The sequence below is a fragment of the Pseudomonas sp. TMB3-21 genome (assembly GCF_054898145.1).
In genome coordinates this window covers 5,087,440-5,318,125 of sequence record NZ_CM142718.1, presented here as the reverse complement: position 1 = coordinate 5,318,125, position 230,686 = coordinate 5,087,440, and the positions used below count along the sequence as shown (strand labels likewise).

Genomic DNA, 230,686 nt, shown 5'->3' with positions numbered 1-230,686 from the left:
CAAATACTGTACTTGCATCATCGGCAGTCGAAGATCGCCCGGCAAAACCAGTACCCATCCCGCTGATGCTTTGTTCGTTGATGGCAAAGCCACTCGCAAATAGCTGGGTGGATGCCATGGCAGCGGCGAGGGTAAGTGTGGTTTTGAGCATTACTTTTTTCATTATTAGAACTCCTGGTGATCACCGGGGCGAAAATTACCAACATTTTCGTCCCAGCGCTATAGGCTGTATGCGTTGAGCTAGAGCGGTTTTGTAGGACAATCCGACCATATTCGGATCGTGTTGCGCGATCTTTCAAAGATGGGGATTCAGCAGGCGACCTGATTCAGCGGTGAAACACATGTCTGCCAGGCGTAGGTGAAGTCTCTCAGGCGGCCTTGGGGCTGGAAGGTCTGGCGCCAGATCCGGGCCATGCCCAAAAGATCGTCGGCTTCGGGGAGCGGGGTGTTTTGTTCTTCAACCAGCAACCAGGCGATGGCTGTGGCGTAGCGAAGATTGACGGTCAGTTCGAGGTGCGGTCCACTGAGGAACGCATGCTGGCTGGCCAGTCCCCGAACCAGGCTGGCGCGTTCCGGATCCAGTGCGAGGTAGTGGTCCCAGAGCGCTTGATGGCGAGGCTCGTTGATTCGGTACAAACCGTGTCCACGGCGGTCGTGCAGGGCGGAACCAAGGGCGGACTGACTGGCGGCGATGCCCAGCAGCAGGGATTCGGCAGTTGCGCTATGGCGTCCAAGGTAAATCAAGGTTGGACGGATCACATAACGACACAGTTCGCTGGCAGCGATACCCATAACACCCTCGGAACGTGAAGTGGTCGGCGAGTCCTGAAAGGGGGCCTTGGCAGCAGTGGATCGAATCAGGCTCGCCGCAAGCGGATCACGCCGCTTGAGTTGAAGTGTAGTGTCATATTCGCGCTGTAAAGGACTGTTTTTAAAATATTTCCGGCTTCGAGTTATAACCGTTATATCCCTTGGTGCTTAAGCCTTGCCGAGAAATCGGGAAATTTTCGGCAATAAAAAGCCCCGCATTTAGCGAGGCTTTTAGGTTTGCAGCTTTTGCAGCGTATCAGGCAACGAGTGCCTGACGAGTACGCTCGATCACGGCCTGCAGCGGTTCGGCGCTGGAGTACTGATCGGGGTAGAGGCGTTCGCTATGGCGGGCGATGCCGTGTTCATTGACCAGGGTGAAGCTGAAGCAGCCTTTGCGAGCGGCCATGATCAGGCAGTTCATTGGGGCAAAAGCGTTGGTCAGGGCGCGGATAGCATCCTGGGTGTGGATTTGAGTAGACATAGTCATTGGTGTTCCTACAAGCGACACGGATAAGAGCCGTGCAAAATTAAAACGTTCCAGTGACGTCGACCACCGTTGGTCGTACGAAGAACCCGACTGGAACAAAGCAGCCAGTTTGAAGCGCTGATAATTGGCGCGCTTGGGCTGGCAGGTAGGTACTTAGGAGGGCAGGCAACACATCAAGGGCAAAGGTTCGGGGCCCGGGGTGAAGATCCTGATCAATTTGCAGGCTGGTTCGGTCAGAGTAAGTGGTCTTCGCAACACCCTTTGCTTTTGATTCAAAGGCTGTGTTGACGCAAGATTTACCTGGAAACCATCGAGGTGGTCGATCCCGCTTGTTCGGTTAGGGCTTCCTTGAGGGAGGCTGACCGGGGGGATTTGTTCGACCAGAATTGACTTTCAGCTTGGTACTAACGCCGCGGATAGTAACGGATTGGTTTGCAGAAGGGAAGATACGTTTACAAAAACATCTCTGCCCAGGCTCCATGTACGGAGTTCATTCATAAAACGGCATGAGCACCGGCGCGATAGCTGTCCCTGGCAGGTTAAATCCGACCGTTGGTCGCTACCGCCCATCGCCCAATCTTGGCGCATTTTTAGATAAGCAAGCGATTTATCCCCAATCCAAGTGAAAATTCGCTCCGAAAAAGCGCGTGTATATAACCATCACACTGTTACTTGTGCACAAAGGTGCCACAGGCAGTCACAGGAGTGTCACATTGCCTGCGTCGAGAGTGGGTGCCTGTATCCGAAATTTAAGTCAATGAAAAACATCGCTTTTTTTTACTGGTGAAAAAATCGTCAGTTTGACTGCGAGCCCCGTTCCATAGGGCTTTGCGAGAGTTCAAAGGCGGTTGTCCACTGAGTTATCCACAGCTTCTGTGGATTGTCCCAAGCGCTTGCTCTAGGACGGGCGTGCCGCGAATTTTCGAGCTTTACCTGTCAGAAAAAAAGAGTAGAGTGGCGCGCCTTCCGATCTGTCCCACAGTGCTTTATGAAGTTTCGCTCAGTACCAGATTCCGTTACCTCCCCACCGTCAAGTGTTACCCCACCCAAGCGTATGTCGATGCGCGTGGCCGAGTGGCTGCTCGATAGCCCGCGTCTGAGTGAGAACACTAGCGTCAAACACTTGGCCGGGCGGCTGCTCAAGCAACCGGCCCGCGAAGGCGTGGTCGCTGCGCAAAGTCGCCTCGGCCAGCTGATGTGCCGCGAATGCGGGAATGCCCGCGACCGTCGGATTGGCCACGACCTTTTGCGTCAGGCCGCCCGCGCAGGCGATCGCCGCGCCTTGCAGGAACTTGGCCTGGTCGAAGACTGAGCTGTCCAAGACCTGACGCCTTGGTTAACCTTCAAGCTTTAATTCATCGGCAGGAATGGCTATGGCTATGGACTTGACCAGCATATTGCTCGGTCTGGCGGGTGCTGCACTGCCTCTTCTGGTGTTGGCGTGGCAGCTTCAGCGCCGGGCAAGCAGCACGCAGTCGGATGTGGCCCTGCTGGAAGAGCGTCTGGCCATGGCCAACCTGGCGCAGGACGGGCTCAACGCTCAGCTCGAAGCCTGTCGCGACGAAGTAGCAGACCTCGGCCAGGCTAATGCCACCAAGCAGGCTGATCTGGCGGCGCTGCGGCGCGAAGTCGAGTTGCTGCAGATCGAGCGTGATGACGCCCGCGACGCCGCCCACGCCTGGAATATCGAACGCGCCGGCAAAGAGACTGAGTTGCGCCGACTGGATGCGCAGGCGGCTTCGCTTAACGCAGAGCTGCGAGAGCAACAGGAAAGCCATCAGCAACGCCTCAACGACCTGCAAGGCTCGCGCGACGAGCTGCGCGCGCAGTTCGCCGAACTGGCGGGCAAGATCTTCGACGAGCGTGAACAGCGCTTTGCCGAGACCAGCCAGCAACGCCTCGGGCAATTGCTCGATCCGTTGAAAGAACGCATCCAGTCCTTTGAAAAACGCGTTGAAGAAAGCTATCAAGCCGAGGCGCGTGAACGCTTTTCGCTGGCTAAAGAGCTAGAGCGTCTGCAGCAGCTGAACCTGCGCCTCAGCGATGAAGCCACCAACCTGACCCGTGCCCTCAAGGGTCAGAAAACCCAAGGTAACTGGGGCGAGCTGATTCTGGAGCGGGTGCTTGAGCACGCCGGCCTGGAGAAGGGTCGCGAGTACCAGACCCAGGTCAATCTCAAAGGCCCGGATGGCGAGCGCTTCCAGCCTGACGTGATCATTTATCTGCCGGGCGACAAGCAGGTGGTAGTGGACTCGAAGGTCAGCCTCACGGCCTACCAGCAATACGTCACGGCGGACGACGATGGCATCGGCCAGATCGCACTGAAGCAGCACGTGCTGTCGTTGCGCACCCACGTCAAAGGTCTGGCCGGCAAGGACTACAAGCGCCTCGATGGCTTGCACAGTCTGGATTTCGTGTTGTTGTTCGTGCCGATCGAAGCGGCATTCTCCGCAGCGCTGCAGGCTGAACCGACGCTGTTTCAGGAAGCTTTCGACCGCAACATCGTCATTGTCAGCCCGACGACCTTGCTGGCGACGCTGCGCGTGATCGACAGCTTGTGGAAGCAGGAGCGGCAAAGCCAGAACGCCCGGGAAATCGCCGAACGTGCCGGTTGGCTGTACGACAAGTTCGTGTTGTTTATCCAGGACCTTGATGAGGTCGGCAATCGCCTGCAACAGCTGGACAAAGCCTACAGCTCGGCGCGCAACAAGCTGACAGAGGGGCGAGGCAATCTGGTCAGCCGCAGCGAGCAGCTGAAGTTGTTGGGGGCACGGGCGAGCAAGAGTTTGCCGGTGGATCTGCTGGAGCGGGCGATGACGGATGTGGATGGCCTGGCCGAGTTGCCGGAGTAGCTAAAACTACAACGGCAAATGCCGGCTCAACAACGCCCTCAGCGCCGCCGGTTTCACCGGTTTTGGCAGGTAATCCAGCCCCGCGGCATGCACCTGAGCCACCATCTCCGGGCGGCCGTCGGCGCTGATTACCACGCCCGGTACCGGTTCGCCCAAGCGCGTGCGCAGCCACGCCATCAGTTCGGTGCCGGTCTCGCCATGGTCGAGGTGATAGTCCACCAGTGCCAGTTGCGGACGCATTCCTGCATCGAGCAACTGCGCGCATTCCGCGCGATTACGCGCGGTCCAGACCTGGCAGCCCCAGCGCGTCAGCAGGCTGTTCATGCCGATCAAGATGCTGTCTTCGTTGTCGATGCACAGCACCTGCGCGCCACTCAACAACTTGCCGTTTATCTCACTGATGGCGACTGGCGCCACAGTTTGCGCCTGCGCCAATGGCACGCTGACACTGAACATCGTGCCGCGCCCCTCCCACGAGCGAACCTGCAGCGTGTGGCCCAGCACGCGGCACAACCCGTCGGCGATCGCCAGCCCCAAACCCAAGCCCTTCTCCGCGCGGGTCTGGTGACTGTCGAGGCGTTTGAACTCTTCGAAGATGACTTTTTGCTTGTCCAGCGCAATCCCCGGACCGCGATCCCACACCTCCAGACACAATTGCCCCTCGCGCCGCCGAACGCCCAGCAGCACCGGGCCTTTGGCGTAACGGAACGCGTTGGTAAGGAAGTTTTGCAGGATTCGCCGCAGCAGTTTGATGTCGCTATAAACGCGCAAGGTGCTGCCGCGCACACGGAAGTCCAGGCCCTGTTCGCCGGCCAGCGCCTTGAACTCAGCCGCAAGGACGTCGAACAATTCGTCGAGCGCAAACGCCTGAGGATCAGGATTGATCTTGCCGTTTTCCAGGCGAGAAATATCCAGCAGATCGCTGATCAGGTCTTCGGCTGAGCGCAGCGAACTGTCCAGATGCCGGACCAGTTTCTGCGCTTCGTTGGACAAGCCGTCATCCTGGTGGGAGAGGGCGGCGGAGAACAGGCGGGCGGCATTCAACGGTTGCATCAGGTCATGGCTGACGGCCGCGAGAAAACGGGTCTTCGACTGGTTCGCCGACTCGGCAGTGCCCTTGGCTTCAGTCAGGGCCACGTTCAATTGCGACAGTTCATGGGTGCGCTCGGTGACCCGCCGTTCCAGGCCTTCGTTGGCCTCGGTCAGCGCCTGTGCGGCCTCGCGGAATGCGGTGATGTCGGTGAAACTCATGACGAAACCACCACCCGGCATCGGGTTGCCGATCAGTTCAATCACACGCCCGTTGGGGAAAAGTCTTTCAGAGGTGTGAGCCCGGCCCTGACGCATCCAGTGCAGACGACGAGCAACATGCACTTCCGCCTCGCCGGGGCCACACAAACCGCGCTCGGCATTGTGGCGAATGATGTCGGCAATCGGTCGACCGACACTGATCAGGCCGTCCGGATAGTTGAACAGCTCCAGATAACGACGGTTCCAAGCCACCAGCCGCAACGATTGATCCACCACGCTAATGCCTTGGGTGATGTTCTCGATAGCGCCTTGCAGCAACGCGCGGTTGAACTGCAGCACTTCGGAGGCTTCGTCGGCGATCCGGACGACATCCTCCAGCTGCATTTCCCGACCTTCAATGGCGGCTTTCACCACGGCGCGGGTCGATGACGCACCGAGCACACCAGCCAGCAGGCGCTCGGTGTGGGCGATCCATTCACTGTCGGCGTTCTGGTTCGGGTTGAATCCTTTGCCCTGGCGATAGGCGAAGCGAATGAAGCTCTGACGAGCACGTTCTTCACCGACAAACCGCGCGGCCAGTTGCAGCAGATCGTCGATTTGCACTGCCAGCATCGAACGGGCGCTGGGGCGGGCGCTGATTTCCTGACCGATGAAACGTCCGGCCTGCCAGTGCTCCGAAACGCGTGTACGTGACAGCACCGAAACCCAGGCGAACAGTGTGAAGTTGCCGGCCAGTGACAGCACCACACCTTGGGTCAAGGGGGTGATCGGCAGGTTCAACGGATTGCTGTGCAACCACGCCAGTCCTGGAAAAGTGTTTAGCGACAAGCCCAGGCTGTGAGCGGCAATCGGCAGGACCAGCGTGTAAAACCACAGAAAGGTCCCTGCCGCGAGGCCGGCAAACACACCACGGCGATTGGCCTGTTTCCAGTACAGCGCGCCGAGCATGGCCGGAGCCAATTGAGTCACGGCGGCGAAAGCGATCTGGCCGATGGTGGCCAGGCTGGCCGTCGAGCCGAGCAGGCGATAGCTCACATACGCCAGCAGCAAAATCACCACGATGCTGACCCGGCGCACCGACAGCATCCACTGGCGGAACACTTCAAACGGCCGCTCGGCGTTGTTGCGGCGCAGCAGCCACGGCAACAGCATGTCGTTGGACACCATTGTCGACAGCGCCACGCTCGCGACGATGACCATGCCGGTCGCCGCCGACGCGCCGCCGATAAACGCCAGCATCGCCAGCGCAGGGTGGGCTTGCGCCAAGGGCAGACTGATAACGAATGAGTCGGGCAGCACCGAGCTGGGCAGCAGCATCTGACCGGCGAGGGCGATCGGGACTACAAACAATGCGGCCAAAGCGAGGTAGGCCGGGAACACCCACTTGGCCAGGCGCAGATCCTGCGGGTCGATGTTTTCCACGACGGTGACATGGAACTGCCGCGGCAGGCAGATGATCGCCATCATCGCGACCCCGGTCTGCACCACCATCGACGGCCAGTTGATGGTTTCCTTCCAGTATTCCTCGAGACGCGGTGCGAGCATGGCCTGGTCGAACAGGTCTTCAAAACCGTCGTACAACCCGTACGTCACGAACGCGCCGACCGCCAGAAAAGCGAACAGCTTGACCAGTGACTCGAACGCAATCGCCAGCACCATGCCTCGGTGGTGCTCCGTGGCGTCGAGGTTGCGGGTACCGAAGACAATGGTGAACAGCGCGAGCACCAGCGACACGATCAGTGCCGTGTCCTGGGCGCGCGTGCCCATGGCGTCGGCTCCGGCGCCGATCAGCAGGTTCACGCCCAGCACAATGCCTTTGAGTTGCAACGCGATGTAAGGCAACACGCCGACCAGGCAGATCAGCGCGACGACAATGGCCAGCGATTGCGATTTGCCGTAGCGGGCGGCGATGAAGTCGGCGATCGAGGTGATGTTTTCCTGCTTGCTGATCATCACCATTTTTTGCAGGACCCACGGCGCGCAGACCAGCAACAGGATCGGCCCGAGGTAGATCGGCAGGAACGACCAGAGCTGTTCAGCGGCCTGACCGACCGCGCCAAAGAACGTCCAGCTGGTGCAATAGACGGCCAGCGACAGGCTGTAAACCCAAGCGCGCACCCGTGGCGGCAGCGGCGTGCTGCGGCGATCGCCGTAAAAGGCGATGGCGAACATGATGGCCATATAGGCCAGGGCGACGGCGGCGATCAGCCCGCTGGACAGAGACATGGAAACTCCCGGCAAAAGACACCCGGGACTCCCGCCCGGCACGACAGTCTCGCACGCCGGCCGGCGTTCGTCAGTGTCGACCAAGGTCGAGGCGTGGCGGGGTGTCGCAGGGTTTCATTCGGAGGGATCTTCGGTGTTCTTAAGGGCCTCTTCGCGGGCAAGTCGCCCTCACTGATTCAACGCAATCTCCACCAACCAATGCAGTTCGCCCAATTCCAACGGTGCCGTCGCAAACAGAATCCGGTACACCATCGGTGCCGCCAGTAGATTGATCAGCCGATCGACACTCGGCTGCGTCTCAGCGGGATAGCGATCCAGAATCGTCTGCAACTGCGCGCCGATGATCGTCACGCAAGTGCCCGGCGTAGGGCTCGATTGCGCGTCTCGCAGCATGTCGCGCCCGGGTTCGGAGCTCATCTCATCCAGAAACTGCTCCGCCCAGGCGAGGATGTCGCCGCGCAAGCTGCCAGTGTTGGCGGGCTCGCCGTCAGGCTGCATCCGCGCCAACGCCACATCGGCGAGCAGCGCCGACAAATCCCCCCAGCGCCGGTAAATCGTCGATGGCGTCACCCCCGCGCGCATGGCGATTTGCGGCACGGTCACGCTCGAGCGCTCCTGCTCCTGGAACAGCTCGCGCACAGCCGAATGGATCGACTCTTGTACCCGGGCGCTTCTGCCGCCGGGGCGTAAACCTTCTCTAATAGCCATAAGTCAGACCTTAACACAAAGAATTTGCTTTAAGCGCGGGCCGGTAGCACACTCCGCAAAAGCAAAAAATTAGCTTTTGCGGAGTGTACCCATGCCAAGTTCAATTTCGAACCGTTCCAGCCTGTGGTTTCTGGCGATCACCTTACTAAGTTTTCTCGCCGCTTCCACGGCGCCGACGCCGCTCTATCATCTATATCAGGTGCAGCTGCAGTTTTCCGCGGCAACCCTGACGGTGATCTTCGGCGTCTACGCCATCAGTTTGCTTGCTGCCTTGCTGACCGTCGGATCCCTCTCCGATTACCTGGGGCGCAGACCGGTGATTTTCACTGCCGTCCTGCTCAATCTGCTGGCGATGGTGCTGTTCATCAAAGCCGACAGCGTCGCATGGCTGATCAGCGCGCGGGTGCTACAAGGTTTTGCTACGGGGATGGCCACAGCGGTTGTGAGTGCCGCGTTGCTGGACACTGACCGTCAGCAGGGGCCGCTGGTCAACAGTGTCGCGCCGTTGCTCGGCATGGCTTTCGGGGCGATGGGCTGCGGCTTGCTGGCCGAATATGCGCCGTGGCCGCTGCAGCTTACTTATTGGGTGCTGTTGTCGATGTTTGTGGTGCAGGCGTTGTACGTCTGGCGCTTGCCGGAAACTGTCAGCGCGCAGCCCGGTGCGTGGGCATCATTGCGGCCGTCGCTACATGTTCCGATGCAGGCGCGGCAGACGTTGTGGCGAGTGCTGCCACTGAACATCGCGGGCTGGGCGTTGGGTGGTTTTTATGCATCCCTCGCGCCGTCATTGGTGCGCACGGCCACGGGCTCGACTTCCAACCTGATTGGCGGTGCCACCGTGGCCGCCCTGACGGTCACCGGTGCACTGATGATTTACAGCTTGCGCAGTCGGCCGGCGGACCAGTTGCTGCGGATAGGTGCGAGCCTTTTGCCAGCCGGTGTTGCATTGATTCTGGTGGCGGTGCACAGCGCCAGCCTGTCGCTGTTTTTTATAGGCACCTTGGTGGCTGGCTGCGGCTTCGGCGCGAGTTTTCTAGGTACGCTGCGCAGCGTTGTACCCTTGGCGTTGCCCCATGAAAGGGCGGGTTTGATGTCGGCGTTTTATGTGCTCAGTTATTTGGCATTCTGCCTGCCCGCGCTAGTGGCGGGGAGCATGACGCGCTCTTTTGGTCTGATCGCGACCACCGATGGCTATGGCGCGGTGTTGATCGTTCTGTCGCTCGTGGCGTTGTGGACATTCCTGCGCCAGCCGGCGGAACGTCGCTCCAATCCCACGCTTGGCAAAAATCCCCTGTGAGCGAAGCTTGCTTGCGAAAGCGGTAGCACAGACAACATTTACCTCAGGCTTATAGGCATGCATATCTACAAACCAGATAACTTATAGAGATATTACCCGTTATATAGATATTCGATTCTGTTCCACCATTAACTCCACCTCTCCAGAGGACAGGAGTTCTTCATGAAATGCAGCGCGACCCGATTCAAACCCTTCAGCCATTTGCAGCATCCGCGCGAAGTCATCCGCCAATTCACCCCCAACTGGTTCGCCGCGACCATGGGCACCGGCGTGCTGGCGCTGGCGCTTGCACAACTACCCTTCGCCAATCCTGGTGTTCACGCTTTGGCCGAAGCGCTGTGGCTATTCAACATCCTGTTGTTCACTACATTCACTGCGCTCTATGCGGCACGCTGGATAATGTTCTTCGACGAAGCGCGGCGCATCTTCGGCCACTCAACGGTTTCGATGTTTTTCGGCACCATCCCGATGGGGCTGGCGACCCTTATCAACGGCGCTCTGCTGTTCGGTGTGCCGCGTTGGGGTGAGGGCGTCATTGCGGTCGCTGAAGCGCTGTGGTGGCTGGATGTAGCAATGTCGCTGGCCTGCGGCGTGCTGATCCCCTATCTGATGTTCACTCGTCAGGACCACAGCATCGACCAGATGACGGCGGTCTGGCTGTTGCCAGTCGTAGCAGCGGAAGTAGCGGCCGCCAGCGGAGGCTTGCTCGCTCCGCATCTCGCCGATAGCCATTCGCAATTTTTGATGCTGGTCACCAGCTACGTGCTCTGGGCATTTTCCCTACCCGTGGCATTCAGCATTCTGACAATCCTGTTGCTGCGCATGGCCCTGCACAAACTGCCACCCGCCAGCATGGCCGCGTCCAGCTGGCTGGCGCTCGGCCCCATCGGCACTGGCGCGCTCGGCATGTTGCTGCTGGGCGCCGATGCGCCGGCCATCTTCGCCGCCAACGGCCTGCCCGGTATCGGCGAAATGGCTGCCGGCCTGGGCCTGATCGGCGGCATTCTGCTCTGGGGGTTTGGGCTGTGGTGGATGCTGATCGCGCTGTTGATCACCGTGCGTTATCTGCGTGCCGGCATTCCGTTCAACCTCGGCTGGTGGGGCTTCATCTTTCCACTGGGCGTTTATGCGCTGGCCACGTTAAAGCTCGCCAGCACCTTGCAGCTGACGTTCTTCACTGTTTTCGGTTGTGTGCTGGTGGCGTTGCTGGCGGTGATGTGGCTGATCGTCGCCCGGCGCACCGTGCAAGGGGCCTGGCGCGGCGAACTATTTGTTTCGCCATGCCTTGCAGGATTAGCAAAATAAATCACGAAGATTAGGTAATGTGTGGCCCTGAATCTGAATCTCTACCCAGACAAGGGACACACGGAAGATGAGTCACCCCTCACAGTTTGCCTTGCTCCGCACCCGGCGCTTCCTGCCTTTTTTCATCACCCAGTCGCTCGGCGCGTTCAACGACAATGTCTTCAAACAATCGCTGATCCTCGCCATTCTGTACAAGTTGACCATCGAGGGCGATCGTTCGATCTGGGTCAACCTGTGTGCGCTGCTGTTCATCTTGCCGTTCTTTCTGTTTTCGGCGCTGGCCGGGCAGTTTGGCGAAAAGTTCGCCAAGGACGCGCTGATCCGTCTGATCAAGCTCGGCGAAATCGCTATCATGGCGGTCGGCGCCGTCGGCTTTGTGTTCGAGCACCTGGCGTTAATGCTGGTGGCGCTGTTCGCCATGGGCACGCACTCGGCGCTGTTCGGGCCGGTGAAATATTCCATTCTTCCGCAAGCGTTGCATGAAGATGAGCTGGTCGGTGGCAACGGCCTGGTGGAAATGGGCACCTTCCTGGCCATTCTCGCCGGCACCATCGGCGCCGGGATCATGATGTCGTCGGCGCAGTACGCGCCCATCGTGTCCGTAGCGATCGTCGGCATCGCGGTACTCGGTTACCTGGCCAGTCGCAGCATTCCGCGTGCCGCCGCATCAACGCCGGAAATGCGCCTGAACTGGAACATTTTCAGTCAATCCTGGGCCACTTTGAAGCTGGGCCTGGGGCAAACGCCGGCGGTATCACGCTCGATTGTCGGCAACTCGTGGTTCTGGTTTGTCGGCGCGATTTACCTGACGCAAATCCCTGCCTACGCGAAGGAGTGGATGCACGGCGACGAAACCGTGGTGACACTGATTCTTACCGTATTCTCGGTCGGTATCGCACTCGGCTCGCTGCTCTGTGAAAAGCTCTCGGGGCGCAAAGTCGAGATCGGTCTGGTGCCGTTCGGCTCGTTCGGTCTGACCGTATTCGGTCTGCTGCTGTGGTGGCATTCCGGAGGAATACCGGACAGCGTCAGCGGCCACGGCTGGATTGAAGTGCTTGGGTTTGGCCACACCTGGCTGGTGTTGATCGACATTCTGGGTCTGGGTATTTTCGGTGGCTTCTATATTGTGCCGCTGTACGCGTTGATTCAGTCGCGCACCCCGGAGAACGAGCGGGCGCGGGTGATTGCCGCCAATAACATTCTCAATGCCCTGTTCATGGTGATCTCGGCGATTGTCTCGATCGTATTGTTGAGCATGGCCAAGTTGTCGATTCCGCAGTTGTTTCTGGTGGTCTCGCTGCTCAACATCGGCGTCAACGCTTATATCTTCAAAATCGTCCCCGAGTTCAGCATGCGCTTCATGATCTGGCTGCTCAGCCACTCCATGTACCGCGTGGAGCATCGCAACCTCGATGTGATCCCTGACGAAGGCGCCGCTTTGCTGGTGTGCAATCACGTGTCCTTCGTCGACGCCTTGCTGATTGGCGGCGCAGTGCGTAGGCCGATTCGCTTTGTGATGTACTACAAAATCTACAATCTGCCGGTGTTGAACTTCATCTTTCGCACGGCCGGCACGATTCCGATCGCGGGGCGTCAGGAAGACATTCAGATTTACGAAAAAGCCTTCACGCGCATCGCCGAGTATCTGAAGGATGGCGAGCTGGTGTGTATTTTTCCGGAAGGCAAGTTGACCGCCGATGGCGAGATCAACGAGTTCAAGGGCGGGCTGCGGCGGATTCTCGAAGAGACGCCAGTGCCAGTGATTCCGTTGGCTTTGCAGGGGTTGTGGGGGAGTTTTTTCAGCCGCGACCCCGACAAAGGGATATTCCGTCGGTTATGGTCGCGGGTGACGCTGGTCGCCGGGCCGGCGGTCGCGGTGGAATCGGCTGAGCCAGTGAAGCTGCAAGCCTTGGTCGGCGAGTTGCGCGGGACGCTGCGTTAACCTCTGTCAACTGGCGCGGGCCGCGGCCATGCGTGCCCGCTCTGGCGCAGTGTCAGCTCGCCATTGCCAAACGGTTGCGGCCTTCGCGCTTGGCCACGTACAGGGCGCTGTCGGCGCGGCGCAGCAGGCTCTCGGACGATTCGCCGGGCAACAAGGTCGAGCAACCGAGGCTGACCGTCAGTTCAATGGTGTTGCCGTCGGCGGAATATTTGCGTGCCTGCGCGGCAAATCGCAAACGCTCGCCGACCATCGCGGCAGCTTCGCGACCGGTGTTCGACAGCAGGATCAAAAACTCTTCGCCGCCGAAGCGGAACACCATGTCGACATTGCGCAGCTGACTTTTGATCGACGCGGCAACTGCCCGCAGCACATCGTCACCGGCGCTATGCCCGTGCGTATCGTTGATGTGTTTGAAGTGGTCGATGTCCAGCATCAGCAACGACAACGGTTGCAGATGACGCCGGGACATTTCGATTTCCCGCTGCAACGTCTGGTCCATGGCGATGCGATTGCCGGTGTCGGTCAGCGGATCACGCAGTGCACTTTGCGTTGCCGCACGATAGAGCAGGGTGTTGCGCATCGGGTACAGCAGCGCCGATAGCAACGACTCGAGATTGGCCTGTTCCTGCACGTTGAAACGTTTGTTGCGACGAAACACCAGTTCGCCCAGATGCTCGCCTTCATGGCTGAGGCTGTAGCTGACCGAGTGGTGGCCGCGCACACCGAACTCCAGGCGCAAATCGCTGGCGTTGTGTGAATAGCTCAAGGCATCGAGCGGAACCAGTCGCTGAATCTCCCGGAAAAATAGCCCGAGAATGCGTTGCGGTTCCAGACTCGTTTGCAGCTGGAGGCTCAATTGCTGACGCAGTTGCGCAAGACTGACTGGCCTCTCCAGAATTGCAGGCTGTTGACCAAAGCCCAGGCGCTGCAATTTGGCACTATCGAAGTCAATTGCGTTGGTCTGGGAAGGTGATTTCATGTGGCGCCCCTAAGCAGTAAGCTGTCTTACAGGCTGGGTGAGAGCGGCTTTAGGCTGCGCGTCGTACCGGTCCGTCAGTCCCGTAGGACATCTCGTACAAGTCTAATCTGCTTTGTCGAACTTACGTAATCTGTCGACTCAAGCGGCGCTCCATCTGCTGTCACACGGCGTGTCTGAGCAGAATTAGAGCTGAAGTTATGGCATTCAGTTCACTCGATATAAAACCCTTCAAAATCAGTATTTTGGATGGTTAAACAACGGATTCCAAAGGTTTGCGCGGCATTTGTTTGACTGCTTCATGCTCATTTATCACGCTGTTGTCGTTTCGCGACGAATTTTCGTCGCGAAACTTATGCGACGTGCGGCACTACTGAGCGTTGAATGCCTGGCCGTTGATACCGGTGCTGTCCGGGCCCATCAGGTAGAGATAAACCGGCATGATCTCTTCAGGCGTCGGGTTGTTCAGCGGGTTCTCACCGGGGTATGCCTGCGCGCGCATGCTGGTGCGGGTGGCGCCCGGGTTGATGCTGTTGGAGCGTACCGGTGCCACGGTGTCTACTTCGTCTGCCAGGGTTTGCATCAGGCCTTCGGTGGCAAATTTCGATACGCCGTAAGCGCCCCAATAGGCACGACCCTTGCGGCCGACGCTGCTGGAGGTGAACACCACTGAGGCGTCCTGCGACAGCTTCAAAAGCGGCAGCAAAGTGCTGGTGAGCATGAACATCGCGTTAACGTTGACGTGCATGACCCGCATGAAGTTTTCGCCGGACAGTTGTTCGATCGGCGTGCGCGGACCGATGATCGACGCGTTGTGCAGCAGGCCGTCGAGATGACCGAACTCGGTTTCAATCATCGCCGCCAGCTCGTCGTATTGATGCGGTTGAGCGGTTTCGAGATTGAACGGGATCACGGCCGGTTGCGGATGACCCGCCGCTTCGATCTCGTCGTAGACCTGAGTCAGATTCGCTTCGGTTTTGCCCAGCAACAAAACGGTAGCGCCATGGGCGGCATAAGTCTTCGCAGCGGCCGCACCGATGCCACGACCGGCGCCGGTAACCAGAATGACCCGGCCCTTGAGCAATTCAGGGCGGGCGGAATAATCAAACATAACAATCCTCAGGACAAATCAAAAAGGCAGACATCTCGTATATGGAAGCGAACTCTCTGTGGCGAGGGAGCTTGCTCCCGCTCGGCTGCGAAGCAGTCGTGATGCAGTCAACTCTTTGTGACTGATTCACACTTTTTGGGGCCGCTTCGCAGCCCAGCGGGAGCAAGCTCCCTCGCCACAAAAAAGTTGTGTGCCTTAGAGCTGTACTGCCACATAAAAGCGCGCTGGTCAGCAACTACACAACGCGTTATCCAGCACTTCAATCAACTCCAGCGGGTGATCGATCACGGCGTCCGCGCCCCAGTGCTTCGGGTTGTCATCCGGGTGAATGTAGCCGTAGGTCACCGCGCAGGTCTTGGTCCCGGCATCACGGCCGGACTCGATATCGCGCAGGTCATCGCCAATGAACAACACGCTGGCCGGGTCCAGATCCAGCAGTTTGCACGCCAGCGTCAGCGGTTCCGGGTCTGGCTTGCTGTTGGTCACATGATCCGGGCAGATCAACACTTTCGAGCGCTCGGCCAACCCCAGTTGCTGCATGATCGGCTCGGCGAAGCGCACCGGTTTATTGGTGACCACGCCCCAGATCAGATTGGCCTTCTCGATTTTCTCCAGTACTTCGGCCATGCCATCGAACAGATGGCTATGCACCGCGCAACCCTTGAGATAACGGTCGAGAAACTCCTGACGCAATTCCTCGAAGCCGGGCGAATCCGGGTCCATGGAAAAGGTCGCAGCGACCATCGCCCGCGCACCACCAGAAATTTCGTCGCGAATGTACTGCGGGTTGATCGGCGGCAGGCCGCGGTCAGCGAGCATCGCCTGGGCAATCGCAATGAAGTCCGGCGCGGTGTCGAGCAGCGTGCCGTCCATGTCGAAAAGAACCGCTCTGAGACGCATCGCTTTACTCCTCGCGCAGGGTTTGAATCATGTAATTGACGTCCACGTCGGACGCCAGCTTGTAGTGTTTGGTCAGAGGGTTGTAGGTCAGGCCGATGATGTCCTTGACGGTCAGACCCGCCATGCGGCTCCAGGCACCCAGCTCGGAAGGGCGGATGAATTTCTTGAAGTCGTGGGTGCCGCGCGGGAGCAACTTCATGATGTATTCAGCGCCGACGATGGCGAACAGGTACGCCTTCGGATTGCGATTGATGGTGGAGAAAAACACCTGGCCGCCCGGTTTGACCATTTTGTAGCAGGCGCGAATCACCGACGACGGGTCCGGCACGTGTTCGAGCATTTCCAGGCACGTCACCACGTCGAACTGCTCAGGCATCTCTTCTGCCAGTGCTTCGGCGGTGATCTGCCGATATTCGACGGTCACGCCCGATTCCAGCTGATGCAACTGCGCGACCGCCAGCGGTGCTTCGCCCATGTCGATGCCCATCACGGTCGCGCCGCGTTGCGCCATGGCTTCGCTGAGAATGCCGCCGCCGCAACCGACGTCGAGGACCTTCTTGCCGGCCAGGTTCACGCGCTCGTCAATCCAGTTGACCCGCAGCGGGTTGATGTCGTGCAGCGGCTTGAATTCGCTCTCACGGTCCCACCAGCGATGGGCCAGCGCTTCGAATTTGGCGATCTCGGCGTAGTCGACGTTGCTCATGTTCAATCCTCTAAAACCTGAAAAATCCTGTTGCCCCGGCATTTGGTCCGGGGGGCTTACAATTCGTTCTGGCCGCTGATGCGCTGGCCCCAGGCCTTGGCGATGGCAGCCAGCTGTTGTTCGTCCATGCGTGTCAGGCGGCGCTCGTCGAGCAACTGCTTGCCGGCGACCCACAGGTGTTTCACGCAGTCGCGACCGGTGGCATATATAAGCTGCGACACCGGGTCGTAGACCGGTTGCTGCGCCAGCCCGGACAGGTCAAACGCGACCATGTCGGCCGCCTTGCCGATTTCCAGCGAGCCCACGTCGGCTTCGATACCCAGCGCGCGGGCGCCGTTCAGCGTGGCCATGCGCAGCGCGCGGTGGGCGTCCAGCGCCGTGGCCGAGCCGGCAACCGCTTTGGCCAGCAACGCGGCGGTGCGGGTTTCGCCGAGCAGGTCGAGGTCATTGTTGCTGGCCGCGCCGTCAGTGCCGATAGCGACATTGACACCCGCCTGCCACAAACGCTCGACCGGGCAGAAACCGCTGGCCAGTTTAAGGTTCGACTCCGGACAATGAATCACATTGGTGTTGCTTTCTACCAGCATCGCCAGGTCTTCTTCGCTGATCTGGGTCATGTGCACCGCCTGAAAGCGCGGGCCCAGCAGGCCAAGGCGTTCGAGGCGGGCCAATGGCCGTTCGCCTGTCTGCTCGACGGCTTGCTGCACTTCGAATGCCGTTTCGTGCACGTGCATGTGGATCGACGCGTCCAGCTCTTCGGCGATCACCCGGATTTTCTCGAGGTTCTCATCGCCGACGGTGTAAGGCGCGTGCGGGCCGAATGTCACTTTGATGCGTTCGTGATGCTTGAGGTCGGTGAACAATTCGACGCCCTGACGAATGGCTTCGTCTGCCGAGCCGGCGCCGGGGATGGGAAAGTCGAGAATCGGAATCGCGATCTGCGCGCGGATGCCGCTGTTGTGCACGCGCTCGCTGGCCACCTTGGGGAAAAAATACATGTCGGAAAAGCAGGTGATACCGCCCTTTATCTGCTCGGCGATGGCCAGATCGGTGCCATCGCGCACGAACGCTTCATCGACCCACTTGGCTTCGGCCGGCCAGATGTGGTTTTCCAGCCAGGTCATCAACGGCAAATCATCGGCCAGGCCGCGAAACAGCGTCATCGCGGCATGGCCATGGGCATTGATCAGGCCGGGGCTGAGCAGCACGTCCGGCAATTCACGGATTTCGCTTGCTTCAAGCTTCAGCGCGGCGGAACGTGGGCCGATAAAGACAATGCGCCCGTCGCGAATGCCCACGCCGTGCTCCTTGAGGACGACGCCTGCAGGTTCGACGGGTACCAGCCAGGTTGGCAGCAATAACAGGTCGAGCGCAGCGGCAGGGTTTGGCATCGAAGGTCGGTTCCAGAGCTTTTGTCAAAGAGGGCGAAGTATACCCGAGCGTCTTCGCGGGGGGCTCGCTATAATCGGCGGCTTTGTTACTGAGTACGGGGTGTGGGATGCGCGATCGACTGTTGGCTGCGGAGAAGGTGAAGGCCATCGATTGGCGAGATGGCGCCCTGTATCTGCTCGACCAGCGTATTTTGCCGTTCGAGGAAACCTGGATCGCCTACACCAGCGCGGCCGGCGTGGCCGAGGCGATTCGCTCGATGGTCGTGCGCGGCGCGCCGGCGATTGGCATCAGTGCGGCGTACGGGGTGGTGCTGGCCGCCCGGGCCCGCTTCGCCGAGGGTGGCGACTGGCACGCGGCACTGGAAGGAGACTTCGCGCTGCTGGCTGACTCGCGTCCGACGGCGGTGAATCTGTTCTGGGCACTGGCGCGCATGCGTGATCGGCTGGACCGCCTGAAAAAGCACGCCGATCCGTTGGCCGTGCTGGAAGCCGAGGCCATCGCCATCCACGACAGCGATCGCGAAGCCAACCTGACCATGGCGCAGCTCGGTGTCGACCTGATCCGCAAGCATCAGGGCAACGCGCAGACCATTCTGACTCACTGCAATACCGGCGCACTCGCCACCGGCGGCTTCGGCACGGCGCTGGGGGTGATTCGCGGGGCGTTCATCGAAGGCATGGTCGAGCGCGTTTACGCCGATGAAACCCGTCCATGGCTGCAAGGTTCGCGGCTGACCGCATGGGAGCTGGCCAACGAAGGCATTCCCGTGACGCTCAACGCAGACTCCGCCGCTGCGCACATCATGAAGACCAAAGGCATCACCTGGGTCATCGTCGGCGCCGACCGCATCACCGCCAATGGCGATGTGGCGAACAAGATCGGCACCTATCAGCTGGCGGTCAACGCCATGCACCACGGCGTGCGCTTCATGGTGGTGGCGCCGAGTTCGACCATCGACATGAACCTCGCCAGCGGTGACGACATCCCGATCGAAGAGCGCGACGGCCGCGAATTGCTGGAGGTCGGCGGCAAACGGGTTGGCGCGGATGTCGATGCGTTCAATCCGGTGTTCGACGTAACGCCTGCGGATCTGATCGATGTGATCGTCACCGAAAAGGGCATCATCGAACGGCCGGATACCGCCAAAATGGCGCAGTTGATGTGTCGCAAGCGGTTGCATTGATGTTCTTCAGCGCCTGATAAATCGCCTTCGCGAGCAGGCTCGCTCCCACATTTGACCAAGTCGAGCGCATATTTTGCACACGACACAGCTCCATTGTGGGAGCGAGCCTGCTCGCGAAGGGGCCCTGAAACCAAAAACACCTATCATCTGACCCCGAAATCTGCGTCAAACCCAGCTCTAAGCCCCTCTGATCCCCTATCAGCCCCTCACCACTCAACTAACTACACTCCATGCGCATCTGGGGGATAGGTGCGTGGCGGCTCTTGTGATAACATTCGGCGGTTTCCAAGGTAGCCCGATGTGGCTGCCTTTACTGCGCAGATCCATGGCATAAATCGTTGATTTGTCGTAAGTCGCTGCATGGCACTCAGCCTGCAGCGGCGAGCTTCGTTCGTCCCATATGGATGTGACGAGGTTTCACCAGAAAAAGGAATCAGGCTTCTCATGGGCGAACTGGCCAAAGAAATCCTCCCGGTCAATATCGAAGACGAGCTGAAGCAGTCCTACCTCGACTACGCGATGAGCGTAATTGTCGGGCGGGCACTGCCGGATGCGCGCGATGGCTTGAAGCCCGTGCACCGGCGTGTGCTGTTCGCGATGAGCGAGCTGGGCAACGACTTCAACAAGCCGTACAAGAAATCTGCCCGTGTTGTCGGTGACGTGATCGGTAAGTATCACCCCCACGGTGATACCGCGGTGTACGACACCATCGTTCGGATGGCGCAGCCATTCTCGCTGCGCTACCTGCTGGTAGACGGTCAGGGCAACTTCGGTTCGGTGGACGGCGATAACGCCGCGGCCATGCGATACACCGAAGTGCGCATGACCAAGCTGGCGCACGAGCTGCTGGCTGACCTGCACAAAGAAACCGTGGACTGGGTGCCGAACTACGACGGCACCGAAATGATCCCCGCGGTCATGCCGACCCGTATTCCCAACCTGCTGGTCAACGGCTCCAGCGGTATCGCCGTGGGCATGGCGACCAACATTCCGCCACACAACCTCGGTGAAGTCATCGACGGTTGCCTGGCGCTCATCGACAACCCCGAGTTGACCATCGATGAGCTGATGCAATACATCCCCGGTCCGGACTTCCCGACCGCCGCGATCATCAACGGTCGCGCCGGCATCATCGAAGCCTACCGCACCGGTCGCGGGCGCATTTACATGCGCGCCCGCTCGACCATCGAAGACATCGACAAGGTCGGTGGCCGTCAGCAGATCGTCATCACCGAACTCCCGTACCAGCTGAACAAGGCCCGTCTGATCGAGAAGATCGCCGAGCTGGTTAAAGAGAAGAAGCTGGAAGGCATCACCGAACTGCGCGACGAGTCCGACAAGGACGGTATGCGCGTCGTGATCGAACTGCGTCGAGGCGAAGTGCCTGAGGTGATCCTCAACAACCTCTACGCCCAGACCCAGTTGCAGGCAGTGTTCGGCATCAACATCGTCGCGCTGATCGACGGCCGTCCGCGGATCCTCAACCTCAAGGATCTGCTGGAAGCCTTCGTGCGTCACCGTCGCGAAGTCGTCACCCGCCGTACCGTGTTCGAACTGCGTAAAGCACGCGAACGCGGTCACATCCTTGAAGGTCAAGCGGTTGCCCTGTCGAACATCGACCCGGTCATCGCCCTGATCAAGGCTTCGCCGACACCGTCGGAAGCCAAGGAAGCGCTGATCAAGACCGCGTGGGAATCGTCCGCCGTAGTCGCGATGGTTGAGCGCGCCGGTGCCGATTCGTGCCGTCCGGAGACCCTCGATCCGCAATACGGTCTGCGTGAAGGCAAGTACTTCCTGTCGCCGGAACAGGCGCAAGCGATTCTCGAACTGCGTCTGCACCGCCTGACCGGTCTGGAACACGAGAAGCTGCTGGCCGAGTATCAAGAGATCCTCAACCAGATCGGCGAACTGATCCGCATCCTCAGCAGCGCCACGCGCCTGATGGAAGTGATCCGCGAAGAACTGGAAGTGATCCGCGCCGAATACGGCGATGTGCGTCGCACCGAGATTCTCGATGCCCGTCTCGACCTGACCCTGGGTGACATGATCCCGGAAGAAGAGCGCGTCGTGACCATTTCCCACGGTGGCTACGCCAAGACCCAGCCATTGGCTGCGTATCAGGCTCAGCGTCGTGGCGGCAAAGGCAAATCGGCTACCGGCGTCAAGGACGAGGACTACATCGCGCACCTGCTGGTCGCCAACAGCCACACCACGCTGCTGCTGTTCTCCAGCAAAGGCAAGGTGTACTGGCTGAAAACCTACGAAATCCCGGAAGCTTCCCGCGCTGCCCGTGGTCGTCCGCTGGTCAACCTGCTGCCGCTGAGCGAGGGTGAATACATCACCACCATGCTCCCGGTCGATCTGGAAGCCATGCGCAAGCGAGCTGACGCCGAAGACGCCGAAAGCATCGAGACCGATCTCGAAGAGCTGGAAAACAGCAACGAAACCGAAGAAGAGCGCAAGGCGCGAATCAAGGCTGCAGACAAAAAGAAGGCCCCGTTCATCTTCATGTCGACTGCCAACGGTACGGTCAAGAAGACTCCGCTGGTGGCGTTCAGCCGTCAGCGTAGCGTCGGTCTGATCGCGCTCGAGCTGGACGAAGGCGACATTCTGATTTCTGCTGCCGTCACCGATGGCGAGCAGGAGATCATGCTGTTCTCCGACGGCGGCAAGGTCACCCGCTTCAAGGAATCCGAAGTTCGCGCCATGGGCCGTACCGCTCGCGGTGTGCGCGGCATGCGTCTGCCGGAAGGGCAGAAGCTGATTTCCATGCTGATCCCGGAAGAAGGCAGCGAGATCCTCACTGCCTCGGCCCGTGGTTACGGCAAGCGCACGGCGATCGCCGAATTCCCTGAGTACAAGCGTGGCGGTCAGGGCGTTATCGCCATGGTCAGCAACGACCGCAACGGCCGTCTGGTCGGCGCGGTCCAGGTGCAGGATGGAGAGGAGATCATGCTGATTTCCGACCAGGGCACACTGGTGCGTACTCGCGTCGACGAAGTCTCCAGCCTGGGTCGTAACACCCAAGGCGTGACCCTGATCAAACTGGCCAGCGACGAAACGCTGGTCGGTCTGGAACGGGTTCAGGAGCCGTCGGAAGTCGAGGGCGAGGAGCTCGAAGGCGAGGAGGGCGAAGAAGGTGCAGTGTTCGACGGTGAGGTCGTGATCGACGACGCAGTCGAAGACCAGCAACTCGACGCCGCCGCAGACGAAGAACCGCAAGAGTAAGCGGACAAACAGGGGGCGGATGAAAATTCGCCCCCTTGTTGTTTGTCCCGTTTGAAAATTTGCGACACTGCACTTCCTTGATGGGTAATGCTGCTCTCTTGAGGTTTGTTTGATTCATTGTGGCGAGGGAGCTTGCTCCCGCTGGGCTGCGCAGCGGCCCCTGTTTTTTTTGTGAGCGCTTCGCACTCAAGCGGGAGCAAGCTCCCTCGCCACGGATTCATCCATGCCTGAAGTGAGTGGTAACCCTGTGGGGGCGAGCTTGCTAGCTCCCACAGTGCAGACTCAAGATTTATGTGACCACCAAATCAGAGCGAGATTGGATGTGAGCAAGAGAGCCTATAACTTCTGTGCCGGTCCTGCGGCGCTTCCTGAAGCTGTTCTGAAGCGCGCTCAGGGTGAACTCCTCGATTGGCACGGCAAGGGCCTGTCGGTCATGGAAATGAGCCATCGCAGCGATGAGTTCGTGTCCATCGCGACCAAGGCCGAGCAGGATCTGCGTGATCTGCTGAATATCCCGTCGAACTACAAAGTGCTGTTTCTGCAAGGTGGCGCCAGCCAGCAATTTGCTCAGATCCCTCTGAACCTGTTGCCCGAAAGCGGCACCGCCGATTACATCGACACCGGTATCTGGTCGCAGAAAGCCATCGAAGAAGCCTCGCGCTACGGCCATGTCAACGTTGCCGCCACCGCCAAGCCTTACGACTATTTCGCCATCCCCGGCCAGAACGAATGGAACCTGTCGAAAGACGCCGCCTACGTTCACTACGCACCGAACGAAACCATCGGCGGCCTGGAATTCCAGTGGATCCCGGAAACCGGTGATGTGCCACTGGTCGCCGACATGTCCTCGGACATTCTTTCGCGTCCGGTAGACATCTCGCGTTTCGGCATGATCTACGCCGGCGCACAGAAAAACATCGGCCCGAGCGGTCTGGTGGTCAACATCATCCGCGAAGACTTGCTCGGCAAGGCCCGTTCCCTGTGCCCGACCATGCTCAACTACAAGGTCGCGGCGGATAACGGCTCGATGTACAACACCCCGCCGACCCTGGCCTGGTACTTGTCCGGTCTGGTGTTCGAATGGCTGAAAGAGCAGGGCGGTGTCGAAGTCATCGGCAAGCTCAATGAAGAAAAACAGCGCACGCTGTACAGCTTCATCGACGCCAGCGGCCTCTACAGCAACCCGATCAACCCGTCCGACCGTTCGTGGATGAACGTGCCGTTCCGCCTCGCGGACGACCGTCTCGACAAACCGTTCCTCGCCGGCGCCGACGAGCGTGGCCTGTTGAACCTCAAGGGTCACCGTTCCGTAGGCGGCATGCGCGCCTCCATCTATAACGCCGTCGACATCGGTGCGGTCAACGCGCTGATTTCGTACATGGCAGAGTTCGAGAAGGAACACGGCTAATGTCTGAGCAAGAACTCAAGGCACTGCGCGTTCGCATCGATGCGCTGGACACCAAAGTCCTCGAGCTGATCAGCGAGCGCGCACGCTGCGCCCAGGAAGTGGCGCGGGTAAAAATGGCCTCGCTGGCCGAAGGCGAAGTGCCGGTGTTCTATCGTCCCGAGCGCGAAGCTCAGGTGCTCAAGCGTGTGATGGAGCGCAATCAGGGGCCGCTGGGCAACGAAGAGATGGCGCGGCTGTTCCGCGAAATCATGTCCTCGTGCCTCGCCCTCGAGCAGCCGCTGAAAGTCGCCTACCTCGGCCCTGAAGGCACGTTCACCCAAGCGGCGGCCATGAAGCATTTCGGCCACGCGGTGATCAGCAAGCCAATGGCGGCGATCGACGAAGTGTTCCGCGAAGTGGCTGCCGGTGCGGTGAATTTCGGCGTGGTCCCGGTGGAAAACTCCACCGAAGGCGCGGTCAACCACACGCTGGACAGCTTTCTCGAACACGACATGGTTATCTGTGGCGAAGTCGAGTTGCGCATTCACCACCACTTGCTGGTCGGCGAAAACACCAAGACCGACAGCATCAGCCGCATCTATTCCCACGCGCAGTCGCTGGCCCAGTGCCGCAAGTGGCTCGACGCACACTACCCGAATGTCGAACGCGTCGCGGTGTCGAGCAACGCCGAAGCGGCCAAGCGGGTCAAGGGTGAGTGGAATTCGGCGGCAATTGCCGGCGACATGGCGGCAGGCCTGTACGGGCTGACCCGTCTTGCCGAAAAAATCGAGGATCGCCCGGACAACTCCACGCGATTCCTGATGATCGGCAGCCAGGAAGTGCCACCGACCGGCGACGACAAGACCTCGATCATCGTTTCCATGAGCAACAAACCCGGCGCCCTGCACGAATTGCTCGTGCCGTTCCACGACAATGGCATCGACCTGACGCGCATCGAGACACGTCCGTCGCGCAGCGGTAAATGGACCTACGTGTTCTTTATCGATTTCGTCGGTCACCACCGCGATCCGTTGATCAAAGGTGTGCTGGAAAAGATCAGTCAGGAAGCAGTAGCACTCAAAGTGCTGGGTTCCTACCCGAAAGCAGTTCTCTAAGGGGTAGCAAATGAGTGGCGACTTCCTCGCTCTGGCACAGCCGGGCGTACAACAACTTTCGCCTTACGTTCCGGGCAAACCCGTGGACGAACTGGCGCGCGAGCTGGACATCGATCCGTCGAGCATCGTCAAACTGGCGAGCAACGAAAACCCGCTGGGCGCCAGTCCGAAAGCGCTAAACGCGATTCGTGATGAACTGGCCGAGCTGACCCGTTATCCCGACGGCAACGGTTTCGCGCTGAAGACCCTGCTGGCCGATCAGTGCCGCGTTGAGCTCGATCAAGTCACGCTGGGCAACGGTTCCAATGACATTCTCGAGCTGGTCGCGCGCGCCTACCTGGCGCCGGGCCTCAACGCGGTGTTCAGCGAGCACGCGTTTGCGGTCTACCCGATCGTCACGCAAGCCGTCGGCGCTACCGCTAAAGTGATCCCGGCCAAAGACTGGGGCCACGATCTGTCGGCCATGCTCGCCGCGATCGATGCCGACACCCGCGTGGTGTTCATCGCCAACCCGAATAACCCGACCGGCACCTGGTTCGGCGCAGAAGCGCTGGACGAATTCCTGCAGGACGTTCCGGCCCACGTGCTGGTCGTGCTGGACGAGGCCTACATCGAATACGCCGAAGGCAGCGACTTGCCGGACGGTCTCGATTACCTGGCGGCGTACCCGAATCTGCTGGTCTCGCGCACCTTCTCCAAGGCTTACGGATTGGCAGCTTTGCGCGTCGGTTACGGCTTGTCGACTGCCGTGGTGGCCGATGTGCTCAACCGCGTGCGTCAGCCGTTCAACGTCAACAGCCTGGCCCTCGCCGCTGCGTGCGCTGCCTTGCAAGACACCGATTACCTGGCACAAAGCCGTCGCCTCAACGAGGCCGGCATGCAACAGCTGCAAGCGGGTTTCCGCGAGCTGGGTCTGAGCTGGATTCCATCCAAAGGCAATTTCATCTGCGTCGATCTCGGCCAGGTGGCCGCGCCAGTGTTCCAGGGTCTGCTGCGTGAAGGCGTGATCGTGCGCCCGGTGGCCAATTACGGCATGCCGAACCATTTGCGCATCACCATCGGTCTGCCGACGGAAAACACGCGTTTCCTTGAGGCACTGACCAAGGTTCTGGCTCGTGGTTGATGTCACTACACTGCAACCTGCTGCACCTATGATCGGTCGCCTGGTGGTGGTCGGTCTGGGTTTGATCGGTGGTTCGTTCGCCAAAGGTGTGCGTGAAAGTGGCCTGTGCCGCGAAGTGGTCGGCGTCGATCTCGATCCGCAGTCGCGCAAGCTGGCGGTGGAGTTGGGCGTGGTCGATCGCTGCGAAGAAGACCTGACCGTTGCCTGTCAGGGTGCCGACGTGATCCAGCTCGCCGTGCCGATTCTGGCCATGGAAAAAATGCTCGCGCGTCTGGCGGCGATGGATCTGGGCTCGGCGATTCTCACCGACGTCGGCAGTGCCAAAGGCAATGTCGTGCGTGCTGCCACCGAAGCCTTTGGGGGCATGCCGCCGCGTTTCGTCCCGGGCCATCCGATTGCCGGTTCCGAGCAGAGCGGGGTGGAAGCCTCCAACGCCGAGCTGTTCCGTCGCCACAAAGTCATTTTGACACCGCTGGATCAGACCGATCCGGCCGCACTGGCAGTGGTTGACCGTTTATGGCGCGAATTGGGCGCCGATGTCGAGCACATGCAGGTCGAGCGTCATGACGAAGTGCTGGCGGCGACCAGCCATTTGCCACACCTGCTGGCGTTCGGCTTGGTCGATTCATTGGCCAAGCGCAATGAAAACCTTGAGATCTTCCGTTACGCTGCCGGCGGTTTCCGTGATTTCACAAGAATCGCGGGAAGTGACCCGGTCATGTGGCACGACATCTTCCTCGCCAACCGCGAAGCTGTCCTGCGCACACTCGATACATTTCGCAGCGACCTCGACGCCTTGCGCGACGCGGTCGATGCAGGGGATGGGCACCAATTGTTGGGCGTGTTCACACGCGCACGGGTTGCCCGCGAGCATTTCAGTAAAATCCTGGCCCGCCGGGCCTATGTGGACGCTATGAACTCCAACGACCTGATTTTCCTGGCACAACCTGGTGGCCGCCTGACTGGGCGGATTCGTGTACCGGGCGACAAATCGATTTCCCACCGCTCGATCATGCTCGGCTCCCTCGCCGAAGGCGTCACCGAAGTCGAAGGCTTTCTTGAGGGCGAAGACGCCCTGGCGACCTTGCAAGCCTTCCGCGACATGGGCGTAGTGATCGAAGGGCCGCACCACGGCCGCGTGACCATTCACGGCGTCGGCCTGCATGGCTTGAAGCCAGCGCCGGGCCCGATCTATCTGGGCAACTCCGGCACCTCGATGCGTCTGCTGTCCGGCCTGCTGGCGGCGCAGAACTTCGACAGCACCCTGACCGGCGACGCCTCGTTGTCCAAGCGTCCGATGAACCGCGTGGCCAATCCGCTGCGTGAAATGGGCGCCGTGATCGAGACCGCTGCCGAAGGTCGTCCGCCGATGGTCATCCGTGGTGGTAACAAGCTCAAAGGCCTGACCTACACCATGCCGATGGCCAGTGCCCAGGTTAAATCCTGCCTGCTGCTGGCCGGTCTGTACGCCGACGGCAAAACCACCGTCACCGAGCCAGCGCCGACCCGCGATCACACCGAGCGCATGCTGCGTGGCTTCGGCTACCCGGTCAGCGTTGACGGCGCGACGGCGTCGGTCGAGTCCGGGCACAAGCTGACCGCGACTCACATTGAAGTGCCGGGCGATATCTCGTCTTCAGCGTTCTTCCTTGTCGCGGCTTCGATTGCCGAAGGTTCCGAGCTGGTGCTCGAGCACGTCGGCATCAACCCGACCCGCACCGGCGTCATCGACATCCTGCGTCTGATGGGCGCCGACATCACCCTGGAAAACCGGCGTGAAGTCGGCGGCGAACCGGTTGCGGATCTGCGCGTACGGGCGGCTAAACTCAAAGGCATCGAGATTCCCGAAGCGCTGGTCCCACTGGCCATCGACGAATTCCCGGTGCTGTTCGTGGCCGCCGCCTGTGCCGAAGGGCGCACCGTGTTGCGCGGCGCCGAAGAGCTGCGCGTCAAGGAATCGGACCGCATTCAGGTCATGGCCGATGGCTTGCTGGCCCTTGGCGTCAAATGCGAGCCGACGCCGGACGGCATCATCATCGATGGCGGCCTGATCGGCGGCGGCGAAGTGCACGGTCACGGCGATCACCGCATTGCCATGGCCTTCAGCGTTGCCTCGTTGCGCGCTACAGCGCCGATCCGCATCCATGACTGCGCCAACGTTGCAACGTCGTTCCCGAACTTCCTCGCGCTGTGCGCCCAGGTCGGCATTCGTGTGGCACAAGAGGCTCAATCGTGAAAAATATCGCACCGGTCATCACCATTGATGGGCCAAGCGGCTCTGGCAAAGGCACGGTCGCCGGCATTCTGGCCAAGCAACTGGGCTGGAACCTGCTGGACTCCGGTGCGCTTTATCGCTTGCTGGCCTTCGCCGCGCATAACCACGGCGTCGACCTGACCAACGAAGAACTGCTCAAGCAACTTGCCGCTCATCTGGATGTGCAGTTCATCGCGGCGACCGACGGTCAGCTGCAGCGCATCATTCTGGAAGGGGACGAGGTCAGCGACGTGATCCGTACCGAGAGCGTCGGCTCGGGTGCGTCGCAGGTTGCCGCACTACCGGCGGTCCGCGAAGCCTTGCTGCAGAGGCAGCGAGCCTTCCAGGAGATGCCGGGCCTGGTCGCCGATGGGCGCGACATGGGCACCGTAGTATTCCCGGACGCGCCGCTGAAAATCTTCCTGACTGCCAGTGCCGAGGAGCGTGCGCGCCGTCGTTACTTGCAGTTGAAGGGCAAAGTCGATGGTGTTAGTCTGTCGAGTCTGCTAGATGAGATACGTGCACGCGATGAGCGTGACACCCAGCGAGCGGTAGCCCCGCTCAAGCCGGCGGCTGACGCCATTCAGCTGGATTCCACGGAATTATCCATCGATCAGGTGTTGCAACGCATCATGAGCGAGATCGCACTCCGCGATATCGCCGGGTGACCAAGAAGCGTTTCAGGGGACCAGTCATAGTCCTGCGGTGCTTCTTTAAATGAACGTAACCCACGTCGTCTGGGATGTGGAGATGGGCGTATTCTTCGCCCTTATACTCAGGAATTAAAATGAGCGAAAGCTTTGCGGAACTCTTTGAAGAAAGCCTAAAAGCCCTGAACCTTCAGGCAGGCTCCATCATCACCGGTGTTATCGTTGATATCGATTACCAAGCACGTTGGGTAACCGTTCACGCTGGCCTGAAGTCTGAAGCACTCATCCCGCTTGAGCAGTTCTACAACGACGCTGGCGATCTGACTATCAATGTCGGTGACGAAGTTCACGTTGCTCTGGACTCGGTTGAAGACGGCTTTGGTGAAACCAAGCTGTCCCGTGAAAAAGCCAAGCGCGCCGAGTGCTGGATCGTTCTGGAAGCAGCCTTCGCAGCCGAAGAAGTGGTCAAGGGCGTTATCAACGGTAAGGTTAAAGGCGGCTTCACAGTCGACGTTAACGGCATCCGTGCGTTCCTGCCAGGTTCTCTGGTTGACGTTCGTCCAGTGCGCGACACCACGCACCTGGAAGGCAAAGAGCTGGAATTCAAGGTCATCAAGCTGGACCAGAAGCGCAACAACGTTGTCGTTTCCCGTCGCAGCGTCCTGGAAGCCGAGAACTCCGCCGAGCGCGAAGCTCTGCTGGAATCCTTGCAGGAAGGCCAACAAGTCAAAGGTATCGTCAAGAACCTCACCGATTACGGCGCATTCGTCGATCTGGGTGGCGTCGATGGCCTGCTGCACATTACCGACATGGCTTGGAAGCGTATCAAGCATCCATCGGAAATCGTCAACGTTGGCGACGAGATCGATGTCAAGGTTCTGAAGTACGATCGCGAACGCAATCGTGTTTCCCTGGGCCTCAAGCAGCTGGGCGAAGATCCATGGGTTGCTATCAAAGCCCGTTACCCAGAAAGCACTCGCGTTACCGCTCGTGTAACCAACCTGACCGACTACGGCTGCTTCGCTGAGCTGGAAGAAGGCGTTGAAGGCCTGGTACACGTTTCCGAAATGGACTGGACCAACAAGAACATCCACCCTTCGAAAGTCGTACAAGTCGGCGACGAAGTGGAAGTTATGGTTCTGGACATCGACGAAGAGCGTCGTCGTATCTCCCTCGGCATCAAGCAGTGCAAATCTAACCCATGGGAAGATTTCTCTGGCCAGTTCAACAAGGGCGATAAAATCTCCGGCACCATCAAGTCGATCACCGATTTCGGTATCTTCATTGGTCTGGACGGCGGCATCGACGGTCTGGTTCACCTGTCCGACATCTCCTGGAACGAAGTGGGCGAAGAAGCCGTTCGCCGCTTCAAGAAGGGCGACGAGCTGGACACCGTTATCCTGTCGGTTGACCCGGAGCGCGAGCGCATCTCCCTGGGTATCAAGCAACTGGAAAGCGATCCGTTCTCCGAGTACGTTCAAGAGAACGACAAAGGCGCAATCGTTAAAGGCATCGTAAAAGAAGTTGACGCTAAAGGCGCCATCATCACTCTGGCCGACGATATCGAAGCGACTCTGAAAGCCTCCGAAATCAGCCGTGACCGCGTTGAAGACGCGCGCAACGTTCTGAAGGAAGGCCAGGAAGTAGAAGCCAAGATCATCAGCGTTGACCGCAAGAGCCGTGTAATCCAGCTCTCCATCAAGTCGAAAGACGATGCTGAAGAGAAAGAAGCCATCCAAAGCTTGAAAGACAAGCCTTCGGATAGCATCGCTGCTGGTCCTACCACTCTGGGCGACCTGTTGCGTGCACAAATGGAAAAACAGAACTAAGTTCTGTCAGACCATAGAAAAAGGGCGACTTCGGTCGCCCTTTTTCATGCCCAAAATTCACCACCCCCGCCCCAACCCTTGTAGGAGCCAGCCTGCTGGCGATTCCTGAAATCACCACTCCTTCCCAGACAAACCCCACCATCACTAACACCCCATGCCCATGTTCTTCCCAACTTAAAATCCCTTCATCCCACTGTTCCATGAACCATCCCCCCAAAAAAACTGTCCCTTTCTTTAACAGGATCAAATGCTTAATTGCAGCTACTCTATAGCCTGAAGCAAACGCCAGTCGGGCAGAGCGCCCGACATAAGGAAGTGAATGAACAAGCTCATCGTCACATTGGTTCTACTGACATTGGCGGGCTGTGCAACAGGTGCCAAAACTCACTCAGTGCGTGGGGTTAGCGGCATCGAGGTTGATTGCTCCGGCCTGGGCTCAGGCTGGGAAAAGTGCCATAAGCGCGCGGCCAAGGAATGCAAAGGCGCAGGCTACAAAGTAGTGACGCGATCCGATGATGCCAAGGATGAAGACCAATACCCATTCGGCTTCAATCCCGCAGGCCTGGTAACCCGAACCATGTTGGTGATTTGCAAGTAAATCTAGCGAAGGAATAGCGGTTCAGTGCCCCGTAATCGGGCAACGCACTGCTGGCGGTAGCGTGGAGAAAGTCGGACTGTTCAAATTCATCCGGTCATGCTAAAACCTTGGTAGCGATTTTCCTAGCTGCTTGAAAAAGAAGGGAAAAATATGACGAAGTCGGAGTTGATCGAACGAATTGTCACCCATCAAGGGCTGCTCTCATCCAAGGATGTGGAGCTGGCCATCAAGACCATGCTTGAACAAATGTCCCAATGCCTGGCCACCGGGGATCGGATTGAGATTCGGGGTTTTGGTAGTTTTTCTCTGCATTACCGCGCGCCAAGGGTTGGGCGGAATCCTAAGACTGGGCAGTCGGTGAGCCTGGATGGGAAGTTTGTACCGCATTTCAAGCCGGGGAAGGAGCTGCGGGATCGGGTGAATGAGGAAGAAGAGGAGGGCCTACTTTAAGGCCTCCACAAAGCAAGGAACCGTAAATGCGTAATTTTCAACGAGTACTGCTGGCCGTTTTGGGCTTGCTGATTGTTCTGGCAATCCTTGCGTTCGTTCTTGAGAACCAGCAATCAGTTTCGTTGCAATTCGTGGGTTGGGCGGGGCCAGAACTCCCTGTTGCCGTTGCTGTGGTAATTGCGTTTCTTCTTGGAATGCTGATTGGTCCGGTGACTGTCCTTTTGAGACGCAGTACACGCAGGCGGAAGCGTCCCTTGGTCTGAACTGGTTATCACCGTCTATCGCTAATGAAGGTGAAGAATGTGTGTGCGCTGAATGACTGATTGCGACGGCTTCACGCCTGTCCGGTATTTTCAAGCTCTAACCTGAGTTGCTGGCGAGGTAGCGCCTTGCCTGAAAATCGCAAACATGCGATGCTTCCCTCATTATTTGTTGCGCAAAATGATGATGCTCCATCTTCAGCCATTAGTTGCTCCTTGATTGATCCCGAAGAAAACAGTTTAAACGGAATTAGATGAATATGAGTGTCTTTCTTCGAAAGCTGATGCTTTATGTACCAGTAAAGTTGGTTCCTGCGGTGTCAGGCATATTCTTGGTGTTCTTCCTTTATAAGTCGTTTCCAGCCGGTGAATATGTAAGTTATTCCGTTAGCTTGTTCTGCTCTTTAATGGCTGCTCAATTGTGTGCCGGATGGGTGGGGAACTCGTTTATATACTATTATTCAGGTGTTGGAGATAGATCGAGTTTTGTCTCGAATTGCATATTCGTCATATTATGCATTGCGCCATTTGCTGCCCTTTTGGCGGCTACAATTTCCGCGATGTTTGTAGATGAAAGCGGCGTTTTTGTCCTTGTATGGTTACTATGCTTGAGTCAAATTGTCTTTTTTTTCTTGTCCTCGATATGTCAGGCCGGTTTCATGGTGAAACAACAGCTAGTTGCTGTGATCTTGCAAGCAGCTGCGCAAATCGGGCTGGTTCTATATTACTTTAACTTTGCCGAGATCGATCTAGAGAATGCATTGTTCGCATTGATAGCGGGCTATTCTGTCGCGGTTATTTTGATGTTCGTATATCTTTCTCGTATTTTTATTTTCTCTAATCCTTTTTCAAATGTGGGCCAGCTAAGATTTGATCTGAAAAGCATATTCCAATATGGCGGTGCGCTTTCGCCATGGATTTTTGGGATGTTAGTTATGGCGGGCGCGGACCGGCTAGCAATCGGATATTATGAAGTTCAATTTGGTGATTCATATTTGTCACTTAAAGATTTGTTCGTAGGGGGTGGCGGCCTTTTAAGTATGCCGCTGCTAATGATGGTGCATCCATTTTTAATAAAAAAATTCAGAGATGGTGTCTTTGCTATAAGCATCATAGAAAGCTCCTCTAGTTTCCTTATAGTGGCTTTTGCACTTCTATGGTCCGTGTTGTATTTTGTTGGTTTTGATTTTTTTGAGAGAGTTACGGGCAAGGAGTTAGGTGCATCACGATTAATAATTTTCTACGCATTCGCCGGCGTGTTTTTGAACAGTGCAGCGGTGTATTTCCAGAAACGTCTTGAAGTTCATAGAAAAATGAAACTCTTGGCATTTCTTTCGTTGGCCTCCGCGCTCATGTCTATAGGTTTTGCCTGGGTTGGAGGATATTTTTGGGGGCTGCACGGGATCGCTCTCGGAGTATTGTTGGCGCAACTCGTCTATTTTGTTTATGTCATATCGAGCTTGTATAAACGTCTTAGTGTTTATAGGTGCTTTACTCTCCCGGTGATAATTTCATCTTTAGCTTTTTTATCAGGATATCTCTTAAATTTTGCATTGACATCGGAATTAGACAACGCGATCTGGTGGGTGGATTCAGTTTACTGGCTGGCTGGGTTTTCAGTCGTATCCATCTTTGCATTAATAAAAGGCGTCAGATGGAGCGAGTTTATGAAGGCTACCCTATAAGGTCGTGCGTAATTTCGCAACCAAGTTGCTATAGGCTCCATATGTTTGAGTAGGCAGGGACTGCAGTATCACAAGAATGTGCACGAAAGCGAATTCTTGTGATGTAGGATAATGTTAGTGGAATCTTTCAGTAGGATGCATGGTAATGGCTTTTCTAGAAGATCTTAGGTTGTGGCTTTCTAAAAACTTAGCGCCAGTGATATTTCTGAGTGCTTATTTTCTTACGGTAGTTTTAGGAAATATAATATACTGGCTTCCCTTCGGAAGAACGCTGTTAGAGCGAGACAGCTACACTGCGAAAATTCTTGGGTTTGAAACTCTTTTTACTCCGGGCTATTGGTTGTTGCTTTTTCTGCCTTTTTTAATAACGCCGTTAGTCGTAGTATTGGTTAAGTATTTTTTTAGTGGCGTAATCGAAAAATATGCCGCGAAAATACGGGAGTTTTCTATATTTGAATATTCCTTTATAGCCGTGATTTTTTACTCTTTTGTACTCTATTCGCTAATTCGAGCCGACGCATTTTCACTGTTCTTGGCTGGGACTGATTCGGTGTCCTCTGTACTCGCGAGATTTCAAATCAGAGATCAGTTGGGTTTTGCACCTCTCGCGGTGTTAATGTCGATACTTCATTATCTTTCAATTTATTCTTTAATAAGATGGATGCGTTGTAAACAGTCTTTCTGGCTAGTCACAACCATCTGCAATACGATGTTGATGTCATTGTTTTTAACTATGCTCAACATGAAGTGGCCTGTGCTAATTTTTTATGCCGGCCTTGTATTAGCAATCTTTGTCTACGCAAAGCGTTATGCATACCTGAAAACTATAATGGGCGGGGTGTTGCTTGTTTTCATGTATTTCTTGATTTCTGCTTTTGTATTCAGACTCGCACCAGCGATAACGACACCCCCACTGGCGGAAACGTCAGCGCCCGTCGTCGAAACGCCTGCTGTGGTGATACCGAGCATTAGTACGCCAGAGAAATCAACGGTAGAAAATAGTGTCGACGATGATGTAGATACTAAAGTTCCCGATTTAATAGAGAATGTTACAAACGTAGGGGGGGCGGCAGCTCAAAATGCTCCGATGCTGCTATTTAACGTAGTTAACAGGATGGCGATAATCTATCCCTACTACTATGAAGTTTTTACGCAGGAGGGCGCAGTGTGCGGCGGTGTCATGGCTCAAGCGAAGGTAGGGCAACCTTGCCGCCCAAGTACATACATTTACGGTCGGATATTTGATGATCAATTTAAAGGTAGAGGAACCGCGCCCGCGGCGGTGCAAGTCTCGGCCTATGCTCTAGGTGGATGGTCGTTAGCCATCGTCGCATTGCTCTGCGCATCAATTATCCTCGGAATATTTGCATCACTCCCGCTTGGAATTAGTGCGACAGTTGGATCGCTTGCCGTCACTGGAGCCATCACCGGTTATCACTTTTCCCAATTGCCTGGTGAGGGCCCGATTTTTTATGATCACGGGATTTTTTGGACGTTTTTGGTGCTTGGGGTATTTGGACTGTGGCGAGTGATAGGTTCGGCCTTTGGTCTGCTCACCGAGAGTGCCAATAGTTAGTTGTTACATGAGGCGTAGGATTGCGCCCGCTTTAGCTTCTGAATCTTTTCAGCCAAGTGGGCGCATACTTCTGGGATAACTTGAACACCTGTTCATCGATACGCAGAGATACGTTAAGAGGCCGAAATGAGTAAGCGCGTAGTTTTGGTAGGGTTTTGTGTCGGCGACGAGTATTTTGAGAAGTTTTCCAAGGGTGACCCTTATCCGCAAGTTGCTGCTTACAAATTAGAAAGCAGGTTTCTTGATGCCCTGCGCATTGACGGTAATGTTGTAGATACGGTAGCGACGATCGCTGTCTCTACATTTCCTCGTAACAGGAAAATATACTTTCCCGGTGGGCGTAACAATGCTTCTAATGGCGAGTCCAGTGTTATACCTTTGATTAATCTCCCACTATTGAAAATAGTCACTCGTTTTTTTGGTGTGCTTGGTGGTTTGCTGAAATCGCGTAAAAGACAGATGAGCATTGTTTGTGTATATGCAGCTCATACGCCAAATTTACTCGCCGCTTATGTGGTACGAAAAATATTTGGAATACCCTTTTTTGTTTACATACCTGATCTGCCAATCTATATGGATATGGGGATGGGAAGATCTTTTGTTACACGATCGCTGAAAAAACTGGATGCCTGGTTGATTGATTGTCTGATCGACAATTCTTCGGGTGTATTTGTTGCTAGTAAGTATATGGTTACTGACAGTGCCAAATGGTCAAGTAAGCCATATATGGTTCTCGAAGGCATCGCTAATTCAGCGGTTGATCAGCGAGAAATATCTATCGGATCGCTAGCTCCAAAGGTAATTTTTTATGCTGGAGGTTTAAGCAAAGCCTACGGAATTGTCGAGTTGGTAGAGGGTTTTATCAAGGCAGAATCCGGCTACGAACTTTGGCTGTGCGGTCGCGGAGAACTGGAACCCTATTTGTCGGAAATGGCTTCATGCCATCCTTCGATTAAATATTTAGGGTTTCTCAGTGCAAGAGAAGTTGAAACGATACAATCCAATTCGGCTTGTCTCATTTTGAGCAGAGACCCGCGTGAAACATATACGCGGTATTCGTTTCCGTCCAAATTGCTAGAGTACATGGTTAGCGGTGTGCCAGTTTTGACTACACGGTTGAGCGGAATTCCTGATGAATACCACGATTTTTTGAATGTGATTGAAGACCCCTCAATTGAGGGTATTTGTGCTGCTGTCACCACATTCTGTGCATCTGATCAGGAGATTTTGTCCCAAAAGGCAGCTTGTGGTAGAATTTGGGTTTTGAAGAACAAAACTAGCTCTGCCGTCGGACGAAAAATTATAGATTTTATGGAGATGAATAATTGAATTATTTTAGCGGTAAGAAACTTCTAATCACCGGCGGCACCGGTTCTTTTGGCAATGCTGTGCTTAAGCGCTTTCTCGATACAGATATTGCTGAAATTCGAATCTTCAGCCGGGATGAGAAAAAACAAGACGACATGCGGAAGTTTTACGCGAACTCCAAACTTAAGTTTTATATTGGTGATGTTCGGGATTATCAGAGCGTAATCAATGCCACGCGAGGCGTGGACTATATTTTTCATGCTGCAGCATTGAAGCAGGTCCCTTCATGCGAATTTCACCCAATGGAAGCGGTGAAGACTAACGTCCTGGGCACAGAAAACGTACTTGAAGCGGCCATCTTGAATGGTGTCAAACGCGTCGTTTGCCTTAGCACAGACAAGGCAGTTTATCCCATCAATGCGATGGGTATCTCCAAGGCGATGATGGAAAAGGTAATGGTTGCCAAGTCACGTGGGGCCGATGACGACAAAACTGTCATCTGTGGCACGCGTTACGGCAATGTGATGGCCTCTCGTGGATCTGTGATTCCACTATTTATTCAGCAAATTCGCGACGGCAAGGCTCTTACCCTTACGGATCCGAATATGACGCGTTTCATGATGACACTCGCTGATGCTGTGGATCTAGTGCTTTATGCATTTGAGCACGGAAATAACGGTGATATGTTTGTACAAAAAGCGCCCGCAGCTACCGTCGAAGTTCTCGCCAAAGCATTAACCGAAATGCTCAATCTACCTGAACATCCTATTCAAGTTATTGGTACTCGCCATGGCGAAAAGTTGTACGAGGCACTGTTAAGTCGTGAGGAAATGGCTTGCGCTGAAGATCGTGGTGAATATTTCCGAGTACCGCCAGATTTGCGAGATTTGAATTATGCAAAATTTGTAGAGCAGGGCGAGGAAAAGATATCTAGAACTGAAGACTACAATTCGCACAATACTGTAAGACTGGATGTGGAAGGTATGAAACAGCTACTGTTGAAGCTTGATTTCATGCGCGCCATTCAGCGTGGCGAGCACGCCACACCTGAGGAATGACGGAATGAAAGTTCTGATCACCGGTGCTAACGGTTTTGTTGGTAAGAACCTTATCGCTCACCTTAATGAGCGTAAAGATGTAGAGATCGTGCGTTTCACCCGCGACGATGAGGTGTCTAGTCTGCCTGCTCTCGTGGGCGAGATGGATTTTGTGTTCCATCTGGCTGGCATTAATCGTCCTAAGGACCCAGAGGAGTTCGTAACTGGTAACGCGGATTTGACTCAAGCATTATGTGATGCCTTGGCGGCTTCGGGTCGCGCTGTACCGGTAATCTATACATCATCAAGTCAAGCCGCGTTGGATAATTCATATGGCAGCAGCAAAAAAGCTGCAGAACAAGCACTGATTGAATTCGCCAATGCGACCGGCGCATTAGTACGTATATTTCGTCTTCCAAATGTTTTTGGTAAATGGGCTCGGCCGAACTACAACTCCGCTGTGGCTACTTTTTGCCACAATATTGTCAACGAAATACCGATCCAGATTAACGATCCCGATGCAAATATTAACCTTGTATATATAGATGACGTAATCAATTGTTTCGTCGCTGCGATGGATGGGAAGTTTTCAGCAGATCAGTTTGCCCTGGTGGAGCCTCAGTATTGCATTAGTGTTGGTGCCCTGGCGCATCAACTGCGGGCGTTCCGTGACAGTCGTGAAACGCTAATCACGGAGCCTGTCGGAAATGGACTAACTCGAGCACTATACTCTACATATGTTAGTTACTTGACGCCGGATCAGTTTACTTACGGAGTACCTAAATATGGTGACCCGAGGGGTGTGTTTGTTGAAATGCTCAAGACGGCCGACAGTGGGCAGTTTTCGTATTTTACAGCTCACCCTGGAGTGACTCGCGGGGGGCACTACCATCATTCGAAAACTGAAAAATTTCTTGTGATAAAAGGTAACGCATGCTTCCGTTTTCGGCATATTGTCTCGGGCGAATTCTACGAGTTATTTACAGCAGGTGAAAAGCCTGAAGTTGTGGAAACTGTTCCAGGATGGACTCACGACATTACCAACGTGGGTGACGAGGAAATGATCGTGATGCTGTGGGCAAACGAAATTTTTAATCGCGACCTCCCTGACACCTACTCGCTTCCGCTATCACCCGCATCGTAAGAACCACCGGAATCCCTGCTCTATATTTAGGGGCGGGGTTCCAGTGCCACTCACTGAGATTCGCGTCGGGCATACTGGATCGATGACTGTTCGGGGGATATGAATATCTTTATCATTTTTTCTAGATATCTTCATCGATCAATTCAGGCGGCCTTCCGATGATTCCGGCATCGATTGACCATGGTTCGATTCGCTCCACTAGGGTTTTGCTGTCAGTCGAAGCCCTGTGGGTTATGGATGTGTAATGATGGCGGACATGATCAATCTCAGCTGCCGCCACCTCTGTGTTTAGTTTCACCCTGCACCTGACCAAAGCGGCTCGATGACCAGGACTTTTTTGCTTTGAATTTCTCTAGGAAAACGGTGAAAATTGTCCATCATATCTCGATCAATTTCTTGAATTTGGCGATTGAAAAATGAAAAAACTGAAAGTCGTGACGGTAGTTGGAACGCGTCCTGAAATTATTCGTCTGTCACGTGTGATGGCTGCACTGGACGACTATTGTGAGCACATTCTTGTCCATACGGGACAGAACTATGACTACGAACTAAATGAAATTTTCTTCCAGGATCTAGGCATCCGAAAACCCGATCATTTTTTAAATGCCGCGGGTTCAACCGGCGCCGAAACCATTGGGAACGTAATTATTGGTGTGGACCGAGTACTGGCCGAGATTGAGCCGGAGGCCCTGCTGGTGCTAGGCGATACAAACAGTTGCATGGCCGTCATTCCTGCCAAGCGCCGAAAAATACCGACTTTCCATATGGAAGCTGGCAATCGCTGTTTCGACATGCGGGTGCCTGAAGAAATCAATCGTCGAATTGTCGATCACACAGCTGATATAAATCTGACTTACAGCACCATTGCTCGCGATTACTTGCTTCGTGAAGGGTTATCGCCGGACATGGTAATTAAGACGGGCAGTCCGATGTTCGAAGTACTTAATTATTACCGTGAGGGAATTGAAGGGTCTGACGTAGTTTCGCGCTTGGGGCTCGAAAAGGGTAAGTTTTTCGTCGTCAGTGCTCACCGTGAGGAGAATATTGATTCTGACAAGAATTTCTCCAAACTTGTGCAAGCGCTTAATACAGTTGCGGAGCATTATGGTTATCCCGTCATAGTCTCAACCCACCCGCGTACTCAAAAACGGGTCGATACTATGGGAGTGAAATTCCACGAGAATGTACGGTTACTAAAACCTCTTGGTTTTAAGGATTACAATAAGCTTCAGTTGGACTCCAAAGCTGTATTATCTGATAGCGGAACTATCAACGAAGAATCCTCGATTCTTAACTTTCCAGCTTTGAACATCCGTGAGGCCCACGAGCGCCCAGAGGGCATGGAAGAGGCTTCCGTGATGATGGTTGGGCTGGAAGCTGAGAGAGTGATGCAAGGCCTCCAGATTTTGGAGAATCAAAGTCGAGATCAAGAGCGTAGTTTGCGTCTTGTAGATGACTACAGTATGCCAAACGTAGCAGAGAAAGTTGTACGGATTATCCACAGCTATCGCGACTATGTAATGCGGACCGTTTGGAGAAGGTACTGATACGAATGGCTATTCGTATTTTATTATTCACTCAGTGGTTTGACCCCGAGCCCACATTCAAGGGGCTCGTCTTCGCTCGCGAGCTTGTTGCGCAAGGATTTGACGTCGAAGTAGTTACTGGTTTTCCAAATTACCCCGGAGGGAAATTGTATCCGGGCTACAAAATAAAGGCGCTGCAGCGGGAGGTCATTGACGGCGTCCAAGTTACCCGGGTGCCACTTTATCCTAGTCACGGACAGAGTGGTGTTGGTCGCCTGCTCAATTACGTTAGTTTCGCTGCAAGTATTTTAGTCTACGGACTTTTCCGTGCGAAAAAGCCCGACGTTATATACGCATATCATCCTCCCTTGACGGTCGGAATCGCGGCTGCGCTTGTGCGCTTTTTCCGACGCGTTCCTGTCGTATACGACATTCAGGATATGTGGCCAGACACCCTCAGGGCCACAGGGATGTTTTCGAACGAAAAACTGCTAAAGGTTGTCTCTCGAGTCTGTGATTGGGTATATGGTCATGTAGATCAAATAGTAGTTTTGTCTCCAGGGTTCAAACGTCTTCTAGTGGAGCGTGGTGTACCTGCTCAAAAAATTGATGTCATCTACAACTGGTGCGCAGAAGATATGGTGCGCGATACGTGCAGCAATCCTCCCGCAAATTTTCCTGCGCCTACGAGCTTTCGCATACTGTTTGCGGGAAATTTGGGCAAGGCACAGTCGCTGGATACCATCGTTGAGGCTGCTGAATTGCTCAAAGACCAAGCCATTCAAGCAGCGTTCATTTTCCTTGGTAGAGGTGTTGAAGCCGCTAGGCTGGAAGAGCTCGTCAAAGCTAGGGGGCTCGATAACGTTTTCTTCCTTCCCGCAGTTCCGATGCAGGATGTAGGAGCCTATTTGGCCAAGGCCGATGCATTACTTGTCCATCTCAAGAAGGACCCGCTCTTCACCATTACTATTCCTTCTAAAACCCAAGCTTATATGGCTGCTGGCAAGCCGATTCTGATGGCTGTTGACGGGGATGCTGCGGACTTGGTAAGGATGGCGACTTGTGGGGTTGTGAGCGAATCGGACAATCCGCTGGCGCTTGCGGAGGCGGTCTCGACTTTGATGGGAGTTTCAGCTGAAGAACGCAGGCAAATGGCTGCTAATGGGAAGGAGTTCTATCAGAAAGAACTATCACTCCGAGTAGGAGTTCAGCGATTTGGTGAACATTTCCGGCGCTTGTCGAAATGAATTCGACGCTCTTTCTCTCACATGATGTTATGTAATTAAGGACCTCCAATGTGTAAGCGCCTCTTCGATATCGTGGCTTCTTTGGCCGGATTGATTATTCTGTCCCCGGCAATCCTGATAATCGCGTTGCTGATCAGTAAACGGCTCGGATCACCAGTTTTGTTCCGGCAAGTAAGGCCAGGGATTGGAGGTACGCCTTTCGAGATGGTTAAGTTCCGCACTATGAGAGACGCGCTAGATGCATCCGGTAACCCTCTTCCCGATTCAGAGCGCATGACCGATTTTGGCAGATTTCTTCGTGCTAGCAGCTTGGATGAGCTTCCCGAATTATGGAATGTAATCAAAGGCGATATGAGCCTTGTCGGACCCCGTCCGTTGTTAATGGAATATCTGCCCTTATACGATGAATTGCAGACCCGGAGGCATGATGTTCGTCCTGGCGTAACGGGATGGGCACAAATAAACGGCCGAAATGCACTATCTTGGGACGAAAAGTTCGCACTCGATATATGGTACGTAGACAATCAGTCGCTTTGGCTTGACCTGAAGATCATTTTCCTTACGGTTAAAAAAGTGTTGATCAGGGACGGCATCAGTGCTGAAGGCGAAGTAACAATGTCTAAGTTCACCGGTTCAAAGAAATGAGAAAATTGGCAATATTAGGTGCGAGTGGTCACGGCAAGGTGGTTGCCGACACTGCAGAATGCTCCGGATGGCAAAATATAGAGTTTTTTGACGATGCGTGGCCCCGAATGTTATCCAACGGCGTCTGGCCGGTGGTTGGGACGGGCGCCGACCTGCTCAGTCGATTAGGGGAATATGAAGGCGTCTTGGTAGCTATCGGTCTCAATGGTGTCCGCCGAAAAAAAATCGACGAACTAAAAGCTTCTGGTGCGCACTTGACTGTGCTCGTTCATCCTTCATCCATAATAAGTCGTTATGCTGATGTTGGTGCTGGCACTGTGATATTTGCCTCTTCGGTAATAAACGCGTATGCGTCGGTGGGTGAGGGGGCAATCCTCAATACCGGATGCAGCGTTGATCATGACTGCGTTCTCGGATCCAGCGTGCATATTAGTCCTGGTGCCAGGTTGGCGGGGGGAGTTCATATTGGAGACGAAAGCTGGGTAGGCATTGGCGCTTCTGTCAAGCAAATGGTCAACATCGGCACCAATGTGATCGTAGGTGCCGGTGCCTCGGTGGTCTGTGATATCTCTGATAACATGACAGTCGCTGGGGTACCAGCCCGAGCGCTTGTAAGGTCTTGACCATAAACCATCACATTCGTTAATGATGGGGCGTTTGAATCTGTAGGCGCCTTTTTAAACACTTCATGGCAGGTAAAAACCGTGTTGAATACCCCATTTTCTCCTTGGCCTTCGTTCACTGAAGAAGAGGCCAATTCCGTTAGGGACGTTGTGCTTTCCAACAAGGTCAATTACTGGACCGGTCAAGAATGCCGTGCCTTTGAGAAAGAGTTTGCCGCTTGGGCAAGCACGGAATACGCGGTCGCTCTGGCAAATGGTACCGTTGCGTTAGATCTCGCCCTGAATGCATTGGGCCTTGGGGTCGGAGACGAAGTTATCGTTACTCCGCGTACCTTCCTCGCATCGGTGTCCAGCATTGTCAACGCTGGTGCAGTACCCGTGTTTGCTGAAGTCGATCGCGATACGCAGAATATTACCGCGGAGACAATTAAAGCGGTGTTGACTCCCCGCACCCGGGGCATTATTTGCGTTCATTTGGCCGGTTGGCCCTGTGACATGGACCCCATCATGGAGCTCGCCGCTCTTCACGATCTCAAGGTGATAGAAGACTGCGCTCAGGCGCATGGAGCGAAGTACAAGGGCCGCCCCGTAGGTTCAATTGGCCACATTGGTGCGTGGTCTTTTTGTCAAGACAAGATTATGACCACCGGTGGTGAAGGTGGGATGGTTACTACGAACGACCGAAGCTTGTGGCTGAAAATGTGGTCATTCAAGGACCATGGAAAAAGTTGGGAAGCTATTTACGAACGTGAACATAAACCTGGCTTTCGTTGGTTGCATGAGAGTTTCGGCACGAACTGGCGGATGTTGGAAATGCAGGGAGTCATTGGCCGGATTCAGCTTCGTCGTATGGTCGAGTGGCGCAGCAACCGAATTGCTTACGCTGAACAAATATGGTCTGTAGCTCGCGAAATGAAAGGGTTGCGGGTTCCTGAAGTTCCCGAGACTTGCGACCACGCAGCTTACAAATGTTATGTTTTTGTAGAATCGGAGCTATTGCAGCCTGAATGGAACCGCGATCGCATACTGTCTGAGATAAATGCCATGGGTGTCCCATGTTTTTCCGGTTCTTGCTCTGAGGTGTATCTAGAGGCAGCTTTCGACGGCACGGGCTGGCGCCCGGAAGATCGGTTGCCAGTTGCTAAAGAATTGGGTGAGACAAGTATGATGTTCCTGGTACATCCGACGCTGACTAAGGCAGAGATCAACATGACCTGTGAGGTGATTTCCAGTGTCATGCAACGGGCTTGCAAGGCTTGAAAATGAACTTGCTTGCGGTAAATCTGCTGATATGTGCGCCTCAGCCTTGTTTTAATCATGCGAGTGATTCTGAGGAAGGTATGTATTTGGTATACCGCTGCATTGCTCGGCTTCAGAGATTTGGGTTGCGGAATGTGTATCGCCTGGGGATATCAGCGTCGGCTCGGAATTTTGTACACATTGAGTTGGTGGTGAATTCAGCTCTAAAACTGCGCACTAGGTAGTTGAAGGGTGGGCGAGTTTTTTTTGAATTAGAGCATGCGTCCGGAGACGTAAACTCGTAGAAGATGATTAACAGGGGAGCGTCTCGAGGTGTACGACGGAATTATGGATAGGTTACGCGCACTATTGCTGGGGCTGCCACGTCGTCAGAAGAGGCTGATTCAGGTCACGGCTGACGTGATTTTAGTTTGGGTGGCATTGTGGCTTGCGTTCCTGGTACGCCTCGGGATCGACGATATGGTAAATCCATTATTGGCTCATACCTGGCTTTTTTTGAGCGCTCCCGTAGTGGCTATTCCGCTATTCATCCGTTTTGGTATGTATCGTGCGGTAATGCGATATTTCGGCAATGATGCTCTAATCACAATAATAAAAGCTGTTAGCCTTTCTGCTTTAATACTGGGTGTGATCGTCTACTGGTATAGCAATCACCAGAACATAGTTCCCCGCTCGATCATCTTCAACTATTGGTGGTTGAGCTTGATAATGGTCGGCGGATTGCGTTTGTCGATGCGTCAGTACTTTCTAGGTGATTGGTTTTCAGCGGTGCAGCACGTCCCGTTTACCAATCGCGATAATGGTTTGCCGAAGGTCGCGATATACGGTGCCGGCGCCGCGGGAAACCAATTAGTTGCCGCTTTACGCATGGGGCGTATTATGCGTCCAGTTGCGTTTATCGACGATGATAGCAACATAGGTAATCGTATTATTGCGGGCCTCCAGGTGTACAAGCCTAAACATATTCAACAAATGATTGAGGCTAGCGGGGCACAGGAAATTCTCTTGGCCATCCCCTCAGCCAGCCGTGGCCGTCGACGCGAAATTCTCGGTTTTCTTGAAGGATTTCCATTACACGTTCGCAGCGTACCGGGATTTATGGACCTGGCAAGTGGCCGGGTAAAGGTTGACGATATCCAGGAAGTGGATATTGCTGACCTCCTGGGTCGCGATGCTGTACCAGCTCAGGGTGAGCTTCTAGAGCATTGCATAAAGGGCCAGTCAGTTCTCGTCACTGGTGCAGGAGGGTCAATCGGTTCCGAATTGTGCCGCCAGATTTTAGATTTACACCCGACTACATTGATACTTTTCGATCACAGCGAATTCAATCTTTACAGCATTTTGTCTGAATTAGAGCAGAGAGTGGCCCGCGAGTCTTTACTGGTTCGCCTCCTGCCGATCCTTGGTTCGGTGCGAAACTCTGAAAAATTGTTTGACGTGATGAAAGCGTGGAATGTCAGCACGGTATATCACGCGGCCGCATATAAGCATGTACCCATGGTCGAGCATAATATTGCCGAAGGAGTGCTGAATAATGTCATAGGCACACTCAATACTGCTCAGGCTGCCTTGAGAGTTGGTGTGGCGAATTTTGTATTAGTCTCCACCGATAAAGCGGTGCGTCCAACAAATGTGATGGGAAGCACCAAGCGACTTGCTGAACTCACGCTGCAGGCTCTTAGCCGTGAACTGGCTCCGGTTTTATTCGGTGATAAGACAAACGTTTCACGAGTCAATAAAACTCGGTTTACCATGGTTCGGTTTGGCAATGTTTTAGGGTCTTCAGGATCCGTGATTCCGTTATTTCACAAGCAGATCAAGTCTGGTGGACCTATAACCGTCACCCATCCCAGAATCACCCGCTATTTCATGACAATTCCTGAAGCCGCGCAACTCGTGATTCAGGCCGGATCCATGGGGCAGGGCGGCGATGTCTTCGTTTTGGACATGGGTGAGCCGGTAAGGATTGTGGAGCTTGCGGAGAAAATGATTCATTTATCTGGTCTGAGTGTTCGCTCGGAAAAAAATCCACATGGCGATATTTCGATAGAGTTCACGGGATTGCGTCCAGGTGAGAAGCTGTATGAAGAACTATTGATCGGCGACAACGTGGCAGCTACACAACATCCGATGATTATGAGCGCTAGTGAAGACCACATCGCTTGGGACATCCTCAAAGCGAAGTTAGATGAGCTTTTGTGCGCTGTGGACAATGATGACTACGCACGCGTTCGTCAGTTGCTACGCGACACGGTAAGTGGATATGCGCCTGACGGAGACATCGTGGATTGGATATATCAACAGCGGCGTTTAGAGCCTTAACATGGATTTGAGAAACGTCAGCGTGCGGAGGTCAAGCCCAGATTCTGGGTAATACCGCCACCAATTTGTAATTCATATTCAGAAACGAACCTTTTTTTGACAAGACGGGCTCATGATCTAGTTTTGAAATGCAGCTACGGAAAAGCTGCATACCTAAACGATGTCATGGAGTTTCAACATGCGTACTAGCTTTTTATCGGCACTGGTTTTTGCCCTGCTCTCCAACGTGTCGATGACTGCAGTGGCGGTGTCAGCCTCACAAAACGAGGTTGGCAGTGCAGCTCAGAATGTACAGACGCCGGCCCAGGCCTCATCAAGCAAGGTCGATCTGAACCAAGCCGATGCAGCAACGTTACAGCGCGAACTGGCAGGCATCGGAGAGGCAAAGGCAAAGGCCATTGTTGCCTATCGCGAGAGTAATGGTCCCTTTTCTTCGATTGATGAATTGCTCGAAGTTAAGGGCATCGGCAAGGCGATTTTGGAAAAAAATCGTGGGAGATTGCAGTTAAACTAAGCATATAACCTAGTACTTGAGGCCGGTCTTTGACCGGTCTTTTTGCACGTGCGTCAAGTATGGTGCTTTGCTCATAAGTAAAGAAAGATTTGGCGCTTGTGGCCATGCTGATGATTTGAAGATGAAGCCTTCTACACAACCGGCAAGGCGAGGTGTAAGTCAAGAGCGAGGGTCACGCGGTTGATGACCCCATTAACGCCATACCTCAAACCCGCCACTAGTCCTGGATTCTGTGCCCCCGACCTTGTGGAGCCCAACATTCATGGTGCAAGTGATGCCCGCTGTAAGATTTCCAATGCGGCGAGCATTTTCCGCCACTGCTGAACCTAGATGCGCGACCATCCGCTGGGAAAACGCGTCATCCGCTGCGATGAAAATCTTGTTCAGAAAGCCTGACCGCAACCCGAACGGCCAGTCATGGGTGCGGGTGCACACCGGCAGCTTCCTTCATAATCGCTGATCCTGCTCTACTACCACCAAGGCGGTTGTTGGCAATCGCGGCTATCTGACCCCGCCACAGCCAGCCAACGGCGCCACTCACTATTCCACTACGACTTTGCCGCTACCGCCAAAACGGGTTGAAACTGCAAGTAAACGCTCCACCTAGAGCATCCTATGTAAAATAGGGAAGTTCCACGACCGCATATGCGTGAGAATGTTATAGCGACTATGTACCCTCACCAATATAGGTTAGCGTCTCGCTTCTATCATACTTTGAAACTGTCGGCGGCATAGGTGAAAGGTCTATACATTTTGAACTGCTACCCCGCGTCCTCTACTCCGCTTTATCCATATCATAGATGGCTTCTCCACATACAAATGTAAGAGGAGCGCTGCCCCGTACGCGCAAAAGGTTGCTACGGGGATTGCGGAGTACGGGCCTAATCCTGAGTCTACGAGGATGTACATGATGGCATAGCCGAATAAAGCGTGGACAACATAAAGAGGATAGCTAATGTCAGAAAGATGAGACAGTATCGAATTTTCTTTAATTCTGTTCCTCATTAAGAAACATGAGTAAAACACTCCTAAAGCTAGCAAATACCCAATCACCCACTGAACTATGTAACTTGCAGGTTCGGCTACTCTAAGCCACGAAATAAGAATTAGTGCAGTGACGCATGTTTGGACTGCCCAAAACTCTTTGTGGGTGAGCGTTCCTTTGAGCATTGAATAGTAAGCTGTTCCCAGCATGAGAAGCAGCCCGGAAGCTACTTGAACACCTATCAGATAACCCTGTGTTTTGAGTGTCAGTCCAGCCGCAATTGCTATCATAACTGCGAGTGTGATGTATCTTTTCACACCGAAATTAATTATCCGTGTGCCAAATACGCACATTGCCAGATAAAAATAAATTTCAACCTCAAGCGTCCAGCTAATACCATCGATGCGCGTCACGCCCAAAGGTCCGCGCGTAATAACGCCAAAATGCGCAAGGATATCACTGGCGGTAAATCTATATACGACATCCGCGTATGCTGATAGTACGTAAAGAGCAAGCATTACAATACAGAATCCAGCAATGTAAACCGGATAAATCCGTAAGGCCCTCCGATATAAAAATCCAAGCCTACTGTCGTTTTTTAGTGAAAAAGGTATCACTAGGCCGCTAACTATAAAGAAAACTCCGACACCGAACTGACCAAATACGATGCAGTATTCAGCTATCCATTTAAGTGGGAAATCCAGAGCAGGGAAATTCGGAATGGGGGCGACGCCCATCATTTCGGAAATTCCTGGGTGCATAACCCAAAATATCCCAACGTAATGAGAAATCACTACTGCGATGGCTCCAATACCCCGAAGGAGGTTGGCAAAAACTATTCTCTCGGTTGGCATGGATATTTCTGCGTGTGGTTATGTCGGCGCGCAGATTACCATTGGCTTTATTTGGGGTCGCGAGATTTCCGCTCACCTGCTTAAAAAAATAGATCTCCCGTGGCGCTTGGTCCGGCCTGAGATGTATCCCACAAGGAGGGCGCGGCAGCTTACAAAATATGGTACGGAGCCCCGGCATGAAGCGGAGCAGACAAGCTTTTGGATAAATGTTTGCTCACGCTGATCCATCGTTACATCGAGGCGAGAGGTGCATCAGGACAGCATTCCGCTGTTGCCATTGCTGTCGAGCATCGTGCTCAACAAATTCGACCGCGAACAGAGCTGCGACGTGTCGATTTGTACGCTAGGTGGATGACCCGAACATACAGTGCAGAGCCGTCGTGCTCGCGAGCAAGTGAAGGCAGGGGTCAAACCCTTCCTCAGGCAGCTCTTGAAACTCACTCTGAATAGGAAAAGGACCGCTTGACACGGGTTTGGGTCTACGCCTATGCCGGTTATGTCATGAGCGCGCGTCAGCTAAGGCTGTGAGTGGCGACAATTAGAATTGGCTGCGCTACCAGCTCAGAATCGTGCTGCGTGGAACAGATCGTCGCTGGCGAGTGAATGGACGATGCTAACTCGTACCAGCCGATCCCGGCTAACGACACGCGCAGCGCCATTCGTCGCCACCGTAAAAATTACGGATATCATATCCATCAAAAATTATGCATATAATATCTTCCATATCCGCTTGCCCGTTATGCGCTTACTCGTCCATTACAGGAGCACCCAAATGAATCCCTCCCAACCCCTAGGCACAGCCCTCATCACCGGCGCTTCCTCCGGCATCGGCGCGATCTACGCTCAACGCCTGGCCGCACGCGGTTTCGACCTCCTACTGGTCGCCCGCGATGAAGCCCGCCTCCAGACAGCCGCGACCCAATTCCACGCCGATCACAACGTCCAGGTAGAGGTCCTCAAAGCCGACCTCACCCAAAAAGACGACGTACTCAAACTCGAACAACGCCTGCGCAGCGACTCAAGCATCACGCTATTACTCAACAATGCCGGCGTCGCCGCCGACGGTCTGCTGGCCAATGCCGACTTGGACCAGCTCGACCGTCTGATCCAGCTCAACGTCACGGCCGTCACACGCCTGGCCTCAGCCGCCGCCGCAAGTTTTGCCAAGGCAGGGCGGGGCACGATTATCAATATTGGCTCGGTGGTGGCGCTTTTCCCCGAGCGTTTCAATGCGACCTACAGCGCCAGTAAGGCGTATGTTCTGAGTCTGACTCAGTCGCTGAATGCGGAACTGGACGGCACCGGCGTCAAGGTGCAAGCCGTATTGCCGGGTGTGACACGCACCGAGATTTGGGAACGCTCGGGGATTGATGCGACGCAGATTCCGGCGGACATGGTGATGGACGCTGATGAGATGGTTGATGCTTCGTTGGCCGGTCTGGATCAAGGTGAGCTGATCACCATTCCGTCGCTCCCGGATGCTGCCGAATGGGATGCATTTGTCGCGGCGCGTTATGTGATGGCGCCGAACCTGTCTAAAAGCAAAGCCGCCTCGCGTTACAGGTGAGGTGTTCTCCATTGGCTTGAGGGTATTGCGGTATGAGTGATCGTCGTGTGGTTGTAACCGGTATGGGTTTGGTGTCTCCGCTAGGTTGCGGGGTCGAGGCGGTGTGGGCGCGATTGTTGGCCGGACAGTCGGGCTTGCGCAATTTGCCGGACGACGTCGTGGCCGATTTGGCGGCCAAGGTTGGCGGAGCGGTGCCGACGATGGCTGAAGATGCCGAGGCGGGTTTTGATCCGGACCTGGCGACGCCACCTAAGGAACAGAAGAAGATGGATCGCTTCATTATGTTCGCCATGGAAGCGGCGCGTCAGGCGCTGGTGCAGGCGGGTTGGCAACCACAAGCCGCTGAGGCGCAAGAGCGCACGGCGACCATCATCGGTTCTGGTGTCGGCGGTTTCGGTGCGATTGCCGATGCGGTGCGCACTACCGACACCCGTGGTCCGCGACGGTTATCGCCGTTCACTATTCCTTCTTTTCTGGTGAATCTGGCGGCGGGTCATGTATCGATCCAGCACGGCTTTAAAGGTCCGTTGGGTGCTCCGGTAACGGCGTGTGCAGCGGGTGTTCAGGCGATTGGCGATGCGGCACGGTTGATTCGTTGCGGCGAGGCGGACATTGCGGTGTGTGGTGGCGCGGAGGCTGCGATTGATCGCGTCAGCCTGGCCGGTTTTGCCGCGGCGCGTGCTTTGTCCAGTGGCTTCAACGACGCGCCGGAGCGTGCTTCGCGACCGTTCGATCGTGATCGTGATGGATTTGTGATGGGCGAGGGCGCCGGGCTTTTGGTGATTGAGTCGCTGGAACATGCGTTGGCGCGGGGCGCGCAACCGTTGGCAGAACTGGTCGGTTATGGCACCAGCGCCGACGCTTATCATCTAACGGCAGGGCCGGAAGACGGCAGCGGTGCGCGTCGCGCGATGTCGCAGGCGTTAGCTCAGGCGGGCGTTTCACCGGCGCAGGTCCAGCATTTGAATGCGCACGCGACCTCGACACCGGTTGGCGATTTGGGCGAGCTGGCGGCGATCAAGGCGTTGTTTGGAGCGGAAAACAAAATCGCGGTGACGTCGACCAAATCGGCCACCGGGCATTTGCTTGGCGCGGCGGGCGGGCTTGAGGCGATCTTTACGCTGTTGGCGATTCGTGACCAGATTGTGCCAGCAACGCTGAATCTGGATAACCCGGACCCGGCCGCGCAAGGCGTGGACATCGTGCGGGGGCAAGCGCGGCCGATGGCGATCGAGTATGCACTGTCCAATGGCTTCGGTTTTGGCGGGGTGAATGCCAGCGTGTTGTTCAAGCGTTGGGCGGGTTAATCCCGAGTTGTTTCAGGTAGTCACGCGTGACGTCGAGAATCCTCTGAGCCAGCACAGGATTCTTGACACTGCGTGACAGGGTTAGCGCGCCGACCAATTTCGACATGAGAACGAGTGCACGTTCGGTGATATCGTCACCTTTGAGCGTGCCTTCCACTTGATCCCGCCTGGCGTTGAGCACGGCATCGCTGGTTGGACTTTGTTGCCCACGCAGGCCGAGCTTCGAGGACATGGTCGGTAGCGGGCGGCCTTGATGGGGCGAAGTCCGGTGCCATCCCAACAGGTAGCTGTCGATGAATACCCCCAGCGGAAAACTCTGCCTGTTCGAGCGGTGCGTAACAGCGGATTCCCGAAAAAATCCAGAGTTTGCACCATAAACAGAGTTTAACCGGCGGGAGATCGGCCTACCTCGGGCTGTGGCTGATCTAGTCACGATAGTAGGGAACGGAGCAGCCCGACGGGCGCCCCGCACTATGGCGTCATGGTCGTGCGAAAGGTGCCAATCAGCCGCCCAAATCCGGTCACCACATTTTCTCCAAGGCTGTATTATGATTCCGTCTACATTGAAGTTGGGCGTCGGAGCTGGTTGATCTTTGATGTTTATCACGACAGTCGTAGCGCGAACTACCAAATCCGAAGTGCGATTAAAAATCTTTCGAGCGAAGACGATGTGAAACATGAACCATCTTTCATGCACGATGCTTTTGGATGCGCACTGTTGTCAAAGGCTTCAAGACAATTCGCCATTTTCACGTCGAAGGGACACGTCGCCCCCACTGTGGATTGACACAACATCGGATTGTGAACGACATCTTGCTTGATGGTTACCGCTGTTTTTTCACACCACACGGGGATATGTTCACGCGGCACCTCGCCATAGTCCCGGAAAGCGTTCTCGAACGATGGTTCCAGCTCCTCGGGTAACTGTGCGACGAGATATATAGCGCAATCTCCAGAGCTGATCTTGTCTTCTGGAGGATAATGACATTCTAGCCCCAACCGCTCGCCCTCATGAATCGTCCAGTCAACACTAACCTGACCAGGAGAGTCCTGATTGGATGGTGGAAAGCAGAACCGCTCAGTCACTTCGCCATTTTTCTCACGAGTCAGACATGCATCCATAGTTGAGGTGTGAAAATTGTTGCCGATATAAGCGACAGCGCTCGGAATATGTAGTGGCTTTCCTTCAGCGTAACTTTGAAAATATGAAGAGACTAAAGGCTCTTCTGCGTTAAACATCTGGTCATAGTAAGGTAGGCGAAGAAAGCGATAGCGATGAGAGATAGGCTTGTATCGAGTGAATTCTATAGCGCAGGTCCCGTCCATACTACCGGATGGCAAAACCGAACTGATAGTCCCCAGTGAATTGCATAAAAGCATGGTCCCTTCAGGGATGAAAACGGGCGTTTCTTCTAGATCAACATATTGATCCCAGTCGCCGGCAGGAACAAATACGGGGCCCTCCACTGGTCCTGTCGGATATACCCAATCAGAAGTAGCCTTCGTTCTGACTGTGTTAAAACATAAAGGCTCCAAAAAACCGCCGCGTCCCAACATGGCCGCTTTTACCGGATAGGTATCAGTGCCAGTTCGCCATGTTTGAAGACAATAGTCAGCAAAGCCACCGACTTTAAAACCCGGTACGTTGATAGACACTTTCGTGACGCTTATATCATAGGGGACTCGAAATGCTGTTGGATTTTGATGGAAAACAATCGTTCTTGTGCGTGAGAACTCAAATATGAGAGCCCCGATGCAGATTGCGATAATTATCAGTGGTAGAAAGACTACAGTTTTTCGCCTCATACGTTCTCTATTTTAATCCTTATTTTTGTAAGCACGATGGTAGTGGATAACCAGTATTCGTCCTAGTGTAATCTCGGCCCCATCGACCCTCAAGTGAGTCGGTAGTGTTCTATGTGGGAGGGTAGGGCTGGTCGTTTGGTCAGCAATATCTGTGGTAACAGATTACGCGTGAATGAAGGATCAGCGGATCGCAAAACTAGACAGGTGTCGGTAAGGATCCACAAAGCCGTGTTCTGCAGCGGGATGAGCAGTATGAAGACTGTCGGAGCAAGTCAGCCTGCGATTGCGTCCTATCGAACGCCTTCGCGGGGAAGCCCCGCTCACACAGAGGCTGCCTAGCTTCAACGGTCCTGCGCATCCTTGGCATCCGCTTGCGCATTGCGTTCAGCAACCCGTTTGCGTTGCTCATCGGTCAATTCAACCTTATTGGCGGTGTCGCGCAACATCATCAGACCACCAACGATCGAACCGATCGCAACAACCAGAATTAACCAGGCATACCAGGGCATAGGGCTCTCCTTGAGGGCAGGCCGGCTGGCGCGTTTCGCCAACCGATCGTGCATACCACTTTGAGCGATTGTTGATCGCAGTGGTTCCATTTTATGCCTGGCCGCTTCCTGCGCAGCGGTGTTTTTATAAACCGGTCAACATCGCATCAGCCGGGGCATCCGCACGCAGTTGCGCGGTCAGCATGAAGTACACGAACCCCACGGCCATGAAGCCGAGGAAGATCAGCCCGATCATTGTGTTGAACCACGCCATCGCCACCAGGCATACCGTCGCCAGCACCAGCGCGATGATGGGCACCAGTGGGTAGCAAGGCGCGCGAAATGTGCGCTCCAGGTTCGGCTCGGTTTTGCGCAGTTTGAACAGGCTGAGCATGCTCATGATGTACATCACGATGGCGCCGAACACGGCCATGGTGATCATCGCCGCTGTCAGCGTCATGCCGCCGAGGTTGATCAGGCCGTCGCTGTAGATCGCTGCGATGCCAATCACGCCGCCCGCGAGGATCGCCCGGTGTGGCGTTTGGAAGCGTGACAGTTTGGCCAGCGATGCTGGCAGATACCCGGCGCGAGCGAGGGCGAAAAATTGCCGCGAGTAGCCGAGAATGATCCCGTGAAAACTCGCCACTAAACCGAACAGGCCGATCCACACCAGCATGTGCAACCAGCCGGAGTTTTCGCCGACCACGGTTTTCATCGCTTGCGGCAGTGGATCGTTGATGTTCGACAGTGTGCGCCAGTCACCGACGCCACCGGCGAAGAACATCACACCCATCGCCAACACCACGAGGGTCAGAATGCCGCTGATGTAGGCTTTGGGGATTGTGCGTTTCGGGTCTTTGGCTTCTTCGGCCGCCATGGCTGCGCCTTCGATGGCGAGGAAAAACCAGATGGCGAACGGTATCGCCGCAAACATTCCGGCAATCGCGGGGGCGCCGAACTCGTTGGAACCGGCCCAGCCGTTCAGGGCAAAATTACTGAAGCTGAACGCCGGCGCGACCACGCCCATGAACACCAGCAATTCAGCGACGGCGAGCACGCAGACCACCAGTTCGAACGTCGCCGCGAGTTTGACCCCGAGGATGTTCAAACCCATGAACACGATGTACGCGCCGACTGCTGCGTGTTTTGGATCGAGTGCCGGAAATTGCACGTTCAGGTAGGCACCGATTGCGAGGGCAATGGCGGGCGGGGCGAAGACGAATTCGATCAATGTCGCGAGTCCGGCGATCAGGCCACCTTTCTCGCCGAAAGCGCGCCGGCTGTAGGCAAACGGCCCGCCGGCATGGGGAATTGCGGTGGTCAGCTCGGTGAAACTGAAGATAAAGCAGGTGTACATGGTCGCGACCATGAATGATGTGACCAGAAAACCGAGCGTACCGGCCACACCCCAGCCGTAACTCCAGCCGAAATATTCACCGGAAATCACCAGCCCGACTGCAATGCCCCACAGGTGCAACGTGCCCAGCGTGGGTTTGAGTTGTGTGTTCATGCGTTTGCTCCCTGAACGGTTGGAAAGCTCGGGGGAGGGCGTCTGCAGTGGGCGTGCCAGTGTGCTGGGGGAGGTCGTAAAGTGGTGGAAGGGGTCGTATCGGGGATGATTTGTTTGGGATGAGGAGATTTTGTGCGTCAGTTGAGGGCAGTGTTGAGCGTGATGCCGCCTTCGCGAGCAGGCTCGCTCCCACAGTGAATGCGTGGGCCTTGACACCACCGATCCCTGTGGGAGCCGGGCTTGCCCGCGATGGCGGTGGTTCAGTCAGCACGGATGTTGGCTGGCATGGCCCTATCGCGAGCAGGCTCACTCCTACAAAATGCGTGGGCCTTGACACCACCGATCCCTGTGGGAGCCGGGCTCGCCCGCGATGGCGGTGATTCAGTCAGCACGGATGTTGGCAGGCACGGCCCTATCGCGGACAAGCCCGGCTCATACAGGATCAGTGGTGTTTCAGTGATTGGCTACAGATTCGCCTCGACGGTTACTTCTGTTCAGCCAGACACTCACGCAACGCGGTATGCCACTCCGGCTGACTAACCCCCCAATCCCGCTCCAACCGACTGCAATCCAGACACGAATTCAGTGGCCGGGCAGCAGGCGTCGGGTAGTCGCTGGACGGAATCGGCAGCAACTCCGCACAAGGCTTACCCTGCTCACGCAACGCTTCGCCAATCGCTTGGGCAAAACCGAACCATGAAGTCTGACCCTGAGCAGTCAGGTGATAGGTGCCCCAAGCGGACGCCCCCGATTGCCAGCGTTCAATCAGCGCTAGAGTGTTCTCGGCAATCGTCCCCGCCCAGGTCGGCGCGCCGATCTGATCTGCAACAATCCGCAACTCTGGCTTCTCTTGCAACAGACGCTGCATCGTCAGCAGAAAATTGCGGCCATGGGTCGAGTAAACCCAACTGGTGCGCAGGATCAGGTGTTTACCCTGCACATCAGTGATGGCCCGTTCTCCGGCCAGCTTGCTTGCTCCGTAAACCCCAAGCGGATTGGGCACATCTTCTTCGGTGTACGCGGCAACCTTGGAGCCATCGAACACATAATCGGTGGAGTAATGAATCAGCGGGATGTCCAGCGCCAGCGCTTCTTCGGCAAAAATCCTGGGCGCGGTGGCGTTGATGGCAAACGCTGTGTTCGCCTCGCTTTCCGCCAGATCAACGGCGGTGTAAGCCGCGGCATTGATGATCAGATCGGGGCGGATCGTGCGCACCTGCTGGCGAATGTGCTCCGGTCGCAGCAGATCAAGCTGCTCGCGGCCGGGCACGATCACTTCGCCGACGCTGCCCAGTCGGCGCTGTAATTCGCGGGATACCTGACCGTGCTTACCGCTGATCAAAATTCTCATACGCTCAGGTGTTCCGCTTTAGAAGTGTCATTCGCGGATAGAAGGATCATTGCTCTTCCCCAGCCAGTTTGGCGAGGTACTGGCCATAACCGGTCTTGCCGAAGTAGCGCGCGCGTTCGAGCAATTGCTCGCGGTTGATCCATTTGTTTTCGTAAGCGATTTCCTCAAGGCAGGCAACTTTCAGGCCCTGACGATGCTCGATGGTCTGCACGTATTGCGAGGCTTCGAGGAGGCTGTCGTGGGTGCCGGTGTCGAGCCAGGCGAAACCGCGCCCGAAGCGTTCAACCTGCAGATCGCCGCGTTCGAGGTAAGCATTGTTGACGTCGGTGATTTCCAGTTCGCCGCGCGGCGACGGCTTGACCGCTTTGGCGATCTTGATCACGTCGTTGTCGTAGAAATACAAACCGGTAACGGCGTAGCTCGACTTCGGTTTTTTCGGTTTTTCTTCGATGGAGAGGGCGCGGCCTTCGCTGTCGAAATCGATCACGCCAAAGCGCTCGGGATCTTTCACCCAATAACCGAACACGGTCGCGCCGGACGCGCGTTTCGCCGCGCTTTGCAGCTGCTCGCCGAAGTGCTGGCCGTGGAAGATGTTATCGCCGAGGATCAAGCACACCGGGTCGTTGCCGATGAATTCTTCGCCGATCAGAAATGCCTGGGCCAGGCCATCCGGGGTCGGCTGCTCGGCGTAGCTGAAGTTCACGCCAAATTGGCTGCCGTCACCCAGCAGATTACGGTATTGCGGCAGATCCTGTGGCGTCGAGATCACCAGAATGTCTTTGATGCCAGCGAGCATCAGCACCGAGATCGGGTAGTAGATCATCGGTTTGTCGTAGACCGGCAGCAGCTGTTTCGACACGCCGAGTGTGATTGGATGCAGACGCGTGCCCGAACCGCCCGCCAGAACTATTCCCTTGATCATGCGAGCAACTCCTTTGTATTGATGGCGCCCAGTCGTTCGCCTTGATAGCTGCCGTCCTGAACCCGACGGCACCATTGCAGATTATCGAGGTACCACTGCACGGTTTTACGCAGGCCGGTTTCGAAAGTTTCTTCCGGCACCCAGCCGAGTTCGCGTTCGATTTTGCTGGCGTCGATGGCGTAGCGCAGGTCGTGGCCCGGGCGATCCTGAACGAAGGTGATCAGGTCGGCGTAGTGTGCGATACCTGCAGGTTTCTGCGGTGCCAGTTCTTCGAGCAGCGCGCAGATACCGCGTACTACGTCGATGTTGGTTTGTTCGTTGTGGCCGCCGATGTTGTAGGTTTCGGCGATCTGGCCTTCGGTGACGACTTTCAATAGCGCCCGGGCGTGGTCTTCGACGAACAGCCAGTCGCGCACTTGCAGGCCATTGCCATACACCGGCAGCGGTTTGCCCGCCAAGGCGTTGAGGATGACCAGCGGAATCAGTTTTTCCGGGAAGTGGAACGGGCCGTAGTTGTTCGAGCAGTTGGTTAGCAGCACCGGCAAACCGTAGGTGCGGTGCCAGGCGCGGACCAGATGGTCGGACGCAGCTTTGCTGGCGGAATAGGGCGAGCTTGGCGCGTAGGGCGTTGTTTCGGTGAACAGATCGTCGACGCCGTGCAGGTCGCCGTAGACCTCGTCGGTGGAGATGTGGTGAAAGCGGAACGCGCTTTTTTCCGGCTCGGCGAGGGTCTGCCAGTAGGCGCGGGCGGCTTCCAGCAGGCTGTAGGTGCCGACGATGTTGGTCTGGATGAAATCCGACGGACCGTCAATGGAACGGTCGACGTGGGATTCCGCCGCCAGGTGCATGATCGCCTGCGGCTGGAACCGCGCGAGCACGGCGCTGACGGTGGCCTGGTCGACGATGTCGGCCTGCACGAATTCATAGCGCGTGTCGTTGGCGATGCTGGTCAACGATTCAAGATTGCCGGCGTAGGTCAGCTTGTCCAGGTTCAGCACTTCATGGCTGGAGTGTTGAATCAGCTCGCGAATAAGCGCGGAGCCAATGAAACCGGCACCGCCGGTGATGAGGATACGCATGTTGGCCAGCCTTTTTCGGAAGTCGATAACGCAAATAGGCGTAGCTTGTCGGCAGCGTCGGGGTAAGGCAATAGAAGTGTTGATCCGATTTGGAATTTGTCGAGTTGTTAGTGCACTAATGGGACCACCGGGAGCAGGGCTTGCCCGCGAGAGGGGCGTGTCAGGCGATATGGATATCGGCTGACGCACCGCTATCGCCGGCAGGCCAGCTCCCACAGTGGACCGAGTACATTCGGGCGGATCAGGCTGAATTGATGACCTATATCGCGAGCAGGCTCGCTCCCACAGTGGATCGCGGTCATTGAAGTAACCGCGTTCCCCTGTGGGAGCGTGGCTTGCCCGCGATGAGGCCGTGTCAGGCGATATGGATATCGGCTGACCCACCGCTATCGCCGGCAGGCCAGCTCCCACAGTGGACCGAGTACATTCGGGCGGATCAGGCTGAATTGAAGACCGACTTCGCGAGCAAGCCCGCTCCCACAGTGGATCACATTTACCCAGACAACCTCGATCCCTGTGGGAGCCTGGCTTGCCAGCGATGAGGCCGTGTCAGGCGATATAGATATTGGCTGACCCAACGGCATCGCGAGCAAGCTTGGCTCCTACAGATGTTGAGTACATTCGCGAGAATCAGGCTGAATTTGAGGCCGCCATCGCTGGCAAGCCAGCTCCTACAGTTGATCGCGTTCATCCCAATCACCTCGTTCTTTACACATTCTTTATCCCCCACCCACCCCCTCGATCTCGCGCCTTTACACCCTCCCTCCCGACAATACCTCCACAAGCGGCAACAAGCCGTAACACGGAGATTGACCCATGAGCATTCTGGACGGGGTGTCGCTGCTGCTGGCAGCGGCGCTGTTCATTTATCTGTTGGTGGCGCTGTTGCGCGCGGACCGGAACTAGGGGCGGCTAATGCACAGTTATGACTATTGGCTGATTCTGGCCTTCTTCGCGTTGGTGCTGATACCGGCACCGTTTCTCGGGCGGTTCTACTACAAGGTGATGGAAGGCCAGCGGACCTGGCTGTCACCGGTCCTCGGACCGGTCGAGCGCGGTTGCTATCGCGTCGCCGGCGTCGATCCGCAGAGCGAACAGAGCTGGCAGAAATACGCCCTGGCGTTGCTCGCCTTCAACCTCGCCGGTTTCGTGTTGTTGTTCACGATCCTGCTGTTCCAGAACTACCTGCCGCTCAACCCGCAGAACCTGCCGGGGCAGGAATGGACGCAAGCTTTCAACACCGCCGTCAGCTTCATGACCAACACCAACTGGCAGTCATACAGCGGCGAAGCCACGCTCAGCTACCTCAGCCAGATGGTCGGCCTGACCGTGCAGAACTTCGTCAGCGCCGCCACCGGCCTGGCCGTGCTGGTCGCGCTGTGTCGTGGCATCGGGCGCAAATCCAGCCGCACTGTCGGCAACTTCTGGGTCGACATGACCCGCGCCACCCTCTACGGATTGTTGCCGCTGTGCCTGCTGCTGGCGCTGTATCTCGTCTGGCAGGGCGTGCCGCAAACCTTCGCGCAGTACGTGAGCGCTGTGACGATGCAAGGCGTCGATCAGATGATCCCGCTCGGCCCGGCGGCCAGTCAGATCGCGATCAAACAACTGGGCACGAATGGTGGCGGTTTCTTCGGCGTCAACTCGGCGCACCCGTTCGAGAACCCGACCGCCTGGAGCAACTTGTTCGAGGTGGCTTCGATCATTCTGATCCCGGCCGCGCTGGTGTTCACCTTCGGCCATTACGTCAAAGACCTGCGCCAGAGCCGCGCGATCATCGCCTGCATGCTCGCACTGTTCCTGATCGGCGGGGCGACCTCGCTGTGGGCCGAACATCAACCGAACCCGACCCTGAACAACGCCGCCGTCGAACAGACCGCGCCCCTCGAAGGCAAAGAAGCGCGCTTCGGCACCACCGCCAGTGTGCTCTGGTCGGTGACCACCACCGCCGCATCGAACGGTTCGGTCAACGCCATGCACGACAGCCTCAACCCGCTGAGCGGCATGGTGGCGATGGTCAACATGATGGTCGGCGAAGTGATCTTCGGCGGCGTCGGCGCCGGGCTCTACGGCATGTTGCTCAACGTGCTGATCGCGGTGTTCCTCGCCGGTTTGATGATCGGCCGCACCCCGGAATACCTCGGCAAAAAACTTCAGGCCAAAGAAGTGCAATTGCTCGTGGTAACGCTGCTGGTGATGCCCGTCGGCGTACTGGTATTCGGCGCAATCGCCGCCAGCCTGCCGGGCCCGGTGGCATCGGTGAGCAACCCCGGCGCGCACGGTTTCAGCCAGTTGCTTTATGCGTACACCTCGGCCAGCGCCAACAACGGCTCGGCGTTCGGTGGCTTTGGTGCCAACACTGCGTTTCACAACCTGATGCTCGGCTTCGGCATGTTGCTTGGCCGCTTCGGCTACATCCTGCCGGTGCTGGCGCTGGCCGGCAGCCTGGCGATGAAGAAAGCCGCGCCGATCAGCCCGAACAGTTTCCCGACCCACGGCCCGTTGTTCGTGACGTTGCTGACCGTGACCATTTTGCTGGTGGGCGGTTTGACCTTCCTGCCGGCGCTGGCGCTCGGTCCGATTGCTGAACATTTGAGCCTGGGTTTCTGAGCCTGATGCCAATCAGTCAGACAAAACCCGCTCTGTAGCAGCTGGCGCAGCCTGCGTCCGGCTGCGCAGCAGTCGTAAAGGTTTTCCTGACGCCGCGCATGGGTAAGGTGAACGACTGCTGCGCAGCCGGACGTCCGAACGCGGCCAGAGGCTGCGCCAGCTGCTACAGAGTTCGGATTATGGGTTCGCTGATTGGTACTGGATTTCAGTTCTCTTTTTAGGAGCAGAACATTGAACATGCCCGCAAGTAAACCGGTAGCCGCGAAGGCGCCGGAACAACCGAAAACCGCAATGTCGGCACTATGGCGACCGGCGCTGCTGCAAGCCTTCGTCAAGCTCGACCCGCGTCAGTTGAAGCGTTCGCCGGTGATGTTGGTGGTCGAACTGACCGCCATTTTTACCACTGTGCTGTGCTTCATTCCCGACCCTGCGGTGCCGACTTTCGTCGCCGCACAAATCGCCCTGTGGCTGTGGTTCACCGTGCTCTTTGCCAACTTCGCCGAGGCACTGGCTGAAGGTCGCGGCAAGGCTCGCGCCGACAGCCTCAAGGCCGGCAGCGAAGGTCTCAGCGCACGTCGCAAAGCAGCCGACGGCAGCTTCCAGATTGTGCCCGCCACCAGCCTGCGCAAAGGTGATGTGGTGCGCGTCGCGGCGGGGGAAATGATCCCCGGTGACGGCGAGGTGATCGAGGGCATCGCGGCAGTCAACGAAGCGGCGATTACCGGTGAATCGGCGCCGGTGATTCGTGAGTCCGGTGGTGATCGCTCGGCGGTCACCGGCAACACTCGTTTGGTCTCCGACTGGCTGCTGGTGCGGATCACCAGCAACCCCGGCGAGTCCACACTCGATCGCATGATCGCCTTGGTCGAAGGCGCCAAACGCCAGAAAACCCCGAACGAAGTGGCGCTCGACATTCTACTGATCGGTCTGACTCTGATCTTTCTGCTGGTGGTCGTCACCCTGCAACCATTTGCGTATTTTGCCAACGGCAGCCTGCCGCTGGTGTTCCTCGTGGCGTTATTGGTCACGCTGATTCCGACGACGATTGGTGGTTTGTTGTCGGCCATCGGGATTGCCGGGATGGACCGGCTGGTGCGCCTCAACGTGATTGCTAAATCCGGTCGCGCGGTGGAAGCGGCGGGGGATGTGCACGTGCTGTTGCTGGACAAGACCGGCACCATCACGTTCGGCAATCGTCGTTGCACGGCGGTGTATGCCGCGCCCGGCGTCAGCGCCATGCAACTGGCCGAAGGTGCGCTGTTTGCATCGCTGGCCGATGACACGGCGGAAGGCAAATCCATCGTCGAGTTTTTGCGCAGCCTGCATCCGCAACCCGAGCCTGCCGCCGAGTTGCTGACCGGCGTGCCGTTCAGTGCCGAGACGCGTTTGTCCGGCGTGGACTATCAGGGTCGCGTGTTCCGCAAAGGTGCGGTGGATTCGCTGCTGGATTTCGTTGGCCTGAAGCGCGCTGATCTGGCCCCGGCACTGACCCGGGAAATCGAGCGCATCGCGCAGAGCGGTGGCACGCCGTTGCTGGTCTGCGCGGACGGTAAATTGCTTGGCGTGATCCATCTTAAAGACGTGGTCAAGCCCGGCATCCGCGAGCGTTTTGCCGAACTGCGCAAGTTGGGGATTCGCACGGTGATGGTCACCGGCGACAACCCGCTGACCGCTGCGGCGATTGCGGCAGAGGCCGGCGTCGACGACGTGTTGGCCGAGGCCACGCCGGAGAAGAAACTCGCACGCATCCGTCATGAGCAGAACGACGGTCGCCTGGTCGCGATGTGCGGCGACGGCGCCAACGACGCCCCGGCCCTGGCGCAGGCGGACGTCGGCATGGCGATGAACGACGGCACGCAAGCGGCGCGCGAAGCGGCCAACATGGTCGACCTCGACAGCGACCCGACCAAGCTGCTGGACGTGGTGCAGATCGGCAAGGAATTGCTGGTGACCCGTGGCGCGCTGACGACGTTTTCGATTGCCAACGACGTGGCCAAATACTTCGCCATTTTGCCGGCGCTGTTTGCTTCGATTTATCCACAGCTGGGCGTGCTTAACGTCATGCAACTGAGCAGTCCGCAGAGCGCGATCCTCTCGGCGATTGTGTTCAACGCGCTGATCATCGTCGTGCTGATCCCGCTGGCGTTGCGCGGCGTACGTGTGCAAGCGGCAAGTGCGGCGGCGTTGTTGCGGCGCAATTTGCTGATCTACGGATTGGGTGGATTGGTGGTGCCGTTTGTGGGCATCAAAGCAATCGACATGCTGCTGACGGCGTTGCATTTGGTTTGACGATAAGTCGCTGTGGAGCGGCCTTTTGTGGCAAGCAAGCTTGCGTGGCAAGAGAGCCCTTGTGGCGAGGGAGCTGCTCCCGCTGGGCTGCGAAGCAGCCCCCATCCAGCCACCGCAAGCCTTCAGGTCCACCGCATTCGCTGTATTTACGACTGCTGCGCAGCCGAGCGGGAGCAAGCTCCCTCGCCACAGGTTATCACTTGTCACTGGCAATCCATTTGCACTGAGATTTTTCCAATTCGAGGATTTAGCAATGTCCAAAACCCTACGCCCAGCCCTTAGCCTCCTGGTGCTGATGACCCTCATCACCGGCATCGCGTACCCCTTGCTGGTCACCGGCATCGCCCAGGTCGCATTCCCCGATCAAGCCAACGGCAGCCTCATCCACGATGCCGACGGCAAAGTCCGCGGTTCATCCCTGATCGCCCAGGATTTCACCGGCGACACCTGGTTCCACCCGCGCCCATCCGCCGGCGCCTTCGCCACCGTATCTAGCGGTGCCAGCAACCTCGCACCGAGCAACCCGGCCCTGGCGACTCGGGTGATTGAAGACGCCAATAAACTCCTGGTACCCGCTCAAGGCCCGGTGCCGCTGGCGCTGCTGACCACCTCAGGCAGCGGCCTCGATCCGCACTTGCCTCCGGCCGCGATTGCCTATCAACTGGCGCGTGTCGCGGCAGCGCGTAACCTGCCGATGGCGAAGGTGCAGCAGTTGCTGGATGAACACATCGAACAGCCGCTGGTAGGGCCGCCGGTGGTAAACGTGTTGGCGCTGAACATCGCGCTGGAAAGCCTCTAAATCAGCGGCGCCACCATTCGCGAGCAGGCTCGCTCCCACAGGAGAATACATTCCAATGTGGGAGCGGGCTTGCTCGCGAAAGCGACCCAACAGTCACCACCAACCCACAGGACAATGCTATCCCCTGTAGGAGCGAGCCCGCTCGCGAAGGCGACCCAACAGTCACCACAAGCCCCACAGGAGAATACATTCCAATGTGGGAGCGAGCCCGCTCGCGATGGCGACCCAACAGTCACCACAAGCCCCACAGGAGAATACATTCCAATGTGGGAGCGAGCCCGCTCGCGAAGGCGACCCAACAGTCACCACAAGCCCCACAGGACAATACATTCCAATGTAGGAGCGAGCCCGCTCGCGAAGGCGACCCAACAGTCACCACAAGTCCCACAGAAAAATGCTATCCCTGTGGGAGCGAGCCTGCTCGCGAAGGCGACCCAACAGTCACCACCAACCCCACAGGACAATACATTCCAATGTGGGAGCGAGCCCGCTCGCGAAGGCAATACAACAATCACCCTTTCACTATCTGAATAAAGTGAGCTTCAAGCATGAGCAACTCCGGCCGCGCCGACGCGCTTCTAGCAGACCTGCCCCGCAATGGCCGTGGCCGTCTCAAGGTTTTCCTCGGCGCCGCACCCGGTGTCGGCAAGACCTACGCCATGCTGCAAGCCGCGCACACGCAACTGCGCCAGGGCGTCAAAGTCCTCGCCGGCGTCGTCGAAACCCACGGCCGCGCTGAAACCGAAGCCCTGCTCGGCGGCTTGCCCCAGCAACCGTTGGTGCGCTCGGAATACCGTGGCGTGATGCTCGAAGAAATGGACCTCGACGGCCTGCTCGCGGCAAAACCGAAGCTGGTCCTGGTCGACGAACTCGCCCACAGCAACGCCCCCGGCAGCCGCCACGCGAAACGCTGGCAAGACATTCAGGAGCTGCTCGCCGCGGGCATCGACGTGTTCACCACCGTCAACGTCCAGCACCTCGAAAGTCTCAACGACCAAGTTCGCGGCATCACTGGCGTACAGGTCCGCGAAACCCTGCCCGACTGGGTGCTGCAAGAAGCCTACGAATTGCTGCTGATCGACCTGCCACCCCGCGAACTGCTCGAGCGCCTGCGCGACGGCAAGGTCTACGTGCCGGAGCAGGCGCGGGCGGCCATCGATGCGTTTTTCACCCAGACCAACCTCACCGCGCTGCGCGAACTGGCGATGCAGACCGCCGCTGCGCAAGTCGACAACGACCTTGCCCAGGGTTATCGCCAACTCGGCCAGGCGGCGCCCGCCGTGCGCGGTCGTTTGCTGGTCGGCGTCGATGGCGATGAACACGCCGAGCGCCTGGTGCGTCACGCCAGCCGCGTCGCCCAGCGTCGGCATCTGCCCTGGAGCCTGGTGCACGTCGACAACGGCAGCGCGCGCGATGAGCAAGCGCGCCTGCGCCTGCAAAGCGCCCAGCAACTGGCCGAACGTCTTGGCGGCGAAGTGGTGCTGCTGCGCGCCGGCGAGGTGGCGAAAACCCTGATCCAGCACGCCGCCGAACGCCGCGCCAGCCTGGTGCTGGTCGGCCAGTCTCGACAGCGCCTGCGTCGACGCCTGTTCGGCGGCGGCCTCGCGTCACGTTTGCTGCGCAATGCCCGCGGACTGGAAATCAACGTCCTCGACAGCGACCACCCGCAGCATCCACCGCGGCAACGCTCGGCACTTTCGCTGGTGTGGTTCGACTACGCGCTCGCGCTGGTTGCGACGCTGTTGGCCACCGCACTCGCCTGGGCCGTGGCCAGCGTCCTGCCGCTGCCGAATATCTCGCTGGTGTTCCTCGCCGCCGTGCTGCTGGTGGCGGTGCGCAGCAGCCTTGGCCCCGCGCTGGCCTGCGCGGCGATGTCATTCCTGACCTACGATTTTCTATTCATCCCGCCGAATTTTTCCTTCAGCATTCAGCGCGAAGAAGACGTGCTGACCTTGCTGTTTTTCCTGCTGATGGCCGCGCTCACCGGCAACCTCGCCGCGCGTCAGCGTCGGCAGTTGCAAGCGCTGCGGGACACTCAGGAAGAGACCAGCGAACTGCTCGATCTGTCGCGCAAACTCACCGCCGCCACCGACCGTCAGGCCGTGATCAGCGCCGCCGCGCAGCACCTCGATGGCTGGACTGATTTAAGCGTGTGCCTGCTCAATCGCGATGGTGCGGCTGGCTGGAAAGTTGAAACCGGTGGGCCGCTGGAATTCAGCGAAACCGAACGTGCCGCCGCCGATTGGGCCTGGCAGCACGACCAACCGGCCGGTGCCGGCACCGGCACGCTGCCGGCCGGACGTTGGTGGTGGTGGCCGCTGTCAGTGGAAGATGGGCCGCTGGCGATCCTCGGCGTGTGCGCCAAAGAAGGCCAGACCTTGAGCGGCCAACGCCGGCGTTTGCTGACGGCGTTGAGTCAGCCGCTGGCCCAGGCACTTGCCCGCGCGCAACTCGCCGACGACCTCGAAGCAGCGCGCCTGCATGGCGAAACCGAGCAACTGCGCAGCGCGCTGCTGGCCTCGGTCTCGCATGATTTGCGCACACCGCTGACGTCCATGCGCGGCAGCATCGACAGCCTGCTGGCGCTAGGCGAGGCGATCCCCTTGGAAGATCGCCGCGAGCTGCTCGAAGGCACCCGCGATGAAGCCGAACGCCTCGACCGCTACATTCAGAACCTGCTGGACATGACCCGTCTCGGCCATGGCGCATTGAAACTGGCGCGGGACTGGGTGGCCCCGGCAGACATCATCGGCAGCTCGCTCAATCGCCTGCGCGCCGTGCTGTCGCCGTTGCAGGTCAGCACCGAACTGCCGGCCGATATGCCGCTGCTGTATGTCCACGCCGCCTTGATCGAACAGGCGCTGGTCAACGTGCTGGAAAACGCCGCGCGCTTTTCACCGGTCCACGGCCGCCTGCAACTGCGCGCCGGCTCGGGCGATGACGAGATCTATTTTTCGGTCAGCGATGAAGGGCCGGGCATTCCCGAAGAGGAGCGCGCGAAGATTTTCGACATGTTTTACACCGCTGCGCGCGGTGATCGGGGCGGGCAGGGCACCGGGCTGGGGCTGGCGATCTGTCAGGGCATGGTCGGCGCCCATGGCGGGCGGATCAGCGTCGCCGACGGCATTGAAGGCCGCGGCACTTGCATCACCTTGCACCTGCCTTTGCAGGAACAACCGGCCCTGGAGAGTGAGCGTTGAAATCGAAGCCTGATACTCTTCGCCCATCTTCCTGCCGTGACCGCCAATTATGAGCCAGACCGCGACCATTCTGGTCATCGACGACGAACCGCAAATCCGTAAATTCCTGCGCATCAGCCTCGCGTCCCAAGGCTACAAAGTGCTTGAGGCCGGCACCGGCAGCGAGGGCCTGGCGCAAGCCGCGCTGAACAAACCGGACCTGCTGGTGCTCGACCTCGGCCTGCCGGACATGGACGGCCAGCAAGTGCTGCGTGAATTTCGTGAATGGTCGACGGTGCCGGTGCTGGTGCTGTCGGTGCGCGCCAGCGAAGGGCAGAAAGTCGAAGCGCTGGACGGCGGCGCCAATGACTACGTGACCAAGCCGTTCGGCATTCAGGAATTTCTGGCGCGGGTGCGCGCGTTGTTGCGCCAGGCACCGACCGGCGAAGTTCAGCAGGCGGCACTGACATTCGGCCCGTTGACCGTCGACCTGGCCTATCGCCGGGTATTGCTCGACGGTGCCGAAGTCGCGCTGACCCGCAAGGAGTACGCGGTGCTTGCGCAACTCGCGCGGCATCCGGGAAGGGTGATCACGCAGCAGCAATTGCTCAAGGACATCTGGGGGCCGACGCACACCGAGGACAGCCATTACCTGCGGATCGTCGTCGGCCACTTGCGCCAGAAGCTCGCCGACGACCCGACCCGACCAAGGTTCATCGTGACCGAAGCGGGGGTTGGGTACCGGTTGCTGGAGGAGGGCGGTGTCTGAACATACAGCCGCGTGGCGATGGAGCTTTTGTGGCGAGGGGGCTTGCCCCCGTTGGGCTGCGCAGCAGCCCCTAACCATACAATCTCATTTCTTCAGGCTCACCACATGTCTCGGGCTGGGGCTGCTTCGCAGCCCAACGGGGGCAAGCCCCCTCGCCACAAAAAGCTGCCCTGCCACAAAAGCCACAGGTGTTTGCACCCAAACAATCAAGGCTCGCTCTTCTGCTCACTCTCATACCGATCCAGCGTATCCCGCGCGATCTCACGCCCTAGCGCGATCAACTCCGGCGCCTTGTAAAACTCGAAAAACCGGCACACCCGTTTCGGCACATTGATCAAAATATCCGGCGGATACCCGGCGATCTTGTACTGCGCCAGCGACGTCTGCATCACCTCGAAACTCTGGTTGATCAAATCCAGCAACGACGCCGGCCCGACGTTATCAATAATGAACGACCCGGTGGCCGACTTCGGCGCACCCGCGTGTTCAGGCGCCGCCGCCGGTTGCTGCGCTTCCGGCTCAGCCGATTCGATCCAAGGATTGATATCCGCTGCCTCGGCCTTCAACGCTTCCTGTTCCAGCAACAACAACTTCTCCGCCGTCTTGCGCCGAAACGGCATCTTCGACCCCAGCGAACTGACCAGGTTATCGAAACGGCTTTTAAACGCCGGCGGACGCGGAATCACCGGCAACTGATAGTGGCGCTGATTGGTGGAGTTGAGATTCACCGCAATGATCAAGTCGCAATGACTCGACACCACCGGCACGATCGGCAACGGGTTCAGCAGCCCGCCATCCACCAACATGCGATTGCCCTGCATCACCGGCGTAAACAAACTGGGAATCGCCGCCGAAGCGCGCATGGCCTGATGCAAACAGCCTTCCTGAAACCAGATTTCCTGCTGATTCGTCAGGTCAGTGGCCACCGCCGTGTAAGGAATGCGCAGTTCTTCGATGTTGATTTCGCCGACGATCTTGCGGATTTGTCCGAAGACCTTTTCCCCGCGAATCGCCCCCAGACGAAAACTCACATCCACCAGGCGCAACACGTCGAGGTAGTCCAGGCTCTCGATCCAGTTGCGATAGTCTTCGAGTTTGCCGGCGGCATAGATACCGCCGACCACTGCACCCATCGAACAACCGGCAATGCACGCGATGTCGTAGCCGCGCCGTTCGATTTCCTCGATAACGCCGATATGGGCATAGCCCCGGGCTCCACCTGAACCCAGCACCAATGCGACACGCTTTTTCATGAACCGCCCTCGTCTGACAAGGTTGAACAATGCACCCATCGTGGGTCGCGCTTCAATCGCCAAGGTCGCCAGGCGGGGTGACAACGTCGTTTTTTCGACACTCCATGGCGGCTCAGGGTTATTCTCGCCTGCGCTACGGTTTCGGCGTGGGGAAGGCACTTTTCCCTTGCCAGACCGTCATACGTGCACGACTGTTTACCTAATGTTGAGGTGTGTTTAATGAAAGCCTGGATCTGTGTGCCCTTGATCGCGCTGGTGCTCGCCGGTTGCGCTGGCAAAACCGCTTACCGTGACAGCTGCGCCAGCGGTCTCGATGCGGCGTGGCGCGAACTGGACCTGGCCAAGGCGGAAGGTTTCGCCGGCAATGTCAGTTACTCCAAGGCACTGTCGCTGTTGACCGGCGCCAAGACACAACAACAATTCGAAGCATTCGAAGGCTGCAGCAAGAAAGCCGAGAAAGCTCGCTTCTATATCCGCGAGTCGCGCGCAGGCCGTTGAGGCCTGAGCAAACGTCAGTGGAATTTCAAGTCAGGGAGTAAGTGATGTCGGCCTTGGTTGATCAGTTAGTGGCTCATGTAATGGGCCTGGAAGTGCGGGTGATGGTGTGTCAGGCGCGTTTAAGTGAGCGCACCGACCCGGAGGCGTTGCACGATCTGCGTACCACGGTTCGCCGTTTGCGCAGTTTGCTGCGACCCTTGCGCGGCTTGCCTGGCGTCGAGCAACTGGAATCGGCGGCCAAGGCTGTCGGTGACCTGACCACACCGTTGCGTGACCGCGAGGTGCTGGCGGCGTACCTGCTGGAACACGATCAACCCGAGGCCGCGCAACGGCGCATGGCGCAGATGGCCAAGGCTTATCCACAAGTCGCGAGCAGTGCGCAAGTGACGCAACTGTTGATGATCCTTGATGCATTCCCACGCTTTTTGCGCGCGGCTCAGCATCAGGGTTTGCTCAACGGCTTGCGCAAACGCGTGGAAAAACGGCTGGGCAAGCAATGGGAGAAACTCGATGAGGCGTTGCATGATCCTGCGCATGATCGCCACCGTTTGCGTCTGCTGATCAAGCGCGTGCGTTACGGCATCGAGGCCTACCCAGAACTGGATCGCCTGCCGAAACCGGCGGCGCCGCGTTTGAAGTCGGCGCAGGCCGCGCTGGGCGATTGGCATGATTGCTGGCAGTGGCTGGCCCGTGCCGAACAGGAAGCGGATCTGCAGCCATGCGTGCCGGTCTGGCAAACCACCATGGCCAAAGCCGAAGCCCGCGCCGATCGCGTGCTCGACAAGCTCAGCGCCAGTTGCTTCAAATCCTGACCCACCACCGATCCAACCTGTAGGAGCGAGCCTGCTCGCGATGGCGCACCGTCAGTCACTGTCACTCTGGCAGTGAAACCGCTTTCGCGAGCAGGCTCGCTCCCACAGGGGCTCGTCGATGACTGGCCCCGTCCTATCTATCCGCCTCTTTGGCCAAAACACGTCCTGCACCCTCCGCGCCCACTGGTTAATATCCCCCCATTCTTTTCCCGTCCCGAGGTCCTCATGCGCTTTTCCGATTTGCTCGACGCCGTTCGCAGCCAACCCCAGGCGCTGACCATCCCGGCCGAATGGGCGCGGGGCGGGCAAGCTTCGGCGGCCTGGTCGCGGCGTTGCAATATGAAGCCATGCGCGCAAAAGTCCCGGCGGACCGTCCGGTTCGTTCGCTGGCAATCACCTTCGTCGGCCCGGTCGAGCCGGACGTGCCGGTCAGTTTTGAAGTGGAAGTGCTGCGCGAAGGCAAAGCCGTCAGCCAGGTGTTGGGTCGGGCACTGCAGAAAGGCCAGGTCGTGACGCTGATTCAGGGCAGCTTCGGCGCCTCGCGTCCGTCCGAAGTCGCGGTGACGGCGTTGCCCGCGCCCGAGATGAAGCACTGGGACGACTGTCAGGAATTGCCGTACATCAAAGGCGTCACCCCGGAATTCATGCGGCACACGGCGATGCGCTGGAGTGTCGGCGGTTTGCCGTTTACCGGTAACAAGTCGCGAGACATGGGCGGTTGGGTGCGTTTGCGCGGGGACGTGAAGGAAGAGGCGCTCAGCGAGTCGCACATTCTGGCGCTGGTCGACGCCTGGCCACCGGCGCTGTTGCCGCACCTGAACAAACCGGCGATGGGCAGCACGCTGACCTGGACCATCGAATTCGTTCAGCCGTTACGGGCGCTGACCACGCTGGACTGGTGCAAGTACCTCGTGGAAATCGAGCATGCCGCTGACGGCTACGGTCATGCGGCGGCGAAACTGTGGAGCGCGGACGGGCAGTTGATTGCCATCAGTCGGCAGACCGTGACGATCTTTGCCTGATGCTTTTTAACTGATCAGTGCCGACGGTGGCGCTCACGCCAGGCGCGCCACCAGCCACCGCTGAGGAAAAATCGCGGGAAGGTCAGGAACTGCTCGATCATCAGCCGCGAGACCGCATCTTTGCGTCCACTGAACGGCTCGGAGGCCTCGGCCTCCAGGCTGTGACCGTGACGTTGCAGGCCTAACGCGGCGAGCAGACCGATGACGCCAATCGCGAAGTTGACGAAGCTCAGGCCGAACACCCCGCAAACCAGCAGCAAAAACGCCACGATGAACAGCGGCACGGCAATCAGGTGCAGGACCAGATTGGTCGGGTGCTGATGATTGTTCGGGTAAGCTCGCCATTGCCAGGCGGGCAGGTTGGGGTGACGTTTGCCCATGATGTTAATCCTCAATCCATGTTGAACACATGTTTGAAGAATAGGCCCGCCCGATCAGCCCGGCGAATCAAGCTTGGCTATCGAAGTGATAGCGGCCATGGTCAAACTCGATACTGCCCGCATGACCTTCATCGCGAGCAAGCTTTGCTCCCACCTGCATTGAGTACATTCGCAAGAATCAGGCTGAATCGAAGACCGCCATCGCAGGCAATCCAGCTCCCACAGTGGACCGCATTCACCCAGACACCCTCGATCCCTGTGGGAGCCGGGCTTACCCGCGATGAGGCCCTTACAAACGCAGCTGCCCAATTGCCTTGCTCAACTCCCCGGCCAACGCCGCCAACTCCTGACTGGTGGTCGCCGAACTCACCGTCTGCTGCACGGTGTTGTCAGTCACATCACGAATACTCACCACCGCCCGGTTCATCTCTTCCGCCACTTGGCTCTGTTGCTCCGCCGCCACCGCAATCTGCGTATTACTTTCGCGCATCTGCGCCACGGCGCTGGTGATTTCTGCCAAAGCCGCACCCGCCGCCTGCGCCTGTTGCACGCAGTGATCGGCCTTGAAGGAGCTTTCCTGCATGAAGTCCACGGCATCCCGCGTCCCGGCCTGCAAGGCGGACACCATCTGCGTGATCTCGTCCGTCGACGCCTGCACGCGCTTGGCCAGGTTGCGTACTTCATCGGCGACCACCGCAAAACCACGGCCCATTTCCCCGGCACGCGCCGCCTCAATGGCCGCATTCAGCGCCAGCAGATTGGTTTGCTCGGCAATGCTGTGAATCACATTCACCACACCGTTGATCTTCTGACTGTCTTGTGCCAGCCGCTGGATCATCTCGGCCGTCTGCTGCACCCCGGCTGACAACCCGGAAATTGATTGCTGCACCCGACTCACCACCTGCTGACCGCTGCCCGCCAACGTATCGGCCGTCTGCGAAAGGTCCCGCGTGGCGCCGGCATGTTGAGCGATGTGATAAACCGTCGCCGTCATTTCGTTGATCGCGGTGGCGGCCTGATCCGTTTCGCTTTGCTGACCCAGCATGCCGTGGCGCACATCGGTCATGCTCGACGCCAGCCGCGCCGCACCGACATCCAGTTGCCGCGCAGTATGGGCGACGGTGTTGACCACCCGTTGATACCCAGCCTGCATGGCGTTGAACGCGTTCGCCATCTGCCCGACTTCATCCCTGGAGGCCAAAGGCACCCGCGCCGACAGATCACCGGTTTGCTCGACATACAGCATCACGTCTTTCAACGTATTGAGCTGGCTGAGCAGAAAACGGATCAACAGCTGCGAAGCCCCGAGCATCGCCAGCATCAGGATAAACACGGCCACTGCGTAATTCGCCAGACGCTCCGTGAATACCTGAACCAGGCTCGGACCCTGGGCAATCACCGCGACCTGTTGGCCGTCTGCGCGTTTAAACACTTGCGCGCCTATTACCGGGCTATCGCCGAACAACGGCATCGCCTCCAGTTCGACCCAGCCACCGGAATCCTCCAGTGCCAGCAACGGTTGCCCGTTCAACATGGGCGCCTGCCCGTGATTGAAAACCACCACGTTCTGCGCTTTAGGCAGTGCTTGACCTTGCGGCCACGCGCCCAACAATCGCGCCTGCGACTGGGCCGAAGTTTTCAACGCCTCAATGCGCGCCTGTTGTTCAAGCTGCACGGCATACAACACCAGCAACAGCGTGGTGACGAAAGCGACGGCATTTACCGCCCAGAATTTGTACTTCAACGAGATGTTGCTAAGCCAGGCACCCATGTAGGTTTTCTCTGATAGCGGAAACAGCATTGGCAAGGTGCCATCATTGTGCCGCTATCGAATCAGCTGGATCTTGATGTGGGTCAAGATTCCCCACAGCAGCCAACCCCGGGCGGAATGCGCTATCCTGCGCGCCTTCAAAATTCCCTCGCTACAGGATCCATCGCCATGAAAGCCGCACTCGTCGAACTCATCACAAAAATCAGCTCCGGGTGCATGAGCGATGAAGAAATCGCCAAGGTCGCTGACGAAGCGGCACAGGCCTACGCGGACCCTGCGGCTTTTCTCACAGCCAATCCGGACATCAACTACGACGAGACTTTCCCGATTCCGTTGGGCGAGTGGGTGGTAGTCGGCAGCCTGCCGGAAACCGTGCTGTTTCAAGCCGACACTTACATGGACCTGTTCGCGCAGATCGTTGCCTCGTTCGGCCCGGGCGTCGATTTCAATATCAAGCCCAAGCAACTGGCCAAGACAGAAGCCCTGACGGCGTTGAACCGCATCCAGGTGCAGATGGGCAGCATGAACAAGGAAAACGGCGGCTACACGCTGATGAACTTCAGCCAGTTGCTCGACGACGAACTGCAAGTGGTGCTGGTTTTCGGCAATGACGTGCCGCGCGTGCTTGAGCTGTGCGCCGAAGTCGGCATCACCGCCGCGCCATCGCTGGAAGCGTTGAAAGTGGCGATTCACGTTTAATGGAATAATACGGAACCCTGACATTCGCCGACTATCCTAAGAGGGCACACCACTTATAGGGAGCGACACCATGGGTTCCACGTTCAACGGCCTGATTGGCCTGATCATTCTTGCTCTGGATATCTGGGCAATCATCAACGTACTGAAAAGTGGCGCTTCCACAGGCATGAAAATCGTCTGGGTACTGCTGATCCTGCTGCTGCCAGTCCTCGGCCTGATCATCTGGGCCATCGCCGGCCCACGCGGTAACGTGCGGATCTGACAAGGTTCCCCACACGCCACCGACCTGGTCTGACCCCGATCTGTAGGAGCTGGCTTGCCAGCGATAGCATCACCGCGGTTATTGAGATGCACCGCGCCGATCCCATCGCTGGCAAGCCAGCTCCTACAAGTCAGTGTTTGTCGGACCAGCATTATGTTCAGCACCTACAAGGGATGACGCGGACCCTGCAACTGAGGTTCGACCTGTCATCTTCCGCGACGTAGAATGCGCGCCTTTCCCGGGCAATCGAGCCGATCGATTGGCCATCATGGGCGGGTAACCGTCCGTTGCCACCGCATTCATCGGAGCACTTCCCATGAGCACCACCCCGACCAGCGAATACCTGGAAACCCTCTACGAAGGCTACGGTCAGCGTTTTCGCATGGAAAAACTGCTGCACGAAGTGCGCACCGAACACCAGCACCTGGTGATTTTCGAAAACCCGCGCATGGGCCGGGTCATGGCGCTGGACGGCGTCATCCAGACCACCGAAGCCGACGAATTCATTTATCACGAGATGCTCACCCACGTGCCGATCCTCGCGCATGGCACGGCCAAACGCGTGTTGATCATCGGCGGTGGCGACGGCGGCATGCTGCGTGAGGTTGCCAAACACGGCGGCGTCGAGCACATCACCATGGTCGAGATCGACGGCACGGTGGTCGACATGTGCAAAGAGTATCTGCCGAATCATTCCAAGGGCGCGTTCGACGATCCACGCCTGAACCTGGTAATCGACGACGGCATGCGTTTCGTCGCGACCACCACTGAAAAATTCGACGTGATCATTTCCGACTCCACCGACCCGATCGGCCCGGGCGAAGTGCTGTTTTCCGAGAACTTCTATCAGGCCTGCCGTCGCTGCCTGAACGAGGGCGGCATTCTGGTGACCCAGAACGGTACGCCTTTCATGCAGATCGAAGAAGTCAAAACCACCGCCGGACGCCTGCGCAGCCTGTTCCCGGACTGGCATTTCTATCAGGCCGCCGTACCGACTTACATTGGCGGCTCGATGACGTTTGCGTGGGGCGCGACCAACACGTCTTACCGCAAATTGTCCCGCGAAACCCTGCAACAGCGCTTCGCCGGCAGCGGCATCATCACCCGCTACTACAACCCGGAAATCCACATCGGCGCCTTTGCCTTGCCGCAATACGTGCTGCAGGCGGTCAACAAACCAAGTAACGACTAAGTTGTTTCTGTAGGAGCCGGCTTGCTGGCGATGCAGACGCCTCGGTCTGCCAGCCACGCTGCGATTATCCGATCGCTGGCAAGCCAGCTCCTCCACGTTTTTCATGGCAGCACAGCGCAATCCCGTTGAACGATCACACGGTGCAAAAGTCCAGATAGTGGTAAGCCCACTTGCGGGTTTTATCGAGGAGGCACCGATGCAACAGTGGACAGTCACTTACGTGGATGATCACGGCGAAACAGTCGAAGAAATCTTTGAGTTCGAAGAGTGCCCGGACAAAGAGCAAGCCGCCGCATTGCTCAAGGAGCGGCTTTTCCCTGTCGCCGCCAAACTGGATCTGAACGATCTGGAAGGGCGCACCGACGACGCCAGCGTAAAAAGTCTCAAAACCCAGAACAGCATAGAAATCCTCGGCATTACTCCCGTTACTCCCGTCTAATATCCCCCGTGGCACAATTTTGAAACACCAGGCCTTGGCAGCAGCTCGGACTTGCGGCTACTCTGCAAGCGAGATCAGCGAACGGATCGCGCTAAGGTCTGGTCTTGTCAGCTACATGCTTGCTTCCCGGCGGTAACGTGGTTACCGCTTCACTCGCCGCCAGCGGCTGCGCAGTTGGGAATACGGAAAGTCTATCCATCAGTGTGAGGGGGACGATTCATGAGCACAGCCTATCAAGAAGACATCAGCAGCAACGTGCTGCGCCGCATGAAAGAAGGCGGTTTCGATTTTTCCCGGTTTCATCCCATCGAGTTCTACGCCATTTTCCCGGACGAGGAGCGGGCACGCAGGGCGGCAGGTCACTACAATGGCGAATCCATGAACGCACAGATCAGCGTGCGCGATGACGGCGCGTGGTATCTGGAACTCAGCAAAGTGATGTCCGCCACTTATGACGGCATCGGCGATTTCGAGCAGGATTTCGAGGCCGTGGTCGAGCCTTTGGGCGGCATCATCGAAGGGTGGGGCGTCAAGCAGGAGGTCCGAGGGCGACTCGCCTGACATCATGAACAGCGACAACATCCGCTAATGGCTAACCTCCGGGTTGGCCATTTTTCGTTCAGGTGCGCTGAACGTAAGACGTGCCGAAAGCTTGGGCAAAAAAAAGCCGCCTGAGCGGGCGGCTAAAAGGGAAGTTTGGGCAGATTTCCTGCGAGTGCACGGATTATCCCCACTCGCATCCACCCTGAGAAATCGCCTCTGACTATGTCGCTGATAGCCTTTACCCCGCCTTGCAATGAGGCGCAGCTAATCCAGTGCGAGCGCTTAGCGCACAGAAACGGTGCGGCCTGTTTAAGCCGATTACGCAACCGATTGATACCAAAGCGATTCTGCCGATGGCACGGGCCTTGCGATGGCTTACGCGTCCGGGTGACAAGGAGCACGGTATGATCCGCACCTATTTTGATGAGATGTACGATGCCGGCGGCCAGGTCCGCCCGCATTATCGGGAGTTTGCCCGTTGGCTGGCGGACACCCCCGACGAGCTTCTGGCCCAACGGCGACGCGAAGCCGATCTGCTGTTCCATCGCGCCGGCATCACGTTCACGCTCTACGGCGACGAGCAGGGCACAGAGCGGCTGATCCCGTTCGACACCATCCCGCGCAGCATCCCGGCCAGCGAGTGGCGAATCGTCGAGCGCGGCTGCATTCAGCGAGTCAAGGCGCTGAACATGTTCCTCGCTGACCTCTATCACGAGCAACGCATCATCAAGGCCGGCATCATCCCGGCGGAACAGGTCCTGGCCAACGAGCAATATCAGTTGGCGATGCAGGGGCTGGATTTGCACCGCGACATCTATTCGCACATCTCCGGCGTCGATCTCGTACGCGATGGCGACGGCACGTACTACGTGCTCGAAGACAACCTTCGTACGCCCAGCGGCGTCAGTTACATGCTTGAAGACCGCAAGATGATGATGCGGCTGTTCCCCGAATTGTTCTCCGCCCAGCGCATCGCGCCCATCGACCATTACCCGAACCTGCTGCTCGACACCCTGAAAAGCTCCAGCCCGATCGACAACCCGAGCGTGGTGGTGCTGACGCCGGGTCGCTTCAACAGCGCGTTTTTCGAGCATGCTTTTCTGGCTCGGGAAATGGGCGTGGAACTGGTGGAAGGCGCCGACCTGTTTGTTCGTGACGACAAGGTGTTCATGCGCACCACGGACGGCCCGAAAGCGGTCGACGTGATCTACCGCCGGCTCGACGATGCCTTCCTTGATCCATTGGCGTTCAATCCCGATTCGATGCTTGGCGTGCCGGGGCTGCTGTCGTCCTATCGCACCGGCAACGTCGTGCTGGCCAATGCTATCGGCACCGGCGTGGCGGATGACAAATCGGTGTACCCGTTCGTCACGGACATGATCCGCTTCTACCTCGACGAAGAGCCGATTCTGAAGAATGTGCCGACGTGGCAGTGTCGTAATCCCGCCGAACTTTCCCACGTGCTGGCCAACCTTCCGGACCTGGTGGTCAAGGAAACCCAGGGCTCCGGCGGTTACGGAATGCTGGTAGGGCCGGCGGCGACGGCGGCGGAAATCGAATCGTTTCGACAGCGGATCAAGGCCAAACCCCACGCGTATATCGCGCAACCGACGTTGTCGCTGTCGACCTGTCCGACCTTTGTCGAAAACGGTATCGCGCCGCGGCACATCGACCTGCGTCCGTTTGTATTGTCTGGCCGCGAAACCCGGGTTGTCCCCGGCGGCCTGACCCGTGTCGCCCTGCGTGAAGGCTCCCTGGTGGTGAATTCCTCCCAGGGCGGCGGCACCAAGGACACCTGGGTGGTCGAGGATTGAAGGAAGCCTGCCATGTTAAGTAGAACTGCCTCGGATTTGTACTGGATGTCGCGTTACCTGGAGCGGGCGGAAAACCTCGCGCGGATGCTCGACATCAGCTATTCGCTGTCGCTGATGCCACAGGATGGTCGCGGTGACGGCTTGCACGAACTCGCCATGCCGTTGCTGATCACCGGCACCCTCGAGGATTACCTCGAGCGCCACGGCGATCTGCATGCCGAACGCCTGTTGCATTTCTTTGCTTTGGACGCGGCCAACCCGGCGAGCATCTACAGTTGCCTCGGTTCGGCCCGCGCCAGTGCACACGCGGTGCGTGGGCGAATAACCGCCGACATGTGGGAAAACATCAACGCCACCTGGCTGGAAATTCGCGGGATCGCCGATCAAGGCTTGAGTCGCTACGGCATGAGCCGTTTTTGCGAGTGGATCAAGGAACGTTCCCACCTGTTTCGTGGCGCGTCCTACGGCACGATCATGCGCAACGATGCGTTTCGCTTCATTCGCCTGGGGACGTTTATCGAAAGGGCGGACAACACGCTGAGACTGCTCGATGCGCGCTACGAAATGGCCGGCGATCAGGCCGAAGCGGTCAGCGATGGCACGGCTCACGCGTATTACCAGTGGAGCGCGTTGTTGCGAGCCTTGTCGTCCTTCGAGGCCTATACCGAAATTTACCGCGACGCCCCCGGCGCCCGGCATGTCGCCGAATTGTTATTGCTGCGCGCTGACGTGCCGCGTTCGTTGCGCGCCTGCACCGAAGAGATCGACCAGATTCTCGCGCAGCTGCCCGGCGCCAACGGTCGACCTGCGCAGCGTCTGGCGGCCGAGATGGACGCACGCCTGCGCTACACCGGCATCAGCGAAATTCTCGACGAAGGCCTGCATGCCTGGCTGACCGAGTTCATCCCGCTGGTGCGCCAGCTGGGCAACGCCATTCACAGTTCGTATCTGGAGGCTGCATGAGACTTTCCATAAGCCACGAGACCACCTATCACTATGAAGATCAGGTGCGGGCGAGCATCCAGTATCTGCGCCTGACTCCCCACGACAGCGAGCGCCAGCACGTGCTGAGCTGGCAGCTCGACCTGCCGCGCCCGGTGCGCGCGCAGCTTGATCCGTTCGGCAACATCCTGCACGTGCTGACCATGGACGAGCCGCACGAGGCGATCATCATTGGTGCGCGCGGCCAGGTCGATATCGACGAATTGCGCGAAGCCGAGAATGAGAGCCAGTCAGCGCTGCCGTTTTTGCGGTTCACCCGCCTGACCGAAGCCGACGAAGACTTGCGTGCTTTTGCCGGCAAGGAATGCAAGCAACGTCGCGATCGCACAGCGTTGATCGATTTGATGCACGGGCTGAACCAGCACATGACTTACACGCCGGGCTCTACGGCGGTCGACACCAGCGCGGCGAATGCTTTTGCTGGTCGTGCGGGCGTTTGTCAGGATCACACTCACGCGTTTCTGGCGTGCGCGCGCAGCCTCGGCATTCCGGCGCGGTACGTGTCGGGCTATCTGTACACAGAGGATTGCGAACACCTGGCCAGCCATGCGTGGGCGGAAGCCTGGCTGGATGACGCTTGGTACAGCTTCGACGTGACCAATCAGCTGACGAGGCCCGAGCGCCACTTGAAACTGGCAGTAGGCCTTGATTACCTCGATGCGTGCCCGGTCCGCGGCATGCGCCGGGGCGGCGGGTGCGAGCAGATGCACGCCAAAGTCTTCGTCTCCCCGACACCGATCCCGATCCCGATCCCGATCCCGGCGCCAGTGATATCCGTCCAGCAGCAGTGAGCGCCGAGGCTGCACGCAGAAAAGTATATTCACCACAAAACCCGTAGGAGCCGGCTTGCTGGCGATGGCGGCGTGTCAGCCAACATCAATGTGGGTTGACCGGGCCTCATCGCGGGCAAGCCACGCTCCTACAGGTTTTGCGGCGTTCTTACTTTTTGGGCGCCATCTACGAATCAGGGCTTAACCTTGCGCCCCGCCATATGCTTCAAATACCCCACCAGCATCTCCAGGTCTCCATCCGGTAACACTGCCGCTGAAAACCCGGGCATTTTTGCTTGCGGCCACTGCCGCAGACTCTGCGGGTCGCGAATGTAGCGCTGCAAAAACTCCCCGCCAAAATATTCGGTCGGGCTGAATGGAATATTCAGATCCGGCCCAAACTGCGCATCCCCGGCACCGTTCAATCGATGACACGCCAGACAATTCTTCTGAAACAACGCGAACCCCTGGTTCACCGGATCATCCGCCTTCAATGCAGGATCAGGCAGCAAGGCAGGGAAGCGCTCCGCCACCGGCGCCATGCGCTTGATGCTCGCGACTTGAAACGGCCATTGTTCGGGGCTGATGCTGCCGGCCTGAGGGTCAGTCCAGACCAGGTAAAACGGCCCGGCGCTGTGTTTGCCTGCGGACAGCCCGGGCCACGGTTGCGCCGGATCCTCAATGGCCAGCCACGCCCGCGCGCCATGAGCGTTGAGTAACGGTGCCGCCGCCAGCTCGGCCGCAAACCCGTCCGAGGCCACGGCTTGCAGGTGCTGATCAGGTTTGACCCCGTGCAACAGCGCCGCCAGCGGCACCGCGCGGTAACTCATGTCCCGCTTGTAGGACACATCTTTTTTAATCGTGATGGTTTCGATCTGAGGATGCTTGAGCAACTCCTCGGTTTGCCAGCTACGCGAATAGTCGCCCAGATCGAGATCAAGCTGAGCTGCGTAAAGCGGTGCGCCGAACAGCAGGGCCGCCAACAGAATGAGCGCTTTCAAGGATCGCCGTCCAAGTCAGGGATGTGCGGCAAGGTTGGCACAGCCGCGCTGGCCCGCAAAGCGAGCCAGTCACAATTTGGCGCGACGGGATAAAATCTTCAGCTGTTTGATTTGAGCGATCAGCCGAGCACCTTGGTCAGGTTCGGCAAGATCAACACGAGCGTGGTGGCGAAAAGAATGAGACCGGCTTGACGTACTTTCGATTGCTTGAACATGGCTTGACCGCCTTTTTTGTTATTCCCTGATTGCCTGCCCGCATATCTCCATGACGGCAGAGCGTTGCACTTCCTGTAAGACGAGTGCCTCGGCAAAACCCGACGACGACTTCGTTTCTCTTCACCTTAGAGCTCGTTAAAGGCCGCGTCACACTTGGCTTAGATCCATTTCGTATGGTCCGCGCGCTAACGGTTGTTAAAAAGGTATGAGGCCTATTGCCAGCTTCTTCGCCGCCCTTTGGCTAGACAGCTTCAGCCACTCTATCGGTCAACTCGTTAGCAGACTACCGTCCGTCTGAGCGTGGTCGTCAATCTCGCTGAGCGTTGCGGTCATTGAATTCGTAATCGCTCGGCATAAGGTGGAGGTCTGCATTCAATCCTGCTCAGCGGTTCGAGGACGTCATGACCCAAGCTTTGATTTTTGATGCGTTACGCACGCCCCGCGGCAAAGGCAAGGCGGACGGCGCCCTGCACAGCGTCAAACCGGTGAACCTGGTTGCCGGACTGCTCACCGCATTGCAGCAGCGTACCGACCTCGACACCCGTCAGGTCGACGATGTGGTCCTGGGCTGCGTGACGCCCATCGGCGATCAGGGTTCGGACATCGCCAAGACTGCAACGCAAGTGGCCGATTGGGACGTCAGCGTCGCCGGCGTGCAGATCAACCGCTTCTGCGCCTCAGGCCTCGAAGCCGTCAATCTCGGCGCGATGAAAGTGCGCTCCGGCTTCGAAGACCTGGTGGTGGTGGGCGGGGTCGAATCGATGTCGCGGGTGCCGATGGGCAGCGACGGCGGCGCCTGGGCGCTGGACCCGCAAACCAACCTGCACAGTCATTTCACCCCGCAAGGCGTGGGCGCGGACCTGATCGCCACGCTGGAGGGCTTCAGCCGTCACGACGTCGATGCCTACGCTCTGCATTCCCAGCAGAAAGCGGCGCGCGCACGGGCCGACGGTTCATTCAGCAAATCGCTGGTGCCGGTGCAGGATCAGAACGGCATTGTCCTGCTTGATTACGATGAGTTCATTCGGGCCGAAAGTACTTTGGAGGGACTCGGCAAACTCAAACCGAGTTTCGAAATGATGGGGCAGTTGGGTTTCGACGCCACGGCGTTGCGGGTCTACAGCCATGTTGAACGGATCAACCACGTCCACACACCGGGCAACAGTTCCGGGATTGTCGACGGTGCAGCGCTGATGCTGATCGGCTCCGAAGCCAAGGGCCGCGCGCTCGGCCTGCAACCTCGGGCGCGCATCGTCGCCACCGCAGTCACCAGCACCGACCCGACCATCATGCTCACCGGTCCTGCACCGGCCACCCGCAAAGCCTTGGCCAAGGCCGGGCTGCGGGTCGAAGACATCGACCTGTTCGAAGTCAACGAAGCCTTCGCCTCGGTGGTGCTGAAATTCATCAAAGACATGGCCATCGACCCGGACAAAGTCAACGTCAACGGCGGCTCGATCGCCATGGGTCACCCGTTGGGCGCGACCGGTTGCGCCATTCTCGGCACGCTGCTTGATGAGCTGGAAACCCGGCGCCTGCGCTACGGCCTCGCGACCTTGTGTGTCGGCGGCGGCATGGGCATTGCCACCATCATCGAACGCCTCTGAGCCCCGACTTCAAGGAAACTGTAATGACCGAAGCCATCCGTTACGAAAAAGGCCAGGACGCTATCGTCGTCCTGACCATCGACATGCCGGGCCAGAGCGCCAACACCATGAACGCCGTGTACCGCGAAGCCATGGCCGCGTGCGTTGCTCGACTGGTTGCGGAAAAGGACACGGTTGCCGGCGTCATCATCACCTCGGCCAAGAAGACCTTCTTCGCCGGTGGTGACCTGAATGAATTGATCAAAATCGGCAAACCCGAAGCCAAAGCGTTCTACGACATGGTGCTGACGTTGAAAGCTCAGTTGCGCACCCTCGAAACCCTCGGCAAACCGGTGGTCGCCGCGATTAATGGCGCGGCGCTGGGCGGAGGCTGGGAGATCTGCCTGGCCTGTCATCACCGGATTGCGCTGGATAATCCAGCCGTGCAACTTGGCTTGCCCGAAGTGACGCTTGGCCTGTTGCCGGGCGGCGGTGGGGTGGTGCGGACGGTGCGCCTGCTCGGTCTGGAAAAAGCCTTGCCGTATCTGTTGGAAGGAAAAAAAGTCCGGCCGCAACAAGCCTTGCAGGCGGGGTTGATTGACGAACTGGCGAGCAACGTCGATGACATGCTGGCCAAGGCGCGCGCCTGGATCGTCGCCAACCCTGCCGCGGTGCAGCGTTGGGATGTGAAGGGCTATCAGATTCCGGGTGGTACGCCGTCGAATCCGAAAGTCGCACAAATGCTGGCGATCGCGCCGTCGATCCTGCGCAGCAAAACCCAGGGCTGCCTGCCCGCGCCGGAGAAGATTCTCTGCGCGGCGGTAGAAGGCGCTCAGGTCGATTTCGACACCGCGCACCTGATCGAAACGCGCTACTTCACCGAATTGACCACCGGCCAGATCTCGAAAAACCTCATCGGCACTTTCTGGTTTCAACTCAATGAGATCAACGCTGGCGGCTCGCGCCCTCAAGGTTTCGCACCTTATGTGACGCAAAAAGTCGGCGTGCTGGGCGCCGGGATGATGGGTGCGGGCATTGCGTTTGTCAGTGCCTCGGCGGGCCTCGAAGTGGTGCTCAAGGACGTCAACCTCGCCGCTGCCAAGAAAGGCAAAGCGCATTCGGCGGCGCTGCTGGACAAGAAAGTCGCGCGCGGCCAGATGAGTGCCGAGCAACGTGAGGCGATCCTGGCGCGGATCTGTCCGGCCGAAAATGATGAGGACCTGGCTGGTTGCGACCTGGTCATCGAAGCGGTATTCGAAGACCGGGAATTGAAAGCCAAGGTCTCGGCCGCCGCGCAGAAAGTCGTTGGCCCGGATGCGCCCATCGCTTCCAATACCTCGACCTTGCCGATCAGCGGCCTCGCCACTGCCGTGCCCGACCCGAGCAAATTCATCGGCCTGCATTTTTTCAGCCCCGTGGAGAAAATGCCGCTCGTGGAAATCATCAAGGGCAGCCACACCAGCGACGAAACCCTGGCCCGAGGTTTCGATTTCGTCCTGCAGATCAAGAAAACCCCGATTGTGGTCAACGACAGTCGCGGCTTCTTCACTTCGCGAGTGTTCGGCACCTTTACCAACGAAGGCATCGCCATGCTCGGCGAGGGCGTCAGTGCGCCGATGATCGAGACCGAAGCGCGCAAGGCCGGCATGCCGGTCGGGCCTCTGGCGATCTCCGACGAAGTTTCCCTCAGCCTGATGAGCCATATCCGCCAGCAAACGGCCAAAGACCTGCAAGCGGAAGGGAAACCACTGACGGAGCACCCGGCCTTCGCCGTGATTGATCTGCTGCTCAACGAATACAAGCGACCCGGCAAGGCCGCAGGAGGCGGTTTTTACGATTATCCTGCCGGTGGCCAGAAGCATCTGTGGCCGGAGTTAAAGAGCCGTTTTGAGCAAGCTGACGGGCAGATTTCGCCGAAGGACGTGCGTGATCGGCTGCTGTTCGTGCAAGCCATCGAAACCGTGCGCTGCGTGGAGGAGGGCGTGCTGACCTCGACGGCAGACGCCAACGTCGGTTCGATCTTCGGTATCGGCTTCGCTGCCTGGACCGGTGGCGCGCTGCAGTTCATTAACCAATACGGGGTAAAGGATTTCGTCGCCCGCGCGCAGTACCTGGCCGACGCGTACGGCGAACGGTTCGCGCCGCCCGCGCTGCTGCTGGAAAAAGCCGCCAAAGGGGAGACGTTCTAAGGGACAAGTGACGCACTCCGGGGCTTGCCTGCCATCGTGTTTCAGGGCAGGCTCTGGGGTGTGCATTATTCCCTTCACGTGTCAGGTATTTTTTATGTCGTTACGCATCTGCATTCTGGAAACCGACATTCTGCGTCCGGAACTGATCGATCAATACCAGGGTTACGGGCAGATGTTCCAGCGTCTGTTCTCGCAGCAACCTATCGCCGCGGAGTTCACCGTTTACAACGTGGTGCAGGGCGAATATCCGAGCGATGACCTGACCTTCGATGCGTATCTTGTCACCGGCAGCAAAGCTGATTCCTTCGGCACCGACCCATGGATCGAAACCCTCAGGGCTTATCTGTTGAATCGCTACGAGCGGGGCGACAAGTTGCTCGGCGTCTGCTTCGGCCATCAATTGCTGGCGCTGTTGCTGGGCGGCAAAAGCGAGCGCGCGACCCAGGGCTGGGGCGTTGGCACGCACAGTTACAAACTCGCGGCGAAGGCGCCGTGGATGAGCCCGGTCAAGGAAGAGCTGACGTTGCTGATCAGCCACCAGGACCAGGTGACGTCATTGCCGGAAAACGCCACGGTCATCGCTTCCAGCGATTTCTGCCCGTTTGCTGCTTACCACATCAACGATCAGGTGCTGTGCTTCCAGGGGCATCCGGAATTCATCCACGATTATTCACGCGCGTTGCTGGATATTCGTCAGGAAGCGCTGGGCGAGCAGGTTTATTCCAAAGGAATGGCCAGCCTTGAGCATGAGCATCATGGCGCGACGGTGGCGGAGTGGATGATGCGGTTTGTGGCGCACAAGCCAGAGGCGGTTAAGCCTTCCTGACCCATGCCGAGCAGCTTCACTCCCACGGTTCAATGTGGGAGCGAGCCTGCTCGCGATTGGCAGCGACGCTGTTTAACCTGCAGTGCACAGTCCTACAACCAGCCCGACCGCTTGAAACTTGCCCACAAACTGACGCATCCCACCGCAATAAATCCCAGCACACCGAAATAGCCGTAATGCCAGGTCAACTCCGGCATGTTCTGGAAATTCATTCCGTAAATCCCTGCCACTGCAGTCGGAAACGCCAGAATCGCCGCCCACGCAGCGAACTTGCGCTGCACTACGCTCTGACGCGAGGCTTCCAGTAACACGCCGATTTCGATGGTCTGACTGGCGATGTCGGCTAGCGTCGTCAAATCCTCCATCTGCCGCGTTACATGGATCTGCACATCGCGAAAGTACGGGCGCATGTTCTTGTCGATGAACGGAAAGTTGAGCCTTTGCAGTTCCTCGCCGATCTCCACCATCGGCGCGGCATAACGCCGTAGACGCACTACGTCGCGACGCAGGCTGTGAAGTTTCTGAATGTCGCGCTCATTTAACGAACTGCACAGCACGTTGTGCTCCAGTTCATCAATTTCGGCATGGATCGCTTCGCCCACTGGCTGATAGTTTTCAATAACGAAGTCGAGGAGGGCGTACAGCACGAAATCTTCGCCATGTTCGAGCAGTAGCGGACGCGCTTCACAGCGTTGCCGGACATGGGCGTAGGAGGCAGAGTGACCGTTGCGCGCGGTAATGATGTAGCCCTTGCCGGCGAAGATGTGCGTCTCGATGAATTCCAGTTTGCCGTTATGGCGGATCGGCGAATACGTCACGATGAATAGCGCATCGCCAAAGGTTTCCAGCTTCGGTCGACTGTGTTTTTCCAGGGCGTCTTCGATGGCCAGTTCATGCAGATTGAACTGGCGTTGCAGGTTATTCAGCTCTTGTTCATTCGGTTCTTCAAGACCGATCCAGACGAAGTGGCCAGGCTTTTCCGCCCAGGCCGCCCCTTCATCGAGTGTGATATTGGTGACTTTTTTTCCGGAGCTGTAAACCGCAGCAGCAACAACTCTACCCATGGTTCTGATTCGCTTCTTATGTGCAAGTGGCAGTGGCAGGCAGGTATCAGCTTAGCCTTGTCTGCTGTTTGAGAGTCAGCAAAATCGGCAGAGTTCGCCAGCAAAAGAAAACCCGCACTTGGCGGGTTTTTTCAGGCAGTTTGCAGTTGCCGGTCCATCGATGCGATGCACTCGCGCATCTGCTCGCGACATTGCGCGATCAACATGGGCATGTCATCCATGCTCAACCCTGCGGTGGGAATCGCCGGAAGCGAGCGGATCAGAATTTTCCCACTGCGCCAGCGGTTAAGTCGCATGTGTTTGACGTAACTGCTGACACACACCGGCACGATTGGCACGCCTGCGGCGATCGCCATCTGGAACGCACCTTTCTTGAACGGCAGCAGCTCTTCGCCAAGATTGCGCGTGCCCTCCGGAAACACCCAGATGGACGTGTCTTCATGCTGCAAGGTGTGAGTGGTGGTCAACATGGACTGCCGCGCCTTCTGTGCGTTGCCGCGGTCGATCAGCACGTTTCCGGCCAGCCAGAACAATTGCCCGAACAGCGGCACCCATTTCAGGCTCTTTTTGCCGATGCACACGGTGCGGCGGGGCACCACATTGCCGAACACAAACAGATCGTAGTTGGATTGATGGTTGGCGATGATCACGCAGCTTACAGGTTTATCCATCAGCGGCCCCACGTCAGACTTTACCCGCAGCCGCAAAATGCACATGGCCGGCCACGCATATAGGCGTGCGCACAGACGACTGTTGTCCGGATTGAACGGCCGACACAGGCCCAGTAACACGCCAAGCACTCCGGCCAGGACAAAGTGCAGGCTCATCAACAACATACGCAACACAAACAGCATCTGCAGGCCCACCAGCGCAAAAGGTGGCGCAGTGTACGGATGTGCACTGTTTTCGGCAATTGCTGGCAGGGAAACAGGAGATGGGCGATGTTTGACCACATGTTTCGGCCTGGGCGTCAGAGCCGTCCTAAAGCCCCTGTAGATATAGCTACGAGGTATGTACGAAAAAGCCCGACGCGGACGTCGGGCTTTTCAATGATGCCGGTCGGGCTTAACCCATGTATTCCTGATCAAGGATGATCGCGTTGTCCAAGGTATCGAGCAGGCCCTTGCGCACTTTCAGTTTGGTGTTCTTGTGAGCCGTCATGTTGATCTTCTTCAATTGACGTGCGGCTGCCATTGCCGCGCCTTGCAGCTCATCAGCCGACACCACCGTGTCAAGGAAGCCCGCATCAACCGCGCTTTGCGGGTTGAACATTTCGCCATTGATCACTGAACGGTGAAAGGCCGACTTGCGCAGACGATCTCGCGCAATCTCGATACCGGCGTGGTGCATGGTCATGCCGATCTGTACTTCGTTCAGGCCAATGCTGAAAGGCCCGTCGACGCCTATTCGGTAATCCGCCGACAGAAGCAGGAATGCACCCTTGGCCACCGCGTGGCCCGGGCAGGCGACGATGACCGGGAAGGGGTGAGACAGTAGACGACGGGCCAGTGTCGAGCCGGCCGTCACCAAAGATACCGCTTCTTTAGGACCCGCTGTCATTACCTTCAGGTCATAACCGCCGGACAGGATTCCCGGCTGACCGGTAATGATCACCACGGCACGATCCGTCACGGCTTGATCCAGTGCCGTGTTGAACGCAGCAATCACGTCCGGTGAGATTGCATTGACCTTGCCATTGCTCAAGGTCAGGGTCGCGATACCGTCTTCGAGATGGTAGGAAATCAACTCACTCATGACGCTATTCCTTGTATGAAAGTTGAAGCAGACGTTACCCACCGCAGCAGGCCAGGTAAAGCGCCGTGACTGACCCGCCAGTCACCCTTTTCCCACGCGCCGCGTGTCGCCAGCCTTGTCTGCGGTGTTTCGCCTTCTATATAGAAGAAGACGCAGAGCCGGAGATTGGCAGGTTTGCCATGGCGCACGGCTGGCAAGATCATCTGAATCCCTAACCGCATGAAAATTCTGCAAAAAAAGTTTGCCATCAGAAAAGCTTTCGACTACATTAGCGCGCCTCGACAGACAGAAGATGTTTGTAGAGATACGGTGAAGTGTCCGAGTGGCTTAAGGAGCACGCCTGGAAAGTGTGTATACAAGAAATTGTATCGAGAGTTCGAATCTCTCCTTCACCGCCAAATTCGATGTAACCAGAACCCCTGATTTCGAAAGAAGTCAGGGGTTTTGTGGTTTTTGGGGTCTGAAAATACTGTGTCTAAAAGTGCGGTTCAGGCATTTCTGAGTTCATGTAGGACGCGTGAATCTCTTGTCGGAAGCAGGGCGGGAAGACCAGATACGCCGGGGCGTTCAGGGGATTCTATCGCTCACGGATGCGCGGTTGCAGGAGGGTTTCCATATCTCGCTCAGGGGTACAGAATGACCCGATACCCGGCAATAGCCGATCCCTCTGTCTGGAATGAGTGCGTGCAGTTCTGCAGGAGTTCACCATGAAGCAGGCAGAGCTGGAAAAGATCCACGTCGAGATCGTCAAGCTAATCGCCGAGCAGCGCAAGCTAAACGCTGAAGCGGGCAAGATGACTCGTGAGACCTTTTGGTATCCGGTCGCTGTCGCGACAGGTTTGATTGGCACGGTGGCTACCGTTACGACTGTATTGATCAAGCTTATGTAGAACAGGTTTTCACCCCGACGCAATTTGCATGCTCACTCGAACGGAATCGAACACCATGCCATTTCTCATCGCAATCTATCGCCTCCTGGCCCTGTCCTTTACGGCCACGCTGATGTTCTTCGTTTCCTCTTCGGCCATTGCATCCGCCCCGGAGCCTTACCCAGACGCCAATGCCAGCGACCCTGCGAAGCTCGGTTGGATGATCGGTTCTCCACCTCCCGCCGAGCGCACCGTGCGTTTTGATGACGGCAGCTATTTTCGGTTTCCGGCGATGCGCTGGAGTGTCTCGAATTTTCGTCAGCTCATGCCGACAATCAATGTATCGCGAGGGCTCGGCGCGCCTACGTCGTTGAAGTCCGTATTGCGCGAATACATCGACGCCATCAGCTTCACACCGCTTGGGGCAACGTCGCCGATGACGTGGGAGCAATCCCTGCCCGCGGCTTACACCGACGGTATCGTGGTGATGCACCGAGGCCAAGTCGTCTACGAGCGCTACTTCGGGGTATTGAAACCGGAAGGGCAGCATGCGGCGATGTCGGTCACCAAATCCGTGGTCGGTACGCTGGGCGCGATGTTGGTGGCTGAGGGGCGAATCGATGCGGATAAGCGGGTTGTCGATTATGTTCCCGAGTTGAAGAACTCCGCGTTCGGCAACGCGACGGTGCGCCAGGTTCTGGACATGACTACAGGCCTGAAATACAGCGAAGACTACGCCGACCCTAACGCCGAGGTCTGGGCGCACGCCAACGCCGGCAATCCGTTGCCCAAACCGGCGGACTACACCGGTCCTCGCAGCTACTACGAATTCCTGCAGAGCGTTCAGCCCCAGGGTGAGCACGGCGCTGCATTCGCCTACAAGACTATTAACACCGACGTGCTCGGGTGGGTGATCGCGCGGGTGACGGGGCGTAATGTCGCGCAGTGGTTGTCCGAGCGCATCTGGAGTCGGCTCGGGGCGGAACAGGATGCCTACTTCAGCGTGGACTCCATCGGGACGCCGTTCGCGGGCGGCGGTTTGAACGCGGGCCTGAGGGACCTCGCAAGGTTTGGCGAGATGCTGCGCAATGATGGCCGAGCCAACGGCCAACAGATCGTGCCTCAATCAGTCATCGACGATATCCGTCGGGGCGGCGACAAGCAGGCATTCGCAAAAGCGGGTTATGACCTGCTCAAAGGCTGGAGCTATCGATCGATGTGGTGGGTAACGGGCAAGGAGGGCGGAGCTTTCATGGCGCGCGGGGTCCATGGGCAGCGCATCTATGTGGACCCGGATGCCGAAATGGTCATTGTGCGGTTTGCCTCACATCCTGTTGCGGCCAATGCCGCTAACGATCCGGTTACCCTGCCGGCTTTCGAAGCACTGGCTCGATACCTGAAGTCGTTGCCCTGATGCATCGAAGGTCTTGGCATTTTGAGCGTTCCACTCGTCGGCAGATGGATTTCATGAACCACAAGTCCGGTAATGACCGGCTAGTCTCAAAATTCTTGGTGATCGGTATTTTTCGGGCAAATCGGGCTTGCCGGTGCCGATCGCGTTTGAGGGGTGTAGATATGGCTCATCCGTATAACGAAGACGACGGGGCAGAATTTCCGATCAACAACTGCGTGCAGTGCGGGCAAACCGAATATGTGGCAAGTTTTGGTGAAGATAAGATCAAAGTCGGCAAGATGAAATCCATGGTCAGCCGCGGGCCGAAGTCGAAGTTCATGCCCAAGGTGGCGGCTCCGGTCAGGAAGTGATGAAGCCCACTGGTAGAACCCCGTCATCGAACGGGGTTTTTTATATCTGGCGGATTATTTTCACCACACGGTATTTTGCAGAAACTTTCACAAAGTTTTCACAGGGTGAGCCGTAATCTCAGCTCATCCGTTAGAAAGCAATACCCTAGCCCGTCTCCCCAGCGGGCTTTTTTTTGCCTGTCATAAAACCTTTCCCGTGATTGCTGTCCAAACGTCGCCGATGGTTGAGTCAGCGCGTCTGGATTTTCTCTGTTCCTGACAATCAACCTCGATCCCTTTTTTGATTTGCCCAAATTTTTTGAGGTTCTTGTCATGCGTTTAACTCTGCCTGCACTGGTTTTGGGACTGATGGTTGCTCAAGGTGCACTCGCTGCTGGCGACGGCACAGCCGCGTTGGGTGGTGGTCTGGGCGGTGCGTTGGGTAACGTCGTCGGCCATAACATGGGCGGCAGCACCGGCGCGGCGATTGGCGCGGGCGTTGCTGGTGCAGCCGGTAGTGCAGCTACCGCACGTAAAGGCAGCCGTACGAAAGCGGCGATCGGCGGTGGTGTTGGCGCGGCGGGCGGTTCTGTAATTGGCAACAGCCTTGGCGGCAAGACAGGATCCACCATCGGCGCAGGCGTGGGCGGCGCTCTGGGTGGCGGCGTCGGAAGCAACCTGGCGAAGGGCCACAAACGCCACTGATCCGATTGATGGCCAGCTGCCACAATTTAGTCATTCGGTATGAGTGGTTTCGATCAGGCAGGTGCTAGACTCCGTTCATCCGTAGTGCGTTCTTCCCCCCGACGCGGAATTAGAGGTTCATATCATGCGTTTGACATTGTCCACGTTGTTTCTGGGACTTTTGGTCGCTCAAGGTGCAATGGCGGCCGGCGATGGCACGGCTGCAGTAGGCGGTGGTATCGGCGGTGCATTGGGTAACGTGGTCGGCCAGCAAATGGGCGGCAGTACCGGTGCAGCAATCGGCGCAGGTTTGGGCGGCGCAGCAGGCAGCGCAGTTGGCGCGCCTAAAGGCAGCCGCACCGCGGCGGCCGTCGGCGGTGGCTTGGGCTCGGCCGGTGGTTCGGTAATCGGTAACAGCATTGGCGGCTCCACTGGCTCCACCATCGGCGCAGGCCTTGGCGGCGCGGCAGGTGGCGCAGTCGGTAATAACCTGGGCACCGACGATCGCAGTTCCCATTCTGGCAACGGCCACAAGAACAAGTACAAGAAGAACAAGCACAAAAACAAACACCATTGATTTGATCCCGAATCAACTGAAACCCGGCCAAGCGCCGGGTTTTCTGTATCTGTCGCCAGCGCGCAGGAACGATTGGCCGCAGGGCGCCTCGAACTTAATACATCCCGGTATTGATCGAGGCTCGTCATGACTCCTGAAACCGAAGGCAAAGAAGAAAAAGGTCCAAGCGGACTCCCGTTCATCAATGATCCCGGTAACGAAGATCCCGGATCGCTGATGGATGACGCCACCGTGCCGCTCAATGATTCTGATGATGCGGGCGACGTGGGTAATCTCGAATATGAAGAGGAAGATGAGGACGAGGATGAACAGTGAGGTAACTGCGTCATGAACCTGGCCGACGGGAGAGCGTTTCCGATCGGCCCTGATCACCGCAGGCTCTCGTCCTCGAACGTTGTCAGAGGTGCATATGAACACTGATCCTGAAGACACAGACGTCGATGACACACCGGAGTATCCACTTCCGTCTCCAACCGATTCGCTAAGCCGCGACCAGCGTCCACCGGATGACGAACCTGGCATCGAGCAAGTGCCGAACGAGGATGTCCGGCGTACAGATAGAGATAGCCAGGCTGATCCCGGTAACCCGGATATCGCAGAGGAAGAAGGTTCTAAGGAACCCCGTTGAGCGGTTGCCATTGGTCGGGTGAAAGGCACCTTTGCGACGTGATCGCTGCCGTACATTCAGGTAAGCAACTCTATCAAGGAGACGCACCATGATCAGATCAACCCTCACGGCCATCACTGTGGCTGGCTTGTTATCCGTTAGCTCGGCTGCGGTATTCGCTCAATCTACAGGCGCACCCGTCGATAAAGGCGGAGCACCACCATCCACCGAAATGAATACGGGTTCGGGCAGTGGCAATGCGTTGCCGCCTGGCAGCATTGACAGCGGTAATAGCGGCGACGCCAGCGGGAGGAGCACCAGCCCGGGGACTGGAAGCGGATCCATGAGCGGTGGCAGTTCGATGGGGAACGGTTCGGGCGGTGTGACTGGCGATACCGGTAAAGCAGGGATGAGTAGTGGTAAGAAGGGGAGTTCGGGTACGCCGGCTGGGAGTAAGGATGGGGCTGGGGGCTAGTAGTTATTTACCGATTCACCGATTCGCCCAGCTAAATGCTGGGCGTTTTTATGTTTTAAGTTTGATAGATTCTGTCAATTGTAGAGATATTCTTTTTTTGTCCAGTCAGAGCAGAATCATGCTTCGATCATCATAGGCAAAGTTATTTACGAAATTGTTTCCATGATTTTGTTATATTTTTCAGTAGATCCACCCGCCAAAGATGTTATCCACCGCTTGAAAAAATCTTCCTGCTCCTGAATGTTATTGGTAATGTCCGTGTCCTCATAGTCGAATATTCTTACCATGTCCTCCCTATCTGCTCGTCTCCCCAGCTCCATCTGATAGGCGACCATGCCACAGGACATTTGTGATGACATTCGTGACGGGTACACGTTAACTTTGGCGCCCTTACACAGGAAAGATATATGAGGGTAATCTGCTCTTAATAACCCGAAGCAGTCGAAGCAGTCATGAGATTCATAGATTTTGCTTTTTGTATCACCAATAATGAACCTTAGCTCGGCTCGCGATTTATGCACTTCTATGACGGCGTTTTGAATGACGCCCCCGATACGGACGGAAATATCGCATTTTATCATTGAGGCTTGCTCGATGATTTATCCGATTTAATCCACTGCATAAAATACTCCTTTTGTTCTTCCGGCTTGTTAGTCAAATTGTGTTCTTCGTAGTCGAATATATAAACCAAATCTTCTCGCTCTGCCGGCTTGCCCAGAATTAGCTCATAAGCTTTCAGCCCGAGAGTCATTTGTGCGGACATACTAGACGGATGGACATTTATTTTAGATCCTTTGCAAAGGAACAGGATATCAGGATGGTCCTCGCGTACACGTCCAAAGCACTTATAGAAATTACGGTCGCTGTAGGTCTTGTTGTACCCGTTTGTTCTAGTGAACGTGATAGATATTGCGGAGCTGTCGCAAACTAATTGTGCCGTCTCTTGCCGTCCCTCTATACGGATCGTCAATGAAACAAGGGTTATCATTTTTTTATCTTCCTGTTTGGATTAATTAATGAGTATCCTAATTCTTTACGGTTGTCGAGGATGAGAGTGGCTCCGAGCACGTCTTCATTGTTTATCTGGTTTTTTATAGCAATTTCTTTTTCTCTTCCAAACTCGTAAAGCGAGCCGAGCTCGGCACGTAAATCGTATCCTGGTATTTTTTGAAGTGTATATAGCCATCCTGTTCTAGTGTTATAGCTTGTTGCGAAATCTATTCCTACTTCTCTTAAGGGAGATGTACTGATGAAATTGCTTGGTGGATCATCACTGTCAAGAGAGTGCAATAGTAAGTCGTTGCTTTTACCCTTGCTTTTAAAGCCGTTTTTAAATACATCACTGGGGTCAATCTGATCTCCCCGATATAAATAATCCTCTTCGCTCTTAGGCTTAGGTGCAACGGGTTGTCCCTCATCAACCTTAGCCTTCCCCGCCGGATCTTCAACTCCCTCAGTCTGCTTACACTTCCCCGTCCCTGGGCACTCAGCCAACCCCAACGGATCAACCCACCCCGTCGGATTCCGCGTGTAATGGTACTGATTCAGTCCACCCGCCAACCGAATCGGATCCGGGGTCAGGAACCGGCCGACACTTGGATCATAGTAGCGATGCCGGTTGTAATGCAGGCCGCTCTCAGCGTCGAAGTATTGGCCTTGAAACCGTAATGGCTGGTCGAGGATCTGGCAGGTATCGCGGTTGAGGCGGGTGAGGCGGCCGTAGGCGGTGTATTGGGCGGCCCAGACGATTTCTCCGCTGTAATCCGTGAGTTCCTGCGGCGTGCCGAGGTGGTCGAGTTGGTAGTAAAAAGGGCAGGCCTTCTTCGGGCCTTTGCCGTCGAGCATCGCCAGCGGGCGAAAGCTGCCGGGTTCGTAAACGTAGCTGCGGTAATGCTCGCGACCGCTTTCTGCGACGAGGTTGTCGCCTTGCCAGAAGAATTGGGTCCTGTGCCCGTCAACGGTTTTGCTGATGCGCCGGCCGAAGGCGTCGTAGCGGTAACTTGCGCTGCGACCATCGGGCGTGGTGACGCCGATCAAGCGGTGCTGGCAGTCGTAACGGTATTCGGTGACCAGTTTTTGCGCGGTGCCGCGGCGTTCGCGGATCAGGTTGCCGAAGGCGTCGTAGTCGTAATGGCGATCTCCCTGCATCAGCAGGCGGTTGCCTTTGACGGTGGTCGGGCCGGGGCGGTCCTGCATCAGCAGGTTGCCAGCGGGGTCGTGGGCGAAGCTTTCGGGCTGTTGATCGCGGCTGTGACGGACGCGGATCAGGCGATTGAGCGGGTCGTATTGGTAGTTGCGCTGGCCGTGGCGGGTGTCGGCAATGTGCTCGAGATTGCCGTTGTCGCTGTAGGCATAATCCCGGCGATACAGCGATCGCTGGTTTTGGCTGACAGCGTGAGCCTGCAAACGGCCCTGATCGTCGTAGGCGTATTCGCTGAGCAGCAAGCCTTGCTGGCGATTCTTTTCTCGACCGGCGACGAACGTGTGTGAACTCAGGCGCGCGCCGTTGAGATCAATGCCCGTGAGCGCACCACCATTCGCACGCTGATAATCCAGTTTGCTGCCATCCGGCAGGCGCATCCGCTTGAGCTGGCCGCAGGCGTCGTAGCCATAGCGCAGCGTGCCCCAACCTTGATGTTCGGTGATCAACCGGTCCTGAAGGTCGTACTCAAATTCCAGCGGGTGGTCGTGGCCGTCATCGACGCCGGTGAGTCGCCCAAGTGAATCGTAGCGATAGGTAACCTTGATCCCATCGGGCAAGGTTTTAACCAGCAGACGCCCGGCCGCGTCTCTCTCATACGCGGTGACCAAAACCGAACCGTCATCACCAAACTCGGTTTTTTCCAGCAACTGCCCATTAAGGTCGTACGCATACGCAGTGCGCCGCCCATCAAAACCGATTTCCTGTCGGATCAATCCGCCAGGTGTGTAGTCCAGCTGATATTTTTCCCCGGATTCGTTTTCAATCTCCGTCAGCAGCAGCTGCGCGTTGTCGTAGCGATACTTAAGCTGGGTGCCATCAGGATTGATGCGCCGGCTGACCAGGTGCAGATCATCGGCATATTCATAGCGGGTAAAGCGCCCGAGTTCGTCGCGCTCGCCGGTGATCTGGCCGTAGGCGTTGTAGCCGTAAGCGCGACTGGCGCCTGTAGGCAAGGTCGTCTGCAGCAGTCGGCCAACGGCGTCCCATTGATACCGGGTAACCGCGCCATGGTCGTCCTGGAGGGTAGTCTGGCGCCCTAGAAGATCGTAAGAAAACCGCCGCACACCGCCATCCGGCAAGGTTTCTTCGACCAGTTGCCCCAGATCGTTCCACACCAACAGATGCCCGCTGGTGTCCGGGTAACGGATGGTGTGCAGTTGCCCTTTGTCGTTGTAGTAATAGCGGGTGACCTGACCGTCCGGGTCGGTCGTTTCGGTGACATCGCCCTGAGCATTGCGCTCATATGTCCACACCGCTTTGCCGCGATAGCGTGCGTGCAGGAAACCGTTGCGGTACTCGTAGGACGTCGGCTCCTCGTCCGGCGGAATCAGCGCTTCGAGGCGCCCGACGTCGTCGTAGCGGTATTCCGTGATGGCGCCGAGCGCATCCTGCTCGGCGATGAGCTGACCCTGATCGTCATACGCCTTGAGTTGTTCACCGCCATCCAGCCCGACCCGGCGCACCAGCCGCGCCCGATCATCGTGCTGATAAACCTCCTCGCTGCCGTCGGTGTTCTGCACAACCACACTGCCAGCGTCATCCCAGACATAACGCGCTTCCATCTGCGCAAACGACGCCCAATGCCGGACACATCGCGCCGCCTTGCCGGACTTTTCCCACTCCCAGAAGAAACTTGCCCCACCGGCCAGTTGCCGCTGCAGAATGACGTGCTGATCGTCGTAGTCGTAACGTTCGCTCTCGCCGAGCGCGTTGGTCGCTTCAATCAGCCGATGGCAAGCGTCGTAGCGATAGGAAACCAGCGTCTGCTCGGTCTGCCAGGCCTCATCCAGACTGACCGCCGGCACGAACACCTGATAGTCGACCGCGATCAAATGGCTGCGGTCATAACGCAACAACAGCGCCCGGCCCGCGCCGTTTTCCACCCGCTGAATGCGGTCCTGACGGTCGCGCGAAACACGCAAGCGGTTGCCGTACGCATCGCTGATCGCAGTCAATCGACCGTTGTGAAAGTGATAAAACCGCGGAACGTCGCCGGCCTGCGCGAGGATCAGCTCGTCGCTTGAATCGCCGAGATAAATCGCCGCTCGCGACAAACTGTTATGAATCGTCGGCCGCTCAGCGCTGGGCAACGGAAACGTCGTACGCCGGTTTTCATGGTCGATCCAGATGACCGACTCACCGACTATCTCCAGCCGATGCGATAACGAATGGCTCCAGCCAAACCCCAATCCGCAGTCGATCTCGACGGCGCTGGTGCGATAGAGCCGGGTGAAATCAAACGGCAACACACCGTCCAGGGTCCCATCAACCAGCGTCAGCAGTTCCTCGCCGGTAACCATCGAAACCGGGCACTTGTTGGTCGCGGTTTTATCAGCAGACTCGGCACTGTCGCCGTTAGGATTTTTCGCCTGATCCGGCGCGTTGTCGCGCTCTTCAACCCGGCCAAGACGTGTTTGCGCTGCGGATTTTTCACGAGCAATTGCAACCGGATTGCGGACCTCAATCGTCGGGCTGCCGCGAGGGGTGATCTGCAGTGGAACCACCGGCGAAGGCTTGATCGGCGCATTGCGCGCGCTGACCATCAGTGGTTTGAGCATGCTCGCGTGCGGCGCAAGTTCCGACTGCGCTGTCAGCTCTGCAAGACGCAAACCCGCGGCCGCCAGCCATTTTCGTGCTCTGTCCGATTTAACCCGGTTCAGCACCTTGGCGCTTATTCCAAGCTTCAGGCCTGTAGGACCCGTGAGTGCCACCAGCAGGAAACTCACCAGAATCTCTGTGCGAATTTCCGCCACGACTTCAGCGATGAATTGCGGCGGCAGCATCCGCAACCAACTGGTGAACGCCGCCAGATGGATGAACATCAACGGTTCGTCGCTCAACACCAGCAGCACTTTGGCAATGGCATCGGCGGGGACATTCAGGAGTGCTTCGAGCTCCTGCTCGGTCAAATACTCAAGCAGTTTTTCGCTGTTGGCCTGCAGGTCCGCCATCAGTGCGAAAACCTGCTTTACGTCACCCCACAAACCCAGCAGCGACTTCTCGAAACCGTTCCAGTCAGCCTGTTGCAGGATGCCGTAGCGCCGAACGAAGCCCGCTTCGGAAAACTCGCGCCACAGCGGCTCGAACTCGCTCGTCCATTCACCCCGCAGCCAGCCTTCAAGCTCGCCGATAACGCTTTGATAAGACGCGTACAGCGCTTTGACGTGATCCGCCGAAACGTTGGGAAAGAACGTGATGCGGTAACGGTGACCGCGCCAGCATTCGGCCACTTCAAGAATGCCGCTCGGCCCGATGGTGTGATGGACGGGTTGATCGAAACTGATTTCACCCTCGGGTCCTTCGATGATCCGCTCGAGCATCACCGGTGTATCGCCGATGGGCACAAACCGAGCGGCCTCAAACATATGCACCAGGGTCAGCGGGCCTTCAGCGGGACAACGGGTGACCGTCGAACTGACCGGCGAGGTGAGTTCCTTCGGCGCGGTCAAGCGGACCTCGTTGCCGACCTTGAATACTTGCTCTACACCCAGCGCCCAACCGGTCCAGTAGCTCTCAGCCCAGGCATCGTAGTCATTTAGGCTGAGCCGAAAATCATCGAGCAGCGCCTCGACATCTGGCTGATCGGGGTTCATCGCAGCGACCACCAGCAGGCCGACGGCGTTGTTCAAGGCCAGGATCTTGTCGGGTTTGAACATTCGCAGTCCCTTTGCGCGGATCGGTTGAAGCGCGACTTTGCGGGGGATCTACAAATAAAGAAGTCGGGAAAAGAGGCGTTTGTTGTAGGGCAAATCGCTAAATGAATATCCGGTCAATGGACACAGGTTTTTACACCGGGCCAAGGATTGCCCGTTGCTCTGAGCCGTCCGCGCTCGGTATGCTGCTGAACCCTTTAATCAATCCTGGTCGAACGTCTTCGCGTTCTCCGGGGTGTCATTAAAAACGGATCAGATGTGATGAATGCAGCGCTGAAAGAGCTCCGCCCGATCAAAGCCGTGATCTTCGACATGGACGGCTTGCTGCTCGACACCGAGGGCATTTACACAGAGGTCACGTCGATCATTGCCCAGCGCTACGGTCGGACCTTCGATTGGAGCGTCAAACAGAACATCATCGGCCGGGGCGCGGCTGATCTGGCCCGTTATGTGGTCGAGGCGCTGGACCTGCCCATCAGTGCAGAAGAGTTTCTGCAGATCCGCGAGCCGCTGATGCGCGAGCGTTTTCCGACGGCGTTGGCGATGCCGGGTGCTGAGCAACTGGTTCGGCATTTGAAGGCGAACGACATTCCTATCGCAGTCGGTACCAGTTCTTCGCGCCAGTCATTCGGACAGAAAACCACCCTGCACCGTGACTGGTTTGCGTTGTTCGATTTCATCGTCACGGCTGATGATCCGGAAGTTGGCGCAGCGAAACCGGCGCCTGACATTTTCCTCACGGCGGCGCGGCGGCTGGGTGTGGCCCCCGAGGATTGTCTGGTGTTTGAAGATTCACCGTTTGGCGTGACCGCTGCGAAAGCCGCGGGCATGACTGCTATCGCGATTCCCGACGCGGCGATGGCCGATGAAAAATACGCCCATGCCGACCGCATCCTGCGCTCGCTCAAGGCGTTTACGCCAAGCGTCTGCGGCCTGCCGGCGCTGGAGTGGGCGTGATATTCGCCGATGCAAAAACGCCGGCAACCTGATCAAGGTTCCCGGCGTTTTCGCGTCTGAGCGCAAGTGAAATCAGGCGCCGAAACCACCGTCGATGGTCAGGCTGGCACCGGTGATGTAGCCGGCTTCCGGCCCTGCCAGATAGGCCACGAAACTGGCGATTTCTTCCACCGTGCCGTAGCGACCGACGGCCATGAGCGGCATCAGGCTGTCAGCAAAGTCGGTGTTGGCCGGGTTCATATCGGTGTCGACGGGGCCGGGCTGCACATTGTTGACAGTGATCCCGCGTGGGCCCAGGTCGCGGGCGAGACCCTTGGTCAAGCCGACCAGCGCCGATTTACTCATGGCGTAGGTGGCACCTCCCGCGAAGGGCATGCGGTCGGCGTTGGTGCTGCCGATATTGATGATGCGACCGCCATGAGTCATGTGAATCGCGGCAGCCTGAGTGGCAACGAACACGCTGCGCACGTTGATGGCCAAGGTCTGATCGAAGTCTTCCAGTTTGAAATCTTCCAGCGGCGCGACGGCCAGCACGCCGGCGTTGTTGACCAGAATGTCCAGACCGCCGAATGCATCGACAGTCGCGCTGACTGCTCTGCGGATGGCGTCGGCGTCAGCGCTGTCAGCCTTGATCGCCAGCGCTTTTCCACCAGCGGCAATGATGCTGTTTTGCAGTTCTTCGGCTTTGGCGGTGGAGCTGACGTAAGTGAAGGCGACCGTCGCGCCTTCTGCGGCCAGGCGTTTGACGATAGCCGCGCCGATCCCGCGGGATCCGCCTTGAATGAAAGCCACTTTGCCGCTGAGGTTTTGGGTAGTCATATCGATCTCCAGAGTGCCGGGGCGAGAGGCCGCGGTTGATGGAGCTCAGTATCTTCGGCTGATTACCCTCTGAGTAGACTGCAATCGCTATAGTCTGTGTAAACCAGAAGTTTAGAGTGGCGGTCATGGAAACTTTCAGCAGTATCGAATGCTTCGTGCGCAGCGCCGAGGTTGGGAGTTTTGCCGAGGCGGCACGCCGCTTGAGTCTCACGCCGGCAGCGGTGGGCAAGAGTGTCGCAAAACTGGAGGCGCGGCTGGGTGTGCGGCTGTTTCAGCGCAGTACCCGAAGCCTGCGATTAACCGAGGCCGGCCAGCTGTTTCTCGGCGAAGTCAGCGGTAGTCTGCTAACGATCCAGAATGCAGTGGCGAACCTTGCCAGCGCAGGAGGGCGACCGGCGGGCACCTTGAAAGTGAGCGTGGGAACAGTGTTCGGGTGCTTGTACATCGTGCCGCTGCTCGGGGAATTTTTGCAGCGGTTCCCAGCGATCAACCCCGATTGGCATTTCGATAATCGCCAGGTCGACCTGATCGCACAGGGTTTCGATGCGGCCATCGGCGGAGGTTTCGAGCTGCCTCAAGGGGTGGTCGCACGCAAACTGACGCCGGCGCATCGTGTACTGGTGGCGTCCCCTGGCTACCTGTCACAACGAGAGCCAATTTTTGAGCCAACCGATCTTCAGCACCATGACGGCATCCTGATTCGCTCGCCGCAGACCGGGCGTGTGCGATCCTGGCACCTGACCGGACGCGAGCAACAACAGAGCCCGCTTATGCTCAGGGCGCGGATGACCATGAGCGATTCCGAAGCGGCGTGCGCGGTGGCGACTCAGGGGTTGGGGATCGCCTTGGTGAGCATGCCGTTTGCGGTGAATTACCTGCAGGCGGGGACGTTGCAGCGGGTATTGCCCGACTGGTACATCGATGACGGGCACATTTCGATTTATTACGCCGAGCACAAATTGTTGCCGGGCAAGACCCGGGCATTTGTGGATTTCATCATTGAGCAGTTTGCCGAGCAGCAGTTGAGGACGCGGTTCAGCGCGGTGTGAGCACGGCGTTGGACCGAGGTGCGGCGATAGCGGGTAAGTCGGAATGCCGCACCACTGGCTCCCAAACCGCGGCTTACGCCTTGGATTTGCTGATGATATTGCCCGCATGCAGTCCGCATTCTTTCTGCGTGGCTTCTTCCCACCACCAGCGACCTTCACGTTCATGCTGGTTTGGCAGCACCGGGCGGGTGCACGGTTCGCAGCCGATGCTGATGAATCCGCGCTCGTGCAGGCTGTTGTAGGGCAGCTCCAGCATGCGAATGTAACCCCAGATCTCTTCGCTGGTCATTTGCGCCAACGGGTTGAATTTGTACAAGGTGCGTTCAGGGGTGGAGAACGCGGTGTCGATCTCCATGACCGCCACGGCGCTCCGGGTGCCGGGGCTCTGGTCACGGCGCTGGCCGGTTGCCCAGGCTTTTACAGCCGAGAGTTTGCGCCGCAGTGGCTCGATCTTGCGAATCCCGCAGCATTCGCCATGGCCGTCCCGATAGAAACTGAACAGGCCTTTTTCCTTCACAAACGGTTCAAGTTTGCTGTAGTCCGGCGACACCAGTTCGATGTCGATCTTGTAATGTTCGCGAACCTGGTCGATGAAGCGATAGGTTTCCGGATGCAAGCGACCGGTGTCGAGGCTGAACACTTTGACGTTTTTGTTCAGCTTCCAGGCCATGTCCACCAGCACCACGTCTTCGGCGCCACTGAACGATATCCACAGCTCGTCACCGAACTCGGCAAACGCGAGCTTCAGGATGTCCTGGGCAGATTTGTTGGCATAGGTCGTGGCGAGTTCAACGACGTCGAACGATGGGCTCATCAGGGCGGCTTCCTACAGGTCGGTGGCGCTGGGCGCTCTATATGGGGCTGATGGTAACAAAATCCTGGGGCCGCTGGCGTGCCCTGTGCGTTGCGCAAGCCCGTTCGACTCGCTAGAGTTCGGCAGTCTTTTTACTCGCTCGACTCAATAATCACTACAAATGGGAGTGTCTTGTGGAAATTGCCTGTCTGGATCTTGAAGGTGTCCTGGTCCCGGAGATCTGGATCGCCTTCGCCGAAAAAACCGGGATCGAATCCCTCAGGGCGACCACCCGGGATATTCCCGACTACGACGTGCTGATGCAGCAGCGCCTGCGCATTCTTGACGAACACGGGCTGAAACTCGCCGACATCCAGCAAGTGATCGCGACCCTGAAGCCGCTGGACGGCGCCGTCGAGTTCGTCAACTGGCTGCGCGAGCGCTTTCAGGTGGTGATTCTGTCGGACACGTTCTACGAGTTTTCCCAGCCGTTGATGCGTCAACTGGGTTTTCCAACCTTGCTATGCCATCGTCTGATTACCGACGATTCCGGGCGGGTGACCAGCTATCAGTTGCGTCAGAAAGATCCGAAACGTCAGTCGGTATTGGCCTTCAAGAGCCTGTATTACCGAGTGATTGCGGCAGGCGATTCCTACAACGACACGACGATGCTGGGCGAAGCGGATGCGGGGATCTTGTTCCACGCGCCGGACAATGTGATCCGCGAATTCCCGCAGTTCCCGGCGGTGCACAGTTTTGAGGACTTGAAACAGGAGTTCATCAAGGCTTCGAATCGGGCGTTGAGTTTGTAAGCCCGACCCCTGTAGGAGCTGTCGAGTGAAACGAGGCTGCGATCTTTTGATTTTTCACGATCAAAAGATCGCAGCCTTCGGCAGCTACAGGTTTTGCAGGGTATCGAGCAACACCTTCACCTTGGTGATTGACTCCTGATACTCAGCCTGCCACTCGGAATCCGCGACAATTCCGCCGCCGCCCCAGCAGCACACCTGCCCATCCTTGACCAGCAAGCTGCGGATTGCGATAGAGCTGTCCATTTTTCCGCGTACGTCGAGGTACACCAACGATCCGCAATACAATCCGCGGCGGGTTGGCTCCAGCTCATCAATGATTTGCATCGCGCGAATCTTCGGTGCGCCGGTGATCGAGCCACCGGGAAAGCTGCCGGCTATCAGGTCCAGTGCATCACGGTCATCCGCCAGTTCGCCGGTTACGCTGCTCACCAGGTGATGCACGTTCGGGTAGCTTTCCAGGCTGAACAATTCCGGGACGCGCACCGAGCCGATTCGGCAGGTGCGTCCCAGGTCATTGCGCAGAAGATCGACAATCATCAGGTTTTCCGCGCGATCCTTGGGGCTGGCGAGCAGTTCGGCGGCGTTTGCGGCATCTTCCGTAGCGGTCAGGCCACGAGGACGGGTGCCTTTGATCGGTCGGGTTTCGACGTGTCGCTCGCTGACCTTGACGAAACGTTCCGGCGACAGGCTCAGCACCGCGCCGCCGTCGGGCAGACTCTGGAAACCGGAAAACGGCGTAGGACAGGCGTCTCGCAGCGCGCAGTAAGCCGCCCATGGATCGCCCTCGCATTCCGCGCGGAAACGCTGGGCAAAATTGACCTGGTAGCAGTCACCGGCCTGAATGTAGTGCTGAATGCGCTCAAATGCCTGGCGATACTCACCGGCGCTGAGGTCGGCTTTCATCGGCGCTTTCAGCTTGAACGGCTCGACCGATTCAGCAGCTGGCTGGCTGAATAAAACGATCAGCCGCTGACGTTCACTGTTGCGCAACGCCGGGTGAAACACCAGTTGGGTAGTGGCTCGATGGTGATCACTGATCAGCGCCCAGTCGTACACACCGAAACGCGCATCGGGCAATTGCAGATCGTCGTGCGCCTGGGTTGGCAGGTTTTCCAGATGGCGGCCGAAGTCATAGCTCAGGTAGCCGATCAAGCCTCCGGCGAAGGGCAGGTCGAGGGGAACGCTGGCTTCGCCAAGTTGTGTCAGATTGTCCCGCAGGCGTTGCAGGAAATCCCTGCCGCTCTCGTCGGGCGAAACCGTGAGCTGTTGCAGCGGCCACGCGCTAAGCAGGTCATAGCGGCCGCGATCGGCAATCGGTCGACCGCTGTCGAGGAGAACGGCGCCAGGGGCATGGCGAACTGCCGCGAAATAGTCTGCGGGATTGGCGCGATAGGGCAGCGGGTGTACGGAGCAGGTCAGCATGGGCGGGGCAGGTCAGCCATTGAGGCGGGGTGGCGATTGTAGTCTGCCCGGGGGATTGCTCCTAGTGGTGACGTCGGCGATTGGCAGGTGGGTGGCAGGGTGTAAGACCTGCTGCGCTTGCCCGGCCGTCATCGCTGGCAAGCCAGGCTCCTGCGGGATTTGTGTTGTGCCGGGTGGGCTGCTTGCCACGGGCTCTGTAGGAGCAAGCTTGCTCGCGATGGGCGCGACGCAGGACCTGGGTCAGCCCTCGACCGCTGGAATATGCCCGAACATTTCCTGCACAAACGCCATCCGCTCCTCAACCGTCTCGACCACGCCGCGAGCCTTGAGATCTTCGAGCCGTGCTTCGACCGCGTGCGTTCGCAATGTCAGGCCACAATCATTGGCAATCTGAATATTCAACCCCGGGCGGGCGTTCAGCTCGAGAATCAGCGGGCCTTTTTCCTGGTCAAGCACCATGTCGACACCGATGTAACCCAACCCGCACAGCTCATAACAGCCGGCAGCAAGTTTCATGAAACCGTCCCAGTAGGGCAGCTGCACGCCATCCACTGCATTGGTTGTGTCCGGGTGTTTGGTGATGATGTTGTTCAGCCAGGTGCCGCGCAGCGTCAGGCCGGTTGCCAGATCGACACCGACGCCGATAGCGCCCTGGTGCAGGTTGGCCTTGCCGCCGGACTGACGGGTAGGCAGGCGCAACATCGCCATCACCGGATAACCCATCAACACGATGATGCGAATGTCCGGCACGCCTTCGTAGCTGATGCTTTTGAAGATCTGGTCCGGGATCACCCGGTATTCGACCAGCGCCCGGTCCCGGTGACCGCCCAGCGAATAGAGGCCGGTGAGGATGCTCGAGACATGGTGCTCGATTTCCTCGTGGCTGATGATCTTCCCGGAGACCGTGCGATAACGCCCCTCGAAGCGGTCGGCGATCACAATGATGCCGTCGCCGCCCGCGCCCTGCGCCGGTTTGATCACGAAATCACTGCGCCCGCCGATGATCTCGGTGAGGTTGTCGATTTCCTTTTCCGTGGAAATCACGCCGTACAGCTCCGGCACATGGATGCCGGCAGCGATGGCGCGCTCTTTGGTGATGATCTTGTCATCGACGATCGGGTACAGGCTGCGCTTGTTGTACTTCAGCACGTAGTCCGCATTGCGTCGATTGATGCCCATGATGCCCCGGGCTTCCAGGGCCTTCCAGGTCTTCCAGAAACCGAACATCAGGCGTCAGCCTTCTTCAGGAATGCCTTGAAACGCACCAGTTCCGTCAGGCGGTAACCGCGATAGCGACCCATGGCCAGCATGAAGCCGACGAGAATCAGCAGGATCGCCGGGAAGGTGAACACGAAGTACACCAGTTCCGGCACGCTCATGATCAGGTGCGCCAGCGCGGCGGCGAACAGCGTGCCGATCGCCACTTTCATTGCATGACTGGCACCGCGTTCTTCCCACGTGATCGACAGACGCTCGATGGTCATGGTCAAAATCACCATCGGGAACAGCGCGACCGACAGTCCGCGTTCCAGCCCGAGTTTGTGGCTGAACAGGCTGATCGCCGCAATCAACACCACAACGAAGGTCAGCACTACCGACAGGCGCGGCAACATCTGCAGTTTCAGGTGTTCAAGGTAGGAGCGCAGCGACAGTCCCAGCGCGGTGATTACCGTGAACAGGATGATGCCGAAACCCAGCTGGGTTTCGCGAAAGGCGAGGGCGATCAGCACCGGGGTAAACGTGCCGAGCGTCTGCAGCCCGATCAGGTTGCGCAGGATCAGGATCACCAGCACACCAATCGGGATCATGACCATGATCATGAACGTCTGCTGGGTTTGCAGTGGCAAGCCGTACAACGAATATTCGAGGAAATTGGCGTCGGTGTTTTCGTCGGTCAACTTGGCCAGGCGAATCGCGTTCATCTCGCTGTTGTTCATGCTGAAGGTGACAGTGGCTTTCTTGCCGCCATCGACCGTGATCAGGTTTTCATCGCCGGTCCACCACAGCAGGCGGTCGGTCGGCAGGCCCTGTTCACCGGTCTCGGGATTGAAGAACAGCCAGTCGGCGCCGTTGAAGCTGCGCAGCCAGAGTTCAGGTGACTGCGGCTGATCGGCGACCAGCCGGATGGTGTGGACCTTTTCAACCGGTACGTGAGCGAGCGACAGCAGCAGTTCGACGATTTTTGCCTTATGCCCGACTGATGGATCGCCGCCCAGCAGCAGCTTCACATTGTCATCATTGACATTGTTCACACGCTTGATGGCTTCGCCGATGAACGTCTCGACGTCGGCCGAGTGCTGGCGGATCGGCGCGAGCAAGGCTTCGACAGCCACCTTTTCTGCACCTTCGACGGCGATGCTGTCGCGGAAGGTCGGACCTTTGACCTTGGACTTTTCCCCGGTGTAACGCTTGGTCAGCACCAGACGGTAATAAAGAGTCTGATTGCCCTTGGCGCGACGCGCTGACCAGGTGACCTTGCGGTTGCCGTCGACGCGGTTCACGGCGACGCCGTAATTGTTGGAAATGAAGCTCTCGTTGAGACTCACGTAATCGCGGCTCAGCGGTGGCACGAACATCTGGATCTTGACCGGATCTTTGGTGCTGGCGACGAACTCGACCTTGGCGTCGATGTTCCATAAGTCGTCGGTGGCGTCTTCGGTGACCGGAATGCCGAGCACGAAAATCTGATAGGCCGTAATCGAAATGCCCAGCACCACCAGGATGGCGATCAGGAATTTCAGATGAAGGGTAAGAGAGCGCATGGTGATTACTCTGCGGTATGTGCGTCGGTGGCGCAGGCAGGTTTGCCAGCAGCGTATTTAAGACTTGGGTCGACCAGCGCGTCGAAGCGTTTAAGCGCTTCGGAGCCGATCAGCAGCGGGTATTGGAAGGCGCTGCGGTCGGTCAGGTTCACTTCGATACTGCGTAAGGCCGAGCCCATGCAGATGTCCAGCTCGATGACCGGACGGGCAGTGTATTTTTTGCCTTCATCAGGATCATAGTCGCCAGCGCGACGTTTGATCTTGCTGACCCGGGCTAGTGGCCGTTCGATGGGGTGCGAATGTGCAGCGTCGATGGCCAGGTAGAAACGCACCCAGGATTCGCCATCACGTTTGAAACGCTTGATGTCACGGGCGCTCAGAGAGGCGGTTTTCGCACCAGTGTCGAGTTTGGCGGCGACCTCCAGGTTGATGCCGTCCAGGGAAGCGTACTCGTTAAGGCCGTACACGGTTTTCCCCCCCGCGGCGGCGATGCCGGGCAGGCAGAGTAGATATAAAAATGTTGGGAAAGGCTTGAGTCTCATAGATCCTGATGCGCAGCGGTCCGTGTGTCGATTCTAGGCCCTGGCAATAATGAATGCGCAAGCTCCCGCGTGTGCCTGGCCATTTTTTTGCGCCAGGCAGGGCAGATGTCAGAGACAAATGCGGGCGGCATTCTAGCACGGTGGTTTTATGGCGCCAGCGCTGGCCAGCGGCTATGAGTGGTTGGGGGTTGGTGCTTTATCAGGCGGACCGCTTTGTGAGATTACCTGTGGAGGCGATGGCTGCGTCTTGGGCGATTAGGTTTTGTCGGTGTACATATCCGTTGCTCCGGTGATGCCGATATTGGTTTCGCCCTTACGGCGAGTCACTTGGAAAAGCCTGCGCGGCCCGGCCCCAACTAACCAAGGGCTCTTGCCTCTGACGTCCGGTGGCTCGCCTAGGCTCGCCATGCCTTCGCTCCGGTCCTGCTCCGTGGGCCCGGCGCGATCGGCCATCCTTGGCCGTGCGCGCCTAACCCGGCATCCATGCCGGGTTGCCCACTGCGCAGAACCTGCGCTCAGCCTTCCGACGGTGCGCTAAACGCCACAGCCGCCGAGGCGGCCTGATAGCCGACCTGGCTCGCGGTGTTCCGCCACCACACAAAACCGTGTAGCAGCTGGCGCAGCCTGCGTCCGGCTGCGCAGCAGTCGTATATCGGGCAACGCGGTTTGTCAGATGGACCAGTGCGCAGAATAGACGACTGCTGCGCAGCCGGACGCAGGCTGCGCCAGCTGCTACGGGTCCTGTGTCGTATCGGACAGAATGATCCTGCCCGGATGGCGCCGTTGCTTTGCTTCAGATCTTGATCTTGATCTTGATCTGCCCCGTCGGAAGGCCGAGCGCAGGTTCTGCGCAGTGGGCAACCCGGCAAGGATGCCGGGTTAGCTGCCGCCGGCCATGGATGGCCGATGGCAGCGGGCCCACGGAGCAGGACCGGAGCGAGGGCATGGCGAGCCTTAGCGAGCCACCGTACGTCAGGGGCGCTGGCGCTTGGTTACTTGGCGCTCTTCCAAGTGACCCGCCGTAAGGGCGGAACCAATAGCAGCCCTGACCGCAGCAACGGATATGTACACCTTCAAAAAATCCACGTCACTTGACACACCGCCATCGCGAGCAAGCTCGGCTCCTACAGGGGGATGCGTATACCTAAAAAAATGCGTTATTAGACGATTGTCGACAATACCTATTTATCCTTTGACTAAACCCCCGGCATTAGCTAATTTTCACGGCATCAGCTTTAAAGGTGTCGACAATATGCTGGCTCAACTCGATCCCCCCGTCATCCAGGACGACACGGAAACCCTCTCCGAAAACGTCTTCCGCCGCATTCAGGCAGCCATCGTCAAAGGCGAGATCGCCCCGGGCAGCAAAATTTCCGAGCCAGAACTCGCTCGCACCTACGGCATCAGCCGCGGACCGTTGCGCGAAGCCATCCACCGGCTCGAAGGCCAGCGCTTGCTGGTGCGCATACCGCACGTCGGTGCGCGGGTTGTTTCCCTGAGTCACGCTGAACTGATCGAACTCTACGAAATCCGCGAATCCCTCGAAGGCATGGCCTGCCGTCTGGCTGCTGAACGCATGACCGCCGAAGAAATCGACGAACTGCGCCGCGTCCTCGAAACCCACGAGCGCGATGAGGCATTTCAGGCGGGTGTTGGCTATTACCAGCAGGAAGGCGATTTCGACTTTCATTACCGGATTATCCAGGGCAGTGGCAACCGCACCCTGACGCAGATGCTCTGCGGCGAGTTGTATCAACTGGTGCGCATGTACCGCATCCAGTTTTCCACCACGCCCAACCGCCCGCATCAGGCCTTCGCCGAGCACCACCGGATTCTCGATGCCATCGCCGACCGTGACGGTGAGCTGGCCGAGTTGTTGATGCGCCGCCACATCGGCGCGTCCAAACGCAATATCGCCCGTCATTACCAGGGCGGCGCTAACCCGACAGCCACTGAACGAGGTGAGTCATGAGTTCCAACAAGAGCACTCCAGGCCAGCGTTTCCGCGATGCGGTCGCCAGCGAGCATCCGCTGCAAGTGGTTGGCGCGATCAACGCCAACCACGCGTTGCTGGCCAAGCGCGCCGGTTTCAAAGCTATTTATCTGTCCGGTGGCGGTGTGGCTGCCGGCTCTCTCGGCGTGCCGGACTTGGGCATTACCGGCCTGGATGACGTGCTCACCGACGTGCGCCGCATCACCGACGTCTGCGATCTGCCGCTGCTGGTGGACGTCGACACCGGTTTTGGCTCGTCGGCGTTCAACGTCGCGCGCACGGTCAAATCGATGATCAAGTTCGGCGCTGCAGCGATTCACATCGAAGACCAGGTCGGCGCCAAGCGCTGCGGTCATCGCCCTAACAAAGAGATCGTTTCGCAGCAGGAGATGGTCGACCGCATCAAAGCGGCCGTCGATGCGCGCACCGATGACAGCTTCGTAATCATGGCGCGTACCGACGCATTGGCAGTGGAAGGCCTCGAGTCTGCGCTGGATCGTGCAGCCGCGTGCATCGAAGCCGGCGCTGACATGATCTTCCCCGAAGCCATCACCGAACTGGACATGTACAAGCTGTTCGCCAGCCGCGTGAAAGCGCCGATTCTGGCCAACATCACCGAATTCGGCGCGACGCCGCTGTACACCACCGAGCAATTGGCCGGTGCCGACGTGTCGCTGGTGCTATACCCATTGTCGGCGTTCCGCGCGATGAACAAGGCGGCGGAAAATGTCTACACCGCGATCCGCCGCGACGGCACGCAGCAGAACGTCATCGACACCATGCAGACTCGCATGGAGCTTTACGATCGCATCGACTATCACACCTTCGAGCAGAAGCTCGATGCGTTGTTTGCCGCGAACGCAAAGAAGTAATCCGGTCTGTGTAGCAGCTGCCGAGCCTGCGAGGCTGCGTCCGAGGCCGAAGGACTCGCAAACTGGTTCGCAGCCGAACGCAGCCTCGCGCTGCTCGACAGCTGCTACGAAATGACGCGTTAACAATTGCCGATTCCCTAACAAATTCAAAAATTGGAGACAGCAAATGGCCGAAGCAAAAGTACTCAGTGGCGCCGGGCTCCGGGGCCAGGTTGCCGGGCAAACCGCATTGTCCACCGTGGGCCAGTCGGGTGCCGGTCTGACTTATCGCGGCTACGACGTTCGCGAACTGGCGGCTGACGCGCAATTCGAAGAAGTGGCCTATCTGCTGCTGTTCGGCGAGCTGCCAACCAAGGCGCAACTGGCCGATTATCAAAGCAAACTCGGCAAGCTGCGTGACCTGCCGCAAGCTTTGAAAGAAGTGCTGGAACGCATCCCCGCCGACGCCCACCCGATGGATGTGATGCGCACCGGCTGCTCGTTCCTGGGCAACCTGGAGCCGGAAAAAGACTTCTCCGAGCAGCACGACAAAACCGACCGCCTGCTGGCCGCCTTCCCGGCGATCATGTGCTACTGGTATCGCTTCAGTCACGACGGCAAGCGCATCAATTGCGTCAGCGACGAACAAACCCTCGGCGGCCATTTTCTGCATTTGCTGCACGATAAAAAGCCGAGCGAGTTGCACGTCAAAGTGATGAACGTTTCGCTGATTCTCTACGCGGAACACGAATTCAATGCTTCGACGTTCACGGCTCGAGTCTGCGCTTCGACCTTGTCTGATCTGTTCTCCTGCGTGACGGCGGCCATCGGTTCGCTGCGCGGCCCCTTGCATGGCGGGGCCAACGAAGCGGCGATGGAAATGATCGAGCGCTTCGGCTCGCCGGAAGAGGCGGTCAAAGGCACCCTCGGCATGCTCGAGCGCAAGGACAAGATCATGGGCTTCGGTCACGCGATTTATAAGGACAACGATCCGCGCAACGAGGTGATCAAGGCCTGGTCGAAAAAGCTCGCCGATGAAGTGGGTGACACGGTGTTGTTTCCGGTCTCCGAAGCCATCGACAAAACCATGTGGGAGCAGAAAAAACTGTTCCCGAACGCCGACTTCTACCATGCGTCGACGTACCACTTCATGGGCATTCCGACCAAGTTGTTCACACCGATTTTCGTCTGCTCGCGCTTGACCGGCTGGGCTGCGCACGTGTTCGAACAACGCGCCAACAACCGCATCATCCGCCCGAGCGCCGAGTACACCGGCGTCGAACAGCGCAAGTTCGTGCCAATCGAACAACGCTGACCGGTTGGGGCGGGCTTAACCGGGATCTGGACTCTACGCAGATCCTTGTGGGAGCGAGCCTGCTCGCGATAGCGGTGGGTCAGTCGACGTCAATGTCGGATGTGACTCCGTCATCGCGAGCAGGCTCGCTCCCACAGTGGATCGTGTTCAGTTCAAATCTGCTGCCACGCCCCAGCTTTTCGCAATTACCGTGACCGAGTCCTGACGATGAACACTGAATTCCGTAAACCGCTGCCCGGCAGCCATCTGGATTATTTCGACGTCCGTGCGGCGGTCGAGGCCATTCAGCCTGGCGCCTACGACACGCTGCCATACACCTCCCGCGTGCTGGCGGAAAACCTCGTGCGTCGCTGCGACCCGACCACGCTCACCGATTCCCTGAAGCAATTCATCGAGCGCAAACGCGACCTCGACTTCCCTTGGTTCCCGGCGCGCGTGGTCTGCCACGATATTCTCGGCCAGACCGCCTTGGTCGACCTCGCCGGCCTGCGTGACGCCATCGCCTTGCAAGGTGGCGACCCCGCGCAAGTCAACCCGGTAGTGCCGACGCAATTGATCGTCGACCACTCACTAGCGGTCGAGCGTGGCGGCTTTGATCCAGAAGCGTTCGAAAAGAATCGCGCCATCGAAGACCGGCGCAACGAAGACCGTTTCCACTTCATCAATTGGACAAAAAAGGCGTTCAAGAACGTTGATGTGATTCCGCCCGGCAACGGCATCATGCACCAGATCAACCTGGAGAAAATGTCCCCGGTGATTCAGGTGCGTGACGGCGTTGCGTTCCCCGACACCTGCGTCGGCACCGACAGCCACACGCCGCACGTGGATGCGTTGGGCGTGATCGCCATCGGCGTCGGCGGGCTGGAAGCGGAGAGCGTGATGCTTGGCCGCGCGTCGTGGATGCGACTGCCGGAAAGCGTCGGCGTCGAACTGACCGGCAAGCTGCAGCCGGGCATCACCGCCACCGACATGGTGCTGGCGTTGACGGAATTCCTGCGCAAGCAAAAAGTCGTCGGCGCATGGCTGGAATTCTTCGGCGAAGGCGCCTCAAAACTGACCCTCGGCGACCGTGCGACCATTTCCAACATGGCTCCGGAATACGGCGCCACCGCCGCGATGTTCTATATCGATCAGCAAACCATCGATTACCTCAAACTCACCGGTCGTGAAGACGAGCAGGTCCAGCTGGTCGAGACTTACGCCAAGACCACCGGCCTGTGGGCCGACAGCCTGAAGGGCGCGCAGTACGAACGCGGCCTGACTTTCGATCTGTCTTCGGTGGTGCGCAACATGGCCGGCCCGAGCAATCCGCACGCTCGCGTCGCCACCTCGGATCTGGCCGCGCAAGGCATCTCCGGCCAGTGGGACGAGGTGCCCGGGCAAATGCCGGACGGCGCGGTGATCATCGCCGCCATCACCAGTTGCACCAACACCAGCAACCCGCGCAACGTGATCGCCGCCGGCCTGCTGGCGCGTAATGCCAACAAGCTCGGCCTGACCCGCAAACCGTGGGTCAAATCGTCGTTGGCGCCGGGTTCGAAAACCGTGGCACTGTACCTTGATGAAGCCGGCCTGACCCATGAGCTGGAGCAGCTCGGTTTCGGCGTGGTGGCGTTCGCCTGCACCACCTGCAACGGCATGTCCGGCGCGCTCGATCCGGTGATCCAGCAAGAAATCATCGACCGCGATCTGTACGCGACCGCCGTACTCTCCGGCAACCGCAACTTCGACGGCCGGATCCACCCGTACGCGAAAAACGCGTTCCTCGCATCGCCACCGCTGGTAGTCGCCTACGCCATCGCCGGGACCATTCGTTTCGACATCGAAAAAGACGTGCTGGGCCTCGACGCCGACGGCAAGGAAATCCGCCTGAAAGACATCTGGCCGAGCGACGAAGAAATCGACGCCGTCGTCAAAGCCTCGGTCAAACCTGAGCAGTTCCGCCAGGTTTACATCCCGATGTTCGCCATCCATGAAGACTCCGGGCCGAAGGTCACGCCGCTGTATGACTGGCGCGAAATGAGCACCTACATCCGGCGTCCGCCGTACTGGGAAGGCGCGTTGGCCGGGGCACGCCCACTCAAGGGCATGCGCCCGCTGGCAGTGCTGCCGGATAACATCACCACCGATCACCTGTCGCCGTCGAACGCGATCATGCTCGACAGCGCCGCCGGCGAATACCTGGCGAAAATGGGCCTGCCGGAAGAGGACTTCAACTCTTACGCAACGCACCGTGGCGACCACCTCACCGCACAGCGCGCAACCTTCGCCAACCCGAAACTGTTCAACGAAATGGTCCGGGAAAATGGCAAGGTCAAGCAGGGCTCGCTGGCCCGGGTTGAGCCTGAAGGTCAGGTGATGCGCATGTGGGAAGCTATCGAAACCTACATGGAGCGCAAGCAGCCGCTGATCATTATTGCCGGCGCCGACTACGGACAGGGCTCGTCCCGCGACTGGGCGGCAAAAGGTGTGCGTCTGGCTGGCGTGGAAGCGATTGCCGCAGAAGGTTTCGAGCGCATTCACCGCACCAATCTGGTCGGCATGGGCGTGCTGCCGCTGGAGTTTCTGCCGGGCACCGATCGTCACACGCTGGGCATCGACGGCAGTGAAACCTATGACGTGATCGGCCAACGTACCCCGCGCGCGCAATTGACGCTGGTGATCAATCGCACGAACGGCGAAACCCTTCAGGTGCCGGTGACCTGCCGTCTCGACACGGCGGAAGAAGTCTCGATCTACGAGGCGGGCGGCGTGCTGCAACGCTTCGCCCAGGACTTCCTCGAAGAATCGGCGGTTGCCGTCTAAAAACACGATGTGCGAGCAGGGGACTTCAAGTCCTTCGCTCGCTATGAAGGAGCACCCATGGCTCACGCACCTCAAATAAAGATTCCCGCCACCTACATGCGCGGCGGCACCAGCAAAGGCGTGTTCTTCAGCCTCAACGACCTCCCCGCAGCGGCGCAAACCCCAGGCCCGGCGCGGGATGCGTTGTTGCTGCGGGTCATCGGCAGCCCGGACCCGTATGACAAACAGATCGACGGCATGGGCGGTGCGACCTCCAGCACCAGCAAAACCGTGATCCTGTCGAAAAGCACCAAGGCCGATCACGACGTCGATTACCTATTCGGTCAGGTCTCCATCGACAAGCCTTTCGTCGACTGGAGCGGCAACTGCGGCAACCTGTCGGCGGCCGTCGGTTCGTTCGCCATCAGCAATGGCCTGGTGGACGCCAGCCGTATTCCGCAAAACGGCGTTGCAGTGGTGCGCGTGTGGCAGGCCAACATCGGCAAGACCATCATTGCCCATGTGCCAATCACCAACGGCGAAGTGCAGGAAACCGGTGACTTCGAACTCGACGGCGTGACCTTTCCTGCTGCTGAAGTGCAGCTTGAATTTCTCGACCCGGCAGCGGAAGAAGAGGGCGCTGGCGGTTCGATGTTCCCCACCGGCAACCTCATTGACGACCTCGAAGTGCCCGGCGTTGGCACCTTCAAGGCGACACTGATCAATGCCGGGATCCCGACGATATTCGTCAACGCTGAAGACATCGGTTACACCGGCACTGAGTTGCAGGGCGCGATCAATGGCGATCTGAAAGCGCTGGCGATGTTCGAGACCATCCGCGCATACGGCGCGTTGCGCATGGGCCTGATCTCCAGTCTCGACGAAGCCGCGAAACGGCAGCACACGCCGAAAGTCGCATTCGTCGCCAGACCGGCGGATTACATTGCGTCGAGCGGCAAGGCGATTAACGGCGGGGACATCGACTTGTTGGTGCGGGCGTTGTCGATGGGCAAATTGCACCACGCGATGATGGGCACCGCGGCGGTGGCGATCGGCACGGCGGCGGCGATCTCCGGCACGTTGGTCAACCTGGCAGCGGGCGGCGTCGAGCGCAACGCTGTGCGCTTCGGGCATCCGTCCGGCACGTTGCGCGTGGGCGCGCAAGCGACGCAAGTGAACGGCGAGTGGACAGTGAAAAAAGCCATCATGAGCCGCAGCGCGCGGGTATTGATGGAAGGCTTCGTGCGCGTGCCGGGCGATTCATTCTAGATTCATACAACGCTCTTGTAGGAGCCGGCTTGCTGGCGATCCAGGCACCTCGGTCTGCCTGACACACCGGGTTGCCTGGATCGCCAGTAAGCCGGCTCCTACAGGGAACGAATTCCAACAATAAAGAAAATCAGTCCTGAACCGAGGTCCCATCAACGAACCACCTCACGAGTGAATCGAACATGAGCACCAACGTCGACCAGAACAACCGCCCCGACTACGATTCGGTCCTGCAGGACATCGCAGACTACGTTCTCACTTATACAGTCGAGTCTGAGGAAGCGCTGAACACCGCACGCAACTGCCTGATCGACACCCTTGGCTGTGGGCTGTTGGCGCTGCGCTTTCCCGAATGCACCAAGCACCTCGGTCCGATCGTGGAAGGCACTGTCGTCCCGCACGGCGCGCGGGTACCGGGCACCAGCTACCGCCTTGATCCGGTGAAAGCGGCGTGGGACATCGGCTGCATCGTCCGTTGGCTCGACTATAACGACACCTGGCTGGCTGCCGAATGGGGCCATCCCTCGGACAATCTCGGCGCAATTCTCGCGGTCGCCGATCACCTGTCGCAGAAGCGTTTGGCCAATGGCGACGCGCCGCTGACGATCCGCGCGGTGCTCGAAGCGATGATCATGGCCCATGAGATTCAAGGCGTGATCGCCCTGGAAAACTCGTTCAACCGTGTAGGCCTTGATCACGTCATTCTGGTCAAAGTCGCCTCGACCGCTGTCACTGCGAAACTCATGGGCGCCAATCGTCAGCAACTGCTGTCCGCTTTGTCCCATGCATTCGCCGATGGTCAGGCACTGCGCACGTATCGCCATGCGCCCAACGCCGGCTCGCGCAAATCCTGGGCGGCGGGCGATGCGACCAGTCGAGGAGTGCGCCTGGCAGACATCGCCATGCGCGGGGAGATGGGCATCCCCGGCGTGCTGACCGCCAGGCAGTGGGGTTTCTACGATGTGTTGTTCAGTCATATCAATAACGACCTGGCGCTCAAGGCAGAAGACAAACGTGCCTTCAGCTTCAGCCGGCCGTACGGCACTTACGTGATGGAAAACGTGCTGTTCAAAATCAGTTTTCCTGCCGAATTCCACGCGCAAACCGCTTGTGAAGCGGCAGTGACCTTGCATTCGCAGGTGAGGAATCGCCTGCACGACATCGACAAAATCGTCATCACCACCCATGAGTCGGCAATCCGCATCATCTCCAAAGTCGGTCCGCTGGCCAATGCGGCTGACCGCGACCACTGCATTCAGTACATGACCGCCGTGCCGCTGGCCTTCGGTAACCTGATCGCCGAGTACTACGAAGACGACTTTCACGCAGCCCATCCGATCATCGATGTATTGCGCGAGAAAATGGTCATTGTCGAAAACCCCCAGTACACGCGTGAGTATCTGGAGCCGGACAAACGCTCCATTGCCAATGCGATCCAGGTGTTTTTCAAGGACGGTACGAGCACCGCGAACGTGGTGGTGGAGTATCCGATCGGCCACCGTCGGCGCCGTGCTGAAGGCATTCCATTGCTGGAGGACAAGTTCAGGGCGAACCTGCTGACACGATTCACCGGTCAGCGAAGTGAGGAGATTTTTGCGTTGTGCAAGGATCAGGCAGCGCTTGAGGCGACGCCGGTGAACCGGTTTGTGGATTTGTTTGTGATCTAGGAGTTACACCGAGTCATCGTTCTTCGCGAGCAGGCTCGCTCCCACATTTGATCTGTGTTGACTGAAAAATATGCAGACAATGCTGAACCCTGTGGGAGCGAGCCTGCTCGCGAAAGCGGCCTCGCTCCCACATTTGACTGTGTTGTGTCTGAAGAAGCAGATCAACTGTGGGAGCGAGCCTGCTCGCGAAGGCGGCCACGCAGTGACCACAACTTTACTTGAACCGCCGCTCCACGCCTTTCTCCACCAGAATTTTCGCGGAAATCTCTTCCACCGAAAAATGCGTGGAGTTGATGTGCGGGATGTTCTCGCGGCGAAACAGGTTCTCCACCTCGCGCACTTCGAATTCGCACTGCGCGTAACTCGAATAGCGGCTGTTGGGCTTGCGCTCGTTGCGGATCGCGGTAAGGCGGTCCGGGTCGATCGTCAGGCCAAACAGCTTGTGCTGGTGGGCGCGCAGGGCGCTCGGCAATTGCAGGCGTTCCATGTCGTCTTCGGTCAGCGGATAGTTCGCCGCGCGAATGCCGAACTGCATGGCCATGTACAAACAGGTCGGCGTCTTGCCGCAGCGCGACACGCCCACCAGGATCAGGTCGGCCTTGTCGTAATAATGCGTGCGGGCGCCATCGTCATTATCGAGGGCGAAGTTCACCGCCTCGATACGCTCCATATAGTTGGAGTTGGTCCCGATAGAGTGGGATTTGCCCACGGTATAGGAAGAATGCTCGGTGAGTTCCTGTTCGAGCGGGGCCAGGAAGGTCGAGAAAATGTCGATCATGAAACCATTCGACATTGCCAGGATCTCACGGATGTCCTGATTGACGATGGTGTCGAAGATAATCGGCCGGAAGCCGTCGGTTTCAGCGGCTTTGTTGATTTGTTGTACCATGGCCCGCGCTTTATCCACGTTGTCGATGTACGGCCGCGTGAATTTGCTGAAGGTAATGTTTTCGAACTGCGCCAGGAGGCTTTGACCCAGGGTTTCGGCAGTAATGCCGGTGCCATCGGAGATAAAGAAAGCAGATCGTTTCATTTGCACCTTGGGCCTTTAAGCTAATGAAGATTCTTGGATATGATAGGCGCGATTTGCCGGCCGCCAGTGGCTCGCATTCTCACTTATTTTCCAGGTCCAGGCCATATAGCTGGCAAATGCTCTTCCAGAGCGCCGGCTTCTGAGCTTTTCCAACACAGTTAGTGGAGAGATCACCTTGGTAGAGTACGTAGTTTCCCTCGATAAGCTCGGCAAACACGACGTTGAGCACGTGGGGGGCAAGAACGCATCCCTGGGCGAGATGATCAGCAACCTGGCGGGCGCCGGTGTATCGGTACCTGGTGGCTTTGCCACGACAGCTCAGGCATATCGTGATTTTCTGGAACTGAGCGGCCTGAACGATCAGATCCACGCCGCCCTCGACGCCCTGGACGTCGATGATGTGAACGCCCTCGCCAAGACCGGCGCGCAGATCCGTCAGTGGATCATGGAAGCCGAATTCCCCGAGAAGCTCAACGCCGAGATCCGCACCGCGTTTGCCACGCTGTCGGCTGGCAACCCTGACATGGCCGTGGCCGTGCGCTCTTCCGCTACCGCCGAAGACTTGCCGGACGCTTCCTTCGCCGGTCAGCAGGAAACCTTCCTCAACATCCGGGGTGTCGAAAACGTTATTCGCGCCGCCAAAGAGGTGTTCGCTTCACTGTTCAACGACCGTGCCATTTCCTACCGCGTGCACCAGGGCTTCGACCACAAACTGGTCGCCCTGTCGGCTGGCGTGCAGCGCATGGTCCGCTCCGAAACGGGTACCGCCGGCGTAATGTTCACCCTCGATACTGAATCGGGTTTCCGTGACGTGGTGTTCATCACCGGCGCTTACGGCCTGGGCGAAACCGTTGTACAAGGTGCGGTCAACCCGGATGAGTTCTACGTGCACAAACACACGCTGGCCGCCGGTCGTCCAGCCATTTTGCGCCGCAACCTGGGCAGCAAAGCCATCAAGATGATCTACGGCGAAGTCGCCACGGCCGGCAAATCGGTCAAGACCATCGACGTCGACAAGGCTGATCGCGCGCGCTTCTGCCTGAGCGACGCCGAAGTCAGCGAGCTGGCCAAGCAAGCGATGATCATCGAGAAGCACTACGGGTGCCCGATGGACATCGAGTGGGCCAAAGACGGCGACGACGGCAAGCTCTACATCGTTCAGGCGCGTCCTGAAACCGTGAAGAGCCGCACGTCGGCCAACGTCATGGAACGCTACCTGTTGAAAGAAACCGGCACCGTGCTGGTTGAAGGTCGCGCCATCGGCCAGCGCATCGGCGCCGGCAAGGTCCGCATCATCAAGGACGTGTCCGAGATGGACAAAGTCCAGCCGGGCGACGTGCTGGTGTCCGACATGACCGACCCGGACTGGGAACCGGTCATGAAGCGCGCCAGTGCCATCGTCACCAACCGTGGCGGGCGTACCTGCCACGCGGCGATCATCGCTCGCGAACTGGGCATCCCGGCCGTGGTCGGTTGCGGCAACGCCACCCAGTTGTTGAAAGACGGCCAGGGCGTGACCGTGTCCTGTGCAGAAGGCGACACCGGCTACATTTTCGAAGGCGAACTGGGCTTCGACATCAAGAAGAACTCCGTGGATGCCATGCCGGATCTGCCGTTCAAGATCATGATGAACGTCGGTAACCCGGACCGCGCCTTCGACTTTGCGCAGCTGCCGAATGCCGGTGTGGGCCTGGCCCGTCTGGAATTCATCATCAACCGTATGATCGGCGTGCACCCCAAGGCATTGCTGAACTATGACGGTCTGCCGCAAGACATCAAGGACAGCGTCGACAAGCGCATTGCTGGCTACGATGACCCGGTCGGCTTCTATGTCGAGAAACTGGTCGAAGGCATCAGCACCCTGGCTGCAGCGTTCTACCCGAAAAAGGTCATCGTGCGCCTGTCGGACTTCAAGTCCAACGAATACGCGAACCTGATCGGCGGCAAGCTATATGAGCCGGAAGAAGAAAACCCGATGCTGGGCTTCCGTGGCGCCTCGCGTTACATCAGCGAAGCGTTCCGTGATTGCTTCGAACTCGAATGCCGCGCCCTCAAGCGCGTGCGCAACGAGATGGGCCTGACCAACGTCGAAATCATGGTGCCGTTCGTCCGTACCCTCGGCGAAGCGAGCCAGGTTGTCGACCTGCTGGCTGAAAACGGTCTGGCGCGTGGTGACAACGGTCTGCGCGTGATCATGATGTGCGAACTGCCGTCCAACGCGATCCTGGCTGAGGAATTCCTCGAGTTCTTCGACGGCTTCTCCATCGGCTCCAACGACCTGACTCAGCTGACGCTGGGCCTGGACCGTGACTCCGGGATCATCGCGCACCTGTTCGACGAGCGTAACCCTGCAGTCAAAAAGCTGTTGGCCAACGCCATCGCCGCGTGCAACAAGGCCGGCAAGTACATCGGCATCTGCGGTCAGGGCCCTTCGGACCACCCGGACCTGGCCAAATGGCTGATGGAGCAGGGCATCGAAAGCGTTTCGTTGAACCCCGATTCCGTGCTGGAAACCTGGTTCTTCCTGGCTGAAGGTCAAGCGCCGGCTTGATGGTGTAAAACGTCCGCTCAAATGCCTTTGTAGGAGCCGGCTTGCTGGCGATTGCATCACCACGGTTCCCTGACAGACCTCGGTGCCTGCATCGCCAGCAAGCCGGCTCCTACAGGGATGGACATGAAGTCAGCGGCGGCCGTTTTTTTTGATTCAATCAGGGCGGGCTCCTCTGGAAGCCGCCCTTTTTTGTGCAAGAGCATTATGCAAAGCAGCAGCAACCTGTTTCCTGTCGCCCTGATCAGCGCCGAGCGGCGCGGCGATCTGAGCGAAGACGTTTATCGTTTGAAACCCGGCAACAGCCCCGACGGAACTGTCGAGCTGGCCGTCACCCGCCTTGGCCTGGCCGATGAACCGGCCGTGCGTGGCGTACCGGTGATTCTGTTGCACGGCAGTTTTTCCAATCGGCGCTTCTGGTTTTCGCCGAAAGGCTTGGGGCTGGGCGCTTACCTGGCCCGCCTGGGATTCGATGTGTGGATTCCCGAAATGCGCGGTCATGGCCTTTCCCGGCGCAACCACAACTACCGCAGAAACCGTGTCGCCGACTACGCCCGTCATGATTTGCCAGCGATCGGCGCCTTCGTTCGTGAGCAGAGCGGCCAGGTCCCGCACTGGGTCGGCCATTCGCTGGGGGGCATTACTCTGGCGGCGGCGCTGGGCGGCGAATACATCGGTGAGCCAGTGGTGGCGTCTGCCGCGTTCTTCGGCACGCAAGTCAGCCGCACATACTGGCCGTTGAAGATTCCACCGGTGGAGTGGGGCGGTCGCTTCATTCTCAAGCGTTTCGCGCAGCTGTCCGGTTCGCGGCTCAAGCGCGGGCCAGAGGACGAGCCGATCGGTCTGGCCTTGGAGAGCATGCGCTGGTATGGCTTGTTCGGACGTTTTGGCGACGCTGATAAGGACTGGTGGGCGGGGTTGGCCGAGGTGAAACTACCGGTGCTGGCCGTGAGCGCGGCAGGTGATCACCAGGATCCGGCATGGGCGTGTCAGAAACTGTTCGATCAGCTGGGTTCAGAGCACAAGCAATTTCTTGTCCTGAGCCGCGAGCAAGGCTTTGGCGATGATTTCGGCCATGTCGAGATGCTCGTCAGCAAGGCGGCGCAAATCGAAGTCTGGCCGTTGGTGGCTCGTTGGCTGGGCGATCAGCAAACGCTTCTGCTCGGCGACCATCCGGTACTGGCCGCAGTGGTCGGAGGCTGACGCTCTATCAAGGGCATTCCGCTCTGATCGGCTTACGGCTAAGCTATGACGCATTACGCTTTTCCGGTCACATTGCGACATCCTCGACGTCTTCTTTTCTACAGGAGTTTTTCGATGAACCATTACCTTACGCCTGACCTGTGCGACGCCTATCCGGAGCTGGTGCAGGTGCTGGAACCGATGTTCAGCAATTTCGGCGGCCGCGATTCCTTCGGCGGCGAAATCGTGACCATCAAGTGCTTCGAAGACAACTCGCTGGTCAAGGAACAGGTCGAGCTGGACGGTAAAGGAAAAGTGCTGGTAGTCGATGGTGGCGGTTCGCTGCGGCGGGCGCTGCTCGGTGACATGCTGGCCGAGAAAGCCGCGAAAAACGGCTGGGAGGGTCTGGTGATCTACGGCTGCATTCGCGACGTGGACGTCATCGCACAGACTGATCTTGGGGTTCAGGCCCTGGCCAGTCATCCGATGAAGACCGACAAGCGCGGCATCGGTGACCTCAACGTGGCTGTCACCTTCGCGGGCGTGACCTTCCATCCGGGTCACTACGTTTACGCGGACAACAATGGCGTGATCATTTCGCCAAGTCCGCTGAAAATGCCTGAATAAATCGCGAATCAATCAAGGGGTGAGGATGTTCGAGGAAGACAACGCGCAGTGGGGGCTGGTGCATGCCCTGGTGCTGGATGGTAAAGGCGGTGCGCGTTCGATAGCCCGGACAGAACTCGACGAATTGCAGCTGCAGGCGCATGAAAGCCTGTGGCTGCACTGGGATCGCAGTCACCCGCAAACTCAGACCTGGCTGCGCAAATCCAGCGGGCTGAGCGAATTCAGTTGCGACCTGCTGCTCGAAGAAAACACCCGGCCGCGCCTGCTCGCGCTGCCGGATTCCGAACTGTTGCTGTTCTTGCGCGGGGTCAACCTCAACCCCGGGGCCGAGCCGGAAGACATGGTCTCGGTGCGCATTTTCGCGGCGGCACAGCGGGTTATTTCCCTGCGGCTGCGACCGTTGCGCGCCACCGACGAATTGCTGATGGAGCTGGCTGAAGGCAAGGGGCCGAAAACCGCATCCGAGCTCATTCTTTATATGGCGCAGTACCTCACCAACAAGGTGCAGGATCTGGTCAGTTGCCTCTCGGAAGTGGTCGATGAAGAAGAAGAAAAACTGGATGCCGACGAACGGTATACACCCGAGCATGGTGCCATTTTGCAGATCCGCCGGCGGGCCGCTGCGCTGAAGCGATTCCTGGCGCCGCAACGGGAAATTTTCGGCCAACTGACGCGCTTGAAACTGCCTTGGTTCGTCGAAGATGACGGCGATTACTGGAACGAATTGAACAACAGTCTTACCCGCTATCTGGAAGAGCTGGAGTTGACCCGCGAGCGGGTGGGGCTGGTCCTCGAGGCCGAAGACAGACGCTTGAGCGTGCGCATGAACCGCACGATGTATCGCTTCGGGATCATCACCGGGATCTTTTTGCCGATGAGTTTTCTGACCGGTTTGTTGGGGATCAACGTGGGAGGAATTCCCTTCTCCGAAAGCCCTTATGGTTTCATGATTGCCTGCCTGCTGGTGGCATCCGTGGCGCTTGGGCAGTGGTGGTTATTCCGACGTTTGCGTTGGGTCTGACAATGCGTCATGTGACCTGTGCAAATTTGGCCGCGTCTTTCACAGACATCACGAGAGGTGCGTATGCACGATCCGTTTGAACAGTCTTTACGCGACATGCTGAACGCTTCACCGTCCACCCGCGACGATGATGCGTGCCTTGGCCGTGTGTTGAAAACCGCTAACCGCCAGGTCGGCGCTGGCGACCTGTTCAGCCTGTTGGGCCGCTGGCTGCCCGCGTTGATGATCGCCCTGAATAACGGATCGGCACACGTCTCGCCGGTTTCCCGTCGTCGCAAACCTACCGTTCGCACCGCTGATAAGGCTGATTGAATATGGAACTTGATCTCTGGACTCAGAGCCTCGTCACTGCAATGACTGCGTTGTGGACCAAGATTGCGAATTTCATCCCGAACCTGTTCGGCGCACTGGTTGTGCTGCTGTTGGGCTTCGTGGTCGCCAAGCTGCTGGACACCCTGTTGTCCAAGTTGCTGGCTAAGCTGGGGCTAGATCGCCTGATGGGCGGCACCGGTCTGACAAAATTATTGTCCCGGGCTGGCCTGCAGGTGCCGATTTCGACGCTGATCGGCAAAATCGTCTACTGGTTCGTTTTGCTGATATTCCTGGTTTCTGCAGCGGAATCTCTTGGACTTGAGCGAGTCTCAGCTACGCTTGATATGCTTGCGCTGTATTTGCCGAAAGTATTTGGCGCCGCGCTGGTGTTGCTGGTGGGCGTGCTGCTGGCGCAACTGGCCAACGGGCTGGTGCGTGGCGCGGCAGAAGGCGTAGGGCTGGACTACGCTTCAGGGCTGGGGCGAATTGCCCAGGGCCTGGTGATTATCATCAGTATTTCGGTGGCAATCAGCCAGTTGGAGGTCAAGACTGACCTGCTGAACCACGTGATTGTCATCGTATTGATTACCGTTGGTCTGGCGGTAGCGCTGGCCATGGGGCTTGGAAGCCGGGAAATTGCCGGTCAGATTCTTGCGGGAATCTATGTGCGTGAGTTGTATGAGGTTGGGCAACAAGTGCGTGTTGGCGAGGTCGAAGGGCAGATCGAAGAGATCGGCACGGTTAAAACCACACTGCTGACCGACGAGGGTGAGCTAGTCTCTCTCTCTAATCGGATCTTGCTGGAGCAGCATGTGAGTAGCCGCTAACCCGGCAAACCCTGCTAATGTATGCCGCCGCAAATGCCCATCAGGGTTGCGGCGGACATTGACCTGACTGTCGGCCCGACTTGTTTTGAATAAAGCTCAATCGCTCTCTACGCGCTACGACCCCCGCGAGCTCTCTGATGAGGAGTTGGTCGCGCGCGCGCATACCGAGCTGTTTCACGTAACGCGCGCCTATGAAGAATTGATGCGGCGTTACCAGCGAACATTATTTAACGTCTGTGCACGATATCTTGGGAACGATCGCGACGCAGACGATGTCTGTCAGGAGGTGATGTTGAAGGTGTTGTATGGCCTGAAGAACTTCGAGGGGAAATCGAAGTTCAAAACCTGGCTCTACAGCATCACGTACAACGAATGCATCACTCAGTATCGGAAGGAACGGCGAAAGCGTCGCTTGATGGATGCTTTGAGTCTGGACCCGCTTGAGGAAGCGTCTGAAGAAAAGGCGCCGAACCCTGAAGAAAAGGGCGGACTTGATCGCTGGCTGGTGTATGTAAACCCGATCGACAGGGAAATTCTGGTGCTACGATTTGTCGCAGAGCTGGAATTTCAGGAGATCGCGGATATCATGCATATGGGTTTGAGTGCGACAAAAATGCGTTACAAACGTGCTCTAGATAAATTGCGTGAGAAATTTGCAGGCGTGGCTGAAACTTAGTTCGACGCAAATATCTCTTACGTGTAGGCAAGTTCTGATAGACTTGCCGCCGAGTTGTCCCCCGGTTTGCGGGACTGCTTCACAATCACCAGATGGGGATTTAACGGATGAAACTGAAAAACACCTTGGGCTTGGCCATTGGTTCTCTTATTGCGGCCACTTCGTTCGGCGCTCTGGCACAAGGCCAAGGCGCAGTTGAAATCGAAGGCTTCGCTAAGAAAGAAATGTTCGACAGCGCTCGCGACTTCAAAAATAACGGCAACCTGTTCGGCGGCTCGATCGGTTACTTCCTGACCGACGACGTTGAACTGCGTCTGGCCTACGACGAAGTGCACAACGCGCGCACTGAAGACGGGACGAACGTTAAAGGCGCTAACACCGCTCTGGACGCTCTGTACCACTTCAATAACCCAGGTGACATGCTGCGTCCTTACGTCTCGGCCGGTTTCTCGGACCAGAGCATCGACCAGAATGGCAGCAACGGCCGCAACCGTTCCACCTTCGCCAACGTTGGCGGCGGTGCCAAGCTGTACTTCACTGACAACTTCTACGCCCGTGCCGGCGTTGAAGCTCAGTACAATATCGACCAGGGCGACACCGAGTGGGCTCCTAGCGTTGGTATCGGTGTGAACTTCGGTGGCGGCTCCAAGCCTGCTGCTGCTCCAGTTCCAGCACCGGCTGAAGTCTGCTCCGACAGCGACAACGACGGCGTTTGCGACAACGTTGACAAGTGCCCGGACACCCCAGCCAACGTAACTGTTGACGCTGATGGCTGCCCAGCAGTTGCTGAAGTTGTTCGTGTAGAGCTGGACGTTAAGTTCGATTTCGACAAATCTGTTGTTAAGACCGACAGCTACGGCGACATCAAGAACCTGGCTGACTTCATGAAGCAGTACCCAGCCACCAGCACTACTGTTGAAGGTCACACTGACTCCGTCGGTCCTGACGCTTACAACCAGAAACTGTCCGAGCGTCGTGCAAACGCCGTTAAGCAAGTTCTGACCAACCAGTACGGTGTTGAATCGTCCCGCGTTCAGTCTGTTGGCTACGGCGAATCCCGCCCAGTTGCTGACAACGCTACTGACGCTGGCCGCGCTGTAAACCGTCGCGTAGAAGCGCAGGTTGAAGCTAACGCTAAGTAATTAGCCGCAGCTCTGAGGAAAGCCCGGCTTAGGCCGGGCTTTTCTTTGTCTGCGATTTGCCTGGAGAAAGGAAAATCAGCAACATTCAAGCCGACTGGTCTGCCGTTATCGCGGGCAAGTTTTGCTGCCATTCGCTCTGTACTCCGTACGCCGCCACTTCACCGATCACAAGAATAGCCGGGCTCTTCAATACAAAGATGTAGGCATCTTCCTGCATTGCTGTGAGGTTGCTCCGACATTCCCGTTGATGCGGCAAGGATGCATTTTCAATCATCGCCACCGGCGTATCCGCAGCCAGGCCTCCGGCCAGCAACTGTTCACGGATCTCGCTCAACTTCGCTACGCCCATGTAAATCACCAAGGTCGTGCCGCTTTGCGCCAGCGCTTGCCAGTTCAGGCTGCTGTCATCCTGCGTGTGCGCCGTCACCAGCGTCACGCCGCGGGCCACACCACGCAAAGTCAGGGGAATGCCGCACTGCGTCGCCCCCGCAAGACCTGCAGTTATGCCGTTGACCAGTTCGACCTCGATTCCCTGTTCCCGCAACCACTGCGCCTCTTCACCGCCCCGACCGAAAATGCATGGATCGCCACCCTTGAGCCGCACCACGCATTTGCCTTGGCGGGCATAGCGCAACATCAGCCGGTGAATAAACGCCTGTGGCGTCGAGCGGCAGCCTCCGCGCTTGCCCACCGGAATGATCCGCGCGTGCGGACAATGCTCAAGCACCGCCTCGTTCACCAGATCGTCGATCAACACCACAGCCGCTTCCTTCAGTGCCCGAACAGCCTTGAGGGTCAACAGTTCCGGGTCACCGGGGCCTGCACCCACCAGCCAGACTTTTGCATTCATAGTGTTTTCCTCAGGAGATGATGGCGAGCGGCTGCGCAGCGGCAGCCAGCAAACGCTTGATTTCCGGAACGCAGGAACCGCATTGCGTGCCACAGCCCAATTTTTGTTTTAAACCCGGTAAATCCAGACCGCTGCTGATACCGGTGCAGATGGCGCCCTGGCTGACGTTCATGCAGTTGCAAAGAATTTTGCTGCCCGCCGCCGGCATGCTGGCGTTGCCCGGCGGTGCGCTCAGCGGCGCCAGCAACCAGCGCCGCAACTGCTGATCCGCGCGGCCTTCGAGCCAGAGGTTTTGCAGCCAATGTTGGGCAAGGGTTTCACCCGCGAGACGAATCGCGGTGATCCGGCCGTTTTCGATGCGCACCCGTTTGCCAATCGCACGTCCCGGGTCGTCATAGGTCAGCACCGGTCCTTCGCTGAGGCCCAGGCACTGGTCGATAGCGTGCAGCACGGCAGGCTCCGGCACGGTAAGGCTGGCGGCGCGTATGAGCAGTGCTGGACGTTCTCGACCGGCCAAGCTGAGGCTGACGTAGGAAAACGCTTCGCACAGCGGTCGTAGCGTCTCAAAATGCTGTTGAACATCACCTTCGACCAGAGCGAAGAGCGTCCATGGCAAATTCGCCGGTTCGAGACGCACGCCGCTGTGTTTCAACTCCGGCTGTTTCGACAAGGGGTCGAACGCCGGTTGAGTGATTGTATTGACACCGCCCTTGAGGAAGCGGTCGCCCCAATGCATGGGCAGGAAGGCCTGCCCAGGGCGCAGGCTGTCGTCACTGGCGACGGCAACAATCAGCGAACCTCGACGACTTTGAAGGCTGACCAGATCGCCCGATTGCAGGGAATGCCGACCTAGCTCATCCGGGTGCAGGCTCAACTGCGCTTCGCTGACGTGACCGAATAATTGCGCGGCCGTGCCGGTTCGGCTCATGCCATGCCACTGATCGCGCAGACGCCCGGTTAGCAAGGTCAGCGGGAACTCTGCATCCCGTTGTTCTTTGGCTGCGAGGTAAGGATCGGCAATGAACCGCGCGCGGCCGTTGGCGGTGGGGAAAACCCCATCCAGATACAGCCGTGCCGTGCCGTGCGTCGCGCCTGAGGGGAAGGGCCATTGCTGAGGACCGAGTTGGTCGATCAGCTCATGGCTGATGCCCGACAGGTCCAGGTCGCGGCCGCGGGTCAGCAGTTTGTATTCATCAAAAATCTGCGCGGGTGACTTGAAGGCAAACAGGCTGGTTTGGCCTGGACGCAGACGCTTCTCCAGGCGTTGTGCGAAATCCACGGTAATCGACCAGTCCGGACGGGCTTCACCCGGTGCGACTACCGCTTGCCGCACGTGGGAAATCCGCCGCTCGGAGTTAGTCACCGTGCCTTCCTTTTCACCCCAGCTCGCGGCCGGTAGCAGCAGATCTGCAAAGGCGGCCGTTTCTGTAGTGCGGAAAGCTTCCTGCAAAACCACAAAAGGGCAGGCCTGCAATGCCGCGCGCACGGCATTTTGATCCGGCAGCGATTGCGCAGGGTTAGTGCAGGCGATCCACAGTGCCTTGATTTTGCCGCTGCCCACCTGCTCGAACAGCTCGATGGCGGTCAGCCCCGTACTTGCCGGAAGTTGTTCGATGCCCCAATAAGCCGCTACTTCAGCGCGATGTTCAGCGTTGGCCGCTTCGCGATGGCCCGGCAGCAGGTTGGACAAACTGCCGGTTTCCCGGCCGCCCATGGCATTCGGCTGACCGGTCAGAGAGAAAGGTCCGGCACCGGGACGGCCGATTTGCCCGGTGACCAGGTGCAGGTTGATCAAGGCGCTGTTTTTTGCGCTGCCCGCCGTCGATTGGTTCAGGCCCATGCACCACAGCGACAGGAAGCTCGGCGAAGTGCCCACCCATTCGGCGCACTGGCGCAGTTGCGCGGGACTGATCCCGCATAGCTCCGACACGCTCTGTGGCGTGTAATCGCGCACCAACGCCTCAAGTTCCTCCAGCCCGTCGGTGTGTGCTTCGATGAACTCGCGGTCAATCCAGTCTTCCTTCAGCAGCAGATGCACAATCCCATGGAACAAGGCGACATCGGTGCCAGGCAGGATGGCCAGGTGCAAGTCCGCCAGGTCGCAGGTGTCGGTGCGACGCGGGTCAATGACGATGACTTTCATCTGCGGCCGACGGGATTTCGCTTCCTCCAGGCGTCGGAACAAGACCGGATGGGCGTAGGCCATGTTGCTGCCGACGATCATCACACAGTCGCTCAGTTCCAGGTCTTCGTAGCTGCATGGCGGTGCATCAGCGCCCAGGCTGCGTTTGTAACCGACCACTGCAGACGACATGCACAGCCGCGAATTGCTGTCGATGTTGTTAGTGCCCACCAGGGCCCGCGCCAGTTTGTTGAAGGCGTAATAATCTTCGGTGAGCAACTGGCCGGAGATGTAAAAAGCCACGCTGTCCGGCCCGTGCCCGGCGACGGTCTCGGCAAAGACATTGGCGGCGTGATCGAGCGCGGTGTCCCAGTCGGTGCGGCTGCGCGCGAGGCCTTTGCCCAGGCGCAATTCGGGGTATAGAGCGCGGGCGGTGAGGTCGCCGGTCAGGTGCAGGGTCGAACCTTTGCTGCACAGTTTGCCGAAATTGGCCGGGTGCGCCGGATCGCCGCTGACGCCGAGGATGCGCTCGCCGTCATGTTCGATCAGCACGCCGCAGCCGACGCCGCAGTAACAGCACGTCGAGGCCGTGATCTGACGGTTCATCAGCTGGCTTCCTGCAGGGGAACGGGCGCCAGGTCATCGTCCTCGTCAACGGTCGCGACGATCGATTGGGCGCCAAACATCAAGTGATCGCGAATAGGCCCGATGCCGTGGTTCTCGCGAATTTTCTGGAGATACCAGCCGCCATCAGCGGTATCGCCATACAGGCAGGCGCCAACCAATACGTCATCCTTGATCACCAGTTTTTTATAAACCCCACTGATCGGGTCGCAGAGGGTGATGGTCTCGGTGCCTTCGCCGCCCATGAAGTCGCCGGCGGAGAACAGGTCGATGCCGGTAACCTTTAGTTTGGTCGAGGTCACCGAGCCCTTGTAAGTGGCAAATCCCAATTGAGCCAGGTGGTTGGCGCACACCTTGGCCTGTTCGAACAGCGGCGCGACCAGGCCATAGGCGATGCCACGGTGACTGGCGCATTCGCCGATTGCGTAAATCCGTGGGTCGTAGGTTTGCATCGTGTCGTTGACCAGAATCCCCCGAGTGCACGGCAGGCCGGATTTTTCCGCGAGTTCGGTGCGCGGACGGATGCCGGCAGCCATCACCACCAGGTCGGCGGGAAGGATGTCGCCGTTCTTGAACTCAATCGAGCCAACCCGCCCGTTGCCGGCATCGTGCAGGGCCAGCGTCTGTTCACGCAGGCGAAACTGCAGGCCGCGAGCTTCCAGGGCGGCTTGCAGCAATTGGCCGCTGGTTTTATCGAGTTGTCGCTCGAGCAGCCATTCGCCGATGTGCACCACCGTGACGTGCATGCCGCGCAGCATCAGTCCGTTGGCCGCCTCCAGGCCTAGCAGCCCGCCGCCGATGACCACCGCGTGTTGATGCGTTTTCGCGGTGTTGATCATCGTCTGGGTGTCGGCAATATCGCGGTAGCCGATCACGCCCTGCAGGGTGTTGCCGGGGATCGGCAGGATGAAAGGCGTCGAACCGGTGGCGATCAGCAGGCGATCGTATTCGGCCTCGGTGCCGTCGTCGGCGATGACCCGGCGTTTGATCCGGTCGATTTCCACCACGTTGCGGTTGAGCAGCAGCGTGATGTTGTTCCTGGAGTACCAGTCGAGGTCGTTGAGCACGATCTCCTCGAACGTTTGCTCGCCGGCCAGCACGGGTGACAGCAGGATACGGTTGTAGTTGGCATGCGGTTCAGCGCCGAAGACCGTGATGTCGTAGAGCTCGTCGCTCAATTTGAGCAGCTCTTCCAGGGTACGAGTCCCGGCCATGCCGTTGCCGATCATCACCAGTTTCAATTTTTTCATCAGGTTCTCCGGGGAGTCTGCACTGGCCTCATCAGGCGCTCAGGTCGTGCTCGACATATTTCGCGCAAACAAAAAAAGGCGCCCCGCTAGTTGCCTAGCGAGGACGCCTTTGTCCTGGTCCCGTTCTCTCGGGCAGCGCACCCTTCATCGTTGAAGGCTGGGCTTTATGGGTGATGGGATGGGTAATGCAGTGGTTGTGCCAAGTTGTGCGGCCCGGCGGATCTGCGGGTATTGCCAGGCTGAAGGAGGGTTTTGCTGCACCGAATTAATGCGAGGTGCCCGTTTTGAGGCAGAAGATCGCAGCCTCGTTGCACTCGACAGCTCCTACGGGGAAACGTGATTCGCTTGTAGGCGCTGGCGTGTAGGAGCTGTCGAGTGCAACGAGGCTGCGATCTTTCAACCACGAAAAATCAACACCAGCAGCACCAGATTCACCACCAGCGAAACCAGTGCCATGGTCCGCCAGACCTTCAACGGCTCGCGCTCCAGCAACGGTCGTGGGCGCACGCTCAAACTGCGTCGCTCGCCCTGTTCCAGCAGCAGCAACCATTCTTCTGCCGTTTCGAATCGCGCACCGGGTTCCACCGCGACCGCCCGCTCGAGGCTCTGCGCCAGCCATTCCGGCAGGTCCGGGCGGTAGCGACCAGGACTCACCGGCAGGCCAAATCGCGGACGCTGAAAAGCTTCGATTTCACCATAGGGGTAATGCCCGGTGAGCAGGAAATACAGGGTCACGCCGACCGCATACAAATCCTGCTGCGCAGTCGGCGCATCACCACGAAAAGCCTCTGGCGCAATGTAGCTGGGGGTGCCGGGCAGGGCGCAGGCCTGGTCTTCGGACAAGCCGGGGCAGTAGGCGAGACCGAAATCCAGCAGGCGCAACTCACCGTCGTCCCCCAGCAGCAGGTTTTCCGGTTTGATGTCGCGATGCAAAATTTGCCGGCGATGCAGCATGCCCAGCGCCCGCAGCAAGCGCTCAGCCAGGTCCTGCCATTGCGCCAAAGGCAACGGCCCCGCCTGCGCGTGCAACTGCGCGAGGGTGGAACCGGAATATTCGCGCATCACGTAGTACAAATGCTGACGCTGACTGGCCGCATGCACCTCCGGAAAATGCCGCCCGGCCACGCGTTTGAGAAACCATTCCTCAGACAGCAACGCCTGCCCGGCCAGATGATCGTCATGTAGTGCCGCCGGTAACGTCTTCAATAACCAGGATTGCTGTTGCGTATCGCGCACTCGATAAAGCAGCGATTGCTGGCTCTGCGCAAGAACCCCGTCAATCTGCCAGCCTTCGAACATCTGGCCCGGTTTCAGCGTGGGGGGCAGCGGCCATTGCTGCAGATGAATAAGCGCATCGCCAATGCTGGTTTCGCCAAGCGCGTCGACCCGCACCAACAACGCGCTGGCGTTGTCTTGACTGCCGGCCAGGTGCGCCGCGCTGACCAGCGTCTGGGCGGCGCTGGATAAATCCGGCTGGTCGCGCAGAATAGCCGCAATAGCCGTATCCCCCAAAACAGCCCAGATGCCATCGCTGAGCAGCACGAAACTTTCATCGACACGCAATTCGCCGTCGAGAAAATCCAGCACCACGTGTTGATCCAGTCCCAGCGCGCGTTTCAGCACGTGCTGCATGCCCGGTTGATCCCAGACGTGATCTTCGCTGATGCGTTGCAACTGGTCAGCGTGCCAGCGATAAACCCTGCAGTCGCCGACGTGGGCCAAGGTAAACCGCCTGCCGCGCATCACCAAAGCGCTGACCGTGGTCAGCAGCGGTAGGCCACCGCCGTTGGCTTGCAACCAGCGATTCTGCGCGAGCAGCAAGCGGTCCAGTGCCTGCGCGACACCCCAGGTTTCCGGGGTGGCGTAATAATCCAGCGCCAGTGCCTGCAGGGTCGAACGCGCGGCGAGGCCGCCATCGGCACACTGGCTGACGCCGTCGGCGATGGCGAACAGGTAACCTTTGCTCGCTGCCAGCGCCGGTGCGGGTGTCACCAGGCGCAAGGCGTCCTGATTTTCCTCGCGGGGACCGGTGGCGCTGGCTTCGGCGAAACTCAGTTGCAGGCTCATTCAGTGTTCAGACCCGCGCCGCCGTCACGGCGGCCGAGCCCCAAGTCGTTCTCCAGCGACGTTTCACACCGTGCAGACCGAACCAGGCAAGCACGCCGAGGCTGGCAAACAACCACAACGCCAGTTGATAACTGCCGGTGCTCTGCTTGATCGCGCCCATGCCGGCGGCCAGTGCGAAACCGCCGATGCCGCCGGCCATGCCGATCAGGCCGGTCATCACGCCGATCTCCCGACGAAAGCGCTGCGGGACCAGCTGGAAAACCGCCCCGTTACCCGCACCCAAACCCAGCATGGTGCAGACGAAAAGGGCCAGTGCCGCGTAGGAACTCGGCAGGTTGAAGCCCACGGCCGCAATGCAGATCGCCGCGACGGTGTACATCGCCAACAGGGTGCGGATGCCGCCGAAGCGGTCGGCCAACGCGCCGCCCAAGGGGCGCATCAGACTGCCGCCAAACACGCAGGCGGCGGTGTAGTAACCTGCGGTGACCGGGCTCAGCCCGTATTGATCGTTGAAGTAGCCCGGCAGGGCGCTGGCCAGGCCGATGAAACCGCCGAAGGTGACACTGTAGAAAAACATGAACCACCAGCTGTCACGGTCGCCCAAGGCTTTGAAATAGTCGGCGACTGACTTGGCTTTCGGCCGCTCGGGGGCGTTTTTGGCCAGCCAGGTGAAGACGATGAGGGTCACAATCAGCGGGATCAGCGCAAAGCCGAATACGTTGCTCCAGCCGAACGCGGCCGCCAGCACCGGGGCGATCAGCGCGGCAAGCACCGTCCCGGAATTGCCGGCACCGGCAATGCCCATGGCTTTGCCCTGATGCTGCGGCGGATACCACTGCGAGGCCAGCGGCAAGGCGACGGCGAAGGATGCACCAGCCATGCCGAGGAACAGCCCCAGCAGCAGCGCTTGTTCGTAGCTGTGAATGCCGTGCATCCAGGCGACGAACAGGGCGCAGATGACAATCACCTGGCCGATCAGCCCGGCGGTTTTCGGCGACAGGCGATCAGCGAGCATGCCCATGATGAAGCGCAGTATGGCGCCGGCCAGAATCGGCGTGGCGACCATCAGGCCGCGTTGTTGGGTGGTCAACTGCAAGTCGGCGGCGATCTGCACCGCCATCGGACCCAGCAGATACCAGACCATGAAACTCAGGTCGAAATAGAGAAAGGCTGCGAACAGGGTCGGGGTATGGCCGGATTTCCAGAAGCTTGAATTCATCGCGCACCTCAGCGGTTGGTCGTCTCGAAAAGAGTCATGAGCTTGCGAGTGGGGCGCCGGCCCGGCCGCACCACCGACCCCGTGTCGCGGGGCCAAAACAAAAAAACGCCGCCACCCGATTCGCCGTGAGGCAAACAAGGTGAGCGACGTCTTTGTCGTGGGTGGGGCAACCGCCGTTGGTTACCTGTGGTGATTACATAGCGAGATTTGTGCCAACCCTTTGAAACCGGGTCGTCCATCTGTAGGAGCCGGCTTGCTGGCGATCAACATCGAAGGGGTATGGCTGACACAACGAGGTGCCCGCATCGCCAGCAAGCCGGCTCCTACGGGGCGGCTATCGTTCGCGAAGGGATCTGACAGGTGTCACCCGGCTTCAGCCGAGCAACTCACTCATCGCAATAATTTGCTCCGCCACGTGAATCAGCTTCTGCTGGCGACTCATCGCCTGACGGCGCATCAGGGTGTAGGCCTCTTCTTCATTGCACGCTTTCATCTTCATCAGCATGCCCTTGGCCAGCTCGATTCGCTTGCGCTCGGCCAGTTGCTGGTCGCGGGCATGCAGTTGCGCACGCAGGGCCTGGTCGCTTTCGAAGCGTGCCATGGCGACGTCGAGAATCGGCTGTAAACGTTGTGCGTGAATACCCTCGACGATGTAGGCACTGACCCCGGCCTTGATCGCCTGGCGCATCACATTCGGGTCGTGCTCGTCGGTAAACATTACGATCGGCCGCGGTTGGTCGCGGGAAACCAGCACCACTTGCTCCATCACGTCCCGGCTCGGTGACTCGGTATCGATCAGAATCACGTCCGGGCGCACCGTTTCGACGCGCGCGGGCAGGTCGATGGTCAGGCCGGACTCGTCGATCACCTCGAACCCGGCTTCCGTCAGCGCCGCTTTCAGGCGCCCGACTTTTTTCGCAGTGTCGTTGATCAGCAGGATACGCAGCATGTTCGCAATCTCCTGTCAGCGGCGGGCGAGAAGGGCGGAGCTGTCGCTCAGGGCGTGCAGCTTGAAGCTCTGGGCATACGCGACGGGGTCGGAGCCGTCCCAGATTTTGCCGTCGATCAACTGGCTGCTGCGCATGTCCGCCACGTTGGCGGCAACCCCGACAGCGGTGGCGGCCTCCCGGTACAGGTCCAGTTGCTGCACGTGCCGGGCCACCGCGAGGTAGTCCGGATCGTCGCGCAATAATCCCCAGCGGCGGAACTGGGTCATGAACCACATGCCGTCGGACAGATGAGGCAGATTGACCTCGCCATTACCGTGGAAGCGCAGCGCGTGGGGGTCCTGCCAGCGATTGCCGAGACCGTCGTCATAATCGCCGAGCAGGCGTGGTTCGATGCAGTCGAGCGGCGCGTCGAGGAACTCCGGCGCGCTCAGCAACTGCGCAGTGCTGCGACGATTTTCGGTGCTTTGTTCGATAAAGCGGCTCGCTTCGAGAATCGCCATCACCAGCGCGCGCGCGGTGTTGGGGTATTGCTCGACAAAGGCGCGGGTACAACCCAGCACCTTCTCCGGATGATCCGGCCAGAGGGTCTGCGTGGTCACCATGGTGAACCCGAGGTTGTGTTGCACTGCGCTGGCAGACCAGGGCTCGCCAACGCAAAAGCCATCGATGCGCCCGGCCTGCAGGTGCGCGACCATTTGCGGCGGCGGCACCACCACGCTGGTGACATCGTGCAGTGGATGAATGCCCTGGCTCGCGAGCCAGTAATACAGCCACATGGCGTGGGTGCCGGTCGGGAAGGTCTGGGCGAAGGTCAGTTTTGGGCGAGTTTGGTGCACGTGTCGTTCCAGTGCTTCAGGACCGGTCACGCCCAGCGCTTGCAAGCCATGGGACAGGTTGATGCTCTGGCCGTTCTGGTTCAGGCCCATCAACACGGCCATATCAGTGGAGGTCACGCCGCCGATGCCCAGGTGCACCGCGTAGATCAAACCGTACAGGCTGTGCGCGGCGTCGAGTTCGCCACTGACCAGTTTGTCGCGCAGGTTGGCCCAGGACGACTGGCGCTTGAGATTCAAGCTCAGCCCATAGGGCTGAGCGAAGCCCTGGGTGGCTGCGACCACCAGCGAGGCGCAGTCGCTGAGGGCCATGAAGCCGAGGTTGATTTCGGTCTTTTCCGGGGCGTCGCTGCCGTTGACCCAGGCCAACGGGCCGGCTGTGGTTTGTTTCATGAGCAAACACCTTCCAAAAAAAACGCCGTCCCAGGCTCCCGCGAGAACCGAGCCTTGTGACGACGCCATTGTCTTTCGACTCATCCCGTCGTTGGCATGAGTGCTGATGCAGTGACTGGTGCAAGGCATATGCCAGTGCCGGTGGATTTAGCTGCGCGCCTCGCGCACGACGGTGATGCCCGGCTATAATCGCCGCCTCATTTCGCCGCACTCGAGACCACGCCGCCCATGTACTCCCTGGCCCGTCAGCTGTTGTTCAAACTCTCCCCGGAAACCTCCCACGATCTGTCCCTGGACCTGATTGGCGCGGGCGGGCGTTTGGGCCTCAATGGCATGCTCAGCAAGGCGCCAGCGAAAGTGCCGGTGACCGTAATGGGCCTGGATTTCCCGAACCCGGTGGGGCTGGCGGCCGGTCTGGACAAGAACGGCGCGGCCATCGACGGTTTCGCGCAACTGGGTTTCGGTTTTGTCGAAATCGGCACCATCACTCCGCGTGCGCAGCCGGGTAATCCGAAACCACGGATTTTCCGTCTGCCGGAAGCCGAGGCGATCATCAACCGCATGGGCTTCAACAACCTTGGCGTCGATCATTTGCTGGCGCGGGTGGCAGCTGCAAAATACAAAGGTGTGCTGGGCATCAACATCGGCAAGAATTTCGACACGCCGGTCGAACGTGCTGTCGATGATTACCTGATCTGCCTGGACAAGGTTTACGCCCACGCCAGTTACGTCACGGTCAACGTCAGCTCGCCCAATACCCCGGGGCTGCGCAGCCTGCAGTTCGGCGATTCGCTCAAGCAACTGCTGGCGGACCTTGCCACCCGCCGCGCGGAACTGGCGCTGCGCCACGGCAGACATGTACCGCTGGCTATCAAGATTGCCCCGGACATGACCGACGAGGAAACCGCACAGGTCGCGCAAGCGCTGCTTGAAACCGGAATGGACGCGGTGATCGCGACCAACACCACCCTGAGTCGCGTCGGCGTTGAAGGCATGGAGCACGGCGACGAGGCGGGCGGTCTGTCCGGTGCGCCGGTGCGCGAGAAGAGCACGCATACCGTGAAAGTGCTGGCCGCAGAATTGGCCGGTCGCTTGCCGATCATTGCCGTGGGCGGCATTACCGAAGGCAAGCATGCGGCTGAGAAGATCGCTGCCGGTGCGAGCCTGGTGCAGATTTATTCCGGCTTCATCTACAAAGGCCCGGCGTTGATTCGTGAGTCCGTGGATGCGATAGCAGCGCTGCGCTGACCTGCAGCTGCCGAGCTTGCGAGGCTGCGTCCGGCTGCGAAGCAGTCGTAAGTTCTGCACCCACGGTTCATCAGATTGATCGCATTGGCGGGTTTCACGGCGGCGTCGCCGCCGGACGCAGCCTCGCGGTGCTCGACAGCTGCTACATGTGACCGCGTTTCCAAAGCATAAAAAAGGGCTCCTCGAAGGAGCCCTTGGGCCGAAGCCCGCCGCCCGGATGGGGCGTGCGTGGTAAGTCGTTACGTAATCAGATTGTCGTGTCGGAGTGTTAAGCCCTGTGTCAGCCGACGGCGTGAAGTTCGTTGAGTCTGTGGATTCCCGCAGTGCCGGTCATACCGTCCCAGTTGTCGCCGCGTCCTTCTCGCCAGCCGTTAATCCAGGCTTGACGTACCGACGGTAGAGTAAATGGGCAAAGCTCACGGGATTTGCCACCAACGCCGTATTGATATCCGCGCAAAAATGCTCTTTCCAACGGATCACGCTTAAGTCTTCTCATAGGGTGTTGCCCTCACTTGTTGACTGTATTTATCGCGTTGACCTCGAATTGAGGTCTGGCAGAAAATCTCTGCCGTTGGGGCTCGCTGCCGGCGTCGCGAGCCAAGGTGTTGACGCCGTTGCGACGTCAACCTGTGTTGAGTTCTAACCAATGAGTCACACAGATGGAATGATCGTTTTGTCATAAGCACGTAACCGTTAAGGTGCTATGGCCATAAGTAACATGATGTTCGGTGCAGGTTTATTGGCCAAACCCCGGTATGATCGGCCCCCACGGTAAATGACAGGTTCAAACCTTTAACGAGAATCGCTCGTGTTGCTGCGAGTATTATTCGACGAAGGGTCGCCTTATTAGATTTTGTTGCATCACGCTTTTTATCTGCCTGTGCATCTAAGCTCATTTGACCCGAGCAGCACGGGTGGGACGGCACACCTTCGTGCCACGCGGGCGCTCTTCAAGAAAAGCGCCTGATTGAAAACCGGGCCGGCAATGCGTTGCCGGTCCACTAGCCAAAGGCTCTGGAATCACCATGTCCGATCGTTTCGAACTCTTCCTCACTTGCCCAAAAGGCCTTGAAGGCCTGCTCATCGAGGAAGCCGTCGGGCTTGGCCTTGAAGAAGCGCGCGAGCACACCTCTGCCGTGCGCGGCATGGCCACCATGGAAACTGCCTATCGTCTGTGCCTGTGGTCGCGTCTGGCAAACCGGGTGCTGCTGGTGCTCAAGCGTTTCCCGATGAAGGACGCCGAGGACCTTTACCACGGCGTGCTCGACATCGAATGGCAAGACCACATGCTCAACGACGGCACCCTGGCCGTTGAGTTCAGCGGGCACGGCTCGGGCATCGACAACACGCACTTTGGCGCCTTGAAGGTCAAAGACGCGATCGTCGACAAACTGCGTACGCCGCAGGGCGATCGTCCTTCCATCGACAAACTCAACCCGGACCTGCGCATTCACCTGCGTCTGGACCGTGGCGAAGCCATTTTGTCTCTCGACCTTTCCGGCCACAGCCTGCACCAGCGCGGTTATCGTCTGCAGCAGGGCGCTGCGCCGTTGAAGGAAAACCTCGCGGCCGCGATTCTGATTCGCTCGGGCTGGCCGCGCATTGCCGCCGACGGTGGCGCGCTGGCTGACCCGATGTGCGGTGTCGGCACGTTCCTGGTCGAAGCGGCGATGATCGCCGCCGACATGGCGCCGAACCTGCGTCGCGAGCAGTGGGGCTTTACCGCCTGGCTGGGCCACGTCCCGGCACTGTGGAAAAAGCTTCACGAAGAAGCCACTGAGCGTGCCGCTGCCGGTCTGGCCAGACCACCGCTGTGGATTCGTGGCTACGAAGCTGATCCGCGCCTGATTCAACCGGGCCGCAACAACGTCGAACGTGCCGGCCTGAGCGAGTGGATCAAGATCTATCAAGGCGAGGTCGGCACCTTTGAACCGCGTCCGGACCAGAACCAGAAAGGTCTGGTCATCTGCAACCCGCCGTACGGCGAGCGTCTGGGCGATGAAGCGAGTTTGCTTTACCTCTACCAGAACCTGGGCGAGCGTCTGCGTCAGGCCTGCCTTAACTGGGAAGCCGCCGTTTTCACCGGCGCGCCGGACCTGGGCAAGCGCATGGGCATCCGCAGTCACAAACAGTATTCATTCTGGAACGGCGCGCTGCCGTGCAAACTGCTGCTGATCAAGGTCACCCCGGATCAGTTTGTCACCGGTGAGCGTCGCACCCCGGAACAGCGTCAGGTCGAGCGTGAGCAGGCCGAAATCGAAGTCGCCGACAACGATGTGGCGCCAGGCAAATACGAGAAGTACAACAAGAACGGCAACCCGATCAAACCGGCCCCGGTGGTGATCGAGCAACCGCGCTTGAGCGAAGGCGGGCAAATGTTTGCCAACCGTTTGCAGAAAAATCTCAAGGCGCTGGGCAAGTGGGTCAAGCGTGAAGGCATCGATTGCTATCGCATCTACGATGCCGACATGCCTGAATACTCGATGGCCATCGACCTGTATCACGATTGGGTCCATGTGCAGGAATACGCCGCGCCAAAATCCATTGATCCGGAAAAAGCTTCGGCGCGCATGTTCGATGCCCTGGCTGCGATTCCGCAAGCGTTGAACGTCGACAAGAGCCGCGTGGTGGTCAAGCGCCGCGAACGTCAAAGCGGCACCAAGCAATACGAGAGACAGGCAGCCCAGGGGAAATTTGTCGAGGTCAACGAAGGTGGCGTCAAGCTGCTGGTCAACCTCACCGATTACCTCGATACCGGTCTGTTCCTCGATCACCGGCCAATGCGCTTGCGGATTCAGAAGGAAGCAGAGGGCAAGCGCTTCCTCAATCTGTACAGCTACACCGCGACCGCCAGCGTGCATGCCGCCAAAGGTGGCGCGCGCAGCACCACCAGCGTCGATCTGTCGAAAACCTACCTGGACTGGGCGCGACGCAACCTGTCGTTGAACGGTTTCTCTGACAAGAACCGTCTGGAGCAGGGCGATGTGATGGTCTGGCTGGACGCCTGCCGTGATGAGTTCGACCTGATTTTCATCGATCCGCCGACGTTCTCCAACTCCAAGCGCATGGAAGGGATTTTCGACGTGCAGCGCGATCAGGTGCAGTTGATCGACTTGGCCATGGCGCGTCTGGCGCCGGGTGGCGTGTTGTACTTCTCCAACAACTTCCGCAAATTTGAGCTTGAGCCAAACCTGACCGAACGCTACGCCGTGGAAGAAATCACGGCCAAGACCATCGATCCGGATTTCGCCCGTAACGGCAAGATCCATCGGGCCTGGAAAATAATGGCGCGTTAACACCGCAATGAACTGCAGGAGCGGCCAGTGGACGCTCCTGCAGTCCATTTCTGTGCTGGTCAAATTAGTGGCTAATAGCTATAACTCAATCATGGCCAATGGGCTTTTCCGGCACCTGGCGTTATGAGTTGCCTCTATGTCGTTGCACGCCGTGCGCCCGAAGATTCTGGGTTTTATCAGTGAAGATGTTTCGGCCCTGCGGGCCGCGCTGCTGGTATTGCTGATCGGCGGGTTCTTCACCGGACTGCTGGCCTGGTCGACGCTGAATCTGTTCCACCAACAATTACGGCAACGTTTCCAGCTGCTCGCCAATGAGCGTTACAGCCGTATCGAAGAACGTTTTGATGATCAGCAGCAGCGCCTCGATGGTCTGCGCCGATTTTTCATCAATTCCGTTAATGTCGACCGCGACGAATTCGACGGCTATACCCAGCCGCTGCTGCGCCGCACTCAGGCGTATTCCTTTGCATTGCGCGTCAGTCAGGCCGAGCGGCCCGTGCTGGAGCGGCGTATGCGCGAGGAAGGCTTGCCCGGCTTCAGCATTCGCGAGCTGGACGCCAACGGCCAACTGCAACTGGCCGGAGACCGCGATGAGTATGTCCCCGTGCTGTTCAGCCGAACTCAAAGCAAACTCGGTGCGCCGCTGGGCTACGATCTGCTCGCGCAACCTTTGCGCCGTGCCACGCTGGAACGGGCCGACCAGCATGGGCAGATGGCGGTGTCGCAGCCGATGCATCTGGTCAGTATCGAACCCGCTAATGCTCGCGGCGTGCTGCTGGTGGCGCCGGTCATCAATGCCGGCGAAAGCAAACCTTACGGTTATGTGATGGCCGTGATCAGCATGCGTCAGTTGCTTGCGGATGGGTTGCCAGAAGCCACGCGCGATTACCTCGCTGTGCGCATTCTGGACCTGTCCACCGATGATCAGCACGAAGTCCTCTATGAATCCGCGAACCGTGCGGCGCCCAGTGATCTGGCGGCGACCCGGCTGCTGCGCCTTGCCGATCATGATTACCAAGTGGACATCCAGCCCAGCGAGGCATTTTTAAAAGCCAATCATTCGTCGGTGACCAGCGTAGTGGTGCTGGGTGGTTTGCTCAGTCTGATGCTGAGTGCGTTGCTCTACGTGTTGGTGAGTCAGCGTCAGCGCGCGCTGAAACTGGTTGCCCTGCGCACCGAGGAACTGCACGCCCGCGAGCAGGAGTTGCGCGGCACTCATGGGCAACTGCGCGGGGTGCTGGATGCAGCGACCCAAGTGGCAATCATTGCCACTGATCTACGCGGTGTGATCAGCACGTTCAATGCCGGCGCGGAACAGATGCTCGGTTACGCGAGTGCGGAGGTGGTCGGGCACATGACCCTGGAAAGCCTGCACTTTCCTCGCGAACTGACGGCACGCTCGGCCGAGCTGAGCGCGCGCTACGGCAAGCCCATTCCGACCTGCCAGGCGATGCTGGTCGAGGGCGGCGAGGAGGGCGGCCATGAAGCGCGGGAATGGACGCTGTTGCGCCACGACGGCAGCCACTTGACGGTCAACATGCTGGCGACGCCGCTGCTCGACGAGCAAGGTTTGTGGGTCGGCCACCTGGCCATCTGCATCGACATCACCGAACGCAAGCGCGTACACGAAGCGCTGGCGGCCCGGGACTCGTTGCTGAAGAAGCTCAGCGCGCATGTTCCTGGCGGGATCTATCAATTCAAAATGGAGTTCGACGGGCGATTCAGTGTGAACTACGCCAGCGACGGCATCCGCGAGATCTACGAGTTGGAGCCCGACGTGCTGCTGCTCAACGCCGAAGCGATTTTCACCCGCATCCATCCTCAAGACTCCACCCGGGTTCGCGCCTCGATTCGCGCTTCGGCGGAAACGCTCAGCCCTTGGCGCGAGGAATACCGCGTGCAGCTGCCGCAGCGCGGCGTGCGCTGGGTTCGCGGCGAGGCGACGCCCGAAGAGCTGCCCGGTGGCGGCGTACTCTGGCACGGATATATTTCGGACATTTCCGATTTGAAGCGAGTGGAAGAGGAGTTGAGGGCACTGTCGATCACTGATTCGCTGACCGGCATTCACAACCGCCGCTACTTTCAAGAGCGCCTGACTACGGAAATGGCCCGGGTCGAGCGGGGCGGTGGTCAGCTCTCGGTGATCATGCTCGACATCGACCACTTCAAGCGCATCAACGATCTACACGGCCATGCGGTGGGCGACAAAGTGCTGCAGACTGTTTGCGCCCGGATCGGCCATCGCCTGCGTCGCACTGATGTGTTCTGTCGTCTGGGCGGCGAAGAGTTCATGGTGCTCTGCCCGGACATCGACGGCGAGCATGCCCGCATATTGGCACTGGAGTTGTGGCAAGGCTTGCGCAGCACACCCATCGACGATGTCGGGATCGTCACCGCGAGTTTCGGGATCGCCAGCTGGCGCCTCGGAGAAGGCGCCGACGCCTTGCTGCTGCGCGCGGATTCGGGGGTTTATGCGGCGAAACAGGCAGGTCGGGATCGGGTTGAGGGTGAGGTGCAATGAAACCAGCCTATGCGCAGGTCCTGTAGGAGCAAGCTTGCTCGCGATTGCGATTTGTCAGTCACACATTGGCTGAATGTGGCGGCGTCATCGCGAGCAAGCTTGCTCCTACCTTTTGGGATCGGTGTTCGTTACAGCACCGAAGCGGTTTCCGGCAATTTCGGCTGGCGATACAGGTCGAGCAGGACCTGATCCAGTACCGACGAAGCACCAAACGGGGCTTTGTCGTTGAGGATGGCCACGACCGCCCAGGTATTGCCATTGATGTCGCGGCTGTAACCGGCAATCGCCCGTACAGTGTTCAAGGTGCCGGTCTTGACATGAGCTTCCCCGGCCATCGCCGTGCGTTTCAGACGCTTGCGCATGGTGCCGTCGGTGCCGGCAATCGGCATCGAGCTGATGAATTCGGCCGAATAAGGACTCTTCCATGCCGCCTGCAGCATGCCAGCCATTTCACGCGCACTCACACGCTCGGCGCGGGACAGGCCGGAGCCGTTTTCCATCACCAAATGGGGTGCGGTGATGCCTTTCTTCGCTAGCCACTGACGCACTACGCGCTGCGCTGCCTTGGCATCGTCGCCATCCGCGTCGGTGCGGAAGCGCTGGCCGAGGCTCAGGAACAACTGCTGCGCCATGGTGTTGTTGCTGTATTTGTTGATGTCGCGAATGATTTCCGCCAGGTCCGGCGAATAAGCTCGCGCGAGTACTTTGGCACCGCTTGGCACCGTCGCCAGTCGATCACGCCCCTGAATGCTGCCGCCCAGTTCTTTCCAGATGGCGCGCACGGCGCCGGCGGTGTAGGTCGCGTGATCAAGCAGCGACAGGTAAGTCTGTGAGCTGCAGCCATCGCCCAGCTGACCGCCGACGGTCACGGTGACGCTGCCGTCGGGCTGGTTGACCGGGTTGTAACGCACGCCACCGGCGCACTGCTTGGAATTGACTGCCTTGACCTGGTTTTCGATGCGAACGGTGGCGATCGGCGGCTCGACTGAAATCAGCACCCGGCCGTTGTCATTTCGCGCGACAAAGCGCAGTGCCTTGAGGTTGACCAGCAACGAATCGGGTTTGACCAGGAACGGTTTGTTGTCGTTATTGCCGTCGTCATTGAAGTCCGGCAGTTGCGGTTGCACGAAGAAGTTGCGGTCGAGCACCAGATCGCCGGTGATCTGCGTTACGCCGTTGGCACGCAGATCGCGCATCAGCAGCCAGAGTTTTTCCATGTTCAGCTTCGGATCACCGCCACCCTTGAGGTACAGGTTGCCGTTGAGGATGCCGCCGCTGAGGGTGCCATCGGTGTAGAACTCGGTTTTCCACTGATGGTTCGGGCCGAGCATTTCCAGCGCGGCGTACGTGGTCACCAGTTTCATGGTCGAGGCCGGATTGACCGAAACGTCAGCGTTGAAGATGGTCGGCGTGCCAGGGCCGTTGAGCGGGATCATCACCAGCGACAGGGCGTTGGTTTGCAGTTTGCTGGCCTTGAGCGCTTTTTCGACGTTGGGCGTCAGACCGGTATTGATAGGGGCGGCGGAAACGGTGAAGGCCAGCGGGAGAAGAAAACCGGCCAGTAACAGTGGACGCAAAGATTTGATCATGTGAAATAAAACCCTACAGCCGAGGGGGAAAAAGACGAGGGCATGCTGAAAAATTCCCTCAGTGGTCATGAAAGTGTCGGCATTATGCCCCAAGGTGTGTCGGCTTGTGCCGTGCCCCGGTCGTCTAATCGGCTATTTTTTTACCGACGGTCGCCAGCGCCACCCAGAGAGTCGGGCAATTGGCCGCTTAAACTGCTAAAGTGCCGCCCGTTATTACTTATGAGGATTGTTCCAATGGCGACTAACCGTTCCCAGCGTCTGCGCAAAAAACTGTGCGTCGATGAATTTCAAGAGCTGGGTTTCGAGCTGAACCTGGATTTCAAAGAAGATTTGGCTGATGAAGCCATTGATGCTTTCCTCGACGCGTTCCTGAAAGAAGCCATGGAAGCCAACGGTCTGGGTTATGTTGGCGGCGACGACTTCGGTCTGGTTTGCCTGCAGAAGCGCGGCTCGGTATCCGAAGAGCAGCGTGCTGCTGTTGAAGCCTGGCTCAAAGGCCGCAGCGAACTGACCGAAGCGACGGTCAGCCGGCTGATCGACGTCTGGTACCCGGAAAAGCCGATCAATCCGGTAGCTTGATGTTGTGAAAAGAACGGCGACCTAGGGTCGCCGTTTTTTTATGCCTGAAGATCAAGAGATCGCAGCCTCGTTGCACTCGACAGCTCCTACAGTTGGAATACGCTTGCCCTGTAGGAGCTGTCGAGTGCAACGAGGCTGCGATCTTTTCAGACCTTGCGCCAATTCAGAATCACCAGCGTCAGTACCCCCGCGACAATCCCCCAGAACGCCGAACCGATGGAGAACAGCGTCAGCCCTGACGCCGTGACCATAAAGGTGATCAACGCCGCTTCCCGTTCCTTCGCCTCGGTCATGGCAATGCTCAAGCCATTGATGATCGAGCCGAACAAGGCCAGCGCCGCGATCGACAGCACCAGTTCTTTCGGCAACGCGGCGAACAAGGCTGCCAGCGTCGCACCGAACACCCCGGCGATGCCGTAGAAAATCCCGCACCAGACCGCCGCCGTGTAGCGTTTGTTGCGATCTTCATGGGCATGCGGCCCCGTGCAGATGGCCGCGCTGATCGCCGCCAGGTTGATCCCGTGGGAACCGAATGGCGCCAACAGCAACGAGGCGATACCGGTGGTGGTGATCAGCGGTGAGGCTGGCACGTTGTAACCATCCGCGCGCAGAACGGCGATGCCGGGCATGTTCTGCGAGGTCATCGCGACCACAAACAGCGGGATGCCGATGCTGATGGTTGCAGCCAGGGAGAAGTGCGGCGTGGTCCAGACCGGCGTCGCCAGTTCCAGATGGAAGTTGCTGAAATCCAGCAGACCCATGAATCCCGACAGCGCGGTGCCGATCAGCAGCGCAGCGAGCACGGCGTAGCGGGGCGACAACCGCTTGATCAGCAGGTAAGTGAAAAACATGCCCAGCACCAGCGGGGTGCGATGCTGCGCGGCGACGAAGATCTCACTGCCGATCTTGAACAGAATCCCTGCCAGCAACGCGGCCGCCAGCGATGCGGGAATCTTTCTCACCAGCCGCTCGAAGCTGCCTGTCAGGCCGCAAATTGTTACCAGTACCGCGCAGGTGATGTAGGCGCCAATCGCTTCGCCATAACTGACGCCGCCCAGGCTGGTGATCAGCAGCGCCGCGCCGGGCGTCGACCAGGCAATGGTGATCGGCGTGCGATAGCGCAGCGACAGGCCGATCGAACACACCGCCATGCCAATCGAAATCGCCCAGATCCACGAAGAAATCTGCCCGCTGCTCAGCCCCGCCGCCTGGCCGGCCTGAAACATCAACACCAGAGAACTGGTGTAGCCGGTCATCATCGCGATAAAACCGGCGACGATGGCTGACGGTGAAGTGTCGGCGAGAGGACGAAGCTGTGTGCGCGTAGCGTCGTTCATGACTGCAGTGTTTCCTTGTTTTGATAAAGAGGGTGACTCGATCGACAGCCTTGCTCCCACAGTCCCTGCGCAAAGCGGCGGATTCTGTGGTTAAGCCTAAACTCAAATGTGAGCAATCGTTGCAATACAGCCGAGGCGACAAACAGCCGTACAGTCGTGTTGCCACCATTCATTGTGTACAATCGCCGTGTTTTTTACGCGATACTTGCCAGCGACCCACTGTGCCGTATTACAGTCACGGTCTATTCGCCGCAGTTCTCCCGACTCGAGTGCCCATGAACGAACAGTTGCAACCCCTCAAGAAACAACCGCGAGCAGGCAAAGCCGGCCGCAGCGGCACCCAGGACGATATTGTCTATGCGCATATTTTCGAGGCCATCCTCGAACAGCGCCTGGCGCCCGGCACAAAGTTGAGCGAAGAAGCGTTGGGGGAAATTTTCGGGGTCAGTCGCACTATCATTCGCCGCGCACTCTCGCGTCTGGCCCATGAAGGCGTCGTACTGCTGCGTCCGAACCGCGGCGCTGTGGTTGCCAGCCCGAGCGTCGAAGAGGCTCGTCAGGTGTTTCTGGCACGGCGTCTGGTGGAGCGGGCCATCACTGAACTGGCCGTGCAGCATGCCACGGCCGAGCAGATCGCCGAATTGCGGCAGATGGTCAACGACGAGCGCGACAGCTTCTCCCGTGGTGATCGTGGCGCGGGTATCCGTCTCTCCGGTGAATTCCATCTGAAGCTGGCCGAAGCGGCAAGGAATGCCCCGCTGATCAGTTTTCAGCGCAGCCTGGTGTCGCAAACGTCCCTGATCATCGCCCAGTACGAAAGCGGCAACCGCTCGCACTGTTCCTATGACGAGCACACCCAGTTGATCGACGCGATCGAAGCGCGCAACGCTACGCTGGCGGTCGATCTGATGATGCATCACATGAACCACATCGACAGCAAACTCAACCTCGACGAAGAAAGCGCGTCGGATGATTTACATGCGGTGTTCTCGCATTTGTTGCAAACCAAAAAGCCTGGGCGTTCGAGCGCGAAAATCTAACACCGCCCCCTGTAGGAGCGAGCCTGCTCGCGATGGTCGTTAACGATTACGCGAGAAGCCTGACACCCCGTGGCGCCCTCAGGTGTATCGCGAGCAGGCTCGCTCCCACAGAGGATCAAAAAAATCCCCCGGTATCTTACGATCGCGGGGGATTTTTTTTGCCCGAAGAAATCTTACCGCTGATGCACCTGATCCCCGGCCGCATACGTCTGCAGCACCGTCCGGTCATCGCCCAGCGTCATCAACACGAACAACGTTTCGGCAATGTTGGTCGACTGCTTCAAACGATAGCTCAGCAACGGCGTCGCGTTGTAATCCAGCACCAGGAAGTCGGCATCGGTGCCCGGCTGCAACGTGCCGATCTTGTCTTCCAGACGCAGTGCCCGCGCGCCACCGAGCGTTGCCAGGTACAGCGACTTGAACGGGCTCAACCGCGCGCCCTGCAACTGCATCACTTTGTATGCTTCGTTCAGCGTCTGCAGCAGCGAGAAACTGGTGCCGCCGCCGACGTCGGTGCCCAGGCCCACGTTGACTTTATGCTTCTCGGCCATCGGCAGGTTGAACAGGCCGCTGCCGAGGAACAGGTTCGAGGTCGGGCAGAAGGCGATCGCCGAACCGGTTTCCGCCAGCCGCGCGCATTCGTCGTCGCACAGGTGCACACCGTGGGCGAACACCGAACGTTCACCCAGCAGCTGGAAGTGATCGTAAACGTCGAGATAACCCTTACGCTCCGGGAACAGCTCCTTGACCCACTCGACTTCCTTGAGGTTTTCACTGATGTGGGTCTGCATGTACAGATCCGGGTATTCGCCGAGCAACTGACCGGCGAGGGTCAACTGTTCGGGCGTGCTGGTCGGTGCAAAGCGTGGAGTGACCGCGTAGTGCAGGCGACCCTTGCCGTGCCAGCGCTCGATCAGCGCCTTGCTCTCGACGTAGCTCGATTCGGCGGTGTCGACCAGATAGTCCGGCGCATTGCGATCCATCATCACTTTGCCGGCGATCATTCGCAGGTCCAGCTGCTCGGCGACTTCGAAGAACGAGTTCACTGATTGCGGATGAACACTGCCAAACACCAGTGCGGTGGTGGTGCCGTTGCGCAGCAGTTCCTTGACGAAAATGTCCGCGACTTCATCGGCATGGGCCTTGTCGGCAAACTGGCTTTCGCACGGGAAGGTGTAAGTGTTGAGCCAGTCCAGCAGCTGTTCGCCATACGAGCCGACCATGCCGGTTTGCGGGAAGTGGATGTGCGTATCGATGAAGCCGGGAGTAATCAGGGCGTCTTGATAGTGCGTGATCTCGATATCCGCCGGCAGCGTCGGCAGCAGCTCGCTGGCGTGGCCGACGGCACTGATCTGACCGTTGTCGACCACCAGCAAGCCGTCTTCGAAATATTCATAAGACGCCTCGATACCGACTTCGGCGGGGTCGGCGATGCTGTGCAGAATGGCGGCGCGATAAGCTTTGCGAGTCAAAGGCATTGTCGTTCTCAATTCGTGGCAGTTAGTTCGAAGCCTGGCTGCGCCGGGACGCAGGCAGCAATTTGGCAATCGATGATCCGGCACTGGCAGTGTGCTGGCCGAAATCGGCGTTATAAGTGGCGATGATTTCGCCAGCGATGGAGACGGCGATTTCCACAGGCAGCTTGCCTTTGACTTCGCCGATGCCCATCGGGCAGCGCATGCGTTGCAGCACGCTGCTGTCAAAACCGCGATCACGCAGACGATGTTCGAACTTCATCCGTTTGGTCTTCGAGCCGATCAGGCCGAAGTAGGCGAAGTCGTTGCGCTTGAGGATCGCGGCGGTGAGTTCCAGGTCGAGCTGATGATTGTGCGTCATGACGATGCAATAGCTGCCAGCGGGCAAATCATCAATTTCATCCACCGGTTCTTCGCTGACGATTTTGCGCACGCCGTGGGGGATGTGTTCGGGGAATTCGGCATCCCGCGAGTCGATCCAGCGCACGCGGCAAGGCAGGCTGGCGAGCAACGGCACCAGTGCGCGCCCGACATGGCCGGCGCCGAATACGGCGATCTGCGCCTGCACCTGACCCATCGGTTCAAACAGTAAAACGGTCACGCCTCCGCAGCACTGGCCGAGGCTGGCGCCGAGGCTGAAGCGCTCAAGATGCGTGTCCTGTTTACCGCTGGCGAGCATCTCGCGGCCGATCTGCATGGCTTTGAACTCCAGGTGCCCGCCACCGATGGTGTCGAAGGTCTGGTTGGCACTGATGACCATTTTCGAACCGGCATTGCGCGGCGTCGAGCCAAGCTCTTCGATGATGGTCACCAACACGCACGGTTCGCCGCGATTTTGCAGGTCAGCGAGGGCGTCGATCCAGTTGTACATGTTTCACCTCGACATCTGTGTTGTCTGTTCGGGCCTCATCGCTGGCAAGCCAGCTCCTACAAAGTTTGCGTCGCCCGCATAAACGCGAATCACCGCCTATCCGTAGGAGCCGGCTTGCTGGCGATCCAGCCGCCTCGGTCCTTACAGCGAAGCCAATTCGACTTCAGCCTCAACAGCCTTCGCCACCTTCAACTGGCGCATCTGCTCACAGCCCCACAACACCCGCTCCGGCGTCGCCGGCGCGTCGATTTTCGGTTGATGTTTGTAATCGCCCAGGCTCGCCACGGCGTCCTTGATCGCGCACCACGCGGCGATGCCGAGCATGAACGGCGGCTCGCCGACGGCCTTGGAATGGAACACCGTGTCTTCCGGGTTCTTGCGGTTTTCGACCAGCTTCACGCGCAGGTCCAGCGGCATGTCCGCCACGGCCGGGACTTTGTAGCTGGCCGGGCCATTGGTCATCAGCTTGCCCTTGTTGTTCCAGACCAGCTCTTCCATGGTCAGCCAGCCCGCGCCCTGAATGTAGCCACCCTCGACCTGGCCGATGTCGATGGCCGGGTTCAGCGAGTCACCGACGTCATGCAGAATGTCGGTGCGCAGCATCTTGTATTCGCCGGTCAGGGTATCGACGATGACCTCGGCGCACGCGGCACCAAATGCGTAGTAATAAAACGGCCGGCCGCGCGCCTGGCTGCGGTCGTAAAAGATTTTCGGCGTCTTGTAGAAGCCGGTACTCGACAGCGACACCTGGGCGAAATAGGCCTGCTGGATCAGCGCTTCAAACGTGAGGATGTGATCGCGCACGCGCACATGACCGTTGTGGAATTCCACGTCTTCTTCGCTGACTTTGTATTGCCGTGCAGCAAATTCGACCAGGCGTTTCTTGATGATTTCTGCCGCGTTCTGCGCGGCCTTGCCGTTCAGGTCGGCACCGCTGGAAGCGGCGGTCGGCGAAGTGTTCGGCACCTTGTCAGTGTTGGTCGCCGTGATCTGCACGCGGTCCATTTCGACCTGGAATACTTCGGCGACGACCTGCGCGACCTTGGTGTTCAACCCTTGGCCCATTTCGGTGCCGCCGTGGTTCAGGTGGATGCTGCCGTCGGTGTAGACGTGGATCAGCGCGCCGGCCTGATTGAGAAAACTCGCGGTAAAGGAAATACCGAATTTGACCGGCGTCAGCGCCAGGCCTTTTTTCAGGATCGGGCTGTTGGCGTTGTAGCGACGAATCGCTTCGCGGCGCTCGGCGTACTGGCTGCTTTCTTCCAGCTCGGCGGTCATTTCCTCGAGCATGTTGTGCTCGACGGTCTGGTAGTAATGGGTGACGTTGCGTTCGGTTTTACCGTAGTAGTTGGCCTTGCGCACGGCCAGCGGATCGAGTGCCAGGTGACGGGCAATCGAGTCCATCACTTCTTCGATCGCAACCATCCCTTGCGGGCCGCCGAAACCACGGTAGGCGGTGTTCGACGCGGTGTTGGTCTTGCAGCGGTGACCGTTGATGGTCGCATCGCCCAGGTAATACGAGTTGTCGGCATGGAACATCGCCCGGTCCACGATCGACGCGGAGAGGTCCGGCGAGCAGCCGCAGTTGCCCGCCAGCTCCAGCGCGATCCCGTGCAGGCGACCGGTGCTGTCGAAGCCGACATCGTATTCAACGTAGAACGGGTGACGCTTGCCGGTCATCAACATGTCTTCGACGCGCGGCAGGCGCATCTTGGTCGGCTGGCCGGTGAGGTGCGCGATCACCGCGCACAGGCACGCCGGGCTCGCGGCCTGGGTTTCCTTGCCACCAAAACCACCGCCCATGCGGCGCATGTCGACGACGATCTTGTTCATCGACACGTCAAGCACTTCGGCGACTAGCTTCTGCACCTCAGTAGGGTTTTGCGTCGAGCAGTAGACGATCATCCCGCCATCTTCGGTCGGCATCACCGAAGAGATCTGGGTTTCGAGGTAGAAGTGTTCCTGGCCGCCAATGTGCAGCGTGCCCTGAATACGGTGCTCGGCGGTCGCCAGCGCGCCGGCCGAATCGCCGCGCTGATGCGTGTGGCTGTCGAGCACGAAGTGACGTTTGCGCAGGGCTTCGACCACGTCCAGCACCGGCTCCAGATCTTCGTATTCGATGATCGCCGCCATCGCTGCTTTGCGTGCGGTTTCCAAGTCTTTCGCGGCCACCGCGAGCACCGGTTGACCGACGAATTGCACATCGTCAATCGCCAGCAACGGATCGCCCGGCAGCAGCGGCCCGATGTCTTTCAGGCCAGGCACGTCCTCGTGGGTAATGGCGATGCGCACGCCTTCGAAGGCATAGCAGGGCTTGGTATCGATGCTGATGATTTTTGCGTGAGCGCGGTCCGACAGGCGAGCGTACACGTGCAGCTGGTTGGGAAATTCCAGGCGGTCGTCGATGTACTGCGCTTCACCGGAAACGTGCTTGGCGCCGCTGTCGTGCTTGACGCTACGGCCGACACCGCTGGTCAAATCCTTGGCGAACAGTTCAGCCAGTTCGGCCTGAGTCTTCTCTACAGCGTGATGATTAGACATAAGCGGTCACCCGAGTCTCGATGTGCGGTGTTTGCAGTTCGATGAAGTATTTACGCAGCAGATTCTGCGCGCCCAGCAGGCGATATTCCTTGCTGGCGCGGAAGTCCGAGAGCGGCGTGAAATCTTCGGCGAGGGCGGCGCAGGCGCGTTCGATGGTGGCGCTGTTGAAGGGCGCACCGATCAGAGCGGCTTCGCAGTTGCCCGCGCGTTTCGGGATGGCCGCCATGCCACCGAAGGCGACGCGGGCGTCGGCAATCACGCCAGTGTCGACACGCAGATTGAAGGCCGCGCAGACCGCGGAAATATCATCGTCAAGACGCTTGGAAACCTTGTAGGCGCGGAACAGTTGTTCGGCACTGGCACGCGGCACGATGATCTTTTCGATGAACTCGCTTTCCTGCCGTGCGGTAACGCGGTAATCGATGAAGTAATCTTCCAGCGCCAGGGTGCGGCGGGTTTCGCCTTTGCACAGAACGATCTGCGCACCCAGCGCGATCAGCAGCGGCGGTGAATCACCGATCGGCGAGGCGTTGCCGATGTTGCCGCCCAAGGTGCCCTGGTTGCGAATCTGCAAGGAGGCAAAGCGCTGCAACAATTCGCCGAAGTCCGGGTACTCGTTCTTCAAGGCTTCATAGCAGTCGGAGAGGGCGGTCGCGGCGCCGATTTCCAGGCGATCGGTAAAGCGTTCGATGCGCTTCATCTCGACGACATTGCCGACGTAGATCATCACCGGCAAGGTGCGATGAAACTGGGTAACTTCCAGCGCCAGATCGGTGCCGCCGGCCAACAGACGCGCTTGCGGATAGGCGTCATAGAGGTCGGCCAGATCGGCCACAGTCAGCGGCACCAGGCAGCGCTTGTCGCCGCTGTTGAGTTCGCCGATGTCGGTGGGGGCGATGGCTTTCAGGCGGACGATGGTGTCCGCTTCACGGGCATCGAACTGGTCTGGTTGCTTGCCGCAGCAGGATTGCTCGGCGGCTTCCAGAATCGGCCGATAGCCCGTGCAGCGGCAAAGATTGCCGGCGAGGGCTTCGTGAGCTTTATGGGAATCCGCCTGTTCGCTGTTCTTCTGCAAGGCAAACAGCGACATGACGAAGCCCGGGGTGCAGAAGCCGCATTGCGAACCGTGGCACTCGACCATGGCTTTTTGCACGCTGTGCAGTTCGCCCTGGTGCTTGAGGTCTTCGACGCTGATCAGTTGTTTGCCGTGCAACGACGAGACGAACGTCAGGCACGAGTTGAGGCTGCGATAGCGAATATGTTCGCGGCCATTGTCATCCGTCTGCAGTTCGCCGACGACCACGGTGCACGCGCCGCAGTCACCGCTGGCGCAGCCTTCTTTAGTGCCGGGTTTGCCCACATGTTCGCGCAGATAATTGAGCACGGTCAGGTTTGGGTCCAGGGCGTGCTCGCTACGGAGTTCCTGGTTAAGTAAAAACTGGATCACGGAAGGCCTCGCAGACTCATTATTGTTGTTAACCGACGTGGACCGAATTTATCAGGTCTGACTTTGTGGTCAATGATTTTCTGACTTAAAGGTCAGGAAAACTCATTTTGTCGATCAACAACGTGTTACTTCATTATTGACCCTCACGGGATACCCTGCTTTTTTTGCGGGAATCATGCCAAAACCGCCGAGTGGGCACTCCGCCACGACCCTTCACTTGCGCTACACTGCGCCGCTTGTGAAGACCAAAGAGTTTGAAGGGACAACCATGACGTTCAAGGCGCCGGACAGCCTCGCCGAGCAAATCGCCCACCACCTCGCCGAGCGCATCATTCGTGGCGAAATGAAGCCCGGTGAGCGCATTCAGGAACAGAAGGTCACGCTGGCACTCAACGTCAGCCGCGGATCGGTCCGCGAAGCCTTGCTGATCCTCGAACGCCGCCACTTGATCGCGATTCTGCCGCGCCGTGGCGCCCACGTGACCGAACTCACCGTGCACAAGGTGCAGAGCCTGTGCACGCTGATGAGCGAGTTGTACATTCTGCTCGGCAACGCCGTCGCCAAAGGCTGGCAGGTTCAGGCTGACATGGCGCCGTTCGTGCAGATTCAGCAGCGTCTGGCGGCCAGTTGCGAGCGTCAGGACATCCGCACTTTTGTCGACGACAGCTTCAGCGTGATGCGCGCGGCTTACCCGTTCGCCAACAATCCATACTTGCAGGAAACTGTCGAGAATCTGCAACCGGCCATGAGCCGCGCGTATTTCCTTGCCCTCGACCAGCGCAAGGCGTCGATGAGTGAATTCCTCGAGCTGTTCGAACGCTTGCTCGCGGCCGTGCTGGCCCGCGACTTTCCACTGATCCGCGAAGTGCTGACGGCCTATGCCCAGCGCAGCAGCGATCTGGTGGTTTCCGCCCTGGCGGACGCTTAAGGGTGCGGCTGAAGTGCATCAAGCTGGCGGGATTCAAGTCCTTCGTCGACCCGACCACGGTGAACTTCCCCAGTAACATGGCCGCAGTAGTCGGGCCCAATGGTTGCGGCAAATCGAACATTATCGACGCCGTGCGTTGGGTAATGGGTGAGAGCTCGGCAAAAAATCTGCGCGGCGAGTCGATGACCGACGTCATCTTCAACGGCTCGACCAGTCGCAAACCGGTGAGTCAGGCCAGCATCGAGCTGGTGTTCGACAACTCCGACGGCACGCTGGTGGGCGAATACGCCGCTTATGCGGAAATTTCCATTCGCCGCAAAGTGACCCGCGACAGCCAGAACAGCTACTTCCTCAACGGCACCAAGTGCCGTCGGCGGGATATCACCGATATCTTCCTCGGCACCGGCCTCGGGCCGCGCAGCTATTCGATCATCGAGCAGGGGATGATCTCCAAACTGATCGAAGCCAAACCCGAAGATCTGCGCAACTTTATCGAAGAAGCCGCCGGCATATCCAAATACAAGGAGCGCCGGCGCGAGACTGAAAACCGCATCCGCCGCACCCACGAAAACCTCGCCCGCCTGACTGACCTGCGCGAAGAGCTGGAGCGTCAGCTTGAACGCTTGCACCGGCAGGCCGAAGCCGCCAAGAAATATCAGGAATACAAAGGCGAGGAGCGTCAGCTCAAGGCTCAGTTGTCGGCCTTGCGCTGGCAGGCACTGAATGAGCAGGTCGGGCAGCGCGAAGCGGTGATCGGTACTCAGGAAGTCAGTTTCGAAGCCTTGGTCGCCGAACAGCGCAATGCCGATGCGAGCATCGAACGCTTGCGTGACGGCCACCACGACCTGTCCGAGCGCTTCAATCTGGTGCAGGGCCGCTTCTATTCGGTCGGCGGTGACATCGCGCGGGTCGAGCAGAGCATTCAGCACGGCCAGCAGCGTTTACGGCAATTGCAGGATGACCTGAAAGAAGCCGAGCGCGCGCGCATGGAAACCGAATCGCATCTGGGCCATGACCGCACGTTGCTGCTGACCCTCGGCGAAGAGCTCGACATGCTCACGCCCGAGCAGGAAGTCACCAGTGCCGCCGCTGAAGAAGCCGCTGCCGCGCTGGAAGAATCCGAAACCACCATGCACGCGTGGCAGGAGCAGTGGGACGCCTTCAACCTGTCGTCTGCCGAGCCGCGGCGTCAGTCCGAGGTTCAGCAATCGCGCATCCAGCAGCTGGAAACCAGCATGGAGCGTCTGGCGGATCGCCAGAAGCGCCTCGGCGAAGAGCGGGCGTTGCTTTCGGCCGATCCGGAAGATGCGGCGATCATGGAAATCAGCGAGCAGTTGGCGGCCTCCGAAGCCACGCTTGAAGATTTGCAGGCCAGTGAAGAAGCGCAAGTCGAACGCCTCGAGCAGTTGCGTCAGGAGTTGCAGCAAGCGCTGACCGCGCAGCAGCAGGCCCAAGGCGATTTGCAGCGTCTCAACGGGCGCCTTGCCTCACTTGAAGCCCTGCAGCAAGCCGCGCTCGACCCAGGCACTGGAACGGCAGAATGGTTGCGAGAACAGCAACTGCTGGATCGCCCGCGTCTGGCCGAAGATTTGAAGGTCGAAGCCGGATGGGAGCTGGCGGTGGAAACCGTGCTCGGCGCCGACCTGCAAGCGGTGCTGGTCGATGACGTTGGCGACTATGATCTGGCCGGTTTTTCCCAGGGCGATCTACGGCTGGTCAGCCCGGCCAGCGATGGCGTGCGGGTGCCCGGCAGTTTGCTCGACAAGGTCGAGGCGAACATCGATCTGTCGCCGTGGCTGGCACAGGTCAAACCGGTCGACAGTCTAGAACAGGCGTTGGCCCTGCGCGGTCAGTTGTCGGCCGGGCAAAGCCTGATCAGCCGCGACGGTTACTGGGTTGGTCGGCACTTTTTACGCGTGCGTCGCGCCAGTGAAGCGGAAAGCGGCGTGCTGGCGCGCGGCCAGGAAATTCAGGACCTGAGCCTTGAACGCGAAGAGCGCGAAGCCACGGTCGAAACCCTGGAAACGCAACTGCAAAATCTGCGTGCACAACAGCGTCAACAGGAAAACGGCCGCGAACACTTGCGCCGCTTGCTGCAAGACGAAGCGCGTCAGCAGGGTGAATTGAAGGCGCAGTTGTCCGCCGGTAAAGCCAAAGCCGAACAACTGACCTTGCGTCGCACTCGTCTCGACGAAGAGCTCACCGAGCTGGCCGAACAACGCACGCTGGAGCACGAAAGCGTTGGCGAAGCGCGCCTGCAGTTGCAGGATGCCCTCGACGCCATGGCGCTCGATACCGAACAGCGCGAATTATTATTGGCCCAGCGCGACAGCCTGCGCGAGCGCCTCGATCGCGTGCGTCAGGAAGCCCGACAGCACAAGGATCACGCGCATCAACTGGCGGTGCGTCTGGGCTCGCTCAAGGCGCAGCATGACTCGACGCGCCAGGCTCTTGAGCGGTTGGAGATGCAGTCCGAGCGCCTGACTGAAAAGCGCGAGCAACTGAGCCTTAATCTGGAGGAGGGCGAGGCGCCGCTGGAAGAGTTGCGGCTCAAACTCGAAGAGCTGCTCGATAAACGCATGACGGTCGACGAGGAACTCAAGACCGCGCAGATCGCCATGGAAGACGCCGACCGCGAACTGCGCGACGCCGAAAAACGCCGTAGCCAGGCTGAACAGCAATCGCAGCTGATCCGTGGCCAGATGGAAACGCAGCGCATGGAATGGCAAGCCCTGACCGTGCGCCGCAAGACTCTGCAGGACCAGTTGCTGGAAGACGGCTACGACCTTCACGGCGTGCTCGCCACGTTGACCGCCGAGGCCAACGAGAAAGACGCCGAAGAAGAGCTTGAACGCATCGCCGCGCGCATTCAGCGACTGGGCGCGATCAACCTCGCAGCCATCGACGAGTATCAGCAACAATCCGAGCGTAAACGTTATCTGGACGCTCAGAACGACGATCTGGTGGAAGCGCTTGATACGCTGGAAAACGTGATTCGCAAGATCGACAAGGAAACCCGTAACCGTTTCAAAGATACCTTTGATCAGATCAACAGCGGTTTACAGGCGCTTTTCCCAAAAGTTTTCGGTGGTGGCAGCGCGTATTTGGAACTGACGGGCGAAGATCTACTCGATACAGGGGTGACGATCATGGCGCGACCGCCCGGAAAGAAGAACAGCACCATCCATCTGCTGTCCGGCGGTGAAAAAGCCTTGACCGCGCTGGCGCTGGTTTTTGCGATTTTCAAGTTGAATCCGGCGCCGTTCTGCATGCTCGATGAGGTTGACGCGCCACTCGATGACGCTAACGTCGGACGCTACGCCCGGCTGGTCAAAGAGATGTCGCAGACGGTGCAGTTCATCTATATCACCCACAACAAGATCGCCATGGAAATGGCTGATCAATTGATGGGGGTGACGATGCATGAGCCAGGTTGTTCGAGACTGGTGGCAGTGGATGTCGAGGAAGCGATGGCGATGGTGGATGCCTAGGAATTCGCTTCTTGTAGGGTAAGTATTTTTAGTCTGTAGGACTTTTTTACCGTCCTTTACTTGCTGGCCAATCGACATAATCGTCGAAGCTGTTGAGACAGACGGTGTAAAGTTGCCTTTGGTCGTGCTAGTTTAATGTCAATTTTTCGTATACGTGGGCAAAACGCCTGTCAGAACATAGAGTTGGCGCCACGTTTTAAAGCGGTTTGCGAGTTGTAAACCCCTTATTTTTCAGCATTTTTTATAGAGGCACGGGATTACATGGAAATCGGTCTGCGCGAGTGGCTGATCGTCATCGGCATTATTGTCATTGCCGGTATTCTTTTCGATGGCTGGCGCCGGATGCGCGGCGGCAAGGGAAAACTGAAATTTCGTCTCGACCGCAATTTGTCCAATCTGCCCGACGAGGACACCAGCGCCGAGCTGTTGGGCCCGCCCCGGGTACTGGATACCCACAAGGAGCCGCAGCTGGACGAGCACGATCTGCCGTCGGTAAGCATGCCTGCCCGGGAAACCCGTGAATCGGGTTCCAAGCGCGGCAAGCGCGGGCACGGTGAGCCTTCGCAAGGTGATTTGAATCTGAACCTGGATCTGGACGGCGGCCCAAGCTTCAGCAGTGCTGATGATTTCCCGGATGACACCAGACCGTCGCCATCGGCCAGTGACAGAGAGCAGCCGCAAGCTGAAGAAGTGCTGGTGATCAGTGTGATCTGCCGTGATGCGGCGGGCTTCAAGGGCCCAGCGCTGTTGCAGAACATTCTCGAAAGCGGCCTGCGTTTCGGCGAGATGGATATTTTCCATCGCCACGAAAGCATGGCCGGTAACGGCGAAGTGCTGTTCTCGATGGCCAATGCGGTCAAGCCCGGCGTATTCGATCTGGACGACATCGACCACTTCAGCACCCCGGCCGTGAGCTTCTTCCTCGGTCTGCCAGGCCCGCGTCATCCCAAGCAGGCTTTTGATGTGATGGTCGCCGCGGCACGTAAATTGTCGCAAGAATTGAACGGCGAGCTGAAGGATGACCAGCGCAGCGTTCTGACGGCTCAGACGATCGAGCATTACCGCCAGCGCATTGTTGAATTCGAGCGTCGTGCCCTGACCCAGAAGCGTTGATTCGACGGTTGGAACAGGCTTTTGTGGCGAGGGGGTTTACCTCCGTTGGGCTGCGAAGCGGCCCTAAAACCATCCAGCCCGGTCTGCCAGTTAAAGCGTGGTCGCGGTATTTACGACGACTACGCCGCCGAACGGGGGTAAACCCCCTCACCACAAAGTGCAAGCCATCAGGCTATCGTGATTTAAATTGAGCAGCCTCGGCTGCTCTTTTGCTTTATGAGAGAACACCCATGACCGCCGCCAAAACCCGCATTCTGGAACTGCGCGCTGAGCTGGATCAGCACAACTATCGCTATCACGTGCTGGACGAGCCGAGCATCCCGGACGCCGAGTACGACCGCTTGTTTCATGAGCTCAAGGCTCTGGAAGCGGCCAATCCCGAGCTGGTGACCAGCGATTCGCCGACCCAGCGCGTCGGTAGCGCGGCGCTGTCTGCGTTCACGCAAGTGCGCCATGAAGTGCCGATGCTAAGCCTCGGCAACGCCTTCGAAGAAACCGACATGCGCGAGTTCGATCGCCGGGTAACGGAAGGCCTCGATCTGCCGGTCGGGGATTTGCTCGGCGGCGGAGCGGCGGTGGAATACAGCTGCGAACCCAAGCTCGATGGCCTGGCGGTCAGCCTGCTGTATCAGGATGGCGTGCTGGTACGCGGCGCCACGCGTGGCGACGGCACCACCGGTGAAGACATCAGCGTCAACGTACGCACGGTGCGTAACATCCCGCTGAAACTGCAGGGCAGTGGCTGGCCGGCGACCCTCGAAGTGCGTGGCGAAGTGTTCATGTCCAAGGCCGGGTTCGAGCGTCTCAACGCCACGCAACTGGAAGTGGGCGGCAAAACCTTCGCCAACCCGCGCAATGCGGCGGCGGGGAGCTTGCGTCAGTTGGATTCGAAAATCACCGCCAACCGCCCGTTGGAATTCTGTTGCTACGGCATCGGCCAGATTTCCGCCGACATCGCCGACACCCATATCGGCAATCTCAAGCAGCTTCAGCAATGGGGCATGCCCATCAGCCGCGAGTTAAAACTTGCTCACGGCATCGACGAGTGCCTGGACTACTATCGCGACATCGGTTCACGCCGCAACGACCTGACCTATGAAATCGACGGTGTCGTATTCAAGGTCAACAGTATCGCGTCCCAGCGCGAACTCGGGTTCCGCGCCCGCGAACCGCGCTGGGCCATCGCCCACAAATTCCCGGCGATGGAAGAACTCACCGAGTTGCTCGACGTGGAATTCCAGGTCGGTCGTACCGGTGCGGTCACCCCCGTGGCCCGTTTGAAACCGGTAAAAGTGGCCGGCGTCACCGTGGCCAACGCGACCTTGCACAACATGGACGAAGTAGCACGCCTGGGCTTGATGATCGGCGACACGGTGATCATTCGCCGAGCGGGCGACGTGATTCCGCAAGTGGTGCAAGTGGTCACCGAGCGCCGCCCGGAAAACGCCCGGGCAGTGCAGATTCCCGAGCAATGCCCGGTGTGCGGCTCGCAAGTTGAGCGCACGCAACTGGTCAAGCGCAGCAAGGGTCGCGAGACCTTAAGCGAAGGGGCGGTGTATCGCTGCGTCGGCCGCCTGGCCTGCGGGGCGCAACTCAAGCAGGCAATCATTCACTTTGTCTCGCGCCGCGCGATGGACATCGAAGGTCTGGGCGACAAAAGCGTTGAGCAATTGGTCGACGAAGGTCTGGTGAGTTCGCCCGCCGATCTGTATGCCTTGAAGTTTGACGACATTGTCGAGCTGGAAGGGTTTGCCGAGCTGTCGAGCAAGAAGCTGCTCAGCGCCATCGAGGACAGCAAGAAGCCAAGTCTGGCGCGCTTTATTTACGCGCTCGGCATTCCTGATGTCGGCGAAGAAACGGCCAAAGTGCTGGCGCGCTCTCTGGGTTCGCTGGAGCGGGTTCAGCAAGCGCTGCCGCATGTGCTCACGTATCTGCCGGATGTGGGCCTGGAAGTGGCGCACGAGATTCACAGCTTTTTTGAGGAAGAGCACAACCAGCAGGTCATCAAGGATCTGCTCAGGCACGGTTTGCAGATTCAGGATCAGGGCGACCTGGGCGCCGAATTCGCGGCGAGCACCACGCTGGGCGGTTTCCTCGACAAATTGCACATTCCTTCGGTTGGGCCGGGCGGGGCGCAGAAACTGGCGGACCGCTTCGGTTCGCTGCAAGGCGTGTTCACCGCAGACTGGCTGGACATGCGTCAGGCCCTGCCGGAGAAACAGGCAAATTCCGTGCGAGAGTTTTTTGCGATCGCTGAAAACCGTCAACTCGCTGAAGCCGCCGAACAGCAGTTGCGCGATTTCGGCATGCATTGGCAGAGCGAGAAAAAAATCGTCGAAGGGTTGCCGTTGGCCGGACAGACCTGGGTGCTGACCGGTTCGCTGGAATTGATGAGCCGCGATGTCGCCAAGGACAAACTGGAAAGCCTCGGCGCCAAGGTCGCGGGCTCGGTCTCGGCCAAGACCCATTGCGTGGTGGCCGGGCCGGGCGCAGGTTCGAAGTTGACCAAGGCCAATGAGCTGGGGTTGAAGGTGCTGGATGAAGAGGCGTTTGTGGCGTTTTTGAGTTCGCACGGCATTACCGCGTGATGCCCGTCGCGAGCAGGCACGCTGCCACAGGTCGACAGTGTTTCTTCTGCGGAATGCGATCCACTGTGCGAGCGAGCCTGCTCGCGAAAGCGATATCAGCCGTCGCGCAGTAAACGGGAACGCTCGCTGCCACAGGTCGACAGTGTTTCTTCTGCGGAATGCGATCCACTGTGCGAGCGAGCCTGCTCGCGAAAGCGATATCAGCCGTCGCGCAGTAAGCGGGAACGATCTTGACAGGGTAATGATCTAGTCTTGGCAAGCCCCCAGGGAGAGATCGCCATGTACCGCTTCTTCGAACAGCTCAGCTCACGCATTGCCGCGCCTTTCATGGGCGAGCGTTCGCGCAACAGCAAGGTCTGGCAGTGCCGCTGCGGGCAGTCGCTGTTCTTTCCGAACACTCAATGCCTGGCCTGCCTGGCGATGTTGGGTTATCAGCCGCAGCACAGTCGCCTGTCGTCGCTGCAACCGGGTCCTCAGCCGGATACTTGGCGACTTGATGCCGAGCCTGAGGCCGGGATCTTCCGCCGTTGTGGCAATCTCGATTCCCCGGCCGCGTGTAACTGGTTATTGCCGGCCGATGATCATGAGGTGCTGTGCAGCGCCTGCCGCTTGAATCACACTATTCCTGATCTGACGATACTCGAAAACCACGAACGCTGGCGCAAAGTAGAAACGGCCAAGCGGCGTCTGGTTGCACAGCTGATCAGCCTCGGTTTGCAGGTTATTCCGAAAACCGTGGACGAGGCGGGTGGGCTCGCGTTCGATTTCATCGGCGTCGATCTGGAAGGTAAACCACCCACCACCGGCCATGCCAATGGCTTGATCACGCTCGACATCAAGGAAGCGGACGACGCCCATCGCGAGCAGGTGCGGGTGCAAATGCACGAACCGTATCGCACTTTACTCGGCCATTTTCGGCATGAGGTCGGGCATTATTACTGGGATCGCTTGATCGCCGGCAGCCAATGGCTGGAGCCGTTTCGCACGCTTTTCGGGGACGAGCGCGCCAGCTATGCCGACGCCCTGGAGCGGCATTATCAGCAGGGTGCACCGCTCGACTGGCAGACACGCTGCGTCAGCGAGTATGCGACCATGCACCCGTGGGAAGACTGGGCGGAAACCTGGGCTCACTACCTGCACATGATGGATGCTGTGGACACCGCGCTGGGCTTTGGCATGAGTGCGCGGGAAATGGATCTCGACTACCAACCATTTCCACCCAGCACGCTTTACGACCCCGAGCATCCGGGTGGCGCGGCGTTCCTGTCATTCGTCAACGCCTGGATCGAACTGGCCGGCATGCTCAACGAGTTGTCGCGCAGCATGGGCCAGCCGGATTTTTATCCGTTCGTTCTGCCGCCAGCCGTCATTGCCAAGCTGCATTTCATTCATCTGGTGATCCAGCAAGAGGGCGGCAGGGCAGATGAGGTGGTGCAAGACCTGTAACCTTCGCAAAATAACCCAAACCTGTAGCAGCTGCCGAAGGCTGCGTCCGGCTGCGCAGCAGTCGTAAACCCGGCGTTCACGGTCGGGCCGACAGTTCGCAGCGGCGGGTTTAACCGACTGCTGCGCAGCCGGACGCAGCCTCGCAGGCTCGACAGCTGCTACAGGGTGCGGTGATGCGCGGGAGCAACGTCGGCCACCCGGCCGCTGTTTTGCTTGATGTGCATGTCCTTGAACCCATTCATATTTTTTAATCTGCGCGAACGGTTGTAACTTCGTCTCAGACAGGTACAATGGCGCGGCTCGCCGTCAGGTGAGCGTCGTTATGGTGACCCCATCGGTCCCTCCGCAACGATTACCCGTGAACCTGGTCAGATCCGGAAGGAAGCAGCCACAGCGGGAACATTGTGTGCCGGGGTGTGGCTGGTGGGGTTGCCTCCATAACGCAACACGGATGTCTTTCGCGTTACCTACCCATTATTGTTTTCATGCTCTGCCAACGGACGCTGTCCGGGGCGGATTTTTTTTCGTCTGCGTTTTGTGACTCGCAATTGGAAATTGCAGCGCTGGCCCAACCCCGGGTCTTAGCGATTGGCCCCATCGACTGCGGGTTCTCCGCCGATGTATAGACGAATAATGTCATCAATTTCCCCGGACATTTTCATCCTCAACAGAGTGCGCAGAATTCGCTGTACCGGCACGTTCGGATCATTGCGCACAAAGCAGCCGACTTTCTGCACCTGCAATACCGCAACGCCTTGTAGTTGCTGTTCGGGCTGCAGGCGTTGGTTGAACCACTCCAGCGTCCACTGATTGCTCACCGCATATTGGTAACGCCCGGCCAGCAGTTTCTCCAGCACCTGCTCCTGATTGCGTGCGTCTTCCCGGAGCAGGCGCTCAGTATCGAACAGCGGTTGCAGGGTCGGGTAGCTGTAGCCGTGCACGGTGCCGATGGATTGTCGCGGCAAATCCGCCGTAACGATCGGTGTGGCTGACGCCTGCTTGCTGACCAGTAGATCCGGTTGGCTCCAGAGCAGAATGCTCCAGATGTAGTCGCCGGACTGATTCGGCAGCCATGACTGCGCGGCGTAGCAGCGAATATCGACCTCGCCGCGTTCCATGGCGTTTTGCACACGCGCCCGGGGCAATACATGAAATTGCGCCGGTGCGCCGACCTGGGTCGCGAGGCTGATCATGACGTCATGCAGGATGCCCTGGATTGGGCGGCCGCGTTCCAGTTGCACCATCGGCATCGCCCAACTGTCGGGCACCACGAAGCGCAGTGGCGGCTCGGCGGCGGCGCTCAGACTCATCAACAGCATTGCCCCCAAGGCCAGCCGCATAAACACTCCGATACAAATGAAAACCGAGCCGCGAGCGCCCGCAAAATGCATCTTAGCCAGAATAGACGAGCGCACCGGATGCAATTTTGCCCTTGCTCCGCTAGCATTAGCCGCTTCTGCTTTCCAGTGGCGACGGTTTTCGATGAGTTATCAGGTTCTTGCACGTAAATGGCGTCCGCGCTCGTTCCGCGAAATGGTCGGCCAGACCCATGTGCTCAAGGCTCTGATCAATGCCTTGGACAGCCAGCGGCTGCACCACGCTTACTTGTTCACCGGTACGCGCGGGGTGGGCAAGACCACGATTGCGCGGATTATTGCGAAATGCCTGAACTGTGAAACAGGTATCACTTCGACACCCTGCGGGGAGTGCTCGGTGTGCCGTGAAATCGATGAAGGCCGCTTTGTCGACCTGATCGAGATCGACGCCGCGAGCCGGACCAAGGTCGAGGACACCCGCGAGCTGCTCGACAATGTGCAATACGCCCCCAGCCGCGGGCGCTTCAAGGTCTACCTGATCGACGAAGTGCACATGCTGTCCAGCCACTCCTTCAATGCGCTGCTGAAAACCCTTGAAGAGCCGCCTCCCTACGTCAAATTCATCCTGGCAACCACCGACCCGCAGAAACTTCCCGCGACCATTCTCTCGCGGTGCCTGCAGTTCTCCCTGAAGAACATGACGCCAGAGCGCGTGGTCGAGCATTTGACCCACGTCCTCGGTGTGGAAAACGTGCCGTTCGAGGACGATGCGTTGTGGTTGCTGGGCCGCGCCGCCGATGGTTCGATGCGCGACGCCATGAGCCTGACCGACCAGGCGATCGCTTTCGGTGAAGGCAAGGTCCTGGCTGCCGATGTGCGGGCGATGCTTGGCACACTCGATCACGGCCAGGTCTATGACGTGCTGCACTCGTTGATTGAAGGCGACGCCAAGGCGTTGCTCGAAGCCGTCCGCCATCTGGCTGAACAGGGGCCGGACTGGAACGGCGTGCTCTCGGAAATTCTCAATGTGCTGCACCGGGTTGCCATCGCCCAGGCCTTGCCTGAAGGCGTCGACAATGGTCACGGTGACCGTGACCGGGTGCTGGCACTGGCCCAGGCGTTACCAGCCGAAGATGTACAGTTTTACTACCAGATGGGCCTGATCGGGCGCCGTGATTTGCCCTTGGCACCGGACCCTCGGGGTGGTTTCGAGATGGTCCTGCTACGGATGCTCGCGTTCCGCCCGGCAGACACGGCGGACGCCCCGAGGCAACCGCTAAAGCCAGTGGGGATCAGCCAGGCCACAGTTGATTCCGCAAACTCAGTGGCTGCCGCGCCTGTCGTCGCGCCGGTAGCCCCTATGGCGGCTGCACCCGTTGCGGAGAACACTCCGCCGAAGCCGAAGCCGGAGCCGGAGCCTGTGGCGACGGTCGCCGAACCGGAGCCCCTAGCGGAGCCGGTCGCGATCGAACCGGTTGTCGACCTGCCGTGGAATGACCCGGTCGAGCCCGAAGTGGTGCAGCAGGCGGCGGTCGAGCCCATGCTGGAAACCGCCGCCGAGCAGCCCGAATTGCCACCGATGCCGTTGCCAACCCCGGACAGTGTCGTGCCCGATGCCCCCGAGTGGGCTGCCGCGCCGATTCCGGAACCGTCTGTCGCCGAGGTCGATGCCGCCACGCCCGGCGTCGACCTTGATGACGAGCCGCCGCTGGATGAAGATTACATCGAGCCTGACATGGATTCGTCCTACAGCTACCTCGATGAGCTGGCCAGCGAGCACGCTGCCGAACCGACGCCGGAACCCGAACCTGAACCGGCCGCGATGCCGGCGACCGGTCTGGCGCTGCAATGGCTGGAGCTGTTCCCGAAATTGCCGATTTCCGGTATGACCGGCAGCATCGCCGCCAACTGCACGCTGATTTCCGTTGATGGCGACAATTGGTTGCTGCACCTGGATCCGGCTCATAGCGCTTTGTTCAACGCGACCCAGCAACGCCGTCTCAACGACGCGTTGAATCAATATCACGGGCGCACGCTGTCCCTGAGCATGGAGCTGATCAAGCCCGAGCAGGAAACTCCGGCTCAGGCAGCGTCTCGTCGACGTGTCGACCGTCAGCGCGAGGCCGAGGCGTCGATCCATGGTGATCCGTTCATCCAGCAAATGATGCAGCAGTTCGGTGCGGTCATCCGTAACGATACTATTGAACCTGTCGAAGCTCTGGTCAGTCAGGGCTAATAACTGAAGGCGTTCGGTCGCAGGGCCGGGCGCTGTTTTAATCCAAGTACTTTGAGGTGATTCCCATGATGAAAGGTGGCATGGCCGGCCTGATGAAGCAGGCACAGCAGATGCAGGAAAAGATGGCCAAAATGCAGGAAGAACTGGCCACCGCCGAAGTCACCGGTAAAGCCGGCGGCGATATGGTCACCGTGGTGATGACCGGTCGTCACGACGTCAAGCGTGTGAGCATCGACCCGAGCATGGTTGAAGGTCTGAGCGAGGATGACCGCGAGATGCTGGAAGCCGTGTTCGCCGCCGCCGTCAACGACGCGGTGCGCAAGATCGAAGCCAACAGCCAGGACAAAATGTCCGGCATGACCGCTGGCATGCAACTGCCGCCGGGGATGAAACTGCCATTCTGATTCGCCAACGCGGTTTGAATGAGCTACACAAAATGCCAGGCATCGCGCCTGGCATTTTTGTTTCTGGTGATGGGCGAAGAAGGCAACTCGCTCTCGGGCAGAAACATCGAACGCTGCCCCCCTGCAAAGGTCTGCTCCCTATACCGCCAATTTTCATCGATCACAGGAGACGCTCACATGCCAGACGCATTGACCCTCAACCAACGATTCGTATTGGCGTCCCGCCCGACAGGCGCGCCGACCCCGGAAAATTTCCGTCTGGAAAGGGAAGCCCTGCCTGATCTCGCCGATGGTCAGGTGTTGCTGAAGACCCTTTACTTGTCGCTCGACCCCTACATGCGCGGGCGTATGAGTGACGCTCCGTCCTACGCCGCACCGGTAGAAATCGGTGAAGTGATGACCGGCGGTGCTGTCAGCCGCGTCGAGCGCTCACTTAATCCGAAATTTCATGAAGGCGATCTGGTCGTCGGCGCGACGGGATGGCAGAGCCACAGCATCAGCGACGGGCGCGACATCATGCCGGTGCCGTCCGGACTGCCAAGCCCATCAATGGCGCTGGGTGTGTTGGGCATGCCCGGGATGACCGCGTACATGGGCCTGATGGACATCGGCCAACCGCAAGAAGGCGAAACCCTGGTCGTGGCCGCAGCGTCTGGCGCTGTCGGTTCGGTTGTCGGCCAAGTGGCGAAGATCAAGGGGCTGCGCGTGGTGGGCGTTGCCGGCGGCGCGGACAAATGCCGCTACGTGGTGGAAGAGCTGGGGTTCGACGCCTGTGTCGACCATAAGAGCGACAATTTCGCCGAAGAGCTCGCTCAAGCCTGCCCCGAGGGCATCGACATCTATTACGAAAATGTCGGCGGCAAGGTGTTCGACGCCGTTGTGCCATTGCTCAACGCCAAGGCACGCGTGCCGCTGTGCGGTTTGATCGCCTCCTACAATGCGCACGAAGCGCCGAGTGGTCCGGATCGCCTGCCGTTGCTGCAGCGCACATTGCTGACCAAGCGGGTACGCATTCAAGGCTTCATCGTCTTTGACGACTACGGCGATCGTCAGCCGGAATTCGTCAGCGCGATGGCGCCGTGGGTACGCGACGGCAAGGTCAAGTTCCGGGAGGACGTGGTCGATGGACTGGAGAACGCACCCGAGGCATTCATCGGTCTGCTGGAAGGACGCAACTTCGGCAAACTGGTGGTGCGGGTTGCTCAGGACTGAGTAATTGTCGCTGCTATTTGACGCTCATCAGAGGCGCGGGTATAAACCGCGTCTCGTTATGTTGTCGGATGTTTCCTCATGAGCTTCAGCCCTTTGATTCGTCAACTGATCGATTCCCTGCGAATTCTGCCGGGCGTGGGTCAGAAAACTGCCCAACGCATGGCATTGCAGCTGCTCGAGCGTGATCGCAGCGGTGGCTCGCGTCTGGCATCGGCGTTGAGCCAGGCCATGGAAGGGGTGGGCCACTGCCGTTTGTGCCGCACACTGACTGAAGATGATCTGTGCCCGCAATGCGCCGACACCCGTCGCGACGACACGTTGCTTTGTGTGGTGGAAGGGCCGATGGACGTTTATGCGGTGGAGCAGACCGGGTTCCGCGGTCGGTATTTCGTGTTGAAGGGCCACTTGTCGCCGCTGGACGGCCTTGGGCCGGAAGCGATTGGCATCCCGCAATTGCTCGAGCGCATTCAGCAAGCAGGCACGTTTACCGAAGTCATCCTCGCGACCAACCCGACGGTCGAAGGCGAAGCGACCGCACACTACATCGCCCAGTTGCTCAACAACAAAGGCCTGATCGCCTCACGCATCGCCCACGGCGTACCGCTGGGCGGCGAGTTGGAGTTGGTCGATGGCGGGACGCTGGCGCATTCATTTGCCGGGCGTAAGCCGATCGCCTTGTAATACTTGAAGTGACGCCATCGCGAGCAGGCTCGCTCCCACATTGTATTTAGCGTTCACAAAATTCCTGTGGGAGCGAGCCTGCTCGCGATGCAAGCAACTCGGTTCACCCGATTCACACAATCCTGTTGAAAACCAAGCAAGCGCTCGGTTAACTTCGCTGAACCCCTCAGTGGAGTTCGCCGATGCCTGCCTTTCAGGAATACTTCGATCCCGGCCACCAATTAGTCCGTGACAGCGTCAGACGTTTCGTCCAGCGCGAGATCCTTCCGGACATTGATCAGTGGGAAGAAGCCGAAAGCTTTCCCCGCGAGCTCTACCTCAAGGCTGGCGCAGCGGGCATTCTCGGCATTGGTTACCCGCAAGAGCTAGGCGGCAGCCACGAAGGTGACCTGTTTGCCAAGATCGCCGCCAGCGAAGAATTGCTGCGCTGCGGCTCCGGCGGCCTGGTCGCGGGCCTCGGCTCCCTGGACATCGGCCTGCCTCCCATCCTCAAATGGGCCCGTGCTGAAGTCCGCGAGCGAGTGGTGCCGGCCGTGCTGACCGGTGAAAAAATCAGCGCGCTGGCCATTACCGAACCCAGCGGCGGTTCCGACGTGGCCAATCTGCAAACCCGGGCCTTACGCGAAGGTGATTTTTACCGGGTCAGCGGCAGCAAAACCTTTATCACCAGCGGTGCGCGCGCTGATTTCTACACCGTCGCGGTGCGCACAGGCGCAACCGGTTTCGGTGGCATCAGCCTGTTGCTGATCGAAAAAGGCACGCCGGGTTTCACGGTCGGTCGGCAGTTGAAGAAAATGGGCTGGTGGGCGTCGGACACGGCTGAGTTGTTCTTCGACAATTGCCTGGTGCCTGTAGGCAATTTGATCGGCGCCGAGAACATGGGCTTCGCCTGCATCATGGGCAATTTCCAGAGCGAGCGCCTTGCCCTGGCACTGATGGCCAATATGACCGCGCAATTGGCGCTCGAAGAAAGCCTCAAGTGGGCCCGGCAGCGTGAAGCGTTCGGCAAGCCGATCGGCAAATTTCAAGTGCTGAAACATCGTCTCGCCGAGATGGCCACGGCGCTGGAAGTCTCGCGGGAGTTCACGTATCGCCAGGCGGCAAAAATGGCGGCGGGGCAGAGTGTGATCAAGGAAATTTCGATGGCCAAGAATTTCGCCACCGACACGGCCGACCGAATCACCCACGATGCGGTGCAGATTCTCGGTGGTCTGGGATACATGCGCGAAAGTCTGGTGGAGCGGCTTTACCGCGATAACCGGATTCTGTCGATCGGCGGAGGGACGCGGGAAGTGATGAACGAGATCATCAGCAAGCAGATGGGGCTTTAATTTCTGGGGTTGCAGGTATTGCTATCGTCGGAATGCCTGCTCTGGGCGGCATTCCGACGAAGAGGCCGGTACAGGCGCCGCTTATTTATCGGTCAACGCGAACTGCGTCAGGCAAAACGTCGGTATGCCCATATCCTGCAATCGCTGCGAACCGTTCAGCTCTGGCAGATCAATAATCGCGGCCGCCTCATGCACCCGCGCGCCCATACGTCGAATCAGGTTCGCTGCTGCAATCAGGGTGCCGCCGGTGGCGATCAGGTCATCGAACATCACCACAGAATCACCTTCGCACAGGCTGTCGGCGTGCACTTCGAGAAACGCTTCGCCGTACTCTGTCGCATAACCCTCAGCCAACACGTCGGCCGGCAGTTTGCCTTGCTTGCGGAACAGCACCAGCGGCTTGTTCAACTGATAGGCCAACACCGAGCCGATCAGAAAACCACGGGCATCCATGGCGCCGATGTGGGTGAAATCGGCCTCGACGTAGCGGTGCGCGAAACTGTCCATCACCAGGCGCAACGCTGTAGGCGATTGGAACAGCGGGGTGATGTCGCGGAAGATCACGCCGGGTTTCGGGAAATCGATCACGGGGCGGATCAGGGATTTGATGTCGAAGGAGTCGAAGACCATCGTCGAGGTGTCCTGGCAGGCTACAAACGACGCAGTATAACGGTGGCTGAACCGTTTCGCTCAGCCACCATCCATCAGATCAACTATCGATGGCGCCGCCCGCGAGCGCGCACAGCTGAATCGGGTCGAGAATGTGGATTTCCTTGCCCTCGGCCGCAATCAGCTCATTCTGCTGAAATCGCGTGAAAACCCGGGACACGGTTTCCACCGCCAGGCCCAGATAATTGCCGATTTCATTGCGCGACATGCTCAAACGAAACTGGTTGGCCGAGAAGCCGCGAGCCCGGAAGCGCGCCGACAGGTTGACTAGAAAAGTGGCGATGCGCTCGTCGGCAGTCTTTTTAGACAGCAGCAGCATCATTTGCTGGTCGTCGCGAATTTCCCGACTCATCACGCGCATCAATTGCCGGCGCAGTTGGGGCAACTGCAGCGCAAGTTCGTCCAGGCGTTCGAAGGGGATTTCACACACCGAAGTGGTTTCCAGCGCTTGCGCTGAGACCGGGTGCCTTTCAGTGTCCATGCCCGACAGCCCGACCAGCTCACTCGGCAAATGAAAACCGGTGAGCTGTTCTTCACCGCCGTCGCTCAGGCCGAAGGTTTTTAAGGCGCCCGAGCGGACGGCATAAACCGCTTCGAAAACGTCGCCCTGGCGGAACAGGAATTCGCCTTTTTTCAGCGGGCGACCGCGCTTGACGATTTCGTCCAGCGCATCCATGTCTTCCAGATTCAGTGACAGTGGCAGGCAGAGGGGGGCGAGACTGCAATCCTTGCAATGGGCCTGGGTGTGAGCACGCAATTTGACTGGCTCAGACATTTCTTCAATCCTTGTGGGAAAAACACACATAAGACGTAAGGGTAACCCACGACAGGACATTCAGGCCAGCTTGCGGCGATTTTGCCTTAGGCATTCAAATCACTCGGGAAAACCGCTGGCGGTGCTGTTGCTCCAGGTACGCGTCGAACACCATGCACACGGAACGGACCAATAGCCGGCCGGCGGGCAGCACGGTGATTTTTTCGTTATCGAGTTCGATCAGGCCATCGCTGGCCATGCCTTGCAATTGCGGCCACAGCGCGCCGAAGTAGCCGCGAAAATCGATGTTGAAGGCATGTTCAATGTCGGCAAATTCCAGATGGAACGTGCAGATCAACTGCTGGATGACCGCGCGGCGCAGGCGGTCATCGGCGTTGCATACCAGGCCGCGATGGGTCGCCAGTTGCGCCGAACCCACGGCGTTCTGGTAGTGATTCAGGTCACTGCTGTTCTGACAGTACAGATCGCCTATCTGACTGATCGCTGAAACTCCCAGGCCGATCAGGTCGCAATGACCGTGGGTGGTGTAGCCCTGGAAATTGCGTTGCAGGGTGGATTCTTCCTGAGCAATTGCCAGCTCATCGTCGGGCAGCGCGAAATGGTCCATGCCGATGTAGCGGTAGCCGGCGGCGGTCAGCTGCTCGATGGTGCGCTGAAGGATTTCCAGTTTTTGCGCCGCGGTCGGCAGCTCGTGGCTGTGAATGCGCCGTTGCGGCATGAAGCGTTCCGGCAGGTGCGCGTAGTTGAACACTGACAAGCGGTCGGGTTGCAGGCTGATGACTTCTTCGACTGTGCGGGCGAAGTTGTCCGGAGTCTGTTTCGGCAGGCCGTAGATCAGATCGATGTTGATCGAGCGAAACTGCAGGGTTCGCGCAGCATCAATCACTGCACGGGTTTCTTCGAGGCTTTGCAGGCGGTTGACCGCGCGCTGCACCGCTGGGTCCAGATCCTGCAGGCCAATGCTGACCCGGTTGAAACCCAGTTCCCGCAGCAGGCCCATGGTCGACCAGTCGGCCTCCCGGGGGTCGATCTCAATACCGTAATCGCCGGAGTCGTCGTCCAGCAAGTTGAAGCTTTTGCGCAGTCGGGCCATCAGCTGGCGCAGTTCATCGTGGCTCAGAAAGGTTGGCGTGCCGCCGCCGAAGTGCAATTGCTCGACCTTTTGCGCCGGGTCGAGATGACAGCCAATCAACTGAATTTCCTGCTCGAGACGTTGCAGGTAGGGCAAGGCGCGTCCGCGATCCTTGGTGATGACTTTGTTGCACGCACAGTAGTAGCAAATGTTCGCGCAGAACGGCACATGCACGTACAGCGACAGCGGCCGCTGGGCCTTGCGGCTTTCGCGCAGAGCGTGGAAAAGGTCGAAAGTGCCGACGTGGCTGTCGAACTGCACGGCCGTCGGATAGGAGGTATAGCGCGGTCCCGCCAGGTCGTATCGGCGGATCAGATCGGTGTCCCAACGAATGGCGTCGAGCATCATGCGGGCGTTCCCCGGATAGGCTGGCAGTGTCAGCCAGTCTATGAGGCAGGCGCTCGGGACGTGTTGATTTGCATCAAGGGAGCGCCGACCTGTAGCAGCTGCCGAAGGCTGCGATCTCCTAATGACCCATCAACCAATGCTGATGCGGGCCGGGCAGGGTCCAGAGGCCGAAGAGGATGACCAGCAAGCCGCCGGTCATGCGCACGCTGCGTTTGCGCAACAGCGCCGTGACGCGCTCGGCGGCCAGGCCGGTGGCGAGCAATACAGGCCAGGTACCGAGGCCGAAAGCCAGCATCAGCAATGCACTGTCGAGCGCATTGCCCTGGCTCGCTGCCCACAGCAACGTGCTGTAAACCAGTCCGCAGGGCAGCCAGCCCCACAGTGCGCCCAACAGGAGGGCGCGAGGCAGGCTCGAGACGGGCAGCAGTTTGTTGGCAACCGGTTGAATGTACCGCCACAGCCCGCGACCAAGGCTTTCGATGCGGGTGAGGCCGCTCCACCATCCCGCCAGGTACAGGCCCATGGCGATCAACAGCAAACCGGCGAGGACGCGCATGAACATCGCGGCGGGACTGTTGGCCACCGCCCATCCCGCCAGCCCGATCAGCAACCCCGCCGTGGCATAACTGAGAATTCGTCCAAGGTTGTAAGCCAGCAGCAAACGAAATCGGCGGCTGCGTTGTTCCTTGGGAATTGCCAGGGTCAGCGCACCCATCAAACCGCCGCACATCCCCAGGCAATGGCCGCCGCCAAGCAGGCCGAGGATTAGCGCAGACACCAGCAGTGGCGCCAATTCAAGCATGTGGTGGCGCCTTGTCGTCCGGTTTCACCGGCTGACCGCTGGCCTCATCGACGGCGGCCTGGTGATTCGGGTCCTGGTCGTCGAACAGAATGCTGTGGGCCGGGCCGTCGAGGTCGTCGTACTGACCGCTGTCGACTGCCCAGAAGAAAATATAGATCGCGATGCCAACGATCAGCAGCGCGGCCGGGATCATCACGTAGAGAGCTGGCATGGGTGAGCTCCATGCCCGCGCGGCTCAGGCCGGCAGCGGGCGGGTTTCTGGCGTGGCGTTGGCGGCGGGCGCGCTCGGCAGGCGAGTCAGGCGCAACGCGTTCAACACCACGGTCAACGAACTGATGGACATACCGACTGCGGCCCACACTGGCGTGATCCAGCCGAGGGCGGCAAACGGCAACATGAGGCCATTGTACAACCCGGCCCAGAGCAAATTCTCAATGATCACCCGCCGGGTCCGTCGAGCGAGACTGAAGGCTTGTACCAGCGCGTCGAGTCGATTGGAAAGCAGCACGGCATCGGCGCTGGTCTTCGCCAGATCAGTCGCCGAACCCATCGCCACGCTGATGTCGGCGGCGGCCAAAACCGGCACGTCGTTGACCCCGTCGCCGAGCATCAACACTTTGCGACCTTCCTTGTGCAGCTGCTGCAGCACCTGCAGTTTATCGTCCGGACGCAAACCGCCACGGGCTTCATCGATGCCCAATTGCGCCGCCACGCTGGCGACCATCGGCGAGCTATCGCCCGACAGCAACAGCGTCCGCCAGCCGCGAGCCCGGCAGGCGGCGAGCAGCGCGGGCGCGTCATCACGCAAACGGTCGTCGAGCACAAACCACGCCAGCGGCCCATCAGCGTCGCCAAGCAACAACCATTGGCCCGGTTCATCGGGCATCGACGGAACGGCTGCACCGCTCAATCCGCAGACAAATACCGGCTGGCCAATCCGCAGACGTTGCTCGCCCACCAGGCCTTCAAGGCCCAGCCCCGGGGTGCTCTGAACGTCTTCAGCCGCCGACGGTGCACGGCCAAACGCCCGGGCAATCGGGTGTTCGGAGCGATTTTCCAGGGCGGCAGCGAGGCTCAGGCATTGATCGCTGTCGAGCGCGCCGAGCGGACGAATCGCACGTAAGGCCAGGCGACCTTCGGTGAGCGTACCGGTCTTGTCGAAAATCACCGTGTCGATCTGGTTCAGGCCTTCCAGCACGTGACCGCGAGTCAGCAGCAAACCGAGTTTGTGCAACGTGCCGGTGGCAGCGGTAAGCGCCGTCGGTGTGGCAAGGGACAACGCACACGGGCAGGTCGCGACCAGCATGGCGAGGACAATCCAGAAGGCACGAGACGAATCCAGCTCCCACCAGACCAGGCCGATGACGGCCGCGGCAATCAGCGACAGCAGCAGAAACCATTGCGCGGCGCGGTCGGCAATTTCTGCCAGCCTTGGTTTTTCCGCCTGGGCGCGGTCGAGCAGGCGCACGATCGCGGACAGCCGCGTGTCGTGCCCGAGCGCCAGCACTTCGACCGTCAGCGCGCCTTCCACATTCAGTGTGCCAGCGGTGACGGCATCGCCGGGCGTGCGGGGTTGCGGCAGGTATTCGCCGGTCAGCAGGGATTCGTCTACGCTCGACTGACCTTCGAGAATCTTGCCATCCGCCGGGAGGATCGCGCCGGGATGCACCAGCACGCGATCACCCACACGCAATTCGCTGAGCAGGATGCGTTCGCTCTGGCCATCAGCGCTCAAGCGCAGGCACGAGGCCGGCAGCAGATTGACCAGTTGCGCGGTGGCGGCAGCGGTGCGTTCGCGGGCGCGGCGCTCCAGATAGCGCCCGGCCAGCAGGAACAGCGCGAACATGCCGACCGCATCGAAATACAGTTCACCGACGCCAGTGATCGAAGTCCAGATGCCGGCGATGTAGGCGCTACCGATCGCCAGCGACACCGAAACGTCCATGGTCAGATGCCGGGTGCGCACATCACGCATCGCCCCTTTGAAGAAAGGCGCGCAGCTGTAGAACACGATCGGTGTGGTCAGGAACAGTGCGACCCAGCGCAGAATGGTGTGCAGCTCGGGGCTGAGGTCGATGTTGAATTCCGGCCAGGTGGCCATGGTCGCCATCATTGCCTGAAACCACAGCAGGCCTGCGACGCCGAGTTGCCGCAGCGCCAGACGATTCTCGCCGGCCAGTTGTTCGCTGGCGCGGTCGGCTTGATAAGGATGACCGGCGTAGCCAATCTGGCGCAGCTCGCTCAGGACCTGGCTCAGCGGCAATTGCGCATCGGCCCAGCGTACATGCAGACGGTGATTGGACAGGTTCAGGCGCGCTTCGGCGACAGCGGGCAGGCTGCGCAAATGTTTTTCGATCAACCAGCCGCACGCGGCGCAGCTGATGCCTTCCATCAACAGGGTGGTTTCGGCGAGTTCGCCGTCGTGGCGGACGAAGGGTTGTTGCACGTCGGCGCGATCGTACAGCGCCAGCTCATCGACCAGTTGCACCGGCAAGCCTTCCGGGTTGGCCGAGGCTTCACTGCGATGCTGGTAATAATTTTCCAGACCCCCGGCCACAATGGCTTCGGCCACAGCCTGGCAACCCGGACAGCAGAACTCGCGGGTATCCCCGAGGACGGCGGCGGTGAAGCGGCTGCCAGCCGGGACGGGCAGGGCGCAGTGGTAGCAGGGGGTTGGCGTGGTCATCATTCGGATCTATGTCGTCTGGAAGGGCCTCATCGCGAGCAGGCTCGCTCCCACATTTGATCTGTGTCTTGCACAAAATGTTGTACACCAGAAATCCACTGTGGGAGCGAGCCTGCTCGCGATGCGCGAAGCGCGACTTTAGTTTTTCAGGTCCTCGGCGCCTTGCAGCGGTTCGTCACCCAGCAGCATGTCCTTGTCGTGGCTGACCTGTTCTTCCTCGAACATGCGCCAGGTCTGGCCGTCCTGCACGCCTAGCAACTCGACAAAGCGTCGACCTTCAACCTTGTCGTTCACCTGGCCGATATAACGACCCGGTTCGGAGCCGCTTTGCACCAGGCTGATCTTGCGATCTTTTTCCGGCTGGGTCGGCGAAATCAGGTTCAGCTCGAGGCTGGCCGGTTGGCTGTTGCCGTTCAGGCGCACATCGACTTCGCCAGTCTCGCCGTCCAGGTGCACGTTGGCGCGCAGCAGCAGGGTTTGGGCCAACAGTTCGCGGTCCAGTGACCGGTTGATGCCTTTGCCGGCTTCGTAATAGTTGTCGTTGACCAGGTTGTCCGGGTTTTTCACCGCGATGGTCACCATCGACAGGGTCAGCGTGACCGAACACGCGAGGATGCCAATGATGATCCATGGCCAAAGGTGTTTGTACCAAGGGCTTGCGGCGTTTGTTGCAGGCATGTTCACTTCTCTCAACGAATTTGTGGGCCGATGAATCGGCTCTTGGCTTCAACGTGAATCCCGGCGTCGTCGGCATCCTTGAGGATGAATTTCACCTCGTTGGTGCTCGACGGCAGCTTTTCCGGCGCCATGGAGAGCTCAACCGGCTGACTGAAGATTTCTCCGGCGGCGACTTTTATTTCGCGTCTGCCCTGCAGTTTGAGATCCGGCAGACCGACCGCGTCCAGCAGGTAAGTGTGATCGCGCTGGTCTTTGTTCATGATCTTCAGGCTGTAGACGTTCTCGATCCGGCCTTCGGCGTTTTCGCGGTACAGCACGCGATCCTTGCTGACGTCGAAGCCCACCAGCGAACGCATGAAAAACGCACCCGCGAGCAGCGCCATCATGGTCAGCAAGACCACGGCGTAACCGATCAGGCGCGGCCGCAGTTTATTGGTTTTCTGCCCCGACAGGTTGTGCTCGGTGGTATAGCTGATCAGGCCGCGCGGGTAGTCCATCTTGTCCATGATGCTGTCGCAGGCATCAATACAGGCGGCACAGCCGATGCATTCGACTTGCAGGCCATCGCGGATATCGATGCCGGTCGGGCACACTTGAACGCACATTGTGCAGTCGATGCAATCGCCCAGCCCCATGGCCTTGTAGTCGACGCCTTTCTTGCGCGGACCGCGGGACTCGCCGCGACGCGGATCGTAGGAAACGATCAAGGTGTCCTTGTCGAACATCACACTCTGAAAACGCGCGTAAGGGCACATGTAAATGCACACTTGCTCACGCAGCCAGCCGGCATTGCCGTACGTGGCGAGGGTGAAGAAGCCGACCCAGAAGTACGACCAGCCATCGGCCTGGCCGGTGAAGAAGTCGATGGTCAGCTCGCGGATCGGTGAGAAATAGCCAACGAAGGTCATGCCAGTGGCGAAACCGATCAGCAACCACAAGGTGTGCTTGCTGAACTTGCGCAAGAACTTGTTGGCGCTCATCGGCGCCTTGTCGAGCTTGATGCGCTGGTTGCGGTCGCCTTCGGTGACCTTCTCGCACCACATGAAAATCCATGTCCAGACGCTTTGCGGGCAGGTGTAACCGCACCAGATGCGGCCCGCATAAACGGTGATGAAGAACAGACCGAAGGCACTGACGATAAGGATGCCCGAGAGCAGGATGAAGTCTTGTGGCCAGAAGGTCGCCCCGAAGATGAAGAACTTGCGTTCGGGCAAATTCCACCAGACTGCCTGATGCCCGCCCCATTTCAACCAGACCGTACCGAAATACAGCAGGAACAGGCCAGCTCCGCCGATCATGCGCAAATTGCGGAACAGGCCGGTGAAGGCTCGGGTGTAGATTTTTTCTCGCGATGCGTAAAGATCGACGGTTTTGCTCGCGTCTTTGGCAGGCGGAGTGACGTCGTGTACCGGAATCTGGTTGCTCATCAGTTGCATCCCACGGCAGTGGAAGATTGCCTCGGTCAGTACGTGCCGACCGCGGTCAAAAGGGATATTGCAGTGGCGCAATGATACGCCTGTCGCTCGGGATCAAGGGTGCGACCTTTGGTCGCGTTGGGATAATTCAATTGATGGTGTAATGACTTGAATCAATTGACAGGTGAATTATGGACCGTTTCCAGGGCCGGAGCGCTTATTCAGCCCACGGGTTGAGCAAGGGGACGCCACTGGATTGAAAGTCACCGACGTTGCGGGTGACGACGGTCAGGCCGTGTACCAGTGCAGTCGCGGCGATTAGTGAATCGCTCTCGTTGGCGCGGTCTGGCACATGCAGACCCGCACAGCGCAATGCTACAGCGGCGTCAACCGGAAGGATGCGGGCATCGAACGCCGGCATGACATGCCGCTTGAGCCAAGTGCGCAATATCTTGCCCTGCGCGGCGTCCCGTCGCTCCATGCGCAGCACACCGGTTTCCAGCTCCTTCAAGGTGATCGCCGAGATGAACATGCGGGGCGCGATGACGCTCTTCGCCCAAGCCACAACGTTTGGGTCAGCGTGAGGTTTGCGCAGCTCGGAAATAACATTGGTATCCAGTAAAAACATCAAGACAGGTCCACAGGGCGATGAGTGATGACGGCGCGCTCGGTCTCGAACTCGATGTCTGCCGCTTCCGGCATCATCAACAGGTCGACAATACTTGCGTTGACGCCAGTGAGTTTTTGATAGTCCTCAATGCTTAGCAGTACATGAGCCGGCTTGCCACGGTCGGTGATTATGACCGGGCCTTGGCGCGCGGCTTTTTTGGCACTGCTTGTGTCCTGGTTGAATTCGCGGCTGGAAATAGTAGTGATCGACATGCTTGCCGTCCTGTGTGAGATTGCTTGTAGCAACGTTACTACCTCAAAAATCATCTCACAACCCGGAAGTGACGAAATAGCCTGCCTTCGGTCGCGCGGTCAGAAAAAAAGGTAAAAAAAAAGGCCCCGTCCATTCACATGGGCGGGGCCTTTCCATTGCATCGAAGTATGCCTTATTGCTTGTCTTCCGCCGGAGCTTTCTCGCCATGCGAGAGGCTGTAGACGTAAGCGGCCAGCAAATGAACCTTGTCGTTGCCTTGCAAATCCTGCTGCGCAGGCATCTGGCCCTGGCGACCGTAACGGATGGTCTGCTGCAGTTGTGCGAAGCTCGAGCCGTAGATGAACGCGCCCGGATGTGTCAGGTCAGGTGCGCCCATGGCCGGCGTGCCTTTACCGGCAGGACCGTGGCAAGCCACGCAGTTGGCCGCGAACAATTTCTGCCCGGCGACCGGGTCAGCCTTGGCGCCTTCCGGCAGCTTGCGGCCATCCAGGTTGGTCACGACGTACGCAGCAACATCAGCCACGCCTTGCTCGCCGATCACTTCCGCCCAAGCTGGCATTACGGCGTGACGACCGCCCATGATGCTGGTCTTGATGGTTTCTGCCTCACCGCCCCAGCGCCAGTCGGCGTCGGTCAGGTTCGGGAAGCCATAGGCGCCTTTAGCGTCGGAGCCGTGGCAGACCGAGCAGTTGGAGGCGAACAGACGGCCACCCATCTTCAGGGCTTGCGGGTCCTTGGCGACTTCTTCGATAGGCATGGAAGCGAACTTGGCGAAAATCGGCCCGAAACGGGCGTCCGACTTGGCCATTTCCTTTTCCCACTCGTGAACGCCGGTCCAGCCGCTCTGGCCGTTGGCGAACGCGGTCTGCTTCTCGTTATCCAGGTAGTTGTAACCTGGCAGCAGGCCTTTCCAGTTGCCCAGGCCCGGGTACAGCACCAGGTAACCCAGCGCGAAGATGATGGTGCCGACGAACAGCATGAACCACCATTTTGGCAGTGGGTTGTCGTACTCCTCGATCCCGTCGAAAGAGTGGCCGACTGTTTCTTCCGTCTGCTCGGCGCGCTGACCCTTGCGGGTGGACAGCAGCAGCCAGGTCAGGGCGAAGATGGTGCCCAGACTGAGGACTGTGACGTACAGACTCCAGAACGTAGTCATTCTTTGTTACTCCTAGAAGCTTGCTCGACGTGCTTGATGGCTTCGGGATCATCCGCGAAAGGCAGCAAGGTCGCGTCTTCAAACTCCGACTGGCGCTTGGGGCTGAACACCCACAGCGCCAGTCCGATGAAGGCCACCATTACAACAACGGTGCCCAGGCCACGAATCATCCCGATATCCATCTAAATCACCGTTTGCTTTTGATGATGGTGCCCAGGCCTTGCAGATAGGCCACCAGCGCGTCCATTTCGGTTTTGCCCTTCACTGCATCCCTGGCACCGGCGATGTCTTCGTCGGTGTAAGGGACGCCGAGCGTGCGCAAGACTTCCATTTTCTTCGCGGTGTCTTTGCCGTCGAGCTTGTTTTCCACGAGGAACGGGTAAGCCGGCATTTTCGACTCCGGCACTACGTTGCGCGGGTTGTACAAATGCGCACGCTGCCAGTCATCGGAGTAACGACCGCCGACACGGGCCAGATCCGGACCGGTGCGTTTGGAACCCCACAGGAACGGGTGATCCCAGACGCTTTCACCGGCTACCGAATAGTGACCATAGCGTTCGGTTTCAGCACGGAACGGGCGGATCATCTGCGAGTGGCAGCCGACACAACCGTTGGCCATGTAGACGTCGCGGCCTTCCAGTTCAAGCGCGGTGCGAGGCTTCATGCCTTCCACCGGCTTGTTGGTGACATCCTGGAAAAACAGTGGAACGATTTGCGTCAGGCCGCCGATGCTGACGGCGATAACCATGAAGAAGGCCAGCAGGCCAATATTCTTCTCGACTGCTTCATGCTTCATCAGTGAGCTCCAACTACAGCAATCTGTTCAGCAGCTTTGGCTTCAGCCGGGTTCGAGGCACGTACGGTACGCCATACGTTGTAGGCCATGAACAGCATGCCGCTGGCGAAGAACGCACCGCCGACGGCGCGGACGATGAAGCCAGGGTGACTGGCTTGCAGCGCTTCGACGAACGAGTAGGTGAGGGTGCCGTCATCGTTGATTGCACGCCACATCAGACCCTGGGTAATGCCGTTGACCCACATCGAAGCGATGTAGAGCACGGTACCGATGGTCGCGAGCCAGAAGTGCGTGTTGATCAACGCGATACTGTGCATCTGCGCACGACCGAACAGTTTCGGGATCATGTGATAGATCGCGCCGATCGAGATCATCGCTACCCAGCCGAGCGCGCCGGCGTGTACGTGGCCGATGGTCCAGTCGGTGTAGTGCGAAAGCGAGTTGACGGTCTTGATGGCCATCATCGGGCCTTCGAAGGTCGACATGCCGTAGAACGCCAGCGAGACGACCAGGAAGCGCAGGATCGGGTCGGTGCGCAACTTATGCCAGGCGCCCGACAGGGTCATCATGCCGTTGATCATGCCGCCCCAGCTTGGCGCCAGCAGGATGATCGACATCGCCATGCCCAGCGACTGCGCCCAGTCCGGCAGCGCGGTGTAGTGCAAGTGGTGAGGGCCGGCCCAGATGTACAGGGTGATCAGCGCCCAAAAGTGCACGATGGACAGGCGATAGGAGTAGATCGGGCGCTCGGCCTGCTTCGGCACGAAGTAGTACATCATCCCGAGGAAGCCGGTGGTCAGGAAGAAACCCACCGCGTTGTGACCGTACCACCACTGGATCATCGCGTCCGTCGCACCCGAGTAGGCCGAGTAGGACTTGAAGAGGCTGACCGGCAGCGAGGCGTGGTTGACGATATGCAGCATCGCCGTCACAACGATAAAAGCACCGTAGAACCAGTTGCCGACATAGATATGCTTGGTCTTGCGCTTGACGATGGTACCGAAGAACACCAGCGCGTAAACGATCCACACAATGGCCAGCAGAATAGCCAGCGGCCATTCCAGCTCGGCGTATTCCTTGGTGGTGGTCAGACCCATCGGCAGGGTGACGATTGCGCCGATGATTACTGCTTGCCATCCCCAGAAGTGGAAGGCCGCAAGGCTGTCGGAAATCAGTCGCGTTTGGCAGGTTCGCTGCACGACGTAATAAGAAGTGGCAAACAGTGCACAACCACCGAAGGCAAAAATCACCAGGTTGGTGTGCAACGGGCGCAGGCGTCCAAAGCTCGTCCATGCCAGACCGAAGTTCAACTCCGGCCAGACCAGTTGCGAGGCGATGAAGACACCGAGCCCCATGCCAAGGATCCCCCAGACCACCGTCATGATGGCGAACTGGCGGACTACCTTATAGTTATAAGCAGTCGGACTGATTGCTGTGCTCATTCTAAGGTTCCACGGTTTGGGTGTTTTATTAGGAGTAAAAATCGGCCGCAAGTATGTAGAAAGCGGGGGGTCATTGCAACGCGCCATGACCTGCGTCAATGCTTTCAGAAGCTGATTCTGCGGCCTTTCCATGCGCCGCGTAAGGGCAAAATTACCCATGGACAAAATGTCGCAGTGAGCGAACAGGTCAGAGGGTTCAAGTCATCTGTAACGGGGTGTGTTCAAACGCAGAGGGCAGGATAATGTCCGTAATGAGCACCATAGCCGTTAACTACCTGCCTTTGCGGCCTGTCCTTGAGCAAAAGTGTTCAAACACATCAGATGAAATCGACTATTTACCGGCAGATATTCGCCGCATCGGGGAAAGCTTAGACCCGAATGCGGGGAACCGAAAGGCGTACCAAGGGAGGGTGCGACACTTGGTCGCAAAGGGGCAGGGAACTGCCGCATTCCGCTGGAATGCAGCAGTAGAGCGGTCGAGAACTATTCGCTTTTGCGTTCAGCCTGCAGGCGTTCTGTATCCAGCCCATGCGAGAGGCTGTACACATAAGCCGCCAACAGTTGCACTTTATCATTGCCGAGCAACTCGTTCTGCGCCGGCATATGACCCTGACGACCATGGCGTATGGTCTGCTGCAGTTGCGCCAGGCTCGTCCCGTAGATGTAGCCGGCCGGTTGCGTCAGATTCGGCGCGCCCATGGCCTCGGTGCCTTGACCGTTGGCTCCATGACAAGCCGTGCACGTGGCGGCGAACGCTTGCTGCCCGGCCTGCAGATCGGCACTGGTGTCCGCTGGCAACGGCAACCCGGCCAGTTCATGACGTACATAAGCGGAGACATTCTTCACGCCCGCCTCCCCGAGAATCTCACCCCAGGCCGGCATCGCCGCCATGCGCCCGCCCATGATCGTGGTCTTGATCATTGCTGCTTCACCACCCCAGCGCCAGTTATTGTCGGCGAGGTTGGGAAAACCGAACGCGCCCTTGGCGTCCGAGCCGTGGCACACCGAACAGTTTGAAGCGAACAGGCGTCCGCCCATTTTCAGCGCTTGCGGATCTTTGGCCACTTCCTCCAGCGGCATCGCGGCGAATTTGGCGAAGATCGGCCCGAACCGGGCGTCCGCCTTGTTCATCTCCCTTTCCCATTCGTGGACGCCGGTCCAGCCGTCCTCGTACCCCGGCAAAATGCCTTTCCAGTTGCCCAGGCCGGGATAAAGCACCAGATATCCGACGGCGAATACCAGCGTGCCGGCGAACAGCATGAACCACCACTGCGGCAGTGGATTGTCATACTCCTCGATGCCGTCGAAGCTGTGGCCCATGGTCTGATCGACGCTGCCCTTGGTTTCGCCCTTGCGCGTACCGATCAGCAGCCAGGTCAGGCCGATCAGGCTGCCGATGGTCAGTACGCAGATCCACGTACTCCAGAAAGTAGTCATGGCCGGGTACTCCTCGTGACGGGTTCTTGGGGGCTGTCGGTGGGTGGCTCGTCGGCAAACGGCAACAGGCGCGCTTCGGCGAAATCGGCATTGCGCTTGCGATTGAAAACCCACAACGTCAGCCCGATGAAGGCCACGAACACCACGACCGTGCCCAGGCCGCGGATCATTCCGCTGCTGATCTCACTGATGATTTCAAAGGGCATGGCTCACCTCTTGCTCTTGATCGCAGTGCCGAGCACTTGCAGGTAGGCGACCAAGGCGTCCATTTCGGTCTTGCCCTTGAGCGATTCCGTGGCGCCGGCGATGTCTGCGTCGGTGTACGGCACGCCGAGGGTGCGCATTGTCCTGATCTTGCTTTCGGTGTGGCTGCTGTCGAGTTGATTGGCCACCAGCCACGGGTAGGCCGGCATTTTCGATTCCGGCACGACGTTGCGCGGGTTGTACAAATGCGCGCGGTGCCAGTCTTCGGAATAGCGACCGCCGACCCGCGCCAGGTCCGGACCGGTGCGCTTGGAGCCCCACAGAAACGGGTGATCCCATACGCTCTCTCCGGCCACCGAGTAATGCCCATAGCGCTCGGTCTCGGCGCGGAACGGCCGGATCATTTGCGAGTGGCAACCGACGCAGCCTTCGCGGATGTAAATGTCGCGGCCTTCCAGTTGCAATGCAGTGTACGGCTTCATGCCTTCGACCGGTTTGTTGGTCACGTCCTGAAAGAACAACGGGACGATCTGGGTCAACCCGCCGATGCTCACGGCCAGGACCATCAGCAGCATCAGCAGGCCGACGTTTTTCTCGATTGTTTCGTGTTTCATGGCGGACTCCTCAAGCCATCTGCGCGGCAGCGGCGACTTCGGCAGGCTGCGAGGCCCGCACGGTGCGCCAGGTGTTGTAGGCCATCAGGAACATGCCACTGAGAAAGATCGCGCCACCGACCAGGCGCACGACAAAGCCCGGGTGGCTGGCCACCAGGGTTTCGACGAAGGAGTAGGTCAGCGTGCCGTCTTCGTTGATCGCGCGCCACATCAAGCCCTGGGCGATGCCGTTGACCCACATCGAGGCGATGTAGAGCACGGTGCCGATGGTGGCGAGCCAGAAGTGCGCGTTGATCAGGCCGATGCTATGCATCTGCGCGCGGCCGAAGATTTTCGGAATCATGTGGTACAGCGCGCCGATCGAAATCATCGCCACCCAGCCGAGTGCGCCGGCGTGAACGTGGCCGATGGTCCAGTCGGTGTAGTGGGAGAGGGCGTTGACGGTTTTGATCGCCATCATCGGGCCTTCGAAGGTCGACATGCCGTAGAACGCCAGCGACACCACGAGGAAGCGCAGGATCGGATCGCTGCGCAACTTATGCCAGGCGCCCGAGAGCGTCATCATCCCGTTGATCATCCCGCCCCAGCTCGGTGCCAGCAGGATCAGTGACATCACCATGCCTAGCGACTGCGCCCAGTCCGGCAGCGCGGTGTAGTGCAAATGGTGCGGCCCGGCCCAGATGTACAGGGTGATCAGCGCCCAGAAGTGCACAATCGACAGGCGATAGGAATACACCGGGCGCTCGGCCTGTTTCGGCACGAAGTAGTACATCATCCCGAGGAACCCGGCAGTCAGGAAAAAGCCCACCGCGTTGTGCCCGTACCACCACTGCACCATGGCGTCGGTCGCCCCGGCGTACACCGAATAGGATTTTCCGAAGCTCACCGGCAGCTCTAGATTGTTGACGATGTGCAGAATCGCCACGGTGATGATGAACGCCCCGAAAAACCAGTTGCCGACGTAGATGTGTTTGGTCTTGCGCTGCATGATCGTGCCGAAGAACACCACGGCGTAGGCGACCCAGACAATGGTGATCAGAATGTCGATCGGCCATTCCAGTTCGGCGTATTCCTTGGAGCTGGTGTAGCCCAGCGGCAGGCTGATGGCCGCCAGCAAAATCACGACCTGCCAGCCCCAAAAGCAGAATGCGGCGATTTTCGGTGCAAACAACTGCGTCTGGCAGGTGCGCTGCACCGAGTAGAACGAGCTGGCGAACAGCGCGCAGCCTCCAAAAGCAAAGATCACCGCGTTGGTGTGCAATGGGCGCAGGCGGCCGAAGCTAGTCCACGGCAAATCGAAATTGAGTTCGGGCCAGACCAATTGAGCCGCGAGAAAAACCCCGAGACCCATGCCGACGATGCCCCACACCACCGTCATAATGGCGAATTGGCGGACCACCTTGTAGTTGTAGGCGGTACTGATAGAAGTGTTCATGGTTCCCCATCCACGGTTCAGCCGAAGTGATCGCGCTTGCCAAAAGCGGCGCGTCCCTCGTCTGGAGTTATAGGCAGACTAAAAGCGAGGCAAGCATGAACAAACAGCACAAGGCCAGTATTGACGGGGATCAATGGGCGCAGTGTGTGCGCGAACATGGCTGGCTGTGGAATGCGGCGGCGGCACCGGCCTCGGCCACGCTGATTCTGGCCCATGGCGCCGGCGCGCCGATGGACAGTGCCTGGATGAACGACATGGCTGGACGCCTTGCTGCGCATGGGATCAACGTGCTGCGCTTCGAGTTTGCATACATGGCGCAACGGCGTGTCGACGGCGGCAGACGGCCACCCAACCCTGCGCCGAAACTGCTGGAATGCTGGCGTGAGGTGTACGCCGTGGTGCGACGCCATGTCACTGGGCAGTTAGCAGTCGGCGGCAAATCCATGGGCGGGCGGATGGCCAGTTTGCTCGCGGATGAATTGGGCGCGGATGCGCTGGTGTGCCTGGGGTATCCGTTTTACGCGGCGGGAAAACCGGAGAAACCTCGGGTTGAGCATCTGGCCGCTTTGAAAACGCCGACGCTGATTGTGCAAGGCGAAAGGGATGCGTTGGGCAATCGCGAGACGGTTGAAGGGTATGAGTTATCGGCGCAGATCGAGGTGTTCTGGTTAGCCGCGGGGGATCATGACTTGAAGCCGTTGAAGGTTTCGGGGTTTACCCATGAGCAGCATTTGGCGGCGGCTGCGCAGGCCGTGGTCAGTTTTTTGCACCGATGATTGCGCCAAGGCCGATCCACCGATCAGCCCTTGTCTGGAGCTAGAAGTCATTCAGGTCAGGAAAATGAAGCTTGCCCACTATCCAGGGTTCGACAATTTCGCACTGTATCGTTCGAAGAAATGAACCCCATTCTCCTCGGTTATGGGCGTCTGGACCTGTGACCGTCAAGAGCAAATACTCATCACGGAAAGTGTCATAGGCGTAGATCAGCCAGAAATCATTGGCAGCGTCGCCGAGTGCAGCCGTGCGGTAATACTGGCCCCGGCCAAAAATACCGGGTAACTCACTGCATATCTTGTAGTTGTAAAAGTGCGCAGCGAAATTGTGCCAGTTACTCATTTGTTCAAACAGCGCTGAGATCTTGACCGCTGGCATCCAGGCCTACTTCGTAATGGGGAGCCTGCCAGTGATCACAAACTTATCGAACACTTTCTGTCCATCACGCGCGGCTTGCCGAACATCCAGGAATGTCAGTTCATCACGAACTTCCTTTTTGCCGGGTTTGTCGGTCTTTCTGGTGGTGGCCATCGGAGCCTCCGAAGGATGTGTATTCATGCTGACCAGCTTATGTGAATAAGTTTTGACCGGCAAACAATTGAGCTCGGCTCTGAGACAGGCAAGTCGGTGGATTCTGGCTGGGTTGTAGGCTTTGGCCCATAAATTTGTAGTCTTGGGAAATCAGTGGAAATTTGCCGGATATTTCATTCAGGATCGACAATAAAAAACCCGGAAGCTTTCGCTGTCCGGGTTTTTTTATAAGCATCGATCAGCGGTTAAACCGCTCCACCAGCGAATACTGGGTATTCGCCGTCTTCGTCAGCTCTTCACTCAGCAGTGCCGAGTGCTGCGCCTGCTCGGACGTTTGATCCGCCAGCTGGGAAATATTGCTGATGTTGCGACTGATCTCCTCAGCCACTGCGCTTTGCTCTTCCGTTGCCGCCGCAATTTGCGTGGTCATGTCGGTGATGTTTGCCACCGCTTCGCTGATCCCCACCAGCGCCTGATCCGCTTCCAGCACCCGCGCTACACCTTCTTCGGCCTGACGATGTCCGGCTTCCATGGTTTGCACGGCAGTGCTCGCGGTGTGCTGCAGCTTGGCGATCAGGGCATGAATCTGTCCGGTCGATTCACTGGTGCGCTGCGCCAGTTGGCGAACTTCGTCAGCCACCACCGCAAAGCCGCGACCCATCTCGCCGGCACGCGCCGCTTCGATCGCTGCGTTCAGTGCCAGCAGATTGGTCTGGTCGGCGATGCCTTTGATCACGTCGACCACGCCGCCGATTTCATCGCTGTCCTTGGCCAGTTGCGTGACGGTTTGGCCCGTTTCGCCGACCACCACCGACAAGCGCTGAATGGCCTCGCGGGTTTCCCCGGCAATATCGCGACCACGTCCGGTCAGGCGATTGGCTTCCTGCGTGGCGTCGGCCGTGCGCTGCACGTGGCTGGCGACTTCCTGGGTGGTGGCAGCCATCTGGTTGACTGCGGTGGCGACCTGCTCGGTCTCCACGCGCTGACGTTCCAGCCCGGTCGAACTGTTGTGTGCAAGGGTGTCGGATTGCTTGGCTTGCTCGGTCAGGTGCTCTGCCGTGTCCTGCAGACGGGTCAGGCAGGTTCTCAGGCGGGCCTCCTGACTGAGAATCGACATTTCCAGACGCGCCTGAGCACCGCGGCTGTCGGTGTACATCTGCGCGATCAGCGGGTCGGAGGTGGTCTGTTCGGCCAGGCGCAGCAGGCGCTTGAGGCCGCGTTGTTGCCAGCTCAAACCGAGCAGGCCCAGTGGCACCGACAGGCCTGCGGCCAAAGCAAAGCCCCACTGCGATGTGAGCGTCGCGCCGATCATGAAGCTCAACTGGCTGACCAGAATGAACGGCAGCCAATCCTGAAGCACCGGCAGCCATTTGTCCGTGGAAGGAATGGCCGACTTGCCCTGGTTGATGCGTTGATAAAGCGCTTCGGCACGGCGGATCTGCTCGGCAGTCGGTTTGACCCGAACCGATTCGTAACCGACCACCTGCTTGCCTTCAAACACCGGCGTCACGTAGGCGTTAACCCAGTAATGGTCGCCGGTCTTACAGCGATTCTTGACGATGCCCATCCATGGCAGGCCTTGTTTCAATGTGCCCCACATATGCGCGAACACCGCGGCCGGCACGTCGGGGTGACGGACCTGGTTGTGCGGCGCACGGATCAGTTCGTCACGCGAAAACCCGCTGATCTCGACGAAGGCGTCGTTGCAGTAGGTGATCACGCCCTTGGCATCGGTGGTGGAAATCAACCGCTGCTGAGCCGGAAAAGTCCGTTCGCGTTGTGTAACAGGCTGGTTGTTGCGCATGGCTTTTTCAATCCGTGAGGCTTTGGGAGGTTGTCGGCGCCGTCAGGAATTTATTGAAGTTAATTTTTCAATAATCAGCGGCGCGTCGCAAAACCAGCGTTGCGTCAGCCGGCGAGCATCGGGTAGGTAAAAAGGCCGAAGTGCAGCAAGTTCAAGCCGAAATGGGTGGCGATGGCTGCCCCGAGCCCACCGAACCGGTAAGCCAGCCCATAACCTAGCCCGGCCAGCCCGGACAGCAACACCCACTGCCAGCCCGCGCCTGCGTGCACCAGGCCAAACAGCAAGGATGCGAGCAGCAACGCCAGATCCTCGCCATAAGGCAAGTGCTTGAAGCGCCGGCTCAGACCGCCCTGGATGTAGCCGCGAAACAGTGCCTCCTCGACCAGCGTCACCAGCAGCAGGTTATTGAGCACCCACAGCCACGCCTGATCGGGCCATTTCGGCGCCCAACTGATCAGCCCCAGCAACAGTGCGCCGCCCAGCGCCAGTACGCTGCTCAGTACCAGTCCCGACATCGCGGCATAGCAGGAAAGACGCAGAGAACGCCGCCCGACGATCCATGGGCAGACCAGCAACAGCCAGAACCCAATCAGCGGTTTGTCCAGGTTCAGGTACATGGCGAAACGCACCGCATCATCGGTAAAACGTTGTGGCGCGATGACACGACCACCGTAGAAACCCGGCAACCAGTGCAACGCCAGGGCCAATGCCATGAACAGGAACAGCGCGTGACCGAGGTAAGGCGCAATGCGAATCTCCCGCTGGCACACGGCAACGGCGGCGATCAGCAGCAACACCACCGAAAGTGTGGCGAGCCAGCTAACATGGCCGAAGATCAGCGCGAGTGCGTAGCCGAGGGAGAGGAGGGCGAGATACGTCCATGGCAGGGCGGGCATTTGATGTCCTAGTGTCAAGATTCCGCAGGCACCACTTATTTCCCTACAGGGGGAGTTAGTGTTGCTCGCGAAACGGTGCCGGATTATAGGGACCTGCGGCCATAAACAAAAACACCGCCCGAAGGCGGTGTTGTTGTCAGCGAACAATCACGACGCAATCAACTGCCGCAGCACGTAATGCAGAATCCCGCCCGACTTGAAGTATTCCACTTCATTCAACGTGTCGATCCGGCACAACACTTCGATTTTCTCACGGCGGCCGTCTTCGCGGGTGATCACCAGCGTCAGGTTCATCCTCGGCGTCAGCTCAACGCCTGTCAGGCCAAGAATATCCAGGGTTTCCTTGCCGGTGAGGTTCAGGCTTTTGCGGTTCTGATCGAGCTTGAATTGCAGCGGCAGCACGCCCATGCCCACCAGGTTGGAACGGTGGATCCGCTCAAAACTTTCAGCGATAACGGCTTTCACACCAAGCAGGTTGGTGCCTTTGGCGGCCCAGTCACGGCTCGATCCGGTGCCGTATTCTTGCCCGGCGATGACCACCAGCGGCGTGCCCGCTGCTTGGTAACGCATGGCGGCGTCGTAGATCGCCATCCGTTCGCCGGTAGGGATGTAGATCGTGTTGCCGCCTTCCTCGCCGCCGAGCATCTCGTTGCGAATGCGGATGTTGGCAAAAGTGCCGCGCATCATCACTTCATGGTTGCCGCGTCGCGAGCCGTACGAGTTGAAATCGCGGGGCTCTACGCCTTTTTCGCGCAGGTACTGGCCAGCGGGGCTGTCGGTCTTGATGTTGCCGGCCGGGGAGATGTGGTCGGTGGTCACCGAGTCACCGAGCAGCGCAAGCACCCTGGCGCCCGCGACGTCCTTGATCACCGGCGGCGGGCCACCAATGTCATCAAAGAACGGCGGATGCTGGATGTACGTCGAATCGTCCTGCCAGACATACGTCGCCGCCTGCGGCACTTCGATCGCCTGCCATTGCTCGTCACCGGCGAACACTTCGGCATATTCCTTGTGGAACATGGCGGTGTTGACTTGATTCACCGCTTCGGCGATTTCTTCGCTGCTGGGCCAGATGTCGCGCAGGTAGACCGGGTTGCCATCTTGGTCATTGCCCAACGGGTCGCTGCTGATGTCGGTGCGCACCGTACCGGCCAACGCGTAAGCGACCACCAAGGGCGGCGAGGCCAGCCAGTTGGTTTTCACCAGCGGGTGCACGCGGCCTTCGAAGTTGCGGTTACCCGACAACACGGAAGCGACTGTGAGGTCAGCCTTCTGGATGGCTTTCTCGATGGGTTCCGGCAATGGCCCGGAGTTGCCGATGCACGTGGTGCAGCCATAACCGACCAGATCGAAACCGAGTTGGTCCAGATACTGGGTCAGTCCTGCAGCCTTGTAATAGTCGGTGACCACTTTCGAGCCGGGCGCGAGCGAACTCTTCACCCAGGGTTTGCGGGTCAGGCCTTTTTCCACAGCTTTTTTCGCCACCAGCCCGGCGGCCATCATCACGCTCGGGTTGGAGGTGTTGGTGCAAGAGGTGATCGCAGCAATCACCACCGCGCCGTTCTTCAAACGATAAGTTCGGCCGTCGTATTCGTAATCGGTTTCGCCGACGAGATCGGCGTTACCCACTGCAACACCGCCGCCGCCTTCACTCTCCAGGCGGCCTACTTCCTTGCTGGCGGGTTTGAATTGCAGTTCGATGAATTCGTTGAACGCTTGCGCGACATTCGGCAGCGAGACGCGGTCCTGCGGGCGTTTCGGCCCGGCCAGACTTGCTTCGACGCTGCCCATGTCCAGGGCCAGGCTGTCGGTGAATGCCGGTTCGGTGCCGGGCAGCCGCCACAGACCTTGCGCTTTGCTGTAGGCCTCGACCAGTTTCACCGTTTCCAGCGGACGACCGGACAGGCGCAGGTATTCCAGGGTCACGTCGTCGACCGGGAAGAAACCGCAGGTAGCGCCGTATTCCGGGGCCATGTTGGCGATGGTCGCGCGGTCGGCCAAGGGCAGGTCGGCGAGACCGTCACCGTAGAATTCGACGAATTTGCCGACCACGCCTTTCTTGCGCAGCATCTGCGTGACGGTCAGCACCAGGTCGGTCGCCGTGATGCCCTCGCGCAACTTGCCGGTAAGTTTGAAGCCGATCACTTCCGGAATCAGCATCGACACCGGTTGACCGAGCATCGCCGCTTCCGCCTCGATGCCGCCGACGCCCCAGCCGAGCACGCCGAGGCCATTGATCATGGTGGTGTGGGAATCGGTGCCGACCAGCGTGTCAGGAAACGCATAGATGCGACCGTCCTCGTCTTTGGTCCAGACCGTGCGGCCAAGATATTCGAGGTTCACTTGGTGGCAAATGCCAGTGCCCGGCGGCACCACGCTGAAATTGTCGAAGGCGTTCTGCCCCCAGCGCAGGAAGGCGTAACGCTCGCCGTTGCGCTGCATTTCGATGTCGACGTTCTGCTCGAACGCGCTGGCGCTGCCGAACTTGTCGACCATCACCGAGTGGTCGATCACCAGATCCACCGGCGACAGCGGATTGATCCGCTGCGGAGCGCCGCCAGCCTTGGCCATCGCGGCGCGCATGGCGGCGAGGTCGACCACGGCCGGCACACCGGTAAAGTCCTGCATCAATACCCGCGCCGGACGGTACTGGATTTCCCGGTCCGAGCGACGCTCCTTGAGCCAGGCGACAATCGCCCGCAGATCGGCGCCAGTGACGGTTTTTTCGTCTTCCCAACGCAGCAGGTTTTCCAGCAGCACTTTCAACGACATCGGCAGCTTGTCGAGATCACCGAGGCTCTTGGCAGCGTCGGGCAGGCTGAAATAATGGTAGGTCTTGTCGTCGACTTGTAAGGTTTTAAGACTATTCAGGCTATTAACAGACGGCATTACGATCACTCCTTTGAGCCCGCACGGCTACGGACTGAGGGGACGGACAGAGCATTAAAGCTAGCCCTGTTTTAAGTAGCTGGCTAATAACTGGACTCTATGAGCGCATCCAGGGTTCCGAACTCGGCTATCATGCGCCGGTTTTCGTGACAGGCTTTGCTACAGGGCAAGTTTGCGCATCGATGGTTTGCCGATTGCCCAGGAGATTTGATGAACACCCTCTTTATGCATTGCCGACCGGGATTCGAAAGCGAAGTCTGCTCGGAGATTTCCGAGCACGCCGCGCGGCTGAACGTGGCCGGTTATGCCAAGGCCAAGACCGCCAGCGCCTGCGCCGAATTCATCTGCACCGAAGAAGACGGCGCCGAGCGCCTGATGCGCGGCCAGCGTTTCGCCGAGCTGATTTTCCCGCGCCAGTGGGCGCGCGGAATGTTTATTGATTTGCCGGAAACCGATCGCATCAGCGTGATCCTCGCGCACATGGCCGATTTCCCGTTGTGCGGCAGTTTGTGGCTGGAGATGGTCGACACCAACGACGGCAAGGAACTGTCGAACTTCTGCAAGAAGTTTGAAGGCCACCTGCGCAAAGCGCTGATGGCGGCCCGCAAACTGGTGGACGACCCACACAAGCCGCGTTTGTTGCTGACGTTCAAGAGCGGCCGTGAAGTGTTCATGGGCCTGGCCGAGTCGAACAACTCGGCGATGTGGCCGATGGGCATTCCGCGCCTGAAGTTTCCGCGTGAGGCACCGAGCCGATCGACGCTGAAGCTGGAAGAGGCGTGGCACCACTTCATCCCGCGTGATCAGTGGGACGAGCGCCTGCACAGCGACATGACCGGCGTCGACCTCGGCGCCGCGCCTGGCGGCTGGACCTGGCAACTGGTCAATCGCGGCATGCTGGTGACGGCCATTGATAACGGTCCCATGGCGGAAAGCCTGATGGACACCGGGCTGGTGCAACACCTGATGGCCGACGGCTTCACCTACAAGCCTCGCCAGCCGGTGGACTGGATGGTTTGCGACATCGTCGAGAAACCTGCGCGCAACGCGGCGATGCTGGAAGAATGGATCGGCGAGGGACATTGTCGCGAGGCGGTGGTCAACCTCAAGTTGCCGATGAAACAACGTTATGCCGAAGTGAAACGCTTGCTCGAACGCATCGCCGATGGCTTCAAAGAGCGCGGGATCCGGGTCGAGATCGGCTGCAAGCAGCTGTATCACGATCGGGAAGAAGTGACCTGCCATTTGCGTCGGCTGGATGTGAAGAAGCCCAAATCCCGCTGACTGGACGCAAACTCTGTAGGAGCCGGCTTGCCGGCGATGGCCGTTACGCGGTGTATACGACCCACCGCGGCGCCCGTTTCGCCAGCAAGCCGGCTTTTACAGGTTGGGTGTTTGCCACAGATGACCGATCACCCGGCATTGCGCGACAATGCTGGCCAGTTTCAGGAGTAAATCATGAGTGAAATGTTTGATACGCCGGTAGACGGCACCCTCGACGCCACCGGTCTCAACTGCCCGGAACCGGTGATGATGCTGCACCAGCACATCCGAGACCTGACGCCCGGCGGCTTGCTCAAGGTCATCGCCACCGACCCGTCGACCCGTCGCGATATCCCCAAGTTTTGCGTATTCCTCGACCACGAGCTGGTCGCGCAGCACGAAGAGGCAGGCACCTACCTCTACTGGATCCGCAAGAAACTCGCTTAACCCGCCGAACTGCTGATGCGGATCCGCTTGCGTGCACTGCGCGTCAGGCGGATCGACAGCATCAGCGCCGCGCAACTCAAACCGACGATCAAACCCTGCCACAGCCCGCTCGGGCCGCTCGGCGTGCCAAACCAGTCGGTCAGCCCCAGAATGTAGCCCACCGGCAAACCGATGCCCCAATAGGCAAACAGGGTCAGGATCATCGTCACCCGCGTGTCCTGATAGCCGCGCAGCGCGCCGGCCGCCGTCACCTGAATCGCGTCGGAAAACTGGAACAGCGCCGAGTACACAATCAGCATCGCCGCCACGTGAATCACCGTCGGATCAGCCGTGTAAATGGTCGCGATCTGCTCGCGCAGCAACAGCATCATGCTCGCGGAAATACACGCGTACGCCAGCGCCGTGCCCATGCCGACACCGGCGGCGAAGCGCGCTTCACGCGGCTGCTGACGCCCGAGCGCCTGACCGACGCGAACGGTCACGGCCATGCCCAGGGAGTAGGGGATCATGAACACCAGCGAGCTGAAGTTCAGCGCGATCTGATGCCCGGCGACCACCGTCGCTCCCAGGCTGCCGATCAATAGCGCAATCACCGCGAAGATGCTCGATTCGGCGAACACCGCGATGCCGATCGGCAAACCAATGCTCAGCAGACGCTTGATCACAGTCCACTGCGGCCAGTCGAAACGACTGAACAATTGACTCGACTGATACGCCGGCGCCCAGCGTTCCCAGCCCGCCATGCCCAGCGCCATCACCCACATGACGATGGCAGTGGCCCAGCCGCAGCCGACGCCGCCCATGGCCGGCACGCCGAAATGGCCATAAATGAAGATGTAGTTCAGCGGAATATTCAGCGCCAGGCCGCACAGGCCAAGGACCATCGCCGGCCGCGTGCGCCCGAGCCCGTCACTGAAGCAGCGCAGCACATGATAAATCGCCACCGCAGGCAAGCCGCTGGCGATGCCGTGCAGGTATTGCATGCAGGGGCCGATCAGTTCGGGGTCGACGTTCATGATGTGCAGAATCGGCTCGGCGCCAAGCAGCATGGCGGTCGCCACCAAGCCCACGACCAGCGCCAGCCACAGGGCCTGGCGCACGATCAGACCGATCTCGCTGTGGGTGCCGGCGCCAAAGCGTTGGGCGACTTTCGGCGTGGTCGCCAGCAGTGTGCCGGTCATCAGCAGAAACACCGGCACCCAGATCGAGTTGCCCAGGGCCACCGCCGCCAGATCTCGCGGCCCGACCCGGCCGGCCATCACCGCGTCGACGAAACCCATCGCGGTGGTCGCCAGCTGCGCGACCATGATCGGCAGCGCCAGGCCGAGCAGGTTTCTCAGCTCCAGGCGAACTCGGGCAGGGCGGGTGAGGGGGGCGGCGTCAGAGCGTTCAGTCACGGCATTCAAGGGCAGAGCGTCCAGAAAAATTATGCACACAGGCGGCCCATTCTACGCCTTGACGCATCGGTCAGGAAAAGACCTGTGTTAGCGATTTGTAATCATCGATAGCACCGTTGTGGCGAGGGAGCTTGCTCCCGCTGGACTGCGCAGCAGTCCCAACCTCACATGCGGTGTGCCTGCTGGTTAAGGTCGCTCAAGTGGGGGACTGCTGCGCAGCCCAGCGGGAGCAAGCTCCCTCGCCACAGAGGGGCACGGTGATTTCGAATCCCGCTGGCCCACTGCACAGTTCTCCGCCTACACTGCCGATCCGCCAAAGGAGCCTGCTCATGCTGATTGTTGCCGACGAAAATATCCCGCTGCTCGATGCCTTCTTCGAAGGGTTCGGCGACATTCGCCGGGTGCCGGGACGCTCGATCGACCGCGCGACCGTCGCCCAGGCCGACGTGTTGCTGGTGCGCTCGGTGACCAACGTCAACCGCGCGTTGCTCGAAGGCAGCAAGGTGCGCTTCGTCGGCACGTGCACCATCGGCACCGACCATCTGGACCTCGACTATTTCCAGCAGGCCGGCATCACCTGGTCCAGCGCCCCCGGCTGCAATGCCCGCGGCGTGGTCGACTACGTATTGGGCAGTTTGCTCACCCTGGCCGAAATCGAAGGCGCTGACCTTGCCACGCGTACTTACGGCGTGGTTGGCGCCGGTGAAGTAGGCGGACGATTGGTCAAGGTTCTGCAAGGGCTGGGCTGGAACGTACTGGTGTGCGATCCGCCTCGACAAGCCGCCGAGGGTGGCGATTTCGTCAGTCTTGAACAGGTCATCGAGCAGTGCGACGTGATCAGTCTGCACACGCCGCTGAGGAAGCACGGCAGCGGTTCAACCTGGCATCTGTTTGATAAAAATCGTTTGAATCAGCTTAAACCCGGTGCCTGGCTGATCAACGCCAGTCGTGGCCCGGTGGTCGATAACGCCGCGTTGCGCCAAGTGCTGCTGCAGCGTGAGGACTTGCAAGCGGTGCTGGACGTCTGGGAAGGCGAGCCCGAGGTCGATGTGGCACTGGCCGACCTGTGCGTGCTGGCGACGCCGCACATTGCCGGTTACAGCCTGGACGGCAAGCAGCGAGGGACGGCGCAGATTTATCAGGCGTACTGCGATTTTCTCGGGCAACCGGCCTCGGTCAGTTTGAACCAACTGCTGCCGCAACCGTGGCTGTCGCAAGTGACTTTGCATGCCGGTGCCGATCCTGCCTGGGCGCTGGCGATGTTATGCCGGGGTGTGTACGACCCGCGTCGCGACGATGCGGATTTCCGCCGCAGTCTGGTCGGTAGCGTAACCGAGCAGCGTGCGGCGTTTGATGTGCTGCGCAAGCAGTACCCGTCGCGGCGGGAGATTGATGGGCTGCAGGTGCGGATTGAGGGGGAATCGGCTGAACTTCGCAAGATTGTGTTGGCGTTGGGTGCAACGGCTGTCTAGTAGAGACCGAGTTGGCCCGTGACAGGGAGTGCAGCGCCCTCAAATAACACCCACAAAAAACCCGGCAATCAGGCCGGGTCAGAAATACGGTGGCTACATCACTCTTGTTCGGCAGGTTTGACCAATCGCTTTTCCAGTTCGCTGCAGGCGTCCTGGATCATGCTTTCAGTGATCGGAACTTCTCGCCCCTGCTCATCAATAATCGAGCATCCCAGAGACTGGTCGGGCTGGGTGCGGATCACTTGAATCTTGTCGTCGCTGCTGTGTTGCAAGGACATGGCCTGTCTCCTCATCAGGTTGTGTACTCACTGTAGAACCGTCAGGTGACCGGGCTATGACAACTCCCTGCGATCTTTCCGCGACGGCCGGTACAGTCCACCAGAAATGCCGCCCAGTTGCCAGCCGGACCTTAGACCGATAGCGTCTAGCAACTAGTCAATGCGGTCATAATTAACCTGACTCATTGTGATTTACAGAGTTCCACCCCATGCAGTGCCGTAAGCTGACCCCTCAATGCGGACCCGGAAAAACCTCATGCTCTCTGCCCGTTACCGTCGCGCGATCCGCTTGGCCAGTCGCTTTCTTGTGCCGTACAAGTGGCACGCCTTGGGAGCCTTGCTGGCGCTGATTGTCACCGCAGGCATTACGTTGTCCATGGGCCAGGGGATCCGGCTGCTGGTGGATCAGGGCTTCATGACCCAGTCGCCGCACCTGCTCAACCAGTCCATCGGCCTGTTCATGCTGTTGGTAGTCGGTCTGGCGATTGGCACATTTGCGCGCTTCTATCTGGTCTCGTGGATTGGCGAGCGTGTCGTTGCCGACATTCGCCGTCAGGTGTTCAACCATTTGATCTACCTGCACCCGGGGTTCTACGAAGACAACCGCAGTTCCGAGATCCAGTCGCGATTGACCGCCGACACCACCTTGCTGCAGTCGGTGATCGGCTCTTCGTTGTCGATGTTTTTGCGCAATTTTCTGATGGTGATTGGCGGCATTGTTCTGCTGTTTGTCACTAACCCCAAGCTCACCAGCATCGTTGTGGTTGCCTTGCCCCTGGTGATCGCGCCGATCCTGATTTTCGGGCGCCGGGTGCGCAGCCTCTCGCGTCTGAGTCAGGACCGGATCGCCGACATCGGCAGTTATGTGTCCGAAACCCTGGGCCAGATCAAAACCGTGCAGGCCTACAACCATCAGCCTCAGGACGAGCAACGATTTGCCTTGACGGTGGAAGAGGCGTTCAACACCGCGCGCAAACGGATCTTTCAGCGGGCCTGGCTGATCACGCTGGTGATTGTCCTGGTGCTTGGCGCGGTCGGCGTGATGCTGTGGGTCGGTGGCATGGACGTGATGGCCGGGCGGATTTCTGCAGGCGAGCTGGCGGCCTTCGTGTTCTACAGCCTGATTGTCGGCAGCGCCTTCGGCACGCTGAGCGAAGTCATCGGTGAATTGCAGCGCGCGGCCGGCGCAGCCGAGCGCATCGCTGAACTGCTGCGTTCGGACAACATCATTCAGCCACCGACGACCGGACTCGTGACACTGCCCGAGCGCGTGAAGGGCGATCTGGTTCTGCAGGATGTGCGTTTTTCCTACCCGTCGCGACCGGAAAGTTACGCCCTCGATGGCTTGAATCTGACCATCAGGGCCGGTGAAACGCTTGCTCTGGTCGGTCCCTCCGGCGCCGGTAAATCGACAGTTTATGACTTGCTGCTGCGTTTTTACGATCCCACCGACGGTCGCATTCTGCTCGATGGCGTACCGCTGACGCAGCTCGATCCGCTGGATTTGCGCCGTTGCTTTGCGCTGGTCTCGCAAACCCCGGCGTTGTTCTTCGGCAGCATCGAAGAAAACATCCGCTACGGCAATCCGACTGCAACGCTCCAGCAGATCAAGGACGCCGCGAAGATCGCTTACGCCCACGATTTCATCGAGCAAATGCCCAACGGTTACCAGACCCACCTCGGCGACGCCGGCCTCGGTTTGTCCGGTGGCCAGCGCCAGCGCCTGGCCATCGCCCGCGCGCTGCTGGTCGATGCGCCAATTCTGCTGCTCGACGAAGCCACCAGCGCCCTCGATGCGCAAAGCGAACACCTGATCCAGCAAGCACTGCCCAGCCTGATGAAAAACCGCACCACTCTGGTCATCGCCCACCGCTTGGCCACGGTAAAAAACGCCGATCGCATCGCCGTGATGGACCAGGGGAAACTGGTGGCGGTCGGCACGCATCAGGCGTTGATTGCGAGCAATGCGTTGTATGCGCGGCTGGCGGCTTTGCAGTTTAGTGATAGGCATGAACCGCATGAATGAGGGCTGCTGAATGGTCGTGGGATCGGGCATTATGTCGGCCTTGAATCGCAAGCCCGGATGAGGATATGAGCCGTTATCAGCCACCGTTGACCCTGACTGCCCGAATGCTGGCACTGATCGCCGAGATCAGCGAACAAATCGGTCAGCTTTCGGCTGTGGAGGCTCGTCGCCAAACGCCGCAACTGCGCCGCAGCAATCGGATCCGGACGATTCAGGCTTCCTTGGCCATTGAGAACAATACGCTGAGTATCGAGCAGGTCACGGCCGTTCTTGCCGGGCGCCGCGTGTTGGGGCTGCCTCGGGAAATTCAGGAAGTAAGAAACGCGTTTTTGGCGTATGAGGCTATGCCGGACTGGCAGCCCGGCAACAGAACAGATTTGCTGCGCGCGCATGAGTTATTGATGGCTGGACTGATTGACGATGTCGGGCAGTTGCGCCAAGGCGGCGTGGGTATCTATCGCGGCGAAAAGCTGGTGCATATGGCGCCACCGGCAAGTCGCGTCAGTCACTTGATTGATGACTTGCTGGCATGGCTCAACAGTTCTGATTGGCATCCGCTGATTACCAGCTGTGTCTTTCACTACGAATTCGAGTTTATTCACCCGTTCGCTGATGGCAATGGTCGTATGGGGCGACTCTGGCAGACATTGATACTCAGTCATTGGCGGCCGGTTTTGGCTTATCTGCCAGTTGAGGCGGTGATTCGAGAGCAGCAGGATGCTTACTACAGGGCGTTGTCGGCGGCGGATCAATCGGGCGAAGCGACGCCTTTTGTCGAGTTCATGTTGCAGGCATTGAGCCTTGCGCTTGGGGAAGCGGCCGGATCTGAAATTATGACCGACCAAGTAACCGACCAAGTAACCGACCAAGTAAACAAATTGCTTCGCACCCTTCGCGGCAGCGCTCCACTCAAGGTGAGCGAACTGCTGGTAGCGCTCGGACTGGCGCACAAGGCGACGTTCAGGGCCAATTATCTCAAGCCGGCACTAGCGGCCGGTCTGATTGAAATGACAAATCCTGATTCACCTCGAAGTCCGGTGCAGCGCTATCGACTGACTGCGTTGGGCGAAGCGGCCTCAAGATAGATAATTCGATCGCCAAAAAAATGCCCGCATCAACCGATGCAGGCATTTTTGTCAGCGCCTGAAACCATCCTCACTGATCGTCAAAATACCGCTCATGCCAATCCACCAACGGCTGTGGCGAGTTGAGCTTCTGGCCGTAAATCACCGAGTAAGACAACACGTTCTGCACGTACTGCCGGGTTTCATCGAACGGGATGCTTTCCACCCAAACGTCAAAGCTCAAGTGGTCCGCGCCGCGCAGCCACTGGCGGACGCGGCCGGGGCCGGCGTTGTAAGCGGCGGAGGCGAGCACGCGATTACCGTTGAACTGGCTGTGGACCTGGCTGAGGTACGCCGCACCGAGCTGGATGTTTTTGTCCGGATCGAACACCTGCTGGTGCGACGCCAACGGAATGCTGAACTTGCGAGCGGTTTCCTTGGCGGTGGCCGGCATCAACTGCATCAGGCCGCTGGCGCCGACGCCGGAGCGGGCATCGTCCATGAATGCACTTTCCTGTCGAGTGATGGCGAACACCCAACTCGAATGCAGGCCTCGCACCTTGGCTTCACGCACCAGCGTCTCGCGGTGAGCCATCGGGAAGCGGATATCCAGATCGTCCCAGTACTGCGCCTGGCTGATGGTGCGGATCGCCGGGAAGTACCATTTCAGGTCGTAGGCCAGTTTTGCCTGAGCGACCATTTCGTCGCGGTTGAAGTGGCGGCTCACGTGATACCACTCACGGCGACCGTCGACGATCTGCCCGCGCGCATGGAATTCCAGCGCCCGACGCACGCCCGGCGTGTTGCGCACCTTGTTGATCAGGGCCTGACTCATCACCAGCGGTCTGTTGTTCAACGAATAGGATGATTGCGAGCGGTCAGCGGCGAGAAATCCGTAAAAATCGCGCTCACGGGCCAGGTTTTTGTACAAGTTCTGCACTTCCGCATTCTGCGGTTGTGCCAGTTCCAGGCTGCGGGCCTGCCAGTAACGCCAGCGATTGGTGGTCGCCAGATCAGGTGGCAGACGTCGAGTCAGCTGATAGGCATCGTCCCAGCGCGCCAGACGCAAGAGCAAACGCAGGCGCCATTCCGACACTGTGTTATCGCGCAATTCCGGGTCATATTTTGTCATGACTTCCAGCGCACGACCGTCAAAGCGTTTGGCCAGGGTCAAGCCGATTTCCCGGGCGATCGCGACTTTTTCATCACGGGAAAACTGCATGCTGCTGGCGTAGCCATCGAGCAGCGCCATGGCTTTACTCGGGTCCTGTCGGGCCAGTCGGCGCAAGCCAAGGCTGACCACGTCGGACATCGGTTCGTCAGCGGGAATGAAGCGCGACGGCTGATTGAGCAGCTCGGGTTTTTGCGCCACATCGATCAGCAAACGACCGCGCGGGGCGAGGGTGGTCAAACCATTGACCAGGCTGTTCGCCAGCGGATAGTTGCGCGCCTGGGCCGCAAGCTTGGCACGCTCCCAGCGTTTTTGTTCGGTCAACTGGCCTTCCGCAGCCCAGATGCCAAACAGCGCGTCGCACGCAGCCGGTTGGGATTTGCCGGTCAGCCAGAGTTTGTTGGCGTTGGCGTAACCTTCCGATTTCTGGTTATGTCCGATCTGATATTGCGCGTTGAGGCAGTCCAGCTCCGTGAAATTGAGCTTGGGGTCGTAATACTTGACGAAGGTCGCCCAGTCGCCGCGCTCGGAAAGCCAGCGCAACCAGCGCAATTTCATCCAGTTGGCTTGCGGCAGGTCGCCATGCTCGGCGAGGAATTTCTCGATCTCGGCATTGCTCGCGCTTTTCAGGCGCGCAGTCAATTCGTCATACGCCAGATACGGTTCCAGCGGATAGTCGCTGAGTGCCTGACTGTAGCGCATATACGGGCCGGTATCGCCCTTGGCCAGCGCACGCTTGGCTTCATCGTAATATTGGCGCTGGGTGGACAAGTCCACCGCCTGGGCGGTTTGAACGGCAGTTGCTGATAAAAGAAAGCACGACAAAAGACTGAAAAGGCGACTGCGCATGAGACATCCGGGCAGAGAAATCATGACAAGTACCGGCATGGCCGACACTGAATAATCTGTAGCTTAGCCTTTTGCCAGCGACGGGCGAAAGCTTTGCGGCCGTGTCTGCACAAGTTCGCAACATTTCTAATGCAGAGTGCTCGTAAGTTGAAATTGCCGGCCTTCTGAAGCCTCAAGTCAGGTAGAATGCGCGCCCGGTTTTTGGAGAAGCTCATGACCCTGCTCAAATTCAGCGATGTGTCCCTTGCTTTCGGCGCTACGCCGTTGTTGGATAAGGTGTCCTGGCAGATCGCCCGTGGTGAGCGGGTGTGCATCATCGGCCGCAACGGCACTGGCAAGTCCAGCATGATGAAGCTCGTCAAGGGCGACCAGAAGCCCGATGACGGCTCCGTTTGGCGCGCACCCGGCCTCAAGATCGGCGAATTGCCGCAAGAATTGCCGGTAGCCGACGAGCGGACCGTGTTCGACGTGGTGGCTGAAGGCCTGGACGGTGTCGGAGAACTGCTCGCGCAGTATCACCACCTGAGCCAGAACATCGTCACTGATGCCGACCTGGACAAGCTGATGCACGTTCAGCAAGACCTCGAAGCCCGCGACGGCTGGCGTCTGCAGCAATTGGTCGACAGCACCTTGAGCCGTCTGCAGTTGCCGGCCGACAAGACCCTCGCCGAACTGTCCGGTGGCTGGCGTCGTCGCGTCCTGCTGGCGCAGGCGCTGGTTTCCGAACCGGATCTGCTGCTGCTCGACGAACCGACCAACCACCTGGACATCGGTGCAATTGCCTGGCTTGAAGAAGCGCTGAAGGATTTCCAGGGCGCCGTGCTGTTCATCACGCACGACCGTTCTTTCCTGCAGAACCTCGCCACGCGCATCCTTGAACTGGATCGCGGTGGTCTGATCGACTGGAACGGCGACTACGCCAGTTTCCTCGTGCATAAAGAAGCCTCGCTGGCCGCAGAAGAAACTGCCAACGCGCTGTTCGACAAGAAGCTGGCCCAGGAAGAAGTCTGGATCCGCCAGGGCATCAAGGCCCGCCGCACCCGCAACGAAGGCCGCGTGCGAGCCCTCAAAGCCCTGCGCGTCGAGCGCAGCGAACGTCGCGAGCGCACCGGCAAGGCCAACATTCAGCTGGACACAGCGGACAAATCCGGCAAGCAGGTCATGGTGCTCGAGAACGTGAGTTTCGCTCACCCGGGCGGTCCATTCCTGATCAAGGATTTCTCGATGGTCCTGCAGCGCGGCGACCGTATCGGCTTGCTCGGCGCCAACGGTACCGGCAAGACCACGCTGCTCAAATTGATGCTCAGCGGTCTGCAGCCTACCAGCGGCACTGTGGAGGAGGGCACGCGCATCGACGTCGCCTATTTCGATCAGTTGCGCCATCAGCTGGACCTCGAAAAAACCGTGATCGACAACGTCGCCGAAGGTCGCGACTTCATCGACATCGATGGCCAGAGCCGGCACGTGCTCAGCTACCTCGGCGACTTCCTGTTCAGCCCGCAGCGAGCCCGCACGCCAGTCAAGGCGCTGTCCGGTGGAGAGCGTGCGCGGTTGCTGCTGGCGAAACTGTTCAGCAAGCCAGCCAACCTGCTGGTCCTCGACGAACCGACCAACGACCTCGATGTGGAAACACTCGAGTTGCTGGAAGAGGTCTTGCTGACTTTCAACGGCACCGTGCTGATGGTCAGCCACGACCGGGCATTCCTCGACAACGTGGTCACCAGCACCCTGGTCTTCGAAGGCGAAGGCAAGGTTCGCGAGTACGTTGGTGGCTATCAGGACTGGATCCGTCAGGGCGGCTCGGCGCGTCTGCTGGGCGTGACCGAAAGCAAATCCGGCAAGGCCGACCTGACGTCCGCTGTCGTGACGGCTGATGCTGCACCGGTCGCGGCGGCAGTCGAGGCACCGGTCGCCAAGAAAAAACTCAGCTACAAATTGCAGCGTGAGCTGGAAATGTTGCCGGCGCAGATCGAAGCCATGGAAAAGCAGATTGCAGCGGTTGAAGCGCAAATGGCTGATGGTGGTTTTTATCAGCGCCCGGCTGCAGAAACCGCTGCAGTGATCGCCCAACTGGAGCAATTGCAGGCAGAGCACGACGTGATGGTCGAACGTTGGGCCGAGCTGGATGCCTGATTGATCCTGCACTGAAAAAGCCCGGCGTTTAGCCGGGCTTGTTGTATGCCGATCTGCCAAGCACCGCAGATCGAATGTGGGAGCGGGCTTACTCGCGAAGACGGTGGATCAGGCAACTTGATGTTGGATGAGGCGCCGCCTTCGCGAGCAAGCCCGCTCCCACATTGGTCAGTGATTTTTTCAGTTTTTGTTGGCCAGGCGTACCGCCAACACATCGCAAGGCGCACCATGCAGCACGTCGTTGGCAGTGGAGCCCAGCAGCAATGCCAGACCATGGCGGCCATGGCTACCCACCACGATCATGTCGCAGCCTTGCTCTTTGGCCAGGTGATGAATCTCCTGGCGCGGCTGGCCGTAGGTCAGGTGGCTGAACTCTTTCGAGAGTTCAGGATACTTGATCATCAGCCGTTCAAGGCGCTCCTTGGCCTGATCGAATTGCTGCTGCTGCAACTGCGAAAGGTCCATTGGCACGTCGCCACCAAAGGCCATGGCCATAGGTTCGACGATGTGCACCAGGGACAACTTCGCTCCATTGCTCACTGACAATTCGCGAGCGCGGTGGATTACAGGATCGCACTCTTCGGTTAGATCTACAGCGACCAGAATATGGTGGTAGGGCATGAGGTGCTCCTCCTGAGGATTGCAATGTTGGTAAGTATGGCTTGTTTCGGGCGCGTTGGTTTCAAGCTGAGCCGAAGCGCACATGAAAAATCGGGAGTACAGATATGACGGTCTGGATAGTGGTGTCAATCCTGCTGGTGGTTTTGAGTCCACTGGCGTGGTTGCGTCCATCCCGTGGACAGAGCGGGCGCATGGCTTTGCGCATGGAAGCCCGACGCATCGGATTGGCCATGCAGTTAGCGCCGCAGGACTGGCCGCACTGGCTGAGCCAGGAGCCGCCTAGCCCTTGCGCGCAATATCATCGGCCGCGTCGTGGCACTCAGCCGGCGTGCTGGAGTTACTGGCAGAAATCGCCCGGCGTGTGGGTCAATCAGTGGCAGGAACCGTGTGAGAATCCGACGCTTCTGAATCATTTCGAAAAATTGCCAGAGAACGTCTACAAGGTCGAAGCGGACAAGCAGATGATCACCTTGTATTGGGGCGAGAAGGGCGAAGCGGCGGTTTTGCAGCAAATCGATACGACCCTCAAAGCCCTCGCCTGAGCCCTGAACCGCGAACTTCTGTAGCAGCTGCCGAGCCTGCGAGGCTGCGTCCGGCGACGAAGTCGTCGTAAAATCGTGCCTGCGGTACGGCTGTGAGACATGGGCGCCTTGTCTTACGACGGCTTCGCCGCCGAACGCAGCCTCGCAGGCTCGGCAGCTGCTACAGGAGGTGGCGTGCTCTCAGGCAATAAAAAGCCCGACATTCATCGTCGGGCCGGGTTGGCCAGGCAGGCCGGAAACTTCATTTGGCAACTCTTCGCACAGCGTTCGCTGAACGTTGAATCCCTCGCCAAGTCCCAACAGCGTAGCGTCTCGAACAGAAGCTGCCGCGGATTAGGGCGAATTTTCTAACTATTGATTCTATGAATAGCCGCACATGCACCCGTATGTTTTGAGTATGGGCGGTATGAAAGTGACCGGAAAGTCTACTTTCATCCCCTATTTTGGGCGATTGACAATTGTCAGGATTTCCCTGAAGGTGACGTACCCGAATCAAACGGGCGTATGAATTGAGCGTTTGCCTGTAATAACGTTCCTACAGAATCCCGACTATCGCGTTGGCGGGTGTGCCGGGTGGATGGGCGTAGCATCGACGATAAGCGTCCCTGCCAAGCCCTTCGCCTGCGTCCGACGTGTACTGTTCAGCTTCCATATCGTGGAGATCAGTTGATGATTTACGAAGGTAAAGCCATCACGGTTAAAGCTCTTGAGAGTGGCATCGTCGAATTGCAATTCGACCTCAAGGGTGAGTCCGTCAACAAGTTCAACCGTCTAACCCTGAACGAACTCCGTCAGGCGGTAGACACCATCAAGGCAGATGCTTCGATCAAGGGTGTGATCGTCAGCAGTGGCAAGGACGTGTTCATCGTCGGCGCCGACATCACCGAATTTGTCGAGAACTTCAAGCTGCCTGATGCCGAGCTGGTTGCTGGCAATCTGGAAGCCAACAAGATTTTCAGCGACTTCGAAGACTTGAACGTCCCGACGGTCGCCGCGATCAACGGCATCGCCCTCGGTGGCGGTCTGGAAATGTGCCTGGCGGCGGATTACCGCGTCATGTCCGCCAGTGCCAAAATCGGCCTGCCGGAAGTCAAACTGGGCATCTACCCTGGCTTTGGCGGTACCGTTCGTCTGCCACGTCTGATCGGTGCCGACAATGCGATCGAATGGATCGCTTCCGGCAAGGAAAACCGTCCTGAAGACGCGCTGAAAGTGGGCGCAGTGGACGCAGTGGTCGCACCTGAAAAATTGCAGGAAGCGGCCCTGGAACTGGTCAAGCGCGCCATCTCCGGCGAGTTTGACTATAAGGCCAAGCGTCAGCCGAAGCTGGAAAAGCTGAAACTGAACGCAATCGAACAGATGATGGCTTTCGAAACCGCCAAAGGTTTCGTTGCAGGCCAGGCCGGCCCTAACTACCCGGCGCCCGTGGAAGCGATCAAGACCATTCAGAAAGCGGCGAACTTCGGTCGCGACAAAGCGCTGGAAGTCGAAGCGAACGGTTTCGTCAAACTGGCGAAGACTTCTGCAGCGCAGAGCTTGATCGGTCTGTTCCTGAACGATCAGGAACTGAAGAAAAAGGCCAAGGCCTACGACGAAATCGCCAAGGACGTGAAGCAGGCTGCCGTACTCGGCGCCGGCATCATGGGCGGCGGTATTGCGTATCAGTCGGCGTCCAAAGGCACGCCGATCCTGATGAAAGACATCAACGAGCACGGCATCGAGCAAGGTCTGGCTGAAGCCGCCAAGCTGTTGGTCGGTCGCGTTGATAAAGGCCGCATGACCCCGGCGAAAATGGCTGAAGTCCTCAACGGTATCCGTCCAACCCTGTCCTACGGCGACTTCGGTCATGTGGATCTGGTGGTCGAGGCTGTCGTCGAGAACCCGAAGGTCAAGCAGGCCGTACTGGCTGAAGTCGAAGACAAGGTCAAAGAGGACACCATCCTCGCGTCCAACACCTCGACCATTTCCATCACCTTGCTGGCGAAAGCCCTCAAGCGTCCGGAAAACTTCGTCGGCATGCACTTCTTCAACCCGGTGCACATGATGCCGCTGGTGGAAGTGATCCGTGGCGAGAAGTCCAGTGAGCTGGCCGTTGCCACCACCGTTGCCTACGCAAAGAAAATGGGCAAGAACCCGATCGTCGTCAATGACTGCCCGGGCTTCCTGGTCAACCGCGTGCTGTTCCCTTACTTCGGCGGTTTCGCCAGGCTGGTCAGCGCTGGTGTCGACTTCGTCCGCATTGACAAAGTCATGGAAAAATTCGGCTGGCCTATGGGCCCGGCGTACCTGATGGACGTAGTCGGCATCGACACCGGTCACCACGGTCGTGACGTAATGGCTGAAGGCTTCCCGGACCGCATGAAGGACGACCGTCGTTCGGCCATCGACGTGCTCTACGAAGCCAAGCGCCTGGGCCAGAAGAACGGCAAGGGCTTCTACGCTTACGAGACCGACAAGAAGGGCAAGCAGAAGAAAGTCGCCGATCCGTCGGTACTGGAAGTGCTCAAGCCGATCGTTTACGAACAGCGCGACGTCACTGACGAAGACATCATCAACTGGATGATGATCCCGCTGTGCCTGGAAACCGTACGTTGCCTGGAAGACGGCATCGTCGAGACCGCAGCCGAGGCCGACATGGGTCTGGTCTACGGTATTGGTTTCCCTCCATTCCGTGGCGGTGCGCTGCGTTACATCGACTCGATCGGTGTGGCAGAGTTCGTTGCCCTGGCTGACCAGTACGCTGATTTGGGCGCGCTGTACCACCCGACCGCGAAGCTGCGTGAAATGGCCAAGAACGGCCAGAGCTTCTTCGGTTAAGCGCCCCCAACTAGAGTGAGAGTGACTATATGAGCTTGAATCCTAGAGACGTCGTGATTGTCGACTTCGGTCGTACTCCGATGGGCCGCTCCAAGGGCGGCATGCATCGCAACACCCGCGCCGAAGACATGTCGGCGCACCTGATCAGCAAATTGCTGGAACGTAACGTCAAGGTCGACCCTAACGAAGTTGAAGACGTGATCTGGGGCTGTGTGAATCAGACCCTGGAACAGGGCTGGAACATCGCCCGCATGGCGTCGCTGATGACTCAGATCCCGCACACAGCTGCCGGCCAGACCGTCAGCCGCCTGTGTGGTTCTTCGATGAGTGCCTTGCACACTGCCGCGCAAGCGATCATGACCGGCAACGGTGATGTGTTCGTCGTCGGCGGCGTCGAGCACATGGGCCATGTGAGCATGATGCACGGTGTCGATCCGAACCCGCACATGTCGCTGTACGCGGCGAAAGCCTCGGGCATGATGGGCCTGACCGCAGAAATGCTGGGCAAAATGCACGGCATCACTCGCGAACAGCAGGACGCTTTCGGCGTGCGCTCCCACCAGCTCGCTCACAAGGCGACCCTGGAAGGCAAGTTCAAAGACGAAATCATCCCGATGCAGGGCTATGACGAGAACGGTTTCCTGAAACTGTTCGATTACGACGAAACCATTCGTCCGGAAACCACCCTGGAAAGCCTGGCGGCATTGAAGCCAGCGTTCAATCCAAAGGGCGGCACCGTGACGGCCGGCACTTCCTCGCAGATCACTGATGGTGCTTCGTGCATGATCGTGATGTCGGCGCAACGCGCTCAGGATCTGGGCATCCAGCCGATGGCAGTGATTCGCTCGATGGCAGTGGCAGGTGTGGACCCGGCAATCATGGGCTATGGTCCAGTACCGGCGACACAGAAAGCACTCAAGCGCGCGGGCCTCGGCATCAACGATATCGACTTCTTCGAGCTCAACGAAGCTTTCGCTGCACAGGCTTTGCCAGTGCTGAAAGATCTGAAAGTGCTCGACAAGATGAACGAGAAGGTTAACCTGCACGGCGGCGCAATCGCCCTGGGTCACCCTTTCGGTTGCTCCGGTGCACGTATCTCCGGCACATTGTTGAACGTGATGAAGCAGAATGGCGGCACCTTCGGGGTAGCTACCATGTGCATTGGTCTCGGCCAAGGCATCTCCACCGTCTTCGAACGCGTTTAAGCGTTCCGTTGATGGAAGCCGGGGCCAAGTGCCCCGGTTTTTGTTTTTCTGGATTTATTTTGTTTTTATTTTTGCAAAGAGTTGAGAGAGGGCCAAACCATGCCGATACAACCTGGGCTCTACCAACATTACAAAGGTCCGCAATACCGCGTATTCAGCATCGCGCGGCATTCGGAGACCGAAGAAGAAGTGGTCTTCTACCAAGCCCTGTATGGCGATTACGGCTTTTGGGTGCGTCCCTTGAGCATGTTCATGGAGTCGGTCGAAGTTGACGGCGAACAGGTGCCGCGCTTTGCTCTGGTGCAGGCCGAACCGAGCCTTTTTTCCAAGCCATAAGCTGAGTGCGCGCTGAACCCTGCGCTTGACCTCATCTTGTAGCCACTATATATAGCGGTGCCGCGTCAGGCGCCAACCGCCTTTCACTTCTAGAATTCAGGAATTTTCTGATCCATGGGCAAATCGCTGGTCATTGTGGAATCCCCGGCTAAGGCCAAGACCATCAACAAGTATCTGGGCAACCAATACGTGGTGAAGTCGAGTATCGGCCATATCCGAGACCTGCCCACCAGCGGTTCGGCTAGCGCCAGCAAAGAGCCCGCTGCCAAGCGTGGCAAGGCCGCCGCAGGTGAGGGTCCGGTACTCACGCCCAAAGAGAAAGCGCGCAAGCAGCTGGTCTCACGCATGGGTGTCGATCCCGATCATGGCTGGAAAGCCAAGTACGAGATCCTTCCTGGCAAGGAAAAGGTCATCGAAGAGCTGCGCCGGCTCGCCAAGGATGCTGACACCATCTATCTCGCAACCGACTTGGATCGCGAGGGGGAAGCCATTGCCTGGCACCTGCGCGAAGCCATCGGTGGTGACGACAGCCGCTACAAGCGCGTGGTGTTCAACGAGATCACCAAGAAAGCCATTCAGGAAGCGTTCTCCAAACCTGGCGAGCTGGACATCAACCGTGTCAACGCTCAACAGGCGCGCCGTTTCCTCGATCGTGTGGTGGGTTACATGGTTTCGCCGCTGCTGTGGGCGAAAATTGCCCGTGGCTTGTCTGCCGGCCGCGTGCAATCGGTTGCCGTTAAGCTGGTGGTGGATCGTGAGCGCGAAATTCGCGCGTTTATCCCTGAAGAATACTGGGAGATTCACGCCGATCTGGGCACGGCCAAAGGCGCCACCGTGCGCTTCGATGTCGCCCGTGAAAAAGGCGAGGCCTTCAAGCCGCTGAACGAAGCGCAGGCCATGGCCGCGCTGGAAAAGCTCAAGGCTTCCAGCTACAGCATCGTCAAGCGTGAAGACAAACCGACCAGCAGCAAGCCGTCGGCGCCGTTCATCACGTCCACCCTGCAACAGGCTGCAAGCAATCGCCTGGGCTTTGGCGTGAAGAAAACCATGATGATGGCCCAGCGTTTGTACGAAGCTGGCTACATCACCTACATGCGTACTGACTCCACCAACCTCTCGGCCGATGCCGTGACGATGGCGCGCTCTTATATTGAAGAGCAATTCGGCAAGAAGTACCTGCCGGAAAATCCGAACGTCTATAGCAGCAAGGAAGGCGCACAAGAGGCTCACGAAGCAATTCGTCCGTCCGATGCCAACACCGAGCCAAGCAAGCTGTCGGGCATGGAGCGTGATGCCGAGCGCCTCTACGAGCTGATCTGGCGCCAGTTCCTCGCCTGCCAGATGCTGCCGGCGCAATACCTGTCGACCACTGTGACCGTGGGTGCTGGCGATTTCGATTTGCGCGCCAAGGGCCGCATCCTCAAATTCGACGGCTACACCCGTGTGATGCCGCAGATCGCCAAGCCGGGCGACGATGACGTGCTGCCGGACATGGCCCAGGGCGACGTGATGAAGCTGATCAAGCTTGATCCGACCCAGCACTTCACCAAGCCGCCGGCTCGTTATTCGGAAGCGAGCCTGGTCAAGGAAATGGAGAAACGCGGCATCGGTCGTCCTTCGACTTATGCGGCAATCATTTCGACCATCCAGGACCGCGGCTATGTGGCGTTGCACAACCGGCGCTTCTATTCCGAGAAGATGGGCGACATCGTCACCGAGCGTCTGTCCGAGAGCTTCTCCAATCTTATGGATTACGGCTTCACGGCCGGCATGGAAGAGAACCTCGATGACGTGGCTCAGGGTGAGCGCGACTGGAAAAACGTGCTTGATGAGTTCTACGGCGACTTCAAGAAAAAGCTCGAAGTAGCCGAAAGTCCGGACAGCGGCATGCGTGCCAACCAGCCGGTCATGACTGACATTCCATGCCTGACGTGCGGCCGCCCGATGCAGATCCGTACTGCCTCGACCGGTGTGTTCCTCGGTTGCTCGGGTTACAGCCTGCCGCCGAAAGAACGCTGCAAAGCTACGGTCAATCTGGTTCCGGGCGACGAAATCGCCGCGGACGATGAGGGCGAATCGGAATCCCTGGTTCTGCGAGGCAAACATCGCTGTCCGATCTGCAGCACGGCGATGGATGCTTATTTGCTCGACGAGAAACGCAAACTGCACATCTGCGGTAATAACCCGGATTGCGCAGGGTACGAAATCGAAGAGGGAAGCTATCGCATCAAAGGCTATGAAGGTCCAAGCCTGGAGTGCGACAAGTGCGGCAGCGAGATGCAGCTCAAGACCGGCCGTTTCGGCAAATTCTTTGGCTGCACCAACCCGACGTGCAAGAACACCCGCAAGCTGCTGAAAAGCGGTGATGCGGCGCCGCCGAAGATGGACCCGGTGAAGATGCCTGAGCTGAAATGCGAAAAGGTCAACGACACCTACATCCTGCGCGACGGTGCTTCGGGTCTATTCCTGGCTGCGAGTCAATTCCCGAAAAACCGCGAGACCCGTGCTCCGCTGGTCATGGAAATTGTGCCGCACAAGGACGAGATCGATCCGAAGTATCACTTCCTTTGCGAAGCGCCGAAGAAGGACCCGGATGGTCTGCCAGCGGTAATTCGCTACAGCCGCAAGACCAAAGAGCAGTACGTGCAGACTGAAGTCGACGGTAAGCCGACTGGCTGGAAAGCGTACTACGACGGTGGGAAGTGGACAGTGGAAGACAAGCGTCCGGCGAAAGCCAAGGCGTAACTGCTTGCGGCGCGTGCCTGGATGGGCGCGCCGTCGTCAGGTTCTTTGCGAGCAAGCCCGCTTCTACATAAAAGGCCGCCTGAAACCCTCTAGGTTTTCAGGCGGCCTTTTTGTTTTTTGCTTGCGGCAGGCGCAGGTGATCCACGACACTGTCCGACTTGCCTGAGCGCTTATTTCGTTGTGGAGGCTGCCGTCATGGCCCACGAACTCTATACCCGTACCAATCAGAAAATCTATTTCGCCGGTCTTTCGCTGGAAGCGCTCGCCAAAGCTCAAGAGGGTGGGGCAATGAACGCGCTGGCGCTGATTCAGGCCAATCGCGAATCGGCGCTGTTTCATCTTTACGGTGCGCTGCTGGGGTTGTGCCATGAGATTGCCGGCTTCTATCGTTTGCCTCAAGCCAACGCACCGCGGGCGGAGATGCTGCTCACGCGAGAAGTGCTCGATGCCATCGCTATTCCTGAAATGGCCGAAATGGTCGAGTTGGTGCAGAACCCGGAAACATGGTTGGCAAGATTGCTGTCGTCCCATGCTGCTCTGTTTCAGCCTCCGCGCGTACCTCATAAACCCAAGGGTGATGTGACACAGCCGCTGATCCAGGCCGTGAACCTGGACGAAAAAGCAGTGCCGCAAGAGCTGACTCGGGAAGAGCTTGAGAGCTGGCGTCAGAGCCTGAAAAGTCTGGCAATCCGTTTTCGCGAAGGCCTGAGCGAGAGCTAAGGCTGTAAAACTCAGGTGGGAAACCTGATCCTCTGTCAATTCAGGGACGGGTGCTGTCAGAAATGTCGCTTCGAGTAGGCATCTGGTCAAGATCCCGAGCGAAGCCTGGCTGATGCCTATATAATCGCCGCCTTTCGTGGAGATCCGACCTTTATGCCAACGTCCTTTCTAGAAATTGTCGAGTTACCAGACGGCCGTATCGAGCTGCGCAGAGCCGAGGACGAAGGTTCTCTGGTCACTTTGGATTTCTCCGAGGATGCCAAGGCTTTCCTGCAGGGTCAGCACGTGGAGGTCGCAAAGGCGATGCTGAGCGTCGGCGTTCAGATGGCGGGGCGCCTGGTTGAGGGTGACTTCACCACTGATGAAAGTTCTCGGGTTCTTCACTGATCCCGTTCATCGTTTTGGTTTGATCCCGTTTCCGACCGGCTTCTCTTCCTTGGAGAAGCCCTGCGCATTAAATGCGCACTCTGTTTAACCTAATCGAATGTTCAGGCTTTGTGCGTCGCCGGTACGGGCTGCAGTGATCAGTTGTTGCCGCGATGCCGTAGTCAGTGGGTTCAACCAACTTACAACGGTGTGGCTACGGCCTAAACGTAGCGCCTCGCACGTTAGCTGCTGTGCGCTTTGGGTGCCACGGGGTTGCAGCAGCAGGATGCGTTCACGGTTCAACCCGGCATCCCGTAGCCAGGCTTGCGTAACGCTGGCCGGCGGCGCGATCAACGTCAGCCATCGTGCATCCTGATCCTGGCTCAACTCCCGCAGTACAGGTGCAAGAAGGTTGAGGCAATTCCCGGCCGCACCTCGTAGCGACAATTCGCTGAAAACATCCGGTTCAGCGCTCCAGGGCGCCTTGACCACATCTTCCAGAATCGGCGCCATCGGCTGCACCATGAATGCCTCGAACAACGGCAGTTGGGCTTGCTGTGAGGTGTGTGGGAACTGCATAAAGCCTCCTTTAGCGGCGAATGACGCCAACGCTCAAGCCTTCAATCACCAGTTCCTGATCTTTCAGGTTTACTTCGATAGGGGCAAATTCAGGGTTTTCGGCCATCAACCAGACCTTGCTGCCGTCTCGCTTGAAGCGCTTGACGGTGACTTCGTCGCCGATGCGCGCCACCACAATCTGGCCATTGCGGGCTTCACGAGTCGTGTGAACGGCCAGCAGGTCGCCATCAAAAATGCCTACGTCCTTCATGCTCATGCCATGCACGCGCAGCAGATAGTCGGCGCGCGGATGGAAGAAGGCCGGATTGATGTTGCAGGACTCTTCAATGTGTTGCTGGGCAAGAATCGGTGCACCGGCGGCCACTCGGCCAATGATCGGTAGCGTCGAGTCGTCCGCCTTGGCTTCAAAGCCGGGGATGCGAATACCGCGGGACGCACCCGGCGTCATCTCGATTGCGCCCTTGCGGGCCAGTGCTTTCAAGTGTTCTTCAGCCGCGTTGGGCGACTTGAATCCCAGTTCCTGAGCGATTTCCGCACGGGTCGGCGGATAGCCGTTGTCTTCGAGGCAGCGTTTGATGAAGGCCAGAATCTCTGCTTGGCGTGGCGTCAGCTTTAGCATATTGATCGCTCTGTCTTTTTATACAGTGACTGGGATTATATACAGTAGAAAGCTCTTGGCAATGCCCCTTTTTTCATTCGGCGCCGGACGGTCAATCCAGCGGCTGATTAACAACGTCGAGTTGTGTGGTTAAATAGCTGACCGACCATTCCCAAAACGGACCGGCAGGCTTGACAAGGGCTGGGCTGAAAACGTATGTTTCAAACAAGTGTTTGTCAGGCGGAGTAGCCATGGCCCAGTCGGAAACCGTTGAACGCATTCTCGATGCTGCAGAACAGCTGTTCGCGGAAAAAGGATTCGCTGAAACCTCTTTGCGTCTGATCACCAGCAAAGCTGGGGTCAATCTGGCTGCGGTGAATTATCACTTCGGCTCGAAGAAGGCTCTGATCCAGGCGGTCTTCTCGCGTTTCCTGGGGCCGTTCTGTCTGAGTCTCGATAAAGAGCTTGAGCGCCGTCAGGCCAAACCCGAAAACAAACCGTCCCTCGAAGAGCTGCTTGAAATCCTCGTCGAGCAAGCGCTCGTGGTGCAGCCACGCAGCGGCAACGACCTGTCTATTTTCATGCGTTTGCTCGGACTCGCTTTCAGTCAGAGTCAGGGTCACCTGCGCCGTTATCTCGAAGACATGTATGGCAAGGTGTTCCGCCGTTACATGATGCTTGTCAATGAAGCTGCCCCGCGTATCCCGCCTATCGAGCTGTTCTGGCGCGTGCACTTCATGCTTGGAGCCGCCGCGTTCAGCATGTCGGGCATCAAAGCACTGCGGGCCATTGCCGAGACTGATTTCGGCGTCAACACGTCCATTGAACAAGTCATGCGTCTGATGGTGCCATTCCTGGCTGCCGGCATGCGTGCCGAAACCGGCGTGACCGACACGGCGATGGCCACCGCGCAACTTCGACCACGTAGCAAATCGACACCGATTGCCGCCAAGGTTTGACTGCGCACGGGTGGGCGCAGCAGCTGACATCCGTTAAGCTAGCCGCCCATGCCGACTCTCGTTCTGAACCCGCTTCCCACTGATATTGCCGACCTGCCGGGTACAACCCATGGCGGAGCAAGCGTGCGAACCGGTCTTTTTGTTTTCAAGGAATTCTTATGACTGCTGGCCTGCAAGGCTCGTTGATGGTGGACGTCGCCGGTACCTGGCTGACGGCCGAAGATCGCCAATTATTGCGCCAGCCTGAAGTCGGCGGCCTGATCATCTTTGCCCGCAACATCGAGCACCCGCGTCAGGTTCGTGAACTGAGTGCCGCCATCCGCGCCATTCGCCCGGATCTGTTGCTGGCGGTGGACCAGGAGGGCGGTCGGGTTCAGCGTCTGCGGCAAGGCTTCGTTCGCCTGCCGGCCATGCGCGCCATCGCTGACAACCCGAACGCTGAATATTTGGCCGAGCAATGCGGCTGGATCATGGCAACCGAGGTATTGGCCGTTGGCCTCGACCTGAGCTTCGCGCCGGTGCTGGACCTCGATTACCAGCGCAGTGCCGTAGTCGGCACCCGCTCGTTCGAAGGCGACCCGCAACGCGCCGCGCTGCTGGCGGGTGCGTTTATCCGCGGGATGTACGGTGCTGGCATGGCCGCCACCGGCAAACACTTTCCGGGGCACGGTTGGGCCGAAGCAGATTCGCACGTGGCGATCCCCAACGACGAACGCAGTCTCGACGAGATTCGCGCCAACGACCTGGTTCCCTTCGCGAAATTGAGCAAGCAATTGGCCGCGGTCATGCCTGCTCACGTTATTTACCCGCAAGTCGATTCACAGCCCGCCGGTTTCTCCCGGCGCTGGTTGCAGGACATCCTGCGCGGCGAATTGCAGTTCGACGGGGTTATCTTCAGCGACGATTTGTCCATGGCCGGCGCCCACGTGGTCGGCGATGCTGCCAGCCGTATCGAAGCCGCACTGACGGCCGGCTGTGACATGGGGCTGGTGTGTAACGATCGCGCGGCAGCCGAGCTCGCCTTGAGCGCGGCGCAGCGCCTGAAAGTCCGACCTTCCGAACGCATTGCGCGAATGCGCGGGCAGTCGTATGCCGGCACTGAATACCGTCAGGACCCACGTTGGCTGACGGCCATCGGTGCGCTCAAAGACGCCCAACTGATTGAATAAGGACTTTACGTTATGACGGTTTACGCGATTATCGGTGGCACCGGCCTGACTCAACTCGAAGGCCTGAGCATTCGCCAGTCACTGGCGGTTGATACTCCTTACGGCGCGCCTTCTGCCGATGTGCAGATCGGGGAATACGCCGGCAAGGAAGTGCTGTTCCTGGCACGCCACGGCCATCCGCACCGCTTTCCACCGCATCAGGTGAATTATCGCGCCAATCTCTGGGCGTTGAAGCAAGCGGGTGCGCAAGCCATTCTGGCAGTCAATGCCGTTGGCGGCATTCACTCGGCGATGGGCACCGGACATTTCTGCGTCCCGCATCAGTTGATCGATTACACAAGTGGTCGTGAACACACCTATTTCGCCAGCGACCTGGAACACGTCACGCACATCGATTTCAGTTTTCCTTACAGCGAACCGCTGCGCCAGCAGTTGATTGCGGCGCTGGCGGCTGAGGGCGTCGCTTACAGCGATCAGGGCGTGTACGCCTGCACCCAAGGTCCGCGTCTGGAAACCGTAGCTGAAATCGCGAAACTGGAACGTGATGGCTGCGATATCGTCGGCATGACCGGCATGCCGGAAGCGGCACTGGCCCGCGAGCTGGAACTGGATTACGCCTGTCTCGCGCTGGTGGTGAACCCGGCGGCGGGCAAGACCACGGCTGTGATCACCATGGCCGAGATCGAGCAGGCGTTGCTTGAGGGAATGGGCAAGGTGAAGTCGACATTGGCGCGGGTGCTTAAGGGCTGAGCCTCACTTTCATCGGGTTGACGCCTTCGCGAGCAAGCCCGCTCCCACATTTGGCCTGTGCTGTACACAAATGTATGAACACAGGAAATCAAGGGTGGGAGCGGGCTTGCCCGCGAAGGCGGTCTACCCGGCGCTGAAGACCTCAGCGCTTCTCCAGCTTGTCCGGCAACGGCGCGAACAACGCTTCAATATCATCACTCTGCAACTTCCAGTCTCCAGCCGAGCGTCCATCCAGCACGCCCGCCGCCAGGTCGGATTTTTCCTTCTGCAGATGCTGAATCTTCTCTTCCACCGTGCCGCGAGCAATCAGCTTGTACACAAACACCGGTTTCTCCTGCCCGATGCGATAGGCGCGGTCGGTGGCCTGGTTTTCAGTCGCCGGGTTCCACCACGGGTCGTAGTGAATCACCGTGTCTGCCTCGGTCAGGTTCAAACCTACGCCGCCAGCCTTCAAGCTGATCAGAAAGATCTGACGCTTGCCGCTCTGGAATTCTTTCACCGGCGTGCGTCGGTCACGGGTCTGTCCCGTCAAAATCGCGTAGGCCACCCCGCGTTTGGTCAATTCGATCTCGATCAGCGACAACATTGAAGTGAACTGTGAAAACAGCAGAACCCGGCGACCTTCCTCGAACAACTCCTCAAGCATTTCCATCAGGCTATCAAGCTTGCCCGAGGTGCTGCCCTTGGGTGGCAGTGCAGCATCGTTGACCAAGCGTAAATCGCAGCACACCTGGCGCAATTTCAGTAATGCTTCGAGAATGATGATCTGACTGCGGGCCACGCCTTTGCGGGTGATTTCGTCGCGGACTTTCTTGTCCATTGCCAATCGCATGGTTTCATACACATCGCGTTGGGCTTCGTTGAGTTCCACCCAATGGATGATCTCGGTTTTCGGCGGCAGCTCGGTGGCCACTTGCTCTTTGGTCCTGCGCAACAAAAACGGTTTTATCCGACCGTTGAGGTGTTGAAGTCTGACTTCGCTGCCGCGCTTTTCAATGGGTACGCGGTAATCGCGGTTGAAACTTTTGACGTCGCCGAGCCAGCCCGGCAACAGAAAGTGAAACAGCGACCACAGTTCGCCCAAGTGATTTTCCAGCGGCGTGCCGCTGAGGCACAAACGTTGGCGCGCGTTAAGTTCGCGGGCAGCCTGGGCGGCTTTGCTGTTCGGATTCTTGATGTACTGCGCTTCGTCCAGAACCAGTACATGCAATGGCTGCGCGGCCAGTCGCTCGACGTCTTTGGGCAGCAGCGCATAGGTGGTCAGGATCAGGTCGTAGTCTGCGAGGTGCTCGAAGTGCTTTTTGCGCCCGGCGCCATACAGCGCAAGCACCTTAAGCTGCGGCGTGAAGTGTGCCGCTTCGTCCAGCCAATTGGGGATCAGACTGGTGGGCATCACCACCATGCACGGCCGGTCCAGGCGTCCAGCGTCTTTCTCGATGAGAATGTGCGCCAGGGTTTGCAGGGTTTTTCCCAAGCCCATGTCATCCGCGAGAATGCCGCCGACCTCCAGTTGGCGCAGTGACTGCATCCAGCTCAACCCCTCCAGCTGATACGGACGCAAGGTCGCGTTCAAACCTTCGGGGGCGACCGCCGTGTAATCGCGAATGTCCCGCAGGCGCTGGGCGAAGGTGCGGATCTGCTCACCACCTTCCCAAAGCAGCGGCATGTCTTCCAGCGGGTTCAAGCGAATGGCATCAGCCTTGCTCAGGCGCAGCGTCGTCTCGCCGGGGTCTTGCAGATAAAACTCACCGAGGGTCGCAAGTACCGGCTTCAGGCGACCGAGGGGCAGGGCGACTTGCAGCGGGCCGTGCTCAGAGTTCGGGCGATTGGGGATGTTCACCAGAATCAGCTCGTCGTCGCGGCGTCGGGCGAGGCGTTCAGGGTTGAGGATTTCGGTGTGGGAGCGCATCAGGTTGAGCAGGATCGGCAGCAGGCTGAGGCGCTCGCCGTTGACGATGATCCCCAGTTCCAGATCAAACCAGTCACGTTCCGGTACCTGTTCTACGGTGGCGTACCAATCGTCAACGGCGGTCAGGTCGAAACCGAAATCCTCATCAATCTGCAGCTCCCAATTCTGGGCGCGCAGCTTCGGCAGTTCATTGAGGGTAAAGGTTAGCCAGGCGCTGTCATTGACCATCTCATAGAGTTCGCCCGCGCTTTCCGGCAAGGCCTTGCTTTGCCGGGTGGCGATCTTGAAGCCGAGGATTCTTAACTGTTCCCTGTAAGCCTGTTCGACTTCCGGATGACGTTTTATCCGCAGCGTCTGGGTTTCCTGGCGAATCAGCACGTCAGTGTTTTTCTGTCCGCTGACGTACTCATCCAGATAGCTGAAGGACAGCGCCGCACGATGCTGGATGTAGCGTTGCATCTTGCCGTTGCGCGGCTCAAAGGCGCTGAACGCGATACTCGCCAGCCACAGGCGCGGTATCGGCTGGACGTTTTCAACCAGCACCTGAGGCGACGCTTTCGGCCCGCGGTTTTCCAGAACGGCCTGAAGTTTTTCCAGCAGTTCGGCGTCCTGTGCGGCGGCAGGATAAGCCAGGGTTTCCTGAACTTTCAGCAGTACGGCCGCACAATGCTTGCAGTTGCTGCGGACCGGACAGGTGCAGGTTGCATCGACCATCAGCAGGGTGGCTTTGGCTGACTCGCGCAGGCGAATGGTCTGACGGTAAACGTTACCGCCGGAGCCTTCGCAAGCCGCCGTAATCGTGGCGTCTGCAACCTCGACAATTCTGACGCGATTCTCCAGCGCGTAGCGGCGGCCACGTTCCAGACTCTGTTCCTTGAATCGGCTGACCCAGGAAGGTGCGAGGGGTTTGCTCAGGGTCGCAGGCATAGGGACTTCAATCAGTCCGGAATTTCTTCGGGGACTGGGCGAGGTGCCGGTGCGGTCAGCGATGTGATCTTGATCAGCAGACCCAAGTGACCATTGTCGAGAAAATTAAGCTGGCCATTCTTGGTGTGGCTTTCCTGCTTCAAGCGTTCGCTGGCGGTGACCATGCCATTGGCATCGATTTGATTGACCCAGAAATCCGCATCGACGTCGGTGAAGCGTCCCAGCTTCAAACTCAGGGTGCCCTCGATCGGGAATTGGCCGAACTGCTCGGCGCCTTCACTGATCGCGACCTTGCTGACTTCTTCGCCGAGATTCTGCTGCCAGGCTTTATGCAGCAATACCGTGTATTCACTGCTCGCCGTCAGCTTTTCAACTTCCGGGTTGAGGCTCGGTGTGCGCAAGCTGTCGGCGCTGAGGCGTTGCGCCCCGGCAGCCCAGTCTTCTGGCGCGGCTCGGCTGACAATGGCCGGTACGGCATTCTGGCGGACCAGAATCATTTCAACCTGATACAGATCGTCGGCAAATGCCGCAGGGGTGACCAGGGTCATCAGCAACGTCAGCGTGTGAAACAGGCGCATGCGGCGTCCTTCAAGCAATTTTCGGAATGAGGCGCTCGAACAGCGCCTCTACAGTATTAAAGCGCTCTTCCGAGCGTTCCATCGGCACCTGGAATTTAAACATCGTCGCGCCTTCGAATTTGTAACGCTTCGGCTGGCTCTGGATGAGTTTGATCAGGGTCAGCGGGTCCACCGGCGTCTGCGCGGCGAACTCGATTCGGCCACCTTGCGGGCCTCCGTCGACTTTCTTGATGCCCAGTATTTCGGCCTGCAGCTTCAGCGCAGTAATCCGCATCAGGTTTTTGGTCGGCTCGGGCAGCAGGCCGAAACGGTCGATCATCTCGACCTGCAGGTCCTTGAGACCTTCCTCGTCCGTGGCCGAGGCAATGCGTTTGTACAGAATCAGGCGTGCATGTACATCCGGCAAATAATCTTCAGGGATCAATGCCGGAACGCGCAGATTGACTTCCGGTCCGCCACCCAATGGTTGATCGAGGTTAGGCTGCTCGCCTTTGCGGATCGACTTCACCGCACGCTCGAGCATTTCCATGTACAGCGTGAAACCGACAGCTTGAATCTGCCCGCTCTGGCCGTCGCCCAGCAACTCGCCGGCGCCACGGATTTCCAGGTCGTTGGTGGCGAGCACGAAGCCCGCGCCGAGGTCCTGAGTATTGGCAATCGCTTCCAGACGCTTTTCCGCATCGGCAGTGATCTGCTGGCGCGGCGGCGTCAACAGGTACGCATAGGCCTGGTGGTGGCTGCGACCGACCCGGCCACGCAACTGGTGCAGCTGCGCCAGACCGAATTTGTCGGCGCGCTCGATGATGATGGTGTTGGCGCTCGGCACGTCGATGCCGGTCTCGATGATGGTCGAGGCGATCAGCACGTTGAAGCGCTTGTGGTAGAAGTCGCTCATCACCTGTTCGAGATCGCGTTCACGCATCTGCCCGTGGCCGATGCCGATCCGCGCTTCCGGTACCAGTTCAGCGAGGTCGGCGGCGCATTTCTCGATAGTCTTCACGTCGTTGTGCAGGTAGTAGACCTGCCCGCCGCGCAACAACTCACGCAACAGCGCTTCCTTGACCGTGCTTTTGTTCTGCTCCATGACGAAGGTCCGCACCGACAGACGACGCGCCGGCGGTGTGGCGATGATCGACAGGTCACGCATGCCCGACACTGCCATGTTCAGCGTGCGCGGAATCGGCGTGGCGGTCAGGGTCAGGATGTCGACTTCGCTGCGCAGGGCTTTCAGTTGTTCTTTCTGTCGGACGCCGAAGCGGTGCTCTTCGTCGATGATGACCAGCCCGAGGTTTTTGATCTTGACGTCGTCCTGCAGCAACTTGTGCGTGCCGATGACGATGTCGATCTTGCCCTCGGCGAGGTTGGCGACGGCGGCATTCACTTCCTTGGTCGACTTGAAACGGCTCATCACTTCCACGGTCACAGGCCAGTCGGCGAAGCGGTCGCGGAAGCTGTTGTAATGTTGTTGGGCGAGGAGGGTGGTCGGCACCAGAATCGCCACCTGGCGGCCACCGTGCACGGCAATGAATGCTGCGCGCATGGCCACTTCGGTCTTGCCGAAACCAACGTCGCCGCAGACCAGTCGATCCATTGGTTTGGGCGCGAGCATGTCGGCACGCACGGCTTCGATGGTGGTTTGCTGGTCCGGAGTTTCTTCGAACGGGAAGCCGGCGCTGAACGTCGCGTAATCGGCTTTCGGATCGGCGAAGGCGTAACCTTCGCGAGCGGCGCGGCGCGCATAGATGTCGAGCAATTCGGCGGCGACATCGCGCACTTGCTCAGCCGCTTTGCGCTTGGCTTTTTGCCAGGTTTCGGAACCAAGGCGGTGCAATGGGGCCAAGGCGTCGTCGCTGCCGGTGTAGCGGGCGATCAGGTGCAGGTTGGCCACTGGCACGTAAAGCTTGGCGTTTTCGGCGTATTCGAGGGTCAGGAATTCCGCGGCCTGGTTATCGATTTCCAGGATGGTCAGCCCGAGATAACGGCCTACGCCATGATCGATGTGCACCACCGGCGCGCCTTCGCGCAGCTCGGTGAGGTTTTTGATCACGGCATCATTATTGGCGTCGGTGCGTTTTTCGCGGCGACGGCGCTGCATCACGCGCTGCCCGAACAACGGGCTCTCGGCAATCAGCGCCAGGGCTGGATCGTCCAGGACCAATCCTTCGTCAAGCGGTGCGATGGTAATCGCCAGGCGCTCTTTGCTGGTGACGAAATCCGGCCAGCTGTCGACAGTCTTCGGTCGTAGTTTCAGGCGTTCGAGCAACTCCAGCAGCACTTCTCGACGGCCCGCGGACTCGGCGGTGAACAGCACGCGGCCGGGGAACTCATCGAGGAAACCGGCCAGCGCCGCCAATGGCTGGGTCGCCTTGGCTTCGATGGCCAGGTCCGGCAAAGCGCGAGCCGGAAAACGTTCACGACCGACGCCAGTTTCCACGTCCTGCTGGCTGGCGACCACGCGCGGCCAGTTTTTCAGACGGGCAAAACAGTCTTCCACCGGCAGGAACAGCTCGGCGGGTGGCAATAAAGGACGTGCGGGGTCGACGCGTCGCTCTTCGTAACGGTTGCGCACGTCGTTCCAGAAATTTTCCGCCGCTTGTTCGATGCCTGGCAGGGAGAACACTTGCGTGTCCTGTGGAAGGTAATCGAACAGCGTCGACGTTTCATCGAAGAACAGCGGCAGGTAATACTCGATGCCGGCGGGGGTAATCCCGCTGCTCAGGTCCTGGAAGATCGGGCAGCGCCGGAAGTCGACATCGAAGCGTTCGCGGAAGCGCGCCTTGAAGCGCGTAACCGCATCCTTCTGCAGCGGAAACTCACGCGCCGGCAACAGCCGAACGGTCTCCACTTTTTCGATGGACCGCTGGTTTTCCGGATCGAATGTGCGCAGCGTTTCGATTTCGTCGTCGAACAAATCGATGCGGTAGGGCAGTTTGCTGCCCATCGGGAACAGGTCGATCAGCGAGCCGCGCACGGTAAATTCGCCGTGTTCGTACACCGTGTCGACATAACGGTAACCGCTGGCTTCAAGTCGGGTGCGCATTTGTTCGACGTCGAGCTTCTGCCCGATATCCAGCACCAGACTGCTGCCGAGAAGGAATTTGGTCGGCGCCAGTCTGTGCAAGGCGGTGGTGATCGGCACCACCAGCACGCCATGGCTCAGCTCCGGCAATCTGTATAAGGCTGCGATGCGCTGGGAAATGATGTCCTGATGTGGCGAGAACAGGTCGTAGGGCAGGGTTTCCCAGTCCGGGAAATGCAGCACCGGCAAATCCGGGGCGAAGAAACCCAGCTCCTGCTCGAGTCGCTCGGCGCTCTGGCTGTCAGCGGTCAGCAGCAGGGTAAAGCGCTTGGCAGCACTGGCTGCCTCGGCGATGGCCAGGCTCAAGGCGGCACCGGGCAGGTTGCCCCAATGCTGTTTACCTGCCGCAGCAGGGAGTAGCGGTAGACGCAGAACGGGCACGGAAGGTTGAGCTCCAAGCGTTGCGACAAAGTCGGTAATTGTAACGGCCCCGGGTGCCGCCTGTCAGTTGCAGACTGTGTCTAATACGCACGTCGGGTGAAATGTAGTGGTAAAGACAAAATCCCGCGGTTTTTTGTTCAAAAATGATGAATATGTAGTGGCAAAACCACCATGTGTTACGGAGGGTTACGGACACTGTGGTGTGTTGTTCAAAAAATTGACTATCCCGCAGCCCCCGGGTTTACTGGGCTGGAGCGAAGCGTAAATTTTTTGAACAGGAAAATGTTACCGTTCGCGCGACAGGTGCGCATTGCTACGAGGAACACTCGGCGGCATAATGTAGCCCCTTTTTTCTGCCCCTACATAGTGGAAGGTTCCCGTGACTCAGAAGCCCGACCAGTGTCTTGGTGAATGGATCGACCGTGAAGCACTCGCAGAAGCGATGATTCCGCTTATCGGTCAGCTCTACCGCAATAACAACGTGGTGAGCTCGATCTATGGCCGCAGCCTGATCAACCGTTCAGTCATTGCGATTCTCAAAGCTCACCGCTTTGCTCGTCACCGCCAGTCCGATGACAGCGAATTGTCCGTCCACGAAACATTTCCGCTGCTGAAGGCCATGAGCGAACTCAAGCTCGGCGCTGCTTCGGTAGACCTGGGCAAGCTGGCCGTCAAGTTCAAGGCCGAAGCCAATGGCCGTAACGCCGAGCAGTTCGTTCGTGAAGAACTGGCTGACGTCGTTGGCCAGCAAAACGTCAACGCTCGCAAGGGCACCGACGTTGTCCTCTACGGTTTCGGTCGTATCGGCCGTCTGCTGGCACGTATCCTGATCGAGAAAACCGGTGGCGGCGACGGCCTGCGTCTGCGCGCCATTGTCGTGCGCAAGGGTGCCGAAAACGATCTGGTCAAGCGCGCAAGCCTGCTGCGCCGTGACTCGGTGCATGGCCCGTTCGATGGCACCATCACCATCGACGAAGCCAACAACACCATCACCGCCAACGGTAACCTGATCCAGGTTATCTACGCGAAAAATCCTACCGAAGTGGACTACACCCAGTACGGCATCAAAGATGCGCTGCTGGTGGACAACACCGGTGTATGGCGTGATGCCGACGGTCTGGGCCAGCACCTGGCCTGCCCGGGCATTGATCGCGTTGTCCTGACTGCGCCTGGCAAAGGCAAGCTGAAGAACAT

Annotated in this window: 186 protein-coding genes, 1 tRNA gene, 1 other RNA gene and 4 pseudogenes (2 of these 192 running past the window's edge); 110 read left to right on the top strand and 82 right to left on the bottom strand. The window is 58.6% G+C overall.

The features are described 5' to 3' along the window. The 3 genes from ACYZTS_RS24155 to ACYZTS_RS24145 form a co-directional block, all read right to left on the bottom strand. Positions 1–163, bottom strand: partial view of an OmpP1/FadL family transporter gene (locus ACYZTS_RS24155; RefSeq protein ID WP_028621656.1) — the start only. The gene continues 1,109 nt to the left of window position 1, outside the view; only the first 163 of its 1,272 coding nucleotides appear in the window; its start codon is at positions 161–163; the stop codon falls past the left edge of the window. Between the two features lie 146 nt (positions 164–309). Next, a complete protein-coding gene (locus ACYZTS_RS24150; protein ID WP_028621655.1) occupies positions 310–792 on the bottom strand; it encodes a hypothetical protein in 483 nt (160 codons plus the stop codon). A 274-nt stretch (positions 793–1,066) separates the two neighbouring features. Continuing rightward, positions 1,067–1,291: a hypothetical protein gene (locus ACYZTS_RS24145; RefSeq protein ID WP_028621654.1), complete on the bottom strand. Its 225-nt coding sequence runs from the start codon at positions 1,289–1,291 to the stop codon at positions 1,067–1,069. 994 nt (positions 1,292–2,285) lie between these two features. Between ACYZTS_RS24145 and ACYZTS_RS24140 the strand changes: the two genes are divergently transcribed. Then, the gene (locus ACYZTS_RS24140) at positions 2,286–2,609 is read left to right on the top strand and encodes an SEL1-like repeat protein (RefSeq protein WP_081832469.1); all 324 of its coding nucleotides are present in this window, start codon (positions 2,286–2,288) and stop codon (positions 2,607–2,609) included. A 175-nt stretch (positions 2,610–2,784) separates the two neighbouring features. Next, positions 2,785–4,149 carry a DNA recombination protein RmuC gene (locus ACYZTS_RS24135; protein WP_461996533.1) on the top strand — a complete coding sequence of 455 codons (1,365 nt, stop codon included), beginning with the start codon at positions 2,785–2,787 and terminating at the stop codon, positions 4,147–4,149. Positions 4,150–4,155: 6 nt separating this feature from the next. Here ACYZTS_RS24135 and ACYZTS_RS24130 read toward each other — a convergent pair whose 3' ends face one another. Together ACYZTS_RS24130 and ACYZTS_RS24125 are read right to left on the bottom strand one after the other, a co-directional pair. Then, the gene (locus tag ACYZTS_RS24130; RefSeq protein ID WP_461992583.1) at positions 4,156–7,626 is read right to left on the bottom strand and encodes a hybrid sensor histidine kinase/response regulator; all 3,471 of its coding nucleotides are present in this window, start codon (positions 7,624–7,626) and stop codon (positions 4,156–4,158) included. Between the two features lie 168 nt (positions 7,627–7,794). Further along, positions 7,795–8,334 carry a TetR/AcrR family transcriptional regulator gene (locus ACYZTS_RS24125; RefSeq protein WP_461992581.1) on the bottom strand — a complete coding sequence of 180 codons (540 nt, stop codon included), beginning with the start codon at positions 8,332–8,334 and terminating at the stop codon, positions 7,795–7,797. Between the two features lie 91 nt (positions 8,335–8,425). Here ACYZTS_RS24125 and ACYZTS_RS24120 point away from each other — a divergent pair, with 91 nt between their 5' ends. From ACYZTS_RS24120 to ACYZTS_RS24110, 3 genes are all read left to right on the top strand, one after another. Then, positions 8,426–9,631 carry an MFS transporter gene (locus ACYZTS_RS24120; RefSeq protein ID WP_461992579.1) on the top strand — a complete coding sequence of 402 codons (1,206 nt, stop codon included), beginning with the start codon at positions 8,426–8,428 and terminating at the stop codon, positions 9,629–9,631. A gap of 162 nt (positions 9,632–9,793) precedes the next feature. Next, positions 9,794–10,936, top strand: a complete 1,143-nt coding sequence (locus tag ACYZTS_RS24115) for a TDT family transporter (protein WP_461992577.1) — start codon at positions 9,794–9,796, stop codon at positions 10,934–10,936. Between the two features lie 67 nt (positions 10,937–11,003). Beyond that, positions 11,004–12,878 carry an MFS transporter gene (locus tag ACYZTS_RS24110; protein ID WP_461992575.1) on the top strand — a complete coding sequence of 625 codons (1,875 nt, stop codon included), beginning with the start codon at positions 11,004–11,006 and terminating at the stop codon, positions 12,876–12,878. Between the two features lie 52 nt (positions 12,879–12,930). On the opposite strand, the gene ACYZTS_RS24105 is transcribed toward ACYZTS_RS24110, so the two are convergent. The 5 genes from ACYZTS_RS24105 to ACYZTS_RS24085 all read right to left on the bottom strand — a co-directional run bounded on the left by ACYZTS_RS24105 (position 12,931) and on the right by ACYZTS_RS24085 (position 17,959). After that, entirely contained in the window at positions 12,931–13,857 is a 927-nt protein-coding gene (locus ACYZTS_RS24105) for a GGDEF domain-containing protein (protein WP_461992573.1), read from the bottom strand. Positions 13,858–14,224: 367 nt separating this feature from the next. After that, complete coding sequence (locus ACYZTS_RS24100; protein WP_461992571.1) at positions 14,225–14,965, bottom strand: YciK family oxidoreductase; 741 nt, start codon at positions 14,963–14,965, stop codon at positions 14,225–14,227. Between the two features lie 228 nt (positions 14,966–15,193). Further along, complete coding sequence (gene mupP / locus ACYZTS_RS24095; RefSeq protein ID WP_461992569.1) at positions 15,194–15,865, bottom strand: N-acetylmuramic acid 6-phosphate phosphatase MupP; 672 nt, start codon at positions 15,863–15,865, stop codon at positions 15,194–15,196. A 4-nt stretch (positions 15,866–15,869) separates the two neighbouring features. Next, positions 15,870–16,568, bottom strand: a complete 699-nt coding sequence (ubiG, locus tag ACYZTS_RS24090) for a bifunctional 2-polyprenyl-6-hydroxyphenol methylase/3-demethylubiquinol 3-O-methyltransferase UbiG (protein WP_150582017.1) — start codon at positions 16,566–16,568, stop codon at positions 15,870–15,872. Between the two features lie 56 nt (positions 16,569–16,624). Beyond that, entirely contained in the window at positions 16,625–17,959 is a 1,335-nt protein-coding gene (locus ACYZTS_RS24085) for a TRZ/ATZ family hydrolase (protein WP_461992567.1), read from the bottom strand. A 107-nt stretch (positions 17,960–18,066) separates the two neighbouring features. Between ACYZTS_RS24085 and mtnA the strand changes: the two genes are divergently transcribed. The 11 genes from mtnA (at position 18,067) to ACYZTS_RS24030 (ending at position 32,040) form a co-directional block, all read left to right on the top strand. After that, positions 18,067–19,143 (top strand): S-methyl-5-thioribose-1-phosphate isomerase, encoded by a 1,077-nt coding sequence (mtnA, locus tag ACYZTS_RS24080; protein ID WP_461992565.1) that lies wholly within the window; start codon positions 18,067–18,069, stop codon positions 19,141–19,143. Between the two features lie 444 nt (positions 19,144–19,587). Then, a complete protein-coding gene (gene gyrA, locus ACYZTS_RS24075; RefSeq protein WP_461992563.1) occupies positions 19,588–22,371 on the top strand; it encodes a DNA gyrase subunit A in 2,784 nt (927 codons plus the stop codon). 322 nt (positions 22,372–22,693) lie between these two features. Continuing rightward, positions 22,694–23,779, top strand: coding sequence for a 3-phosphoserine/phosphohydroxythreonine transaminase (serC, locus tag ACYZTS_RS24070; RefSeq protein ID WP_461992561.1), 1,086 nt, complete (start codon positions 22,694–22,696; stop codon positions 23,777–23,779). Further along, positions 23,779–24,873, top strand: a complete 1,095-nt coding sequence (gene pheA / locus ACYZTS_RS24065) for a prephenate dehydratase (protein ID WP_028620536.1) — start codon at positions 23,779–23,781, stop codon at positions 24,871–24,873. The genes serC and pheA overlap by 1 nt, the downstream gene beginning before the upstream one ends. A 10-nt stretch (positions 24,874–24,883) precedes the next feature. Continuing rightward, positions 24,884–25,996, top strand: coding sequence for a histidinol-phosphate transaminase (hisC, locus tag ACYZTS_RS24060; protein WP_461992559.1), 1,113 nt, complete (start codon positions 24,884–24,886; stop codon positions 25,994–25,996). Positions 25,997–26,024: 28 nt separating this feature from the next. Then, positions 26,025–28,232: a bifunctional prephenate dehydrogenase/3-phosphoshikimate 1-carboxyvinyltransferase gene (locus ACYZTS_RS24055; protein ID WP_461996531.1), complete on the top strand. Its 2,208-nt coding sequence runs from the start codon at positions 26,025–26,027 to the stop codon at positions 28,230–28,232. Further along, positions 28,229–28,918 carry a (d)CMP kinase gene (gene cmk / locus ACYZTS_RS24050; protein ID WP_461992557.1) on the top strand — a complete coding sequence of 230 codons (690 nt, stop codon included), beginning with the start codon at positions 28,229–28,231 and terminating at the stop codon, positions 28,916–28,918. The genes ACYZTS_RS24055 and cmk overlap by 4 nt, the downstream gene beginning before the upstream one ends. Before the next feature lie 119 nt (positions 28,919–29,037). Then, positions 29,038–30,729, top strand: coding sequence for a 30S ribosomal protein S1 (gene rpsA / locus ACYZTS_RS24045; RefSeq protein ID WP_461992555.1), 1,692 nt, complete (start codon positions 29,038–29,040; stop codon positions 30,727–30,729). A gap of 319 nt (positions 30,730–31,048) precedes the next feature. Beyond that, a complete protein-coding gene (locus tag ACYZTS_RS24040) occupies positions 31,049–31,327 on the top strand; it encodes a hypothetical protein (protein WP_461992553.1) in 279 nt (92 codons plus the stop codon). 150 nt (positions 31,328–31,477) lie between these two features. After that, entirely contained in the window at positions 31,478–31,777 is a 300-nt protein-coding gene (gene ihfB, locus ACYZTS_RS24035) for an integration host factor subunit beta (RefSeq protein ID WP_461992551.1), read from the top strand. Between the two features lie 26 nt (positions 31,778–31,803). Continuing rightward, positions 31,804–32,040 (top strand): lipopolysaccharide assembly protein LapA domain-containing protein, encoded by a 237-nt coding sequence (locus ACYZTS_RS24030; protein WP_461992549.1) that lies wholly within the window; start codon positions 31,804–31,806, stop codon positions 32,038–32,040. 71 nt (positions 32,041–32,111) lie between these two features. Here ACYZTS_RS24030 and ACYZTS_RS24025 read toward each other — a convergent pair whose 3' ends face one another. Then, on the bottom strand, positions 32,112–32,243 hold the full coding sequence (locus ACYZTS_RS24025; RefSeq protein ID WP_461992547.1) for a hypothetical protein: 132 nt from the start codon (positions 32,241–32,243) through the stop codon (positions 32,112–32,114). Positions 32,244–32,291: 48 nt separating this feature from the next. Here ACYZTS_RS24025 and ACYZTS_RS24020 point away from each other — a divergent pair, with 48 nt between their 5' ends. From ACYZTS_RS24020 to ACYZTS_RS23965, 12 genes are all read left to right on the top strand, one after another. Continuing rightward, on the top strand, positions 32,292–33,722 hold the full coding sequence (locus ACYZTS_RS24020; protein ID WP_461992545.1) for a polysaccharide biosynthesis protein: 1,431 nt from the start codon (positions 32,292–32,294) through the stop codon (positions 33,720–33,722). A gap of 145 nt (positions 33,723–33,867) precedes the next feature. After that, positions 33,868–35,298, top strand: coding sequence for a hypothetical protein (locus tag ACYZTS_RS24015; RefSeq protein ID WP_461992543.1), 1,431 nt, complete (start codon positions 33,868–33,870; stop codon positions 35,296–35,298). A gap of 126 nt (positions 35,299–35,424) precedes the next feature. Further along, positions 35,425–36,627 (top strand): glycosyltransferase, encoded by a 1,203-nt coding sequence (locus tag ACYZTS_RS24010; RefSeq protein WP_461992541.1) that lies wholly within the window; start codon positions 35,425–35,427, stop codon positions 36,625–36,627. Next, entirely contained in the window at positions 36,624–37,664 is a 1,041-nt protein-coding gene (locus ACYZTS_RS24005) for a polysaccharide biosynthesis protein (protein ID WP_461992539.1), read from the top strand. Before ACYZTS_RS24010 ends, ACYZTS_RS24005 begins: the two co-directional genes overlap by 4 nt. Positions 37,665–37,668: 4 nt before the next feature. After that, a complete protein-coding gene (wbjC, locus tag ACYZTS_RS24000; protein ID WP_461992537.1) occupies positions 37,669–38,787 on the top strand; it encodes a UDP-2-acetamido-2,6-beta-L-arabino-hexul-4-ose reductase in 1,119 nt (372 codons plus the stop codon). Between the two features lie 416 nt (positions 38,788–39,203). After that, positions 39,204–40,334 (top strand): non-hydrolyzing UDP-N-acetylglucosamine 2-epimerase, encoded by a 1,131-nt coding sequence (gene wecB, locus ACYZTS_RS23995; protein ID WP_461992535.1) that lies wholly within the window; start codon positions 39,204–39,206, stop codon positions 40,332–40,334. Positions 40,335–40,339: 5 nt separating this feature from the next. Next, positions 40,340–41,560: a glycosyltransferase family 4 protein gene (locus tag ACYZTS_RS23990; RefSeq protein WP_461992533.1), complete on the top strand. Its 1,221-nt coding sequence runs from the start codon at positions 40,340–40,342 to the stop codon at positions 41,558–41,560. A gap of 48 nt (positions 41,561–41,608) precedes the next feature. After that, positions 41,609–42,205 (top strand): sugar transferase, encoded by a 597-nt coding sequence (locus ACYZTS_RS23985; protein ID WP_461992531.1) that lies wholly within the window; start codon positions 41,609–41,611, stop codon positions 42,203–42,205. Beyond that, on the top strand, positions 42,202–42,828 hold the full coding sequence (locus ACYZTS_RS23980) for an acetyltransferase (RefSeq protein WP_461992529.1): 627 nt from the start codon (positions 42,202–42,204) through the stop codon (positions 42,826–42,828). Before ACYZTS_RS23985 ends, ACYZTS_RS23980 begins: the two co-directional genes overlap by 4 nt. A gap of 81 nt (positions 42,829–42,909) precedes the next feature. Beyond that, on the top strand, positions 42,910–44,088 hold the full coding sequence (locus ACYZTS_RS23975; protein WP_461992527.1) for a DegT/DnrJ/EryC1/StrS family aminotransferase: 1,179 nt from the start codon (positions 42,910–42,912) through the stop codon (positions 44,086–44,088). 324 nt (positions 44,089–44,412) lie between these two features. Continuing rightward, positions 44,413–46,410, top strand: a complete 1,998-nt coding sequence (locus ACYZTS_RS23970) for a polysaccharide biosynthesis protein (RefSeq protein WP_461996529.1) — start codon at positions 44,413–44,415, stop codon at positions 46,408–46,410. Positions 46,411–46,588: 178 nt separating this feature from the next. Further along, on the top strand, positions 46,589–46,924 hold the full coding sequence (locus tag ACYZTS_RS23965; RefSeq protein WP_461992525.1) for a ComEA family DNA-binding protein: 336 nt from the start codon (positions 46,589–46,591) through the stop codon (positions 46,922–46,924). A 744-nt stretch (positions 46,925–47,668) separates the two neighbouring features. Here the strand turns inward: ACYZTS_RS23965 and ACYZTS_RS23960 are convergent. Beyond that, positions 47,669–48,763, bottom strand: coding sequence for an acyltransferase family protein (locus ACYZTS_RS23960; RefSeq protein WP_461992523.1), 1,095 nt, complete (start codon positions 48,761–48,763; stop codon positions 47,669–47,671). Positions 48,764–49,535: 772 nt separating this feature from the next. Between ACYZTS_RS23960 and ACYZTS_RS23955 the strand changes: the two genes are divergently transcribed. Both ACYZTS_RS23955 and fabF read left to right on the top strand, forming a co-directional pair. After that, positions 49,536–50,330, top strand: coding sequence for an SDR family NAD(P)-dependent oxidoreductase (locus ACYZTS_RS23955; RefSeq protein ID WP_461992521.1), 795 nt, complete (start codon positions 49,536–49,538; stop codon positions 50,328–50,330). A 32-nt stretch (positions 50,331–50,362) separates the two neighbouring features. Next, complete coding sequence (fabF, locus tag ACYZTS_RS23950; RefSeq protein ID WP_461992519.1) at positions 50,363–51,637, top strand: beta-ketoacyl-ACP synthase II; 1,275 nt, start codon at positions 50,363–50,365, stop codon at positions 51,635–51,637. Here fabF and ACYZTS_RS23945 read toward each other — a convergent pair. The 7 genes and pseudogenes from ACYZTS_RS23945 to rfbB all read right to left on the bottom strand — a co-directional run. Next, a pseudogene (locus ACYZTS_RS23945) lies at positions 51,618–51,956 on the bottom strand (TetR/AcrR family transcriptional regulator); the annotation flags it as partial. The gene fabF and the pseudogene ACYZTS_RS23945 overlap by 20 nt on opposite strands. A gap of 305 nt (positions 51,957–52,261) precedes the next feature. Then, on the bottom strand, positions 52,262–53,293 hold the full coding sequence (locus ACYZTS_RS23940) for a hypothetical protein (RefSeq protein ID WP_461992517.1): 1,032 nt from the start codon (positions 53,291–53,293) through the stop codon (positions 52,262–52,264). A gap of 491 nt (positions 53,294–53,784) precedes the next feature. Further along, positions 53,785–53,952 carry a DUF2897 family protein gene (locus tag ACYZTS_RS23935; RefSeq protein ID WP_017337332.1) on the bottom strand — a complete coding sequence of 56 codons (168 nt, stop codon included), beginning with the start codon at positions 53,950–53,952 and terminating at the stop codon, positions 53,785–53,787. Between the two features lie 124 nt (positions 53,953–54,076). Continuing rightward, entirely contained in the window at positions 54,077–55,441 is a 1,365-nt protein-coding gene (gene eat / locus ACYZTS_RS23930; protein WP_461992515.1) for an ethanolamine permease, read from the bottom strand. Positions 55,442–55,925: 484 nt separating this feature from the next. After that, positions 55,926–56,792, bottom strand: a complete 867-nt coding sequence (rfbD, locus tag ACYZTS_RS23925) for a dTDP-4-dehydrorhamnose reductase (protein WP_461992513.1) — start codon at positions 56,790–56,792, stop codon at positions 55,926–55,928. 46 nt (positions 56,793–56,838) lie between these two features. Further along, positions 56,839–57,714: a glucose-1-phosphate thymidylyltransferase RfbA gene (gene rfbA / locus ACYZTS_RS23920; RefSeq protein ID WP_461992511.1), complete on the bottom strand. Its 876-nt coding sequence runs from the start codon at positions 57,712–57,714 to the stop codon at positions 56,839–56,841. After that, positions 57,711–58,793, bottom strand: coding sequence for a dTDP-glucose 4,6-dehydratase (gene rfbB / locus ACYZTS_RS23915; protein ID WP_461992509.1), 1,083 nt, complete (start codon positions 58,791–58,793; stop codon positions 57,711–57,713). The genes rfbA and rfbB overlap by 4 nt, the downstream gene beginning before the upstream one ends. Before the next feature lie 816 nt (positions 58,794–59,609). Here rfbB and kdpF point away from each other — a divergent pair. The 6 genes from kdpF (at position 59,610) to ACYZTS_RS23885 (ending at position 68,439) form a co-directional block, all read left to right on the top strand. Next, positions 59,610–59,699, top strand: a complete 90-nt coding sequence (gene kdpF / locus ACYZTS_RS23910) for a K(+)-transporting ATPase subunit F (RefSeq protein WP_461992507.1) — start codon at positions 59,610–59,612, stop codon at positions 59,697–59,699. Positions 59,700–59,708: 9 nt separating this feature from the next. Beyond that, on the top strand, positions 59,709–61,403 hold the full coding sequence (gene kdpA, locus ACYZTS_RS23905; protein WP_461992506.1) for a potassium-transporting ATPase subunit KdpA: 1,695 nt from the start codon (positions 59,709–59,711) through the stop codon (positions 61,401–61,403). Between the two features lie 237 nt (positions 61,404–61,640). Next, a complete protein-coding gene (kdpB, locus tag ACYZTS_RS23900) occupies positions 61,641–63,692 on the top strand; it encodes a potassium-transporting ATPase subunit KdpB (protein WP_461992504.1) in 2,052 nt (683 codons plus the stop codon). Between the two features lie 253 nt (positions 63,693–63,945). Next, positions 63,946–64,491, top strand: coding sequence for a potassium-transporting ATPase subunit KdpC (kdpC, locus tag ACYZTS_RS23895; RefSeq protein ID WP_461992503.1), 546 nt, complete (start codon positions 63,946–63,948; stop codon positions 64,489–64,491). Between the two features lie 548 nt (positions 64,492–65,039). Then, positions 65,040–67,691, top strand: coding sequence for a DUF4118 domain-containing protein (locus tag ACYZTS_RS23890; RefSeq protein WP_461992501.1), 2,652 nt, complete (start codon positions 65,040–65,042; stop codon positions 67,689–67,691). Positions 67,692–67,740: 49 nt separating this feature from the next. Continuing rightward, a complete protein-coding gene (locus ACYZTS_RS23885) occupies positions 67,741–68,439 on the top strand; it encodes a response regulator (RefSeq protein ID WP_461992499.1) in 699 nt (232 codons plus the stop codon). A 206-nt stretch (positions 68,440–68,645) separates the two neighbouring features. Here the strand turns inward: ACYZTS_RS23885 and ACYZTS_RS23880 are convergent, their stop codons facing one another. Beyond that, entirely contained in the window at positions 68,646–69,692 is a 1,047-nt protein-coding gene (locus ACYZTS_RS23880) for a patatin-like phospholipase family protein (RefSeq protein WP_028622257.1), read from the bottom strand. Positions 69,693–69,911: 219 nt separating this feature from the next. Here ACYZTS_RS23880 and ACYZTS_RS23875 point away from each other — a divergent pair, with 219 nt between their 5' ends. The 3 genes and pseudogenes from ACYZTS_RS23875 to ACYZTS_RS23865 all read left to right on the top strand — a co-directional run bounded on the left by ACYZTS_RS23875 (position 69,912) and on the right by ACYZTS_RS23865 (position 72,024). After that, entirely contained in the window at positions 69,912–70,190 is a 279-nt protein-coding gene (locus tag ACYZTS_RS23875) for a hypothetical protein (protein ID WP_028622258.1), read from the top strand. 44 nt (positions 70,191–70,234) lie between these two features. Continuing rightward, complete coding sequence (locus ACYZTS_RS23870) at positions 70,235–71,002, top strand: CHAD domain-containing protein (protein WP_461992496.1); 768 nt, start codon at positions 70,235–70,237, stop codon at positions 71,000–71,002. 225 nt (positions 71,003–71,227) lie between these two features. Continuing rightward, positions 71,228–72,024: pseudogene (locus ACYZTS_RS23865) on the top strand (acyl-CoA thioesterase). A gap of 14 nt (positions 72,025–72,038) precedes the next feature. On the opposite strand, the gene ACYZTS_RS23860 reads toward ACYZTS_RS23865, so the two are convergent. Then, positions 72,039–72,404: an Mpo1-like protein gene (locus tag ACYZTS_RS23860; protein WP_461992494.1), complete on the bottom strand. Its 366-nt coding sequence runs from the start codon at positions 72,402–72,404 to the stop codon at positions 72,039–72,041. A 289-nt stretch (positions 72,405–72,693) separates the two neighbouring features. Next, a complete protein-coding gene (locus ACYZTS_RS23855) occupies positions 72,694–74,175 on the bottom strand; it encodes a methyl-accepting chemotaxis protein (protein WP_461992493.1) in 1,482 nt (493 codons plus the stop codon). A 168-nt stretch (positions 74,176–74,343) separates the two neighbouring features. Here ACYZTS_RS23855 and ACYZTS_RS23850 point away from each other — a divergent pair, with 168 nt between their 5' ends. The 8 genes from ACYZTS_RS23850 to ACYZTS_RS23815 all read left to right on the top strand — a co-directional run bounded on the left by ACYZTS_RS23850 (position 74,344) and on the right by ACYZTS_RS23815 (position 80,917). After that, positions 74,344–74,874 carry a hypothetical protein gene (locus ACYZTS_RS23850; protein WP_461992491.1) on the top strand — a complete coding sequence of 177 codons (531 nt, stop codon included), beginning with the start codon at positions 74,344–74,346 and terminating at the stop codon, positions 74,872–74,874. Positions 74,875–74,944: 70 nt separating this feature from the next. Then, positions 74,945–75,136, top strand: coding sequence for a PLDc N-terminal domain-containing protein (locus ACYZTS_RS23845; protein WP_028622263.1), 192 nt, complete (start codon positions 74,945–74,947; stop codon positions 75,134–75,136). 316 nt (positions 75,137–75,452) lie between these two features. Further along, positions 75,453–76,328, top strand: coding sequence for a polyamine aminopropyltransferase (gene speE / locus ACYZTS_RS23840; RefSeq protein ID WP_461992489.1), 876 nt, complete (start codon positions 75,453–75,455; stop codon positions 76,326–76,328). Between the two features lie 196 nt (positions 76,329–76,524). Continuing rightward, positions 76,525–76,767 (top strand): hypothetical protein, encoded by a 243-nt coding sequence (locus ACYZTS_RS23835; RefSeq protein WP_461992488.1) that lies wholly within the window; start codon positions 76,525–76,527, stop codon positions 76,765–76,767. A 219-nt stretch (positions 76,768–76,986) separates the two neighbouring features. Then, complete coding sequence (locus ACYZTS_RS23830; RefSeq protein ID WP_461992486.1) at positions 76,987–77,328, top strand: ribonuclease E inhibitor RraB; 342 nt, start codon at positions 76,987–76,989, stop codon at positions 77,326–77,328. A 386-nt stretch (positions 77,329–77,714) separates the two neighbouring features. Further along, on the top strand, positions 77,715–79,124 hold the full coding sequence (locus ACYZTS_RS23825; protein WP_461992485.1) for a circularly permuted type 2 ATP-grasp protein: 1,410 nt from the start codon (positions 77,715–77,717) through the stop codon (positions 79,122–79,124). 12 nt (positions 79,125–79,136) lie between these two features. Next, the gene (locus ACYZTS_RS23820; protein ID WP_461992483.1) at positions 79,137–80,087 is read left to right on the top strand and encodes an alpha-E domain-containing protein; all 951 of its coding nucleotides are present in this window, start codon (positions 79,137–79,139) and stop codon (positions 80,085–80,087) included. Continuing rightward, positions 80,084–80,917, top strand: a complete 834-nt coding sequence (locus tag ACYZTS_RS23815; protein ID WP_461992482.1) for a transglutaminase family protein — start codon at positions 80,084–80,086, stop codon at positions 80,915–80,917. The genes ACYZTS_RS23820 and ACYZTS_RS23815 overlap by 4 nt, the downstream gene beginning before the upstream one ends. Before the next feature lie 173 nt (positions 80,918–81,090). On the opposite strand, the gene ACYZTS_RS23810 is transcribed toward ACYZTS_RS23815, so the two are convergent. Further along, the gene (locus tag ACYZTS_RS23810) at positions 81,091–81,897 is read right to left on the bottom strand and encodes a c-type cytochrome (RefSeq protein WP_461992480.1); all 807 of its coding nucleotides are present in this window, start codon (positions 81,895–81,897) and stop codon (positions 81,091–81,093) included. 617 nt (positions 81,898–82,514) lie between these two features. On the opposite strand from ACYZTS_RS23810, the gene ACYZTS_RS23805 reads away from it, so the two are divergent. From ACYZTS_RS23805 to ACYZTS_RS23795, 3 genes are all read left to right on the top strand, one after another. Further along, positions 82,515–83,720, top strand: a complete 1,206-nt coding sequence (locus tag ACYZTS_RS23805) for an acetyl-CoA C-acetyltransferase (protein ID WP_461992478.1) — start codon at positions 82,515–82,517, stop codon at positions 83,718–83,720. A 23-nt stretch (positions 83,721–83,743) separates the two neighbouring features. After that, positions 83,744–85,888, top strand: coding sequence for a 3-hydroxyacyl-CoA dehydrogenase NAD-binding domain-containing protein (locus ACYZTS_RS23800; protein WP_461992477.1), 2,145 nt, complete (start codon positions 83,744–83,746; stop codon positions 85,886–85,888). Between the two features lie 94 nt (positions 85,889–85,982). After that, positions 85,983–86,714: an amidotransferase gene (locus ACYZTS_RS23795; RefSeq protein WP_461992475.1), complete on the top strand. Its 732-nt coding sequence runs from the start codon at positions 85,983–85,985 to the stop codon at positions 86,712–86,714. A gap of 92 nt (positions 86,715–86,806) precedes the next feature. Here the strand turns inward: ACYZTS_RS23795 and ACYZTS_RS23790 are convergent, their stop codons facing one another. From ACYZTS_RS23790 to ACYZTS_RS23780, 3 genes are all read right to left on the bottom strand, one after another. Then, positions 86,807–87,778, bottom strand: coding sequence for a magnesium and cobalt transport protein CorA (locus ACYZTS_RS23790; RefSeq protein WP_461992474.1), 972 nt, complete (start codon positions 87,776–87,778; stop codon positions 86,807–86,809). A 131-nt stretch (positions 87,779–87,909) separates the two neighbouring features. After that, positions 87,910–88,632: a 1-acylglycerol-3-phosphate O-acyltransferase gene (locus ACYZTS_RS23785; RefSeq protein WP_461992472.1), complete on the bottom strand. Its 723-nt coding sequence runs from the start codon at positions 88,630–88,632 to the stop codon at positions 87,910–87,912. A 211-nt stretch (positions 88,633–88,843) separates the two neighbouring features. Further along, positions 88,844–89,533 (bottom strand): crotonase/enoyl-CoA hydratase family protein, encoded by a 690-nt coding sequence (locus ACYZTS_RS23780; RefSeq protein ID WP_461992471.1) that lies wholly within the window; start codon positions 89,531–89,533, stop codon positions 88,844–88,846. Positions 89,534–89,841: 308 nt separating this feature from the next. Here ACYZTS_RS23780 and ACYZTS_RS23775 point away from each other — a divergent pair. The 8 genes from ACYZTS_RS23775 (at position 89,842) to ACYZTS_RS23740 (ending at position 94,034) form a co-directional block, all read left to right on the top strand. Beyond that, positions 89,842–89,931 (top strand) — tRNA-Ser (locus tag ACYZTS_RS23775). Between the two features lie 309 nt (positions 89,932–90,240). Further along, on the top strand, positions 90,241–90,423 hold the full coding sequence (locus ACYZTS_RS23770) for a hypothetical protein (RefSeq protein WP_461992469.1): 183 nt from the start codon (positions 90,241–90,243) through the stop codon (positions 90,421–90,423). Positions 90,424–90,535: 112 nt separating this feature from the next. Beyond that, positions 90,536–91,816 (top strand): serine hydrolase domain-containing protein, encoded by a 1,281-nt coding sequence (locus ACYZTS_RS23765; protein ID WP_461996527.1) that lies wholly within the window; start codon positions 90,536–90,538, stop codon positions 91,814–91,816. A gap of 161 nt (positions 91,817–91,977) precedes the next feature. Next, entirely contained in the window at positions 91,978–92,166 is a 189-nt protein-coding gene (locus tag ACYZTS_RS23760) for a hypothetical protein (RefSeq protein ID WP_028622278.1), read from the top strand. Positions 92,167–92,478: 312 nt separating this feature from the next. Next, complete coding sequence (locus tag ACYZTS_RS23755) at positions 92,479–92,850, top strand: bacteriocin (RefSeq protein ID WP_461992468.1); 372 nt, start codon at positions 92,479–92,481, stop codon at positions 92,848–92,850. 124 nt (positions 92,851–92,974) lie between these two features. Further along, the gene (locus ACYZTS_RS23750) at positions 92,975–93,406 is read left to right on the top strand and encodes a glycine zipper domain-containing protein (protein WP_461992466.1); all 432 of its coding nucleotides are present in this window, start codon (positions 92,975–92,977) and stop codon (positions 93,404–93,406) included. A gap of 126 nt (positions 93,407–93,532) precedes the next feature. Then, on the top strand, positions 93,533–93,721 hold the full coding sequence (locus tag ACYZTS_RS23745) for a hypothetical protein (protein WP_028622281.1): 189 nt from the start codon (positions 93,533–93,535) through the stop codon (positions 93,719–93,721). Positions 93,722–93,815: 94 nt separating this feature from the next. Further along, positions 93,816–94,034 carry a hypothetical protein gene (locus tag ACYZTS_RS23740; RefSeq protein WP_081832489.1) on the top strand — a complete coding sequence of 73 codons (219 nt, stop codon included), beginning with the start codon at positions 93,816–93,818 and terminating at the stop codon, positions 94,032–94,034. Between the two features lie 1,031 nt (positions 94,035–95,065). On the opposite strand, the gene ACYZTS_RS23735 is transcribed toward ACYZTS_RS23740, so the two are convergent. Both ACYZTS_RS23735 and ACYZTS_RS23730 read right to left on the bottom strand, forming a co-directional pair. Beyond that, positions 95,066–95,476 (bottom strand): hypothetical protein, encoded by a 411-nt coding sequence (locus ACYZTS_RS23735; RefSeq protein ID WP_461992464.1) that lies wholly within the window; start codon positions 95,474–95,476, stop codon positions 95,066–95,068. Beyond that, on the bottom strand, positions 95,473–100,347 hold the full coding sequence (locus tag ACYZTS_RS23730; RefSeq protein ID WP_461992462.1) for an RHS repeat-associated core domain-containing protein: 4,875 nt from the start codon (positions 100,345–100,347) through the stop codon (positions 95,473–95,475). Before ACYZTS_RS23730 ends, ACYZTS_RS23735 begins: the two co-directional genes overlap by 4 nt. 258 nt (positions 100,348–100,605) lie before the next feature. Between ACYZTS_RS23730 and ACYZTS_RS23725 the strand changes: the two genes are divergently transcribed. Then, complete coding sequence (locus ACYZTS_RS23725) at positions 100,606–101,301, top strand: HAD-IA family hydrolase (protein WP_461992461.1); 696 nt, start codon at positions 100,606–100,608, stop codon at positions 101,299–101,301. Between the two features lie 72 nt (positions 101,302–101,373). On the opposite strand, the gene ACYZTS_RS23720 is transcribed toward ACYZTS_RS23725, so the two are convergent. Beyond that, the gene (locus ACYZTS_RS23720) at positions 101,374–102,120 is read right to left on the bottom strand and encodes a 3-oxoacyl-ACP reductase family protein (RefSeq protein ID WP_461992459.1); all 747 of its coding nucleotides are present in this window, start codon (positions 102,118–102,120) and stop codon (positions 101,374–101,376) included. A 125-nt stretch (positions 102,121–102,245) separates the two neighbouring features. Here ACYZTS_RS23720 and ACYZTS_RS23715 point away from each other — a divergent pair, with 125 nt between their 5' ends. Then, the gene (locus ACYZTS_RS23715) at positions 102,246–103,169 is read left to right on the top strand and encodes a LysR family transcriptional regulator (RefSeq protein WP_461992457.1); all 924 of its coding nucleotides are present in this window, start codon (positions 102,246–102,248) and stop codon (positions 103,167–103,169) included. 73 nt (positions 103,170–103,242) lie between these two features. On the opposite strand, the gene ACYZTS_RS23710 is transcribed toward ACYZTS_RS23715, so the two are convergent. Further along, on the bottom strand, positions 103,243–103,983 hold the full coding sequence (locus tag ACYZTS_RS23710) for a phosphoadenylyl-sulfate reductase (protein ID WP_461992455.1): 741 nt from the start codon (positions 103,981–103,983) through the stop codon (positions 103,243–103,245). A 173-nt stretch (positions 103,984–104,156) separates the two neighbouring features. On the opposite strand from ACYZTS_RS23710, the gene thrH reads away from it, so the two are divergent. Beyond that, entirely contained in the window at positions 104,157–104,774 is a 618-nt protein-coding gene (gene thrH / locus ACYZTS_RS23705; RefSeq protein WP_461992453.1) for a bifunctional phosphoserine phosphatase/homoserine phosphotransferase ThrH, read from the top strand. Between the two features lie 84 nt (positions 104,775–104,858). Here thrH and pabB read toward each other — a convergent pair whose 3' ends face one another. The 4 genes from pabB to rloA all read right to left on the bottom strand — a co-directional run bounded on the left by pabB (position 104,859) and on the right by rloA (position 109,500). After that, positions 104,859–106,196 carry an aminodeoxychorismate synthase component I gene (gene pabB, locus ACYZTS_RS23700; RefSeq protein ID WP_461992451.1) on the bottom strand — a complete coding sequence of 446 codons (1,338 nt, stop codon included), beginning with the start codon at positions 106,194–106,196 and terminating at the stop codon, positions 104,859–104,861. Positions 106,197–106,436: 240 nt separating this feature from the next. Next, positions 106,437–107,423 (bottom strand): alpha-L-glutamate ligase-like protein, encoded by a 987-nt coding sequence (locus ACYZTS_RS23695; protein WP_028624238.1) that lies wholly within the window; start codon positions 107,421–107,423, stop codon positions 106,437–106,439. After that, positions 107,423–108,958 (bottom strand): osmotic stress tolerance membrane protein RloB, encoded by a 1,536-nt coding sequence (gene rloB / locus ACYZTS_RS23690; protein ID WP_028624239.1) that lies wholly within the window; start codon positions 108,956–108,958, stop codon positions 107,423–107,425. The genes ACYZTS_RS23695 and rloB overlap by 1 nt, the downstream gene beginning before the upstream one ends. Before the next feature lie 5 nt (positions 108,959–108,963). Next, a complete protein-coding gene (rloA, locus tag ACYZTS_RS23685; RefSeq protein WP_028624240.1) occupies positions 108,964–109,500 on the bottom strand; it encodes a retropepsin-like aspartic peptidase RloA in 537 nt (178 codons plus the stop codon). Positions 109,501–110,752: 1,252 nt separating this feature from the next. Between rloA and ACYZTS_RS23680 the strand changes: the two genes are divergently transcribed. The 6 genes from ACYZTS_RS23680 (at position 110,753) to prpD (ending at position 119,379) form a co-directional block, all read left to right on the top strand. Continuing rightward, positions 110,753–111,472: a GntR family transcriptional regulator gene (locus tag ACYZTS_RS23680; protein ID WP_461992448.1), complete on the top strand. Its 720-nt coding sequence runs from the start codon at positions 110,753–110,755 to the stop codon at positions 111,470–111,472. Next, positions 111,469–112,365, top strand: coding sequence for a methylisocitrate lyase (gene prpB / locus ACYZTS_RS23675; protein ID WP_461992446.1), 897 nt, complete (start codon positions 111,469–111,471; stop codon positions 112,363–112,365). The genes ACYZTS_RS23680 and prpB overlap by 4 nt, the downstream gene beginning before the upstream one ends. Before the next feature lie 166 nt (positions 112,366–112,531). After that, a complete protein-coding gene (prpC, locus tag ACYZTS_RS23670) occupies positions 112,532–113,659 on the top strand; it encodes a bifunctional 2-methylcitrate synthase/citrate synthase (RefSeq protein WP_461992444.1) in 1,128 nt (375 codons plus the stop codon). Between the two features lie 207 nt (positions 113,660–113,866). Continuing rightward, positions 113,867–116,464, top strand: coding sequence for a Fe/S-dependent 2-methylisocitrate dehydratase AcnD (acnD, locus tag ACYZTS_RS23665; protein WP_461992442.1), 2,598 nt, complete (start codon positions 113,867–113,869; stop codon positions 116,462–116,464). Between the two features lie 57 nt (positions 116,465–116,521). Beyond that, the gene (prpF, locus tag ACYZTS_RS23660) at positions 116,522–117,712 is read left to right on the top strand and encodes a 2-methylaconitate cis-trans isomerase PrpF (RefSeq protein WP_461992440.1); all 1,191 of its coding nucleotides are present in this window, start codon (positions 116,522–116,524) and stop codon (positions 117,710–117,712) included. 182 nt (positions 117,713–117,894) lie between these two features. After that, entirely contained in the window at positions 117,895–119,379 is a 1,485-nt protein-coding gene (gene prpD, locus ACYZTS_RS23655; protein WP_461992438.1) for a 2-methylcitrate dehydratase, read from the top strand. A 214-nt stretch (positions 119,380–119,593) separates the two neighbouring features. Here prpD and ppsR read toward each other — a convergent pair whose 3' ends face one another. Next, a complete protein-coding gene (ppsR, locus tag ACYZTS_RS23650) occupies positions 119,594–120,412 on the bottom strand; it encodes a posphoenolpyruvate synthetase regulatory kinase/phosphorylase PpsR (RefSeq protein WP_028621376.1) in 819 nt (272 codons plus the stop codon). Between the two features lie 175 nt (positions 120,413–120,587). Here ppsR and ppsA point away from each other — a divergent pair, with 175 nt between their 5' ends. The 8 genes from ppsA to ACYZTS_RS23610 all read left to right on the top strand — a co-directional run bounded on the left by ppsA (position 120,588) and on the right by ACYZTS_RS23610 (position 128,747). Beyond that, positions 120,588–122,963 carry a phosphoenolpyruvate synthase gene (ppsA, locus tag ACYZTS_RS23645; RefSeq protein ID WP_028621377.1) on the top strand — a complete coding sequence of 792 codons (2,376 nt, stop codon included), beginning with the start codon at positions 120,588–120,590 and terminating at the stop codon, positions 122,961–122,963. Between the two features lie 204 nt (positions 122,964–123,167). Then, positions 123,168–124,163, top strand: a complete 996-nt coding sequence (locus ACYZTS_RS23640) for an alpha/beta fold hydrolase (RefSeq protein WP_461992436.1) — start codon at positions 123,168–123,170, stop codon at positions 124,161–124,163. Positions 124,164–124,277: 114 nt separating this feature from the next. After that, complete coding sequence (gene rraA, locus ACYZTS_RS23635; RefSeq protein ID WP_461992434.1) at positions 124,278–124,769, top strand: ribonuclease E activity regulator RraA; 492 nt, start codon at positions 124,278–124,280, stop codon at positions 124,767–124,769. Positions 124,770–124,794: 25 nt separating this feature from the next. Continuing rightward, complete coding sequence (locus ACYZTS_RS23630; RefSeq protein ID WP_461992433.1) at positions 124,795–125,790, top strand: zinc transporter ZntB; 996 nt, start codon at positions 124,795–124,797, stop codon at positions 125,788–125,790. 63 nt (positions 125,791–125,853) lie between these two features. Beyond that, the gene (locus ACYZTS_RS23625) at positions 125,854–126,102 is read left to right on the top strand and encodes a hypothetical protein (protein ID WP_028621381.1); all 249 of its coding nucleotides are present in this window, start codon (positions 125,854–125,856) and stop codon (positions 126,100–126,102) included. Positions 126,103–126,104: 2 nt separating this feature from the next. Beyond that, on the top strand, positions 126,105–126,929 hold the full coding sequence (locus tag ACYZTS_RS23620; protein WP_028621382.1) for a mechanosensitive ion channel family protein: 825 nt from the start codon (positions 126,105–126,107) through the stop codon (positions 126,927–126,929). A gap of 85 nt (positions 126,930–127,014) precedes the next feature. Continuing rightward, positions 127,015–127,605, top strand: coding sequence for an RNA polymerase sigma factor SigX (gene sigX / locus ACYZTS_RS23615; RefSeq protein ID WP_461992430.1), 591 nt, complete (start codon positions 127,015–127,017; stop codon positions 127,603–127,605). A gap of 107 nt (positions 127,606–127,712) precedes the next feature. Next, positions 127,713–128,747, top strand: coding sequence for an OmpA family protein (locus ACYZTS_RS23610; protein WP_028621384.1), 1,035 nt, complete (start codon positions 127,713–127,715; stop codon positions 128,745–128,747). Between the two features lie 85 nt (positions 128,748–128,832). On the opposite strand, the gene cobA is transcribed toward ACYZTS_RS23610, so the two are convergent. The 7 genes and pseudogenes from cobA to ACYZTS_RS23575 all read right to left on the bottom strand — a co-directional run bounded on the left by cobA (position 128,833) and on the right by ACYZTS_RS23575 (position 139,055). Continuing rightward, positions 128,833–129,597: a uroporphyrinogen-III C-methyltransferase gene (cobA, locus tag ACYZTS_RS23605; protein WP_461992428.1), complete on the bottom strand. Its 765-nt coding sequence runs from the start codon at positions 129,595–129,597 to the stop codon at positions 128,833–128,835. A gap of 10 nt (positions 129,598–129,607) precedes the next feature. Then, positions 129,608–132,325, bottom strand: coding sequence for a nitrate reductase (locus tag ACYZTS_RS23600; protein WP_461992426.1), 2,718 nt, complete (start codon positions 132,323–132,325; stop codon positions 129,608–129,610). A 59-nt stretch (positions 132,326–132,384) separates the two neighbouring features. Then, positions 132,385–133,593 (bottom strand): annotated as a pseudogene (locus ACYZTS_RS23595) (NAD(P)/FAD-dependent oxidoreductase); the annotation flags it as partial. A 396-nt stretch (positions 133,594–133,989) separates the two neighbouring features. Continuing rightward, the gene (locus ACYZTS_RS23590) at positions 133,990–135,660 is read right to left on the bottom strand and encodes a protein kinase domain-containing protein (protein WP_461992424.1); all 1,671 of its coding nucleotides are present in this window, start codon (positions 135,658–135,660) and stop codon (positions 133,990–133,992) included. Positions 135,661–135,667: 7 nt separating this feature from the next. After that, positions 135,668–136,879 (bottom strand): nitrate/nitrite transporter, encoded by a 1,212-nt coding sequence (locus tag ACYZTS_RS23585; RefSeq protein WP_461992422.1) that lies wholly within the window; start codon positions 136,877–136,879, stop codon positions 135,668–135,670. 373 nt (positions 136,880–137,252) lie between these two features. Then, positions 137,253–137,828, bottom strand: a complete 576-nt coding sequence (locus tag ACYZTS_RS23580) for an ANTAR domain-containing response regulator (RefSeq protein ID WP_461992421.1) — start codon at positions 137,826–137,828, stop codon at positions 137,253–137,255. Positions 137,829–137,843: 15 nt separating this feature from the next. Then, complete coding sequence (locus tag ACYZTS_RS23575; protein ID WP_461992419.1) at positions 137,844–139,055, bottom strand: CmpA/NrtA family ABC transporter substrate-binding protein; 1,212 nt, start codon at positions 139,053–139,055, stop codon at positions 137,844–137,846. Between the two features lie 228 nt (positions 139,056–139,283). On the opposite strand from ACYZTS_RS23575, the gene ACYZTS_RS23570 reads away from it, so the two are divergent. After that, entirely contained in the window at positions 139,284–140,303 is a 1,020-nt protein-coding gene (locus ACYZTS_RS23570; RefSeq protein ID WP_461992418.1) for a quinone-dependent dihydroorotate dehydrogenase, read from the top strand. 280 nt (positions 140,304–140,583) lie between these two features. On the opposite strand, the gene rmf is transcribed toward ACYZTS_RS23570, so the two are convergent. After that, the gene (rmf, locus tag ACYZTS_RS23565; RefSeq protein WP_003223300.1) at positions 140,584–140,799 is read right to left on the bottom strand and encodes a ribosome modulation factor; all 216 of its coding nucleotides are present in this window, start codon (positions 140,797–140,799) and stop codon (positions 140,584–140,586) included. Positions 140,800–141,328: 529 nt separating this feature from the next. On the opposite strand from rmf, the gene rlmKL reads away from it, so the two are divergent. After that, positions 141,329–143,599, top strand: a complete 2,271-nt coding sequence (gene rlmKL, locus ACYZTS_RS23560; protein ID WP_461992416.1) for a bifunctional 23S rRNA (guanine(2069)-N(7))-methyltransferase RlmK/23S rRNA (guanine(2445)-N(2))-methyltransferase RlmL — start codon at positions 141,329–141,331, stop codon at positions 143,597–143,599. 136 nt (positions 143,600–143,735) lie between these two features. Next, positions 143,736–146,120, top strand: coding sequence for a sensor domain-containing diguanylate cyclase (locus tag ACYZTS_RS23555; RefSeq protein WP_461992414.1), 2,385 nt, complete (start codon positions 143,736–143,738; stop codon positions 146,118–146,120). A 128-nt stretch (positions 146,121–146,248) separates the two neighbouring features. Here the strand turns inward: ACYZTS_RS23555 and dacB are convergent, their stop codons facing one another. Then, positions 146,249–147,709 carry a D-alanyl-D-alanine carboxypeptidase/D-alanyl-D-alanine endopeptidase gene (gene dacB, locus ACYZTS_RS23550; protein WP_461992412.1) on the bottom strand — a complete coding sequence of 487 codons (1,461 nt, stop codon included), beginning with the start codon at positions 147,707–147,709 and terminating at the stop codon, positions 146,249–146,251. A 234-nt stretch (positions 147,710–147,943) separates the two neighbouring features. Between dacB and ACYZTS_RS23545 the strand changes: the two genes are divergently transcribed. Beyond that, complete coding sequence (locus ACYZTS_RS23545) at positions 147,944–148,288, top strand: YggL family protein (RefSeq protein ID WP_461992410.1); 345 nt, start codon at positions 147,944–147,946, stop codon at positions 148,286–148,288. A 146-nt stretch (positions 148,289–148,434) separates the two neighbouring features. Here the strand turns inward: ACYZTS_RS23545 and ACYZTS_RS23540 are convergent, their stop codons facing one another. Then, positions 148,435–149,625, bottom strand: coding sequence for a benzoate/H(+) symporter BenE family transporter (locus tag ACYZTS_RS23540; protein ID WP_461992408.1), 1,191 nt, complete (start codon positions 149,623–149,625; stop codon positions 148,435–148,437). A gap of 275 nt (positions 149,626–149,900) precedes the next feature. Between ACYZTS_RS23540 and ACYZTS_RS23535 the strand changes: the two genes are divergently transcribed. Both ACYZTS_RS23535 and ACYZTS_RS23530 read left to right on the top strand, forming a co-directional pair. Beyond that, positions 149,901–150,665, top strand: coding sequence for a GntR family transcriptional regulator (locus tag ACYZTS_RS23535; protein WP_028621397.1), 765 nt, complete (start codon positions 149,901–149,903; stop codon positions 150,663–150,665). 32 nt (positions 150,666–150,697) lie between these two features. Then, a pseudogene (locus ACYZTS_RS23530) lies at positions 150,698–150,775 on the top strand (outer membrane lipoprotein carrier protein LolA); the annotation flags it as partial. Positions 150,776–150,838: 63 nt separating this feature from the next. Here the strand turns inward: ACYZTS_RS23530 and guaD are convergent. From guaD to xdhA, 4 genes are all read right to left on the bottom strand, one after another. Further along, positions 150,839–152,143: a guanine deaminase gene (guaD, locus tag ACYZTS_RS23525; RefSeq protein ID WP_461992406.1), complete on the bottom strand. Its 1,305-nt coding sequence runs from the start codon at positions 152,141–152,143 to the stop codon at positions 150,839–150,841. Positions 152,144–152,165: 22 nt separating this feature from the next. Beyond that, positions 152,166–153,011 (bottom strand): xanthine dehydrogenase accessory protein XdhC, encoded by an 846-nt coding sequence (gene xdhC / locus ACYZTS_RS23520; RefSeq protein WP_461992404.1) that lies wholly within the window; start codon positions 153,009–153,011, stop codon positions 152,166–152,168. Positions 153,012–153,152: 141 nt separating this feature from the next. Then, the gene (gene xdhB, locus ACYZTS_RS23515; RefSeq protein WP_461992402.1) at positions 153,153–155,552 is read right to left on the bottom strand and encodes a xanthine dehydrogenase molybdopterin binding subunit; all 2,400 of its coding nucleotides are present in this window, start codon (positions 155,550–155,552) and stop codon (positions 153,153–153,155) included. Then, positions 155,545–156,999 carry a xanthine dehydrogenase small subunit gene (gene xdhA, locus ACYZTS_RS23510; protein ID WP_461992400.1) on the bottom strand — a complete coding sequence of 485 codons (1,455 nt, stop codon included), beginning with the start codon at positions 156,997–156,999 and terminating at the stop codon, positions 155,545–155,547. Before xdhA ends, xdhB begins: the two co-directional genes overlap by 8 nt. 268 nt (positions 157,000–157,267) lie before the next feature. On the opposite strand from xdhA, the gene ACYZTS_RS23505 reads away from it, so the two are divergent. The 6 genes from ACYZTS_RS23505 (at position 157,268) to ffs (ending at position 166,994) form a co-directional block, all read left to right on the top strand. Next, complete coding sequence (locus tag ACYZTS_RS23505) at positions 157,268–157,927, top strand: GntR family transcriptional regulator (RefSeq protein ID WP_028621402.1); 660 nt, start codon at positions 157,268–157,270, stop codon at positions 157,925–157,927. A gap of 2 nt (positions 157,928–157,929) precedes the next feature. Then, complete coding sequence (gene smc, locus ACYZTS_RS23500; RefSeq protein ID WP_461992398.1) at positions 157,930–161,418, top strand: chromosome segregation protein SMC; 3,489 nt, start codon at positions 157,930–157,932, stop codon at positions 161,416–161,418. 261 nt (positions 161,419–161,679) lie between these two features. Further along, the gene (gene zipA, locus ACYZTS_RS23495; RefSeq protein WP_461992397.1) at positions 161,680–162,531 is read left to right on the top strand and encodes a cell division protein ZipA; all 852 of its coding nucleotides are present in this window, start codon (positions 161,680–161,682) and stop codon (positions 162,529–162,531) included. A 230-nt stretch (positions 162,532–162,761) separates the two neighbouring features. Then, positions 162,762–165,119, top strand: coding sequence for an NAD-dependent DNA ligase LigA (gene ligA, locus ACYZTS_RS23490; protein WP_461992395.1), 2,358 nt, complete (start codon positions 162,762–162,764; stop codon positions 165,117–165,119). 279 nt (positions 165,120–165,398) lie between these two features. Continuing rightward, a complete protein-coding gene (locus ACYZTS_RS23485) occupies positions 165,399–166,565 on the top strand; it encodes a zinc-binding metallopeptidase family protein (RefSeq protein WP_461992393.1) in 1,167 nt (388 codons plus the stop codon). A gap of 332 nt (positions 166,566–166,897) precedes the next feature. Further along, positions 166,898–166,994: signal recognition particle sRNA small type (gene ffs / locus ACYZTS_RS23480), an RNA gene on the top strand. A gap of 152 nt (positions 166,995–167,146) precedes the next feature. On the opposite strand, the gene ACYZTS_RS23475 is transcribed toward ffs, so the two are convergent. Beyond that, positions 167,147–167,905, bottom strand: a complete 759-nt coding sequence (locus tag ACYZTS_RS23475) for a substrate-binding periplasmic protein (protein ID WP_461992392.1) — start codon at positions 167,903–167,905, stop codon at positions 167,147–167,149. Positions 167,906–168,047: 142 nt separating this feature from the next. Here ACYZTS_RS23475 and dnaX point away from each other — a divergent pair, with 142 nt between their 5' ends. The 5 genes from dnaX (at position 168,048) to ACYZTS_RS23450 (ending at position 173,745) form a co-directional block, all read left to right on the top strand. Then, the gene (gene dnaX, locus ACYZTS_RS23470; protein WP_461992390.1) at positions 168,048–170,117 is read left to right on the top strand and encodes a DNA polymerase III subunit gamma/tau; all 2,070 of its coding nucleotides are present in this window, start codon (positions 168,048–168,050) and stop codon (positions 170,115–170,117) included. A 65-nt stretch (positions 170,118–170,182) separates the two neighbouring features. Then, the gene (locus ACYZTS_RS23465) at positions 170,183–170,521 is read left to right on the top strand and encodes a YbaB/EbfC family nucleoid-associated protein (protein ID WP_461992388.1); all 339 of its coding nucleotides are present in this window, start codon (positions 170,183–170,185) and stop codon (positions 170,519–170,521) included. 177 nt (positions 170,522–170,698) lie between these two features. Continuing rightward, positions 170,699–171,733, top strand: coding sequence for an NADP-dependent oxidoreductase (locus ACYZTS_RS23460; RefSeq protein ID WP_461992387.1), 1,035 nt, complete (start codon positions 170,699–170,701; stop codon positions 171,731–171,733). Positions 171,734–171,811: 78 nt separating this feature from the next. Then, the gene (gene recR / locus ACYZTS_RS23455; protein ID WP_028621411.1) at positions 171,812–172,414 is read left to right on the top strand and encodes a recombination mediator RecR; all 603 of its coding nucleotides are present in this window, start codon (positions 171,812–171,814) and stop codon (positions 172,412–172,414) included. Positions 172,415–172,596: 182 nt separating this feature from the next. Further along, positions 172,597–173,745: an acyl-CoA dehydrogenase family protein gene (locus ACYZTS_RS23450; protein ID WP_461992385.1), complete on the top strand. Its 1,149-nt coding sequence runs from the start codon at positions 172,597–172,599 to the stop codon at positions 173,743–173,745. A gap of 81 nt (positions 173,746–173,826) precedes the next feature. On the opposite strand, the gene ACYZTS_RS23445 is transcribed toward ACYZTS_RS23450, so the two are convergent. From ACYZTS_RS23445 to ccoN (ACYZTS_RS23360), 18 genes are all read right to left on the bottom strand, one after another. Then, entirely contained in the window at positions 173,827–174,375 is a 549-nt protein-coding gene (locus tag ACYZTS_RS23445; RefSeq protein WP_028621413.1) for an adenine phosphoribosyltransferase, read from the bottom strand. A gap of 79 nt (positions 174,376–174,454) precedes the next feature. Continuing rightward, positions 174,455–175,189, bottom strand: a complete 735-nt coding sequence (fnr, locus tag ACYZTS_RS23440) for a fumarate/nitrate reduction transcriptional regulator Fnr (protein WP_461992383.1) — start codon at positions 175,187–175,189, stop codon at positions 174,455–174,457. Between the two features lie 94 nt (positions 175,190–175,283). Continuing rightward, on the bottom strand, positions 175,284–176,666 hold the full coding sequence (gene hemN / locus ACYZTS_RS23435) for an oxygen-independent coproporphyrinogen III oxidase (protein ID WP_461996525.1): 1,383 nt from the start codon (positions 176,664–176,666) through the stop codon (positions 175,284–175,286). A 121-nt stretch (positions 176,667–176,787) separates the two neighbouring features. Further along, the gene (locus ACYZTS_RS23430) at positions 176,788–177,471 is read right to left on the bottom strand and encodes a sulfite exporter TauE/SafE family protein (RefSeq protein ID WP_028621416.1); all 684 of its coding nucleotides are present in this window, start codon (positions 177,469–177,471) and stop codon (positions 176,788–176,790) included. After that, positions 177,464–177,682: a cbb3-type cytochrome oxidase assembly protein CcoS gene (gene ccoS, locus ACYZTS_RS23425; RefSeq protein ID WP_028621417.1), complete on the bottom strand. Its 219-nt coding sequence runs from the start codon at positions 177,680–177,682 to the stop codon at positions 177,464–177,466. Before ccoS ends, ACYZTS_RS23430 begins: the two co-directional genes overlap by 8 nt. Before the next feature lie 24 nt (positions 177,683–177,706). Then, a complete protein-coding gene (locus ACYZTS_RS23420; protein ID WP_461992380.1) occupies positions 177,707–180,157 on the bottom strand; it encodes a heavy metal translocating P-type ATPase in 2,451 nt (816 codons plus the stop codon). A gap of 138 nt (positions 180,158–180,295) precedes the next feature. Beyond that, a complete protein-coding gene (locus ACYZTS_RS23415; protein ID WP_461992379.1) occupies positions 180,296–180,835 on the bottom strand; it encodes a FixH family protein in 540 nt (179 codons plus the stop codon). Between the two features lie 11 nt (positions 180,836–180,846). After that, complete coding sequence (ccoG, locus tag ACYZTS_RS23410) at positions 180,847–182,262, bottom strand: cytochrome c oxidase accessory protein CcoG (RefSeq protein WP_461992377.1); 1,416 nt, start codon at positions 182,260–182,262, stop codon at positions 180,847–180,849. A gap of 205 nt (positions 182,263–182,467) precedes the next feature. Then, the gene (locus tag ACYZTS_RS23405; protein WP_461992375.1) at positions 182,468–182,878 is read right to left on the bottom strand and encodes a PIN domain-containing protein; all 411 of its coding nucleotides are present in this window, start codon (positions 182,876–182,878) and stop codon (positions 182,468–182,470) included. Next, entirely contained in the window at positions 182,878–183,132 is a 255-nt protein-coding gene (locus tag ACYZTS_RS23400) for a type II toxin-antitoxin system Phd/YefM family antitoxin (RefSeq protein WP_461992373.1), read from the bottom strand. The genes ACYZTS_RS23405 and ACYZTS_RS23400 overlap by 1 nt, the downstream gene beginning before the upstream one ends. A gap of 173 nt (positions 183,133–183,305) precedes the next feature. Further along, entirely contained in the window at positions 183,306–184,289 is a 984-nt protein-coding gene (ccoP, locus tag ACYZTS_RS23395) for a cytochrome-c oxidase, cbb3-type subunit III (protein WP_028621423.1), read from the bottom strand. Next, on the bottom strand, positions 184,286–184,471 hold the full coding sequence (locus ACYZTS_RS23390) for a cbb3-type cytochrome oxidase subunit 3 (protein WP_461992371.1): 186 nt from the start codon (positions 184,469–184,471) through the stop codon (positions 184,286–184,288). Before ACYZTS_RS23390 ends, ccoP (ACYZTS_RS23395) begins: the two co-directional genes overlap by 4 nt. 5 nt (positions 184,472–184,476) lie before the next feature. Beyond that, a complete protein-coding gene (gene ccoO / locus ACYZTS_RS23385; protein ID WP_028621424.1) occupies positions 184,477–185,085 on the bottom strand; it encodes a cytochrome-c oxidase, cbb3-type subunit II in 609 nt (202 codons plus the stop codon). Beyond that, the gene (gene ccoN, locus ACYZTS_RS23380) at positions 185,085–186,527 is read right to left on the bottom strand and encodes a cytochrome-c oxidase, cbb3-type subunit I (protein WP_028621425.1); all 1,443 of its coding nucleotides are present in this window, start codon (positions 186,525–186,527) and stop codon (positions 185,085–185,087) included. The genes ccoO (ACYZTS_RS23385) and ccoN (ACYZTS_RS23380) overlap by 1 nt, the downstream gene beginning before the upstream one ends. Positions 186,528–187,010: 483 nt before the next feature. Continuing rightward, positions 187,011–187,964, bottom strand: coding sequence for a cytochrome-c oxidase, cbb3-type subunit III (ccoP, locus tag ACYZTS_RS23375; protein WP_461992370.1), 954 nt, complete (start codon positions 187,962–187,964; stop codon positions 187,011–187,013). Further along, positions 187,961–188,170: a cbb3-type cytochrome oxidase subunit 3 gene (locus ACYZTS_RS23370; RefSeq protein ID WP_461992368.1), complete on the bottom strand. Its 210-nt coding sequence runs from the start codon at positions 188,168–188,170 to the stop codon at positions 187,961–187,963. The genes ccoP (ACYZTS_RS23375) and ACYZTS_RS23370 overlap by 4 nt, the downstream gene beginning before the upstream one ends. Before the next feature lie 3 nt (positions 188,171–188,173). After that, positions 188,174–188,782, bottom strand: a complete 609-nt coding sequence (ccoO, locus tag ACYZTS_RS23365; RefSeq protein WP_461992367.1) for a cytochrome-c oxidase, cbb3-type subunit II — start codon at positions 188,780–188,782, stop codon at positions 188,174–188,176. A gap of 10 nt (positions 188,783–188,792) precedes the next feature. Beyond that, positions 188,793–190,217, bottom strand: coding sequence for a cytochrome-c oxidase, cbb3-type subunit I (gene ccoN / locus ACYZTS_RS23360; RefSeq protein ID WP_461992365.1), 1,425 nt, complete (start codon positions 190,215–190,217; stop codon positions 188,793–188,795). A 95-nt stretch (positions 190,218–190,312) separates the two neighbouring features. On the opposite strand from ccoN (ACYZTS_RS23360), the gene ACYZTS_RS23355 reads away from it, so the two are divergent. Continuing rightward, entirely contained in the window at positions 190,313–190,993 is a 681-nt protein-coding gene (locus tag ACYZTS_RS23355) for an alpha/beta family hydrolase (protein ID WP_461992364.1), read from the top strand. Between the two features lie 40 nt (positions 190,994–191,033). Here the strand turns inward: ACYZTS_RS23355 and ACYZTS_RS23350 are convergent, their stop codons facing one another. The 5 genes from ACYZTS_RS23350 to acnA form a co-directional block, all read right to left on the bottom strand. Continuing rightward, on the bottom strand, positions 191,034–191,369 hold the full coding sequence (locus ACYZTS_RS23350) for a type II toxin-antitoxin system YafO family toxin (protein WP_461992362.1): 336 nt from the start codon (positions 191,367–191,369) through the stop codon (positions 191,034–191,036). 6 nt (positions 191,370–191,375) lie between these two features. After that, complete coding sequence (locus ACYZTS_RS23345; protein WP_461992361.1) at positions 191,376–191,522, bottom strand: hypothetical protein; 147 nt, start codon at positions 191,520–191,522, stop codon at positions 191,376–191,378. Positions 191,523–191,760: 238 nt separating this feature from the next. After that, a complete protein-coding gene (locus tag ACYZTS_RS23340; RefSeq protein ID WP_461992359.1) occupies positions 191,761–193,326 on the bottom strand; it encodes a methyl-accepting chemotaxis protein in 1,566 nt (521 codons plus the stop codon). Between the two features lie 104 nt (positions 193,327–193,430). Further along, a complete protein-coding gene (locus tag ACYZTS_RS23335) occupies positions 193,431–194,222 on the bottom strand; it encodes a lysostaphin resistance A-like protein (protein ID WP_461992358.1) in 792 nt (263 codons plus the stop codon). Positions 194,223–194,369: 147 nt separating this feature from the next. Further along, on the bottom strand, positions 194,370–197,111 hold the full coding sequence (gene acnA, locus ACYZTS_RS23330; protein ID WP_461992357.1) for an aconitate hydratase AcnA: 2,742 nt from the start codon (positions 197,109–197,111) through the stop codon (positions 194,370–194,372). A gap of 210 nt (positions 197,112–197,321) precedes the next feature. On the opposite strand from acnA, the gene rlmM reads away from it, so the two are divergent. Then, positions 197,322–198,395, top strand: a complete 1,074-nt coding sequence (gene rlmM / locus ACYZTS_RS23325) for a 23S rRNA (cytidine(2498)-2'-O)-methyltransferase RlmM (protein ID WP_461992355.1) — start codon at positions 197,322–197,324, stop codon at positions 198,393–198,395. A 174-nt stretch (positions 198,396–198,569) separates the two neighbouring features. Beyond that, positions 198,570–198,821 (top strand): sulfurtransferase TusA, encoded by a 252-nt coding sequence (gene tusA / locus ACYZTS_RS23320; protein WP_028621435.1) that lies wholly within the window; start codon positions 198,570–198,572, stop codon positions 198,819–198,821. On the opposite strand, the gene ACYZTS_RS23315 is transcribed toward tusA, so the two are convergent. After that, positions 198,818–200,227 (bottom strand): MATE family efflux transporter, encoded by a 1,410-nt coding sequence (locus ACYZTS_RS23315; protein ID WP_461992353.1) that lies wholly within the window; start codon positions 200,225–200,227, stop codon positions 198,818–198,820. The genes tusA and ACYZTS_RS23315 overlap by 4 nt on opposite strands. Before the next feature lie 320 nt (positions 200,228–200,547). On the opposite strand from ACYZTS_RS23315, the gene pdxB reads away from it, so the two are divergent. Continuing rightward, positions 200,548–201,690, top strand: coding sequence for a 4-phosphoerythronate dehydrogenase PdxB (pdxB, locus tag ACYZTS_RS23310; protein WP_461992351.1), 1,143 nt, complete (start codon positions 200,548–200,550; stop codon positions 201,688–201,690). Between the two features lie 98 nt (positions 201,691–201,788). On the opposite strand, the gene ACYZTS_RS23305 is transcribed toward pdxB, so the two are convergent. Continuing rightward, positions 201,789–201,968, bottom strand: a complete 180-nt coding sequence (locus ACYZTS_RS23305) for a PA1571 family protein (protein ID WP_461992349.1) — start codon at positions 201,966–201,968, stop codon at positions 201,789–201,791. Positions 201,969–202,224: 256 nt separating this feature from the next. On the opposite strand from ACYZTS_RS23305, the gene ACYZTS_RS23300 reads away from it, so the two are divergent. Both ACYZTS_RS23300 and ACYZTS_RS23295 read left to right on the top strand, forming a co-directional pair. Further along, the gene (locus ACYZTS_RS23300; protein WP_461992347.1) at positions 202,225–203,994 is read left to right on the top strand and encodes an ABC transporter transmembrane domain-containing protein; all 1,770 of its coding nucleotides are present in this window, start codon (positions 202,225–202,227) and stop codon (positions 203,992–203,994) included. A gap of 65 nt (positions 203,995–204,059) precedes the next feature. Further along, on the top strand, positions 204,060–205,079 hold the full coding sequence (locus ACYZTS_RS23295; protein WP_461992345.1) for a Fic family protein: 1,020 nt from the start codon (positions 204,060–204,062) through the stop codon (positions 205,077–205,079). 70 nt (positions 205,080–205,149) lie between these two features. Here the strand turns inward: ACYZTS_RS23295 and ACYZTS_RS23290 are convergent, their stop codons facing one another. Next, a complete protein-coding gene (locus ACYZTS_RS23290; RefSeq protein ID WP_028621965.1) occupies positions 205,150–207,078 on the bottom strand; it encodes a transglycosylase SLT domain-containing protein in 1,929 nt (642 codons plus the stop codon). Between the two features lie 213 nt (positions 207,079–207,291). Here ACYZTS_RS23290 and ACYZTS_RS23285 point away from each other — a divergent pair, with 213 nt between their 5' ends. Beyond that, complete coding sequence (locus ACYZTS_RS23285) at positions 207,292–209,211, top strand: ATP-binding cassette domain-containing protein (protein WP_028621964.1); 1,920 nt, start codon at positions 207,292–207,294, stop codon at positions 209,209–209,211. 180 nt (positions 209,212–209,391) lie between these two features. Here the strand turns inward: ACYZTS_RS23285 and ACYZTS_RS23280 are convergent, their stop codons facing one another. Continuing rightward, a complete protein-coding gene (locus ACYZTS_RS23280) occupies positions 209,392–209,832 on the bottom strand; it encodes a universal stress protein (RefSeq protein WP_461992343.1) in 441 nt (146 codons plus the stop codon). Positions 209,833–209,936: 104 nt separating this feature from the next. Between ACYZTS_RS23280 and ACYZTS_RS23275 the strand changes: the two genes are divergently transcribed. The 7 genes from ACYZTS_RS23275 (at position 209,937) to ACYZTS_RS23245 (ending at position 218,584) form a co-directional block, all read left to right on the top strand. Continuing rightward, positions 209,937–210,374, top strand: coding sequence for a hypothetical protein (locus tag ACYZTS_RS23275; protein WP_461992341.1), 438 nt, complete (start codon positions 209,937–209,939; stop codon positions 210,372–210,374). Between the two features lie 669 nt (positions 210,375–211,043). After that, positions 211,044–213,191, top strand: a complete 2,148-nt coding sequence (fadB, locus tag ACYZTS_RS23270) for a fatty acid oxidation complex subunit alpha FadB (RefSeq protein ID WP_028621960.1) — start codon at positions 211,044–211,046, stop codon at positions 213,189–213,191. A 29-nt stretch (positions 213,192–213,220) separates the two neighbouring features. Beyond that, a complete protein-coding gene (fadA, locus tag ACYZTS_RS23265) occupies positions 213,221–214,396 on the top strand; it encodes an acetyl-CoA C-acyltransferase FadA (protein WP_007944141.1) in 1,176 nt (391 codons plus the stop codon). A gap of 99 nt (positions 214,397–214,495) precedes the next feature. Next, positions 214,496–214,732 carry a DUF1653 domain-containing protein gene (locus ACYZTS_RS23260; RefSeq protein WP_461992339.1) on the top strand — a complete coding sequence of 79 codons (237 nt, stop codon included), beginning with the start codon at positions 214,496–214,498 and terminating at the stop codon, positions 214,730–214,732. Positions 214,733–214,846: 114 nt separating this feature from the next. Next, positions 214,847–217,477: a type I DNA topoisomerase gene (gene topA / locus ACYZTS_RS23255; protein WP_461992338.1), complete on the top strand. Its 2,631-nt coding sequence runs from the start codon at positions 214,847–214,849 to the stop codon at positions 217,475–217,477. A gap of 195 nt (positions 217,478–217,672) precedes the next feature. Beyond that, positions 217,673–218,197 (top strand): DUF6586 family protein, encoded by a 525-nt coding sequence (locus ACYZTS_RS23250; protein WP_461992336.1) that lies wholly within the window; start codon positions 217,673–217,675, stop codon positions 218,195–218,197. Between the two features lie 153 nt (positions 218,198–218,350). Continuing rightward, positions 218,351–218,584, top strand: coding sequence for a hypothetical protein (locus ACYZTS_RS23245; RefSeq protein ID WP_150582097.1), 234 nt, complete (start codon positions 218,351–218,353; stop codon positions 218,582–218,584). Positions 218,585–218,668: 84 nt separating this feature from the next. Here the strand turns inward: ACYZTS_RS23245 and sulA are convergent, their stop codons facing one another. After that, positions 218,669–219,142 (bottom strand): SOS-induced cell division inhibitor SulA, encoded by a 474-nt coding sequence (gene sulA, locus ACYZTS_RS23240; protein ID WP_028621955.1) that lies wholly within the window; start codon positions 219,140–219,142, stop codon positions 218,669–218,671. 10 nt (positions 219,143–219,152) lie between these two features. Further along, positions 219,153–219,761 carry a transcriptional repressor LexA gene (gene lexA / locus ACYZTS_RS23235; protein ID WP_028621954.1) on the bottom strand — a complete coding sequence of 203 codons (609 nt, stop codon included), beginning with the start codon at positions 219,759–219,761 and terminating at the stop codon, positions 219,153–219,155. A gap of 230 nt (positions 219,762–219,991) precedes the next feature. On the opposite strand from lexA, the gene ACYZTS_RS23230 reads away from it, so the two are divergent. The 3 genes from ACYZTS_RS23230 (at position 219,992) to ACYZTS_RS23220 (ending at position 222,618) form a co-directional block, all read left to right on the top strand. After that, positions 219,992–220,699: a TetR/AcrR family transcriptional regulator gene (locus ACYZTS_RS23230; protein WP_461992332.1), complete on the top strand. Its 708-nt coding sequence runs from the start codon at positions 219,992–219,994 to the stop codon at positions 220,697–220,699. A 170-nt stretch (positions 220,700–220,869) separates the two neighbouring features. Further along, positions 220,870–221,868, top strand: coding sequence for a beta-N-acetylhexosaminidase (nagZ, locus tag ACYZTS_RS23225; protein ID WP_177326955.1), 999 nt, complete (start codon positions 220,870–220,872; stop codon positions 221,866–221,868). Positions 221,869–221,880: 12 nt separating this feature from the next. Then, positions 221,881–222,618 (top strand): S-methyl-5'-thioinosine phosphorylase, encoded by a 738-nt coding sequence (locus ACYZTS_RS23220; protein ID WP_028621951.1) that lies wholly within the window; start codon positions 221,881–221,883, stop codon positions 222,616–222,618. 142 nt (positions 222,619–222,760) lie between these two features. On the opposite strand, the gene ACYZTS_RS23215 is transcribed toward ACYZTS_RS23220, so the two are convergent. From ACYZTS_RS23215 to mfd, 3 genes are read right to left on the bottom strand one after another with little or no spacing between them, the layout of a single operon-like run. Further along, on the bottom strand, positions 222,761–225,454 hold the full coding sequence (locus ACYZTS_RS23215) for an SNF2-related protein (protein ID WP_461992330.1): 2,694 nt from the start codon (positions 225,452–225,454) through the stop codon (positions 222,761–222,763). An 11-nt stretch (positions 225,455–225,465) separates the two neighbouring features. Then, positions 225,466–226,032, bottom strand: coding sequence for a CsiV family protein (locus tag ACYZTS_RS23210; protein ID WP_461992328.1), 567 nt, complete (start codon positions 226,030–226,032; stop codon positions 225,466–225,468). A 10-nt stretch (positions 226,033–226,042) separates the two neighbouring features. Next, positions 226,043–229,492, bottom strand: a complete 3,450-nt coding sequence (gene mfd / locus ACYZTS_RS23205) for a transcription-repair coupling factor (RefSeq protein WP_461992326.1) — start codon at positions 229,490–229,492, stop codon at positions 226,043–226,045. Between the two features lie 379 nt (positions 229,493–229,871). Between mfd and ACYZTS_RS23200 the strand changes: the two genes are divergently transcribed. After that, positions 229,872–230,686 carry the 5' portion of a glyceraldehyde-3-phosphate dehydrogenase gene (locus tag ACYZTS_RS23200; protein WP_028621947.1) on the top strand. The gene runs 634 nt beyond the window's last position, so the window shows 815 of its 1,449 coding nt (coding positions 1–815); it begins with the start codon at positions 229,872–229,874; its stop codon lies beyond the right edge, outside the window.

What these genes read in the sequence shown, in the direction of transcription:
- ACYZTS_RS23305 (WP_461992349.1), bottom strand. Translation starts at nt 201,968, where the DNA reads ATGTCCTTGCAACACAGCAGCGACGACAAGATTCAAGTGATCCGCACC.
- ACYZTS_RS23485 (WP_461992393.1), top strand. Translation starts at nt 165,399, where the DNA reads ATGTACCGCTTCTTCGAACAGCTCAGCTCACGCATTGCCGCGCCTTTC.
- sulA (WP_028621955.1), bottom strand. Translation starts at nt 219,142, where the DNA reads ATGCAGTTCCCACACACCTCACAGCAAGCCCAACTGCCGTTGTTCGAG.
- ACYZTS_RS24110 (WP_461992575.1), top strand. Translation starts at nt 11,004, where the DNA reads ATGAGTCACCCCTCACAGTTTGCCTTGCTCCGCACCCGGCGCTTCCTG.
- ACYZTS_RS23555 (WP_461992414.1), top strand. Translation starts at nt 143,736, where the DNA reads ATGTCGTTGCACGCCGTGCGCCCGAAGATTCTGGGTTTTATCAGTGAA.
- ACYZTS_RS23630 (WP_461992433.1), top strand. Translation starts at nt 124,795, where the DNA reads ATGTTCGAGGAAGACAACGCGCAGTGGGGGCTGGTGCATGCCCTGGTG.
- ccoG (WP_461992377.1), bottom strand. Translation starts at nt 182,262, where the DNA reads ATGAGCAACCAGATTCCGGTACACGACGTCACTCCGCCTGCCAAAGAC.
- ACYZTS_RS23260 (WP_461992339.1), top strand. Translation starts at nt 214,496, where the DNA reads ATGCCGATACAACCTGGGCTCTACCAACATTACAAAGGTCCGCAATAC.
- ACYZTS_RS23450 (WP_461992385.1), top strand. Translation starts at nt 172,597, where the DNA reads ATGCCTGCCTTTCAGGAATACTTCGATCCCGGCCACCAATTAGTCCGT.
- ACYZTS_RS23570 (WP_461992418.1), top strand. Translation starts at nt 139,284, where the DNA reads ATGTACTCCCTGGCCCGTCAGCTGTTGTTCAAACTCTCCCCGGAAACC.
- ACYZTS_RS23785 (WP_461992472.1), bottom strand. Translation starts at nt 88,632, where the DNA reads ATGCTGTTTGTGTTGCGTATGTTGTTGATGAGCCTGCACTTTGTCCTG.
- ACYZTS_RS23285 (WP_028621964.1), top strand. Translation starts at nt 207,292, where the DNA reads ATGACCCTGCTCAAATTCAGCGATGTGTCCCTTGCTTTCGGCGCTACG.
- ACYZTS_RS23610 (WP_028621384.1), top strand. Translation starts at nt 127,713, where the DNA reads ATGAAACTGAAAAACACCTTGGGCTTGGCCATTGGTTCTCTTATTGCG.
- ACYZTS_RS23735 (WP_461992464.1), bottom strand. Translation starts at nt 95,476, where the DNA reads ATGATAACCCTTGTTTCATTGACGATCCGTATAGAGGGACGGCAAGAG.
- ACYZTS_RS23875 (WP_028622258.1), top strand. Translation starts at nt 69,912, where the DNA reads ATGAAAGCCTGGATCTGTGTGCCCTTGATCGCGCTGGTGCTCGCCGGT.
- ACYZTS_RS24145 (WP_028621654.1), bottom strand. Translation starts at nt 1,291, where the DNA reads ATGTCTACTCAAATCCACACCCAGGATGCTATCCGCGCCCTGACCAAC.
- ACYZTS_RS23695 (WP_028624238.1), bottom strand. Translation starts at nt 107,423, where the DNA reads ATGTTCGGTTTCTGGAAGACCTGGAAGGCCCTGGAAGCCCGGGGCATC.
- ccoP (WP_461992370.1), bottom strand. Translation starts at nt 187,964, where the DNA reads ATGACTACTTTCTGGAGTACGTGGATCTGCGTACTGACCATCGGCAGC.
- ACYZTS_RS23960 (WP_461992523.1), bottom strand. Translation starts at nt 48,763, where the DNA reads ATGCCAACCGAGAGAATAGTTTTTGCCAACCTCCTTCGGGGTATTGGA.
- ACYZTS_RS23345 (WP_461992361.1), bottom strand. Translation starts at nt 191,522, where the DNA reads ATGGCCACCACCAGAAAGACCGACAAACCCGGCAAAAAGGAAGTTCGT.
- ACYZTS_RS23540 (WP_461992408.1), bottom strand. Translation starts at nt 149,625, where the DNA reads ATGAACGACGCTACGCGCACACAGCTTCGTCCTCTCGCCGACACTTCA.
- pdxB (WP_461992351.1), top strand. Translation starts at nt 200,548, where the DNA reads ATGCTGATTGTTGCCGACGAAAATATCCCGCTGCTCGATGCCTTCTTC.
- ACYZTS_RS23825 (WP_461992485.1), top strand. Translation starts at nt 77,715, where the DNA reads ATGATCCGCACCTATTTTGATGAGATGTACGATGCCGGCGGCCAGGTC.
- dnaX (WP_461992390.1), top strand. Translation starts at nt 168,048, where the DNA reads ATGAGTTATCAGGTTCTTGCACGTAAATGGCGTCCGCGCTCGTTCCGC.
- ccoO (WP_028621424.1), bottom strand. Translation starts at nt 185,085, where the DNA reads ATGAAGCATGAAGCAGTCGAGAAGAATATTGGCCTGCTGGCCTTCTTC.
- ACYZTS_RS23730 (WP_461992462.1), bottom strand. Translation starts at nt 100,347, where the DNA reads ATGTTCAAACCCGACAAGATCCTGGCCTTGAACAACGCCGTCGGCCTG.
- rloA (WP_028624240.1), bottom strand. Translation starts at nt 109,500, where the DNA reads ATGAGACTCAAGCCTTTCCCAACATTTTTATATCTACTCTGCCTGCCC.
- rfbB (WP_461992509.1), bottom strand. Translation starts at nt 58,793, where the DNA reads ATGCGTATCCTCATCACCGGCGGTGCCGGTTTCATTGGCTCCGCGCTT.
- ACYZTS_RS24130 (WP_461992583.1), bottom strand. Translation starts at nt 7,626, where the DNA reads ATGTCTCTGTCCAGCGGGCTGATCGCCGCCGTCGCCCTGGCCTATATG.
- rpsA (WP_461992555.1), top strand. Translation starts at nt 29,038, where the DNA reads ATGAGCGAAAGCTTTGCGGAACTCTTTGAAGAAAGCCTAAAAGCCCTG.
- ACYZTS_RS23335 (WP_461992358.1), bottom strand. Translation starts at nt 194,222, where the DNA reads ATGCCCGCCCTGCCATGGACGTATCTCGCCCTCCTCTCCCTCGGCTAC.
- ACYZTS_RS23740 (WP_081832489.1), top strand. Translation starts at nt 93,816, where the DNA reads ATGAACACTGATCCTGAAGACACAGACGTCGATGACACACCGGAGTAT.
- kdpA (WP_461992506.1), top strand. Translation starts at nt 59,709, where the DNA reads ATGCACAGTTATGACTATTGGCTGATTCTGGCCTTCTTCGCGTTGGTG.
- ihfB (WP_461992551.1), top strand. Translation starts at nt 31,478, where the DNA reads ATGACGAAGTCGGAGTTGATCGAACGAATTGTCACCCATCAAGGGCTG.
- ccoS (WP_028621417.1), bottom strand. Translation starts at nt 177,682, where the DNA reads ATGCCAGCTCTCTACGTGATGATCCCGGCCGCGCTGCTGATCGTTGGC.
- fnr (WP_461992383.1), bottom strand. Translation starts at nt 175,189, where the DNA reads ATGTCTGAGCCAGTCAAATTGCGTGCTCACACCCAGGCCCATTGCAAG.
- ACYZTS_RS23420 (WP_461992380.1), bottom strand. Translation starts at nt 180,157, where the DNA reads ATGACCACGCCAACCCCCTGCTACCACTGCGCCCTGCCCGTCCCGGCT.
- ACYZTS_RS23935 (WP_017337332.1), bottom strand. Translation starts at nt 53,952, where the DNA reads ATGCCCTGGTATGCCTGGTTAATTCTGGTTGTTGCGATCGGTTCGATC.
- wbjC (WP_461992537.1), top strand. Translation starts at nt 37,669, where the DNA reads ATGAAAGTTCTGATCACCGGTGCTAACGGTTTTGTTGGTAAGAACCTT.
- fabF (WP_461992519.1), top strand. Translation starts at nt 50,363, where the DNA reads ATGAGTGATCGTCGTGTGGTTGTAACCGGTATGGGTTTGGTGTCTCCG.
- ACYZTS_RS23600 (WP_461992426.1), bottom strand. Translation starts at nt 132,325, where the DNA reads ATGAACCGTCAGATCACGGCCTCGACGTGCTGTTACTGCGGCGTCGGC.
- ACYZTS_RS23750 (WP_461992466.1), top strand. Translation starts at nt 92,975, where the DNA reads ATGCGTTTGACATTGTCCACGTTGTTTCTGGGACTTTTGGTCGCTCAA.
- ACYZTS_RS23890 (WP_461992501.1), top strand. Translation starts at nt 65,040, where the DNA reads ATGAGCAACTCCGGCCGCGCCGACGCGCTTCTAGCAGACCTGCCCCGC.
- ACYZTS_RS23465 (WP_461992388.1), top strand. Translation starts at nt 170,183, where the DNA reads ATGATGAAAGGTGGCATGGCCGGCCTGATGAAGCAGGCACAGCAGATG.
- ACYZTS_RS24105 (WP_461992573.1), bottom strand. Translation starts at nt 13,857, where the DNA reads ATGAAATCACCTTCCCAGACCAACGCAATTGACTTCGATAGTGCCAAA.
- ACYZTS_RS24085 (WP_461992567.1), bottom strand. Translation starts at nt 17,959, where the DNA reads ATGCCAAACCCTGCCGCTGCGCTCGACCTGTTATTGCTGCCAACCTGG.
- kdpB (WP_461992504.1), top strand. Translation starts at nt 61,641, where the DNA reads ATGCCCGCAAGTAAACCGGTAGCCGCGAAGGCGCCGGAACAACCGAAA.
- ACYZTS_RS23245 (WP_150582097.1), top strand. Translation starts at nt 218,351, where the DNA reads ATGCCAACGTCCTTTCTAGAAATTGTCGAGTTACCAGACGGCCGTATC.
- hisC (WP_461992559.1), top strand. Translation starts at nt 24,884, where the DNA reads ATGAGTGGCGACTTCCTCGCTCTGGCACAGCCGGGCGTACAACAACTT.
- xdhB (WP_461992402.1), bottom strand. Translation starts at nt 155,552, where the DNA reads ATGTCTAATCATCACGCTGTAGAGAAGACTCAGGCCGAACTGGCTGAA.
- gyrA (WP_461992563.1), top strand. Translation starts at nt 19,588, where the DNA reads ATGGGCGAACTGGCCAAAGAAATCCTCCCGGTCAATATCGAAGACGAG.
- kdpF (WP_461992507.1), top strand. Translation starts at nt 59,610, where the DNA reads ATGAGCATTCTGGACGGGGTGTCGCTGCTGCTGGCAGCGGCGCTGTTC.
- ACYZTS_RS23680 (WP_461992448.1), top strand. Translation starts at nt 110,753, where the DNA reads ATGCTGGCTCAACTCGATCCCCCCGTCATCCAGGACGACACGGAAACC.
- ccoO (WP_461992367.1), bottom strand. Translation starts at nt 188,782, where the DNA reads ATGAAACACGAAACAATCGAGAAAAACGTCGGCCTGCTGATGCTGCTG.
- guaD (WP_461992406.1), bottom strand. Translation starts at nt 152,143, where the DNA reads ATGCCTTTGACTCGCAAAGCTTATCGCGCCGCCATTCTGCACAGCATC.
- ACYZTS_RS24125 (WP_461992581.1), bottom strand. Translation starts at nt 8,334, where the DNA reads ATGGCTATTAGAGAAGGTTTACGCCCCGGCGGCAGAAGCGCCCGGGTA.
- ACYZTS_RS23880 (WP_028622257.1), bottom strand. Translation starts at nt 69,692, where the DNA reads ATGAAAAAGCGTGTCGCATTGGTGCTGGGTTCAGGTGGAGCCCGGGGC.
- ACYZTS_RS23790 (WP_461992474.1), bottom strand. Translation starts at nt 87,778, where the DNA reads ATGGGTAGAGTTGTTGCTGCTGCGGTTTACAGCTCCGGAAAAAAAGTC.
- ACYZTS_RS23290 (WP_028621965.1), bottom strand. Translation starts at nt 207,078, where the DNA reads ATGCGCAGTCGCCTTTTCAGTCTTTTGTCGTGCTTTCTTTTATCAGCA.
- ppsR (WP_028621376.1), bottom strand. Translation starts at nt 120,412, where the DNA reads ATGAAACGATCTGCTTTCTTTATCTCCGATGGCACCGGCATTACTGCC.
- ACYZTS_RS23445 (WP_028621413.1), bottom strand. Translation starts at nt 174,375, where the DNA reads ATGGTCTTCGACTCCTTCGACATCAAATCCCTGATCCGCCCCGTGATC.
- prpC (WP_461992444.1), top strand. Translation starts at nt 112,532, where the DNA reads ATGGCCGAAGCAAAAGTACTCAGTGGCGCCGGGCTCCGGGGCCAGGTT.
- ACYZTS_RS23220 (WP_028621951.1), top strand. Translation starts at nt 221,881, where the DNA reads ATGACGGTTTACGCGATTATCGGTGGCACCGGCCTGACTCAACTCGAA.
- ccoN (WP_461992365.1), bottom strand. Translation starts at nt 190,217, where the DNA reads ATGAACACTTCTATCAGTACCGCCTACAACTACAAGGTGGTCCGCCAA.
- cobA (WP_461992428.1), bottom strand. Translation starts at nt 129,597, where the DNA reads ATGAATGCAAAAGTCTGGCTGGTGGGTGCAGGCCCCGGTGACCCGGAA.
- ACYZTS_RS23795 (WP_461992475.1), top strand. Translation starts at nt 85,983, where the DNA reads ATGTCGTTACGCATCTGCATTCTGGAAACCGACATTCTGCGTCCGGAA.
- ACYZTS_RS23965 (WP_461992525.1), top strand. Translation starts at nt 46,589, where the DNA reads ATGCGTACTAGCTTTTTATCGGCACTGGTTTTTGCCCTGCTCTCCAAC.
- ACYZTS_RS23860 (WP_461992494.1), bottom strand. Translation starts at nt 72,404, where the DNA reads ATGGGCAAACGTCACCCCAACCTGCCCGCCTGGCAATGGCGAGCTTAC.
- ACYZTS_RS23575 (WP_461992419.1), bottom strand. Translation starts at nt 139,055, where the DNA reads ATGAAACAAACCACAGCCGGCCCGTTGGCCTGGGTCAACGGCAGCGAC.
- mupP (WP_461992569.1), bottom strand. Translation starts at nt 15,865, where the DNA reads ATGCGTCTCAGAGCGGTTCTTTTCGACATGGACGGCACGCTGCTCGAC.
- ACYZTS_RS23855 (WP_461992493.1), bottom strand. Translation starts at nt 74,175, where the DNA reads ATGGGTGCCTGGCTTAGCAACATCTCGTTGAAGTACAAATTCTGGGCG.
- ACYZTS_RS23460 (WP_461992387.1), top strand. Translation starts at nt 170,699, where the DNA reads ATGCCAGACGCATTGACCCTCAACCAACGATTCGTATTGGCGTCCCGC.
- ACYZTS_RS23405 (WP_461992375.1), bottom strand. Translation starts at nt 182,878, where the DNA reads ATGTTTTTACTGGATACCAATGTTATTTCCGAGCTGCGCAAACCTCAC.
- ACYZTS_RS23620 (WP_028621382.1), top strand. Translation starts at nt 126,105, where the DNA reads ATGGAACTTGATCTCTGGACTCAGAGCCTCGTCACTGCAATGACTGCG.
- ACYZTS_RS23780 (WP_461992471.1), bottom strand. Translation starts at nt 89,533, where the DNA reads ATGAGTGAGTTGATTTCCTACCATCTCGAAGACGGTATCGCGACCCTG.
- ACYZTS_RS23830 (WP_461992486.1), top strand. Translation starts at nt 76,987, where the DNA reads ATGAGCACAGCCTATCAAGAAGACATCAGCAGCAACGTGCTGCGCCGC.
- ACYZTS_RS23800 (WP_461992477.1), top strand. Translation starts at nt 83,744, where the DNA reads ATGACCGAAGCCATCCGTTACGAAAAAGGCCAGGACGCTATCGTCGTC.
- ACYZTS_RS23250 (WP_461992336.1), top strand. Translation starts at nt 217,673, where the DNA reads ATGGCCCACGAACTCTATACCCGTACCAATCAGAAAATCTATTTCGCC.
- ACYZTS_RS23585 (WP_461992422.1), bottom strand. Translation starts at nt 136,879, where the DNA reads ATGAATTCAAGCTTCTGGAAATCCGGCCATACCCCGACCCTGTTCGCA.
- pheA (WP_028620536.1), top strand. Translation starts at nt 23,779, where the DNA reads ATGTCTGAGCAAGAACTCAAGGCACTGCGCGTTCGCATCGATGCGCTG.
- ACYZTS_RS23415 (WP_461992379.1), bottom strand. Translation starts at nt 180,835, where the DNA reads ATGCCTGCAACAAACGCCGCAAGCCCTTGGTACAAACACCTTTGGCCA.
- ACYZTS_RS24030 (WP_461992549.1), top strand. Translation starts at nt 31,804, where the DNA reads ATGCGTAATTTTCAACGAGTACTGCTGGCCGTTTTGGGCTTGCTGATT.
- ACYZTS_RS23770 (WP_461992469.1), top strand. Translation starts at nt 90,241, where the DNA reads ATGAAGCAGGCAGAGCTGGAAAAGATCCACGTCGAGATCGTCAAGCTA.
- ACYZTS_RS23990 (WP_461992533.1), top strand. Translation starts at nt 40,340, where the DNA reads ATGGCTATTCGTATTTTATTATTCACTCAGTGGTTTGACCCCGAGCCC.
- ACYZTS_RS24020 (WP_461992545.1), top strand. Translation starts at nt 32,292, where the DNA reads ATGAATATGAGTGTCTTTCTTCGAAAGCTGATGCTTTATGTACCAGTA.
- ACYZTS_RS23870 (WP_461992496.1), top strand. Translation starts at nt 70,235, where the DNA reads ATGTCGGCCTTGGTTGATCAGTTAGTGGCTCATGTAATGGGCCTGGAA.
- ACYZTS_RS23745 (WP_028622281.1), top strand. Translation starts at nt 93,533, where the DNA reads ATGACTCCTGAAACCGAAGGCAAAGAAGAAAAAGGTCCAAGCGGACTC.
- ACYZTS_RS23275 (WP_461992341.1), top strand. Translation starts at nt 209,937, where the DNA reads ATGACGGTCTGGATAGTGGTGTCAATCCTGCTGGTGGTTTTGAGTCCA.
- zipA (WP_461992397.1), top strand. Translation starts at nt 161,680, where the DNA reads ATGGAAATCGGTCTGCGCGAGTGGCTGATCGTCATCGGCATTATTGTC.
- ACYZTS_RS23765 (WP_461996527.1), top strand. Translation starts at nt 90,536, where the DNA reads ATGTTCTTCGTTTCCTCTTCGGCCATTGCATCCGCCCCGGAGCCTTAC.
- ACYZTS_RS24015 (WP_461992543.1), top strand. Translation starts at nt 33,868, where the DNA reads ATGGCTTTTCTAGAAGATCTTAGGTTGTGGCTTTCTAAAAACTTAGCG.
- topA (WP_461992338.1), top strand. Translation starts at nt 214,847, where the DNA reads ATGGGCAAATCGCTGGTCATTGTGGAATCCCCGGCTAAGGCCAAGACC.
- ACYZTS_RS23295 (WP_461992345.1), top strand. Translation starts at nt 204,060, where the DNA reads ATGAGCCGTTATCAGCCACCGTTGACCCTGACTGCCCGAATGCTGGCA.
- rfbD (WP_461992513.1), bottom strand. Translation starts at nt 56,792, where the DNA reads ATGAGAATTTTGATCAGCGGTAAGCACGGTCAGGTATCCCGCGAATTA.
- ACYZTS_RS24120 (WP_461992579.1), top strand. Translation starts at nt 8,426, where the DNA reads ATGCCAAGTTCAATTTCGAACCGTTCCAGCCTGTGGTTTCTGGCGATC.
- prpF (WP_461992440.1), top strand. Translation starts at nt 116,522, where the DNA reads ATGGCTCACGCACCTCAAATAAAGATTCCCGCCACCTACATGCGCGGC.
- ACYZTS_RS23280 (WP_461992343.1), bottom strand. Translation starts at nt 209,832, where the DNA reads ATGCCCTACCACCATATTCTGGTCGCTGTAGATCTAACCGAAGAGTGC.
- ACYZTS_RS23835 (WP_461992488.1), top strand. Translation starts at nt 76,525, where the DNA reads ATGCAACAGTGGACAGTCACTTACGTGGATGATCACGGCGAAACAGTC.
- recR (WP_028621411.1), top strand. Translation starts at nt 171,812, where the DNA reads ATGAGCTTCAGCCCTTTGATTCGTCAACTGATCGATTCCCTGCGAATT.
- eat (WP_461992515.1), bottom strand. Translation starts at nt 55,441, where the DNA reads ATGAACACACAACTCAAACCCACGCTGGGCACGTTGCACCTGTGGGGC.
- tusA (WP_028621435.1), top strand. Translation starts at nt 198,570, where the DNA reads ATGAGTGAAATGTTTGATACGCCGGTAGACGGCACCCTCGACGCCACC.
- ACYZTS_RS24140 (WP_081832469.1), top strand. Translation starts at nt 2,286, where the DNA reads ATGAAGTTTCGCTCAGTACCAGATTCCGTTACCTCCCCACCGTCAAGT.
- rfbA (WP_461992511.1), bottom strand. Translation starts at nt 57,714, where the DNA reads ATGATCAAGGGAATAGTTCTGGCGGGCGGTTCGGGCACGCGTCTGCAT.
- ACYZTS_RS24040 (WP_461992553.1), top strand. Translation starts at nt 31,049, where the DNA reads ATGAACAAGCTCATCGTCACATTGGTTCTACTGACATTGGCGGGCTGT.
- rmf (WP_003223300.1), bottom strand. Translation starts at nt 140,799, where the DNA reads ATGAGAAGACTTAAGCGTGATCCGTTGGAAAGAGCATTTTTGCGCGGA.
- lexA (WP_028621954.1), bottom strand. Translation starts at nt 219,761, where the DNA reads ATGCTAAAGCTGACGCCACGCCAAGCAGAGATTCTGGCCTTCATCAAA.
- ACYZTS_RS23715 (WP_461992457.1), top strand. Translation starts at nt 102,246, where the DNA reads ATGGAAACTTTCAGCAGTATCGAATGCTTCGTGCGCAGCGCCGAGGTT.
- ACYZTS_RS23710 (WP_461992455.1), bottom strand. Translation starts at nt 103,983, where the DNA reads ATGAGCCCATCGTTCGACGTCGTTGAACTCGCCACGACCTATGCCAAC.
- ACYZTS_RS23390 (WP_461992371.1), bottom strand. Translation starts at nt 184,471, where the DNA reads ATGGATATCGGGATGATTCGTGGCCTGGGCACCGTTGTTGTAATGGTG.
- ACYZTS_RS23820 (WP_461992483.1), top strand. Translation starts at nt 79,137, where the DNA reads ATGTTAAGTAGAACTGCCTCGGATTTGTACTGGATGTCGCGTTACCTG.
- prpD (WP_461992438.1), top strand. Translation starts at nt 117,895, where the DNA reads ATGAGCACCAACGTCGACCAGAACAACCGCCCCGACTACGATTCGGTC.
- kdpC (WP_461992503.1), top strand. Translation starts at nt 63,946, where the DNA reads ATGTCCAAAACCCTACGCCCAGCCCTTAGCCTCCTGGTGCTGATGACC.
- fadA (WP_007944141.1), top strand. Translation starts at nt 213,221, where the DNA reads ATGAGCTTGAATCCTAGAGACGTCGTGATTGTCGACTTCGGTCGTACT.
- ligA (WP_461992395.1), top strand. Translation starts at nt 162,762, where the DNA reads ATGACCGCCGCCAAAACCCGCATTCTGGAACTGCGCGCTGAGCTGGAT.
- ACYZTS_RS23475 (WP_461992392.1), bottom strand. Translation starts at nt 167,905, where the DNA reads ATGCGGCTGGCCTTGGGGGCAATGCTGTTGATGAGTCTGAGCGCCGCC.
- ACYZTS_RS23590 (WP_461992424.1), bottom strand. Translation starts at nt 135,660, where the DNA reads ATGAGCCTGCAACTGAGTTTCGCCGAAGCCAGCGCCACCGGTCCCCGC.
- ACYZTS_RS23210 (WP_461992328.1), bottom strand. Translation starts at nt 226,032, where the DNA reads ATGCGCCTGTTTCACACGCTGACGTTGCTGATGACCCTGGTCACCCCT.
- ACYZTS_RS23720 (WP_461992459.1), bottom strand. Translation starts at nt 102,120, where the DNA reads ATGACTACCCAAAACCTCAGCGGCAAAGTGGCTTTCATTCAAGGCGGA.
- ACYZTS_RS23625 (WP_028621381.1), top strand. Translation starts at nt 125,854, where the DNA reads ATGCACGATCCGTTTGAACAGTCTTTACGCGACATGCTGAACGCTTCA.
- ubiG (WP_150582017.1), bottom strand. Translation starts at nt 16,568, where the DNA reads ATGAGCAACGTCGACTACGCCGAGATCGCCAAATTCGAAGCGCTGGCC.
- acnA (WP_461992357.1), bottom strand. Translation starts at nt 197,111, where the DNA reads ATGCCGTCTGTTAATAGCCTGAATAGTCTTAAAACCTTACAAGTCGAC.
- pabB (WP_461992451.1), bottom strand. Translation starts at nt 106,196, where the DNA reads ATGCTGACCTGCTCCGTACACCCGCTGCCCTATCGCGCCAATCCCGCA.
- ccoN (WP_028621425.1), bottom strand. Translation starts at nt 186,527, where the DNA reads ATGAGCACAGCAATCAGTCCGACTGCTTATAACTATAAGGTAGTCCGC.
- ACYZTS_RS23340 (WP_461992359.1), bottom strand. Translation starts at nt 193,326, where the DNA reads ATGCGCAACAACCAGCCTGTTACACAACGCGAACGGACTTTTCCGGCT.
- ACYZTS_RS23430 (WP_028621416.1), bottom strand. Translation starts at nt 177,471, where the DNA reads ATGCTTGAATTGGCGCCACTGCTGGTGTCTGCGCTAATCCTCGGCCTG.
- ACYZTS_RS23215 (WP_461992330.1), bottom strand. Translation starts at nt 225,454, where the DNA reads ATGCCTGCGACCCTGAGCAAACCCCTCGCACCTTCCTGGGTCAGCCGA.
- speE (WP_461992489.1), top strand. Translation starts at nt 75,453, where the DNA reads ATGAGCACCACCCCGACCAGCGAATACCTGGAAACCCTCTACGAAGGC.
- ACYZTS_RS23755 (WP_461992468.1), top strand. Translation starts at nt 92,479, where the DNA reads ATGCGTTTAACTCTGCCTGCACTGGTTTTGGGACTGATGGTTGCTCAA.
- ACYZTS_RS23545 (WP_461992410.1), top strand. Translation starts at nt 147,944, where the DNA reads ATGGCGACTAACCGTTCCCAGCGTCTGCGCAAAAAACTGTGCGTCGAT.
- ACYZTS_RS23350 (WP_461992362.1), bottom strand. Translation starts at nt 191,369, where the DNA reads ATGCCAGCGGTCAAGATCTCAGCGCTGTTTGAACAAATGAGTAACTGG.
- dacB (WP_461992412.1), bottom strand. Translation starts at nt 147,709, where the DNA reads ATGATCAAATCTTTGCGTCCACTGTTACTGGCCGGTTTTCTTCTCCCG.
- ACYZTS_RS23640 (WP_461992436.1), top strand. Translation starts at nt 123,168, where the DNA reads ATGCAAAGCAGCAGCAACCTGTTTCCTGTCGCCCTGATCAGCGCCGAG.
- ACYZTS_RS23400 (WP_461992373.1), bottom strand. Translation starts at nt 183,132, where the DNA reads ATGTCGATCACTACTATTTCCAGCCGCGAATTCAACCAGGACACAAGC.
- ACYZTS_RS23370 (WP_461992368.1), bottom strand. Translation starts at nt 188,170, where the DNA reads ATGCCCTTTGAAATCATCAGTGAGATCAGCAGCGGAATGATCCGCGGC.
- rloB (WP_028624239.1), bottom strand. Translation starts at nt 108,958, where the DNA reads ATGCGCTCTCTTACCCTTCATCTGAAATTCCTGATCGCCATCCTGGTG.
- wecB (WP_461992535.1), top strand. Translation starts at nt 39,204, where the DNA reads ATGAAAAAACTGAAAGTCGTGACGGTAGTTGGAACGCGTCCTGAAATT.
- ccoP (WP_028621423.1), bottom strand. Translation starts at nt 184,289, where the DNA reads ATGACTACGTTCTGGAGTCTGTACGTCACAGTCCTCAGTCTGGGCACC.
- ACYZTS_RS23850 (WP_461992491.1), top strand. Translation starts at nt 74,344, where the DNA reads ATGAAAGCCGCACTCGTCGAACTCATCACAAAAATCAGCTCCGGGTGC.
- ACYZTS_RS23580 (WP_461992421.1), bottom strand. Translation starts at nt 137,828, where the DNA reads ATGCTGCGTATCCTGCTGATCAACGACACTGCGAAAAAAGTCGGGCGC.
- ACYZTS_RS23955 (WP_461992521.1), top strand. Translation starts at nt 49,536, where the DNA reads ATGAATCCCTCCCAACCCCTAGGCACAGCCCTCATCACCGGCGCTTCC.
- ACYZTS_RS23535 (WP_028621397.1), top strand. Translation starts at nt 149,901, where the DNA reads ATGAACGAACAGTTGCAACCCCTCAAGAAACAACCGCGAGCAGGCAAA.
- acnD (WP_461992442.1), top strand. Translation starts at nt 113,867, where the DNA reads ATGAACACTGAATTCCGTAAACCGCTGCCCGGCAGCCATCTGGATTAT.
- ACYZTS_RS24150 (WP_028621655.1), bottom strand. Translation starts at nt 792, where the DNA reads ATGGGTATCGCTGCCAGCGAACTGTGTCGTTATGTGATCCGTCCAACC.
- ACYZTS_RS23985 (WP_461992531.1), top strand. Translation starts at nt 41,609, where the DNA reads ATGTGTAAGCGCCTCTTCGATATCGTGGCTTCTTTGGCCGGATTGATT.
- hemN (WP_461996525.1), bottom strand. Translation starts at nt 176,666, where the DNA reads ATGCTCGACGCCATTCGTTGGGACACCGATCTGATCCGCCGATACGAC.
- ACYZTS_RS23300 (WP_461992347.1), top strand. Translation starts at nt 202,225, where the DNA reads ATGCTCTCTGCCCGTTACCGTCGCGCGATCCGCTTGGCCAGTCGCTTT.
- ACYZTS_RS24100 (WP_461992571.1), bottom strand. Translation starts at nt 14,965, where the DNA reads ATGTTTGATTATTCCGCCCGCCCTGAATTGCTCAAGGGCCGGGTCATT.
- fadB (WP_028621960.1), top strand. Translation starts at nt 211,044, where the DNA reads ATGATTTACGAAGGTAAAGCCATCACGGTTAAAGCTCTTGAGAGTGGC.
- rlmKL (WP_461992416.1), top strand. Translation starts at nt 141,329, where the DNA reads ATGTCCGATCGTTTCGAACTCTTCCTCACTTGCCCAAAAGGCCTTGAA.
- ACYZTS_RS23815 (WP_461992482.1), top strand. Translation starts at nt 80,084, where the DNA reads ATGAGACTTTCCATAAGCCACGAGACCACCTATCACTATGAAGATCAG.
- ACYZTS_RS23885 (WP_461992499.1), top strand. Translation starts at nt 67,741, where the DNA reads ATGAGCCAGACCGCGACCATTCTGGTCATCGACGACGAACCGCAAATC.
- ACYZTS_RS24010 (WP_461992541.1), top strand. Translation starts at nt 35,425, where the DNA reads ATGAGTAAGCGCGTAGTTTTGGTAGGGTTTTGTGTCGGCGACGAGTAT.
- ACYZTS_RS23760 (WP_028622278.1), top strand. Translation starts at nt 91,978, where the DNA reads ATGGCTCATCCGTATAACGAAGACGACGGGGCAGAATTTCCGATCAAC.
- ACYZTS_RS23725 (WP_461992461.1), top strand. Translation starts at nt 100,606, where the DNA reads ATGAATGCAGCGCTGAAAGAGCTCCGCCCGATCAAAGCCGTGATCTTC.
- ACYZTS_RS24055 (WP_461996531.1), top strand. Translation starts at nt 26,025, where the DNA reads ATGATCGGTCGCCTGGTGGTGGTCGGTCTGGGTTTGATCGGTGGTTCG.
- ACYZTS_RS23845 (WP_028622263.1), top strand. Translation starts at nt 74,945, where the DNA reads ATGGGTTCCACGTTCAACGGCCTGATTGGCCTGATCATTCTTGCTCTG.
- mtnA (WP_461992565.1), top strand. Translation starts at nt 18,067, where the DNA reads ATGCGCGATCGACTGTTGGCTGCGGAGAAGGTGAAGGCCATCGATTGG.
- ACYZTS_RS23230 (WP_461992332.1), top strand. Translation starts at nt 219,992, where the DNA reads ATGGCCCAGTCGGAAACCGTTGAACGCATTCTCGATGCTGCAGAACAG.
- rlmM (WP_461992355.1), top strand. Translation starts at nt 197,322, where the DNA reads ATGAACACCCTCTTTATGCATTGCCGACCGGGATTCGAAAGCGAAGTC.
- ACYZTS_RS23980 (WP_461992529.1), top strand. Translation starts at nt 42,202, where the DNA reads ATGAGAAAATTGGCAATATTAGGTGCGAGTGGTCACGGCAAGGTGGTT.
- prpB (WP_461992446.1), top strand. Translation starts at nt 111,469, where the DNA reads ATGAGTTCCAACAAGAGCACTCCAGGCCAGCGTTTCCGCGATGCGGTC.
- rraA (WP_461992434.1), top strand. Translation starts at nt 124,278, where the DNA reads ATGAACCATTACCTTACGCCTGACCTGTGCGACGCCTATCCGGAGCTG.
- ACYZTS_RS24025 (WP_461992547.1), bottom strand. Translation starts at nt 32,243, where the DNA reads ATGGCTGAAGATGGAGCATCATCATTTTGCGCAACAAATAATGAGGGA.
- ACYZTS_RS24115 (WP_461992577.1), top strand. Translation starts at nt 9,794, where the DNA reads ATGAAATGCAGCGCGACCCGATTCAAACCCTTCAGCCATTTGCAGCAT.
- ACYZTS_RS23805 (WP_461992478.1), top strand. Translation starts at nt 82,515, where the DNA reads ATGACCCAAGCTTTGATTTTTGATGCGTTACGCACGCCCCGCGGCAAA.
- xdhC (WP_461992404.1), bottom strand. Translation starts at nt 153,011, where the DNA reads ATGTACAACTGGATCGACGCCCTCGCTGACCTGCAAAATCGCGGCGAA.
- ACYZTS_RS23505 (WP_028621402.1), top strand. Translation starts at nt 157,268, where the DNA reads ATGACGTTCAAGGCGCCGGACAGCCTCGCCGAGCAAATCGCCCACCAC.
- ACYZTS_RS23355 (WP_461992364.1), top strand. Translation starts at nt 190,313, where the DNA reads ATGAACAAACAGCACAAGGCCAGTATTGACGGGGATCAATGGGCGCAG.